The organism is Haloarchaeobius amylolyticus (assembly GCF_026616195.1).
In the GTDB taxonomy this organism is placed as follows: Archaea; Halobacteriota; Halobacteria; order Halobacteriales; family Natrialbaceae; genus Haloarchaeobius; species Haloarchaeobius amylolyticus.
Window position 1 is genome coordinate 403701 of sequence record NZ_JANHDH010000003.1, and the last position, 221464, is coordinate 625164.

The 221464-nt window shown below is 65.7% G+C and carries 229 protein-coding genes, 3 tRNA genes and 5 pseudogenes (1 of these 237 running past the window's edge); 102 read left to right on the forward strand and 135 right to left on the reverse strand.

The genetic code is table 11. The features are described 5' to 3' along the window. The 4 genes from NOV86_RS19500 to NOV86_RS19515 all read left to right on the forward strand — a co-directional run. Positions 1-243, forward strand: the end of a protein-coding gene (locus NOV86_RS19500; RefSeq protein ID WP_267643495.1) for an alpha/beta fold hydrolase. It extends 495 nt beyond the left edge of the window; only the last 243 of its 738 coding nucleotides appear in the window; its start codon lies off the left edge, out of view; its stop codon occupies positions 241-243. 386 nt (positions 244-629) lie between these two features. Continuing rightward, positions 630-1811: an FAD-dependent oxidoreductase gene (locus tag NOV86_RS19505; RefSeq protein ID WP_267643496.1), complete on the forward strand. Its 1182-nt coding sequence runs from the start codon at positions 630-632 to the stop codon at positions 1809-1811. Between the two features lie 53 nt (positions 1812-1864). Further along, complete coding sequence (locus NOV86_RS19510) at positions 1865-2275, forward strand: hypothetical protein (protein ID WP_267643497.1); 411 nt, start codon at positions 1865-1867, stop codon at positions 2273-2275. A gap of 181 nt (positions 2276-2456) precedes the next feature. Continuing rightward, positions 2457-2813, forward strand: coding sequence for a nuclear transport factor 2 family protein (locus tag NOV86_RS19515; protein ID WP_267643498.1), 357 nt, complete (start codon positions 2457-2459; stop codon positions 2811-2813). 94 nt (positions 2814-2907) lie between these two features. On the opposite strand, the gene NOV86_RS19520 is transcribed toward NOV86_RS19515, so the two are convergent. Then, entirely contained in the window at positions 2908-3900 is a 993-nt protein-coding gene (locus NOV86_RS19520; RefSeq protein WP_267643499.1) for a C45 family autoproteolytic acyltransferase/hydrolase, read from the reverse strand. 229 nt (positions 3901-4129) lie between these two features. Between NOV86_RS19520 and NOV86_RS19525 the strand changes: the two are divergent. The 4 genes and pseudogenes from NOV86_RS19525 (at position 4130) to NOV86_RS19540 (ending at position 6733) form a co-directional block, all read left to right on the forward strand. Further along, positions 4130-4989: pseudogene (locus NOV86_RS19525) on the forward strand (IS5 family transposase). A gap of 166 nt (positions 4990-5155) precedes the next feature. After that, complete coding sequence (locus NOV86_RS19530; protein WP_267643500.1) at positions 5156-5587, forward strand: ester cyclase; 432 nt, start codon at positions 5156-5158, stop codon at positions 5585-5587. 237 nt (positions 5588-5824) lie between these two features. Further along, entirely contained in the window at positions 5825-6037 is a 213-nt protein-coding gene (locus NOV86_RS19535) for a hypothetical protein (protein ID WP_267643501.1), read from the forward strand. 12 nt (positions 6038-6049) lie between these two features. Beyond that, complete coding sequence (locus tag NOV86_RS19540) at positions 6050-6733, forward strand: TVP38/TMEM64 family protein (protein ID WP_267643502.1); 684 nt, start codon at positions 6050-6052, stop codon at positions 6731-6733. A 153-nt stretch (positions 6734-6886) separates the two neighbouring features. On the opposite strand, the gene NOV86_RS19545 is transcribed toward NOV86_RS19540, so the two are convergent. Next, a complete protein-coding gene (locus NOV86_RS19545; protein WP_267643503.1) occupies positions 6887-7309 on the reverse strand; it encodes a VOC family protein in 423 nt (140 codons plus the stop codon). Between the two features lie 140 nt (positions 7310-7449). On the opposite strand from NOV86_RS19545, the gene NOV86_RS19550 reads away from it, so the two are divergent. After that, complete coding sequence (locus tag NOV86_RS19550) at positions 7450-8040, forward strand: helix-turn-helix domain-containing protein (protein WP_267643504.1); 591 nt, start codon at positions 7450-7452, stop codon at positions 8038-8040. 312 nt (positions 8041-8352) lie between these two features. Here NOV86_RS19550 and NOV86_RS19555 read toward each other — a convergent pair whose 3' ends face one another. Further along, positions 8353-8961: a SprT-like domain-containing protein gene (locus NOV86_RS19555; RefSeq protein WP_267643505.1), complete on the reverse strand. Its 609-nt coding sequence runs from the start codon at positions 8959-8961 to the stop codon at positions 8353-8355. 457 nt (positions 8962-9418) lie between these two features. On the opposite strand from NOV86_RS19555, the gene NOV86_RS19560 reads away from it, so the two are divergent. The 3 genes and pseudogenes from NOV86_RS19560 to NOV86_RS19570 all read left to right on the forward strand — a co-directional run bounded on the left by NOV86_RS19560 (position 9419) and on the right by NOV86_RS19570 (position 11994). Beyond that, positions 9419-9658 (forward strand): hypothetical protein, encoded by a 240-nt coding sequence (locus NOV86_RS19560; protein WP_267643506.1) that lies wholly within the window; start codon positions 9419-9421, stop codon positions 9656-9658. Positions 9659-9698: 40 nt separating this feature from the next. Then, positions 9699-10051, forward strand: a pseudogene (locus tag NOV86_RS23285) (hypothetical protein). A 455-nt stretch (positions 10052-10506) separates the two neighbouring features. Beyond that, entirely contained in the window at positions 10507-11994 is a 1488-nt protein-coding gene (locus NOV86_RS19570; protein ID WP_267643508.1) for a zinc metalloprotease, read from the forward strand. 310 nt (positions 11995-12304) lie between these two features. Here the strand turns inward: NOV86_RS19570 and NOV86_RS19575 are convergent, their stop codons facing one another. From NOV86_RS19575 to NOV86_RS19590, 4 genes and pseudogenes are all read right to left on the reverse strand, one after another. Then, positions 12305-14074 (reverse strand): hypothetical protein, encoded by a 1770-nt coding sequence (locus NOV86_RS19575; RefSeq protein ID WP_267643509.1) that lies wholly within the window; start codon positions 14072-14074, stop codon positions 12305-12307. Between the two features lie 129 nt (positions 14075-14203). Next, complete coding sequence (locus NOV86_RS19580; RefSeq protein WP_267643510.1) at positions 14204-16309, reverse strand: type B DNA-directed DNA polymerase; 2106 nt, start codon at positions 16307-16309, stop codon at positions 14204-14206. 5 nt (positions 16310-16314) lie between these two features. After that, a pseudogene (locus NOV86_RS19585) lies at positions 16315-16587 on the reverse strand (DUF8156 family protein). 6 nt (positions 16588-16593) lie between these two features. Then, positions 16594-17244 carry a hypothetical protein gene (locus NOV86_RS19590; RefSeq protein WP_267643511.1) on the reverse strand — a complete coding sequence of 217 codons (651 nt, stop codon included), beginning with the start codon at positions 17242-17244 and terminating at the stop codon, positions 16594-16596. A gap of 440 nt (positions 17245-17684) precedes the next feature. Between NOV86_RS19590 and NOV86_RS19595 the strand changes: the two are divergent. Continuing rightward, positions 17685-17906 (forward strand): annotated as a pseudogene (locus tag NOV86_RS19595) (ISH3 family transposase); the annotation flags it as partial. Between the two features lie 216 nt (positions 17907-18122). Here NOV86_RS19595 and NOV86_RS19600 read toward each other — a convergent pair. The 5 genes and pseudogenes from NOV86_RS19600 to NOV86_RS19620 all read right to left on the reverse strand — a co-directional run bounded on the left by NOV86_RS19600 (position 18123) and on the right by NOV86_RS19620 (position 21613). Continuing rightward, positions 18123-18797 carry a hypothetical protein gene (locus NOV86_RS19600; RefSeq protein ID WP_267643512.1) on the reverse strand — a complete coding sequence of 225 codons (675 nt, stop codon included), beginning with the start codon at positions 18795-18797 and terminating at the stop codon, positions 18123-18125. A 138-nt stretch (positions 18798-18935) separates the two neighbouring features. After that, a pseudogene (locus NOV86_RS23290) lies at positions 18936-19939 on the reverse strand (Cdc6/Cdc18 family protein). A gap of 107 nt (positions 19940-20046) precedes the next feature. Continuing rightward, positions 20047-20217, reverse strand: coding sequence for a hypothetical protein (locus tag NOV86_RS19610; RefSeq protein ID WP_267643513.1), 171 nt, complete (start codon positions 20215-20217; stop codon positions 20047-20049). 138 nt (positions 20218-20355) lie between these two features. Further along, positions 20356-20577, reverse strand: coding sequence for a hypothetical protein (locus tag NOV86_RS19615; protein WP_267643514.1), 222 nt, complete (start codon positions 20575-20577; stop codon positions 20356-20358). Positions 20578-20635: 58 nt separating this feature from the next. Further along, entirely contained in the window at positions 20636-21613 is a 978-nt protein-coding gene (locus NOV86_RS19620; RefSeq protein WP_438266727.1) for a M48 family metalloprotease, read from the reverse strand. A 132-nt stretch (positions 21614-21745) separates the two neighbouring features. On the opposite strand from NOV86_RS19620, the gene NOV86_RS19625 reads away from it, so the two are divergent. Together NOV86_RS19625 and NOV86_RS19630 are read left to right on the forward strand one after the other, a co-directional pair. Next, positions 21746-22549: a nucleotidyltransferase domain-containing protein gene (locus tag NOV86_RS19625; RefSeq protein ID WP_267643515.1), complete on the forward strand. Its 804-nt coding sequence runs from the start codon at positions 21746-21748 to the stop codon at positions 22547-22549. Next, on the forward strand, positions 22542-23063 hold the full coding sequence (locus tag NOV86_RS19630; RefSeq protein ID WP_267643516.1) for a DUF8154 family protein: 522 nt from the start codon (positions 22542-22544) through the stop codon (positions 23061-23063). The genes NOV86_RS19625 and NOV86_RS19630 overlap by 8 nt, the downstream gene beginning before the upstream one ends. 11 nt (positions 23064-23074) lie before the next feature. On the opposite strand, the gene NOV86_RS19635 is transcribed toward NOV86_RS19630, so the two are convergent. From NOV86_RS19635 to NOV86_RS19695, 14 genes are all read right to left on the reverse strand, one after another. Next, entirely contained in the window at positions 23075-23614 is a 540-nt protein-coding gene (locus NOV86_RS19635) for a DUF7342 family protein (protein ID WP_267643517.1), read from the reverse strand. A gap of 80 nt (positions 23615-23694) precedes the next feature. Next, positions 23695-23955 (reverse strand): DUF8069 family protein, encoded by a 261-nt coding sequence (locus NOV86_RS19640; RefSeq protein WP_267643518.1) that lies wholly within the window; start codon positions 23953-23955, stop codon positions 23695-23697. A 17-nt stretch (positions 23956-23972) separates the two neighbouring features. Further along, positions 23973-24248: a DUF7389 domain-containing protein gene (locus NOV86_RS19645; RefSeq protein WP_267643519.1), complete on the reverse strand. Its 276-nt coding sequence runs from the start codon at positions 24246-24248 to the stop codon at positions 23973-23975. A 110-nt stretch (positions 24249-24358) separates the two neighbouring features. Next, entirely contained in the window at positions 24359-24610 is a 252-nt protein-coding gene (locus NOV86_RS19650; RefSeq protein WP_267643520.1) for an AbrB/MazE/SpoVT family DNA-binding domain-containing protein, read from the reverse strand. Positions 24611-24707: 97 nt separating this feature from the next. Next, positions 24708-24986, reverse strand: coding sequence for a PIN domain-containing protein (locus tag NOV86_RS23425; RefSeq protein WP_497007456.1), 279 nt, complete (start codon positions 24984-24986; stop codon positions 24708-24710). Next, positions 24971-25237 (reverse strand): hypothetical protein, encoded by a 267-nt coding sequence (locus NOV86_RS19655; RefSeq protein WP_267643521.1) that lies wholly within the window; start codon positions 25235-25237, stop codon positions 24971-24973. The genes NOV86_RS23425 and NOV86_RS19655 overlap by 16 nt, the downstream gene beginning before the upstream one ends. Further along, positions 25234-25476 carry a UPF0175 family protein gene (locus tag NOV86_RS19660; protein WP_267643522.1) on the reverse strand — a complete coding sequence of 81 codons (243 nt, stop codon included), beginning with the start codon at positions 25474-25476 and terminating at the stop codon, positions 25234-25236. Before NOV86_RS19660 ends, NOV86_RS19655 begins: the two co-directional genes overlap by 4 nt. Positions 25477-25712: 236 nt before the next feature. Beyond that, positions 25713-26534 carry a DNA-binding protein gene (locus NOV86_RS19665; protein ID WP_267643523.1) on the reverse strand — a complete coding sequence of 274 codons (822 nt, stop codon included), beginning with the start codon at positions 26532-26534 and terminating at the stop codon, positions 25713-25715. 1023 nt (positions 26535-27557) lie between these two features. Continuing rightward, positions 27558-27965, reverse strand: a complete 408-nt coding sequence (locus NOV86_RS19670) for a hypothetical protein (protein ID WP_267643524.1) — start codon at positions 27963-27965, stop codon at positions 27558-27560. Between the two features lie 294 nt (positions 27966-28259). Then, positions 28260-28694, reverse strand: coding sequence for a toxin-antitoxin system TumE family protein (locus NOV86_RS19675; protein WP_267643525.1), 435 nt, complete (start codon positions 28692-28694; stop codon positions 28260-28262). A 2-nt stretch (positions 28695-28696) separates the two neighbouring features. Then, positions 28697-29233 (reverse strand): DUF7342 family protein, encoded by a 537-nt coding sequence (locus NOV86_RS19680; protein WP_267643526.1) that lies wholly within the window; start codon positions 29231-29233, stop codon positions 28697-28699. A gap of 186 nt (positions 29234-29419) precedes the next feature. Beyond that, positions 29420-29758, reverse strand: a complete 339-nt coding sequence (locus NOV86_RS19685) for a DUF8030 family protein (protein WP_267643527.1) — start codon at positions 29756-29758, stop codon at positions 29420-29422. A gap of 209 nt (positions 29759-29967) precedes the next feature. Beyond that, a complete protein-coding gene (locus tag NOV86_RS19690; protein WP_267643528.1) occupies positions 29968-30276 on the reverse strand; it encodes a hypothetical protein in 309 nt (102 codons plus the stop codon). Positions 30277-30419: 143 nt separating this feature from the next. After that, positions 30420-30971 carry a DUF7342 family protein gene (locus NOV86_RS19695; RefSeq protein ID WP_267643529.1) on the reverse strand — a complete coding sequence of 184 codons (552 nt, stop codon included), beginning with the start codon at positions 30969-30971 and terminating at the stop codon, positions 30420-30422. A gap of 641 nt (positions 30972-31612) precedes the next feature. Here NOV86_RS19695 and NOV86_RS19700 point away from each other — a divergent pair. Continuing rightward, positions 31613-31921 (forward strand): hypothetical protein, encoded by a 309-nt coding sequence (locus tag NOV86_RS19700; protein WP_267643530.1) that lies wholly within the window; start codon positions 31613-31615, stop codon positions 31919-31921. 156 nt (positions 31922-32077) lie between these two features. On the opposite strand, the gene NOV86_RS19705 is transcribed toward NOV86_RS19700, so the two are convergent. The 8 genes from NOV86_RS19705 to NOV86_RS19740 all read right to left on the reverse strand — a co-directional run bounded on the left by NOV86_RS19705 (position 32078) and on the right by NOV86_RS19740 (position 45343). Continuing rightward, positions 32078-33316, reverse strand: a complete 1239-nt coding sequence (locus tag NOV86_RS19705; protein WP_267643531.1) for a phage NrS-1 polymerase family protein — start codon at positions 33314-33316, stop codon at positions 32078-32080. A gap of 348 nt (positions 33317-33664) precedes the next feature. Then, positions 33665-37951 (reverse strand): type IV secretory system conjugative DNA transfer family protein, encoded by a 4287-nt coding sequence (locus NOV86_RS19710; protein ID WP_267643532.1) that lies wholly within the window; start codon positions 37949-37951, stop codon positions 33665-33667. After that, positions 37944-40142, reverse strand: coding sequence for a VirB4 family type IV secretion system protein (locus NOV86_RS19715; RefSeq protein ID WP_267643533.1), 2199 nt, complete (start codon positions 40140-40142; stop codon positions 37944-37946). Before NOV86_RS19715 ends, NOV86_RS19710 begins: the two co-directional genes overlap by 8 nt. After that, a complete protein-coding gene (locus tag NOV86_RS19720) occupies positions 40135-41256 on the reverse strand; it encodes a TraC-like domain-containing protein (RefSeq protein WP_267643534.1) in 1122 nt (373 codons plus the stop codon). The genes NOV86_RS19715 and NOV86_RS19720 overlap by 8 nt, the downstream gene beginning before the upstream one ends. Beyond that, entirely contained in the window at positions 41256-42365 is a 1110-nt protein-coding gene (locus tag NOV86_RS19725) for a TrbL/VirB6 family protein (RefSeq protein ID WP_267643535.1), read from the reverse strand. The genes NOV86_RS19720 and NOV86_RS19725 overlap by 1 nt, the downstream gene beginning before the upstream one ends. Before the next feature lie 2 nt (positions 42366-42367). After that, on the reverse strand, positions 42368-43228 hold the full coding sequence (locus NOV86_RS19730) for a hypothetical protein (RefSeq protein ID WP_267643536.1): 861 nt from the start codon (positions 43226-43228) through the stop codon (positions 42368-42370). Then, positions 43225-44943: a DUF8186 domain-containing protein gene (locus NOV86_RS19735; RefSeq protein WP_267643537.1), complete on the reverse strand. Its 1719-nt coding sequence runs from the start codon at positions 44941-44943 to the stop codon at positions 43225-43227. The genes NOV86_RS19730 and NOV86_RS19735 overlap by 4 nt, the downstream gene beginning before the upstream one ends. Positions 44944-44989: 46 nt before the next feature. Further along, positions 44990-45343 carry a DUF7985 family protein gene (locus NOV86_RS19740; protein WP_368408801.1) on the reverse strand — a complete coding sequence of 118 codons (354 nt, stop codon included), beginning with the start codon at positions 45341-45343 and terminating at the stop codon, positions 44990-44992. Positions 45344-45630: 287 nt separating this feature from the next. On the opposite strand from NOV86_RS19740, the gene NOV86_RS19745 reads away from it, so the two are divergent. Further along, positions 45631-45897: a winged helix-turn-helix domain-containing protein gene (locus NOV86_RS19745; protein ID WP_267643539.1), complete on the forward strand. Its 267-nt coding sequence runs from the start codon at positions 45631-45633 to the stop codon at positions 45895-45897. Between the two features lie 192 nt (positions 45898-46089). Here the strand turns inward: NOV86_RS19745 and NOV86_RS19750 are convergent, their stop codons facing one another. Then, on the reverse strand, positions 46090-46884 hold the full coding sequence (locus NOV86_RS19750; protein WP_267643540.1) for a helix-turn-helix transcriptional regulator: 795 nt from the start codon (positions 46882-46884) through the stop codon (positions 46090-46092). 247 nt (positions 46885-47131) lie between these two features. Here NOV86_RS19750 and NOV86_RS19755 point away from each other — a divergent pair, with 247 nt between their 5' ends. Continuing rightward, the gene (locus tag NOV86_RS19755) at positions 47132-48115 is read left to right on the forward strand and encodes a DMT family transporter (RefSeq protein ID WP_267643541.1); all 984 of its coding nucleotides are present in this window, start codon (positions 47132-47134) and stop codon (positions 48113-48115) included. 90 nt (positions 48116-48205) lie between these two features. Then, positions 48206-49696 (forward strand): PTS transporter subunit IIC, encoded by a 1491-nt coding sequence (locus tag NOV86_RS19760; protein ID WP_267643542.1) that lies wholly within the window; start codon positions 48206-48208, stop codon positions 49694-49696. A 29-nt stretch (positions 49697-49725) separates the two neighbouring features. Here the strand turns inward: NOV86_RS19760 and NOV86_RS19765 are convergent, their stop codons facing one another. Continuing rightward, a complete protein-coding gene (locus NOV86_RS19765) occupies positions 49726-50727 on the reverse strand; it encodes a hypothetical protein (RefSeq protein WP_267643543.1) in 1002 nt (333 codons plus the stop codon). Positions 50728-50930: 203 nt separating this feature from the next. On the opposite strand from NOV86_RS19765, the gene NOV86_RS19770 reads away from it, so the two are divergent. Both NOV86_RS19770 and malQ read left to right on the forward strand, forming a co-directional pair. After that, entirely contained in the window at positions 50931-51374 is a 444-nt protein-coding gene (locus NOV86_RS19770) for an HVO_A0114 family putative DNA-binding protein (RefSeq protein WP_267643544.1), read from the forward strand. Positions 51375-51420: 46 nt separating this feature from the next. Then, a complete protein-coding gene (malQ, locus tag NOV86_RS19775) occupies positions 51421-52920 on the forward strand; it encodes a 4-alpha-glucanotransferase (protein ID WP_267643545.1) in 1500 nt (499 codons plus the stop codon). Positions 52921-52929: 9 nt separating this feature from the next. On the opposite strand, the gene NOV86_RS19780 is transcribed toward malQ, so the two are convergent. Both NOV86_RS19780 and NOV86_RS19785 read right to left on the reverse strand, forming a co-directional pair. Next, complete coding sequence (locus tag NOV86_RS19780) at positions 52930-53943, reverse strand: DUF7961 domain-containing protein (protein WP_267643546.1); 1014 nt, start codon at positions 53941-53943, stop codon at positions 52930-52932. A 68-nt stretch (positions 53944-54011) separates the two neighbouring features. Beyond that, positions 54012-54413, reverse strand: a complete 402-nt coding sequence (locus tag NOV86_RS19785) for a hypothetical protein (RefSeq protein ID WP_267643547.1) — start codon at positions 54411-54413, stop codon at positions 54012-54014. A gap of 134 nt (positions 54414-54547) precedes the next feature. Between NOV86_RS19785 and NOV86_RS19790 the strand changes: the two genes are divergently transcribed. The 11 genes from NOV86_RS19790 (at position 54548) to NOV86_RS19840 (ending at position 63112) form a co-directional block, all read left to right on the forward strand. Beyond that, positions 54548-55141 carry a Na+/H+ antiporter subunit E gene (locus NOV86_RS19790; protein ID WP_267643548.1) on the forward strand — a complete coding sequence of 198 codons (594 nt, stop codon included), beginning with the start codon at positions 54548-54550 and terminating at the stop codon, positions 55139-55141. After that, on the forward strand, positions 55138-55416 hold the full coding sequence (locus NOV86_RS19795; protein WP_267643549.1) for a monovalent cation/H+ antiporter complex subunit F: 279 nt from the start codon (positions 55138-55140) through the stop codon (positions 55414-55416). The genes NOV86_RS19790 and NOV86_RS19795 overlap by 4 nt, the downstream gene beginning before the upstream one ends. Beyond that, positions 55413-55754, forward strand: a complete 342-nt coding sequence (gene mnhG, locus NOV86_RS19800; protein WP_267643550.1) for a monovalent cation/H(+) antiporter subunit G — start codon at positions 55413-55415, stop codon at positions 55752-55754. Before NOV86_RS19795 ends, mnhG begins: the two co-directional genes overlap by 4 nt. After that, the gene (locus tag NOV86_RS19805) at positions 55751-56359 is read left to right on the forward strand and encodes a DUF4040 domain-containing protein (protein ID WP_267643551.1); all 609 of its coding nucleotides are present in this window, start codon (positions 55751-55753) and stop codon (positions 56357-56359) included. The genes mnhG and NOV86_RS19805 overlap by 4 nt, the downstream gene beginning before the upstream one ends. Beyond that, the gene (locus NOV86_RS19810; RefSeq protein ID WP_267643552.1) at positions 56356-56850 is read left to right on the forward strand and encodes an MnhB domain-containing protein; all 495 of its coding nucleotides are present in this window, start codon (positions 56356-56358) and stop codon (positions 56848-56850) included. The genes NOV86_RS19805 and NOV86_RS19810 overlap by 4 nt, the downstream gene beginning before the upstream one ends. Beyond that, the gene (locus NOV86_RS19815) at positions 56847-57257 is read left to right on the forward strand and encodes a cation:proton antiporter subunit C (RefSeq protein ID WP_267643553.1); all 411 of its coding nucleotides are present in this window, start codon (positions 56847-56849) and stop codon (positions 57255-57257) included. Before NOV86_RS19810 ends, NOV86_RS19815 begins: the two co-directional genes overlap by 4 nt. Continuing rightward, a complete protein-coding gene (locus NOV86_RS19820; protein ID WP_267643554.1) occupies positions 57254-58747 on the forward strand; it encodes a complex I subunit 5 family protein in 1494 nt (497 codons plus the stop codon). The genes NOV86_RS19815 and NOV86_RS19820 overlap by 4 nt, the downstream gene beginning before the upstream one ends. Beyond that, complete coding sequence (locus NOV86_RS19825) at positions 58744-60393, forward strand: complex I subunit 5 family protein (protein ID WP_267643555.1); 1650 nt, start codon at positions 58744-58746, stop codon at positions 60391-60393. The genes NOV86_RS19820 and NOV86_RS19825 overlap by 4 nt, the downstream gene beginning before the upstream one ends. Next, positions 60390-62081, forward strand: a complete 1692-nt coding sequence (locus NOV86_RS19830) for a proton-conducting transporter transmembrane domain-containing protein (RefSeq protein ID WP_267643556.1) — start codon at positions 60390-60392, stop codon at positions 62079-62081. Before NOV86_RS19825 ends, NOV86_RS19830 begins: the two co-directional genes overlap by 4 nt. A gap of 19 nt (positions 62082-62100) precedes the next feature. Further along, the gene (locus NOV86_RS19835; protein ID WP_267643557.1) at positions 62101-62514 is read left to right on the forward strand and encodes a DUF7522 family protein; all 414 of its coding nucleotides are present in this window, start codon (positions 62101-62103) and stop codon (positions 62512-62514) included. A 106-nt stretch (positions 62515-62620) separates the two neighbouring features. Next, entirely contained in the window at positions 62621-63112 is a 492-nt protein-coding gene (locus NOV86_RS19840; protein WP_267643558.1) for an Lrp/AsnC family transcriptional regulator, read from the forward strand. A 27-nt stretch (positions 63113-63139) separates the two neighbouring features. On the opposite strand, the gene NOV86_RS19845 is transcribed toward NOV86_RS19840, so the two are convergent. From NOV86_RS19845 to NOV86_RS19855, 3 genes are all read right to left on the reverse strand, one after another. Then, entirely contained in the window at positions 63140-63520 is a 381-nt protein-coding gene (locus NOV86_RS19845) for a putative zinc-binding protein (protein WP_267643559.1), read from the reverse strand. Positions 63521-63604: 84 nt separating this feature from the next. Beyond that, positions 63605-64267, reverse strand: coding sequence for a potassium channel family protein (locus NOV86_RS19850; protein WP_267643560.1), 663 nt, complete (start codon positions 64265-64267; stop codon positions 63605-63607). 3 nt (positions 64268-64270) lie between these two features. Continuing rightward, a complete protein-coding gene (locus NOV86_RS19855; protein ID WP_267643561.1) occupies positions 64271-65692 on the reverse strand; it encodes an APC family permease in 1422 nt (473 codons plus the stop codon). Positions 65693-65972: 280 nt separating this feature from the next. On the opposite strand from NOV86_RS19855, the gene NOV86_RS19860 reads away from it, so the two are divergent. After that, positions 65973-66701, forward strand: a complete 729-nt coding sequence (locus NOV86_RS19860) for a hypothetical protein (protein ID WP_368408802.1) — start codon at positions 65973-65975, stop codon at positions 66699-66701. A 40-nt stretch (positions 66702-66741) separates the two neighbouring features. Here the strand turns inward: NOV86_RS19860 and NOV86_RS19865 are convergent, their stop codons facing one another. Then, complete coding sequence (locus NOV86_RS19865) at positions 66742-67965, reverse strand: acyl-CoA dehydrogenase family protein (RefSeq protein WP_267643563.1); 1224 nt, start codon at positions 67963-67965, stop codon at positions 66742-66744. An 80-nt stretch (positions 67966-68045) separates the two neighbouring features. Here NOV86_RS19865 and NOV86_RS19870 point away from each other — a divergent pair, with 80 nt between their 5' ends. From NOV86_RS19870 to NOV86_RS19885, 4 genes are all read left to right on the forward strand, one after another. Beyond that, positions 68046-69122 carry a phosphotransferase family protein gene (locus NOV86_RS19870; RefSeq protein WP_267643564.1) on the forward strand — a complete coding sequence of 359 codons (1077 nt, stop codon included), beginning with the start codon at positions 68046-68048 and terminating at the stop codon, positions 69120-69122. 101 nt (positions 69123-69223) lie between these two features. After that, positions 69224-71419, forward strand: coding sequence for a sensor histidine kinase (locus NOV86_RS19875; RefSeq protein ID WP_267643565.1), 2196 nt, complete (start codon positions 69224-69226; stop codon positions 71417-71419). Positions 71420-71557: 138 nt separating this feature from the next. Further along, positions 71558-71752, forward strand: a complete 195-nt coding sequence (locus NOV86_RS19880; protein ID WP_267643566.1) for a hypothetical protein — start codon at positions 71558-71560, stop codon at positions 71750-71752. A 102-nt stretch (positions 71753-71854) separates the two neighbouring features. Beyond that, positions 71855-72466 carry a beta-class carbonic anhydrase gene (locus tag NOV86_RS19885; protein WP_303647865.1) on the forward strand — a complete coding sequence of 204 codons (612 nt, stop codon included), beginning with the start codon at positions 71855-71857 and terminating at the stop codon, positions 72464-72466. 15 nt (positions 72467-72481) lie between these two features. Here the strand turns inward: NOV86_RS19885 and NOV86_RS19890 are convergent, their stop codons facing one another. Further along, positions 72482-72760 carry a DUF8152 family protein gene (locus tag NOV86_RS19890; RefSeq protein ID WP_267643568.1) on the reverse strand — a complete coding sequence of 93 codons (279 nt, stop codon included), beginning with the start codon at positions 72758-72760 and terminating at the stop codon, positions 72482-72484. Between the two features lie 126 nt (positions 72761-72886). Here NOV86_RS19890 and NOV86_RS19895 point away from each other — a divergent pair, with 126 nt between their 5' ends. After that, positions 72887-73240, forward strand: a complete 354-nt coding sequence (locus NOV86_RS19895; protein ID WP_267643569.1) for a DsrE family protein — start codon at positions 72887-72889, stop codon at positions 73238-73240. A gap of 9 nt (positions 73241-73249) precedes the next feature. Here the strand turns inward: NOV86_RS19895 and NOV86_RS19900 are convergent, their stop codons facing one another. Genes NOV86_RS19900 through hutU form a run of 4 tightly spaced genes read right to left on the reverse strand, consistent with a single transcriptional unit; the run spans position 73250 to position 78128 of the window. Beyond that, the gene (locus tag NOV86_RS19900) at positions 73250-74197 is read right to left on the reverse strand and encodes a hypothetical protein (protein WP_267643570.1); all 948 of its coding nucleotides are present in this window, start codon (positions 74195-74197) and stop codon (positions 73250-73252) included. 57 nt (positions 74198-74254) lie between these two features. Continuing rightward, positions 74255-75409 (reverse strand): imidazolonepropionase, encoded by a 1155-nt coding sequence (gene hutI / locus NOV86_RS19905; RefSeq protein ID WP_303647892.1) that lies wholly within the window; start codon positions 75407-75409, stop codon positions 74255-74257. A 59-nt stretch (positions 75410-75468) separates the two neighbouring features. After that, entirely contained in the window at positions 75469-76389 is a 921-nt protein-coding gene (gene hutG / locus NOV86_RS19910; protein ID WP_267643572.1) for a formimidoylglutamase, read from the reverse strand. Then, positions 76386-78128 (reverse strand): urocanate hydratase, encoded by a 1743-nt coding sequence (hutU, locus tag NOV86_RS19915; protein ID WP_267643573.1) that lies wholly within the window; start codon positions 78126-78128, stop codon positions 76386-76388. Before hutU ends, hutG begins: the two co-directional genes overlap by 4 nt. An 82-nt stretch (positions 78129-78210) precedes the next feature. On the opposite strand from hutU, the gene NOV86_RS19920 reads away from it, so the two are divergent. Further along, entirely contained in the window at positions 78211-78855 is a 645-nt protein-coding gene (locus NOV86_RS19920; protein ID WP_267643574.1) for a helix-turn-helix domain-containing protein, read from the forward strand. Between the two features lie 5 nt (positions 78856-78860). Here NOV86_RS19920 and NOV86_RS19925 read toward each other — a convergent pair whose 3' ends face one another. The 5 genes from NOV86_RS19925 to NOV86_RS19945 form a co-directional block, all read right to left on the reverse strand. Beyond that, positions 78861-80282: a YjiH family protein gene (locus NOV86_RS19925; RefSeq protein ID WP_267643575.1), complete on the reverse strand. Its 1422-nt coding sequence runs from the start codon at positions 80280-80282 to the stop codon at positions 78861-78863. Positions 80283-80445: 163 nt separating this feature from the next. Next, entirely contained in the window at positions 80446-80655 is a 210-nt protein-coding gene (locus tag NOV86_RS19930; RefSeq protein ID WP_267643576.1) for a hypothetical protein, read from the reverse strand. After that, on the reverse strand, positions 80652-80825 hold the full coding sequence (locus tag NOV86_RS19935) for a hypothetical protein (RefSeq protein ID WP_267643577.1): 174 nt from the start codon (positions 80823-80825) through the stop codon (positions 80652-80654). Before NOV86_RS19935 ends, NOV86_RS19930 begins: the two co-directional genes overlap by 4 nt. 126 nt (positions 80826-80951) lie before the next feature. Further along, a complete protein-coding gene (locus NOV86_RS19940) occupies positions 80952-81998 on the reverse strand; it encodes a YeiH family protein (protein WP_267643578.1) in 1047 nt (348 codons plus the stop codon). 6 nt (positions 81999-82004) lie between these two features. Beyond that, positions 82005-82142 (reverse strand): hypothetical protein, encoded by a 138-nt coding sequence (locus NOV86_RS19945; protein WP_267643579.1) that lies wholly within the window; start codon positions 82140-82142, stop codon positions 82005-82007. 509 nt (positions 82143-82651) lie between these two features. Here NOV86_RS19945 and NOV86_RS19950 point away from each other — a divergent pair. The 3 genes from NOV86_RS19950 to NOV86_RS19960 all read left to right on the forward strand — a co-directional run bounded on the left by NOV86_RS19950 (position 82652) and on the right by NOV86_RS19960 (position 85844). Then, on the forward strand, positions 82652-83656 hold the full coding sequence (locus NOV86_RS19950) for a DUF6663 family protein (protein ID WP_267643580.1): 1005 nt from the start codon (positions 82652-82654) through the stop codon (positions 83654-83656). Positions 83657-83773: 117 nt separating this feature from the next. Then, positions 83774-85264, forward strand: a complete 1491-nt coding sequence (locus NOV86_RS19955; protein WP_267643581.1) for a S8 family serine peptidase — start codon at positions 83774-83776, stop codon at positions 85262-85264. Continuing rightward, a complete protein-coding gene (locus tag NOV86_RS19960; protein WP_267643582.1) occupies positions 85218-85844 on the forward strand; it encodes an ArsR/SmtB family transcription factor in 627 nt (208 codons plus the stop codon). The genes NOV86_RS19955 and NOV86_RS19960 overlap by 47 nt, the downstream gene beginning before the upstream one ends. A 77-nt stretch (positions 85845-85921) precedes the next feature. On the opposite strand, the gene NOV86_RS19965 is transcribed toward NOV86_RS19960, so the two are convergent. Both NOV86_RS19965 and NOV86_RS19970 read right to left on the reverse strand, forming a co-directional pair. After that, positions 85922-87403 (reverse strand): DUF7827 domain-containing protein, encoded by a 1482-nt coding sequence (locus NOV86_RS19965; protein ID WP_267643583.1) that lies wholly within the window; start codon positions 87401-87403, stop codon positions 85922-85924. Positions 87404-87604: 201 nt separating this feature from the next. After that, complete coding sequence (locus NOV86_RS19970) at positions 87605-88003, reverse strand: type IV pilin domain-containing protein (RefSeq protein WP_303647866.1); 399 nt, start codon at positions 88001-88003, stop codon at positions 87605-87607. Between the two features lie 257 nt (positions 88004-88260). Between NOV86_RS19970 and NOV86_RS19975 the strand changes: the two genes are divergently transcribed. Then, complete coding sequence (locus NOV86_RS19975; protein ID WP_267643585.1) at positions 88261-88869, forward strand: DUF6735 family protein; 609 nt, start codon at positions 88261-88263, stop codon at positions 88867-88869. Positions 88870-88936: 67 nt separating this feature from the next. Continuing rightward, positions 88937-89683, forward strand: coding sequence for an endonuclease NucS (gene nucS / locus NOV86_RS19980; protein WP_368408795.1), 747 nt, complete (start codon positions 88937-88939; stop codon positions 89681-89683). A 45-nt stretch (positions 89684-89728) separates the two neighbouring features. Here nucS and NOV86_RS19985 read toward each other — a convergent pair whose 3' ends face one another. From NOV86_RS19985 to NOV86_RS19995, 3 genes are all read right to left on the reverse strand, one after another. After that, positions 89729-89938 carry an HVO_0649 family zinc finger protein gene (locus NOV86_RS19985; RefSeq protein ID WP_267643586.1) on the reverse strand — a complete coding sequence of 70 codons (210 nt, stop codon included), beginning with the start codon at positions 89936-89938 and terminating at the stop codon, positions 89729-89731. 112 nt (positions 89939-90050) lie between these two features. Then, positions 90051-91136, reverse strand: coding sequence for a phosphotransferase family protein (locus NOV86_RS19990; protein WP_267643587.1), 1086 nt, complete (start codon positions 91134-91136; stop codon positions 90051-90053). A 315-nt stretch (positions 91137-91451) separates the two neighbouring features. Beyond that, a complete protein-coding gene (locus NOV86_RS19995) occupies positions 91452-92711 on the reverse strand; it encodes a DUF6498-containing protein (RefSeq protein ID WP_267643588.1) in 1260 nt (419 codons plus the stop codon). 155 nt (positions 92712-92866) lie between these two features. Between NOV86_RS19995 and NOV86_RS20000 the strand changes: the two genes are divergently transcribed. Together NOV86_RS20000 and NOV86_RS20005 are read left to right on the forward strand one after the other, a co-directional pair. Then, entirely contained in the window at positions 92867-93220 is a 354-nt protein-coding gene (locus NOV86_RS20000; protein ID WP_267643589.1) for a hypothetical protein, read from the forward strand. A gap of 89 nt (positions 93221-93309) precedes the next feature. After that, positions 93310-93771: a cupin domain-containing protein gene (locus NOV86_RS20005; protein ID WP_267643590.1), complete on the forward strand. Its 462-nt coding sequence runs from the start codon at positions 93310-93312 to the stop codon at positions 93769-93771. A gap of 15 nt (positions 93772-93786) precedes the next feature. Here the strand turns inward: NOV86_RS20005 and mutS are convergent, their stop codons facing one another. Beyond that, positions 93787-96450, reverse strand: a complete 2664-nt coding sequence (gene mutS / locus NOV86_RS20010; RefSeq protein ID WP_267643591.1) for a DNA mismatch repair protein MutS — start codon at positions 96448-96450, stop codon at positions 93787-93789. A 73-nt stretch (positions 96451-96523) separates the two neighbouring features. Beyond that, positions 96524-97198, reverse strand: coding sequence for a hypothetical protein (locus NOV86_RS20015; RefSeq protein WP_267643592.1), 675 nt, complete (start codon positions 97196-97198; stop codon positions 96524-96526). Between the two features lie 89 nt (positions 97199-97287). Here NOV86_RS20015 and NOV86_RS20020 point away from each other — a divergent pair, with 89 nt between their 5' ends. The 4 genes from NOV86_RS20020 (at position 97288) to dpsA (ending at position 102895) form a co-directional block, all read left to right on the forward strand. Continuing rightward, the gene (locus tag NOV86_RS20020) at positions 97288-98442 is read left to right on the forward strand and encodes a DUF7544 domain-containing protein (RefSeq protein ID WP_267643593.1); all 1155 of its coding nucleotides are present in this window, start codon (positions 97288-97290) and stop codon (positions 98440-98442) included. A 257-nt stretch (positions 98443-98699) separates the two neighbouring features. Then, positions 98700-101156 (forward strand): ribonucleoside-diphosphate reductase subunit alpha, encoded by a 2457-nt coding sequence (locus NOV86_RS20025; RefSeq protein WP_267643594.1) that lies wholly within the window; start codon positions 98700-98702, stop codon positions 101154-101156. 33 nt (positions 101157-101189) lie between these two features. After that, the gene (locus tag NOV86_RS20030; protein WP_267643595.1) at positions 101190-102182 is read left to right on the forward strand and encodes a ribonucleotide-diphosphate reductase subunit beta; all 993 of its coding nucleotides are present in this window, start codon (positions 101190-101192) and stop codon (positions 102180-102182) included. 176 nt (positions 102183-102358) lie between these two features. Beyond that, on the forward strand, positions 102359-102895 hold the full coding sequence (gene dpsA / locus NOV86_RS20035; RefSeq protein ID WP_267643596.1) for a DNA starvation/stationary phase protection protein DpsA: 537 nt from the start codon (positions 102359-102361) through the stop codon (positions 102893-102895). A gap of 26 nt (positions 102896-102921) precedes the next feature. On the opposite strand, the gene NOV86_RS20040 is transcribed toward dpsA, so the two are convergent. The 16 genes from NOV86_RS20040 to NOV86_RS20115 all read right to left on the reverse strand — a co-directional run bounded on the left by NOV86_RS20040 (position 102922) and on the right by NOV86_RS20115 (position 116143). Further along, entirely contained in the window at positions 102922-103293 is a 372-nt protein-coding gene (locus NOV86_RS20040; protein ID WP_267643597.1) for an amphi-Trp domain-containing protein, read from the reverse strand. A gap of 33 nt (positions 103294-103326) precedes the next feature. Continuing rightward, a complete protein-coding gene (locus NOV86_RS20045) occupies positions 103327-103530 on the reverse strand; it encodes a hypothetical protein (protein WP_267643598.1) in 204 nt (67 codons plus the stop codon). Between the two features lie 56 nt (positions 103531-103586). Further along, positions 103587-103946, reverse strand: a complete 360-nt coding sequence (locus NOV86_RS20050) for a metal-dependent transcriptional regulator (protein ID WP_267643599.1) — start codon at positions 103944-103946, stop codon at positions 103587-103589. Positions 103947-103982: 36 nt separating this feature from the next. Beyond that, entirely contained in the window at positions 103983-104924 is a 942-nt protein-coding gene (locus NOV86_RS20055; RefSeq protein ID WP_267643600.1) for a DUF7551 domain-containing protein, read from the reverse strand. A 31-nt stretch (positions 104925-104955) separates the two neighbouring features. Then, the gene (locus tag NOV86_RS20060; protein ID WP_267643601.1) at positions 104956-106227 is read right to left on the reverse strand and encodes an ABC transporter substrate-binding protein; all 1272 of its coding nucleotides are present in this window, start codon (positions 106225-106227) and stop codon (positions 104956-104958) included. Continuing rightward, positions 106224-107129, reverse strand: a complete 906-nt coding sequence (locus NOV86_RS20065) for an FAD-dependent oxidoreductase (RefSeq protein WP_267643602.1) — start codon at positions 107127-107129, stop codon at positions 106224-106226. The genes NOV86_RS20060 and NOV86_RS20065 overlap by 4 nt, the downstream gene beginning before the upstream one ends. Beyond that, positions 107130-108392: an ABC transporter substrate-binding protein gene (locus NOV86_RS20070; RefSeq protein WP_267643603.1), complete on the reverse strand. Its 1263-nt coding sequence runs from the start codon at positions 108390-108392 to the stop codon at positions 107130-107132. A gap of 2 nt (positions 108393-108394) precedes the next feature. Beyond that, positions 108395-109630 (reverse strand): ABC transporter substrate-binding protein, encoded by a 1236-nt coding sequence (locus NOV86_RS20075; RefSeq protein WP_267643604.1) that lies wholly within the window; start codon positions 109628-109630, stop codon positions 108395-108397. Between the two features lie 108 nt (positions 109631-109738). Next, positions 109739-110173: a hypothetical protein gene (locus NOV86_RS20080; protein WP_267643605.1), complete on the reverse strand. Its 435-nt coding sequence runs from the start codon at positions 110171-110173 to the stop codon at positions 109739-109741. Beyond that, positions 110170-111060, reverse strand: a complete 891-nt coding sequence (locus NOV86_RS20085) for an ABC transporter ATP-binding protein (RefSeq protein WP_267643606.1) — start codon at positions 111058-111060, stop codon at positions 110170-110172. Before NOV86_RS20085 ends, NOV86_RS20080 begins: the two co-directional genes overlap by 4 nt. Further along, positions 111061-112176 carry a FecCD family ABC transporter permease gene (locus NOV86_RS20090; protein WP_267643607.1) on the reverse strand — a complete coding sequence of 372 codons (1116 nt, stop codon included), beginning with the start codon at positions 112174-112176 and terminating at the stop codon, positions 111061-111063. A 2-nt stretch (positions 112177-112178) separates the two neighbouring features. Continuing rightward, positions 112179-113114, reverse strand: coding sequence for an FAD-dependent oxidoreductase (locus tag NOV86_RS20095; protein WP_267643608.1), 936 nt, complete (start codon positions 113112-113114; stop codon positions 112179-112181). A 2-nt stretch (positions 113115-113116) separates the two neighbouring features. Continuing rightward, on the reverse strand, positions 113117-114331 hold the full coding sequence (locus NOV86_RS20100) for an ABC transporter substrate-binding protein (RefSeq protein WP_267643609.1): 1215 nt from the start codon (positions 114329-114331) through the stop codon (positions 113117-113119). Positions 114332-114465: 134 nt separating this feature from the next. Then, positions 114466-115002 carry an SRPBCC family protein gene (locus NOV86_RS20105; protein WP_267643610.1) on the reverse strand — a complete coding sequence of 179 codons (537 nt, stop codon included), beginning with the start codon at positions 115000-115002 and terminating at the stop codon, positions 114466-114468. Between the two features lie 43 nt (positions 115003-115045). After that, positions 115046-115687, reverse strand: a complete 642-nt coding sequence (locus NOV86_RS20110; protein WP_267643611.1) for an NADPH-dependent F420 reductase — start codon at positions 115685-115687, stop codon at positions 115046-115048. A 60-nt stretch (positions 115688-115747) separates the two neighbouring features. Further along, positions 115748-116143: a universal stress protein gene (locus tag NOV86_RS20115; protein WP_267643612.1), complete on the reverse strand. Its 396-nt coding sequence runs from the start codon at positions 116141-116143 to the stop codon at positions 115748-115750. A 348-nt stretch (positions 116144-116491) separates the two neighbouring features. Between NOV86_RS20115 and NOV86_RS20120 the strand changes: the two genes are divergently transcribed. Then, positions 116492-116992, forward strand: coding sequence for a DUF7344 domain-containing protein (locus tag NOV86_RS20120; protein WP_267643613.1), 501 nt, complete (start codon positions 116492-116494; stop codon positions 116990-116992). 52 nt (positions 116993-117044) lie between these two features. On the opposite strand, the gene NOV86_RS20125 is transcribed toward NOV86_RS20120, so the two are convergent. After that, positions 117045-118004 (reverse strand): C-terminal binding protein, encoded by a 960-nt coding sequence (locus NOV86_RS20125; RefSeq protein WP_267643614.1) that lies wholly within the window; start codon positions 118002-118004, stop codon positions 117045-117047. A 151-nt stretch (positions 118005-118155) separates the two neighbouring features. Between NOV86_RS20125 and NOV86_RS20130 the strand changes: the two genes are divergently transcribed. Together NOV86_RS20130 and NOV86_RS20135 are read left to right on the forward strand one after the other, a co-directional pair. After that, the gene (locus NOV86_RS20130) at positions 118156-118911 is read left to right on the forward strand and encodes an ABC transporter ATP-binding protein (protein ID WP_267643615.1); all 756 of its coding nucleotides are present in this window, start codon (positions 118156-118158) and stop codon (positions 118909-118911) included. Next, positions 118901-120334 (forward strand): hypothetical protein, encoded by a 1434-nt coding sequence (locus NOV86_RS20135; RefSeq protein WP_267643616.1) that lies wholly within the window; start codon positions 118901-118903, stop codon positions 120332-120334. Before NOV86_RS20130 ends, NOV86_RS20135 begins: the two co-directional genes overlap by 11 nt. A gap of 177 nt (positions 120335-120511) precedes the next feature. Here NOV86_RS20135 and NOV86_RS20140 read toward each other — a convergent pair whose 3' ends face one another. Next, positions 120512-120691: a hypothetical protein gene (locus NOV86_RS20140; RefSeq protein WP_267643617.1), complete on the reverse strand. Its 180-nt coding sequence runs from the start codon at positions 120689-120691 to the stop codon at positions 120512-120514. A 158-nt stretch (positions 120692-120849) separates the two neighbouring features. Between NOV86_RS20140 and NOV86_RS20145 the strand changes: the two genes are divergently transcribed. Then, entirely contained in the window at positions 120850-121329 is a 480-nt protein-coding gene (locus tag NOV86_RS20145; RefSeq protein WP_267643618.1) for an Lrp/AsnC family transcriptional regulator, read from the forward strand. Between the two features lie 125 nt (positions 121330-121454). Further along, a complete protein-coding gene (locus NOV86_RS20150) occupies positions 121455-121676 on the forward strand; it encodes a helix-turn-helix domain-containing protein (protein ID WP_267643619.1) in 222 nt (73 codons plus the stop codon). 148 nt (positions 121677-121824) lie between these two features. Here NOV86_RS20150 and NOV86_RS20155 read toward each other — a convergent pair whose 3' ends face one another. After that, the gene (locus NOV86_RS20155) at positions 121825-122427 is read right to left on the reverse strand and encodes an aminopeptidase (protein WP_267643620.1); all 603 of its coding nucleotides are present in this window, start codon (positions 122425-122427) and stop codon (positions 121825-121827) included. 128 nt (positions 122428-122555) lie between these two features. Here NOV86_RS20155 and NOV86_RS20160 point away from each other — a divergent pair, with 128 nt between their 5' ends. Then, positions 122556-122990, forward strand: coding sequence for an ArsR family transcriptional regulator (locus NOV86_RS20160; RefSeq protein ID WP_267643621.1), 435 nt, complete (start codon positions 122556-122558; stop codon positions 122988-122990). A gap of 221 nt (positions 122991-123211) precedes the next feature. Here NOV86_RS20160 and NOV86_RS20165 read toward each other — a convergent pair whose 3' ends face one another. Beyond that, on the reverse strand, positions 123212-124027 hold the full coding sequence (locus NOV86_RS20165; RefSeq protein ID WP_267643622.1) for an ABC transporter permease: 816 nt from the start codon (positions 124025-124027) through the stop codon (positions 123212-123214). Next, the gene (locus NOV86_RS20170; protein WP_267643623.1) at positions 124024-125055 is read right to left on the reverse strand and encodes an ABC transporter ATP-binding protein; all 1032 of its coding nucleotides are present in this window, start codon (positions 125053-125055) and stop codon (positions 124024-124026) included. Before NOV86_RS20170 ends, NOV86_RS20165 begins: the two co-directional genes overlap by 4 nt. A gap of 126 nt (positions 125056-125181) precedes the next feature. Between NOV86_RS20170 and NOV86_RS20175 the strand changes: the two genes are divergently transcribed. Continuing rightward, on the forward strand, positions 125182-125745 hold the full coding sequence (locus tag NOV86_RS20175; RefSeq protein WP_267643624.1) for a hypothetical protein: 564 nt from the start codon (positions 125182-125184) through the stop codon (positions 125743-125745). 8 nt (positions 125746-125753) lie between these two features. Here the strand turns inward: NOV86_RS20175 and NOV86_RS20180 are convergent, their stop codons facing one another. From NOV86_RS20180 to NOV86_RS20195, 4 genes are all read right to left on the reverse strand, one after another. Next, positions 125754-126527, reverse strand: coding sequence for a twin-arginine translocation signal domain-containing protein (locus NOV86_RS20180; protein WP_267643625.1), 774 nt, complete (start codon positions 126525-126527; stop codon positions 125754-125756). Positions 126528-126531: 4 nt separating this feature from the next. Continuing rightward, the gene (locus tag NOV86_RS20185) at positions 126532-127290 is read right to left on the reverse strand and encodes a hypothetical protein (RefSeq protein WP_267643626.1); all 759 of its coding nucleotides are present in this window, start codon (positions 127288-127290) and stop codon (positions 126532-126534) included. Between the two features lie 87 nt (positions 127291-127377). Continuing rightward, positions 127378-128175, reverse strand: coding sequence for a helix-turn-helix transcriptional regulator (locus NOV86_RS20190; RefSeq protein ID WP_267643627.1), 798 nt, complete (start codon positions 128173-128175; stop codon positions 127378-127380). Between the two features lie 91 nt (positions 128176-128266). Further along, positions 128267-128818 carry a hypothetical protein gene (locus NOV86_RS20195; RefSeq protein WP_267643628.1) on the reverse strand — a complete coding sequence of 184 codons (552 nt, stop codon included), beginning with the start codon at positions 128816-128818 and terminating at the stop codon, positions 128267-128269. A 139-nt stretch (positions 128819-128957) separates the two neighbouring features. On the opposite strand from NOV86_RS20195, the gene NOV86_RS20200 reads away from it, so the two are divergent. The 4 genes from NOV86_RS20200 (at position 128958) to NOV86_RS20215 (ending at position 131068) form a co-directional block, all read left to right on the forward strand. Further along, the gene (locus NOV86_RS20200; RefSeq protein ID WP_267643629.1) at positions 128958-129593 is read left to right on the forward strand and encodes an HAD family hydrolase; all 636 of its coding nucleotides are present in this window, start codon (positions 128958-128960) and stop codon (positions 129591-129593) included. Positions 129594-129738: 145 nt separating this feature from the next. Continuing rightward, positions 129739-130146, forward strand: a complete 408-nt coding sequence (locus NOV86_RS20205; RefSeq protein WP_267643630.1) for a DUF2178 domain-containing protein — start codon at positions 129739-129741, stop codon at positions 130144-130146. Further along, positions 130143-130355: a helix-turn-helix transcriptional regulator gene (locus NOV86_RS20210; protein WP_267643631.1), complete on the forward strand. Its 213-nt coding sequence runs from the start codon at positions 130143-130145 to the stop codon at positions 130353-130355. The genes NOV86_RS20205 and NOV86_RS20210 overlap by 4 nt, the downstream gene beginning before the upstream one ends. Positions 130356-130432: 77 nt before the next feature. Beyond that, positions 130433-131068 carry a hypothetical protein gene (locus NOV86_RS20215; RefSeq protein ID WP_267643632.1) on the forward strand — a complete coding sequence of 212 codons (636 nt, stop codon included), beginning with the start codon at positions 130433-130435 and terminating at the stop codon, positions 131066-131068. A gap of 38 nt (positions 131069-131106) precedes the next feature. Here the strand turns inward: NOV86_RS20215 and NOV86_RS20220 are convergent, their stop codons facing one another. Next, positions 131107-132696 carry a sulfatase-like hydrolase/transferase gene (locus NOV86_RS20220; RefSeq protein WP_267643633.1) on the reverse strand — a complete coding sequence of 530 codons (1590 nt, stop codon included), beginning with the start codon at positions 132694-132696 and terminating at the stop codon, positions 131107-131109. Between the two features lie 834 nt (positions 132697-133530). Between NOV86_RS20220 and NOV86_RS20225 the strand changes: the two genes are divergently transcribed. Then, positions 133531-133923: a universal stress protein gene (locus NOV86_RS20225; RefSeq protein ID WP_267643634.1), complete on the forward strand. Its 393-nt coding sequence runs from the start codon at positions 133531-133533 to the stop codon at positions 133921-133923. A 251-nt stretch (positions 133924-134174) separates the two neighbouring features. Here the strand turns inward: NOV86_RS20225 and NOV86_RS20230 are convergent, their stop codons facing one another. Next, complete coding sequence (locus NOV86_RS20230) at positions 134175-134960, reverse strand: hypothetical protein (RefSeq protein WP_267643635.1); 786 nt, start codon at positions 134958-134960, stop codon at positions 134175-134177. Between the two features lie 407 nt (positions 134961-135367). Further along, positions 135368-135988 (reverse strand): hypothetical protein, encoded by a 621-nt coding sequence (locus tag NOV86_RS20235; RefSeq protein WP_267643636.1) that lies wholly within the window; start codon positions 135986-135988, stop codon positions 135368-135370. 189 nt (positions 135989-136177) lie between these two features. Between NOV86_RS20235 and NOV86_RS20240 the strand changes: the two genes are divergently transcribed. Genes NOV86_RS20240 through NOV86_RS20250 form a run of 3 tightly spaced genes read left to right on the forward strand, consistent with a single transcriptional unit; the run spans position 136178 to position 138876 of the window. Then, positions 136178-137377 carry a thiolase family protein gene (locus NOV86_RS20240; RefSeq protein ID WP_267643637.1) on the forward strand — a complete coding sequence of 400 codons (1200 nt, stop codon included), beginning with the start codon at positions 136178-136180 and terminating at the stop codon, positions 137375-137377. A 57-nt stretch (positions 137378-137434) separates the two neighbouring features. Further along, positions 137435-138466, forward strand: coding sequence for an aldo/keto reductase (locus tag NOV86_RS20245; RefSeq protein WP_267643638.1), 1032 nt, complete (start codon positions 137435-137437; stop codon positions 138464-138466). A gap of 50 nt (positions 138467-138516) precedes the next feature. Further along, positions 138517-138876 (forward strand): DUF7964 domain-containing protein, encoded by a 360-nt coding sequence (locus tag NOV86_RS20250; protein WP_267643639.1) that lies wholly within the window; start codon positions 138517-138519, stop codon positions 138874-138876. A gap of 7 nt (positions 138877-138883) precedes the next feature. Here NOV86_RS20250 and NOV86_RS20255 read toward each other — a convergent pair whose 3' ends face one another. The 3 genes from NOV86_RS20255 to NOV86_RS20265 all read right to left on the reverse strand — a co-directional run bounded on the left by NOV86_RS20255 (position 138884) and on the right by NOV86_RS20265 (position 141662). After that, positions 138884-139726: an ABC transporter permease subunit gene (locus NOV86_RS20255; RefSeq protein WP_267643640.1), complete on the reverse strand. Its 843-nt coding sequence runs from the start codon at positions 139724-139726 to the stop codon at positions 138884-138886. Then, entirely contained in the window at positions 139723-140667 is a 945-nt protein-coding gene (locus tag NOV86_RS20260; protein ID WP_267643641.1) for an ABC transporter ATP-binding protein, read from the reverse strand. Before NOV86_RS20260 ends, NOV86_RS20255 begins: the two co-directional genes overlap by 4 nt. Before the next feature lie 77 nt (positions 140668-140744). Further along, positions 140745-141662 carry a winged helix-turn-helix domain-containing protein gene (locus NOV86_RS20265; protein ID WP_267643642.1) on the reverse strand — a complete coding sequence of 306 codons (918 nt, stop codon included), beginning with the start codon at positions 141660-141662 and terminating at the stop codon, positions 140745-140747. A gap of 147 nt (positions 141663-141809) precedes the next feature. On the opposite strand from NOV86_RS20265, the gene hutH reads away from it, so the two are divergent. Continuing rightward, the gene (gene hutH / locus NOV86_RS20270; protein ID WP_267643643.1) at positions 141810-143378 is read left to right on the forward strand and encodes a histidine ammonia-lyase; all 1569 of its coding nucleotides are present in this window, start codon (positions 141810-141812) and stop codon (positions 143376-143378) included. Between the two features lie 128 nt (positions 143379-143506). Here hutH and NOV86_RS20275 read toward each other — a convergent pair whose 3' ends face one another. From NOV86_RS20275 to NOV86_RS20295, 5 genes are all read right to left on the reverse strand, one after another. After that, positions 143507-144229, reverse strand: coding sequence for a 5-formyltetrahydrofolate cyclo-ligase (locus tag NOV86_RS20275; protein WP_303647867.1), 723 nt, complete (start codon positions 144227-144229; stop codon positions 143507-143509). After that, positions 144226-145047, reverse strand: a complete 822-nt coding sequence (locus tag NOV86_RS20280; protein ID WP_267643644.1) for an alpha/beta hydrolase — start codon at positions 145045-145047, stop codon at positions 144226-144228. Before NOV86_RS20280 ends, NOV86_RS20275 begins: the two co-directional genes overlap by 4 nt. A 79-nt stretch (positions 145048-145126) precedes the next feature. After that, positions 145127-145717: a hypothetical protein gene (locus NOV86_RS20285; RefSeq protein ID WP_267643645.1), complete on the reverse strand. Its 591-nt coding sequence runs from the start codon at positions 145715-145717 to the stop codon at positions 145127-145129. A gap of 95 nt (positions 145718-145812) precedes the next feature. Beyond that, positions 145813-146526, reverse strand: a complete 714-nt coding sequence (locus NOV86_RS20290; RefSeq protein ID WP_267643646.1) for a fumarylacetoacetate hydrolase family protein — start codon at positions 146524-146526, stop codon at positions 145813-145815. Positions 146527-146602: 76 nt separating this feature from the next. Further along, entirely contained in the window at positions 146603-147223 is a 621-nt protein-coding gene (locus tag NOV86_RS20295) for an alpha/beta hydrolase (protein WP_267643647.1), read from the reverse strand. Between the two features lie 104 nt (positions 147224-147327). Between NOV86_RS20295 and NOV86_RS23295 the strand changes: the two genes are divergently transcribed. From NOV86_RS23295 to NOV86_RS20325, 6 genes are all read left to right on the forward strand, one after another. Continuing rightward, complete coding sequence (locus tag NOV86_RS23295; protein ID WP_267643648.1) at positions 147328-149514, forward strand: NERD domain-containing protein; 2187 nt, start codon at positions 147328-147330, stop codon at positions 149512-149514. A gap of 202 nt (positions 149515-149716) precedes the next feature. Then, a complete protein-coding gene (locus NOV86_RS20305) occupies positions 149717-150541 on the forward strand; it encodes a class I SAM-dependent methyltransferase (RefSeq protein ID WP_267643649.1) in 825 nt (274 codons plus the stop codon). 92 nt (positions 150542-150633) lie between these two features. Continuing rightward, positions 150634-151581: a winged helix-turn-helix domain-containing protein gene (locus NOV86_RS20310; protein WP_267643650.1), complete on the forward strand. Its 948-nt coding sequence runs from the start codon at positions 150634-150636 to the stop codon at positions 151579-151581. A 127-nt stretch (positions 151582-151708) separates the two neighbouring features. Continuing rightward, positions 151709-152653: a winged helix-turn-helix domain-containing protein gene (locus NOV86_RS20315; RefSeq protein ID WP_267643651.1), complete on the forward strand. Its 945-nt coding sequence runs from the start codon at positions 151709-151711 to the stop codon at positions 152651-152653. A 49-nt stretch (positions 152654-152702) separates the two neighbouring features. Next, complete coding sequence (locus NOV86_RS20320) at positions 152703-153479, forward strand: SDR family NAD(P)-dependent oxidoreductase (protein ID WP_267643652.1); 777 nt, start codon at positions 152703-152705, stop codon at positions 153477-153479. 47 nt (positions 153480-153526) lie between these two features. Next, positions 153527-154225 (forward strand): class I SAM-dependent methyltransferase, encoded by a 699-nt coding sequence (locus tag NOV86_RS20325; protein ID WP_267643653.1) that lies wholly within the window; start codon positions 153527-153529, stop codon positions 154223-154225. 23 nt (positions 154226-154248) lie between these two features. Here NOV86_RS20325 and NOV86_RS20330 read toward each other — a convergent pair whose 3' ends face one another. Next, on the reverse strand, positions 154249-154680 hold the full coding sequence (locus NOV86_RS20330) for a MaoC/PaaZ C-terminal domain-containing protein (protein ID WP_267643654.1): 432 nt from the start codon (positions 154678-154680) through the stop codon (positions 154249-154251). Between the two features lie 156 nt (positions 154681-154836). On the opposite strand from NOV86_RS20330, the gene NOV86_RS20335 reads away from it, so the two are divergent. Next, positions 154837-157503, forward strand: coding sequence for a PAS domain S-box protein (locus NOV86_RS20335; RefSeq protein WP_267643655.1), 2667 nt, complete (start codon positions 154837-154839; stop codon positions 157501-157503). Positions 157504-157557: 54 nt separating this feature from the next. Here the strand turns inward: NOV86_RS20335 and NOV86_RS20340 are convergent, their stop codons facing one another. Beyond that, positions 157558-157812 (reverse strand): hypothetical protein, encoded by a 255-nt coding sequence (locus NOV86_RS20340; protein ID WP_267643656.1) that lies wholly within the window; start codon positions 157810-157812, stop codon positions 157558-157560. 93 nt (positions 157813-157905) lie between these two features. Beyond that, positions 157906-158946, reverse strand: a complete 1041-nt coding sequence (locus tag NOV86_RS20345; protein WP_267643657.1) for a M48 family metalloprotease — start codon at positions 158944-158946, stop codon at positions 157906-157908. Positions 158947-159222: 276 nt separating this feature from the next. Between NOV86_RS20345 and NOV86_RS20350 the strand changes: the two genes are divergently transcribed. From NOV86_RS20350 to NOV86_RS20370, 5 genes are all read left to right on the forward strand, one after another. After that, a complete protein-coding gene (locus NOV86_RS20350; RefSeq protein WP_267643658.1) occupies positions 159223-160344 on the forward strand; it encodes a DUF4129 domain-containing protein in 1122 nt (373 codons plus the stop codon). Next, positions 160341-161027: a DUF7269 family protein gene (locus tag NOV86_RS20355; RefSeq protein WP_267643659.1), complete on the forward strand. Its 687-nt coding sequence runs from the start codon at positions 160341-160343 to the stop codon at positions 161025-161027. Before NOV86_RS20350 ends, NOV86_RS20355 begins: the two co-directional genes overlap by 4 nt. Further along, positions 161024-162388 carry a DUF58 domain-containing protein gene (locus NOV86_RS20360; RefSeq protein WP_267643660.1) on the forward strand — a complete coding sequence of 455 codons (1365 nt, stop codon included), beginning with the start codon at positions 161024-161026 and terminating at the stop codon, positions 162386-162388. Before NOV86_RS20355 ends, NOV86_RS20360 begins: the two co-directional genes overlap by 4 nt. After that, positions 162385-163902: a DUF7519 family protein gene (locus NOV86_RS20365; RefSeq protein ID WP_267643661.1), complete on the forward strand. Its 1518-nt coding sequence runs from the start codon at positions 162385-162387 to the stop codon at positions 163900-163902. Before NOV86_RS20360 ends, NOV86_RS20365 begins: the two co-directional genes overlap by 4 nt. 77 nt (positions 163903-163979) lie before the next feature. Further along, positions 163980-164405, forward strand: coding sequence for a universal stress protein (locus tag NOV86_RS20370; RefSeq protein ID WP_267643662.1), 426 nt, complete (start codon positions 163980-163982; stop codon positions 164403-164405). A gap of 75 nt (positions 164406-164480) precedes the next feature. Here the strand turns inward: NOV86_RS20370 and NOV86_RS20375 are convergent, their stop codons facing one another. From NOV86_RS20375 to NOV86_RS20395, 5 genes are all read right to left on the reverse strand, one after another. Then, positions 164481-166076 (reverse strand): succinic semialdehyde dehydrogenase, encoded by a 1596-nt coding sequence (locus NOV86_RS20375; protein ID WP_267643663.1) that lies wholly within the window; start codon positions 166074-166076, stop codon positions 164481-164483. A 91-nt stretch (positions 166077-166167) separates the two neighbouring features. Then, entirely contained in the window at positions 166168-166626 is a 459-nt protein-coding gene (locus NOV86_RS20380; protein ID WP_267643664.1) for a pyridoxamine 5'-phosphate oxidase family protein, read from the reverse strand. Beyond that, the gene (locus NOV86_RS20385; protein WP_267643665.1) at positions 166626-167060 is read right to left on the reverse strand and encodes a universal stress protein; all 435 of its coding nucleotides are present in this window, start codon (positions 167058-167060) and stop codon (positions 166626-166628) included. The genes NOV86_RS20380 and NOV86_RS20385 overlap by 1 nt, the downstream gene beginning before the upstream one ends. Before the next feature lie 103 nt (positions 167061-167163). Further along, on the reverse strand, positions 167164-168111 hold the full coding sequence (locus tag NOV86_RS20390; RefSeq protein WP_267643666.1) for a DHH family phosphoesterase: 948 nt from the start codon (positions 168109-168111) through the stop codon (positions 167164-167166). A 205-nt stretch (positions 168112-168316) separates the two neighbouring features. Then, positions 168317-169183, reverse strand: coding sequence for an MBL fold metallo-hydrolase (locus tag NOV86_RS20395; protein ID WP_267643667.1), 867 nt, complete (start codon positions 169181-169183; stop codon positions 168317-168319). Between the two features lie 93 nt (positions 169184-169276). On the opposite strand from NOV86_RS20395, the gene NOV86_RS20400 reads away from it, so the two are divergent. Next, positions 169277-169588 (forward strand): DUF5802 family protein, encoded by a 312-nt coding sequence (locus NOV86_RS20400; protein WP_267643668.1) that lies wholly within the window; start codon positions 169277-169279, stop codon positions 169586-169588. Further along, the gene (locus NOV86_RS20405; protein ID WP_267643669.1) at positions 169585-170646 is read left to right on the forward strand and encodes a CapA family protein; all 1062 of its coding nucleotides are present in this window, start codon (positions 169585-169587) and stop codon (positions 170644-170646) included. The genes NOV86_RS20400 and NOV86_RS20405 overlap by 4 nt, the downstream gene beginning before the upstream one ends. A 24-nt stretch (positions 170647-170670) precedes the next feature. Here NOV86_RS20405 and NOV86_RS20410 read toward each other — a convergent pair whose 3' ends face one another. Both NOV86_RS20410 and NOV86_RS20415 read right to left on the reverse strand, forming a co-directional pair. After that, entirely contained in the window at positions 170671-171099 is a 429-nt protein-coding gene (locus tag NOV86_RS20410; protein ID WP_267643670.1) for a DoxX family protein, read from the reverse strand. A 54-nt stretch (positions 171100-171153) separates the two neighbouring features. Further along, positions 171154-172263: an RNA ligase gene (locus tag NOV86_RS20415; protein WP_267643671.1), complete on the reverse strand. Its 1110-nt coding sequence runs from the start codon at positions 172261-172263 to the stop codon at positions 171154-171156. Between the two features lie 60 nt (positions 172264-172323). Between NOV86_RS20415 and NOV86_RS20420 the strand changes: the two genes are divergently transcribed. Beyond that, a complete protein-coding gene (locus tag NOV86_RS20420; RefSeq protein WP_267643672.1) occupies positions 172324-172986 on the forward strand; it encodes an RNA ligase partner protein in 663 nt (220 codons plus the stop codon). 19 nt (positions 172987-173005) lie between these two features. Here NOV86_RS20420 and NOV86_RS20425 read toward each other — a convergent pair whose 3' ends face one another. Next, positions 173006-173185: a hypothetical protein gene (locus NOV86_RS20425; protein WP_267643673.1), complete on the reverse strand. Its 180-nt coding sequence runs from the start codon at positions 173183-173185 to the stop codon at positions 173006-173008. A gap of 107 nt (positions 173186-173292) precedes the next feature. Here NOV86_RS20425 and NOV86_RS20430 point away from each other — a divergent pair, with 107 nt between their 5' ends. The 4 genes from NOV86_RS20430 (at position 173293) to NOV86_RS20445 (ending at position 176541) form a co-directional block, all read left to right on the forward strand. Further along, on the forward strand, positions 173293-174483 hold the full coding sequence (locus tag NOV86_RS20430) for a CBS domain-containing protein (protein ID WP_267643674.1): 1191 nt from the start codon (positions 173293-173295) through the stop codon (positions 174481-174483). 130 nt (positions 174484-174613) lie between these two features. Then, positions 174614-175468, forward strand: coding sequence for a winged helix-turn-helix domain-containing protein (locus tag NOV86_RS20435; protein ID WP_267643675.1), 855 nt, complete (start codon positions 174614-174616; stop codon positions 175466-175468). An 85-nt stretch (positions 175469-175553) separates the two neighbouring features. Continuing rightward, positions 175554-176078 carry an SRPBCC family protein gene (locus NOV86_RS20440; RefSeq protein ID WP_267643676.1) on the forward strand — a complete coding sequence of 175 codons (525 nt, stop codon included), beginning with the start codon at positions 175554-175556 and terminating at the stop codon, positions 176076-176078. Between the two features lie 40 nt (positions 176079-176118). Continuing rightward, the gene (locus tag NOV86_RS20445) at positions 176119-176541 is read left to right on the forward strand and encodes a DUF5367 family protein (RefSeq protein ID WP_267643677.1); all 423 of its coding nucleotides are present in this window, start codon (positions 176119-176121) and stop codon (positions 176539-176541) included. 129 nt (positions 176542-176670) lie between these two features. Here the strand turns inward: NOV86_RS20445 and NOV86_RS20450 are convergent, their stop codons facing one another. Next, complete coding sequence (locus tag NOV86_RS20450) at positions 176671-176925, reverse strand: MTH865 family protein (protein WP_267643678.1); 255 nt, start codon at positions 176923-176925, stop codon at positions 176671-176673. A 72-nt stretch (positions 176926-176997) separates the two neighbouring features. Next, complete coding sequence (locus tag NOV86_RS20455) at positions 176998-177651, reverse strand: helix-turn-helix domain-containing protein (protein ID WP_267643679.1); 654 nt, start codon at positions 177649-177651, stop codon at positions 176998-177000. A 135-nt stretch (positions 177652-177786) separates the two neighbouring features. Here NOV86_RS20455 and NOV86_RS20460 point away from each other — a divergent pair, with 135 nt between their 5' ends. Next, positions 177787-178527, forward strand: a complete 741-nt coding sequence (locus NOV86_RS20460) for a peroxiredoxin family protein (protein ID WP_267643680.1) — start codon at positions 177787-177789, stop codon at positions 178525-178527. A 20-nt stretch (positions 178528-178547) separates the two neighbouring features. Here the strand turns inward: NOV86_RS20460 and NOV86_RS20465 are convergent, their stop codons facing one another. The 7 genes from NOV86_RS20465 to NOV86_RS20495 form a co-directional block, all read right to left on the reverse strand. Further along, positions 178548-179066: a type IV pilin domain-containing protein gene (locus NOV86_RS20465; RefSeq protein WP_267643681.1), complete on the reverse strand. Its 519-nt coding sequence runs from the start codon at positions 179064-179066 to the stop codon at positions 178548-178550. A 219-nt stretch (positions 179067-179285) separates the two neighbouring features. Further along, a complete protein-coding gene (locus NOV86_RS20470) occupies positions 179286-181244 on the reverse strand; it encodes an archaea-specific SMC-related protein (RefSeq protein ID WP_267643682.1) in 1959 nt (652 codons plus the stop codon). Positions 181245-181292: 48 nt separating this feature from the next. Next, the gene (gene rdfA, locus NOV86_RS20475; RefSeq protein WP_267643683.1) at positions 181293-181898 is read right to left on the reverse strand and encodes a rod-determining factor RdfA; all 606 of its coding nucleotides are present in this window, start codon (positions 181896-181898) and stop codon (positions 181293-181295) included. A gap of 40 nt (positions 181899-181938) precedes the next feature. Beyond that, positions 181939-184044 (reverse strand): dipeptide ABC transporter ATP-binding protein, encoded by a 2106-nt coding sequence (locus NOV86_RS20480; protein WP_267643684.1) that lies wholly within the window; start codon positions 184042-184044, stop codon positions 181939-181941. A gap of 1 nt (position 184045) precedes the next feature. Then, positions 184046-184948: an ABC transporter permease gene (locus NOV86_RS20485; protein ID WP_267643685.1), complete on the reverse strand. Its 903-nt coding sequence runs from the start codon at positions 184946-184948 to the stop codon at positions 184046-184048. Further along, positions 184948-185928, reverse strand: a complete 981-nt coding sequence (locus NOV86_RS20490; protein ID WP_267643686.1) for an ABC transporter permease — start codon at positions 185926-185928, stop codon at positions 184948-184950. Before NOV86_RS20490 ends, NOV86_RS20485 begins: the two co-directional genes overlap by 1 nt. A 12-nt stretch (positions 185929-185940) precedes the next feature. Further along, positions 185941-187605, reverse strand: a complete 1665-nt coding sequence (locus tag NOV86_RS20495; protein WP_267643687.1) for an ABC transporter substrate-binding protein — start codon at positions 187603-187605, stop codon at positions 185941-185943. A gap of 213 nt (positions 187606-187818) precedes the next feature. On the opposite strand from NOV86_RS20495, the gene NOV86_RS20500 reads away from it, so the two are divergent. The 3 genes from NOV86_RS20500 to NOV86_RS20510 all read left to right on the forward strand — a co-directional run bounded on the left by NOV86_RS20500 (position 187819) and on the right by NOV86_RS20510 (position 190912). Then, complete coding sequence (locus NOV86_RS20500; RefSeq protein WP_267643688.1) at positions 187819-188520, forward strand: type 1 glutamine amidotransferase; 702 nt, start codon at positions 187819-187821, stop codon at positions 188518-188520. A gap of 75 nt (positions 188521-188595) precedes the next feature. Further along, positions 188596-189843: a Zn-dependent hydrolase gene (locus NOV86_RS20505; protein ID WP_267643689.1), complete on the forward strand. Its 1248-nt coding sequence runs from the start codon at positions 188596-188598 to the stop codon at positions 189841-189843. 247 nt (positions 189844-190090) lie between these two features. Then, entirely contained in the window at positions 190091-190912 is an 822-nt protein-coding gene (locus tag NOV86_RS20510) for an IclR family transcriptional regulator (RefSeq protein ID WP_267643690.1), read from the forward strand. 213 nt (positions 190913-191125) lie between these two features. Here NOV86_RS20510 and NOV86_RS20515 read toward each other — a convergent pair whose 3' ends face one another. Continuing rightward, positions 191126-191335 (reverse strand): hypothetical protein, encoded by a 210-nt coding sequence (locus NOV86_RS20515; RefSeq protein WP_267643691.1) that lies wholly within the window; start codon positions 191333-191335, stop codon positions 191126-191128. Positions 191336-191477: 142 nt separating this feature from the next. Here NOV86_RS20515 and NOV86_RS20520 point away from each other — a divergent pair, with 142 nt between their 5' ends. Next, entirely contained in the window at positions 191478-191720 is a 243-nt protein-coding gene (locus NOV86_RS20520; RefSeq protein WP_267643692.1) for a DUF8593 domain-containing protein, read from the forward strand. 30 nt (positions 191721-191750) lie between these two features. On the opposite strand, the gene NOV86_RS20525 is transcribed toward NOV86_RS20520, so the two are convergent. The 8 genes from NOV86_RS20525 to NOV86_RS20560 form a co-directional block, all read right to left on the reverse strand. Further along, a complete protein-coding gene (locus NOV86_RS20525; RefSeq protein ID WP_267643693.1) occupies positions 191751-193220 on the reverse strand; it encodes a TROVE domain-containing protein in 1470 nt (489 codons plus the stop codon). A 551-nt stretch (positions 193221-193771) separates the two neighbouring features. Further along, positions 193772-193847 (reverse strand) — tRNA-Lys (locus NOV86_RS20530). Positions 193848-193895: 48 nt separating this feature from the next. Next, positions 193896-193969, reverse strand: a tRNA-Lys gene (locus tag NOV86_RS20535). A 932-nt stretch (positions 193970-194901) separates the two neighbouring features. Beyond that, positions 194902-195219, reverse strand: a complete 318-nt coding sequence (locus tag NOV86_RS20540; protein WP_267643694.1) for a hypothetical protein — start codon at positions 195217-195219, stop codon at positions 194902-194904. A gap of 3 nt (positions 195220-195222) precedes the next feature. Further along, a tRNA-Glu gene (locus tag NOV86_RS20545) sits at positions 195223-195296 on the reverse strand. A 986-nt stretch (positions 195297-196282) separates the two neighbouring features. Continuing rightward, complete coding sequence (locus NOV86_RS20550) at positions 196283-197098, reverse strand: DUF7839 domain-containing protein (RefSeq protein ID WP_267643695.1); 816 nt, start codon at positions 197096-197098, stop codon at positions 196283-196285. Positions 197099-197282: 184 nt separating this feature from the next. Then, entirely contained in the window at positions 197283-197732 is a 450-nt protein-coding gene (locus NOV86_RS20555) for a thiol-disulfide oxidoreductase DCC family protein (RefSeq protein WP_267643696.1), read from the reverse strand. Next, positions 197732-198439 (reverse strand): YqjF family protein, encoded by a 708-nt coding sequence (locus NOV86_RS20560; RefSeq protein WP_267643697.1) that lies wholly within the window; start codon positions 198437-198439, stop codon positions 197732-197734. Before NOV86_RS20560 ends, NOV86_RS20555 begins: the two co-directional genes overlap by 1 nt. Positions 198440-198662: 223 nt before the next feature. On the opposite strand from NOV86_RS20560, the gene NOV86_RS20565 reads away from it, so the two are divergent. Beyond that, entirely contained in the window at positions 198663-199754 is a 1092-nt protein-coding gene (locus tag NOV86_RS20565) for a sensor histidine kinase (RefSeq protein WP_267643698.1), read from the forward strand. A 3-nt stretch (positions 199755-199757) separates the two neighbouring features. Here the strand turns inward: NOV86_RS20565 and NOV86_RS20570 are convergent, their stop codons facing one another. Next, positions 199758-200603: an alpha/beta fold hydrolase gene (locus NOV86_RS20570; RefSeq protein ID WP_267643699.1), complete on the reverse strand. Its 846-nt coding sequence runs from the start codon at positions 200601-200603 to the stop codon at positions 199758-199760. A gap of 435 nt (positions 200604-201038) precedes the next feature. On the opposite strand from NOV86_RS20570, the gene NOV86_RS20575 reads away from it, so the two are divergent. Then, a complete protein-coding gene (locus tag NOV86_RS20575) occupies positions 201039-201419 on the forward strand; it encodes a hypothetical protein (protein ID WP_267643700.1) in 381 nt (126 codons plus the stop codon). A gap of 115 nt (positions 201420-201534) precedes the next feature. Then, positions 201535-202512: a DHH family phosphoesterase gene (locus NOV86_RS20580; protein ID WP_267643701.1), complete on the forward strand. Its 978-nt coding sequence runs from the start codon at positions 201535-201537 to the stop codon at positions 202510-202512. Between the two features lie 13 nt (positions 202513-202525). Here NOV86_RS20580 and NOV86_RS20585 read toward each other — a convergent pair whose 3' ends face one another. The 3 genes from NOV86_RS20585 to NOV86_RS20595 form a co-directional block, all read right to left on the reverse strand. Further along, positions 202526-203440 carry a metallophosphoesterase family protein gene (locus tag NOV86_RS20585; protein ID WP_267643702.1) on the reverse strand — a complete coding sequence of 305 codons (915 nt, stop codon included), beginning with the start codon at positions 203438-203440 and terminating at the stop codon, positions 202526-202528. Positions 203441-203507: 67 nt separating this feature from the next. After that, positions 203508-204080: a metallophosphoesterase gene (locus tag NOV86_RS20590; protein WP_267643703.1), complete on the reverse strand. Its 573-nt coding sequence runs from the start codon at positions 204078-204080 to the stop codon at positions 203508-203510. A gap of 126 nt (positions 204081-204206) precedes the next feature. Beyond that, a complete protein-coding gene (locus NOV86_RS20595) occupies positions 204207-206435 on the reverse strand; it encodes an AAA domain-containing protein (protein ID WP_267643704.1) in 2229 nt (742 codons plus the stop codon). A 157-nt stretch (positions 206436-206592) separates the two neighbouring features. Between NOV86_RS20595 and NOV86_RS20600 the strand changes: the two genes are divergently transcribed. Next, positions 206593-207222 carry a vWA domain-containing protein gene (locus tag NOV86_RS20600; RefSeq protein WP_267643705.1) on the forward strand — a complete coding sequence of 210 codons (630 nt, stop codon included), beginning with the start codon at positions 206593-206595 and terminating at the stop codon, positions 207220-207222. Between the two features lie 33 nt (positions 207223-207255). Here the strand turns inward: NOV86_RS20600 and NOV86_RS20605 are convergent, their stop codons facing one another. After that, the gene (locus tag NOV86_RS20605) at positions 207256-208308 is read right to left on the reverse strand and encodes a pyridoxal-phosphate-dependent aminotransferase family protein (RefSeq protein WP_267643706.1); all 1053 of its coding nucleotides are present in this window, start codon (positions 208306-208308) and stop codon (positions 207256-207258) included. A gap of 118 nt (positions 208309-208426) precedes the next feature. Here NOV86_RS20605 and NOV86_RS20610 point away from each other — a divergent pair, with 118 nt between their 5' ends. Beyond that, a complete protein-coding gene (locus NOV86_RS20610; RefSeq protein WP_267643707.1) occupies positions 208427-209404 on the forward strand; it encodes an AIR synthase family protein in 978 nt (325 codons plus the stop codon). Between the two features lie 72 nt (positions 209405-209476). Next, a complete protein-coding gene (locus tag NOV86_RS20615; RefSeq protein WP_267643708.1) occupies positions 209477-210268 on the forward strand; it encodes an MOSC domain-containing protein in 792 nt (263 codons plus the stop codon). 84 nt (positions 210269-210352) lie between these two features. On the opposite strand, the gene NOV86_RS20620 is transcribed toward NOV86_RS20615, so the two are convergent. Continuing rightward, on the reverse strand, positions 210353-210751 hold the full coding sequence (locus NOV86_RS20620) for a hypothetical protein (RefSeq protein WP_267643709.1): 399 nt from the start codon (positions 210749-210751) through the stop codon (positions 210353-210355). Positions 210752-210837: 86 nt separating this feature from the next. Between NOV86_RS20620 and NOV86_RS20625 the strand changes: the two genes are divergently transcribed. Beyond that, complete coding sequence (locus NOV86_RS20625; RefSeq protein ID WP_267643710.1) at positions 210838-211491, forward strand: cob(I)yrinic acid a,c-diamide adenosyltransferase; 654 nt, start codon at positions 210838-210840, stop codon at positions 211489-211491. Positions 211492-211679: 188 nt separating this feature from the next. Here the strand turns inward: NOV86_RS20625 and NOV86_RS20630 are convergent, their stop codons facing one another. Continuing rightward, positions 211680-212075 carry a hypothetical protein gene (locus NOV86_RS20630; RefSeq protein ID WP_267643711.1) on the reverse strand — a complete coding sequence of 132 codons (396 nt, stop codon included), beginning with the start codon at positions 212073-212075 and terminating at the stop codon, positions 211680-211682. Positions 212076-212235: 160 nt separating this feature from the next. On the opposite strand from NOV86_RS20630, the gene NOV86_RS20635 reads away from it, so the two are divergent. Continuing rightward, positions 212236-213261, forward strand: coding sequence for a hypothetical protein (locus NOV86_RS20635; protein ID WP_267643712.1), 1026 nt, complete (start codon positions 212236-212238; stop codon positions 213259-213261). A 36-nt stretch (positions 213262-213297) separates the two neighbouring features. Here the strand turns inward: NOV86_RS20635 and NOV86_RS20640 are convergent, their stop codons facing one another. Next, positions 213298-213999, reverse strand: a complete 702-nt coding sequence (locus tag NOV86_RS20640; protein ID WP_267643713.1) for a DUF4013 domain-containing protein — start codon at positions 213997-213999, stop codon at positions 213298-213300. Between the two features lie 256 nt (positions 214000-214255). Here NOV86_RS20640 and NOV86_RS20645 point away from each other — a divergent pair, with 256 nt between their 5' ends. Together NOV86_RS20645 and NOV86_RS20650 are read left to right on the forward strand one after the other, a co-directional pair. Beyond that, positions 214256-214738 carry a redoxin domain-containing protein gene (locus NOV86_RS20645; RefSeq protein WP_267643714.1) on the forward strand — a complete coding sequence of 161 codons (483 nt, stop codon included), beginning with the start codon at positions 214256-214258 and terminating at the stop codon, positions 214736-214738. Positions 214739-214816: 78 nt separating this feature from the next. Next, positions 214817-215176 carry a winged helix-turn-helix transcriptional regulator gene (locus NOV86_RS20650; RefSeq protein ID WP_267643715.1) on the forward strand — a complete coding sequence of 120 codons (360 nt, stop codon included), beginning with the start codon at positions 214817-214819 and terminating at the stop codon, positions 215174-215176. 40 nt (positions 215177-215216) lie between these two features. On the opposite strand, the gene NOV86_RS20655 is transcribed toward NOV86_RS20650, so the two are convergent. After that, the gene (locus tag NOV86_RS20655; RefSeq protein ID WP_267643716.1) at positions 215217-215504 is read right to left on the reverse strand and encodes a hypothetical protein; all 288 of its coding nucleotides are present in this window, start codon (positions 215502-215504) and stop codon (positions 215217-215219) included. A gap of 144 nt (positions 215505-215648) precedes the next feature. On the opposite strand from NOV86_RS20655, the gene NOV86_RS20660 reads away from it, so the two are divergent. Both NOV86_RS20660 and NOV86_RS20665 read left to right on the forward strand, forming a co-directional pair. Beyond that, positions 215649-217496: a PINc/VapC family ATPase gene (locus tag NOV86_RS20660; RefSeq protein WP_267643717.1), complete on the forward strand. Its 1848-nt coding sequence runs from the start codon at positions 215649-215651 to the stop codon at positions 217494-217496. A gap of 78 nt (positions 217497-217574) precedes the next feature. Next, positions 217575-218513 carry a DUF7983 family protein gene (locus tag NOV86_RS20665; RefSeq protein WP_267643718.1) on the forward strand — a complete coding sequence of 313 codons (939 nt, stop codon included), beginning with the start codon at positions 217575-217577 and terminating at the stop codon, positions 218511-218513. Between the two features lie 110 nt (positions 218514-218623). On the opposite strand, the gene NOV86_RS20670 is transcribed toward NOV86_RS20665, so the two are convergent. Further along, complete coding sequence (locus NOV86_RS20670) at positions 218624-219394, reverse strand: DUF7983 family protein (RefSeq protein WP_267643719.1); 771 nt, start codon at positions 219392-219394, stop codon at positions 218624-218626. Between the two features lie 542 nt (positions 219395-219936). Beyond that, the gene (locus NOV86_RS20675) at positions 219937-221142 is read right to left on the reverse strand and encodes a Cdc6/Cdc18 family protein (RefSeq protein ID WP_267643720.1); all 1206 of its coding nucleotides are present in this window, start codon (positions 221140-221142) and stop codon (positions 219937-219939) included. Between the last annotated feature and the right edge of the window lie 322 nt (positions 221143-221464).

The window sequence follows — 221464 nt, forward strand, 5'->3', positions numbered from 1 at the left end:
GTCCCAGAATCACGCCATCTCTATACCGACCCAGTGAACGGCAGTATTCCGAACGTTCTCCGGATGTACATTCAAACTCAAAATGATGAGTCTATCCACCCTGATCAACAGGTAACCAGCGCGGAAACCTTGGGGACTAACGAGGTTATTACGCTCAATTCAGGGCATCTGCCGATGCTTAGCTGCCCAAGAGAGTTAGCGTCTATCTTGCTCCAATTTCGAGATCAGATGGGAACACGGTGATACCGTGTTGTGAATATCTGTGACATCCTCTCCGCCGTGGATGGCGGGGCTTCCCGTACCGCAGGTGGGACATTTGCTGGTCTACAGAGGAAACAAGGCGAGTGCCTCGGGGCTTGACCCCCGGGGCGGTTCACATTATCAACCAGGTTCGTTCCCCGCGGTGAAATCTCTGTGGTGAAAGGACGTGGTTGACCCAGTCATGGTCTCCTGTGGTCGAAGGGAAGCATCGAGACTTCCTCATCAACATGTTCATCTGAATGCTGATGCGAAACCGACTGCAGTTACTTTCTGATGGTCGAAAGATCAGTACCCGATAGCAGAACAGTGCCTGAAGGCGTTGATTTCGAAGCACGGAGAATCGAATCCAGTCTCTCTCGGTGGTCACGATGACCCAGTCAAACGAAGATCGGAAAGCCCTGATAATTGGCTGTGGCGTGGCTGGCCCGGTTCTCGCAATGTATCTCCAACGAGTCGGCATCACGCCAATCATCTACGAGGGACGGTCAGAACCCAGAGATGAGGAGGGTTTCTTCCTCAATCTTGCAAAGAATGGAACGGATGTTCTGGAAACTCTCGGCATCGAAGACGAGGTCCTCGAAAACGGCCACCAGTCGAATCGCCTGGTTTTCCAGAATCACAAACAGAAAAGACTCGGTGAGAATCCCTCGGAAACGGTTGTGATTAAACGCGGGCTCTTGACCAAGGCCCTTCGGGAAGCAGCCACCGAGCGTGGCATCACGGTGGAGTTCGGAAAGCGTTTGGTAGACGTTCAGGTGCCACACGATGACATGGCGATTGCTTACTTCGAGGACGGTACAGAAGCGCACGGAGACTTCCTCGTCGGCTGTGACGGAATCCATTCACAGACCCGACGCTCGATGTTCCCTAATGCCCCTGAACCAGAGTATACGGGAATAATCGATTCCGGGGCGTTCACGCACAACGATTCGATTCCACAGTCGGATGGCGTGATGAGGATGACGTTTGGCGTGGACGGTTTCTTTGGGTATCAAAAGGTTCCAACGGGAGAGATTTTCTGGTTCGAGAATCACGAGCGGAAGCAGGCTCCTGATCGAGCAGAACTGGAGACCATTCCGCAAGCAGAGTGGAAAGAGAAATTGCTTCATCTTCACAAGGACGACCACGAGGAAGTCACCGAAATCATCCGCTCGACCGACGGTGAAATCGGGAAGTGGCCAGTATACGATCTGCCCGCGCTTCCAACCTGGCATACAAAGACAGTTTGTCTCATCGGTGACGCTGCCCATGCAACGTCTCCCCACGTTGGACAGGGGGCGTCGCTCGCCATGGAAGACGCAATCGTTCTGGCAAAGTGTGTACGGGACCTCGAAAACGCCCAGGACGCGTTCGAGAGGTTCGAATCGTTGCGACGAGACCGGGTCGAAGAGATTGTTGAGATATCTCGAGAGACAGGCAATCAGAAAGCACCGTCAAACATCGTCGCTCGAAAAATACGGGATCTTATTCTTCCATTCTTCCTGAAGCGGGGAGTGGAGAACTTCGAAAAAATCTATTCCTACAGAGTTGACTGGGCCGAGCCGGTGTGACATGAACATGTAGACGTGAATTCTGATTCCCCCACAGAAACACCTTACAGTGAATGACGAAAATGAGAGACCTTCACTGGAAACGAATCGTCGCCGGTGGCGTTGTAACTCACGTGATATCCATGGGAGTTTTGGTCGCGGTAATCGTCGGGTATTCGCTCGTCGGAACCGCAGGGTCAGGAGGCAAGCCCGATCAACTGGCAATCCAGCAATTCTCTATGGTGTCCGGCGCACTGCTCTTTCCCGCTCTGACGATTCTGATAACAGGGGTTTCGGCTGCATGGGTCGCCCGAGAGGTAAAATCTAGGACAGCGACGAGTCACGGAGCAGGAGTCGGTATTGTCGTCGGAACTCTTGGCCTCGCGTTCGGCGCCCTTGATTTGACCATGTTGGTTCGATTTGTGACTACCGTCGTCGCTGGGGTCCTTGGTGCGAAAGTCCATCTGGCTCTCTCAGTAGAATAAGAAGTTACGATACTGGCTTTTGTTGGAATGGTCAAGGGATGAGTGAAACAGTATGTGATATCGAGAGGATGGATGCAGCAGCTAGAGTCCCGTAGACGCCATCACAGCTTGCCTTCGCATCCAGGGGTCCCGATCTCGTGTTGGCGGTACAATTATTCTAAAAGCTCTTCTGTATTCGAATATGGGCATCAAGGAGTCGATACTGGAACTGGAGCGGCAGTTGTGGAACGCTGACAAGGAGTTCTATCAGGACGCACTCTCGGAGGATGCTGTGATGGTATTTCCCGAACCGACTGGTATACTAGAGCGGTCGGCGGTGCTGGAGTCTCTTGGAGGGGCCGACAGATGGCAGCGTATCGAATTCGACGAGGAGCGACTGGTCGAAGTCGATGACGACGTCGTCCAGGTGGTCTACCGAGCAGTTGCAGAACGCAGTGAGGATGGATCTGAGTACACCGCTCTCGTCACCACGACGTACGTCGAAGCCAACGGGTCGTGGCAACTGCGCACTCACCAACAGACCCCTGTCGGCGAGTAACCTGTATTCTGCCATCGCTTCCTGACACACGTCCTGTATATAGCACAGCGTCGTTGAACTGTCCGTGCCCGAGAATCTCGATAGAGCCACAATTTCACAAATCAACGCTTGTGTAGGGGCCCCGATCAGGGCGACCATGGGAGAGAAACGCCTCGGGCCCGTCAAGAGCAATCGCCCACGACCAGAGCGTCTCCACATCCGTCGATTCATCCGGTGTCGAACAAGCACAGACACCAGTTTCAGTGTCTGAGAGCGTTTGTTTCAGGTCGCTGAGTGAGAGAGGAGAACCCGCTGATTCTACCCATTCAGTGATCGACGCCTGCCGCTCTTTACTACTCGAGCGACTACCGTCTTCCTGTTCGTACTTAGTCATCGAGTCTGATTGGAAGTGGTTGGTCACTACACCGAACCCTTGGGGATATGATGTAGTAACTGTCTCAGGACTTGCCTCGACGACCGCTATCGCCCCAGACCCATCAGCCAACAAAAAGTTCGTGTTTCGTGCATGTGTTACATCTTCAAGGAACGCCACCGCTTCGCCAACAGATTGGCACGTTTCCAGCACGGTCCGAGCCGCAAGAGAGAACATCAGCCCCGGTTTCAACCCCCTATGAGGAACGAAACTGTGGCCGATAGCAAGACCGGCTTCGTTGACGCCGTCGTGTCGCCCAGTCCAGTGGTCTGAACACCCGACGTGGGAAAACCCCCTCGCAGGTTGAGTCCGAAACATGGTGGCGAAATCGGCGAATTCCGTCGAGAAATCGTAGTTCCGTCCGAATAGCTGTCGACCATCGGCACAGTGTTCTCCAGATAGTGAGACGACAGTACACCCATGGTCCCAGCCGAGCGCAATTGGTATTGCTCTGATCCGTTCGAGATTCCAGTCTCCTGCGTCGGCGATGCCACGGAGCTCATCAAGAATACCAGGTGCAGCCCTCTCGACGTACGGTAGACAATCTATAACGAACTGTCTCTGAGTGGGTGTGACTTCTGGTGGCTCGAACCCATGTTCTCTGAGGATAGTCCCGTATTGGTGCCCGATTTCGAACGCAGTACCAGAAAGGGTGACTTCATCCATGGATATCATCCGGAACAGATAGTCACACCAACAATAACGTCTCTGGTGAACGTGTTCATCATAGGTATCTGGATATGGGAACATCTGGCTCTGTTGAAACCCTCAGAAATTGATAGAAACTGCGTGCTAAATAGAGAGGATGGGCCTTGTTTAGACGCTCAAACTTTAACAGCGTAGAGTCAATCGACCTCGTATCGCTGTGCTAGTAGCTCCGGAGAAATACCAAATCTACTAGGAAGTGAAGCGGGACGGGTTCGTTGTGCACACGAAGACCTCCCGCTTCACAGAGATGGTTGTATCGCTCGCTCAAAAAGCCGTCGTTGGCCCGCCAGCTCCAGCCTACCGTCCGGGTGAAGAAGGCTACGCTGACTGGGTGATCCTCGCCGTTCAGGGGCTCAAAGAGTATCTCGGCCATCCGTACCGGAAGCTGATGGACGTCCTCCGCGAGATGCCAAGAGTGGCGAATTTGCTCGACTTGACGCCTGAGACGGTTCCGCACTTCTCGACGGTGTGTACGCGAAAGCAGTCGATTCCGATGAAGCGGTGGCGGGCGATCCTCGATCAGTCTGTCGAGTTGTACGAGCTCGGTGATGTTCAGGCAATCGACGCAACCGGCGTGGATCGCGTCCAAGCCAGCCAGCACTACGCCAAACGCACCGACTACACGTTCGAGGCCGTGAAGACCACGCTGTTGATCGATTGCGAGACCAGCGCGATTCTAGATATACACTGTTCGATGAAACAACCACACGACACACAGGTTGGCTGGCAGGTGCTAACCCGGAATTTAGATAAGCTGGCGGCTGTAGCAGCCGATAAGGGCTACGACTGGGAGCAGATTCGCACACGGTTGCGAGCGGAAGCTGTCACACCGCTGATTCCGCAGCGAGATCCCGGGTTCCGGGGGTGGGCACGAAATTTTCTCATCCGTGATCGGGCGTATAATCAACGCTCAAACGCTGAATCGGTGTTTTTCGGCTCCGGTGCAGATACGGTGACACGCTCTGGGCGAGAACCTGGTTCGGTCAATTCCGTGAAATTGTCATGAAATCCGCGGTCCGCAACATCGAACGCGCCATCGAGGACTCACACCCGTGAAATCATGCGTTCAAACAAGGCCGAGAGGATGTATCCATCACGGCGAACCATCGAGCAGGACTCGATACGGTGACGACAACCCGCCCATTTCTGCGGGCACATTTCTATTGCCGAAGGAGACAGGCACAGAGAATACTGCTATCTACGAGTACAGCGTATAGGGTCCATGGCCGTTAAATCATCAACTGAGCAGAACAAGGCCGTCGTTACTCGTTTTGTCGAGGAGGTCTGGGAGAACGGTAACGTCGATGCGATCGACACCCTGTTCACCGAGGACTCGGTTCTCCACGACCCGACCGGGGATGTTCGCGGCCGGGAGGCCTTCAAGACGTACAACGAACGGTACCTGGCCGCGTTTCCCGATCTTCAATACGACATCGAGGATATGATCGCGGAAGGTGACAGAGTAGTCTTCCGTGCTCGAATGCGGGGTACTCACGAGGGGGAGTTCATGGGCTTCGAACCGACCGGGCAACGCTTCGATGCGGAAGGGATCATCATCGCCCGTCTCGAGGACGGGATGATCGCTGAACGATGGGCGAGTTACGATGCACTCGGCATGATGAGACAACTCGGCATCCTCCCGGATGCCCCGTGACCGATACGCACTCTGTATTCAGCACGGCCTCAACATGCTATCAGTGGCCGAAGATTTCGACAGAGCCGCACATCTGATTGTGAGGAGGGTAGGAGCAGCGAAATTCCTGGATTATCCAACGACAACATGTATACGTGAATCTTGATTCGGGTTTCCCCGCTTGTCGGAACTGATGAGAGATTCCGTTATGGACATAGAGGCGGTTACTTGGGTGGCTACTGAACAGGGGAGGAGTCAATGGTATTGATCCCAGACAAGTTCCGAAATCGTGGCAAGCGCGTCGCGAATGGGCTCAACCAAGTCACTGTCGCGGTCTGGGACGATTCAAGCCTTGTCGTGAAAATTGGAATCCTGATCCTGCTGATTGGTACCGGTACCGCGGTTCCGTTGATTCCGGTCGCCCTGGTCGCACGATATCTCGCTGTATCGAGTGCGGGGTATCAGATTTGAGTTACTGGGAGTATGAAACTGTTCGCTACATCTGTGAGTCGGAGCCAGCGTATCGCGCTACTAACGACCATCCTCGGAGTTACGGCCATTGCAGGGTATCTTACTCATCAATACTCATCGGCGATTCTGGATCCAACGTACCTTCGTGAATGGATTGGTGGTTTTGGATATTTTGCCCCACTTGTATTCGTGCTCGTTCAGGTGCTTCAGGTTATCATCGCACCGATTCCCGGGCACATAATGGTACTGCTCGGAGGGTATCTCTTCGGTCCTGTCTGGGGGACAATCTACAGTATGATCGGGGTGACCATCGGGAGCGGACTTACGTTTCTGATTACGAAGCGATACGGTCGGCCCTTCGTAGAGCGCGTACTCCACGAGAACATTGTTTCAAGACTAGATGCATTCGTCAGTAAGGCTGGCGCGCCTGGATTGTTGGTATTCTTCGCAATCCCGGGTACGCCGGACGACGCTGCCTCATTTCTCGCTGGACTCACGAAAATTCGGATTACCACGTTTCTGGTGGTTGTTGTGGTCGGGAGACTCCCAGCCTACGTCCTGACGAGTTTCGCTGGTGAGAGCTTTGCCGCAGGTCGTCACTTCGAAGCGGTGGTCATCCTTGGATTGATTGCAGGGGTTTCGGCACTTGCTTACTGGTTCCGCGGCGATATCAAGCGCAGACTCGTTCAAGAATGATAGTGGCCCAGAATAAAGGCAGTCGGCGGCGGGATTGATTTGACCTGAGAGGAATTCTTAGGTGCGACGATTGTACCGTTATGCCTCCTTGAACCTGAATTTCCATACCACGCTGTGCTCCCCAACAGCTAACGTGTCGGTGACTTTAGTGGTTTATTTTTTAGTGACTTCTTCGAAGAGGAGCAATTGGTTTTGCTCGTTGTCTTCGAGAACCGCTTCTACCCCATTACTCGTTTCTTCGGGTTCGCTGGAGAAATTCACGCCTCGTGCTGTGAGCTCATCGTACGCTTTACGACAATCTTCGACTTTGAGACCAAGCATCGGATTGTGACCGATCAATCCCGAATACCGTTGCTCATCGACTCCCCCGAACCAGTCTGGTGAGCGAAGAATCAGACGTGGCTGCGCTTCGCCAGACGGAGCAACGGTGAGCCACCGGTCGTCCCCCATCGGGATATCTTCTATTTTTTCAAAGCCCAATTTTTCAGTGTAGAACTGGAGAGACTCTTCTTGGTCACCAACTATCAGTGTGCAATGACTTATCGTGGAAACGCCAATCTCAGCTGTGTGTTCCATCGAATTGTTTCACCAATTCGAATGAGTCCAGAAGAGACGAAAGCCGTTCAGGTGAACATGTTTACCTCTGCCCCCATTACGTTGGAGAACCAAAGAGGACCATGCCGCGAGTGCGTCTCAAGGTTGGACCGCTGCCGGATATGGAAGCAGTCGCCAAGTATTTCCCTGACACAATTATCCGGTTTTTAGCCAATTACCCAACGGACGACGGAGTATGTAGCGTGATAGAGATTCGAACTGATGAACCAGACCGTTTCGTCCAAGAAGCATTGACGCACTGGGATGCACAGACTCTTGAGATCCTGCACAAGGACGAGGATACAATCGTCGTTACGTTCGAAGGACAGCCACCAGAGGGGTACTTTGTCTCTCAAGATATCGGCTACCATCCGACTACTCCTGTCGTTGCCCGTGATGGATATCTCTTCATCGAGTTCGTGATGCCTGAATCGAAAATGGCTGCAATGTGGGAATCACTTGATGAACGTGGTATCACGTATGATGTTCTCTCCATCACCGATGGGTACGATGTCCTCGATTCACTCACGGCCAGGCAACGTGAGATTCTCACTGCCGCGATTAAACGTGGGTACTATGACACCCCCCGAGAATGTTCGTTAACCGATATTGCTGAGGAACTGGAAGTCAATAAGTCGGTAATCAGTGGGGTCCTTCATCGAGCTGAAGGTGAGATAATCAAAGACGCCATCGGCGATCCCCGAGACCATTAGAGAGAGGATTTCTCAGAAGACGAGGGTTCTATTTGGCACGAGTAAGCCCCGTGGTCGGTCATCTCGCATCAACTCTGTTCACTGGATAGCCTGCTTGAGAACTCTGATGTCTCGACGCACCGTTCGCTACTCAGTGAGGTCGCCCCATCGCTCGTGGATTACCTCGTGGTCCACGGTAGCATCGTCAGGTACGACCACAATGTCCGGTCCTTGTGCACTGTCTTTTCATTGAACACCTAGTCTTGGTTGATTAGTTCGTCGACTCTGTCTTTGACCTCGTTTATGGGGTTCTTGTTGGATATCGAGCCAATCCTACCACTCGTCTCCGATCTCCTTCCGAATCTGTCGATACTCGCGGCTCGTCTGCCAGGACCGTCCGGTTGCGACGTGAGTAACGTGATATGGACTGTTGCATGACCCACATCGTCGCTGTTCTGGCTGGCTTACGGCTTTCGATGCCCGGTACCGTCGCGCTTCCCAGTCACAATTCTGGTCCTCACACTCCAGTAGCAACCGCGCCTCAACGAACTTGGGACAGTGGACGTCGACGTCCAGTTCGCTGGCCTTCCGCTTGAACCGCCTCCCGTGGGTGGACTCGCCGAAATGCTGGAACTCCCAGGCATGGATGAGCTCGTGCCGGATGACCCGGGTGAACTCCTCCCAGCCGAACTTCTGGTACGCTGCCCAGGTGAGTCGAATCGTAATCTCGCCGGTGTGCGATTTGTAGCGACAGGCACCAGCACGGCGTTTCGCTTGCGTCGACACCTCCCACGATATCCGCGAGAGGTCGACGTCCAGGTCAACGGTTCGTGCGTACTCGGCCGCACGCTCACAGAGTTCGACTTTCGTCGCTGGCGGATTTCGCGGGCTCGGTCGTTCGATGAACAGTGCGCTATCGAGGGTGGTCTGTCTGCCAGTCATGGAGAACACAGGCACTCTGAGTGAGCGACTCACCCCTGAGGCGCAGAAAAACAGGATCGAGAAGGCTGGGAATTCTCTCCGGTGAATCGAACGGTAATTGAAAGAGTTTCCTAGCCCGTGCAATCGTTACAGCCACACAGTATCGGCAAAGTTTCGGAAACCGGATAGGGTCCCGAGAACGGGCACATGAGTCCGCAATTAGCAGGTTCTGACTTTTTTGGCAATATCGGAAACACCCCGGTTTCGCTTACATGGCTCACTCGTCTTCGGTTTATTGAGGAAGAACCACCCATGTCACAGCATGATTCGGCCTCCGACGTTCGAGACCACCAGACACCCATGTCCCCACCGCAGGGTCGTCGCGTGTACTGCCCGTTTTGCAACACGCGGTTCGAGTTCGAGGGACAGAAAGAATGTCCAACGTGCACTGAGCGACTGACCGATGCGGAGGTCAGCGATGAATGAGCAGATCACACGCAAGGAGGTGCTGTCGGCGCTTCGGGTAGTGTACGATCCACAGTGCGACCAGGAGATGGGCGTCCAGTACGTCGCTGTTGCAGACCTGCTGGGGGCCGACCACTCGCGAGTCTACCATCCTCTTGAGTCGCTCGCCGACGATGGCCTGATCGAGAAGGTCACCAAGTGCCGGAGCGGCGTCATCGAGAAAGGATTCCGACCGGCTTCGAAGAACACCTGAACCTGTATTTGAAGTGAAACCGGTCTCAACAACAGACTACATGACGCGAGGATTACGACCGACGGAATCGATCGATAATCGAATCACGGTCGTAGTTCTCAGCGACGCCACTGGACGAGACCAGATCGCCTGTAATTCCTACATTGAAGCAATCTCGGTCACGAAAAACAGGTCGACTCCGAGACAGTGGTGAAAATCGAGAACCGAGATGACGATATCGTCTTCAACTCCGAAGAGATGGACATCGAGGCCTGGGAGATCGAATGGAAAAACGCCAAGCGACGGCTCTCGGTCGATATTCCCGACCACGATTGTCCATACGACGAGATCAGCTGTTTCGCGGACGACCTCTGTACGCAGTGCCAGATTGACAAGGTCCAGGACCAGTATTGAAATCTGGAGCGCTACGCTGGTGACCGTCTTTATCCAATATTGGTCTCCTTATCTTTGTTTCTTGCTCTTGTTCTGGGGTCGTCTCCGTCGGAGTCCATCCCGATCCAGTCGCCGAGTTCGACCTCGTTGGTGACCGAGATACAGACCGCGCCAGCGATGATGAGCGAGGCGGCCCAGCTGATGGTATGGCTACCGAGCGAGAACGCGGTGTCTGAAAGGCTGAATCTGTACACGCTGATGGTACCGATCTGCGTGAGGCCGATTGCATGAGCACGATGGCGGCGAAACCGGGTGCGTCTTCTGAGTCGAATTCTCCGGAGGTCTGGTAGTAGACTCCAGATAGCCGTCGCTGTACCTCGCTTAAATAACCTGTAATCGAACTAGTGCGTTATTGGAGGTTGTTGGTTCTCGGTTTCCCACCAGAACTAATAGTACAATTAACGAACATATCCTATATGCGTAACCAGCGTCTCGTCTCTCTCCTGATTATACTACTCTTGCTCGCAGGGTGTAGTGCAATAACTGATTCAGGCTCGGAGACGACAACTACTCCAGGCGCGACTTCGGTTGATGAAACTAGTTCACCCACCATTGTGTCTAGCTCTGAATCGACGGAAACGGGTACAACTACTCCAACTCAGACTACGACTGAGGCTCCTCGAATCAACCCCTTCGATTCGAGGTCGATCACAGTTGGAGTTTCAGCGCCTCCGAATCAGACAGTTAACCTCACTGAGATATCCAGAGAAGCGGTTGCGTATTGGCAGGACAACCGTGAAGCGGCGTCACAGTACAGGGAGAACCCCGTCGAATTGGTTTTCAAACCCGAGGCGGCCGATCCTGATGTCCTGATTGAGTACAAATCGACCATAGCGAACTGTGACGGCGGGTATAGTCCGGATACATTCCTATTCTGTAGTGAGTGGGTGACGACCGGCCAAGTCGTCGAGGACCAGATTACAATCGAAGTCGCAAATCGGTACACCAGGAACGATACTGAGCTGCTTACAAGAGAAGCACTCTCTGGAATCTTCGGATACTCTTCCGAAGACTACAATAGCGGGAGTATAGACGAACCAGCTCTCCGAGACCCATGGCCGTCGAAGGACACGGTGATTGTTGGAGTCACGGACGGTACAGGGTCAGATCGCAATATCGAACCGCTCGTCAAGGAATCACTCGAGTACTGGGAAAACTCGACTTACGGGGACTATGACATCAACTGGGTGTTGAAACCGGATGCGGCCAGCCCTGACGTCGAGGTCCACCTCGTCGACTCAATCGAGACGTGTGGACACACACCGTCTGACAAAGAAACGCTAGGTTGTGCTCCAAACCTTGAGCGAACAGAACCAGCTGGAGATGACGTCCTCGTCAGAATTGCTGACGGATATACCGATGAATCAATCACAGAAACAATAAAACACGAATTCGGCCATGTTCTGGGTCTCTCTCACGGAGAGGAACCGATGCCGTTGATGAACGAGTCAAAAGTCGCCGACACGCTACCCGCGACAGACGTTCAGAACCGGTCGATCGGCTGGGAATCTCCCGAGATAACTGTCGGAGTCACTGAGTCGGCGAGTGCGGAAATGGAGGAACAGACGAGAGCAGTGGTGGAATACCTGAATAGCCGCGAGAGTCAGCCCGATGAACTCAGTCTCAAATACGTTGGAGTCGACGCAGAAGCCGACATTGTGGTTCAAGAGGATCCGGAAGACGTCTGCAATCTCCATGCTGGTAGCTGTCCTCGCGCTTTCGGCCGTTCTCCAGATACGGACGACGCGTTGGAGTACTACACTGAGGTCACGATCTACGTGGAGGACTTAGACGGTGATACACTGGGATGGCATATCGGTTACTGGATCGACCGTGTGGCCTCCCCGACGATGACTGATGAAGCCTGGGACGAAGATGACGACGACCGTGATGGCTGGCGCTGACGCGCTCGGATTGCTCTAAATCGGTTCCTCCACCTCACTTGGGAGACGGAACTAAATATTGGTGTGGGCTGACTGAACCTCTGGCTCTCGTCTCACATGACGAACTAGGAGCAGTGCCACGTAGGTAGGCAAGTTGACTGTCGTGACGACTGTCGTAGACCACCTATCGGTGCTAGGGATTCGGCTTCATTGAAACGGGGGACCGGACTTCAATCTTCGAGAGGAGCCTGGTTTAGAGCCTGACAGCTAACACCCGTTACTCAATCTGTTTTTATTCAATAGGATATACTCAGGTTTCGCTAAAACGCCCTTATAACGCTTCGAAGGTGGCGTACACAAGCGACCCCATTACAATCGAGAGTATAGCAGCAGCTCCAATCAACAAGAAAATCCCATGCCCACCAGCCAGCCAGATTCCGATGAACATCGGAATTGAAGACACCAGTAAGATCTGTGCTGGTTTGCCAGAAGTCGACAATTCCTCACTGCTCGTCGCTTTCTTAATACCCCGCATGATTTCGAGTAGGATTCCAGAGAGAGCGAACGTGATTGCGAGGAACCCGAAAGCAATTCTCACAAGAATGTGAGTGAATGCGTCTCCCAACTTGTCTAAGAAGCTCGGCCCAGAGTCCATCTCGTTCGGGGAGTCTACTTCGACGACCATCGGTTCAGTTGTCGTCTTGGCTGCCCTCTTCGCGGATTGGGTTTGTTCTTGCTGCTCCTGAGTTTTGGTCGTTGCAGTGCTCTGCTTCCGCTCGGCGTTCTGCTTCTGGTTAGGGGTAGAGCTTCCCCACTGCGCGGGCTTTTCCTGAGCCTGTTTCGTTATTGCAGAAGTGACGTTCTCCCGAATCTGGTTGGAGAGCTGCTCGGCTTTCTGCTTCGCGTCTCCGGTAATAGTCAGATCACCAGTTCGGTCCATATCGTAGGCGACGATTACGGCGGGGGAGGTCGTGTTAAAAGACACCTGTTCCGAACTGACGACCCGGCCGCGAATCACGTACTCCCCAGTCTCGGGGTTAGCGACACCATCGATCTTCTTGTTCGATAGGCCCACCACCGGGATATCGGTATCTTCGCCCATTAGGATGCCAGTGTGGACTGTTGTGTCCGTGACGAGCGGGAAACACCCCGTGACGGGGTTCGCTATCGAATCCGGTGCACACCTGAGCGAGTTGACTAGGACCTGCTTAGTGCTCACCTGTCCACCGACGTAGTTCCCGGAGACCTCGACAACCTTGCCAGAGAGTTCGCCCGAATTGGATACCGTCGTTTCTTGGGCTACTGGGGTAGCATCGAGGGCCACATATACTCGTTCTCCGCCCATCTCAGGAAGAACGAGGACTTGGACGGTGGCCTCGCTGCTCATCCACATCGTATCATCGAGGCTGAGAGGCGCAATGGAGTCTCCAAAAACAGGGGGGAGCATTTCAGAACTCATTGACTCGAACGCAGTAGAGCCCCCCAAGTCAGATGAGGACGTGTTCAGTACCCCTGCGACAGCTCCTACAGTTGGTTTTCTGAATACCCTGTCCACTGGTCGACGAGCGGTAGAAAGATATCCACCAGACACGGTCGACCCGATATCACCTGGACTCTCGGACTCAACCGCAATCTGGCTGAAGTTCCCAGTAACGGAAACCACCTGTGCCTCGTACTTATTCGGCGAATTGATGAGAGTCGACAATTCGACTGTGTCGCCTGACCTCGACAATTCGATGTTGTCTGCGAAAATGACGCCCCCGTCGTTTGGTGTCTCACTCGGTGTGAACGTCCTTCCGGTCACTGTCGCCCTCCCAGCAAGGTCATCCGAGTTATGGAAGACAAGGTACGAACGTCCATCAGGCTGCATCAGGAGAGAGGTGTTCGACCGGACCTCGAGACCAAACATCGAGGCGAAATCTTCCTGAACACTCTGGTACTCGGCTTCCATCTCCGGTGACAGAGGCATAAGTGCGCCACTGGTCGTCTCAGCCTCAATCTGGCTGGAACTGGCCTTATCTGAGTGACTCGGTGTTGCTGTGGCCACTGACGCAAAAGAGACTACAACAAGGATTAGCAAACAGACATGCTTCAAACTCATTACCGCCAACATGTTCTCAGTCAGTTATAAATTGACTAGATAACCTCACGTCCAAGGCTGGCGGTATCTATTGTCTATAGGGTTTTTGTGACAGCAAGTCAGACACCCAAATATAGGTTCCTGCAGATCTCAATACGCATCCAGAGATACATCCCGATACTCGTCCAGATACCGCTCAATCGCGCCTTCACGCCAGCCCAGTGGGGAGAGCACACTCTCTGCCGCTCGAAGTAACTGCGTCCGATAGAACCCGTCGTCGTACTCTTCGAGCGATTCGTGGGCCAGTCGAACGCGCTCAGGAGACTTCTTGTCGTCGTCGACGACCACGTACTGGACTGACTGGCCAGGGTGGCGTGGAATCCCGAGGTGCTTCGCTCGCTCTAGCGCGGCAACGTTCCGGGTGTACTGGCTGTACTCTGACAGCGACTTCGAGACGCGGTTCTTCACGAGCAACTCGTCGGGCGAAACATCACCCCGACTGAGCTTCCCCAACCACGTCTTCAGGCGTTCGACCACTGCCTCGGCATCCCTAGTTTCGGCGAGCGTCTCGATGAGGTCCTTTTGGGCATCTTCGATGAACTGGGGCGTGCTCCGCTGGCGGCATTCGATTCCGCGGAACTTGTACTCGTCAACGCCTGCCTCCTTCCCGAAGTACTTCGTCAGCGCGCCGGCGTCGCTGTTGCGCATGGGGACGAACGCGATCCAGTCGTAGGCGGCCTCGTACTCCAGTCGGATACCCACGTCAGCAGTAATCTCGTCGACCAGCTCTTCCAGCGGCGTCTGCTCCTCTCCTTCGATGGCGGTCACCCAGATGGAGTCGACGATGCCATGGATGACACGCCAACCGTTCGCCTCGAAGGTGTCCTTGGCGTCGAGCAGTATCTCACGAGCGTAGGCGTTGATTGCCTCGTGGCATTCGATGCGCCCGAACTTCGCGTTCGAGAAGCCCTGGTAGCCGAAGCACGACACCAGAATCCACTTGATGGCGCTCGACTGCCCCTCCAGTGCCTCGATTCGCTCGGGGTCCTCGGCCTCTTTGAGTTCGGCCTTGATGTCGTCCCGGTCGCTGACGAGTGGCTCTAGCACGTCGGGGAGGAACCCGCGTTCGTCACAGATGGAGTAGCCAAGCCCGGGCACATCCTCCCGATTGCTATGGCAGTCACAGCGAATCTTGTCTGGGCTCACGTTACGCGTGACGATGATATTGGGATACAACGAGGAGAAGTCGAGTTCGTGGACGTCCTCGTGGAACCCGGCGTCGGGGGCGAACGTGAACCCGCCGCGGTCGGCGTCGTGGAGCTGGCGCATCGTCTTCGGGAACTCATGCCGCCAGGAGTGCCACGGCACGAGTACCCCACGACTCCGTGCTTCTCGAATCTGGATGGCGGTGAGAATGGAGCCGATGGAGGACCGGGCGAGTTCTTGCAGCGGCTTGTGAGAGCGACTCACGAGGTCGAGACAGCTGTTCAGGTTCGTCTGGTTCCACGTGAACGTGTTCGACCGGTTGACGATGGCACGACCGGGAACGTTGTAGCGGGCTGGCGAGTGTCCGACCCGACCGTAGCTCGTGTACGTCGACCGTCCGGCGAGTTGCTGGTAGCGCTCACCAGGCAGCCGCCCAAGTTCGAAGTCGTCGAACCCGACCGATTGCGCTTGCGTGAACAGCGCTGGAATCACGTCGCTGGTGTTCACCAGCAACACGTCCGGGTTCACCTCGTCCACCCGAGACTGCAGCGTCGTAAGAACGCCTTCGCGGTCGCCTGTTAGCGTCTCACCGTCGACGGTGAGACTCGTGATGTGCTCGTTTGCGAGGGCCTGATCGTCGACATCAAGCCGGAGCACAGAAAGGTCGCTGGCAGGCGTCGGGTCGATACCCTCCTCCAGACAGTAGCGGTACTCTCGGGAGAGGTCGACGTTGTACAGTCGGTAGACGCCTGGGTCCGCCCAGGCCGCGACCTCCCGGGCGATTCGCTTCACTGCGTCGATGTTCGAGGCGTCTACACGGAGGACTCGGGACGGTTCGTGGCGGAAGCTGATTCGCTCCTCGACGTAGCGGGTGTGTTCGACCTGTGGGTGTTCCGAGAACGTCGGCTCAATCTCGGTGAGGCTTCTGCCTTTGTGCGCGGAGACGTACAGCGTCGGCGTGTAGGACTCGTCGACTTCATAGGTCGCACCGTCCTCGGTGGTAGTCCACTGGTACACCTTGCCGTTGATGAAGTCGAACTTGTACGGCACGAGACTCACCTCGGGTGGGTTGCCTGTTCGTGCGGTTCCTCAACTGCTGCTTCGAGTTCCGTGATGCGCTTCTCCTGTTCGAGGACGATGGACATGAGTACGGGAACCGACGTGGAGCGATGATTGAGGTAGCCAGCGGTGTCGGCGTGTGCTCGCGCGTGCTCGAACAGTGCGTCGAAGTGTTCCTAATCGTGGCGGCGGAGTGCGCGCCGGTAGTCGCTCCAGGAGTTCTCCATCGCTCGCAGCGAGTCTCTGAAGGTCGGGTTAGTACGTCCCACTGAGACTCACCTCCGGTTGCGGGCTCTCGGCGAGCGCGGCGTGTCTGTCCTGCAGAACGCGAGCGTGGTCTGGACGTCCCCGTTCTCGAGCGGGTAGACGAGCGTCTCGAACTCGCCGCCGGAGAAGCGTGGCCCGAACTGGGTGCGTTCGCACTCCAGTACCTCGCCGGCGAGGTCCCGCATGGGCTGGCTGAACGAGTCCACGCGCTTGCGGGTGAGGAGTATCGGCAACTCGTGCTCGTCGGCGAGTGCCTCGACGATGTCGGGGCCTGCCTCACGCATCGCGTCGCCTTCCCCCCGACGGAGGTCGTCATCGCCATAGAAGGCGTCGAAGGCGGGCAGGACCAGCAATGTGGTGTCGTCGTCGATGAACTCGGGCGTGTCGAACAGCAGGCTCTGGTGCTGCCAGGGGGTAAACGCTCGGGCGACCTCGATTCGGTCGAGGGCGCGCATGCTCGGGGCGAGCTGGGCCATCGGCTTGGTCGTGGCGTGGCCGTGAGCATCGAGCCACGTTGCAGTCCCGCTTTCGAGGAGGACATGGTCGAGGACCAGCGATTGCAGTGCACCCGTGACACGCTCGTCGGCTTCGAGCAGGGTCACGCCCGGGTTGAGCGTCGGCAGCTCTGGCGTGTTCGTCTGGGTCGGTGGTTCGGTCATGGCTATCTGAACGTAGCCACGTCCCACACTTAGGCTCGACAGGGCCGTTACCGATACTGCCGATAGTAGATTCAGACCGCATTCGTGGAATGACCATGCGCAACTGTCCGGATAGACGAATCAGGCGGGCATAGGTGGCTGGTCTGGTCTATGAACCGTTTAGGAATTACTCACGTCTCGTTTTGTGACCGACCGTACTTTCGGCAAAGCTGGTCGTTTCGAAATTTCCGTTACCTGGACCTATTCACTCTGGTATCTCAGCAGGCGTGGCTAGCAAAACTCACTCCGGCGTCTCATCGAAGCTATTCTCGTAGACAAGGAAGCTTGGCAGTTACGACAAACTTAGCGGAAGAGCCGAATGTGCCTAAACTACTCTTCCGCTTCGCTTCCACCTTCAGAACGACGCTATCCTGCCGCCTTCTGCGGATTCAGCAGAGCAGGTTGTACGGCTGTTGTACGTCGTGGTGAGCTTGCTGTTACAGAACACCTGGCGGTATCTGCACTGGGAGTACGTGGCGACGCCCCGCCGTGACGGGCGTCGCCTCTGGAAGTGGTCGTTCAAGGAGTTCATCAACATGATTCGACGGGCAGCGTGGACGGCTCTCGCAACGCGTCGGGCCGTCCCCGCGAGCCGATCACCGGACGACCAGTTTCACCGGTAGACTTCGACCGGGCTGGCCTATGGTGTGAGTGGCGGCTCTGTCGCGTCGGGGGCAATCGCCCCCGACAGCAACGGCTCTCTATCGATTCGTCCATGATTCTCTCGACGAGATCGTTAGTGCAACTGCTCCGACACAGAACTCAGGTTTCAGAAACAGTTAGCCGAGAACGCTTTGTGAGGTACTGAATCTAAGTGAGAAGGAAGAGTACTGGGTAATCTAGCCGAATATCTTGGCTAACCAGCCAATTAACCCAGAGTGACCGGTGTCTGAACTCGAGCTGCTGCTCGTATTCGAAGAGCTGGTGTCGGAATCTGGTGATTTGGAATCGAATCCCTTGTGTGATCCGCTGTACCAATCTGGGCCGTCACTCGGATCACCTGTCTTACGCGAGCCCTCTAGCTGTAAGTCCGAAGCCTCGAGCGACTCGGGCACCCCTTCAACCACTTCTGGTTTGAACACCAGCCGATAATCACCCGAATTGTCTCCAGCGGGAACCTTTTCAAAGAGGTCTGAATAATCAGGTGGTGATGACACTTGGTCCTCGCCAATCAGTGGTGCAGAATGGTTAATCGGGTCATCCGGGATGGACGAAACCGTATCGAGTGAATTGGTCGAATCCCCGATCCCTCCTGACCCGCTCACATCTAACGAGCTACCGAAGAGCTCACTCTCCTCTTTCCACTCTTGATGAGCCTCCCACATGGCCCGGTCATGCTCACGGCGTTGGAGTTCATCTCGAGCGGCTTCCCGGAATTGACCCGCAAAATCAGGGTCGTTCAGAATATCCTGATACCCGGTCCGAGGGGCCACGCCATATCGGTCAACTTGGTTGAGTTCGTAGTTACTGAACGTCTGGAGATCTGGGCCATAGTTTGGTGCACCATAAGTCATGTTACATAGTGACGTGGACCTACAGAATAAGTGTTACCCCAGTGCCACAACGAGTCAAGTAGTCGGTCAAATTTCTCGCCAGAGGTTGAAACCAGTGGCCGATACGTACTTCAGATATATCGAATAAAGGAGAGTGGCCTATGCGATACTGTACGTCCGCCCACGCTTCTCACCGTGGCTCGTAATCAGGCCGTAGCGGTCGAGCTTCTTGAGGTGGTAGCGCACCGTTTGTTTCGCCTTAGGTTCCTCAAAGCGTTCGACGTATATTTCGTAGAGTTTACCTGACCCGATCTCCCCTTCTTCATCGATGATGTCGTAGATGGCGTGCTGGTGCTCGGTGAGTTTCTCCAGCGTGTTCTGACGGACTTCCTCCTTCCCAGCGGGGACGGCCTCTTCGATGATGCTCCGGGTAATCTCGTCTGCGCTCTGCTGGTCTGCCCGGCGAGCGGCCGACCGGAGGATGCCGATGCCGACCCGAGCGTCACCTGCCGCACTATCGGCAATCAATCTGAGTTCCTGTTTGCCGATACTGTCCTCGGTGAGTCCCCCAGCGCGCCCTGGCTTCGAGAATCGCAACCAGTTCCTTGAGGTGGTACTTGTCGAACTGGATGCGAACGCAGCTATGGAGCCGGCTCATGAGAGGGTCTTCGAGCTGTGAGAACAGTTCTTCCTCGCGGTTGGCGATGAGGACCATCGTGATCTTCGGCGCCTAGTAGAGGTCGTACAGGACCTTCGAGTCTTGGAGCTGGTCGACCTCGTCAAGGATGATGACGTACTGTGGCCCCTCGTAATCCCGTAGTCGGGTCGAGAGCTCGTCCTTTGGGGTGGACTGGCGCTGGATATCGACGGTCTGGTTGATACCCTCCAGGATACGGTAGAGGACGCGGTATCGGGAATAGTCCTGCCAGCAGTTGACGTACTGGGTGTTGATGTCCAGCACGTTCTCGCGGAGTTTCTCGACGGTGTACTGGGCGATACAGGTCTTCCCAGCGCCACTGGGCCCGTACAGGAGTGCAGTCTCGCCCGATTGCCCGTCCATGATGGGCCGGAGCGCGTTCGAGAGGTGGTTCATCCTTGGGATTACGGTGCTCGACCTCCTGTGGGATGAACTCGGGCTGGAGGACGCGGGCGTCGGCGATCATCAGATAGGTCTGTGCTGGGGAGGACAATAAACGGCACCGTGGGGTTGCCGTTATTGCCGATACTCGATTCTCGGGGTGGTTCGATAGTCGGTGAGTCTATTGCTGGACTACTCAGCTAATGACTCAGCGAGACCACGGAAATGGGAGGCGAGGATTTGGCGTTCTTCGTCTGTGATGTCTTGACGAACTCGGACGCGTGCGAGGACGTGTTCTTCGTCGATTTCATCGACGAGTTCAGCAAGGTCAAGGTCAGCGGTGTGCCACGATTTCTCTGTCATAATCTGTTTGGAGTCGGTATCGTACTAAAACAACGGTTCGAGTGACGGATGAGCAAGTGACGGACCGTGAATTCGCACGAGAACAGCCGCTCACTGGATAGCAGGAGAGCCGGTTTGGAAGCACGGAAAACGAACCGGTCAGTCGGTAATCCGAATCTCTGAGTTCACGCGATAGATGTACCCACGCATCTCCAGTACTTCGAGTGCTTCGCGAGCGTCCGCTCGTGTGAAGCCCTCTTTCATGAGTAGGCTTTCGGCATTGGCTTCGTCGATGCCGGGTTCAGGCGGTGAAACCGTCCCGGAAAGGAGGTCGAGGCAATCCTCAGCAAAGGGTGGAATCGGCGTTGATTCGCCGTGCATGGGTTCAGTCCGTCTACGGATATTCGTTCAGGCTCAATAGACCTATCCCCTGTATGGTTCAGGGATTTTGTCGCTCCACAGCGCCGATAACTTCCTTCGCGGTCTTCACAATACGCTGGAGCCGCTCACGAATCGCTTCGGCTGGGTCACCGTCCCAGGCAGCGACGTACAGCGCGCTGTTTGAGGCATCCAGCCCGAAGTACTGGGAGACGACGTAGACCACACTCTCGGCTTCCACCTCGCGTTTCTTCCGTTCCCCGTGGTCGTCGACGTCGAAGTGCAGGAGAGCGTGTGCGTACTCGTGAGCAAGCACACTCGCGACCTGTGCTTCGTTCTCTACGTCTTTCACCTCGACGAGCAGCGAGCAGTCGTAGGCACTTCGGTCGGTACAGATTCCATCAGCAGTTCCATGTTCCCAGTCGTCAGTAGGAACGATGTTTGCACGGACACCGAGGCTCGTTGCGGCGTTGAGTAGAGCGTCAAGGAGTTCCTCCTCGTCTCCGTCACCCCTTGCTTCAGTATCGAGTTCAGGGAGTGGTTCACCGTCTGTCTGGGAGACGTCGAACACGGGAACGGGCCTGAACCCCACTAGACCATCGTCCCACTCGTCTGCCGGCGTTTCGTCGTACTCACAGTCGCTACTGTCGTGGTATGACGCTGAATTTCCACAGGCGGGGCACTTGCTCGTGATGATGGGCGCCCAGATCCAGATAGCGGACTCGCCTTCCTGGACGTAGCGGTCGAACTCTTTCACCCAGGTGTTGTAGCCAGCGACCTTCGTCGCGTGGGGACACTGGTGCTTGATGAGCAGCGTGTTCCGGTAGGAGTAGTCGTGGAAGTGCGATTGGACGTCCAACCACTCCTGCAGTTCCGCACTTGCTCGTGCTTCGTCCGAGAGTTCGGCGAACTGTTCGACCCACGCTTCCAGCGAGCCGTGCATCTCGTCGCGACGGGTGTCGGACTCGCCGAACTGCCTGTGGGTGGTCTCTTGGTCTTCGGTGCTGCCGCCACTAGCCTCTGTTTGGTAGGAATCTATCGACATCGAGCATCTCCGAGGAGAACTCGAAGTCCCCCTCACCCGTCAGGGGGAGATAAAATGGCTCAGTCATCGAGATCCTTGGCTGAACAGAATATAAAGTATAAGTATTCTAGTGTGCTACTATGCCCTATGCGGAGTAATAGTTCGGCAGAAGAGGCCGACGGTCAGTCGGATGTGGGAGGGTCTATCGAGCTTGGACTCCCGATTCGAGATGCTGAGCTCTTCAAACATGGGGCGACGACGTATATCCTCCACTTCCTCAGTGACAACCCAGACATCAACGTCTCTATCCGGCAGCTGTCAAAGGTAACGCCCTTCAGTGAGCGCGCAACGCGGGAGGCCGTCAACGTTCTTGAGCCGAATGGGCTCGTCGAAACCTTCCATAAGGGGAACGCACGTCGCGTTCAGATTAACAGGGAGCGACTTTCCAAACCGAGTGACCCAATCCGTAGTATCCCGCAGACAGAGTACCACACGCCCGTTCGAATTGCTAAGCAGTACATCGTCGATGAGCTTGCGGATGTTCAGGGTCTCATTCTGTTCGGGAGCGTTGCCCGTGGAGAGGCTGACCGTCAGTCGGATATCGATCTCTGGGTGCTCGTCGGTGGTGACCACATGCAGCAACGGCATGCCGCGAACAAACTTGCAAAACACTTGGAGGGCCTACAGATTCCCCCAACGATTGCTGTCGCGGATGCGATGAACGCTGACCTTGAGAGTGCGTGGAACGAGGTCAAAGAGACACTGGAGTCCGATGAGCAGAACTGGGCGTCCGCACAACGGCATTCGTTCGAGATACTCGTCGAAACCCCACAATCGATTCTCAACCAGTCTGACCGAGTCGATGCAGAGAAACTGTTTGGCGAAGGGATTACACTGCTTTCGTCGGAGACGCTTGACCGAGTGAAAATAGAGGTGCTCTCCGATGAGTGATCCCCGGGAGATTCTGGACGGCCTCGCGGAAGCTGAAGATGCGTTCGGACACGCGTATGGACAGCCAACGTTCGAACCCGGATTGAACGCCAGCACTGATGCTGGTGAAGGTGAGGTACAGCTTCAGAAAGCGTGCCGCCTTCTCGAATTGACGCACCGACTTGATGAACTCGGCGAGTACTATGGAGCGATACTGGAACACTCGTTTATTGTCATCGAACACACGTTCCAGGGATACCTGCTGGCGATGACGGGGACTGACCCGCGAGAGCTACGAAACCACACGTCACCGTACGAGTTTGCGAAAGGGCAGGTACCACTGGAGGCAGACACCATCGAGACGTTGAAAACTCTGTACGACGCCCGCCGGACCGAACACTACTACGGAACCACTGTCACAACAGAGGGACAGGCAGACGCGATGCGTAGCGTCGCCACGGCCGTCCACGAGCACATCGTATCGTTCGACCCAGAGCTTCACCGATTCTGCAACTGTTCGTCGACGAGGGAGTAGGAGACGCGCTTCTAACTGTTCCTGTCTTCGTCGCGTTTGAGACGGAGTAGTGCCTGTCTCGCATCGCGAATCCGGCGGCGGAGTGTCTGGAGTTCGCTCAACTGGTCGTACCGCTCTTCGAGCTCATCGAAGGGAACGTCAGCGAGGATACTGTCATCGACCTCAGTCGCATCAAGTTCGGTTTCGAGTTCGTCTACGCGCGTCTCGTACTCTTCGACGAGCGATTCGAGTTCAGTCCTACTATACTCTCTCGTGAGGCGTTCGATTCTGAGGAAGTCGAAGTACGCCTCGTTGCGCCTGTAGAGTACCGGGTCGCTGGCGGTCTGTTCGACGACTCCCATCGCATCGAGCCACTGCAGGTTCGTTCGTGCACCACCAGGAGAACAGTCTGCGAGTCCTGCAATCTCAGAGACTGGGGTTGGATCCGTGAGTCCTGTGACGACCTCGTAGACGCGCTCCTTCGTTGATCTGTCTGCGACGCTCTTGCCCCACGGCTCGGCGAATGACCCGACATCCTCGGGGGCGTCATCCGAGGAATTACGGTCTGCCATCGTGTCCCTCAGTAAGAAATCTCCTCAGAATATACTTTGGGTGGGCAAAGGCAGACCTACATGGTGGTGTTCAACGTCGCTCAGCTGTCGACACCGGCTAGCCAACCGCGATGGAAGTACGCGAGACAGATACAGGAGCGGAATATCTCTCCAGTCGGGCGGTGCCTGAACTGCTTCGATTCTGGATTGGGGGCGACGATGCCGGCGTCGACGAGGTCGGTGACGATGTGGCGGGCGTCCTCCTCTGCAATTTGGAGTGCACTGGTGTGGTCACGGTCTTGGGCGAGCTGGCGTCGTTCGAACTGTTCGTGGCTGTCGGATTCGTATGGGTCTGGTGTCATGGCTAGTGAGAAGGGGATTATTCGTTCGTGTCGATGCTCGGGTCGAACGCTCGTGCGGCTTCGGCGAGACGGCACAGCTTCGAGAAAAGCACGTCGACGTCGGCTTTCGCCTGCTCGACGGTCGGTGCTTTGACCTTCCCTTCGAGACGCTCCTGGTCACGAGTGCCCGTCCCCCGGGTTATCGTAATTTTGATTGAGGCCCCTGTGTCGGTTCGAGTGACGTGCTCGGTCGTCTCGAAGTCGTCTGGAAGTCTCCGCTCGTCGTCGTTAGTTGGGTCTGTGTCTGTCGACATCTGAGGATTCTCCCTCACCCCTGAGGGAGTGATAAAATGCTATGCAGAAGAGTTCCACCCTGATGTTCTGAAAACAAGGCGAGTGCCTCGGGGTCAAGCCCTGAGGTGGTTCACTCGGTGTCGACGCCCCAGACGTCGTGGTCGGTAGCCACATCGGTTTCTGTGTCTCCGTCGTAGCCGTGGAAGTCATCGAGGGTTCCAGTGTGACCCTTGACGACCCGGACGCGGATGGTCCCGTCGTCGTCGATGTGCCAGCGAAGAATATCACCATTGTCGATGCCGAGTTCCCGGCGAATCCGCGCAGGGATTGTGGCCATATTCCCCGTGACCTTACTTTCTGCGTCGGCACAGTCACTGCTCATACTCGTTTAGTAGGTTTCCAATATGAATAGAGTAGTGTGTAGCTACCAGAATATCGTTGCAACGCTCCTCTTGATAGTTGATGCACCGGAGAACGAGTCAGAAATCGTCCGGAAGTACGTCGGTGATTGTGTCTACGGGAGCAAAGTACCGGCCCTCGGTTGTCCACGTCGCAAGCCATTGGTCTGCCTCAGTGACCGTGAGCTGATCAGTTGTCACACCGTAGGCGAGGATTCCGAGCGAGCCGGTTACTGGAACATCGTATTCAGCTGCGAGGGCTCGACCTGCTGAATCATCAGTGGCGAGTATGCAGTTTCGGTTCTGTTCGCATGCGGCAGCAATTGCTTCGGCTTCGCCACGGTCTACACGCGAACGGATCTCCGTATATTTTGCTGGAGTGTTGTCGGTGCAGTTTCGACGAGTTCGATATCACTAGAGAGGATTGCGTCGACTGCCGGTTGCAGGCTGTCGTAGCCGTGGTCGATGCCGCGGATGAGTTCATCGCGGACGGCTGGAACAGTCTGCGGCGCTGTCAGCGTCTCAGTCATCCACGAAATAGACTCAGAGATGCTGAAGTTGCTGAGGACTGTTGCATCAAGAATAACCGCAGTTTCCTCGAGGCCTGTCATTCACTGTCCGTGTCGAGGTTGAGCGCGACGTCGACTTCACTGTCGAGTTCTTCACGGGATTTCGGACCGTAGCGAGCGTCGATGCCGAGGTCGTCGAGGAGGTCTTCCATCTCCCATCGGGTGATGCCGACACGTTCGGCCGCTTTCCCTAGACTGATCTCACCGAGGATGTACAACCCAATCGCTGTCGCGAGCTTACCCGTCTCCTGGGGGCCGTCGTTCCGGTGGTCGATCGCCATTCGATTCGAACAGAAGTCACGTATCCCCATGAATGTTGCACCTCATTGAACTTCACCTCTCCTGAGTTCGAGAGATGCTGGTCGTGCGCTCTTCCGACGTTCGTCCATAACCGATAATTGCCACTCTGATGTTAAGGTCGTGGCTGCGCGCGCAGCGCAGCGAGCACGGAGCGGTGGGTGGGGAGGTGGGTGTCGGGTGGTGGAGTCGACAAAAAAGAAAGGACCGCCGGCGTCGACTACTGTTCCCACCATCGGTCGCGCTCGGGGAAGGTCACCCGCGACCAGCCCGTCACGGCCACCGAGACGCGCCCCTGGTACCAGTTCTTCGCGACGTTCCGCAGCCGCACGAGCTCGCCTTCTCGAACCACAGGCGCCCCTGACCGCTTCCAGGACGTGAACTTAGTGACGCCCGTCTCGTCCTCGATGAGCCCGACCTGAGCTATCTTCGGATGGCTCGACTCCCACAATTGGGTTACACGACCTTGGATACACACCTCACGCCGCTGCACGTCTTCCAGGCTGGCGATAGGGACGATGGTACCGGGCCGGTCTCGCTCGGCTTCACTCACGGCGATAACCGCACTAAGGATGCTCCCACCGTCTGCGACGCGCTCTGCCAGCTGCCTCGCGATGGCCGCTCTCGAACTGCCGTGTTCGATGCGACTGTGGATCTTTGCCGCCTTCTCGTTCACCGTCCCCAGCTCCTCACGACTGAGTCTCTCTCTCGGGTCGGGTTCGGGCTTCCAGACGCCCTCCAGCGTCGCTGCCTGCGCTTCCACGTCATTTCGACACCGTTCCTCTCGGGTTGACTCCTGTGCCCGGTCCCACCGCTCTCGCGTCCGCCCGATCTCCAGCTCACGCGCTACCATCCGTTCCTCCGCTTCGAGGGTCAACGCCTCCCGGTTCACGTCAGGGTGATTGCTGTCCACTTTCGCCTGGATCTCCAGTTCAACCGTCGCTTCGAGCGTCGGCGTCTCCTCGACCACGTACGCGTCCGTGGGGTCTCTGTATCGTTCTGGAACCGAAACTTCATCACTGAGCTTGTTGCTATTATACATTGGTATCTTACCTGGTACCGCACGAAGGCGCTCACTCGGCGTCTTTTTCCGACCACCATGACTCTCCAGCCCTGGCTCTCGTCGACGACCAACTCATCCATCGCGCGCTCTCGCTTGCGCCTTCGCTCGCGTCCCCTGGGGCGCGAGCGAGAGCGCGCCAGAAGAGAACAAGTTACCAGAACCGCGCGTCCGACCCGCCCGTAGCGAGCGTCCAGCGGGATAAGCCCGCTCTCGGTCCGGCCCGAACTGCGGGACCGTGTTCAGGGCGACTGTCGGTGCGCTCGCCGAGTCGGGGCGGTCGTGACTCGGCGAGCGCGCCGGCACCAAGCGCTGGAACGCGAAAGCCCGCGAGGGGCGCAACCGACGGGCTTACCCGCTGGCGCCGAAGGCACATGAGCGACCGCAGGGAGCGAGCCTGGCCCGGAACGGGCGCTCGCGGTGCGGAGAGCGCCCGCATGCCCGGAATGGTCGGTCGCGAGCGATGCGGAGGTCCCGTGAACGCAGTGAGCGGGACGCCGGTGAGCTTGCTCACCGGAAGGCGGCAGCGGCGAGCGGGGCGTGCCGTCGAAGACGGGCTAGCGAACACTGGACTCCGATGCCGGGGCTTGGCGTTCGCGTTCGAGTTGGTATACTGGAAGCGACAGTGTTCAACTAGTCACTCGGGTGGGGCTGAAAGGGGCCGTGCGCTCGACAGTCGAGACGACGGAAGCACCGCAGGAACGAGGAGCGCAGCGAGTCGCAGACGGCGAGCGTGCGGGGGCTTTCGAGGTGTTCTACTTCCGGCCTGATCAAGATACAGTGACAGACCGAGAGGTGCGAGTGAGCCACGAGATTTCCTGACGAGCCGCTGATGTGTTCTGTGACTCCTGCTGAATACAGGGCGCGAATCGGGATTCGACCACTGGTCATCTGGGGATCGGCTGGTTCGGTTGAGTCAGTAGGTGAGTGTGGCAGAACGAACAGGTTCTATGGACAAACGACGGCCTGAATGCCTGTGTTGCAGAGGATGCGAATCGGACGTAATCAAGCCTGGATGTCAACTTCGGGGCCGGGATTAACTATCACGTCGATGGTGACGGTGTCTGACGTGTAGGTTGGGGTGACTACTTTATCAAAAAGTTTGGTTGTGGATTGCTCTGAGATGAAGACTGTTACTTCGAGCTCGGATGCACGGTCTTTCGGCACCTTCGTTCGATATCTGATGGCGGAACCATCGTCCCATCCTACACCGTTTCTACCGAATACCTTGGTCTTGTGTTGGTCTAAGACAACGATATCGGCCTGATAATATTCGCCGGCATTGTTTTCGACTGCTATCTCTACCTCGACGTTTGCAGTTTCAGTTGATTGCTCCGAGGAGACACATCCGGTGAGTGTGGGGAGAGCAGCACCGCTGAGTTGGAGGACCTTCCTTCGGGGATAATCGACCATATTACAAATTTGTCTCCGTACCGTCCTAAATGTTGGAACAGTGCCGGTGAATGCTTTTCCCTGTCTACTGAATCGAGGAACCGAGACGAATGATGAGTTCTTCTGCCCGAGATGCGCCTCTCGGTCCGTCGGCGTATTCAGCGAACAAGTGCTGAAACAAACGAACCTCGCGTGCTGACTGCATCCTCTCTATTCAGCACGGCACATCTGACAGGGTTGATTCAGAACACTGGGTGAAGCGACAGACCAAGCCCTCTGAGTCTGTCGAACCACTCTAAGTCTATTCCAGACGGCCTACTCGCTCCACAGCGTCGTGATTCGTTCTTCGATGTCATCGAGAACGAGCGTCAGAACATCACGGTAATCTGATGGCCACGAAGCATCCTCACCAGGGGTAGGAGCTGTTGGCGGCGGATGGAAATGATCGCGGGTGTTGTGTGGGTTCGGGTGGCGGTCCCAGCGACACTCCCAGGAGGTTCCATCGAGAACGTCTCGATAGTGGATTTTGAAGTCGTCGTTCGTGTACCAGCGAACAGCGAGGCTCGCGTCCTCTACTTCGGACGGATAGTACGGGGACGCGAGTGTAACAGCGAGTTCGAGGTGGCCGTTGTCGTCCGTGATGGTCGCCTGTTCGACCTGGTTCGTCGACGCGAGTCTGGTCTGGATGAATTCAAGGATTGGTCGGTCGATGGGGGCAGGACTCCCTCCATCGCCAGCGGGTGGAGCCATCGTTAGCCAGACGCCTGTTCCCGTTCGTTCGTGCTGGCGTGTTGCTGGCGGGCTCGTTCGTATTGTTCACGCTCTTGGCGGGCAGTCGCCCAGTCCGTGAGGTCGGCGTAGACGTCGTCGATCGATACGTCAGTGGAGGCTTCGGCTACCGCGACCGCATCGACCGCTGCCGGACTGGGAGTCTCGTAGTTGTCTTCATAGCTCGAGATCTTCGCTGTCAGCTCCTGGACGCGCCGTTGGAGTTCTTCGGTTGTATGTTCGGCGGCGAGTTGGTTGATTCGTCGCCACTCGAAGTACGCGTCGTTCCGCTCGTAGGTCGTCGGATGGCCATCGTGACGGGTGACGATTCCGAGGTTGGCGAACCACCCGAGGTATTTTCGGGCTGTCTTCGGGTCACAGTCAACCTGGTCTGCGATTGCCCGTGCCGTCGTTGGACTCCGCGTCTGCAGGATGGTTCCGTAGACGCGCTGCTCGACGTCGTCACCGCTGAAGGCATCGTCGAACGGCGGCGGACCGTCTGTTGAGTCGGATTCAGCCATGGTTGTTGTCTGGTCGTGGAAAGACATAATTCTTGCTTCAAGGAATTATTTCCTGCTTTCTCATCTACAGGCGAAGCAGGCCGAGTGCCTCGGGGCTTGACCCCGAGGCGGTTCACGCCCGCTCTTGAGTCCGATACAAAGTACGCTGTGTTAACCAACAGAATCAGACTTCGTTGCTAGTGTTGGTTAAATATACGGAGGATAGTCGCGGCGAAGCTGCCTAACCGGCTTCACGCAGAAGGTATCGTACACGCCCACTGTCTCCCCATCCGGCGGAATCGTACTCTGTGGATTCGGCCGGGTAAGCCTGTCCACCAGTTCTTCCCGCAGTTCTTGGCGGCTGATAGTCGTCTCGTACCAGCCGACCCGTTTGTCATAGCACCGTTTTTCGAACGTCTCTCCGGTCTCGTCTGCGATGAACTGTGTCCGATTGTTTCCCCAGAGACGCGACGCTACGTACTCTGCCCCAACGTCTTCGTGGGTGAGTTCGACGAGGACGCACTCAACGAAGGTGACGATGGACATGTCGTTCCGCTCGTTCGGTACCGAAATAGAGAGCTGCGCCCAGGGGCGAGGTGTTTCGTCTGTTTGGTCTGGTGTGCTGTCGGTGCCACGGTTCAGCCGCCGCTGTCGATTGGTTTGCATGGTCGTTCTCGGGGAATCTCAGGGTCCCCGTCACCCCTGACGGGGCGAAAAAATCTCAGCGGCGAAGATGCCTTCCAATCCAGAGAAAGTTAGAATTCTCTCGTCTTTCGTAGCTCTTCGGGGAGCCTGTCGAGACAGGTTTCGAGGAAGCTCAGAGGGGCTTCCACTTCGATATGCCCTGGCTCATGAATCTCTTCGCCATCGCCTTCGCGCTGGAAGTGTGTCGTCCCGAGGTCTTGATGGTCGTCGTCCTTGTGCCATCCCAAGCTGACAGCCTCGTCCGCCCAGTGGACACGCTGGACGTCTGTTCCCTCACGAGGTCGCCAGAGGACCTCCACCTTTGCCGTCTGGCGTGGGAACGATTCGCCGAGGAACATCTCTATCTGTACGTCTGCCACGACAGTCCGGGGCCGGATTCGAGACGGTTCGTAGCGAACATCAGTGAATCCCGGAACGTTCTCCATTCGTTCTTTGAGCCGACGAAGTCCTTCACGCCGGGTGAAGCCCCGGCCTCCTGCAAGAAAGATCACCATTCGTTCGACTACCCTTCCTGTGGGAGCGTTTCCGACGGTCCGTTGCCGAGCGAGTCAGCACCGAGTGTCGTCAGGGAACTCTTGAGGCTGATTGCGAGTTGAACCGACTCCCGAACCTCGATGTTGTACTCCCATTCCTCGATGACATCGAGGCGCTCGCGGCGCTCTTCTCCGGAGAGGTCCTCATCTCCGATGCTCTGGCGCAGGGCTGGGAGCGATTCGACGTCGTACGTCTCTTTCCACGAGTCGATTTCGTCCCCGATGGCGCTGAGCTCTTGGGTCAGTTCGTCGAGCGTGTGCGATTCGGCAAGCTGCCGGACTTCTTTGAGGAACTGCGTGACTGTATCTGGCCTGTAGCTCGTTCCATCGCCGGTTTCGAGTTTCTTCAGGTCGCCCTGGTCGACCATTCGGTTGAGGTACTTCACAGCTGTGTCGCGAGAGACATCCGCTTCTTCGGCGATCCATCCGGCATTCCGTGCTTCGGTCCGTGTGAGTGCGACGTGCCGGACACGTTCTGCCGCGTCCATCTCGTCAGGCCACATTGGTTCTTTCTCGGTCATTAGTGGAGACTTGGTCATGTGTGTACTAATAATTTCGTGCTAGTGCTAACTATTTGGTTTACTGTGCTGGGGTGATTTCCCACCAACACGCTTGGCATGGGGGCAGGGTTCTCCGAACGCAGTTCTCTGACCAGCAGTCGGCTACGTTTCGTCCGGACTGAAATCGACACGCTCGCGTGTCAGCAAGGGGTCCTCACCATCACGCAGCGGCGGCTCACCGAGGGCTTCTGGATCGAGGGACGGGGCACTCAAGAACTCCTCTAGCGCGCTGGTCCCGTCTTCGTTATCTGCCGTCATCGGTGTCCACCCTTGATGAGAGAGTAGTGGTTCGCCTGGATTAATTCCTCCGTCGTAATTTTGGTGTACTACACCCGCTGCAGTGTGGAAAACTGGCTCTGTTAAAATGTTCAGTCGCGGGTAATTTTTGGGGGCCGTGCTGAATACAGGGCGCGAATCGGGTACCGACCACTGGCCAACCAGAGGACGGCTGATCCGGTTGATTCAGAGGGCTGGGTCTGTCACTCGTCATCGAGTGGGAGAGAATCACCGTGATTCTGGCACAAAGGCTTTGCCATCAGTTCATAAATAGGACACATATGGGTTCTGGAATGTGTCGGCGTCACTTTCTTGTTGGTCTCTCTGTGAGCCTCACCATGCTTGGCGGATGTGGCGAATTTACGGGGACACAACGGTACAGCGTGCGGATTCGAAACGAGACCGAACGTCCTGTTGACGGGTTTCTGAAAATTGTGTCTACTGATGGTGGGGATGTCGTTCTCGACGAGTCTCTGAATGTGGGGTCGGGCGAACAAGTAGAGTACTGGGTAGAGGAAGGCAAATATAATCTGGTGGTTACGTATAACGGAAACGAGTCCACACACATCTGGATTGCCGACGAATTAGGGTTGGACGTAGTCATACACGAAGATGGGGTCAGTTACCCTGAATGAGCAACTCGCAGTCTCGGTCTGTCGGCGTATTCAGTGAACAGGTGGTGAAACAAACGAACGTCGGGTGCTGACTGCATCCTCTGTATCTTGCACGGACTTTCTGCCAAGGTCTGAGGAGCTCTATCGAGTCGAGAAACTCTATTTTCTCGCTGCTACTTAGCCATCGTCACGACCAAGCAGTCGTTTCGTTCGCGAGACCAGGGACGTGGCTGGGTCCTGCCCATCGGTCTGATCGCATTCCTCGTGTTCACAGACCTCTGGTTCGTTTTCTCTGCCTTCGAGTTCTGCCTGTAGCCGCTCCACCTGGGTTTCGAGCGATTCAATCCGCTCGTCCTTCTCTTCGAGCGTTGCTTCGAGCGCTGCCACACGATCGGCCAACAGCTGGTTCTTCTCGGATAGGTACGCGTTCTCCTTGCCCGTATCCACGGTGTCCGTCGCAGCTGGTAGCTCGGTAGTCTCGACTGATCTTCCACCCTTGCCCGGGTCGTAATACTCCGATGTCCTCGAAATCGCGCGTTCGACGGTTTTCTCGCCGTACGTCGACCCGTCGGCGTAGTGGACTTCATCCCATTTCTCACGGAGCAGCCCGGACTGGCGGAACAACTGGTCCATCTGGGCACGGTCGCCGCCGGTCCAGAACGCCAGCATGCAACACAGCGCCATGTCCGCTTCGGACTGACTGTCGTAGCCGAGGATGTTCCCGTTCCAGAGTCGCTCGAACTTTTCACCGTTCGAGGCGTTCTTGGCCTTCCGAAGAAGCTCGTTGTCGTCGAGGTCAACGTCTGGTGTAGATGTGGTGTCCGTTCTGTCCTCTGTAGTAGCGCCCTGGCCGGTTTCTTGGTCCGGTTCGTCTTCCTGCACGTATTCGCGGTGAATCGCCACGAGCGCGTCCTGACGACGTGCTACCTGTGTCGGCGTTTCTTCGACGTGGTCCCCGGTCACGGTGAAGAATCGAGCCTTGTCGTAGAGTTCCACGCTCCCACGCCGGTTCCGCCCGTCGGGGAGTTCGCCTTTGATGAGCACGTGGTAGCCCGTCCCCGAAGGCGAAACCTCGGTGAATGAGTCCAACCGGTCGATGATGTTCCGTGCGTCTTCCTCTGCCTCACCGGTGTCCGGGTCACGGCACTTGTCCAGGTCGATCCCGACGAACTCGTCCTCCTCGGTGAACACGAACCCGATACCATCCGCCCGCCCCTTCTGCACGAACGCGAGTGCCGTTCTGAAATCAGCCCACGTTTCGGCGTCAGTCGACGACGCGAATGACCCCGTTCCGGGCGTGACCGGAATCTTCGTCAACCTCCCATCGCGCCGTTCTTCCTTCCAGCACACCCACTGTTCTACCTGCCGAAGCACGGTTGGGATTGCACTCGCATTGACGATCGAGTCTCCACTCATCTAGTCTCACCTGACATGACTTCCACCTCTGTAGAGTCGCGACAAACTGGCCTGCTTCGCGCAGGCCGATCCAAATCCTTGGTCCCAACGGGGACCCCCCATCCATTATTGGTTGGTTTTTGCGTTAACGGCCCCTCGGAACAAGCAGTAGAACCGGTGAGATTCCGCCGTAATGCATTGAAGACAAAATCCTTCACTGCATCGTCTGTTAACGCATTCGGTCGAATGCTGTAACAGGGTGCAGTCTTGCGGTTTTCCAAATTCCTCTGGTGCGGATTGACTGTGATTTGTCGCAGTCGCTGGAAATGCTGTACACTGGTTTGAGCGCGTCCGAGATGGATGGATTCGCTATTCATCACTAACCTCCGTTCGACGGAGTCTCAGCCCTTCGTAGCACCGCACCTGTGACCCGTCTTGTCGTATTGTTGCCGGTTCGAAATCGACGTGTTTCTTCAAACGTCGACCGAACCAGCCCTTGGAATCTGGCTCCAGATTATGTGACTTCACCCACTCCTCGTACAACTCGTACACCACTGGAGAAGTGACTGATTCGCCCTCGTCTTCAACGAGATATTCCGAAGCGAACCGCCCGGTTACAGCATCCGCGTCGTCCTTCCAATCATCGTCTGCAGATGGAAGCGCTGGGGTCGTCTGAGTCTGCTCCTGGACCGCCATCCCAAAGCTATCTTCACGCTGGCCGACGGCGAACGACGTATCCAGAAGTGTTTGGATCGGCACCGTCGTCCCGGAGTCGTAGACCACTGATTCACCTCCCTCAGGAAGGATCACGATTCCATACGCGTCGGTCCCGAACTCCGGATTCGGAAGCTCCTCAGCAGGGATGAACGGCGCGTTGATTCGGGCCCAGTCAGCTTCGAAGTCTGCTTTCGACTCGTAGGTGTGCGTCTCACCCGGTTCATGAACGAGGTACTCGGCACTGGCGTGGTCATAGCTGTATATCGCCGGTACTCGGTTTTTCGTAACAGCATCGAAGGAATCGACTCGGAGATGCTCCGTGCCCGCTCCATCACGGAGAACGAGGGAACCGTCGTCCTGAACCCAGACACTACGATTCGTGTCGCTGCTCTCGGTCCTCGGACGAACAGCTGTCACGCCGCCTTCTTTTGTTGCGCCACCGTTGAACGTGAGAGTCGAATCAGTCGTGTAGAACTGGATGCTGCCATCGTCGAGTTCACGGACGGGAGGATTGAGAATCCCGTCAACACGCTTGGCCCAGTCCGTCTTCTCGTTCCCAGTTCGAACAACAAACAGCGGTACTTCCTCTGCTTCCTGTGCCTTCCGGAAGTTCGTGAGAACCTTCACCGGGTATTCGGGCGTCGTCGTTTCGACCTCGATGGCGAACGTCTCTTCTAGGTCGGGATGGGTAGCCTGTGCGTCGGATTTCTCGCTCCCGTCCTGTGAGAGAATCGTGACGGTGAACCCAAGCGAGGTGAGTTCTTCTTCAATCTCCAGAAGGGCGGCGTCGTGGTCACTGCCACCGGCGGCTCTGACATCTCCTGTGTCGGGTTCTGCAATCTTTTCGCCTGCCTCCGTGAGTCGAATCACGATCTCGTCGGCGTCGATGTTCACAGTGTTCTCGAGGAACCTCGACCGTTGGCGTATGGTAGTTAATTCGTCGTACGACGGCACATCTGTGTCGACGTCATCGAATAAGTTCCGAAGGTCGTCGTCAACTGTTTCGACCGACACCCAGCCGTTCTCTTCGCGAACACCCTCCCGAAGCTGGACACTCCGAACGATTTTCGCGATGGCAACGTCCAGTTCGTCGGTATCGATGTCAAGAACCTCGTGCAACTCTTCCGGTGTCTGCGTTGTGGGGGCTGCATCGTCTGGCACGCCGTACTCGTCGGTGGCGCGCTCGTGGATGTCCGAGAGTGTCTCAGAGAACAGCTGTTCCTCACGTTTGGTGAGTGGGGCGTCGCTTTCAGGGTGGCCTGCAGGAATCGGGAGCGGGTCGAGACTGAACGGATACGGGCCAGTTTCACCGAAGGTCGGGCTCGGTAGACTGGCGATCCATTCACCACGGGGGAGCGACCGGATGCGGTTCGCGAAGTCCTCCGGGCTCATCTCCTCGTGGGCCATTGCCCGGGCGAGTTCCCTGTCGACATTGATTTTCCCGACGAGCAGTGTCCCGATGTTGTTCAGCGTGTTCAGGTACATCTTCCGCCCACCTGCGGCCTCCATCTGCTCGGGGAACTGCATCGACAGTCCAACGGAGAGTCGGAAGCTGCGGCCTCGTTCGAGGAGGTTGTTCATGATGTCCGAAACCACGACGGAGGCTGCCTCGTCGATAATCAGGTTCACGACGTAATCATCGGGGTACATCGGGATCTCGTGGCTTTGCTCTCGAATCGCATCCTCGAGGTTAGTGAGAATGAGCCCTGTCATGAGGCGGGCTGCCTCGTCTCGGAGGTCGCCGAGGTCGAACAGGATGACCGTGTTCTCGTCAAGGTGGTCACGGAAGTCGAAGTTATTCTCGGTATTGTTGAAGACGGGACGCAGCCGGTCGTCAAGGGAGATTGGGTCGAGTCGATTCGAAACCCCGTTCATCATGATCGTGAACGACTGCTGGTCCTGCTGAAGCTGGCGGCGAATCGTCCGGGTGACCGCCTCGTTGCTCGACTTCGGGGCTTCACTGAGGTCGACCTGTGGTGGGCCAGCCTCCCTGAGTTGGTCAATTACCTGGTGGAGGTGCCGGAACTCGAAGTAGTCCGTCGACTCCCGATAGTGGCCGTGCTCACGGCCGTATTCCTCGTCGAACAGCAGCTTGACGAGCATCTTGATGAGCGTGGGGGCGACCTTCGCGCTGTCGTAGGCGTCGGGACCCATCGCGAGGCGGAGAATCTCCTCGGTGTGGTCGGCTTTGCGTTGGACAGCATCGGTTCGATTTCGACCGTTCTCCAACGCGGGTTCGAGGTCGAAGAAGGAGAACCCGGGGAGCGTATTGGGAACCCGAAAGTGGATGACGTTCTCTTCGAGGTCGGTCATGCCGAAGCGCCGGGCGTGCGCTCGCATATAGTTCTCAGCCATCCCGTCGCCTTTGCGGTCGATCAGGATGACCGGTCCGTCCGTGTTGGCATAGGCCGAAAGCTTGTCGTTGATCGTCGCGACTGACTTCCCTGCACCAGTAGTCCCGAACCGACCGTAGTGCGTCGGTAGGAGCCCGGGTGGGACCGTCGTCGGAACGTCTTCTGGCTTGCTGTTCTCGTCGAGAGCGTAGCCGATAGCCATCCCATCCCGGAGTTCTTGCATGATATCCTGGTGGGGGCGTGGCAGTGGGTTGCGACTCTGCTGTTCAGCACGAGTCCCTCTCGCGCCTTCGATGCTGAGTTGCTCAGCCGGCGGAATGAGGATGAAGTTCGCGAGTTCGTCGCCGTTCAATACGAGGTCTGGTCGCCTCTTGCCCGTGTCTGTGACGAGCTCTCGATTCAGGAGACGTTCCAGTTCCGTTCTGGCGTTCTTCTGCTTCGTCTTTTGTCGCCACCCTGAATCTCGGAGACTCTTCCCAACGATGCTGTAGTAGGACCCAGCAACCTTCCCGAAGGCAGCCTGGAGTGAATTGAGCCGTGACTCCAATCGCTTCAAATCGCCGTCGTCAGCTGGAACGGTGACTGCCCGGAGGTTCACGTGGAACGTCCGGTTCGGGGTCTTGTCTCGGATGCGGCTGACGCGTTTTTTCGCACTTTCGCTCATCAGTCGGTCGGGAGCCTCACTGGATTCCTCGTAGAGTGTCAGGCTGTCACCGACCCATCTCTGAAATGTCGTGTCCATCCCGCTCTCGAGGTCTTCCATTCGCGTTTCTGCGCTCCCCGTCCAGTCACCGCGACGCTCGAAGACAACCTGGAACGCGATTGGGTGCTCGGTATCGTTCAGGTGGTCGATGACCGTTGCCAGCGGCAGGTCAGTGACTTCCCCCTCGTCGTCGTTTCCGGATGCTTCCGAGAACGGAGTAATCGTCGTCATCCAGTCTTTCTTCCTGGTGGCCGTGCCGAACCACCGGACACCCAACGGGTGAAGTAAACCAACGTCTGGGCGAGCCAGTATGGTCCCATCAGTAGTCAGCGTCGGTCGGTCGACCACGGTCTGTGTCCCAGGCTCCAAACGCGAGACTGGAGAACCAACCTGAACCAGTGTGTCGCCCACTTCGACCCATGTTTGCTCACTGGCGTCCTCTCCGACGGACGTCCCGTCGACGGAGGAGTCCACCTCCTTCGTCTGTCGCTCGTCAGTACCGAACTCGTACAGCAGTTGGTCGTTCTCGACTGCCTCGGTAAATTCCTCGCGGCTGTACTCAGCTGGGGGAATCAGTTTGGTCGTTGGGTCGATTTCGACGTGTTCAATGTCGAACGACGACGGGTAGATAGAGCGAAGCCGAGCTTCGAGCGTGTCGAGGTGCTCGTCAGTCCCGTAGTAGAACTCGACTGGGTCTTCTGGCCCTTCGCTGATGATGAGGAACTCGAATCGCGGTGGGAGAGTTGAATGGAGTGGGTTAAGCTTTTGCAACAACCCTGGTTGCTCACTCGACCGCAGTGTGTGGAGACTTGCAATCGCCTTCGGAATCCCGGTCGCAGTGAGTTCTCCCGAGGTCGGTGTGACACGGAGGTATTCACGCATCGTCGATCAACTCGCTCCCCCGACCGCCAGTTTCTGCGGAAACGGTGGTGTCTCCCTTCTCCTGTGATGCCTGTTCGAGTTCCTCGCGAAACATCGCTACGTCCGTTGTTTCAGTGACACGATTCGCACCCGGCAGTGACTCCGTTTTGTCTTCATTCGCGTCGAAGTCGATGACTGCCTTCTCCTTGGGCATGGCTTCGACCTTGATGCCACGCCATTCCCCGTCAACGCCGACCAGTGCCTCGGAGAACCCAGATTCTTCGTTCCCGGGGACCGCGTCCTGCACGTAGCGCATCTGGGCGTAGTTCAGGCCGAACTCGTCGGCCCACTGGTCGTCCATTCCGTCCAGCCGATGGAACTGCTTGACTGCACACTGGTCGAGGATGGCCTCGGATTCGGTGTGCTCGAAGAACTCGTCGACGGTCTGCGTGACGAGACGAATCGAGAGGTCGTGGTGGCGGTGATGTCGGAACACCGTTTCGAGGAACGATAGACTCGCGGCGTCCTGCATGATGTAGCGCGCCTCGTCGATGACGAACACGACCTCCTTGTCCGTCTCCTTCGCCCGTTCGTACACGAGCGAGATGAGCAACTGCATCGTCAGCGCCGTGCTGCTGTCGACGCTGCCCTCCTGTTGTGCAAGGTCGAGATAGATGACTTTCTCGTCGCGGATGTCGAACTCTGAAGACTTCCCGAGGTTGGCGTGGCGACCCTCTGCCTCGAACGGACGAAGCTGGTCCAGGAGCCACGTCGCGTCCTCGCGGATTTTCCCGGCCTCCTCGTCGGAACGGACCACGAACGACTCGGGGTCGTCGACCATGTCCTCGAAGACGTCCATCATGTCTCGGATGGTCGGGCTCGGGTTGCTGTGCGTCGAAATATCGTCGGTGATGTCGTTGCGCTTGTAGGCGCGCTTGAGGCCGACTTCGAGCGTCGTCCGACGGTCACCGAGCGAGATGCCCCGAAGGGCGAAGAAGTTCGTGAGGAAGCTCATGGCGTCGTCGAGCTTCTCGTTGAACGGGCTCGCGTCCTCACCCATCGCCCGCTGGACGTGGTCGGGCGTCTGGCGAATCTCCAGGGGATTCAGCCCGAGCGTCCCACCGACGGTGATGCGTTTCGCTCCGAGTGCTTCGGAGACGCCTGCCCAGTTGTTGAGCGGTTCGAGGATGATGCCGATGCGGTCCTTACTCTGCTCGATAGAGCGGATGAAGTTCTGTTTCGAGCCGAACGACTTCCCAGACCCAGTATCGCCGACGGTGAACATCGCATACCCGTTGTCACGTGCGAATGGGTCGATGACGACGGGACTCTGGTTGTCCTTGTGGATACCGAACTCGACCCCGCCCTCTTCGAGGATAGTCGCGTTATGTGGTGACGAGAGGAGGGCACCAACGGCCCCACCAAGGGCGATAGACTCTCGCCCGAAGACGTTGTCTCCGATGGGAGCAGCAGACTGCAGTGCGAGGTCCTGTCGACAGATCGCGGTCTTCGGCGTGAGATTCGCAGGGTCGTCACGAAGCGCACTCTTGACCTTCTGAACCGAGTCTTTGAGACCATCCCTGTCGTCGGCGCGAACCGTCACGAACATCCCCTGGTCGAAGACGTTCGCGCCGCTCTCGACGGCCTTGTACGTCGCAGCAGCTTCGTTCGCTCGCTCCTGGAGGTATGCACTGCGGACACTCTGTTCCAGATCGGCGTCGACCTGGAGGTCGTCAGCAATGTCCTGTAGTTCGTTCCGTGCTCGCTGCTGGTTCTTCGGGGTGATGTGCGCTGTGAGGTCGAACTCGACGTCGGTCAACTCGAAGAGGTCGCTCAGATAGCCGTCGTTCGGGTAGTCGGCGTAGTCCGCGATGTAGAGCGTCGTCGTCCACTGCTCGCCAACGCGTGCGGCTCGTGTCTCCCATTCGATGGCTGCCGGCGCGGTCACCGTCTTGTGGGACTCGGAGATGTCGTCGAGGAGCTGGCCCTCTGCGTGACCTTCTTCGAGTGTCTCCTCGTCGAGGACATCTGAGAAGTCGACTTCGGGTTCTTCGTCAGCGGTGTGCCGGTCCCAGAGGAGTTTACCGACGACTCCGAGGACGACAACCAGTATGGCGTACATCGCTGCACCTTCGGGTGACGTGGGGTTCAGGAGCCACTCTGTCAGCTGGGCGAGTGACCCACCGCTCGCCTGCAAGATGGCGTTACGCATCGGTCTCATCCTCCCGGCGCGAGTGGCCGATAATCGGTTGCTCGCGAATGACGTATGCTGCGTCGTCGTAGTCGTGCTCCCGTCCGTTCCAGAAGTCCATGTTCAGGACGAACAGTTCGACCGTGCTGAGCCGGCGAGCTGACCACCCCGATGCTTGTTGGATGAACTCGGATCGGACGTCGTTGATGCGGTTATCGAGTTTTTCGAACATCTGGACCCGCCGTTCGACAGCGGTGAAGTCCTCGCGCCTCGTCACGAAGGGGTTGAACAGGAACCCGAGGACTGGGAACTGGGTCAATTTCTCCGCAGGCGTTCCTTCGTCTCGATATCGGTCGTAGACTTCCAGCGGAGTCACCTCGACGCCCATGTAGTAGCGAACCTGTTGGATGCCGCGGTCACGCATCTCCCGGGGGCGTGTCTCGCGGTACTCCTCAAGGAGTTCCCGGAAGATTGCATTCGCTGCGACATCTTCATCCGTCAGTCGGTCTTCGATGGTCTCCGTGATTTTGTTCACCGGGAATGAGCGGGTCGTTGCGTGAAGTTTGAGCTTCGAATCGAGTTCCTTGTTCGCGAATTCTTCGCCCACGTTCTGGAGTTGGGCCCAGTCGTTGGACATCGCGAAGTCCATGTTCCCAGGAGCGATCTCGATGAACGCCTCCATCGTTCCGTCCGTCCGCTGTATTGCGCCTGCCCCTGGCCACGCCCGCTCAACGTTGGTAAGGTCCTGGGTTCGTTCATCGGGCTTGAATGGCGTGTAGTTCACTAGTCCGCCCTCGTTTCGGTCTGTCTCGTTCGTGCCGCTATCCGCCTCTGCAGGAGCACTGAACGTGACTCGCGGGCGCTTGGCGTACCGATAGACGTCTTTGGTCCACGTCCACGCATTCAGGTGGTCGGGAGAGACGTAGATTACTGCAGCACCGAATCCGAGCCCGCCGGCCACAAGCGGGAGTGCGAGCGATTCCACTCCGGTCAGGCTCGCGACGAAGAGCCCGATAATCGGGAAGATGATGAGTACGCCGATATCACCCTCCTCGATATTGAGGTAGGGAATCCGGCTCTCCTCGCCAAACTGGTTCATGATACGCCGTGCTGCTGCGTCTGGATCTGTAGACATTAGTGGATACCTCGGTCGTACTCCATCCCGCGTTTCTCACTCGATGCGTCTGCCGTAGGGCCGCTTGGGTCGTTCTCGGTCCGACGGTACGACGGGCCTCCGTCCTCACCATGGCCACCCCGAGCAGCAGCTTTCTGTGCGACTACCTGGCCGGCTGCCGCTTTCGGTCCCCACCGCGCTGCGTTCGTCGCGACCCCAGCGCCACCGACATACGCACCGGCTGCGACACCGCCGATGAGGGCCGCTCCTCTCGTCGTTCCTCCTACGACTCTGGCGGTCAGTGGAGTGGCGTACTTGAACGTCTTCCAAGTGAGATAGACCGCAATCAGGGGTAGGGATGAAGCGATCAAATACTTCAAAAATGGACTGTTTGGGGTGAGTGCGCCTTCTGAGTACAGTAGATCATATCCTTTGAATACAACCGCTGCTGGGAGTGGAAGGACCACAAGTGGTACGAATCGCTTTGAAAAACCCATAGCGATGTCAGAGAGAACCGGGATATTTCCGTAAGCTAAGGCGAACGCAATCGGCATTCCATACACATACACATAGAGCAGAACCTCTCGAACGTAGTAGAGGGCCTCAAGAGCCCACATCGAGAGACCTCCCATAACCGCAAATAGTAGACTGAGCCCCGGGTTGGTCAGCGACTCCTTTAGGAAATTCAGCATCGCATCTCCCAGTGAGCTTAGACTCGGCATCAGAGCGATTGTAAAACCATCAACTAAGTACAGTCCTAGGACGCTCACCCAGTACCAACTGATGATAAGAAACGCTCCAACCCAAGCTGTCTTTTTTGTCCGCCTTGCCTCATAGGCGCTTCCAATATTGAAGATACGAACCGTGTGTCGAGCCTGTACGGACATCACTAGCAAAAGCAATGAAATCAACATAATCTCACCACCAACTAGCGCATCACGAATTGCTGGCCATGGCCCATTCGTTGGTGCACCGAAAACAAACGCTCCGTCTGTCTTGGGAGTGGGCGTTCCAAACATCTCCGAAGAGAGGGTATCATATCCCGTGTTCAGCCCCTCCATGAAGAGACTGATCACCCAGTCGACAACCTCTTTGAATCCCTCTAATACAACATCTATTAAATCAACCATAGCTACGTCTCGCTAATCGAAATTTCACAGTTATCGAACTCTTCTGATGCGGAGTACTGGATGCTGTACGTCTTAGAAATCTCTTCAGCTCGGACTCGTGTCTCTAAGATGAGCTCAAACTCACTAGTCTGTTCTTCGCTCTTGCACGATGTTCCCTCTCCCCGAATGAAAGCAAACGGAGACCGGTAACTGTACAGTGTAATCTGCTCTCCAGGCTCCACGACTACAGATTCGACTTCTGTATCCGATTCTGGATCGTAGATGCCGCTTACGTCGTCATTGTCGGCGTAGTTTGTTCCCTCTTCATCTGATGGGTACGGAACATCCCCGATGAAGAGAAGCTTAGTTACTGCATCCGGGCCACTGCCTCGGTTTTCAACAGTTACGAATGCCTCTTTGGATATTTTATCGCTCGAACCTACCCACATCTTCTCGGGCTGGTTCCTTCCAATACCCATCTCTACGATGCTGAGGCTCGGCTGTATGGGGAGAGAGGTCTCCACCACACTCCCCTCGCCTTTCAGAGCGACCACGCGGTATTCACCAGGCTCGTAAGCGGTTCCAATCTCGAACGAGACCTGCCGAGCCCCTGCAGCCACGTCACGCTTCCCGAACAGCTCTCCATTCGGCTGGATGAGGTTGACCTGGTCGACGTTGGCTTCTGCCGAGAGTTCGACGACGAGTGTCGTCTCCTCGATAGCGACACGCGTGAGCGGGCCGTCTGTATCTGAGGGAGTCGTCTCGTCCCCGGGCGTCCCGGAGCTGCCACCGTTGTTCAGACAGCCAGCTACGCTCGCGAGCGTAGCACCTGCGAGTGTTCGGAGGACGTTTCGTCTACTGAGGTGTGGGGTGTTTCTTGTCATGGGTTTCGTTGGAAGAGGTCTTCTGGACCGAGCATTCTGAGGAGACGATGTCCAGCGTAGAACGCCACGAAGAACGGGATGAACTGCCAGAAAATCTCGAAGACGAAAGCGAACCAGCCGTCGATGGTTCCGAGTGGGTGCCACCGAGCAGTCGCCGTCTCACTCACATAGGCCGGGTTGTGGCCGAGCCACGACCCCGGGTGATAGCGTGCTGTGTAGATACCGGGTTGAGCGACTGTCACGATGGCAACGCCTGAAGCGTTGGTCTCGACCTCCTGATTGGCGATGGTGATGTAGCCATCACGCGTGCTCCCCCCGATAGGGAAGCGACGGGCGCTGTCATTGAGGATTATCGGTGCGCCAGTCTGGTTGTCACGCAGTTCGATTCGGAGCGTGGCCTGCGACTGGTTCTGCTGGATGACCTCGACCGTCAGATTGCTGCGTCGGAGCTGCCGCTCGGAACCAGCATCAGGCTCAATGATAGATGCGTTCACGCCGCGAACGATTCCGGAAACGTGTAGCGCCTCTCTGTCGACGTTTTCGGCACGAACTGCGACACCGTACGTCGTCTCGTAGGACTGGTTTACGACTTCGATGTTGACGTTCTCGCCGATGGTCCCGAGCGGCGATGGACGCTCGATGCCCCACGTTTCGATGATCTCTGGACCGTCACCGACCGGTTCAGCACGTGGTCCAATCCTGGAAGGATAGGCGTGGACGTACACAGGGATGGCGTCGGATTGAACTTCCGTGCTGCCGTTCCGGTCGGACCTGACGAGCCTGTCCCAGTTGGTGTCGCGGGCAGTGTAGAACCGCCAGACACCACGCACGCTCGCGTTCCCGTCGTCGGTGAGCGTGTACCCCTGCCACGGCCGAGACTGGAAGATGGCTACGCCAGCGTCACCGTTGGGATACTCGGCGTAGTAAGGGTACGCAGAGAGGTCGTAAATCTCGACGTCAATCGAGTCCGAGACGTTTCGCGTCTCCTCACGATAGGTGACGTTCACGCCGGTTCCATTGCCCAGGTTGGTCCGGTTGGTCTTCTTCAGCCGGACATTGATCTCTGCTTCGAGCGTGAGGGTTGCACTCCAGTCGTCGTCTTCAATCTGGTAGTCGATGGCCGGCGTGTGCGACCCGTCGGTCCTCGAGATGGTTTCTCCGTCTTTCTGTAGTCGAGCTTCCTCGATTTCGTGGTAGGCGAGCGACCACTCGACGGTCCTGTTCCCCGAGGCGTTGTCGTTTGGGACACGGACGCGGTAGTCGATGAACCCGCGAATCATCCCATTCGGTGCGATGTACAGTGGGGTCTCACCGGACTCCAAATGGCCCCGGGTCGACGGCTGAACCGCGAATACGGTCGCGTGAGCCTCCTCGATGAACACACCGTCTTCGAGCGACGCGTGCGGCGGATGGACGGATGTGTTCGAATCACCGGGCTCGAGGTCCTCGAAATCGTTCTGAGTCCACGTTGCGGCAGTCTCGGGCGGCCGCTTGAACGTGATGTCTGTCCCGTTCGCGAGCTGGTGGATGGCTGTCCGCCCCTCACCGTAGCGCTGGCGGTACTCTTCTTCAGTGATGTAGTTGTCCGCATCGCGAGACCAGAGTGTTGCAGACTCGTTCTCAGTGAGTCCATTTCCTTCCGTCCCTGGTCGTGGTGGACCTGCCGAGACGATACCCGTGACTACACTAGTCACGCAGAGGACTGTGATGAGCACGGAAATTTCTCGGTGTGTTAGGGGTCTCACGATGTGAGCAGTGAGTTTACCAGGGGACGAGGTCGACACACTGCGCCAGCGGAAGGCCCATCATCGATCCGGCAACCGTGTACAACGGTCCGAGGATAACGAGGACCACAGCGGACTTCATCGCCGAGCGCTTGTGGCGCTTGAGTCCCTTCTTCTGGTCCGGGTTGAGCGTGAACATCTCGATGAGGGAGTCAGCCTGCCAGACGACAGCCAGACCAACAATCCCCAGCCCAGTTGTCAACTGGAAGAAGCCCTCAATCATCTCAGGGAGGTTGTCAGCACCACAAATACCGCTCTGTGCCGTCTGTTGAGCGAGTACTGGCTCAACCGCCGCGAGTGAGAGGACTGCGAGAGCGAGTGGGAATTTCAGACTAAGAGCGCCCAGGGCAGTTGTTTTCGGCTTTTCTTGCGGAGAGTCGGGATTTGTTCCGTGCATACGTTTCTGTGTTCAGCTGTCCCATCGTCCGAGAGAGTACGTGCTCGCAGCGGATGCGTGGAATCAGCGTTCAGTTCTAGCACTATTCGACTGAGTATTTGAATCTGAACATTCGTTCGTATTCTTGAAAATGCGTCTGTATCTCAGGGCAGTTGATAAGATGTCTGAGAAACGCATCGAGTGATATATACATCGCACTGGATGACAGTGCGAATAATCAAATGTATCGGGAAGTCGATTGGGCAGTACCTGCGGACCCATACATTCTCGAAGAACTGGGGAAGTACGAGGGGTGGCACACAGCAAAGAATCTCGAGATTAATACTGAATTCAGCCGGCAGTGGATCTCCCAACGCTGTCCAGTATTTGTCGATTACGAACTTGCCGAGCGCCACAAGGAGGAACCAGCCTACCGTATCACTGACTTTGGTAGAGGCGTTCTCAACGGTGAAGTCGGATATGAAGAGCTCAACGAGGAGAATGAATGAACATGGGACGGCCCGAAATCCTTCTGCCTACCCAGTACCGGTTTGATCAGTAGAGGGACTCCCGCCCGTAGATGAGTCAAGCAGGACCTTGACGAATCGAAACCTGTTGACGGAAGTGACCGAATCGTCGTGTCACGTGTTCGTGCGAGAATCTGTCGTTGTCGGTGGTCGCTCGCGCGAGTCGTGTCGCTGCTAGTGCGACAGGTCCGACGCTTCGAGCGGCCGCGACGCCTCCCAGTACGCCTCGAACCGGTCGATGGCCCACGACTGGACGGCCTCGGCGTCGGTGTCGATGGAGCCCTGCAGGATGCCGCGGTCGTCGCGCAACAGCAGGTGGACCACGTCGTCCGCGACGGTCACGGCGAGGGGGACCTCGCCGTCGTAGACCCGGACGTGGGCGTCCTCGGCCTCCACGAGCGACCTGAGCAGGTGGCACAGCTCAGACTCGGCGGTGAGCGCGTCGATGGCCGAGTTCGAGAAGACGCCGGAGAAGACGAGGTCGCCGTCTGCGACCTGCTGTTCGACGGTGGCGAGGCTCTGGTTGTTGAAGGCGTGTGAGAAACTGCGGATCTCCGAGCACGCCGTCGTGAGGTCGAGCGTCCGCTGGAGCGGCGCGCTCGGTCGGGTCTGCGTCGGCTGGACGATGGTCGCGTCGGCGAGGTGGGCGAGGTCGAAGTCGAGCGCGTCGGCCGGCAGGTAGGGGACGAGTTCGCGCAGGGATTGCTCGGTCTCGACGATGGTCAGCAGGTTCGTGAAGCCGTCGGAAACGAGTTTTCCGGTCGGCGTCGCGGTGTAGGTGCCGCCGTCGCGCCGGATCCACGACCGTTCCTCGAAGTCCTCGAGGATGCGCCCGAGCGTGGCCTGGGAAGCGCCCGTCGCGTCCGCGAGGTCGGCCCGCGACTGTGGCTCTGCGGCGAGTCGCTCCAGCACCGTCACCCGGTTCGCGGAGAGCGCCAGGAACTCGATCTCCTCGAGTGCGGTTTCCATAGCGCCACTGAGTCCGTCTGGTTGAAACCACTTTCGCACTGTGAAAGGATTTCAACTCGTGAAACTGGCGTGCATCGCGTCGGTGCTTGCACGTCGTATTAGATTTTAGAAACGAGCCTAAGCCCCCGAAGGAGCTAGACAGGGACAAGATGGATACGCCTCTCTCGGTCCACGGTTCTGCGGTATCGGTTCGGCAACAGGTCGTCGCGGGTGCCCGTCGGCGCCCCGGCGCGGAGGGCAGCCCCTGATGGTCGTCGACCGGCAGACCCTGCGGTACTTCCTCACGGCAGCGGTCCTCTTCGGTGGGACCTTCGTCGCCGCGAAGGCGGGCCTCGCGTACTTCCCGCCACTGCTGTTCGTGGCGTTCCGGTTCGACATCGCGGCGCTCGTCCTCGTGGGCTACGTGCTCGCGACCCGGAGTCGCAGTGAACTGCTACCCCGGACCCGGGGCGACGTGGTCGGTATCCTCGCGACCGGCGTGTTCGCCATCGGCGCGGCGAACGCACTGCTGTTCGTCGGGCAGCAGTACACGACGAGCGCGGTCGGGGCCATCATGGCGAGCCTCAACCCCGTGCTGACGCCCGTCTTCGCCGCGCTCCTGCTCGGTGACGAGCGCGTGTCGCCGCGGGTGGTCGCCGGCCTTCTGCTCGGACTCGTCGGCGTGGGCCTCGTCGTTGGGTTCGACCCCACGAGCGTCTCCAGCCTCGGCGTCGGGAAGCTCGTCCTCTTCGCCGGTGCGGCCATCGGCGCCCTCGGGACGGTCCTCATCCGGTGGGGCGACGGCAGCCTCTCCAGTACGGTCCGGACCGCGTGGGGCCTTCCCTTCGCCGCCGCCCTCACCCACGGGCTCAGCTGGGCGACCGGCGAACAGCTCTCGGCCGTGACGGTCGCACCCGCCGGCCTGCTCACGCTCGTCTACCTGGGCGTCTTCGCCGGTGCCATCGCCTACATCGCCTACTTCGGCCTCATCGACGAGGTCGGGGCGGTGCGCGCGAACCTGGTGTTCTACGCCACGCCCATCGTGGCGACGCTCGGCGGCTGGGCGCTGCTCTCGGAGGGTATCTCCGCGAACGCGATGCTCGGCTTCGGCGTCATCTTCGCCGGGTTCGCCGTCCTCGGCAGCGACTCCATCGACCTCGGTGACGTGCTCCCCGCAGTCGGTGACACCCCGGAGGAATCGGGGTCGGCGTTGAACATCAACGGCGAGCCTCGCGGCTTCGAATCCGACTGAATCGGGTCCCGACCAGCAGCTATAAACCGGCTCCTGTCCGGATTCCTGACGAACGCGTTCCCGCACAGACCGGAGCGCAAAACGTCCTCGATGATGCCACTCCCACTCGAGCCACGGTTACAGGTCGCCGCGGGCGCACAGTCGCTCGCACAGGTTCAGGAACTGCTCGCGGCGATGGGACCGGCGTTGCTCATGCCGATCATCGTCTTCCTGCTCGGGGTCGCGGTCGGGCTTCCACTACTCGAGGCCGCCCGGTCCGGCCTCCTCGTGGGGGTGGCGTTCGTGGGTATCTTCGCGCTCCTGGATTTCGTTCTCGGGCCGATTTCGGTGACGATACAGGCGCTCGCGACCGTCTGGGGCCTGAACCTCGTCGGCCTCGACATCGGCTGGGCGCCGGTCTCGGGGTTCGCCTGGGCGATGGGCGTGACCGCACTCGTGATCCCCCTCGGCCTCGGCGTGAACCTGGCCCTGCTCGCGGTCGGCTGGACGCGGACGCTGGATGCGGACATCTGGAATTACTGGCAGTGGGCACTCAACGCGGCAATCGTGTACGTGGTCACCGGGAGCTGGGTGCTCGGACTCGCCGCCGCCATCGTCACCGAAGTCATCGTGCTCCGGCTCGCGGACTGGACCGCTGAACTCGGGCAGGCCTACTTCGAGATTCCGGGCACGAGCCTCCCGCACGCCCAGAGCGTCCTGCAGGCCCCGTTCGCGTTCGCCATCGACCGCTGTCTGCGGTCGGTGCCCGTGGTCGGGAGCGTCGAGGTGAGTCCGGAGGCCATCGAACGGCGCATCGGTGTCTTCGGCGAACCCGTCATCCTGGGGTTCCTCGTCGGGCTGTTCGTCGGCGTCCTGGCGCAGCGACCGCCGCTCGAGAGTTTCCGGACCGGGGTGTACGTCGCCGGGCTGTTGACGCTGTTGCCCGAGATCGTGGGGTTCCTCGTCGACGGCCTCGACCCCGTCGTCGACCGCGCATCGACCCGAATCGACGAGAGTGACCGCTTCGGCGGCGAGACGGTCGTCATCGGCATCGACGCCGGCGCCATCGTCTTCGCCGACACCACGTCGGTCGTCGCCGGGCTCTTGCTCATCCCCTACGCGCTGGGGCTCGCGGTCATCCCCGGCATCGTCGTGATGCCCCTGGCCGACCTCGTCGTCCTTCCCATCTTCTGCATGTGGGCCGCCGCCATCAGCCGCGGGAACCTCGTCCGGACGGTCATCGGTGGTGCGATGATGACGACCGTCGTCACCGTCGCGAGCACGCTGCTCGCACCCTACATCACGGCGATGGGGCGGTCGACCGGTGGGTTACAGACGATAGACACGAACGGGGCCGAACTCGTCTCCGCGCTGAGTGCGGGTGGCCACTGGTGGTCGCTCGGCCTGTTCGCACCACTGGGTCTCGGGAAGGAGATAGAGACCACGGTCGTCGTCGCCGGTCTCCTCTCGGCCGTGCTCGCCTACGGCTGCTACCGGTGGACCCGTGAGATGCCGGCCAGGGTAGCCGCCGCCTGCGAGACCGAGACCACGGAAGCGGTCGACCGAACGCCGAAGACGCCGGCCGTCGAGACTGACGATTGAGAAATCGAAGGGTCGCCGACTAGCGGTTGTCACCGACCGACGCTGGTCGAGAACAGTTCGCCACCGTCGGGTGCGCGGACGGTGACCGAGAGTTCGTCGCCGAACGCGGTGGTCGCGTCACTGCCGGCACCCTCGGGTGCGACCCGGAGTTCGCCGTCGCCGTCGACCCAGAGCGTCAGGGTGCCGCCGCGGAACGGCTCGACGAGCGTGGTCTCGTAGACGACGCCCCCGGATTCGAGCGTCACGGTCGAGCCGGCGGGGACCGCGTCGCCGTGGGTGTGGACCAGCGTGACGGTGCTGTCGTCGAAGGACTCCAGGTCGAGGCCGAGTTCGAGGGCGGCGCTGGCCGGGACCTCGTCGACCCAGTCGGGTCGTTCGGGCGCCGTGACGCCGAGTCGCTCGACCGTGTAGGTCGTGCGGTACGCCGTGCCGTCGCCGTACTCCACGACGGTCTCGGCGGACCGGATGACACCGCTGTCGTCGACCGCGAGGGTGACGGTCGTGTCGGTCTCGCCGTCGGACCCGACCCGGTCGAGCGCGGCCTCGAGTCTGACGGTGTCCGCGTCGGGCCCGGTGGTGACCCGGTAGGCGGTCGCAGCGGTCTGCACCTCGCGCTGGAGGCCACCGGACCAGACCATATCGCCGGGGAGCGTGACACGCTCACCGACGTCGAAGGTCGTCTCACCGGCCTCGACGTGCCGGAGGACCCGAGTCGTCTGGTTCAGCCACAGGTCGACGTCGGTGACGATCTCGGTCCCGTCCGCGTCGTACCCGGTAGACCTCGCGGTCTGGCGGACGATCTCACCGCCGGGGCCGGCGGTCGTCGTCTGGGTCAGCCGCACCTCCTCGACCCCGTCGTGCGCGACGGTGGTCGTCTGCTGGACGACGAAGCCGTCGGTGAGGAGTGCACGCTGGTGTGCCTCAAGGAGTCGGATGGGGTTGTCCAGCCCGGCCTCGGTGACCCCCGGCGCGAGTTCGCCCGGCTGGAGTTCGTCACCGGTGGTCGTGCCTACGGCTGGTCCATCTGTCACCGTCAGACAACCAGCGAGTACGACAAGCGCTACCACGGCGAGTACGAGTGTCCTGTTCATGTGATATATTCGTCCGACGGGACGATATCCCAGCCGCTGATTCTCCGGCGGCGAGAACGAGTCGTGCCGGCTCCCGACGGAAATCGGGTGCGACGTTGGAGTTCGCACCAACACTCTTGCTGTTGGAGTGCGTACCAACAGCCGTGACCGAGGAGCAGGGGGCCACGACTGGTGTCGACGACACCGAGAACACGACCGACCGCACGCTCCACGTCCGCTTCCGCGAGGGGAGCGACGACGACCTGGAGGAGGCACTCGCCGCGCTCGACCGCGGCGAGACGCCCGACCCGCAGTTCGAGGTCGTCTTCCACGACCCGGGCGACGTCCACCTCGTGACCCGGCCGAAGTCCCTCGAACTGCTCCGGGCCATCGTCCAGCACGAGCCGGCGAGCATCCGCGAGACCGCCCGGCTCGTCGACCGCGACGTGAGCCAGGTGCACCGGAACCTGACCGAACTCGAGGCGTTACACCTCGTCGAACTCGTCGACGAGGGGAACGCGAAGCGACCGGTCGTCTGGTACGACGCCATCGACATCGACCTCCCGCTCGTCAAGCCGGCGGTGGATTCCGACGAAGCGACCGTCTGAGCCGGGATGCAAACTTTTTACTCGGTGATGAAATAATACTTCAGTAATGACCGAACGGTTCGACCGACGGAGTGGTGTCTTCTTGCACGTGACCGCCCTGCCCGGCGAGGGCGGCATCGGAACACTGGGGGAACCCGCCGAGGCGTTCGTGGACTTCCTGGCCGACGCGGAGCAGTCGCTCTGGCAGGTCTGCCCGCTCGGCCCGGTCTCGGGCGCCCACGGGAACTCGCCGTACCAGTCGCCCTCGGCGTTCGCGGGCAACCCGCTGCTCGTGGACCTCGACCGGCTGGTCGAGGCGGGGTGGCTCGACGAGGCCGACCTCGACGCCGTCCCCGACCTCGGGCAGGACCAGGTCGACTTCGACGCGGTGCGAGAGTACAAACTCCCGCTGCTGCGCGAGGCGTTCGAGAACTTCGAGTCGCGGGCAGACGAAGCCGACCGCGAGGCCCTCGCAGACTTCCGTGAGGAACAGGACTGGCTCGACGACTACACCCTCTTCGTCGCGCTGAAGGACCGGTTCGACGGCGCGCTCTGGACCGAGTGGCCCGAGGAGTACCGGATGCGCGACGCGGACGCCCTCGCCGCAGCGCGCGAGGAACACGCCGAGGAGATCCGGTACCAGGCCCTCGTCCAGTACTGGTTCTACGACCAGTGGCACGACCTCCGGGCCTACGCGAACGACAACGGCGTCGAGCTACTGGGCGACCTCCCCATCTACGTCGCGCTCGACAGCGCCGACGTGTGGGCCGCCCCCGACGCCTTCCAGCTCGACGACCAGAACCGACCGACCGCGGTCGCCGGCGTCCCCCCGAACGACGGCGACGACGGCCAGAAGTGGGGCAACCCCCTCTACGACTGGGAGACGCTGGCCGACGACGACTTCGACTGGTGGGTCGACCGCCTCGGTGGCCTGCTCGACCTCGTCGACGTGGTCCGCATCGACCACGTGAAGGGCTTCGACAGCTACTACGCCATCCCGGTCGACGGCAGCCCCGCCGACGGCCACTGGGCGGACGCCCCCGGCCACGACCTGTTCGAGACGGTCGAGGACGAACTGGGCGACCTGCCCTTCGTCGCCGAGGACCTCGGCTTCCCCGACCCCGACCTGACCGCGCTGCTCGACCGCTTCGACTTCCCCGGCATGAAGGTCGCCTACTACGCCGACTGGTGCGCCGACGACCACGAACACCTCCCGCACACCTTCCCCGAGGACACCGTCGGCTACACCACCACCCACGACACCGACACCGCCGTCGGGCTCTACGACTCGCTCTCCGACGCGGACCGCGAGTGCCTGGAGCACTACCTCGAAAGCGGCCGCGAAGACGTGCAGTGGGCGCTCATCGACGCCGTCTGGCGGTCCGACGCCGTCATCGCCATCACCACCATGCAGGACGTGCTCGGCCTCGGCTCCTGGGCGCGGTTCAACACGCCCGGCACCGCCGAGGGCAACTGGGACTGGCGCACCCGGTACGAGCACCTCCACGAGGACGTATCTGGGCGGCTTGCGGACGTGACGCGGAATCGTGGACGGGTTCGGGACTGAAGCCAGCCGTCAGTACTCGAGGACCATCTCGAGGTCGGAACCGTCGTAGTTGTACGACTTGATACCGTTCGAGTCGCAGTAGTCCGCCAGCTCGGCGGGCGCCGGGACGTCGCCGTCGAGTTGTCCTTCGTACACTACGTCGACCGAGGCGTCCTCACAGCAGGCGATGACCACGGCAGGGTCCGGCTCGTCGTGCGAGGTCTTGACGACTCTATCGCCGGGAACGAGCGGGTTCGTCGCCGGTTCGAGGTTCGTGTGGTTGTACCGGTACAGTTTCACGGACTGGTCGTCGCAGTACGAGGCGAGCAGGGCCGGATGGATCTCGCGCCACTTCCCCGGGCCCTCGTCGAGCGCACTCGGGAACGCGACGTTGACCGCCTCGCCGTCCATCTGGTGGCCGAAAGCCGTCTCGTTCTTCTCCGGTGGAAGCACGTCGACGACCACGCCGACCGAGGACCCGTCCGACCCGGCCTTCTGCACCCGGTCGCCGGGACCGAAGGGGTTCTCGGGTTTCTGGTTCATGTGCGCCGTGTTCGGGCCGAGGTCGATGAGTTCGTTCATCGGACGGGCGGCCAGATGCGTGAGCTTCTCCGGCTCCTCACCGGAATACGCCGCCTGACTCTCGACCTTCGAGTGGAGCGTCGAGAGACGTTCCCAGCCGAGCAGGATGAGACTGTCTTCGGCGTCACGGTGCCAGACCATGACGACGATGTCGTCGTCCGGGTCGTTCTCGACGATGGACTTCGGCGTGAACGCGGACACGTCGCGAGACGTCTTCACGTCGACCTCGTAGCCGAACACCTCGAAATCGTACGCAGAGAAGCTCTCCGGGTTGCAGTAGCGCATCGCGTCCTCGTTCTTCCACTCCCACATCTCGACCGGCAGGTACTCGCGACAGAACTGTTCGAACGCGAGTTCACCGAGGTTCCCGATGCGCTTGACAGACACGTCGTCTGCACCTTGCTTGACAGCCTGATGGTTGGCCCGTCTCTTGTCTACGTCGTCCGGTTTGAACTCGTACACGGGATGAGAAAGTCGCATTACCAACATCAATCCAGATGCCTCCCATGTCAAGCATCCGGGCGCGCTGCCTATCTCCGACTCTCCTCGTCCTCCTCGGTACCGCTCCCGACGAACGAACCCTCACGCGCGAGGCTGTACCTGAGCAGCCGGTACAGCAGGTAGCTGAACACGGCGAACATCACGAACTCGACGAGATATATCTCCGCGACCTCCAGCAGCGTCAGTTCGTCGAGGAGGGCGCTGCGCGTCACGCTCAGGATGACGAACAGCAAGAGCAGGGTGAGGGCCGGCATGGTCACGAGCAGGATGCCGGCGACGACGAGCCAGAGCCGGTTCTCCAGCGGTCGCTCTCCGAGGGCTGCCGGACCGATTCCGGTGTCCGGCGGGTCGTCGGCGGTGCTGGCGCCGGGGACCGACGGCTTCGACTGACGGTCACCGCGCCCAGAGGGGTACCGCGGATCGGACTCCATACCAGCCATAAGTTCCAGTGATATATAAAATCTCCCAAAAATTTACCAGAATGGTCATATACTCGTGATACTTTTACCAGACTGTGAATAATGTCGGTCGTAGCGACACCCCCACACCGGCGGAGGAACCGACCATGAACCCGCAATCCGCGGCCGCGGCGACCGAGCGGCCGCGCCGGAAGGCCGCGCGGTACGGAACGGTCGCCATCGTCTCGTTCGCGTTCTACCTCGCGCTCGGTGACCCCAAGGACCCCTTCGACCTCGTCACGGGTGTCGTGAGCGCCGCGGTCGTCGCACTCGTACTCGGTCGCATCGCCACCGAACGCGCCCCGACCGCCCAGACCTTGCGCTCGTTCCTGCGCGCGGCTGTCTTCCTGCCGAAGCTCCTCTGGGCGGTCGTCCGGGCGAACCTCGCGCTCGCCGTCGTCGTCCTGCACCCGCGTCTCCCAATCGAGCCGTCGCTGGTTCGCATCCCTGCACCCGAGGGCGTCTTCGCCCGCGCGCTGCTGGCGAACAGCATCACCCTGACGCCGGGGACGGTCACGGTGGACATCGACGGTGACGAACTCGTCGTCCACACGCTGACCGCCGCCTCGCGCGCAGAGCTGCTGGAGGGCTCGCTCGTCCGTGCTGTCGCCGCCGTCACCAGTGACGGGTCGCCACACCCCGAGCAGGCCGTCCGAACCGACGGCGGGAGCGACCGGAACGCCGGAGGGAAGACCGGATGACCGACCTCGTCTCGACCGGTCTGCTCGTCGGCGCTGCCGCCCTGGTCCTGCTCGCACTCGGCCTCGCGGTCCGGGTCGTCGTCGGCCCCAGCACCGCGGACCGCGTCGTCGCGGTGAACGTCATCGGGACGGCCACCGTCGTCGTCATTGTCATGCTCGGCGCGGCACTCGACGAGCCGGGCTTCCTCGACGTCGCCCTGGTGTACGCCCTGCTGAACTTCCTGCTCTCGCTCGGGCTCTCGCGGTACTCCGTCGAGCGCGGAGGGCTGCTGTGACCCCGGTCGAGGGGCTGGTACTCGCCCTCGTCGCGGTGAGCGTGTTCTTCTCGCTCGTCGCGGTGGTCGGGTTCGCTCGGCTCCCCGACGTGTTCGCACGCGCCCACGCCGCCTCGAAGAGCGAGACGCTCGGCGCGCTCTCGGCGCTGGCCGCGGCAGCGGTCGTGTTCGGCCCCGGCGCGGAGCTGGTGAAACTCGGCCTGCTCGCGCTGTTCCTGCTCGTCACCGGCCCGACGGCCGCCCACGCCATCGTCCGGGCGGCCGCCCTCGCCGGGGCGACCCCGTGGACCCGCGAGACGGCCGACCCGGTGCCGGAGCCGGAGGTGACAGAGCGATGATGCCCGAGACCCTCGTGCTCGCCGGCCTGTTCGGTTTCGTGGCGGTCGCCGCCGTGGTGACCGCCCACGCGAAGCGCCTTCCGACCGTCCTGGTCGCCTTCGGCGCGTACAGCCTCGGGCTCGCCATGGTCTGGGTCGTCTTCCGCGCCCCCGACGTGGCACTCACCGAGGCCGCGGTCGGGGCGGGCGTGACCACCGCGCTGTTCATCCTCGTGGTGGCGCGCTCGCGAAAGCCCGCCAGCGGTGCGGCCGGTGGCAACGAGCCCGGGGGCGCCACCGTCGGCGGCGTCTCGGCGACCGGTTCGCCCACCACGACGGAGCGCCCCCGCCGGGTCCGCCCGGCGTCTGTCGCTCTCGCACTGCTCGTGACCATCGGAATCCTGGCCACGGTGCCCGCGCTCCCCGCCATCGGGGACGCCGAGGCGCCCGCCTTCGGCCCGGTCACGGAGTACTACCTCACGGACGCGGCCGACCGCGGCATCGACAACGTCGTGACGGCGGTCCTCGTCGTCTACCGCGGCTTCGACACGTTCGGCGAGATCGCCGTGGTGTTCGCGGCCGCGGTCGCCGTGCTCGCCGTACTCGGCCGGGAGGTGGTCGTATGAGCGACCGTCGTCCCGTGAACGGCCGGTCCGAGGCCGAGCAGTCGGGCGTCCGGAAGACGCCGCCGACCCCGGACAGCCCCGTCGTCACGACGACGGTCCGGGTCCTCGCGCCGTTCATCCTGACGTTCGCCCTGTTCACGCTGTTCCACGGCACCAAGTCCGTCGGTGGCGGGTTCCAGGGCGGCGTCGTGGCCGCGGCCGTCGTGGTCACGCTCGCGTTCGCCTTCGGCGTCCGCGCGACCGCCGCGTGGCTGTCGCCCGGCCGGCTCCTCGCGCTCGCAGCCACCGGCCTGGTCACCTTCGGCGTGGTCGCCCTCGCCGGCATCGCGTCGGGTGGGGCCTTCCTGCAGTTCGACGTGTTGCCCATCCCGAAGGCGTCGGTGTACGCCACCGAGGCCATCGAGCTGGGCATCGGCGCGACCGTCGGTGCGGTCGTCGTCGTGCTGTTCGTGAACCTCGCGGACTCGCTCAACGGGGGTGTCGGCCGATGAGCACCATCGAGAGCCTGCTGCTCACCCGCGGCGCGTACGTCCTGTACGCGCTGCTGGTCGGCGTCGGGCTGTTCGTCCTCGTCGACGACGACAACCTCGTGAAGAAGGTCGTCGGGTTGAACCTGTTCCAGACGGGTGTCTTCCTGTTCTTCATCGCGAGTGCCTTCCGCACCGGCGGGAGCGCCCCGCTCCTCTCCGGCGAGGGGCCGTACGTCAACCCGCTCCCGCACGTGCTCATCCTGACGGCCATCGTCGTCGGCGTGAGCGTCACGGCGGTCGCGCTCTCGCTCGTGGTCCGCCTGTACGACGAGTACGGGACGTTCGACGAGCGCGAGATTCGTGAGCTCCGCCGGCAGCAGCGCGCCGTGGCGGGCGAGACTCCCGAGGGCGCGGAGGTGCCGCGATGAACCACCTCCTCCCGCTGCTCGTGGCGGTCCCCCTGCTCGGGGCCATCGTCCCGTTCGTCCTCGGGGCGCGCTACCCGCGGCTCGCGGTCCGAGCGACCGCCGCGGTCCTGCTCGCACAGGTCGGTATCGCGGTCGCGGTCGTCGCCGCGGTCGCCGCGTCCGGCCCCCAGACCTACGTCCTCGGCGGCCTGCCCGCCGCGGTCGGCATCGGCCTGCTCGTCGACCAGGTGTCGGGCATCTTCGTGGTGCTCGTCGCGGTCGCCGGCGCGGTGCTCTACCTGACGGTCCGCGAGGACGCGACCGGCCCGGGTGACAGCCTCTGGCTGCTCCTCGTCGCCGGCCTGACCGGGGTCGTCGTCACCGCCGACGTGTTCAACCTGTACGTCTTCCTCGAGATATCGGGGCTGGCCGCCTACGGGCTGGTCGCCAGCCGGCGGGGTGGCACGGCCGCCCTGGCCGCGCTGCACTACCTGCTGGTCGGGACCGTCGGCGCGACGTTCTACCTGCTCGGCGTTGGCTACGCCTACGTCGCCACGGGGACGCTCGCGATGGCGGACCTCCAGCCCGCGCTCGCCAGTGTCGGCTACGACTCGCCGCTCGTGCTCACGTCGTTCGTCTTCGTGACGCTCGGGCTGGCGGTCAAGCTCGCGCTGTTCCCGGTCCACGCCTGGAAGCCCGACGCCTACGCCGGGAGCGCCCACGACGTGGCCGCGCTGCTGGCGACGCTCGGCTCGACCGTGGCCGGCTACGCGCTGGTCCGCGTCGTCTTCGGCGTGTTCACCGCGGAGTTCCTCGCCGCGGTCCCGCTGGTCCAGACGGCCCTGCTGGCGGCCGGCGTCGTCAGCGTCGCCGCGGGCGGGTACCTCACGCTCCGGCAGTCCAACCTGCGCCGGTTGCTGTCGTACTCCTCCATCCTCCAGTTCGGGCTGGTCCTCGTCGGCCTCTCGCTGGCCACGGCCGCCGCCGTCACCGGCGCGCTGGTCCTGCTGGTCGGCAACGCGGTGGCGAAGGGCGGCCTGTTCGTCGCCACCGGCCTGTTCGAGCGCGAGCTCGAGGCCGTGACCGTCGCCGACCTCGCCGGGAAGGCCCGCGAGGCCCCCGTGACGGCCGCCGCCGTCGCCCTGGCGTTCACCTCGCTCGTCGGCCTCCCGCCGACCGCCGGGTTCGCCGGGAAGTGGTACGTCACCCTCGCAGCCGTCGATAGCGGTCGCTGGGTCGTCGCCACCGTCGTCGTGCTGAGCACGCTGGTGTCGCTGGCCTACGCGGGCCGGGTCGTCGAGCGCCTGTACCTGGCCGACGGTGACGGCGAGGCAGGCGCTGGCCACGCGGTCGCCGACGGCGGGCAGCCTGCCGATGCACGATTCGTCCCCGGCCTCGAATCCCGCGCCGTCGCGGTCGTCGTACTCGCGGCCCTCGCCACCCTGGTCCTCGGCCTCGGGTCGACCGCGCTCGCGGACTGGGTGGCCCCGGTCGTGGAGGTGTGGCTGTGACCGACGTCTCGTCGGTGCTGCCCCTCGCGGCGGTCGCCGTACCCACGCTCGCCATCGTGTGCATCTACGCCGCGCGAACCCGGCCGAACCTCCGCGAAGCCAGCACGCTGGCCGCGGCCGTGGCGACCCTCGGGGTCGTCTGGGCCATGACGCGGGTCGCCGGGAGCGAGACGCACGTCTCGACGCTCGGGTCCATCGCGGGCATCGAGTTCGCGCTCCGGGCCGACGCCGCCGGACTGCTGTTCGCCCTGCTGGCCGCGATCCTCTGGCTCGTCACCAGCGTCTACAGCATCGGCTACGTCCGGGCGCTGGGCGAGCACGCCCAGACGCGGTACTTCGCGGCCTTCGCCGCCAGTATCGCGGCGACGATGGGCGTCGCCTTCGCCGCGAACCTGTTCACGCTGTTCGTGTCCTACGAACTGCTGACGCTCGCGACCTACCCGCTGGTCGTCCACAAGGAGTCCGCCGAGGCCCGTGCCGCCGGCCGGACCTACGTGGCGTACACCCTGGGCGGCGGCGTCCTCGTCTTCGCCGGCATCGTCATCGTCGGCGCCCTGACCGGGACGGTCGCCTTCGACGCCGGCGGCATCGCCGGCCTCGGCGGGGCCGACCCGACGCTCGCCCGCGTCGCGTTCGCCCTGCTCGTGGTCGGCTTCGGCGTCAAGACCGCCATCGTGCCCCTGCACGGCTGGCTGCCGACCGCGATGGTCGCGCCCACCCCCGTCTCGGGCCTGCTGCACGCGGTCGCCGTCGTCAAGAGCGGCGTCTTCGCCCTCTCCCGGACCGTCCTCTACGTGTTCGGCCCTGAGACCACGTGGGACCTCGGCGTGGGGCTCCCGCTGGCGGTCGCCGCGGCCGCGACGATGGTCGTCGCCGGCATCGTCGGCCTCCGGCAGGACAACCTCAAGCGCGGGCTGGCGTACTCGACCATCAGCCAGCTCTCGTACATCGCACTGGGCATCGCCATCGCGACCCCGGTCGCCGTGTTCGGGGCGTTCCTGCACGTCGTCGCCCACGCGTTCATGAAGATCACGCTGTTCTTCGCCGCGGGGGTCGTCTACGTCGAGACCGGCGAGAAGTACGTCTCGGACATCGCGGGCGTCGGCCGCCGGCTCCCCGCGACGATGACAGCGTTCGCCATCGCGGCGGCTGGGCTCGTCGGCTTCCCGTTCGTCGCCGGCTTCGTCAGCAAGTTCTACCTCGTCCTCGGGACGGGCGACAGCGTCCACCCGTGGCTCGTCGCCGCCTACCTCGTGGCCGGGCTCTTGAAGTTGCTGTACTTCTGGCCGGTCATCTACGCCGCGTTCTTCGGCGAGCGCGGCAGTGCCGACGACGCGAGCCGCCACCCGTTCGCCCCGGCGCACGCCACCGACGGCGGGTTCAGTTCCCTCGACATCGAGGACGCCAGCTACGGTGACGCGACCGACGGCGGTGTCGCGACCAGCGACGGTGTCGCTGCCGGCGCCGCGGGGGCCTACGCCCGGTCGATGACGTGGGAACGTCGCACCCTCACCACCGAGACCTCGCCGGCACTCCTCGTGCCGGTCCTCGTCACCGTCGGCTTCGCCGTCGCGCTCGGCCTCGTGCCGACCGCGTTCCCGTTCTGGGCGCTGGCCGAGGCCGTCGTCACGGAGGTGTTCGGATGAGCGACCTCCTGACGCTGGTGCCGCCCTGGGTGGCGTTCCTGCTGGCGGCCGCCATCGTCGTGCTGGCCCCGCGCCGGGTCGGCGCCGCGGCAGCCGTCGTGCTCACCGCACTGACGGTGCCGTGGGTGCTGCTCGCTCCGGCGGGGACCAGCCTCGCCGTCGCCCCGTTCGGCTTCGACCAGGTGCTGTTCCGGGTCGATTCGTTCACCCGCCCCGTCGCCGCCCTGTTCGGCTTCGTGGCGGCCCTGAACGTGCTCTACGGCTACGGGACCGGCGAGGACTCGCGCCAGACCGCCTACTCGCTGTGCTACATGGGCTCGGGCGTGGCCGCGGTGCTGGCCGGCGACTGGCTCACCATGCTCGTCGCGTGGGAGCTGCTCGCCGTCACGGCGACGGTCCTCGTCTGGCACCACGGCGGCGATTCGGTCCGGCCGGCGTTCCGGTACGCGGTGTACCATCTCGTCGGCGGGACGCTGCTGGTCGCGGCCGTGGCGCTGCACTACCTCGACGCCGGCACGTTCCTGTACGGGAGCGGTGTCGGCGGCGGCCTCGCGGCCGGCCTCCCGACGGCCCTCGCCATCCTCGGCGTCGGCATCAACCTCGGGTTCGTCGGCCTGCACGCCTGGCTGCCGGACACCTACCCGCGCCCGCACGTCGCCGCGAGTGTCGTGCTCGCCGGCTTCACGACGAAGGTCGCGGTGTACGTGCTCGCCCGTGTCGCGCCCGACGGCGACGCTATCGTCGTCTGGCTGGGTGCCGCGATGGTCCTCTACGGGGTCACGCAGGCCATCCTCCAGACCGACATGCGGCGGCTGCTGTCGTACCACATCATCTCGCAGGTGGGGTACATGGTGGTCGCCGTCGGCATCGGGACCGCGGCCGGCCTCACCGGCGCGTTCGCCCACCTGACGGCACACGTCCTCTACAAGGGCCTGCTGTTCATGGTGGCCGGCGCCATCATCGTGCGGACCGGCCAGTACTCGCTGAAGCACCTCGGCGGCCTCGGCCGCCGGATGCCCGTGACGTTCGTGGCGTTCCTCGTCGCGGCCCTGGCCATCACCGGCCTCCCCGGGTTCTCCGGGTTCGTCAGCAAGGGCCTCGTGACGAAGGCCGCCGAGAGCGCCGGCGGCGAGGCGCTCTGGTGGGTCCTGGTGCTCGGCAGCGTCGGGACCGCGCTCTCGTTCGCGAAGTTCGGCTACTACGCGTTCGTGCGCCGCGAACCCACGCCCATCACGGTCTCGCGCGCCCCGCTGGCGCTCTCGGCCGCCCTGGTGGTCGCCGCCGTCCCGTCCATCGTCTTCGGGTTGCTCCCCGGGGTCTTCCTCGGCGCGCACCCGGGCGACCCCGGGACGTTCGCACCCTACGCGACCACCGAACTCACGAAGGCGCTGGCGGCGACCGCCGCCGGCGTCGTCGGGTTCGCCGTCCTGAAGGGCCCGCTCGGGCGCATCCACCCGGTCGATGTCGACCAGGTGTTGCACCCGGTCGGTTCCTCGTTCGCCCGCGCGACCGCCGCGACCGCGGCCGGCATCGGTGCCGCCGCGAGCCGCACCGGCGCCGCGACCACCCGCCGTCTCGGGTCTCTCGTCGGCCGAGACCCGTCGACCGCCGAATCGTCCATCCACGCCGCGCTGGCCGCGCTGGCGCTTACCGCGGCGGTAGCCCTGCTACTCGCCGTCCTGGCCTGACCACACCACACAGACATCCATGACGACCAGAATCAACACCGGTACCAGCCCGAACTACGACCGCCTCGTCGCCTACCTGCGCGACCGCTTCGACGACGACCTGCGCTGGGTCGCCTCGTTCGACACCGAGAGCTACGACTACGCGGTGGAGTACATCCGACCCGACCTGCGGACGGAGCTGTCGACCCACGAGTTCGACACCGTCGTCCACCGGTCCATCGGCCTGTTCCGCCGGCCGTACGTCGAGTCTGTCTACACGCACCTCGGGCCGGCGCGGACCCTCGTGGTCGAACACGAGCGTGCGACCGCCGTCCACCTCTACCTCACGGACACCGAGGGCGTCATCATCAAGATCAAGGAGGGTAACGAGATCTGTCTGCCCGACTTCGCCGACGAGTGTCTCGCACAGCTCCTGGAGGACCACGAGCAGTGACCCGTCGCGTGAGACGACGAGGGCCCGCGGGACACGGCCACGACCGTGACCGCTGGCTCGCCGTCAGGACCGGTGGCGATCCGGCCGGAGTACCGGAGGGGATGCCGTGACGCTCGACGGGCTCGACGCGCTCGACCGGCGCATCCTCCACGGGTTGCAACAGGACGCCAGACACGTCTCCTCGCGGGACATCGCGGCGTCCATCCCCGCGTCGCCGAGCACGGTCAGGAAGCGCATCGCCAGGCTCGAAGAGAACGGTATCATCGGCGGGTACAGCGCCGACGTCGACTACGACAGGGCGGGCTACCAGCTGCACGTCCAGATCGTCTGTACCGCCCCGGTCGCCGAACGCGAGGCGATGAGCGACGCCGCGCTGTCGGTCCCCGGCGTGGTCCGGGTCCGGGAGCTGGCGACGGGCGAGCGGAACGTCGTCGTGACCGTCATCGGCGAGGACGGCGACGACCTGACCCGCATCGCGACCGACCTGAGCGACGTGGGCCTGACCGTCCTCGACGAGGAGCTGGTCCGGAGCGAGCGGACACAGCCCTTCTCCGGGTTCGACCCGGAGCGCAGCGATGCCCGAGTGCGGGCCGAGTGACCGGCAAGGGTCGCAGCCGGCCAGGGTTCAGGCGGTCGTCGCCAGCGAGTCGGCGACCTCGGCGAGCCGGTCGTACAGCTCGTCGGCCCGGTCGTCGTCGTAATCGGTGTGGTACTCCTTGGAGACGCCCGCCTTCGCGAGGTTGACGTGCTCGTCCGGCGTCACGTCGTGGTCCGCCAGACAGGTCCGGGCACATTCGAGTGGACAGCCGTCGATGACGAGCGTCGGCCGGCCGCTCGTCGCGGTGTCGACGAGTGGCGCCACGTCACCCCCGACCCCCGCGATGCAGGACATCTCGGCACGGCCCTCGCGGTCGAGCCTGACCGCGAGGTCGTTGGCCAGCTGTGCGGCGCTCGAACAGCCAGAACACGAGTACACCAGTGGCAACTCGTCGTAGTTCACGTCCATCGGCGACGACTTCTCGACGGACCCGCGAAGGTGTTGTCCCGAACGTCGTTCGGGCAGGCGACGACGCCACGAGGGGTCTGATTCTCAGCCGCGGAGCAGGTTCATCACCTCGTCCGCCACGTCTGATTCGAGGGCGACCACGTACCGGTTGCCCGGTTCCAGCACCGTCTCGGGGCCGCCGAGGCGGTTCCCCGCCGAGTCCACGACGATGAGACTCCCGCGGGGCAGGCGCACCTCCTCCAGCGTCCTCCCGGCCGCGGGCGCGTCGGCGGCGATCTCGACCTCGACCACCTCGACGTCGCCCCCGATGTCCTCCAGGGTCCGGACGCCCTCGACGATTATCTCGTTGACCGCGGCGCGGGCCCCGAGCGACTCCGGGAAGACGACCCCGTCGACGTACTCGCTGTAGAGGTCGTCCTCGCCCTCGGAGATACGCATGACGGCCCGGATGTCGGCCATGCGCTGGGCGGCCATACAGACCGCGAAGTTCGTGGCCTCGTCGTCGGTGAGCGCGGCGACCACGTCCGAGCGGTCGGGCTGGGCCTGTCGGAGGATGGAGGGTCGGGCCGCGTCCCCCTCGATGACGGTCCCGACGTACTCGTCGCTGAGACGGTCGGCCCGTACCGGGTCGGGTTCGACGAGGACGACGCTGTGGCCGCGGTCGGCGAGCAGTTCGGCGGTCCGGAGGCCGACGGTTCCGCCGCCGGCGACGATGACGCGAAGGTCTTGCGATGATGACTGTGACATGGGTTACTCCGTGGATTCGTCCGCTGGGGGGAGGGTGACGTCCTGTTCGGGGTCGGCGATCTCGGTGTCGCCCGCGCCGACCACGTCCTCGACCTCCTCGACCGAGTCGACGGCGCCCCGGCGCGACAGCAGCCAGTAGACGGCGATGCCGAGACCGAGCCACGCGAGCGCGAGCACCCACGTGACGGGGTCGATGAACAGGCCGAGCAGCAGGTTCAGGACGATGCCGAGTATCGGCGGAATCGGGTAGTACGGTATCTCGAAGGGACGGCGCAGGTCGGGCTGCTGGCGGCGCAGCCGGATGACGCTCAGGTTCACGATGACGAACCCGAGCAGCGAGAACAGGCTCGCGAGGTTCCCGACGATGCGGATGGGGACGACGAGGACGGCGAGCAGCATGACGCCGGCACTGGCGACGATTGCGACGAAGGGCGTCCCGTACCTGACGTGCAGACGCCCCAGCCGCGCGGGGAGCTGGCGTTCCCGGCCCATGGCGAACGCGACCCGGCTGGAGCCGATGACGACCGCGTTCAGCGCGCTGATGGTCGAGAAGACCGCCCCGAAGGCGATGATGGCCGCGCCGGTCCCGATGAACGGGAGCGCGGGCATGAAGCCCTCCGCGGCCTGCGCGATGGCCGTCTCGCCGGCCCCGCCGAGGCCCTCTGCCCCGAGGGTGCCGATGGCGACGAACACGACGAGCAGGTAGACCACGATGGTCACCAGCACCGAGAGCAGGATGGCTCGCGGGATGTTCTGCTGTGGGTTCTCGACCTCCTCGGTGACGGTCGCGATGAGGTCGTAGCCCTGGAACGCGATGAAGGTCAGCCCCATCGCGGGCAGCATGGCGACCGGGCCGTTGGGGAACAGCGGCTCGAAGTTCCCCAGGTCGACGAACGAGAGCCCGAACGCGACGAAGACGAGCAGGATGAGTATCTTCACGAGCGTGATGACCGTCTCTGCGCTGCCACTGGCCTCGGTCGAGACGGCGTTGAGCGTCACGAACGCGGCGACGGCCGCCAGCGCGTAGACGACCGGCGGGCCGGGGAGGCCGATGCCGTAGAGGTGGAAGAACTCGACGAAGTTCGAGGCGAACCCGAGCGCGTACAGCGCCCCGGCGATCATGTACGTGAACCAGCGCGTCCAGCCCATGACGAACGAGACCGGCGCGGAGAACACCTCGCGGACGTAGGCGTACCCGCCGCCGTTCCGGGGGATGGCCGCCGCGAGTTCGGCGTACGAGAGCGCGGTGAACGTCGTGACGCCACCGTTGAGCGCGAAGACGACGAGCGCGGCAGGCCCGGCGCCTCGCGCCGCGAGTCCCGTCAGGACGAAGATGCCCGCGCCGATCATCGCGCCGATGCCGACCATCGTGGCGTCGAGCAGCGTGAGGCTGGCGGCCGGCGACCGGTCGCCCGCGTGGCTCATGCCGGTCGCTCCCCGTGGGCGCCGCGATAGCTGTCAGCCAGGGCCATAGGAATCGGTTCGACGAGCAGGGTAATATAAACAGGGCGTCAGTTCCGCCCCGAGGGCGACCACAGGGGGCCAGGACCGTGGTCAGGGTCGGCCTCGCGGCCGATGCGGCGAAAAATCCTAAGAGGGGGCAGTCACCATACCACTGGCAGACATGTCAGCCGAGCAATCGCACGAGGCTGTGGGGGGAACGGAATCGGACGCCCGTGAGGGTATCAGGGGGACTGTGGTCGGGATGGCCGAGCAGGCCAACCCGGCGTTCGCGGTCGGGGTGGTGGTCGTCCCGCTGCTGGCGCTGGCCTACGCGGTCGAGGTGGCGCCGCTCCAGCACCACATCTACGTCCACGTGATGGCGGGCGTGATGTGGACCGGCACCGACCTGTTCTTCGGGCTGGTCCTCGGGCCGGTCATCGGCGGGCTCTCGGAGTCGGAGAAGGCCAACGTCTTCGAGCGACTGACGCCGAAGACAGGTTTCCTGTTGCCCGTCCTCGCCCTGACGACCATCTTCGGAGGCATCACGCTGGCCATCCGGGAGGGGTGGTTCCCGCACTCGAACGCGTGGTTGGCCGTCTTCACCGCGGTCAACCTCGTCCCCGCGGTGGCACTCATCGGCTGGAACTTCGACGCGCTGGGTGACTGGCGCTGGCAAGGCTGGCAGGCCGTCGTCACCGTCGGGAGTCTCGCCTGGGTCGCGACCTCCTACCAGAACCTCGGGACGATTCCCGTGCCCATCGCACTCGCGCTCGCCGTCGTCACCATCCTCTCCGTCCAGGGCTTCGGCCTGCTACTGCCCGGCGAGGTCCGCATCTACACCGAGATGCGGTCGGCGAACCCCGACCACGAGGTCGTGAGCCGCATCGGGATGCGAAACGCCAGACTCTCCGGGCTGCAGGGCTTCTTCCAGCTCTGTCTCATCGCCGTCATGGTGTGGCTCAGCGCCGGCAGTTTCCCGCTCCCGTTCTGAGCCGGGGACGGGCTGGCGGTCGCCGCAGCCACCCGGCGACTCACCGGTTCGGCTCGCCGAAGCGCGTCAGCACGTCGAGTTCGGACTCGTCCACGTCGTCGAACGCCTCGCGGGCGATGACGCGTCTGTGGACCTCGTCGGCCCCGTCGATGATGCGGAAGGCGCGGACGTCCTCGTAGAAGTCCGCGAGGGGCAGGTCCTTCCCGATGCCGTTGCCGCCGCAGAACTGGACGCAGGTGTCGATGATGTCCTGGACGGTGTTCGCGGTGAACACCTTCGCCATCGCGACGGGGATGCGCGCCTCCTCACCCGCGGCGATGCGGTCGGCCGCGTCGCGTATCATCGTCCTCGCGGCGTGGAGCTGTATCTCGGCGTCGGCGATCTCGTACCGGATGGCCTGCTTCTCCGCGAGAGGTGAGCCGAACGCCTCGCGCTCGCTGGTGTAGGCGGTGGTCACGTCGAGGGCGCGCTGGGCCATCCCGGAGAAGCGCATGCAGTGGGTGAGGCGGGCGGGACCGAGGCGCTGCTGGGCGTGCTTGAAGCCCGCGTTCTCGGTGCCGAGGAGGTTCTCCTCGGGGACCCGCACGTCCTCGTACAGTATCTCGGCGTGGCTCCCGCCGGTGACGTTCCCGCCGACGTGGGGGATGTCACGGACGATCTCGACGCCCTCGGTGTCGGCCGGGACGAGGAACAGCGAGGTGCCCCGGTAGGGGTGGGCGTCGGGGTCGGTCCGGGCCATGACGATGAGCAGGTCGGCCTCCGAGCCCTGCGTCGTCCACCACTTGTGGCCATTGATGACCCACTCGTCGCCATCTTTCTCGGCCGTCGTGCGGATCATCTTGGGGTCGGAGCCGCCGCCGTCGTGGGGTTCCGTCATCGAGAACGCCGACCGGATGTCGCCGGCCACGAGGGGGCGCAGCCACTCCTCCTTCTGGGCCTCGGTGCCGACCAGTTCGAGCGTGTGCATGTTGCCCTCGTCGGGGGCTGCGATGCGCATCGCGCTCGGGCCGAGCAGGCTGCGGCCCGCCTCTTCGAAGAGGGGCAACACGTCGCGGAAGTCGAGGCCGAGGCCACCGTACTCCTCGGGCATCTGCGGGGCGTAGACGTCGTGCTCGCGAGCCTTCGCGCGCAGGTCCGCGATGGTCGCCTCGTCCACCGGCTCGCCGCCCAGATGCTCGCGTTCGACCGGAACGACGTACTCCTCGACGAACGCCCGTGCCCGGGCCGCGAGGTCTCGTGCGGTCTCGGAATCGGTGTACTCCATGGCACCGGCAACACACTCGAGGTGTGTAAATCTTTAACATGCGGAAAGTTGCAAAGGTAGGTAGGAATGGAGGTAAACCTGTGACCGACCCACACACAGACGAGTCCTACTTCGACCGACTCGTCGACGAGGACGCCCTGGAGTCGTACCTGCGCCGGGAACTCGGTGACGCCGAATCCTTCGCCGTCGAACACCACCAGGAGGGCCACTCGAACGAGACGCTGTTCGTCACCTGGGGCGACCGCGAGCTCGTCATCCGGCGGCCGCCACCGGGCGAGACCGCCGACACCGCCCACGACGTGTTGCGGGAGTACCGCGTCATGGCGGCCCTGCAGGACACCGACGTGCCGGTTCCCGGGACCGTCCGCGCCTGCGACGACCACGACGTCCTCGGCGCGGACTTCTACGTGATGGACCGGGTCGAGGGGCACGTGCTGCGCGAGCGCGAGCCCGAGGTGTTCGCCGCGCCCGAGCACCGCCGGCGCATCGGCGAGGAACTCGTCGACACGCTCGCGAGCATCCACGCGGTCGACCCCGAAGCGGTCGGCCTCGGCGAGTTCGGTCGGGCGCCCGGGTACACCCAGCGACAGGTCGACCGCTGGCAGAAGCAACTCGGCTGGGCGTTCCAGGTCACGGCCGAGGAGCGCGAGGTCCCGACCCTCCACCGCGTCGGCGAGTGGCTCCAGGACAACGTCCCCGAGGACCACCCCGAGACGCTGGTCCACGGCGACTACAAGCTCGACAACGTCATGTTCGCGCCCGAGGCTCCGCCGGAGCTGGTGGCCGTCTTCGACTGGGAGATGAGCACCCTCGGCGACCCGCTGGCCGACTTCGGCTGGATGCTGTCGTACTGGCGCGACGCGAAGGACCCCGAGCCCGCGGTTCCCGAACTGACGGCGACGTTCATGCAGGACGAGGACTACCCGACCCGGCGGGAGCTGGTCGACCGCTACGAGGCCCAGACCGGGTTCACGTTCGAACGCGACCGGTTCTACCGGGCACTGGCGGTGTACAAGCTCGCCGGGCTCGGCGAGATGTTCTTCCGGCGCTACCTCGAGGGGAACAGCGACGACCCGATGTATCCCCTGATGGAGGACCGCGTGCCGGCGCTGGCCGACCGGGCCGAGCGCATCATCGAGGGCGACGAGCCGCTCTGAGCACGGTCGGTGCTCACCACTGGAGCCCCGTTTCGACCCGTCGAACCCCCAGATTTTCGCTGATACGCTAGATTATATCGCCTCCACCTGTAGCTAGAGCCATGGAGAGTGGGCACTACCTCGACCAGTTGCTCGACTGCTCGTCGTCGTTGCTGACGCTCGTGGACGACGACGGCGTGGTGTCGTTCGCCAGCGGGTCGAGCCAGCGCGTCCTGGGGTACGACTCGGGGACCCTCGTCGGGGACCACCTCTCGGAGTACGTCCACCCGGACGACCAGCCGCTGTTCCGGCGGATGCTGGCCGACGGGAGCGTCATGCCGGTCGACACAGTCGAGTTCCGGGTGCGCGATGCCGGCGGGGCCTGGCGCTGGTTCGAGGCGACGGCGACCGTGCTGGCCGAGGACGCGACCGAGTCGGTGGTCGTCGACCTGCGGGACGTCACCGCCCGCAAACGGGCCGAACGACAGCTCGAGACGATATTCGAGAACACGACGGACGCGGTGTACGTCAAGTCCCTCGACGGCCGGTACGAGTGGATGAACGAGGCCGGTGCCGCGTTGTTCGGCCGTGACCCGACTGAGGTCGTCGGCAAGACCGACGACGACATCTTCGACGCCGGGAGTGCCGGGAAGATAGCGACCATCGACCGCCACATCGTCGAGACGGGGACGACGGACAGACGGGAGACGGTCAGGCACATCGATGGCAGGCGCCTGGTCTTCGTCGACGAGAAGTTCCCACAGTTCAACGAGGACGGGGAGGTCTCGCGGATCATCGGTATCAGCAGGGACGTGACCGAGCGCAAGCAGCGCGAGCACGAACTCGAACGGGTCAAAGAGGAGTACCAGACCGTCTTCGAGAACTCACAGGACGCACTCTTTCTCCTCTCCGTCGACGGCGACGAGGTCCGGTTCTCGCGGTTCAACCCGACCGAGGAGTTCGTGACGGGGCTCTCATCGGAACAAGTCCACGGCAAGACGCCGGTCGAGGCGTTCGGCGAGGAACTCGGCGGCCAGATGGAGGTGAACTACCGACGGTGCCTGGAGCGACGGGCACCCATCTCCTACGAGGAGGAACTCGACCTCCCGGGCGGGTTCCGGACGTGGCACACCAAGCTCGCCCCGGTCGTCATCGACGGGGAGGTGACACAGATCGTCGGCTCGGCCTCCGACATCAGCGAAGAACGCGAGCACAGGGAACAGCTGGAGGCACTCCACGGCGCGACCCGGCGCCTCATCGACGCCGAGTCGCGCGAGGGGCTGGCCGAGGTCGTCGTCGACGCCGCCGAACAGTTGCTCGGGTACCCGTGGTCGTCGGTGTGGTACGTCTGTGACGCCGGCACCGACCTCGTCCTGTCGGCCGACTCCGGCCACTTCGTCCGTGGTGACGGCGCAGAACACGAGCATCCGGGCGGTGGCTGGCTGTGGGAACTGTTCGAGGGTGGCGAGACCGAGACGGTCGACGACGTGCCGGTGGACGCCTTCCCGGCGAACGTGCCACTGGGCAGTGCCATCGTCGCCCCGTTCGGGGCAGACGGCCTCGTTGTGTGTGCGACCGAGGAGTCCCGGGTGTTCGACGCGACCGACGTGGCGCTCGTCCAGATACTCGCCCAGAACGTCGAGACGGCACTCGCCGGCCTCGACCGCCAACGGGAACTCGAACGACAGAACGAGCGCCTCGACGAGTTCGCGGGCGTCATCAGTCACGACCTCCGGAACCCGCTGAGCGTCGCGAGCATCCGGCTCGAACTCGCCCGCGAGGAGACCGACAGCGAGCACCTCGACAGGCTCGATGGCGCACTCGACCGGATGGAAGAGCTCATCGAAGACGTGCTGACGCTGGCGCGGCAGGGTCGCGTCATCGACGAACCGAAGGCCACCGACATCAGCGCGATCTGTTACAACGCCTGGGAGAACGTCGAGACGGGCCACGCCGAGTTGACCGTGGAGACGAACGGGACGAACCCGTTCGTGCGGGCGGACCCCTCACGGGTCACGGAACTGTTCGAGAACCTGTTCCGGAACTGTATCGAACACGGCGGCGACGGCGTCTCGGTCCGGGTCGACCAGTTCGACGGCGGGTTCGCCGTCGAGGACGACGGCCCGGGTATCTCGCGGTCGGCGCGAGAGCACGTGTTCGAGTCCGGGTACACCTCCTCGGCGACCGGGACCGGGTTCGGCCTGGCCATCGTGGAGGCCATCGCCGAGGCACACGGCTGGGAGTGCTCGGTGACGGCGGGCGAGGACGGCGGCGCCCGGTTCGAGTTCTCGGGCGTCGAGTCGGTCAGGCAACCGTAGTCGCCCTTCGGATGCCAAGGCGAGACGTATCCCTCTGCCTGCCATCTCTCCCGGTAGAGGGTCGTTCGGTCGGTGGCTGACCTGTGACGACGGTCGGCACACGACGCCCACCGCGACGAGGGGCCACTCCACTCACCGATGCAGGGATTCGACCGGAACGACGCCGGAGGACAGGGACCGTCGACGACCCGGACGTGCAGTAACTGCAACCAGGCCCGGGGGCGGGAACGGGACCTCGTCTGCGGGGGTGACCGGTCGGTGCAGATAGTGCTCTGCCCGGTGTGTCTAGACGCCTACCTCGACGAGGAGTGGATACACCGGGCACAGGACTGACCCGGCTGCCGGACCGCCCGCGTCGGTCGGTTCTTGCCTGTTACGTCTGGCCTGATACTGCATGGCAAAGAGGTGTTGCGCTCGGCGTCGAAGACCTGTACAATGTCAGGGGAGACCAGCCCACCGACGCCCGGACTTGTGCACGAATGGGTAGACCAGGGCATCGAGGACCGCGACGACTGGGCACGCCGCCGCCAGAAGGGCATCCCGAACGACGAGCAACTGCTCGTCATCGCGTGCATGGACGAACGCATCCCGCTGGAGGACGCCCTCGGTATCGAACTCGGGGACGCCCACGTGTTCCGGAACGCCGGCGGGAAGGTGACCGACGACGTGATCCGCAGTGCCGCGTTGACGACCAACTTCTTCGACACCGAGGAGATAATCGTCGTGAACCACACCGATTGCGGGATGATGAGCGCCCCCGACGAGACGGTCGTCGAGGGGCTCGAACACGCCTGCGGCGGCGACATCGACCGCGTCGAACTCGACCCGTCCTTGCCCGCGTTGAACATCGGTGACGCCTCGCTGGCCGAGTGGATCCGGATGACCGACGACATCGACGACGCCTGCGAGCGACAGGTCGCCTTCCTCAAGAACCACCCCTTCATCCCGGACGACGTGACGGTCCACGGGTACGTCTACGAGGTCGAGAGCGGGGCGCTCCGGCGACCTCACGAACGCCTGTCCGAGGCGGTCAACACGCGGGAGTAGGTGCCTGCGACCGGCTCACGCCGCGAGAATCCGGTCCACGATGTCCTTCGCCTGCCTGACGTGCTCGTCGGCTTCCTCGCTGCCCGTCCCCTCGACCTGTGCGAGCAGGTGCTCGACGTGGCCGACGCGTTCGCGGACGACCGAGTCTGCCAGCTCGGAGTCCGCGAGGTCGCCCGCGACCGCCTCCGCCTCGGCGATCCAGCGGCTCGCGGTCCGTTCGATGGGGAGTTCCTCGGTCGCGTGGAGGTGCTCGTAGAGGGCCCGGAGGAGCGCGTCGGTGTCGGCATCGTCCATACCGGCCACTCAGGGCTCGGTCCCCCATGATACCTCCGTCGGCCACCATAACCGTCACCCGGACTCGTGTCGAAAACGCACGACTGCTCAACCCTGAAGGCCGGCGCCCGCCGAGGAGCGACCACGATGTCGAAAGCAGCCATCATCGTACTCGCAGGCACAGAATCCCACGCCGACCTCGGTCGCGTGTTCAACGCTCTGGAAGCCGCAACGGAGTTCGCGGAGGCCGGCGACGACCTCGAACTCATCTTCGACGGCGCCGGCACCGAGTGGATCGCCGAACTGGAGGACGAGGACCACGACGCCCACGCGCTGTACAAATCGCTGGAGGAGCACGTGCAGGTCTGTGACTTCTGCGTGAGCGCCTTCGAGCAGGACGACGCTATCGAGGACGCGGGCGTCGAGCGCGTCTCGGAGTTCGACGGGCACCCGAGCGTCAGGGAACTGGTCGACGACGGCTACGAGGTCGTGACGTACTGAGCGCCGTCTTCACCAGGAATCTGTCGCCTGGCGCGACGGGGTGTCGCGGTTCGTCGGTGCCACTGCGGCGCGAAGGCCGAACACGGCCCTGAACAGTACCACCGCAGCGACGAACCGGCCCACCCACCGCAGCTGGCCGACGGTGTTGGCCAGCACCACCTCGTACTTCCCGGGGTCGACCACGAGCAGCGAAGCGCCGAGTGACCCCACGACCACGGTGAGCGCTCCAGCGGCGACGACGACGGTCGGAACCGAGAACTCGCGTCGGAACACCACGCCGAGTGCAACGAGGAGGGCCCCGGTGGGCCCGGCGACCAGGGCGAACGACGCCCACCCGACCTTCCAGAGGTCACCGCCCAGGACCGACAGCGACGGCCAGCCGAAGACGCCGAGGAGCAACTGGACCACGGCCACCGCGACCGCCACGTACGCGATGTCACCGAGTGGCCCAGCATCGAACGGAAGGTAGCCCTCCTTCGCGGGCTCGGTGGTACTCGAGACGCCGACCCGTTCCCACAGCCCGCCGTCGCGGTCGCTGGCGAGGTCCGGCCGTCCCGCCAGACACCGTGTCAGGACGACGAAGACCCCCAGTGCCGTGACCACCGTCGGGCCGTATATCCACGCCAGCGTGGCCAGGCCAACGGTCGGGGCCGATTGCAGTGTGATGGTGATGACAGCAGCCAGCACGACGAGACTTGCCCCGACCAGGAACAGGCGGTTCGCCGGACTGGACACAGCCCCGGAGGAGGGAGGTCGGCTGAGGAGCCCACCGACGAGACAGAAGAGTGCGAGTGTCAGGACCGTGTTCGTCCCGAAGCCGGTGAAGACCATATCCGGGGACAGACCGAGGCCGAGCACGAGACTCTGGGTGACACGGGCGCCGAGCGAGCCGACGAACAGCACCAGACCAGCGAGCGCGACGCTGGGGAGGACCGGTCGATGGGCGGACGTGTTCATAATCTGCCAGTCCCACAGAGGAATGAAAGTTGTTCCGGTGCCAGTGCCGGAGGCGGGTCAGCCGTGGACGCGCTCGCCGGCCTTGAACACCGTCTCCACCACGTTCGTCCCGTACTGGTAGGGGACGTGGCGGGAGTACGGGGCGTCGAGAATCGTGATGTCGGCGGGTGCCCCCTCGCGCAGGGTCCCGTGCCTGGCGGGCAGGTCGAGGGCGGCCGCCGCGTTCGTCGTGCTCGCCCGGAGCGCCTCGGCCGGCGTCATGCCCATGCCGACGCAGGCCAGCGACTGGGCGAAGCCCATGCTGTGGCTGTGACAGTTCGGGTTGAAGTCGGTCGCGATGGCGACCGGGGCGCCACGCTCCAGCATCAGCTGGGCGTCGGCGTACTCCTCGCCGAGGCCGAAGGCGGTGCCCGGCAGCAGGACGGGGACGACCCCGGCCTCGACCAGCGCGTCCACGTCGTCCTCGGTCGAGTAGAGCAGGTGGTCGGCGCTGGTCGCGCCGATCTGGGCGGCGAGTTCGGTCCCGCCGATGTGGGCCAGCTCCTCGGCGTGGACCTTCGGCGTGAGACCGTGGTCGCGCCCGACCTTGAGGATACGCCGGGACTGTTCGACCGAGAAGACGCCCTCCTCGCAGAACACGTCACAGAACGTCGCGATGCCCTGGTCGGCGACCGCGGGAATCTGCTCCTCGCAGACCTCCTCGACGTACTCACGGGTGTCCATCCCCTGCGGGACGGCGTGGGCGCCCATGAACGTCGGAATCACGTCGACGGGGTGCTGCTCGTCGGCACGGCCGATGACCCGCAGCATCCGGAGTTCGGTCTCGGTGTCGAGGCCGTAGCCGGACTTCACCTCGACGGTGGTGGTGCCGTGCTCGAGCATCACGTCGAGGTGGGACATGAGGTTCGCGAGCAGGGTATCCTCGTCGGCCTGCCGGACCGCCTCGACGGTCCGGAGGATACCACCGCCCTCGGCGAGTATCTCCTGGTAGGTCTGCCCGCGGAGCTTGGCCTCGAACTCGTCGGAACGGTCCCCGGCGAACAGGGCGTGGGTGTGCGGGTCGACGAAGCCCGGGACCACGGCCTGTCCGGCCGCGTCGTAGCTCTCGTCCGCACTCGACGGCGGGTGCTCGCTGGTCACCGCGTCGGTGTCGCCGACGGCGACGACCTCGCCATCCGCGACCGCGACGGCCGCGTTGTGGACGAACTCCATCGGTTCGTCGGTGCCGGGCCCGACCGCCAGTTCCTCGATGTCGTAGACGACGAGGTCGGTCACGCCGACCACCCCGCGAGGAAGTGGGCGACGGCCCTGGCGGCCGCGTCGACCGTCACCCCGTTGCGGTCCAGCGGCGGCGCGGTCTCGACCACCTCGAAGCCAGCCACCCGGTCGTCGCTCGCGGCCAGCCGGAGCATGCGGTAGAGTTCGCGCGTTGTGATGCCGCCGGGGGTCGGCGCGCTCGCGCCGGGCGCGAGGGCCGCATCCAGCACGTCCACGTCGACCGAGACGTACAGGTGGTCCACGTCACCCAGCGAGTTCAGTGCCCTGTCGACGCAATCGACCGGGTCGTCGCCGACCTCCTCGGCGACGCGGACCTCGGCCTCTTTCTCGCGGACGAAGTCGTCGTAGGCACTGGAGGTCTCGAAGTGACGGGCGCCGACGCAGGCGTAGGATTCGAGCCCCTTCTCGAACAGCTGGCGGTACGGGGTGCCACTCGTCGGGCCGTCCTCGGGCACCTCGCGGCAGTCCAGATGGGCGTCGAAGTTCAGGACGCCCACGGACCCCGAGTCGAGGAGCGGGCTGGCGTTCGGGACCGTCAGGGAGTTGTCGCCGCCGAGGAACACCGGGAGCGCGTCGGTCTCGTGGACCGCCGCGGTCGTGTCGGCGAGGATGTCCTGCACCATCGCCACGCCCCCGCTCGGGATGGCCACGTCGCCCAGGTCGCCGACGCTTCCGACCGGGCCGGCGTCGAAGTGGTGCGTCTTCACGCCCGCGAGGGACTCGCGGATGGCCCTTGGACCGTCGGCTGCGCCCTTGCGGCCGATGACCGCGCCGTCGTAGGGTTCGCCGACGAGGACCGCGTCGTACTCGCTCGCGGTGTCGAGCGTGGCCGGTTCGACCACGTGCCCGAACTGCTCGTCGTTCGGGTCGCTGGACGTGCCCTGCCACGTCGGTGGGTCTGTGAAGGTCGTCATTCGTCCTCTCGCATCGGCACCCGGACGTTCGAAACTGTCGCTTCGTCCAGCGCCTCCTCGTAGCCGGCGTCGGCGTGGCGGATGACGCCCATGCCGGGGTCGGTGGTGTAGACGCGCTTCGCCTTCTCGGCGGCGAGGTCCGACCCGTCGAGGACGACGTGGTTGTTCGTGTGCAGCGAGTTCCCGATGCCGACCCCGCCGCCGTCGTGGACCGACACGATGTCCGCGCCGGAGGCGGTGTTGAGCAGGGCGTTCAGGATGGGCCAGTCCGCGACCGCGTCGGAGCCGTCCTGCATGGCCTCCGTCTCGCGGTTCGGGGAGGCCACGGAGCCGGCGTCGAGGTGGTCGCGGGTGACCACGACCGGGGCCGAGATCTCGCCCTCGGCGACGAGTTCGTTGATTTTGAGGGCGAACTTCGCGCGCTCGGTCAGGCCGTCGTCGTCCGTCGAGTAGCCCAGCCAGCAGACCCGGCTCGGCAGCCCCTGGAAGTGGACCTGCTCCTGTGCGAGGTCGATCCAGCGGTGGAGGTGCTCCTTCTCGGGGAACAGTTCCTTGACTGCCTCGTCGGTCCGGTGGATGTCGGCGGGGTCACCAGAGAGCGCGGCCCAGCGGAACGGGCCCTTGCCCCGGCAGAACAGCGGCCGGATGTAGGCCGGGACGAAACCGGGGAAGTCGAAGGCATCCTCGCGGCCCTTGTACTCCTTGACCTGCCCGCGGATGTTGTTGCCGTACTCGAAGGCGATGGCGCCCGCGTCCTGCATCGCGAGGATGCCGTCGACGTGGCGCTCCATCGTGTCGATGCTCTCCGCGACGTACCTCTCGGGGTCGCGCTCGCGGAGTTCGTCGGCCTCCGCGACGGTGTAGCCCGACGGGTAGTACCCCTCCAGTTCGTCGTGGGCGGAGGTCTGGTCGGTGACCACGTCCGGGACGAACCCGCGCTCCTCCATGCCCTCGAACATGTCGGCCGCGTTCATGTGTAGGCCGATGGAGTACGGCTCGCCGTTCGCGGCGGCTTCCTGGGCCTTCTCGATGGCCTCGTCGAGGTCGTCGGTCTTCTCCATGCAGTAGCCCGTCTCGATGCGGCGGTCGATGCGGTGTTCGTCGACCTCGGCCGCGATGCAGACCCCGTGGTTCATCGTCACGGCGAGGGGCTGTGCGCCGCCCATGCCGCCGAGGCCGCCCGTGACGGTGATCTTCCCCCGCAGGCCGTCGTTGTCGGGGTAGTGCTGGCGGGCCAGTTCGGCCAGCGTCTCGTAGGTCCCCTGGATGATGCCCTGCGTGCCGATGTAGGCCCACGACCCGGCCGTCATCTGGCCGTACATGATGAGCCCCTTCGACTCGAGTTCGTGGAAGTGCTCCCAGTCGTCCCACTTCCCGACGAGGTTCGAGTTCGCGATGAGGACCCGCGGGGCGCGCTCGTGGGTCTGGAAGACGCCGACGGGCTTGCCGGACTGGACGAGCAACGTCTCGTCGTCCTCCAGGTTCCGGAGCTCGTCGAGGATGGCATCGTAGGCGTCCCAGCTCCGGGCCGCGCGGCCGGTGCCGCCGTAGACGACGAGGTCCTCGGGCTTCTCACCGACCTCGGGGTCGAGGTTGTTGTTCAGCATGCGCAGGGCGGCCTCCTGTCGCCACCCCTTGCACTCGATGTCCGTGCCTGTCGGTGCCCCCTGGTACTCCCGCCACTGCTCGGAGGGTTCGCCGACATCGTGTCGCTCCTCGGACTCGGGTTGTTGCGCCATACCATAACGATGGACCGCCAGTTGGATAGAATACCCCCTCCGTTCGGTCATACTTTTATATAGTCCGTGCGATAGGGTGGCCATGTACGAGGCCGTGTTCCGCATCGTGGGTGGCGGGGCGTACGAGGTCGCGACCGATGGGACCGACACCTCCATCGAGGTGTGGTGTAACGACCACTGCGACCTGTTGCACGTCAGTGGTTCGGGCGGCGACCGCGTGCTCGACGAGGTGGAACAGACGGTCGGTATCAGGGAGCGCCTCTCACAGGGGAACGAACAGGTTCTCATCACCGCCGACTGCCTGACCGCCCACATGGAGAACAACGTCGAGACCTACCTCGCCAGCCACGGTTGTCTCCTCGTGCCGCCGCTGAAGTACGTCGATGGCGCGAAACACGTCCGGGCACTCGCCCTGGATGCGGACTCGCTGTCGGCCGTGTATCACGACCTCACCGAGGAGTGCACCGTGTCGGTGGAGTCGAAGCGTGAGATACGGTCGGTGACGCCCGACGCGCCACTGCTCACGGTCGACGCCGTGTTACCGGAGCTGTCCTCACGCCAGCGCGAGGCCTTCCTGACCGCCCACGAACGCGGCTACTACGAACTTCCGCGGGAGACGACGACCGAGGAGATCGCCGCGGTCATCGGTGTCAAGCGCCGGACCGTCGAGGACCACCTGCGCCGTGCCGAGAAGAAGATCGCCGATTCGCTGGTCGAGTACCTGTAGCAGGACTACAGCAGCCCCAGCGCGGCGACCAGATGGGTGATGCCCGCGATGAGCGGGAGCAGGATGACCGTCCGGAGGACGAACAGCGCCAGCAGGTCCCGGAAGCGGATGGGCACGTCGCTGAACATGTCCATGATCATCGGGCCGACGCTGGAGAAGAAGATGAGCTGGGAGACCGCGAGGACGGCGACGAAGAACTTCGCCTTCACCGCCACGCCCGTCACCAGCAGGACCGGGACGTACATCTCGGTGATGCCGACGATGGTCGCGGGCGCGACTGTCTCGGCGTTCGGGATGCCGAGTGCGGCGACGACCGGCGTGAGGGGCTTCCCGAGGATGTCGAAGACTGGCGTGTTCGCGGACAGGAGCGTCGCGGCCAGCCCGACCGCGAGGATGGTCCCCAGGATGAGACTCGTCAGCTGCAGGCCATCGACGAACCCGCGCTTTGCAGCCTGCACGAACGACTCGCCCTCCTCGGCCTTGCCGACGGCCTCGCTGATGGCGAGCTTGACGTAGTCACCGGGCGACCCAGAGAACGCGAGTTCCGGGTCCGGCTCCGCGATGTACTCCGGGTCCGTGGTCGAGATGGGGGGAATCCGCACGAGGATTATCGCGGTGACGGTGACACAGAAGAAGTACGCCGCGAAGATGAGGGGGAACAGGGGGAGCATGTCCAGCGTCGCCGCGACCACACCGACGAAGCCGACGGACACCGTCGAGAAGCAGGTCGCGATGGTGAACACGTCGCGCTTGTGGTAGCCGCCCTGCTCGAAGACGTTCCGGGTGACGTAGAGGCCGACGCTGTAGGAGCCGACCCACGAGGCGAGGCTGTCCAGCGCGGCGCGCCCGGGCACCTTGAACAACGGCTTCATCACGGGACGCGCGAGGGTGCCGACGAACTCCAGCCCGCCCAGTTCGACGAAGATGGTGATGAAGATTGCGCCGATAGGGATGATGATACCGACGCTGTACACCAGCGTCCCCCACATGAGCCCACCGGTCCCGGGCGTGTGCAGCCAGCCGGGACCGAGCTTGAAGAACATGACCGGGGCGAGGACGAGACCGGACACGCGGAGCAACCAGAACACGCCCGAGGTCTCGAAGGACGAGAGGTCGAAGTCGCGGAACTCGCCGTCACCCACCATCGCGAGCGTGGTCAGCACGCCCCCGGCGACGATGATGGCCAGCGAGTAGACGCCGACCGCGTCCGGGAAGGTCTCCGTGATGGTGCTGACCGCGATGTCGAAGGGGACGGTTATCTCGCCCTGGTACGGCACCGGCAGGAGGAAGAACACCCCGCCGATGAGGAACGCCACGACGAACTTCGCGACCGGCCGCATCGCGAACTCCTGTAGGTTCACGTCCTCGATGTTCCGTGCGGACGGTTCCGTGTCGACCGTGTACGTGCCACCTGTTTCGGTAGACATTGACACACTATTTCCGATTGTGCAGGATAGTCCTGCGACCACCATCTGGTGTGGGTTTTATATATGGCTGCGGTCGACACCACCGATTTCTGAATCAGAACTCGTCGTGGCCTGCATCGGCGAAACCGAGAACCAGAACGAACCGACGTTTCGAAAGTTAGTGCTACGACGCCCGCGGCTGCACGACGACCCGGACGACCGTGTCGTCACGGACGACGTAGAACTTGTTCGCCTGGAAGCCAGCACCGTGGACCTGTCCCTTCGTCGAGCTCACGACCGCGCTCGACCCGTCTGCGAGGGCCTGGTCGACCGCGGCATCGACCGGACTCCCGTCGGGCACCTCGGACGAGTCGTAGACCTGTTCGTCGCTCATCGGGGAGTCAACGACGGTCGCCCGGAGTTCGACCGGGGCGAGTCACTGGCACCCAGCAACACGCCGAGGAGGACGACGATTCCAGCGAGAGCGACGAGGCCGACCAGTACCTTGCTGGCCGTGCTGAGGCCGCCACTCTCGGGATTGACGGGGAGGGACCAGCGGGGCATGTGCGGGGTTTCCAGCATCCGGGTGAAGTGTCTTGGGGTGGAGGGGAAGAGATCCCCGATGACAGGGTAACTCGGCAATCGCGTTCTCCGCGGTGATAGGTTCGTGTCGGCTTCCCGTCCTGGTCCTTACCCACCCAGCACCGCCTGTATCACGAACAGCGAGGCGACGCTGACGAGCACCAGTGTGGTGAGCACCAGCGCGACGGGTCGGACCCCCGTCTCTCGGAGGTCCCCCACGTCGACGCTCAGGCCCAGACCGGCGAACGCGAACAGGAACAGCCAGCGGTAGGCGTGGGTCAGCTGGGTCGTATCGGCGGACGAGACGAGCGCGGTCGAGGTGAGCACCATGACGGCGAAGAAGCCGATGACGAACTTCGGGAAAGACGACCAGAGCGTGGCTGCGGAGACAGCCGACTCGCCGGCTTCACCCCGACCTGCGTACCGGATCGAGTAGGCGGCGACGAGGCCGCCGAGCAGCAAGTTCCGTGTGAGTTTCGTGACGGTGGCCCACTGCCCGGCGGTCTCCGAGACGGCGAAGCCGGCGGCCGTGACGGGTCCCGTGCTGAACATCGTCAGCCCTGCCCAGACGCCGAAGACGCGGTCCGCGAGACCGAGCCACTCGCCGACCGCCGGGTAGACGAACAGGGTGACGACGTCGAACAGGAGGATGGTACCGGCTGCGTAGGCGATCTGCTCTTCGTTCGCGCGGATGCTGCCAGCGACGCCGACGACCGCCGAGACGCCACAGATTCCTGCACCGGCGGCCAGTAGCGAGCCGAGTTTCTGGGGGACATCGAAGACGGACACCGCGAGGAGTTCGACGAGCAGGATGGTCCCGAGGACCCCGAATGCGACCACGAGGGCCAGTTCCGCCCCAGCCTCGAGTAGCGTCTCGAGGGAGATGCGTGCACCCATCAGGACGATACCTGCCTCGAGCCAGAGCTTGTGCGTCTCGGTACCGGGTGAGAGCCGGTCGGGGACACCGACGAGGTTCCCGAGCAGTATTCCGATCGCGACCGCCGCGATGAGGGCGTTGACGTACGGGACGACCTGACTCAGAAGCCGGGCGACGAGGCCGATACAGATGAGTGCAGCGACACCGGGGAGGTACGACCACAGGCTCGCCACGAGAGTGGGAGAATCGGCCGGGCCAGCCTCACTGCGTTCTGTCACCGCTGGTCACCAGGGGACCGTCACCCCGACCTCGACCAGGAGGGTGACGACGATTCCGACGGTGATAGCTTTCCAGCCGCGGTCGATGGCCCTCCAGCGATGCAAGAGACGCTCTCTCACTGATGTAGAGTCGGTCGGTTGCATGTCGGTAGTTGTGATGGTGGGTGTGGTGAGCCGTCGTGTGGTTGGTGTCACTCCGAGATAGCGGATACTTTTTCCGCGGTCGGAGTACAGGAGGCGACGACCCCGCCGGGTCGCCCCCGCCGATGAAACCGTGGTCGTGCTCAACGGCCCTGTGCCTGTTCGAGCGTCGGTCCCGGTGGGATTAACCTTCTTCGGTCTGGGCGAGGTCCCTGGATGGGAGGAACATCCGTCTTCTAACTCTCCACAGTACCAGCAACATTTTCTGTTATTCCGGACGGGAAATTGACTGCGCTCCTGATTGGAGCGCTATCACACGACAGCCACTGTCCTGGCACCTCGCCGACTCTGCACACGGGTTTCCAACCGACTTCTACGTTTCCCACAGGACCACGACAACAGAACTCACAATCTCGTAGAACGGTGCTTCGGCGGCAGATTCCAGTGAGAGCGACTCGTGCCCGGTCGAATCGCCGCAAGACGTTTCCTGCTGCTCCTCCGATACCGAGGTGATGGCCGCCGACGCGACCGAGACGCCGCCGGACGGTGCCCCCGACGACCTCCGGGTGCTCGACCGCCGAACAGACGGCCTGCTCGTCCGTGACCTCGCCGGCGGTCCGGACTGGCGCGCGGTTCGCGCCGAGTCGGACCCGTGCGCCGCCCTGGACTCGCAACTCGGCGGCACCGTACTCGTTCGAGACAGCGAATACCCACCCGAGTTCCAGCGACAGGTCGACCGCCTCCGGCCGGGCTACCGGGTCCACGGCGGACTCCGCCGGGAACCCGACGGCTGGGGGTTCGATTCGACGGCCGATCTCACCGTCCACGAGGCCGTGACGCTCGACTACGCGACCGAGGCCAGGTGGGCGTTCGCCCCCGCAGAGGGCCTGTGGCAGGACGCGGTCGAGGCCGCAGGCGGGGAGCGACGCGTCGCCTCAGGCGCAGAGGTGCTGACCGACGATTTGGACCGGCCCATCGCCCACTGTCACGTGTTCGCGGACCCGGTGGGTGCCCCCGACCCCCCTCTCCTCGCCGAGATGCGCACCGGGCGGTCCCCACACCTCGAACTGTTCACCACGGACCCCGGCGACGACCTCGACGGCGAGGTAGTCGACGTCATCGTGGTCTCGCCAGCGGAGCGCCCCTACGTCGCGGTCCTTTCGGTCGCAACCGGTGGGGAGTGGCTCTCGCACGACGTGCGCGAGGAGGTCGGCCTGCCGGTAGTCCACGCTGGCACGACCGGTTCCAGAACCGCGGCACAGCCGGTCCGCTGGCACGACGAGTACCTCCGACACGAGCGCGTCGACGGCGAAGACAGGCTGTACGAGCGCAAGGGTGCGGCGGCCGACGGCCCAGCTGTGGGCGATACCGACCAGGGTTACATCCAGGTTTCGACCGGTGCGGTCCACGACACGTCGACCATCCACGGCAGCAGCGTCGGGACCGACCGCGTCTACACCAGCACCGCGGCTGGTGATCCGGTCGAGGTCGCCAGGGTACAACGCACCGGAGACTGACCGCTTCCAGCAGGCCGACAGATAGTCGGACAGACTTCACAGCCCGACGACGTGTCATCGTAGCGTTTTTTCCACATCGCGGGTGACCTTCGAGACGATGACCAGCGGGTGTTCGCGATGACAGGCGACGACCACCCCCACGGCCGGTTCGGGGGCTGGCCGACGGACCGCGGGACGGCCCGGCTGGTAGCCGTGGTCTGCCTCGTCGGCCTGCTGGTGGGCGGGGTCGGCCTGTTCGCGACCAGTTTCCCGACCGATGGCACGGGGAGCGCCGGGTCTGCCTCGGCCATCGACCCATCGGCGAACCTCTCGGACCTGCACGACCGGAGCATCACCGGGGAGAACGTCACGGTGGGCGTCGTCGACGTGACCGGCTTCGACACCGACCACCCGGCCATCGCGGACCGCGTCGTGGCGGCGCGCTCGTTCGCGGCGGGCGAGACCGTGGCGAACGACGGCCAGAACGCCCACGGGACGGCGGCCGCCTCGCTCGTCTCCCGGGTCGCGCCGGACGCCGACCTCTACCTCGCGTCGTTCGATACGGGGCAGGACTACCGTCGCGCGATGGCATGGATGGTCGAGCAGGACGTCGACGTGGTCGTCGCCCCCGTGACCTTCTACGGGAAGCCCGACGACGGCTCCGCCCGGGTCGACCGCGTCGCACACAAGGCGCAGTCACAGGGGACCCTCGTGGTGGCCTCCGCGGGCAACCTCGGGCAGAGCCACTGGACCGGACACTTCGACCCCGCCGACGGTGCCCACCGCTTCGACCAGCGACTCGCGGACGAGGACGCAGAGACCGAGGACCGCTTCGAGGCCGACACGCGGAACTACCTCGTCGGTGACGGCCGGCGGGAGGTCTCGGTCTGGCTCTCGTGGGAGCAGGCGCGACCCGACGCGAACCTCACCCTCGAACTCTACGCCGAGGAACAGGGTGGCTCACGCCTGGTCGCGCGCTCGCAGCCCTACCGGGCGGACGACGTGCCCAACGAGCGCATCCACGCGACGCTCGACCCCGACGAGTCCTACTACGTCACCGTCACCGGCGGCGAAACCGCGACCGGCGTCCGGTTCTCGCTCTCCTCGCCGACGCACTCGTTCGAGCACCGCGTCAGGTCCGGGAGCATCGCCGCACCCGCGACCGCGGAGGACGTGCTCGCCGTCGGCGCCTACAACGGTCGGACCGGACGGGCAGAACCGTTCAGCGGTGCCGGGCCGGTGCCCCCGTCTCGCCTCGGCATCGACCTCGTGGCGCCGGACCGGCTGTCGGCCGCGAACCACCCGAACGGCTTCGTCGGGTCGTCGGCGGCCGCCCCGTACGTCGCCGGGGTGGCCGCCCTCGTGCTGGAGGTAAATCCCGACGCGTCCCCGGCCACGGTCCAGCGCCTGCTACTCGCGACCGCGAGCGACGTCCCACCACAGGGACTCGACCCCGTGTCCGGCCACGGGACGGTCGAACCGGCGCGAGCGGTCGCAGCAGCCCAGAACGGGACCACTCAAAACCGGGTTTTAGTAATGCCGAGTTTTAGTAGTGCAGCGATAGAAACTCCCGATACCGAACATGTCTGGCCTCATCGACCGCATCCAGGACCGAACGGCGACGGCTGACGAGCGGATGCGCGTGCTCGGGATGGCCGAGGCCGACACGGACGAGGTGCTCGACGCGCTCTCCTCGGAGACCGGGCGGACAACCTTCCGGACGCTGTTCGACGAGCCCGGGACCGCCTCCGAGCTGGCCGACCGGCTCGACACCTCCGTCCAGAACGTCCACTACCACCTGACGAACCTGCAGGACGCCGACCTCGTCGAGCCCATCGACACAATCTACTCGGAGAAGGGGAACGAGATGACGGTCTACGGCCCGGCGAACGACCCCCTCGTGTTCGTGGGGGACGACGACCGCCGGTCGGTCGTGGAGACCTCGCTGACGCAGGTCGTCGGCGGCCTCGGGCTCCTCGCGGCCGGGAGTCTGCTCGTCCAGTGGGGCGCCGAGCGACTGGTCCGCGAAGGGACGGCGGGTGGGGCCACTGGCGGCCCGGCCGGCCCTGCCGGGGAAGCGGCTCCGTCACTGTTCGCCGACGGGTCGCTCGGCTACCTCGTCTTCGAGGTGTTCGAGCCGGGGTTGCTCTTCTTCGCGTCGTGTCTCATCGTGGCCGCGGTCGTCGCGGTCGGCTTCAGGGACAGCTAGGTTACGTTTCGGAAGAAGACGGATTCGAGACGAGTTCGTTCGCCTGTCGCCGATACAGCGATGAAAACGTGGGAGGGCTAGTTCGCGACCTTGAGCAGGTAGAGCACGCCCGCGATGGCGAAGACGCCACCACCGACGAGCGCGCCTGCGCCGACGAAGTCGAAGTCGTCGTCACCGGGTGAACTCGAGTCCGGGCCGGCGTTTTCGCCAGCGGTCTGGTTCGTCCCGGCGCTGGAACTCGTCGTCCCCTGCGCGGTGTCGAGGTAGAAGCCATCGCGGACCGCGAGCGTCCCCACGTCGTCGGCACCGTCGGTGTTCGTCCCGCGGTAGAGCGAGATGTCGAACATCGCGGCCGGTAGCCCGGTGTCGAGCGTCGTCTCGCTCTTTACGGTCACCGAGTCGGGACCGTCGGCCGCGGTCAGCGTCGCCTCGTCCGGGTCGCCCGCGGCGGCGGTATCGAAGCGCAACTGGACGACGCCGTCGTCGTTCCCGTCGCTGACGGTCGCCGTGAGCGCGTAGCCCGCACCGTCGCTCCCGACCGTGATGGTCGCCTGCTCGCTGGTGCCCATCGAGAGCCAGAAGCTTGATACGTCGCCCTGCTCGGTCGTGACGATGTCCTCCTGGAGACCGAACTCCCCGGCGCCGTCGGGCCAGGCCTCGTAGGAGTACTCCGTCTCCTCAGCAGACTCGTTGGCCTGGACGACCATCGAGGACACCTGCACCGCCGACTCGTCGGTGGTGCTCTGCCCCCGGTGGAGACTGAACTGGTACGACCCCGCGTCCATGATGCCCAGCGACGGCTTCCACTGCGTCTCCGAGCCGGAGTGGACTCGGAGGGAATCCCCTTCGTCGGCGACGGAGAGCGTCTCTGCAGGGTGGCCCGCGTTCACCGTATCGAAGAGGACGACGACGCGACCGTCGCCGGTTCCGTCGCTGACCGTCGCGTTGATACGGTAGTTCACCTCCTCGGACCCGATGGCGAGCGTCGCCTCGTCGGCGTCGCCGAGTGCGACGGGTATCGGGATTTCTTCGCCCTGCGCGCCGACGACCGGGTCCGGGACCGCGAGGTCCTCGCTACCGAACTCGTCGGGGTCGGTCGGGTCGAGGTTCCGGTCCTCGACGGGCATCGTCGCGGTCAGGTCGTCGCTACAGTCGCCCGAGCACTCGACGACGGTCCCGTTCTCCGTGGCGAGCGATTCGCCGTCGCTGACGGCCGAGACCTCGAACGTCACGCCGGGTTCGACGTCGGAGAAGTCGAACGTCGCCACGAACCGCCCCTGCTCGGTGACGACGACCTCCGTCGTCTTCAGGAACGGCTGGCTGGAGTCTGTCGACTGGATGCGGACGCTGACGTGCGTGCCGGCGGGCAGGTCGGACTGGCCGACGATGGCCTGGTCCTTGCCCGCGGCGACGGTGACGGTGTCGCCCTCGTGGACGAACGTCGTGCCGTCCGGGGCCTCGGACATGGAACCGGCCGCCGCGGCACTGGCCGCAGGCGCGAGTGTGCCCATCGCGAGCACTGCCACCAGTGCCAGTGCGAGCGTCGATCTGTCGGTCATGGCTGCACCTCTGGTCTCTGTGTCGGTCTGCGAGCTCTACAGCGTGGAGGGGCTGTTTCGAGCGGGTACCTGACAGTCATCGCATGTGGATAGTGTGGCTGGTGAAGGATATTGAAACCGATAGTTCAAAATCGGGTTTGAGTGGTCGGTGAAACGACAGGGCAGAGATTTCTGGAAACAGAGTAGAAGAATCCCGCAGCCTCAGGCGACCGTGTAGGTGCCGATGATGTTGCTTGAGGAACCGCTGGATGCGGACCAGACGATGTTCACCTTCTGGCCACTCGATGCCGAGATGGTGAAGGTTTCGCCAGCGGTCCACGAAGTGTCACCGCTGAATGGTGACGTCTGATCGACACCGTCAACAGTGAACGTCACCTGGCCCGTGGCAACTGACTCACCGCCATCGTGGGTGATGTCCAATCCAGTACCATTCACTGCGAACGAGAAACTCGCCTGCGGCACCTTCTCCTGGTTCCCACCGATGTTCAGCACGAACGCGCCGATGACGGCGGCGAGGATGACCGTGATGGCCACCATGAGGATGACGCCGATGACCGGCGACACTGCGCGCTTCTCCGTGAATAGCTGTGTAAGTTGCATTGTATACTCCCGGCTACCGGGTGGCAGAGCGACGAGGACGCGTGAAGAAAGTCCGCAGGTCCTGTTGCTTCGGGGGTCACCCCGTAGTCCTTGTCAGGATAAGGACTCATTAGGAGATAAGGGTTTCTCTGCTGTTATGTTGTCTTTATAATACGACCCGATATTTCTCCGCCCTTCGAAAACCAGACCGCCGACCATCCCGATAACAGGTCGTTCCCACGGTTTATCTACCAGCCCGCGGCCAGAGCCAGCGTCATGTGTACGAACGATTCGAACCGACAGGGGCGGTGACGATGGGTCACCGCGCGCTGGTGGCATACGAACGCACAGACGGCCGACTCTCGGTCCACCACTCGCAGTGGGGTGCACTCGGCTGGCAACTGCTCACGACCTGCCGGTCCAACAGTCCGTTCGGCGGGAACAACGACTGGGAAGAACGGTGTCACGAAGCCATCGTCGCAGGCGAGGACCCGGACCCGCCGGCGAACCCGGACACGCCGGTCGACCCACATCCCCGGACCGTGGTCGAGAGCCTCGACGCCCTCGTCTCGGCGTTCGACTTCCTCGAGTACGAGGCGTGCTACGTCGTCTCCCGGACGGTCGACGTCCGGGGGTTCCAGCCGCTCTGGTTCGCCCGCGCGTTCCCGGACGCCGACCCGGTGGGGTCGGGGGCGCTCGTGTCGCTCCGGCGCGACCGGGACCCCGTCGAGGACGCGGCGCGACTCACGGCGTGGTTCCGGGGCGTCGCGGACACGGTCGCCGCGATGCGAGAGCGAGGACTGCTCGCCGAGTCCGACGCGGGGGACTACCTGCGAGAGCGTATCCGAGAATGGGAGGCCGACGGCAGAGAGGTGTACGTGGGCTGAGTCGGTCCCAGGAAGTCGCTCCCCGGTCGCGGGCCGTTTTTATACGCTCGCGCCGGTAGAACGTATCGTGACACGGGAGCGAACGGCCGAAGGGGTCACGACGGTGGTCACGCCGGACCACGAGACAGCACGGGCGGTCGTCGCCGAAGGCCTCGCCAGCGGTCGGCTCGTGACGGTCTTCGGGCACTGTACCGTCGCCTACGACGGCCGGGCGAGCAGCCAGCTCGGCCCCGGGGACCGGCACGTGATGTGCAAGCCCGACGGGGCCGTCCTCGTCCACACCGACGAAGGCCAGAAGCCGGTCAACTGGCAGCCGCCGGGGTGCACCCAGGAGGCGCGCCGGTCGGAGGAGGGCTACCTCGAGGTGTTCAGTACGCGCGACTCGCCGGCCGAGGAACTGGTCGTGACCTTCGAGCGCGTGACCCAGGTGTCGACGTTCGCGATGACCGACGAGGAGCAACTCACCCTCGCCGGCTCCGAGGAGGACCTCCGACAGCGCATCCTCGACGACCCCGCCCTCGTCGAGGCCGGTTTCCAGCCGCTGGCGACCGAACGCGAGACCGCCGCCGGCGCGGTCGACATCTACGGCCGGGACACCGACGGGAACGTCGTCGTGCTGGAACTGAAGCGCAAACGCGTCGGCCCCGACGCCGCGAGCCAGTTGAACCGCTACGTGGAGGCGCTCCGACGGGACCTCCACGCCGGCGCCACGGTGAGAGGAATCCTCGTCGCGCCGTCCGTCACGGACCGGGCGCGGCGGCTACTGGCGGAGAACGGGCTGGAGTTCGTCGCGCTGGAGCCGCCGGCGCCGTAGCTCGCGGGACTGGCCGAGAGCGCGATACCAGAGAAACGGTTCGGGTCAGCTCGGCGCGCCCAGACGCAGTGTTCGCTTCCGGATCTCGCCACAGCTCGGACAGATGTGTGTATAGCGGACGCTCCCACCGTCGGTCCGGGCCTTCCAGTGCCCGTCACCGTCCTCGTGCCCGCACTTCGGGCAGACGAGGTCGAGGTCGTAGTGCGTCGTGAGGCGGTCGAACGCGCTCGCACCGCGTCTGGTATGCGCAGACATACCATGGATTACTCCGTGCGACCACAAAAAACGTCCGGTGAAACGTCTCTCGGCGAAACGATGGGCGGGTTCGCGGTCGAAACCACGATACGTCGGTCGGTTTGTCCGGCTGCTACCTCGGCTCCGGCTCGAGGGTCGCGAGGAGCCGGTCACGGAGCGTCGCCGCCGCGCCTTCGCGTTCGCGGTCGGTCGCCCCGTAGGCGTCGAACAGCCCGTCGAAGAGCACCATCGTCCGGAGCAACTGGAGCGTCGCGTAGCAGTCATAATGCGCCCGGAACTCCGTCAGGACAGCCGGCGAGCCGACTTCACGGTACCCCTCCAGGAGGCCGTCACGGACGAGCCGGCGGTAGTCCGGCGTATTTGGGAGCAGTCCCCACTGGCCACCGCTCAGCCAGAACTCGGCGAACACCATGTCGTTCGCGGCCGTCATCGACGCCACGAACTCCCAGTCGAGCAATCCCGTGATTGTTCCGGCCTCGCGGTCGAAGAGGACGTTGTCCAGCGAATGCTCGACGCGCCCGATGACCGGGTCGAACGGCTCGGTAGCCCGAAGTTCGGCGACCATCGGCTCGACGGCCTCTGCGACGTCGGGGCAGACGTCGTCGAACCGCGAATCCTCGAGTGCGTCGAGTAGCTCTTCGAACGAGGATTCGACGTGGGTGGCCCACGAGGTATCACCGTCCGGGACCCGCAGCGTTCCGGGGTCACCGGCTGGTCTGCCACCGGAGAGCGGCTCGCCCTGCTGGATGTCGACCACGCCGAAGGCGTCGACAGCATCGAGGGCGTGGAGTTCCGCGAGGTGGCGACCGGACGAGACCGCGATCTGTCGGAGGGTCTCCTCGGAGAGTGTGTCGGTCTCCGATTTGTCGACGCTCTCGCCCGGTACCTCCTCCATGAGGAAGAACGGTGCCGGGAGGTCGTCGTGCTCGTCGACGACGCCGAGGACGGTGGGCACTGGGAGGGTGGTGTTCGAGTCGAGGACCGCGAGCAACCGTGCTTCACGGCAGAACGGTTCCTCGTCGTTCGACGCCTTCAGGACCACCCGCCGGTCGCCCGACGGTGTCTCGACGTGGAGGCGGTGGGTGGCGTGCCGCCCCGACGGTTCCGGGTCGTCCGCCAGAATCGACCAGTCGGGGGCGACGAGCTGTACCATCCGTTCGAGGGTTGCGGTCGTGGTGAGTCGGTCTCTGTCTGTCATCGTGTGGTGTGTCGTGGGAGTGTCGTAGGGGTGCTGTGTCGTGGTGATCTATCGAGTGGTGGTCGGCGACCTGACGAGGTGTGAGAGGGCACTGCGCCGGCGCAGTCGCTGCCGAAGCGAGCAGGCGGCGGAGCCCGGAGTCGGAGACCAGATGGTACCGAGGGTGGGCAGGTCGCGAGACTCCGGAGTCCGGTCAGAACGCGACGTTCATCGGTCTGCCTCGTACGTGTTCGAATCAGGATAAATGCTTTCTGTGGCCACACCTGAGCGCTCGCTCCACGACAGGTGGACGAAGAAGCCGCTTTCGGCCGTCGTTCAGTCTCCGTCGGGGAGTTCGATAGTCGTCGGGAGGTGTGGAAGCCTGACCTGGTCGTCGTCCCTCTCGACGACGAGTGTCCTCGTGCCGAACACCCGGTCTGCGACGGTTCGGCGGTGCTCGCAGTCTGCGACCTGCTCGCGGGTCAGCCGGTACTGCGGCCCGAACAGCCGGTCGTAGCCGACCACGTCTCCCGCGACCCGGTACTCCATCCCCAGGTACCGTATCGTTCTGTCGAGGAGGCCGAACACGGCGAAGATGCCGAGGAGGGCCGCGACGACCTGGGCCACCAGTCCGACGACGGCCCAGTTCTGGGTCGCCAGGCCGAGCAACCCGAGCGCGAGGGAGAGGGCCACGAACACCAGACAGAGGGTCGACCGGAACCCCCGAAGGACCCCGTCGATGAGGAGCGCGAGTCTGTGCGGGCGGACCGTCTCGGTCGCGTCGTGACGGTCCGCATCGACTGCGGGCCACCCGGAGAACTCGACAGCCAGCCCGATGTCGAGGTCCGTGCGGTCGTCGAAGGCGACCAGCCGGTCGTGGTAGATGCGGCCAAGGTCGACCGCCAGTTTCATCGACAGGATGCTGGCCAGGCCGACCGGCGCTGGCGCGCCAGCGACGACGAGCCCACTCCCGACGACCATCACCCCGCCGATGCCGAGCAATGGCAGGAGTGCCGACTGGAGCGGGCTCTGGACGGGAACGTCCTCGTACTCCCTCGGCAGGAAGTACTCCGACCCGGCGTCGATGGCCCGGCCGAGGAACACGGCGACGACGCCGAACCCGGCGGAGACACGCTCCGACTCGGTGAGGCCAGTCCCGGCTGCCCACTCGCCGAGGGCCCCGATGGAGAAGACGCCGACGAGCACCCAGACCAGCCCGAAGACGAAGACGGCGACGAGGACGGCGGGCAGGTTCGCGACGCGAACCGAGAGCGGGGTCAGTGGAATCGAGAGCCCGCCACGCTTCGCCTCGAGTGCCCCCAGCACCATCGGGTCTGCGTCGTTCTCGGGCGGCAGCTGCGCGAACAGTCCCTCGAACGCGGCGAACGCGAGGTTGACGCCGAGGTCCCACCAGTAGACGACGAGCAGGGCCAGCAGCGACCAGTCGAGGGCGACGACGCCGACCAGCGGAACGACGTTGACGAGCAGGGCCAGCAGCGACCAGTCGAGGGCGACGACGCCGACCAGCGGAACGACGTTGACGAGCAGGGCCGCGAACAGCGAGTGGCGGCGGTCGAGGGCAGGTGTCGGACGCATCGGAGGGGTATCGAGGATTTGGTTGGAGAACTGATAATCGGACGGGTTTCCGTCGTCCGTTCGGGTCGGTTGCGGTCGGTTCCCGCGTCGGCACTGCTCCGCGAGTCGCGGGTGAGCCATTGCTTGAAGTACCTCGAATCGCAACCCTACACCAGATGACCCGTGGGCTGCGTCCGACCGAGACCGTCGACAACCGACTCACGGTCGTGGTACTGAGCGACAGCAGTGGGCGAACACAGCACCACTGCAACTCGTACAGTGCTGCTATCGCCACCACCAAAGAGCACCTCGCCGCGGACACCGTCGTCAAGATCGAGAACCGCGACGACGAGGTCGTCTTCACGTCCGCGGAGATGGACATCGAGGCGTGGGAGGTCGAGTGGAAGAACGCGAAGCGTCGCCTCTCGGTCGACGTGCCCGAGCACGACTGTCCGTACGACACCATCAGTTGCTTCGCGGACGACCTGTGCACGCGGTGCCAGATCGACCGGGTGCAAGAGGAATCCTGAGCGACGCCTTCCCGGCCACGACGCGGACCCTCCGGCAGGCGGCGCCGACAGACTTGCGTTTTTCAGGCCGGAGCGAGTGGGTGCCGGATATGGAACACGTCGACATCGACGACGTCGAGAGCAACTTCCTCGGAGACTCGGACCTCGACCGCCGCGGCCTCTCGGACCCCCTGGGGACGAGCGACCTCGCCATCAACTACTACGCGCTCGAACCCGGCGAGTCGTTCTCCGGCGGGATGCACACCCACATGGACCAGGAGGAGGTGTTCTACGTCGTGGAGGGGACCGCGACGTTCGAGACACCCGAGGAGAGCGTCGAGGTCGGCCCGCACGAGGCGGTCCGCTTCGGCCGCGGCGAGTACCAGCAGGGGACGAACGAGTCCGACGAGCAGGTCGTCGCGCTCGCGCTCGGCGCCCCCAAGGGAAGCGAGGACGTCCGCGTCCCGATGGAGTGTCGCGAATGCGGGGAGAGCGACTCCCTGCGGTTCATCATGGGCGAGGACGGGCAGCAGTTGCGGTGTCCGGAGTGCGGGATGACGAAGGACCTCTGAGACGGGACCCCGGTCTCAGTCGAGGTCGCGCTTGAGGTCGTCGAGGATGCGGAGCGCCTCCATCGGCGTCGTGTCCGCGACGTTCAGGGCCTCGAGACGGTCCTGGATGGCATCGAGGTCGGGCGAGCCGTCGACGGACCCGCCGTCGGCGGTGGCCGTATCCGGCTCCGACGCCCCCGCCACGTCGTTCGCGTCCGGTTCTGCGACGCCAGTCGCCGTCTCGGGGGCGTCGGCGACCGTCTCCTCCTCGAGCAGTTCGTGCGCCCGCGCCAGCACCGGGTCCGGCACGCCGGCGGCCTGGGCGACCTCGACGCCGTAGGAGGCCGTCGCCGCGCCCCGGCCCACGTCGTGGTTGAACTTGACCTCGCCGTCGACCTCGGTCGCGTCGAAGTGCAGGTTGAACACCCCGTCGAGGTCGGCGGCGACCGCCGTGAGTTCGTGGTGGTGCGTGGCGAACAGCGTGGTCGCGCCGAGTTCGTCGTGGACGTACTCGGTGACCGCCTTCGCCAGCGCGAGGCCGTCGGCGGTCGAGGTGCCGCGGCCGACCTCGTCGAGCAGCACGAGCGAGTCCTCGGTGGCGTCGCGCAGGATGTCGGCGAGTTCGGTCATCTCGACCATGAACGTCGACTGGCCGCCCGCGATGTCGTCGCTGGCGCCGACCCGGGTGAAGATGCGGTCGAGGATGCGCAGGTCGGCCGACTCTGCAGGGACGAAACAGCCCGCCTGCGCGAGCAGGCAGATGGTCGCGACCTGCCGCATGTACGTCGACTTCCCGCTCATGTTCGGGCCCGTGATGACCGCGAAGAACTCCTCGTCGTCGAAGTGGGCCGCGTTCGGGACGAACGAGTCCTGGGTCTGCTCGACCACGGGATGGCGGCCCGCCTCGATGTCGATACCGGTCCCGGAGAACTCGGGGCGGGCGTAGTCGTTCTCGGCGGCGACGGTCGCGAACGAGACGAGCACGTCGAGTGCGGCGATGCGGTCCGAGAGCCCCTGCACGCGCTCTGTCTCGGCGGCGACCGACGACCGGACCTCGCGGAAGAGGTCGTACTCGAGGTCGTCGGCGCGCTGTTCGGCCCGCAATATCTCGTCCTCGCGTTCCTTGAGTTCGGGCGTGTAGAAGCGCTCCGAGTTCTTCAGGGTCTGCCGGCGGTTGTAGTCGTCCGGCACCCGGTCGAGGTTCGGGTTCGTCACCTCGATGTAGTAGCCGTGGACCTGGTTCTTGCCGACCTTCAGCGAGTCGATGCCGGTACGCTCGCGCTCTTGCTCCTCGAGGGAATCGATCCACCGCTTGCCAGAGCGTTCGGTCTCGCGCAGGTCGTCCAGCGTCTCGTCGTACCCGGACTCGATGACGCCGCCCTCGGTCACCTCGATGGGTGGTTCCTCGCGGATTGCTCGGCCGACGAGGTCGCGCACGTCCTCCAGTTCGTCCAGCCCCTCACGGAGGGTGGCGAGCCGGTCCGTCTCGAGGTCGGCCATCGTCTCCTTGAGCTCGGGGACCACGTCGAGGGTGTCCTTCAGCGAGCGCAGGTCGCGGGCGTTCGCCCGACCGCGGGAGACACGGGTGATGAGCCGTTCCACGTCGTACACGTCCCGGAGCAGTTCGTGGAGCGTCTCGCGGGTGACGGGGTCGTGGGCGAGTTCGCCGACGGCGTCCAGCCGGCCCTCGATGCGGTCCTGGTCGACCAGTGGCCGCCGGAGCCAGTCCGTGAGTTCGCGGCGGCCCATCGCGCAGGCCGTCTCGTCCAGCACCTCGACGAGCGTCGCGCCCTCGACGCTCCTGACGGAGCGACGCTCGAACAGTTCGAGGCTGGCGATGGCCGTCGGATCGAGGACGACGTACTCCCGCGGGTCGTACCGGGTGAGGTGGTTCAGGTAGTCGAGGTAGCCCTCCTCGCCGCCGCGGGTGTACTCGGCGTAGGCCAACAGCGCGCCACACGCCCGCACCTCGGCATCGCCAGCAAGCAGGGCGTCCGGGTCGCCGAAGTACTCGGTGACCTTCTCGCGGGCCTGGCCGGCCTCGAAGGCGGTCCGGTCGTAGGGCGAGACCATGCAGTCGGCGGGGAAGGCGTCGGCGCCGGCGTCCGGCCCGACGATGGCCTCCGCGGGGTCGAACCGTCCGATCTCGTCAGCCACGGTCGGTTCGTTCGGGGGCGCGGTCGCGTAGAAGTCGCCCGTCGACACGTCCAGAACCGCGAAACCGTACTCGCCACCTTCGCCCGTCGGGTCGTCGGGGTCGCCCGACCGCGTGAGGCAGGCGACGAAGTTGTTGTCGTCGGTCGCGAGCAGTTCGGCCTCGGTCAGGGTCCCGGGCGTGACGATGCGGGTGACGGCGCGGTCGACCACGCCGCTGGCCTCCTCCGGCTCTTGCACCTGGTCCGCGACCGCGACGCGGTAGCCCGCGTCGAGCAGGGACTCGATGTAGCTCTCGGCGTTGTCGATGGGCACCCCGGCCATCGGATATCGTCCCGTCGAGTCCTCGCGCTTGGTCAGGGTCACCTCGCAGATGCGGGAGGTGGCCTCGGCGGCCGCACAGAAGGTCTCGTAGAAGTCGCCGACCTGGAAGAGGACGAGCGCGTCGTCGTAGCGCTCGGTCAGTTCGTAGTACTGGCGCATCATCGGCGTCAGCTCGTCGGCCTGCTCGGCCATCTTCTCCGGCGGTCCGAGCGCTGCGTCCATACCGGGACGGCAGGTGGGTCGTGTGGAAATATCTGCTGGATTCGGGGCCGGCGCGGGCTCGCCAGCGCCGCCCTCACCACCGCACCGGGCGAAGGAGCCGGTGGACGGCCCGGCGCCCGTTCTCGCGGACGAACGCCACCGGCCCGACCTTCGACTCGTCGAGGGCGTATCGTGGCGGGTCCGCGTCGTCGTCGACCCGGTAGACGGTGTCGCTCGTCGTCGTCGCGTCGAGTGCCGCCCGGACTCGCGACTCGGTCAGGTCACAGGCCGCGGCCAGTTCCGGGACCGTCTTCGGCCCCGTCTCCAGCGCCTCGGCGACCAGGTGGGTGTGGTTCAGGACCAGCAGCACCTCGTCGGACTCCATCTCCGCGGGCTCGGACTCGCCGGGCTGTCGCCCTTCCACGAAGTCGCGCCGGGTGTCGAGGAGCACCCAGAGGCCGGTGGCTGCGGCGAGCGCCGGGACCCAGACCGGGTCGCCGGTCCCGGCCCCGTGGAGTTCGAGGGCGAGCCAGCCCAGGCCGATGAGGAAGGCGAGTGCGCCGAGGCCGGCCTTCGCCCAGCGCCCGTCGACCCCGGGTGCCTCACGGGTCAGGGCCGCGCCTTCGAGGATCGGTACTGCTGCGAGCAGCGCGAGGACGACCGTCCTGTCGTCGACGAGAGCCGTCAGGACGACGACCGCGACCACGAACGACAGGACGTTCTTCGGGGTGTAGCGCTCGCGGGCGGCGCGGTGGAGGGAATCGCGCATACCCAACCCTGGCACCTCGCGGTACTTGAATCCAGTCGACACCTCATACGACGCACACTTTCATCACCGATGCCTGCCTCTCTCCACGTATGGTACTCCACGCTATCGAGGACCTGGGCGACGCGTACCAGGTGACGCGGTCGTTCCTGCGGTCGCTGGGCCGGTCGGACTGGCTGAAACTGGCGCTCGTCGTCCTGTTCGTCGGCGGCCCCGGCGCGAACTTCTCCTCGTTCCAGTTCAGCGCCCCGACGGATTCCGGTGGACGCGGCGGACCCGCGCCGGTCGACCCCGGCCAGCTCACGGTCCCGGAGCTGTGGATCATCGCCGCCATCGTGCTGGCGATCCTCGTCCTGGCCCTCGCCTTCCTCCTGCTCGGGTCGATACTGGAGTTCGTGTTCATCGAATCGCTCCGGGAGGAGGCCGTCGCGGTCAGGCAGTACTGGACGGAGCACTGGCGGGCCGGGCTCTCGCTCTTCTGGTTCCGGCTGGTCCTCGGGTTCCTCGTGTTCGGCGCGGTCGTGACGTTCGCGGGCCTGTTCTTCCTCTGGGCGGTCGGCACCGAGGTGGCCGTGCCCCTGGCCGCGTTCGCCGCGTTCGCGCTCCTGCTGATACCCCTGTTCGTCATCCTCGCCGTGGTCGTCGGGGTCGTCAACGGGTTCACGACCGTCTTCGTCGTCCCCATCATGCTCGTCGAGGAGGTCGGCGTCCTCGCCGGCTGGCGGCGCCTCTGGGGGACCATCCCCGCGAACTGGACACAGTACCTCGCCTACGCCGTCGCCGGGGCGCTCCTCTCGATGGTCGGTGCCGTCCTCGTCACCGTCGTGACCGGGGTCGCGGCGCTGGTGCTGCTCGTCCCCCTCGGACTGCTGTTCGGTGGCGGCCTCGTACTGTTCTCCGCCGTCGAGTCCCTCGGCATCGTCGTGATGGGACTCGCAGCACTCCTGTTCGTCGTCGGGATCATCGCGGTCGCCGCGGTCGCGCAGGTGCCCGTCCAGACGTACCTCCGGTACTACGCGATGCTGGTCCTCGGCGACATCGCGCCCGAGCTGGACCCGGTGCCCGCCCAGCGTGACCGTGTCCGGGACGACCACAGCCCGGGAGGTGATGCCGGTGACGGCGATGCGGACGAGACCAGCGATGACGGGTGGAACGGTGGCGACGATGTCAGCGAGAGCGATACTCCCCCGAGTTCGGCCGATACGGACGACAGAGAAGAGACCGACGACGGCGACCAGCGTCCCTAATTCAACTCTACTTTATCTATTTCAATCTGATTGGGAAGCACTTATCAGGGAGCGGTAGCACAGGAGAGATTGCGGCCAGAACAAGCTCCCGGCGTGCGGTCTCCCACCGAGTGACGGGCCGGTGAGAGGCATCTCTGCCGACGCCATCGGCGAGCGACGCGTCCACGCTGACGCCCGCCACGAGGGGACCGCGATGGGCCCCACCGGCCCATCCCCGGGAGAGCCAGCCGCACCGAGTCGTTCGCCACACCGCATCTATGAGCCAGCAATCTACCACGACGACCACGGACGCCCGGTCCATCCTCGACCGGGCACGCACAGGCCACGAGACCGACCTCACAGGGACCGACTGGGAGGACGTCCACACCGAGATCGAGCGCAACCTCTACGACGGCGCGAGCGTCGACGAGGTGTACCAGGCCGTCCTGCAGTCGCTGACCGCCCGGATCGAGCGCGACCCGGAACTCAAGCGGGTCGCCGCCGCGGTCTTCCGCCAGCAGTACTACCGCGAGGTCATCGGTGAGGACCTGACCGGGTTCGACCTCGACCAGGCGTACCGCGCGACGTTCGTGACGAACCTCGAACGTGGGGTCGAGGTCGGCCTCCTCGACGAGCGACTCCGCGACCGCTTCGACGTCGAAGCCCTCGCCGAGTACCTCGACCTCGACCGCGACGAGCACTTCGAGTACATGGCGATGGAGACGCTCTCGCAACGCTACTTCCTCAAGACCGAGGAAGACGGCGACCACCTCGAACTCCCGCAGGCGTTCTGGATGCGCGTCGCCATGGGCCTCGCCATCGAGGAGGACGACCCCCAGCAGCGCGCGAAAGCCTTCTACGATGTGCTCTCGAAGCTCGAGTTCACGCCCTCCTCGCCGACCCTGTTCCACAGCGGGACCACCCACCCGCAGCTCTCCTCCTGTTACCTCACAACGGTCGAGGACGACCTCGAGGGCATCTTCGACGCCTACAAGCACCACGCCCAGCTCTCGAAGTGGAGCGGCGGCCTCGGCAACGACTGGACCAACCTCCGGGCCGCCGGGTCGCTCATCCAGTCGACCGGTGTCGAATCGACCGGCGTGGTTCCCTTCCTGCGCATCAGCAACGACGTGACCGCCGCCATCAACCGCTCGGGCAAGCGCCGCGGCGCGGCGTGTGCCTACCTCGCGTGCTGGCACCTCGACTTCCCCGCGTTCATGGACCTCAAGCGGAACACCGGCGACGAGCGCCGGCGCACCCCCGACATGAACACGGCGGCCTGGATACCGGACCTGTTCATGAAGCGGGTGCAGGCCGACGAGCAGTGGACCCTGTTCAGCCCGGACGAGGTGCCCGACCTGCACGAACTGACCGGCGAAGCGTTCGCAGAACGCTACCGCGAGTACGAGCAGCAGGCAGAGAACGGGGAGCTCCGGCAGTACGAGCGCGTCGACGCGACCGACCTCTGGCGACAGTTGCTCACCCGCCTCTTCGAGACCGGCCACCCGTGGGTGACGTTCAAGGACCCCTGCAACGTCCGGTCCCCGCAGGACCACGTCGGCACCGTCCACTCCTCGAACCTCTGCACCGAGATCACCCTCAACACGAGCCAGGACGAACACGCCGTCTGCAACCTCGGGAGCGTGAACTACGCGACGCACGTCTCCGACGGCGAACTCGACCGCGACCACCTCGCCGACACCATCGAGACGGCGATGCGGATGCTCGACAACGTCGTCGACCTGTGCTTCTACCCGACCGAGGAGGCCGAGGACTCGAACATGCGCCACCGCCCGGTCGGCCTCGGGACGATGGGGTTCCACGACGCCCTCATGCGCCTGGAGGTGCCCATGGCTTCGGAAGCGGCCGTCGAGACGGCGAACCGCTGGCAGGAGTTCGTCTCGTACCACGCCATCCTGAACTCCTCGAAGCTCGCCGCGGAACGCGGCTCCTACTCCTCCTACGAGGGGTCGAAGTGGGACCGCGGGCTGCTCCCGCAGGACACCGTCGACCGCCTCGAAGACGAACGCGGCCGGGAGATTCCGACGGACCGAGAGGAGACCCTCGACTGGTACGTCGTCCGCGAACACGTCGCGGAACACGGGATGCGGAACTCGAACACGATGGCCATCGCCCCGACGGCGACCGTCTCGACCATCAACGGGACGACGCCCTCCATCGAGCCGCTGTACTCGAACCTCTACGTCAAGTCCAACATGTCCGGCGACTTCACCGTCGTCAACGACCAGCTCGTGGCCGACCTCCGTGAGCGCGGCCTGTGGGACGACGAGATGGTCGACCGCATCAAGTACCACGACGGCTCGATACGGGCGATAGATGCGATTCCGGACCACCTCCAGGAGCTGTACCGCGGCGCGTTCGAGATCGACCCGCGCCACCAGCTCCGACTGACCGCACACCGCCAGACGTGGATCGACCAGTCGGTCTCGCACAACGTCTTCTTCCCCTCGACGGATGGCTCCCTGCTCACCGACGTGTACGAGACCGCGTGGGAGCTCGGCCTGAAGACGACCTACTACCTCCGCACCCTCGGCGCGTCGCAGGTGGAGAAGTCGACGCTCGACATGGCCGAGTACGGGAAGACCCAGCACCGCGACGGTGACGGCGCGACCGCCGTCGAATCAGACGGTGGCACGCCACGGAGCCGGACCGACGATTCGGACGGCCGCGACCTCTGTGCCGTGGAGGACCCGACCTGCGACGCCTGCCAGTGACGACAGCAAACCACGCCATCTCAGAACACGACCATGCCGATACTCGACACCGACACCGACCACGACCCGAACAAGATACTGCCGGTAGAGTACGACTGGGCCCGCGAGTACTACGAGGCCGGGGTGAACAACAACTGGGTCCCCGAGGAGATACCGATGCAGGAGGACGTCTCCCAGTGGAACGGGGACGCCCTCACAGACGCCGAGCGACAGCTCGTCGAGTGGAACCTCGGGTTCTTCTCGACGGCCGAGTCGCTCACCGCCAACAACATCGTGCTCGCCGTCTACGACTACGTCACCGCCCCCGAGTGCCGCCAGTACCTGCTCCGGCAGGCCTACGAGGAGGCCATCCACACGGACACCTTCATCTACTGCTGTGACTCGCTCGGGTTCGACCCCGAGTACCTCTACGGGATGTACGACCGCGTCCCCTCCATCGCGGAGAAGGACGAGTTCGTCGTCGACCTGACGCGGGTCATCACCGAGGACGGGTTCACCATCGAGACCGAGGCGGACCGCAGGGACTTCCTTCGCGACCTCGTCGGGTTCTACGTCATCATGGAGGGCATCTTCTTCTACGCCGGCTTCGCCATGATGCTCGGGCTGAAACGCCAGAACAAGATGGTCGGCATCGGCCAGCAGTTCGAGTACATCATGCGCGACGAGTCGCTCCACCTCGGGTTCGGCGTCGACCTCATCGACGAGATCCGCACCGAGCATCCCGGCGTCTGGACCGACGAGTTCGGCGACGAGGTGGTCGACCTCGTCACCGAGGCCGTCGACCTGGAGAAGATATACGCGTACGAGGCCTGTCCGGACGACATCCTTGGGTTGAGCCCGGACCAGTTCGCAGAGTACGTCGAGCACGTCGCGGACCGCCGGCTGGGCCAGCTCGACCTGCCGGAGCAGTACGGGACGGACAACCCCTTCCCCTGGATGTCGGAGCAGGTCGACCTCAACAAGGAGAAGAACTTCTTCGAGACGCAGGTCACCGAGTACCAGAGCGGTGGGAGCCTCGACTGGTAATCTAATAGAACCGAGAGGTCCCCTGCGGCGTGGGCTCCGTCTCACATCGCCGCAGGCCCGGCAGGGCGCATCAGTCCCGTGTCGTGGCCGTTTCGAGAACTGATTTTTAGGCATGGCGAAAAATTGTTTGTTCGCTGGAAACTACTAAGTAGGTCCGTTCCGTATCTACAGACGCGATGAGCACCCAGAAGAACGTCCGTCAACAGGCTGGCACAGTCGAGGAGAACCCCGTCCGGCTCGACAAGGAGAAGGCAGAACAGATCGTCGAGGCACTGAACACCGACCTCGCCAACGCCTACGTCCTCTACCACCAACTCCACAAGCACCACTGGAACGTCGAAGGTGCCGAGCACCTTCCGCTTCACAAGTTCCTCCAGGAGGCGTACGAGGACGTGGAGGAGGCTGCCGACGAGGTCGCAGAGCGTCTCCAGTCCATCGGCGGCGTCCCGCACGCCAGCATGACTGCACTCTCGGAGAACGCGACCGTCGAACCCGAGGACGAGGACGTCTACGACATCCGTACCTCGCTCTCGAACGACCTCGAGATGTACGGCGACATCATCGAGGGCTACCGTGACCACATCGAGCTCGCACAGGGGCTCGGTGACCCGACGACCGCGCACATGCTCCGCGAACAGCTCGAAGAACTGGAAGAGCACGCACACGTCATCGACCACTACCTCGCGGACGACACGCTCGTCACGGACGCATAGAGCGAGAGAATCGACTGGAACAGCCCTCAGCGAACGTCGGGCGCCGTCTCGTCGGTGCGCCCCGGAATCTCTACCTCTACCTCGAGTTCGGGGTCGCCGACGCCCTCGAAGTCTATCTCCAGTTCGACCGGTTCGCCGAAGGGGAACGGGAGCTCCCACTCGTCGGTCGAGATGGTCAGTTCGTCGTCTTCCTGTAGCTGCTCGCCGAGTTCGACGAGGAACGCCCCCGCCTCGGCGGCCGAGAGCCGGTACTCCTGCTCGAAGTCGCGACCCGCCCGGATCGTCGTTCGCTCGGGGTCGTCGTTCTCTGGCGTGTCATCCTCGGGCGATCCGTTCTCTGACGGTTCGTTCTCGAGCGCTTCCTCGTCGGGCTCTGTGGTATCGTGTTCGTCTGACATGGGTGGGAGAATGGAAAGGGTGGTCGCTGTCTGTCACTCCTCGACGTCGACGACGACGTCGCTCGATATCCACCCGTCGGAGTTCCCGGATTCGAGGAAGACGACGGTGCCGGGCGCACTCTCACAGGTGGATATCTCCGGTTCCTGTCGCGGTTCGGGCTCGGTTCGGGAATCGAGGTCGTTCAGGGACTCGGAGTCGGTCTCGGAATCGGAAGACGAGGGGGTTCCGACGGCCATCACGAGGATTTAGGCAAACCTAAACCTTAAAGGATACGGTTCCGGCCGCTGGCACGTCAGTCGTCTGATAGCAACGTCGCCGCGAGTCGTTCGGTCACGGTGGGACTGACGCTGCCAGCGACCCTGATCGCCTCCTGCTCGTGGTCCTCGACGTCGAGGACGTCGCGGAAGAAGCGCGAGAGGGTGACGAAGGAGTCGTGGACCTCCTCGGCGCGGTGTCGGCCCTCCTCGGTCAGGGTGGCCCCCTCGTAGGGTTCGTACGTGACGAGGTCGTTCTCCTCGAGGCGCTGGAACATCTCTGTCGTCGCGGCCGGCGAGCGGTCCATCCGGTCCGCGACGTGGCCGGACGAGATCGGCGGCGACTGCTCGCGTTCGGCGCGGTAGAGCCCGAGCAGGTACCGCGAGACCTCGTTCATCGGTCCGGTCCCCCGCGGCCACCGGTGTCGCCCATCTCACGACACCTCCTCGATGGGCGCACTGACGATGCCACCCGGGTCGTCGTCGGTCGAGCGCGCTCCGGTCCGGGCGGCAGCGCCCGGCGGTGTGAACCGCAGTTGCCACGCGCCGTCGACAGCGACGGCGCGGACCGACGAGGGAGTGTGTTCGGGCCGCCGGCGGGAGATGTCGAGCACGAGCGGGAGCACCGGGAGACGACCCTGCTGTGGCGAGAGCGCGTAGTCGGCGATGCGAACGACGGTCGGCTGCTCGCCCTCGAGGCGACCGTTCATCTGGTCGACGGTCGCCGGGTCCACGACGCTGTACTGCGAGAGCATCCCCCGGTTCTGCAGCGAGGAGAGCGTCTGCGTGACCGGGTCGTCGTCGATGCCGGAATCGTCGTGGCCGCCGGCTGGCAGTCGGCTCGCGGCTGCAGTGAGGACCTCGGTCTGCTCGGTCGGGTCGAGTCGCGCGTCCAGCACGGTCGCGAGCCGTTCGAGCAGGCAGAGACAGAGCTCGTCGGGGTCGACGACCGTCTCGGCCAGGTCGAAGTACTCGTCCATCACGGCGGTCTCCGCGGCGCGGAGTCCCGACGCACCGAGTGCCTCGAACACCGCCCCGGCGGCGTGGTGACAGAACTCGACCAGCGGCGAGCGGTCGACCGTCGAGGCCGGAGCCGAGACCGGGGGCTGTCGGCCGCCGGTTCCGGCCGCACCGCCACGCGCCTCGCAGGCGATGAGGTCGTGGTACCGAAGCGTCGGGTCGTATCGCCGGAGCCGGGTCCGGTACTGCATCGCAGCCTGTGCCGCCCGCTCGGCGAGCGACCGCGTCTCGAAGCGCATCGACCCCGTGGGCACCGGCCGTTCGCCCGTCCGGGCACAGACGACGACGTAGTCGCCGTCATCGCTGGCGAGCGCCTCGACGTGGTCGCGAATCGCGGTGAGTGTCGTGCCGAACATCGGTGTGGTAGCGGTCTGGTGGGTCGCGAGTCTATGCTGACGAGTCGCCCGTCACGATGTCAGCGACGCGCTGGCGGTCGAACAGCTGTTCGTCCGTCGGAATCTCGGGGTAGGGCTGTCCCGGGTCGTAGCCCGGCCACTCGCCGAACTGGTCCGGGTAGAGCTGCTTCGCGGTCATCTCCAGCTGGAACAGGTTCGCGATGGGGCCCTGGAACCGGACGCCGCCGGCGAAGAACCGGTCGTTCTGGATGGCCGAGAGCTGGCTCCCGACGGGGTCGTCCGTGACCGTCTCGCGGATGTCGTCGATGTAGTAGCCCGGCGCCATCCCCCAGAGGTGGAGGATGACGTCCGGGTCGGTCTCCAGCATCGTCTCGTAGTCGAACCGACCCCACGTCCCCTCCCACTCCACGTCGGCGAAGGCGTCGGTCGCCCCGAGCGGGCGGGTGTCGGCGTGCCAGAATCCCGGCGCGTTGAGCTTGTAGGCGTAGAACGTCCCGCCGATGAGGGTGACGCGGGCGGCCGTCGGTCGCTCGGACGCCGGCGGCAGCGACGACTGGATGGTCGACAGGAGGTCGTCGTGGACCGCCCGGAGGGCCTCGTAACGCTCTCGTTCGCGGTAGACCGCGGCGACCTTCTCGAACAGGTCCCAGAGCGTGTAGTACCGGTAGTCCTCGGCGTAGGGGTCTGCGGGCTGGTCGTGCAGCCCGCTGTGGTAGTTCCCGAACCACGGGCCGACGTTCTCGGCGACCTCGGTCACGTCGCTCGGGTCCCAGCCCTCCTGTGCCCCGACGACGTACGACGGGTCGATGAAGTGGACGTCGCTGTCCAGTTCGTACAGCTGCTCCTTGTCGACGCCGTCACCGAGTGGGTCGGGCAGGCCCTCCCACTCCAGCGAGACGCCGTCGAGGCGGTCGTAGAACGTGTTCAGGGACTTCCCAGCGAACTCCGGCGCGTAGAGCGTCTGTACCGTATCGGCCTGCCCGAGGGCGACCGCCATGTCCGCGTAGTGCGAGAAGGCGACCATCGCGCGCTCGGGCGGCTGCTCGAACGCGACCTCGCCGACCGGCGAGAGTTCGACAGAGTACGGACCCTCGTCGGCTGTCGTGGTCGGCTTGCTCTCGGTCTCCTCGTCGGTGGCTGGCGCGCTCGTGGCGGTGTCGGTTACGGTCCCCGTCTCGGTCGCGGTCGATCCGGCGCTGTCGCCGCCGAGGCAGCCGGTGAGCAGTCCGGTGCCGGTGAGTACGCCACCGACCCGGAGGTAGTCGCGTCGCGAGTACCGTCTCGTGGTGTCGTCGTCTGTCATCGTCGAATCTCGTCCTCCTCGGTCGCGGGCAGGGACCGCGCGTACTCACGCACGACGTCGTCGTCGAGCTGTTCCAGGAGGCGTCGCTGGCCCTCCCGGTCCCGACGCTCGCGTTCGGCCTCCTCGATACCGCGGTCGAGGAACGCCGTCTTCATGTCCTCGCGAGCAGCCAGGAGCGCGTCCTCGTCGAGAGCTGGTGCCCCCGGCCGTATCTCGCGGTCGAACCAGTCGTCGAAGTTCTCGTGCCAGTCCTCGCCGCCGTAGCGGTCGTCGTCGACGACCCAGTCGACGTACAACTCGCCGACCTCGGGCCAGTACCGGTCCGTCAGGTCGTCCCGGGCGAGCGCGACCGCGGCCCGGGCACCATCGCCGGCGTTCACCACGACCTGGTGGACGGTGTCCTCGGTGAGCCAGCCGGCCGCGTAGAGACCGTCGACCGAGGTCCGTCCGGCGTCGGTCGCGACGAACCCGTGCTCATCGTCGGTGTCCAGGTCGTCCCCGAACGGGTCCAGGTAGTCGCCGTCGTACGCGCTGGCGACGAGGACGTACTGCGTGACGAGGTCGCGCCCATCCTGCGTCTCGACCGCGAAGCCCTCGTCGTGGGGTTCCACGACCTCGACGAGGTCCTCCTCGACGGTCGCGCCCTCGTGCTCGGCCTGTGCGCGCCCGAGGGCGACGAACCGCTCCGGGCTGACGCCGCCCGGGAAGCCGAGGTAGTTCTCGATGTGGGCGCACTGGTGGATGGCCGACTGCCCGCGGGCCAGCACCAGCGTCTCCAGCCCGTACCGGGCGAGGAACACGGCCGCCGACAGGCCGGCCGCACCGCCACCGACGACGACCACGTCCCGGTCGACCACGGATTCGGAGTCACTCGCGAGCGTCTCCTCCGGCAGCGTCGTCATCTACAGGTCACCTGCGATGATGTCCCGGACGCGCTGGCGGTCGAAGAGCTGGTTCTCCGTGGGGACCTCGGGGAACCGCTCGGGGTCGAACGCACCGAACTCCTCGGGGTAGAGCTGCTGGGCCTTCATCTCCGTCTGGAGGAGGTTCACGATGGGGCCCTGCTCCCCGTAGGCGCCGGGGTAGACGTCCCCGTTCTCGACCGCGGTGAGCTGGCTCCCGACGGCGTCCGCCTCCATGGGCGCGACGTACTGCTCGTGGAACGCCTTCGCAGAGAAGGAATCCTGCTCGCCGGTCGTCCCGATACCCCAGTGGACGACGATGATCTCGGGGTCGACCTCCAGCAACTGCTCGTAGTCGATGGTGCCGCCGTCCTCCATCGACTGCGGGAACGCGCTCGCCACGTCGAGGTCGCGGTAGGGCTTCATTTCGTAGCCCTCGTCCTGGGTGTTCAGCGGGTAGAACTTGCCCTTGCTCGGCTCCGACCCACCGTTGATGAGGCCGATCTCCGGGCGCTCGCTCTCCGGCGGGAGCCGCGACTGTATCTCGGTGCGGACCTCGTCGTGCAGCGACGCGAACGCCTCGTAGCGCTCGCGCTCCTGGAAGAGGGTGGCGAGCTTGTCGAACGCCCCGTAGAGGCTGTAGAGCTTGTAGTCGTGGAAGCTACGCCGACGACGGCAGTTGTTCCCGAAGAACGGGGCGACGTTCTCCTGGAGTTCCTGCGTGTCGGACTTGTCCCACGAACTGTCCCAGCCGGTCCCATGCAGGTAGTTCGGGTCCATGAGGAACACGTCCGGGTCGACCTCGTAGAACGACTCCTTGTCCCAGCCGCCCTCCGACCATATCGACGGGAGCGTGTCCTGCGCGGGCACGTCGAGGTCGAACGGCTCGTAGAAGAACCCCGGGATCATGTTGCCCGCCGTCTCGAAGCCGTCGCGCTGGCCGAGTGCGAACGCCATGTCGGCCCACGCGCCGTTGTAGACGGCGTAGGTCTCCGGGACCGACTCGAACGTGAGACAGCCCGAAGGAACGATACAGGCCTCGTACGACCCGGACGCCGCTGTCTCGGTGGCATCGTCGGCGGGCCGGTCCGTCCCGGTCTTCTGGCTCGTCCCCGTCGATTCGTCGGCGGCAGTCGTGCCGGCCTCGGTCGCCCCGTCGCCGAGGCACCCGGCGAGGAGGCCACTGCCGAGGGCCGTCCCTCCGACCTGGAGCAGCCGTCTGCGCGTCGGTGCGTCGCGTCCTGTCGTGTCGTCGTTCGTCATTCTCAGAAGTCTCCGTCGATGATATCTGCAACCCGCTGGCGGTCGAACAGCTGTTCACCCGTTCCCAGGTCGTCGAGCGTGGAGAACGCCCCAAACGTCTCGGGATAGAGCTGCTTGGCGAGAATCTCGGTCTGGAACAGGTTGAGAATCGGGCCCTGGTAGCGTCCGCCACCGCGGTAGACCCTGCCCGCCTCTACCGCACTCAGTTCGCTCCCGACCTCGCTCTCTTCGAGGGGCGTGACGAACTGCGTCTCGAACTCCGAACGGCTCATCGAGAGGGTCGAATCGAAGAACAGGTAGTCGGGGTCCGCCTCGAGGAGACCCTCGTAGTCGGTCTTCCACCCGTTGGTGAGGTCGACGTCCGAGAAGGCGTCCTCGACGCCGAACGTCCGGTACTGTCGGGTGGCGATGCCGTCCAGGGTCGGATCGGTGACCATGAACTTCCCCTGGGCTGGCTGCGATGCGCTGTAGAGCAACCCGATGCTCGGCGATGCAGCCGGCGCTCGGTCCTGGAGGTCGCGCCGGAACGACTCGTGGAGAGACACCCACGCGTCGGCACGGTCGTGGTCCTGGAACAGTCGGCCGGTGAGTTTCACGGCCTCCGTCAGCGTGTAGTACGGGAACGAGAACTCCATGCCGAGTGCGGAGCCGCTCCACTCGTTGCGGAGATACGTCCCACAGAAGGGCGCGACGTTCTCGCCGACCTCCTCGAAGTCGTCGGCGTCCCAGCCGGCGTAACTGTTGAGGAGGACCCTGTCGAGCAACAGCGCGTCGACGTCCAGTTCGTAGAACTGCTCCTTGCTGTACTCGCTCGGACCACCGAGGTTCGTGATCTCACCCGCGTCGAAGGTCACCCCCGGCAGCCGGTCGTAGTAGTGGGTCGGGTAGGCGTCGATGCGGGACATCGCGGTCGGCTCCGTGCCGAACGCGAACCCGATGTCGGTCCACACGCCACCACTCGTCGCGTAGGTCTCTGGCGGGCGCTCGAACGTGGTACTGCCGTAGGGCTTCACCGTGACCTCGAACGACTCCGTCTCCGTCGACTGGGTGCTGCTCTCGGTCGCGGTCTCCGCCGGCTTCTCCGTCGTTTCGGCCGGTGCACCGGTCGACGTCGAGTCCGTTCCGCCGCCACCGTTACTTGAACAACCTGCGAGCAACCCGGTCCCGACGACGGTGCCGCCGTACCGGAGACAGTCCCGTCTCGTGGGGCGGTCGAGGCCGTCCGAATCTTCAGGCATATGTTTTAGGCCAGCCTAAAAGAATAAAGTAGTTCCGATTTTTAGGCCAGCCTAAACCAGTGAAGTTCGGCTCCCGGAGTGGCAGTACCGCTGGACGAGACGGTGAGGCTACGACGATGCGACGCGGGCAGACACCGCGTCGGCCACGACGACGACCGAGAGCAGCGTCCCGACCACGAACGAAAGTAGCCCGCCCCAGCGGACGCCCGCCTGGACGGCGTAGTACTCGTAGAGGCCCCAGCCCGAGACGATGAGACACGGGGTCGCGAACGCGGCGATGGCCACGTCGGCCGAACTCTCGGCCCACACCGCCCGGGCGACGAGTGTCAACCAGAGCGCGAACGTGGCGAGCACCAGCACCGGGACCGCGGCGAGGAAGCCACCGGCCGACCCCGACGACGGAGCGCCCGGCAGCGACCCGACGCGGAGCGCCTCGGTAGGCAGGACCGCGAGCGCGACGAGTGCCAGGAACCCGCCCGCGAGCAGGTACGACGCGACGCGGGCGGTGCGAGCCGGTCGGGGGAGCAGGGTAGCGTCGGTCATTCCGGGTCGGTGTCGAGTGCAGAGTGCGGTGAGATGTGCGGGCCGGTCGGACTCTCGCTGTCGACGGTCGCGTCCACCTCGAAGACGTCCGCGAGGAGTTCCTCGGTGACGACCTCCTTCGGCGGGCCCCAGTCGTACAGCTCGCCGTCTTTCATCGCGACGAGGTTGTCCGCGAACCGGGCGGCCTGCCCGATGTCGTGGAGGACGACGCCGACGGTGACGCCCTCCTCGCGGTTGAGCGTCTGGACGACCTCCATCACGCGGAGCTGGTGATGCAGGTCGAGGAACGTCGTCGGCTCGTCGAGCAACAGCACGTCGGTGTCCTGTGCGAGCACCATCGCGATCCAGGCGAGTTGCTTCTGGCCGCCGCTGAGGTTGTTCATGGACTTGTCGCGGAGGTGTTCGACCCCGGCGAGGTCGATGGCGCGTTCGACCGCGGCCTCGTCCTCCTCGGTGACGGACTCGAAGAAACCACGGTGCGGGTAGCGCCCGTGGTAGACGAGTTTCTCGACGGTGAGGCTCCCCGGCGACTCGTTCTCCTGCGAGAGCAGACCGAGGCGCTGGGCGAGCGTCTTCGCGTCGACCGACTGTATCTCCTCGCCGTCGAGCATGACCCGACCCTTCCAGGGGTCGAGCTGGTTCGCCATCGACTTCAGGAGCGTACTCTTCCCGCTCCCGTTCGGGCCGACGAGTGCCGTGACCTCGCCCTGCGGGAGGACGACGGTGTCGATCTCGACGACGGGTTCCTCGGTCGCCGGGTAGCCGATGACGAGGTCGTTCCCGGTCAGCTCCGAGGAGTCGTGGGCTACCCCGTCGCTTCGGGTCGTGGGGTCGCTGCGGGCGGTTTCGCGTGTCGAGTCCTCTCGTGGTGGCTGGTTCCCGGCCATTCAGACTTCACCCAGGTTCTCCTGTTTGCGCATCAGGTAGAGGAAGTACGGCCCGCCGACGAGCCCCGTCACGATGCCGACCGGTATCTGGACGGGGTTCAGCGCGAGGCGCGCACCCACGTCCGCGGCCACCATCAGGGCGGGGCCGGCGAAGACGCAGCCGACGATGAGCTTCTTGTAGTCGCTGCCGACGGCGGTCCGGACCATGTGCGGGACGATGAGGCCGACGAAGCCGACGATACCGGCGACGGCGATGCTCGCCGCGGCCGCGAGCACGGCCACGCCAGAGAGCGCGAACCGGACCTTCTCGACGTTCATCCCGAGGGACTTCGCGGTGCTCTCGCCGAGCAGGAGGACGTTCAGCTGGCGCGAGCCGACCAGCGCCAGGAACAGCGCCAGGACGGTCCAGGGCAGCGCCATCCGGACCTGCTCCCAGTCGGTCCCGGTGAGCGACCCGGTCGTCCACGCGATGGCGGACTGGACGACGCCGATGTCGTCCGCGAAGAAGAACAGCCCGGTCTGGAGGCTGTTGAACACCGTACCGACGATGACACCGGCGAGTACCAGCCGGACCGGCGAGGTGCCGTTCTTCCAGGCGATGGCGTAGACGATGAGGAAGGCGACGGCGCCACCGACCGCGGCGATGAGCGGCAGGAACGTCGTGAGCCCGGAGAAGACGACGAGCGTGAGCAGTATCATCAGCCCGGCACCCGAGGAGACGCCGAGGATGAACGGGCTCGCCAGCTCGTTCCGGGTGACCGCCTGGAAGATTGCCCCGGAGACGGCCAGGTTCATGCCGACCAGCACCGCCACGAACACCCGCGGCAGGCGGATGTTCCAGACGATGAGACTGCGCTTGTTCATCTCGGGGACCTCCCCGCCGAGGATGAACGCCTCCCACGCCTTCAGGTTGAGTATCACGTCGGGGTTGAAGACGGCCTGCCAGGCCTCGACGAGCGTCATGGAGAACGCGCCGAAGCTCACCTGCACGAGCCCGCCGAGGACGATGACGACGAGGCTCGCGAGACACAGCGTGAGGAGCGAGCTGTCAATCCAGGCGAGCCAGCCCTCGCTGGTGGTGCCAGCGTGCGACCCGGACGTCGGTTCCCCTGCCATGGTCAGTCGTCAGCCTCCGGCGACTGTTCTGTCGGTGTCTCTCGCTCGGCCTCTAGCTGACGGGCGTACGCGAGGATACGGTCGTCGTCGAGGTGCTCGAGGAGGCGGTCGTGGGCCGCCTCGGCGCGGCGGTCGACCTCGTCGTCGGAGATGTACGTCTCGAACCGGCGGTCGATCTCGCGGTCACGGAGTTCCTCCCACTCGTCGTCTGCGAGGTCGTGGTCCTCGGGCCGGTTCTCCTCCGCCCACTGGACCCAGCGCTCGCGTTCGGCCCACTCGCCCTCGAGACTCGACTCGCGGCGCAGCCAGTCGTAGTGGTCCACGACCGGGTCGAAGAAGCCCTGTTCGGCGCGGATATCGTCGACGACGGTCAGTGCGACCCGGGCGCCGCGGCCGGCCGCGACGATTGCCTGTCGGTCGGTCTCCTCGGCGGGCGAGGCGACGTAGAGCCCGTCGACGGGCGTCGTCCCGTCCATCTCGGGGTAGGCGCGGTCGAAGTGCGTGTGCTCCTCGCCGTCGTGTTCGTGGGTGAAGAACGCCTCGTCGCCGACGAGGGGGCGCATGTACTCGCCGTCGTACCGGGTCGCGGCGACGACGCGGGTCGCGGTGACGGCCTCGCCATCCTGCAGTTCGACGACGAATCCCGCCCCGTCCTCGGTCCGGGTGACCGATTCGACCATGTCGGCGACGAGCTCGCAGCCCGCCTCCTCGACGTGGTCGTGCAGCAGGGCGTACAGCGTCTCGATGTCGATGCCGGCCGGGAACCCCGGGTAGTTCTCGAGGTGGGCGCACTGCTGGATCGACGAGCGACCCCGGTCGAACACCGCCGTATCGAGGCCGTACCGGGCCGTGAAGACGCCTGCCGCGGTGCCGGCCGGGCCACCGCCGACGATTACCACGTCGAAGTCGTGTGTCTGCGCACCCTGTTCCGTGGGCATGCTCAGAACTCCCCGTTGACGATATCTGCGACGCGCTGGCGGTCGAACAGCTGCTCTTCGACGCCGTAGAGCTGGCCCGCCGTGCGCTCGGTCAGGACCATGTTCGTGATGGGCCCCTGGTAGAGGCCGCCGGCGCGGTACACGTCGCCGTTCTGGACGGCGGTGAGGGCACTCGCCGTGCTGTGGTCCTCGAGCGAGGCGACGACGGTGCTCTGGAACTCCGACTCGGACTTGGCCTCGTAGCCGCGAAGCAGGAGGACCTCGGGGTCGACCTCCAGCAGCGTCTCGAGGTCGATGGCGGCCCGGCTCCCGTGGAAGTCCTTCACGTCGCTGTCGGCGAGCGCATCCTTGACGTTGAGGTCGCGGAGGTGCTTGAACCCGGTGCCGCCGCCGATGATGTACGGGTAGAACTTCTCCGGCGCCTCGCCGACGCCCCAGAGGACCGCGGCCTCGGGTGCCTCCGCCTTCGTGGGGACGTGCGGGGCGAGGTTCGCCTGGAACTCGTCGTGCAGGCTCTCGAACGCCTCGTAACGGTCGGTGCGCTGGAAGACCTGCGCGAGCTTCTCGAAGCCCTCGTAGAGGGTGTAGTAGCGGTAGTCCTCGTGCCACGGGTAGTGCTGGGCGTAGATGCAGTTCCCGAAGATGGGCCCGACGTTCTCGGTGACCTCCTCGACGTCGCCCTGCTTCCAGCCCTGGAAGCGGTTCAGCAGGAAGTTCGGGTCCATCACGTGGACGTCGGCGTCGAGTTCGTAGAACAACTCCTTGCTGACGCCGTCCTGGTAGAGCGAGACCATGTCGCTCTTGTCGACGGAGAGGCCCGGAATCTCGTCGTAGTACTGGGTGTGGTACCGGTTCGTCAGCCAGACGCCCTTCGGCGGTTCGAGGCCGAGCGCGATGCCCATGTCGGCCCAGCTCCCGTTGTTCGCGACCCACGTCTCGGGGACGGCGTCGAAACTGACCTCGCCGACGGGCTCGATGGCGACCGAGTACGGGGTGTCCTGTGCATCACCCGTCTCGGTATCCGTCGCCTCCTCGGTCGCGGTCCCGGTGGCCGTCTCCGTCGCGGTCCCGGTGGCAGTGTCGGTCGGGTCACCGGTGGCCCCGTCACCGGCGTTCCCGACACAGCCGGCCAGCAGCGCGCCCCCGAGCAACGCGCCGCCGTACTGCAGATACTGCCGCCGTGTCGCGTCCTGTCCGTCCGTCGTATCTTCGTTCATATGGTTTAGGCCCCCCTAAAGGAATAAACCACTTGCGATTTTTTCGGTTTCCCTAAACCAGAGTGTAATCTACTGGTAGACAGGACTCTGACCGGCAGAAATCGTCGATTCGACGGAGAGTGACGACGGCCGTCTCACACCGTGGTCGGTCGGACGTGGAACTCGAGGTCCACGTCCCGACGCTCGCCTTCGAGGTCGGCGATGGCGCGCTCGAACACCACCTTCGCCTCCCGGAGCGCGATGGGCTTCAGGCGGTCGAGGACCCAGTCGAACGAGACCATCGGCGGGAGCCTGAGCCGGCCGAGGCGGGAGGCCGACCGGTCGAACTCGATGCGGAGCCGCACCCGCGTCGCCGGGCCGCCGTCCGCCTGTGCGGCATCGGCTTCGGGGTCGAGGTCCTCCAGTGCCCAGTAGCCCTGCGCCCGCACGTCGCGGGGCACGTCCCAGTCGATGCGCGCCGGGCGGTCCAGCGCCGTCACGCGCGGCGAGAGCGTGTACTCCAGTTTCCACCACTGGAGGGTGATGTCGAACTGGGCCCCCACGCCCTCGCCGCGTCTGGTCACGTCCGAGACGTACTCCGAGTACTTCTCGTGGTTGGTGAAGTCGAGGAGGAAGTCGAACGCCTCCTCCTTCGGGACGTAGACCACGGTCGAGAGCTCTATCGCGTCCACAGCGGGGGATAGGACCGGGTCGAATTCAATCCTCGGCTACCGGTCAGTTACTCGGCTCCCGCAGGGAAGCGAGGACCTCCCGCGCCTCCGGCGGCGTCATCGGCTCGTCGTAGATGGCCGACCCCGGCTCCTGCAGCCGCCCACCCTCGACCAGCCCGCCGGTGTCCATAGCGACGAAGCCGACCTCCCGCACGAGGTCCGCCACCACGTCCTTGGCGTGGCGGTCGTCGCCGGCCATGAAGATGACCAGCCGGTCCTCCGCGGGCGCGTCTGGCCTGGCCTCGTCACGGAGCGTCTCCCAGTACATCGTGTTGAACGCCTTGACGAGCCGGGCGTCCGGTAGCTGCTCGGCGATGACCTCGCTCGACGTCTCCTCCCCCAGGTCCATGACCTCGAAGTCCGCGGAGTAGGGGTTCGTCGCGTCGACGACGATCTTGTCCGCGAACAGTTCACCGGCAGGAAGCTCGTCGCGGGCCCGCCAGGGGAGCGCGAGGACGACGACTTCGGCGTGATCGACAGTCTCTGCAGGCGTCGTCGCACAGGCGTGCTCGCCGAGGTCCTCGACGAGATCAGACAGCGACTCCGGGCCACGCGAGTTCGAGAGGATCACGTCGTGGCCGGCCGCCACGAGGTGTCGCGCGAGCGTCTCACCGATGTTCCCGGTGCCGATGATGCCGACGTTCATAGGGGACGACAGGGCCCCAGCGGGGAAACCTGTAGCGCCGGACGACAGTTGCCCACTCCGTCAGGGGATGACCGAGACGCCGATGGTGTTCGCCCGGGTGACCGTCTCCGTGGCGCTGCCCAGCACGAGCCTGTCGACCGTGTTCCCGCCGTGGTGGCCCATGACCACGTGGTCGATGTCCCGGTCCTCGACGAGTTCGAGGATGTCCTTCCCGATCTTGTTCGCGTAGCGCATCCGGGAGATGCCGACGGAGTACGAGAGTTCCGGGGTGGTCTCGCGGCCTCGTTCCTCGCAGAACGCCCGGGCACGCTCCAGCAGCTGGTCGACCTCCTCGTCCTCGTGGTCGGTGATGTGGACGACGTCCAGTTTGCCCCCGAACCGCTCGGCGAGTTCGATGGCGAACTCCAGGGCCCTGAAACTACACTCGGAACCGTCTATCGGTGCGAGCACGTGCATGGCAGAACAGAGTGGCCCCGAGAGAATAACGATTAGCACGGTAGCAGATTCCGGGTGACGGGTCGCCCGACCGTGACCTCGAACGACCGGTTCTTGGCGCGTGGCCACGGTCCTAACCGGGAGTTACGAGCGCGGCGTGCTCGCTAACGGTCGATTCGGCCTGACATGAAAATCCCGGTTCATTATTTAAACCTGATGGCCATTCAAGGCATACAGCTATATCCCTAGACAACGAGTAACGTAATGGAGGGGGAGTAACCGGTGTCAATCAGCACGCCATCTGTAGATAGTAGAATCATCCCTACAGCGAGCGAGAACCGACTCGACGAGGGGGATATTCACTCGATATTGAGCAACGAACGTCGGCGCGAGGTGTTGAAGCACCTCCGGAGCCACGGCGGAGAATCGACCCTCAGGGACCTCTCTGAGGCGATCGCCGAGGCCGAGACTGGGGAGTCGCCGCCGCCACGAAACATCAGGGACAGCGTCTACGCGTCCCTGCACCAGACGCACCTGCCGATGCTCGACAAACTGGGTGTTATCGAGTACGAGTCGAACCTGAAGACCGTCACGCTGACCGAACGGTCCCGCGACCTCGTACCCTACACCACCGTCATGAGCTCGACGGGGCTCGCCTGGTACCAGCACTACCTGCTCATCGGACTGGTGGCGATGGTCACGGTCTTCGCCGCCGAGGTCGGTGTGCCGGTCGTCGACATGCTCGGCACGGCCGTCTGGGCCGGGCTGTTCACCGTCGTCCTGGTCGCGTCCTTCGTCGTCCAGCTCTCGGCTGGAACGGCCCCGCTGGCGCGTGTCGGTCGCTTCATCCGGGACTTCCGGACGAGCTAGACCGACCGCAGTATCACACCTTCTGTGGCACCCATCTTCACCGCCAGAGGCCTCACCACGACTCGTCGACCTCGTTCTCCGGCGCCTGACCGTCCAGCACCCGCTTCACGTCGCGTGCGACCGTCTCGTTCACGTCGCGTCGCGCCTCCTCCGAGTACCAGCCGGCGTGGGGCGTCACGATGGTATCTTCACGCCCGACCAGCGGCGAGTCCTTCGGCGGCTCCTCCGTCAGCACGTCGAGCCCGGCCGAGGCGACCTGTCCCGACTCCAGCGCCGCGACCAGTGCGTCCTCGTCGATGACGGCACCACGGCCGGTGTTCACGAGGATGGCCCCCGGCCCGAGTCGCTCGAAGGCGTCGCCGTCGAGCATCCCCCGGGTGTCGTCGGTCAGGGGCGCGTGCACCGAGAGCACGTCCGAATCGTCGAGTAGCGTCTCGAAATCGACCCTTTCGACGCCGTAGTCGGCCATTGTCTCGGCCTCGACGTACGGGTCGTGGGCGAGCAGCCGGCAGTCGAACCCGGAGACGAGTTCCGCGAACCGGCGCGCGATGGGGCCGAACGCGAGCATCCCGATGGTCTGGCCCCGGAGCCGGTGGAGCTCGCGGGTCGCGCCCCACGCCCACTCGCCGTCCCTGACCGAGCGGTCGTAGGCGGGAATCGACCGGGCGCAGGCGAGCACGAGCGAGAGCGCGTGCGTGGCCACCTCGTCGGTGCAGTACTCGGGGCAGTGCACCACGGGAACGCCGGCCGCGGCTGCCGCACCGAGGTCGATTCCCTCGATACCGACCGCCGAACGGGCGATTACCGCGAGGTCGAGCGCCTCGATGACTGTGGCCGGGACCGGCGTGTGGACGTCCGTGACGACCGCGTCGGCGTCCACCTCGCGGGCCGCCTCGAGGAGTGCCTCCCCCGACCCGAGGTCTCGCTCGTGTATCTCGACGCCGGGGCCGAGGACCTCGCGGTAGATTTCGGGGTCGAGCATCGGGTAGTCCGAGAGGAGCACCGAGTGCATGCGCGGGGGTTGGGACCTCGGCTACTTCACCGTTCGCTGCGTTGTCGACCGCTGGGAACCCCGGGAGGGCGGTGGCCTCGGGCGACGAACCGGCAACCCCGCAGTCGGGCAGAACGGTCTTTAGGACCGACACCGATTGACGGGACGATTGATGAGCGCGATACGAACCGAGAACCTCCGCAAGACCTACGGCGACGTGACCGCCCTCGCCGACCTCTCGCTCGACATCGGGCGTGGCGAACTGTTCGGCGCACTCGGGCCGAACGGGGCGGGGAAGACGACGACCATCAAGATACTCACCGGGCAACTCGAACCGGATTCGGGCAGCGCCTCGGTGCTGGGCCACGACCCCGTCGCGGACCCGGTCGAGACGCGCCGGCACATCGGCATCCTCCCCGAGCAGGAGTCCCCGCCGAGCTTCATGACCCCCCGCGAGTACTTCGACTTCGTCGGGACGGTGCGCGACCTCGACCAGGGTGTGGTCGACTCCCGCGTCGAGACGTGGGCGAACCGCCTCTCGTTCGCCGAGAAGCTCGACACCCTGAACACCGACCTCTCGCGGGGGCAGCAACAGAAGGTGATGATAACGCAGGCGTTCCTCCACGAACCCGAGGTCGTCTTCATCGACGAACCCCTGGCGAACCTCGACCCCATCGTCCAGGAGCGCACGAAGCGGTTCCTGACGAACTACCGCGACGCGGGCAACACGATATTCATCTCGACGCACCACATCGAGGTCGCCGAGGAGATCTGTTCCCGGGTGGGCATCGTCTACGGCGGCGAACTCATCGCGGAGCGCCAGCCCGGCGAACTGGGCGAGGACGAGTCGCTGCTCGACACCTTCATGGCGAACGTCGACGACGGCGCCGACTGGGAGGAACCGGAGGCGGTGCTGGGTGACGACTAGCCTCGACCGCCGGCTCTTCGTCGAGATGTTCCGCGAGGAGTGGCGCCTCCACAGCCAGCTCTTCGGCGGCGGCCGCTTCGCCGGCTTCCCGGTGTTCGTCACGGCCATCACGGCCGGCGCGGTCTACCTGCTCACCACGACCGGGACCGCGGTCGGCTCGGTCCTCGCAGGGGTCCACGCCCTCGCGTTCTTCTTCGGCCTGCACACCGGCAGCGTCGGGTTCGTCGGCCGCGATGCCATGCGGAACCTGCTCGGCGACATGACCCTCGTCGTGTTCACGGCGCGAACCCTGCCCATCTCCCAGCGCAAACTGCTCGGCATCTTCCTCGTGAAGGACGCGGTGTACTACGCGCTGCTGTTCCTGCTCCCCATCACCATCGGGTTCGTCCCCGCCGTCCTGACGGGGGCCGGTATCGGCTGGCTCGCGCTCCCGGCGCTCTGGGCGACGACGACGGCGACGTTCGTCCTCGGCGTGGCCGTCACCTTCGCCGCCATCGGCCTCTCGACCCGCGGCGCGCCCGGGAAGCTCCTCCTGCTCGGGCTCGCCGCCGCGGCCGGCCTCGCCTACGCCGCCGGCATCGACTTCGTCGCATACACACCCTACGGCCTGTTCGACGGCGCGACCGCGGTCGAAGCCGTCGCGGCGCTCGCGCCGATTCCGGTCCTGCTCGGTACCGGCGTCGCGGTGTACGACACCAGCTACGTCACGCCCGCCAGAACCGCAGGTCGGACCTTCCTGAACTGGCAGAACGCCCTGCCCTTCGACGCCGACGGTCTGACCGTGAAGTCACTGCTCGACGTGCATCGCTCCTCCGGCGGCTTCGTGAAGGTGCTGTTCTCCGGCGGCGTACTGTTCGCCGTCAGCGCGTTCCTGCTGAACCTCGCGGAGACCATCACCGGCCTCGCGCCCTCGACCGGCATCTCCTTCGGTGCGATTCTGGGGCTCTCCGCGTTCACGACCTACAACTGGGTCACGCAGTTCGACGACGTCCGGGAGTACCAGCTCTACCCCGTCTCGGTGGCGGCCGTCTTCCGCGCGAAGTTCCGGGCGTTCCTCGTCCTCGGCGTGCCCACCGGCCTGCTCTACTTCCTCGGAGCCGTGGCGTGGCGTGGCGCCAGAGTCGAAGAAGCCGTCGTCGGCGTGCTCCTCCTGCTCGGCCTGGAGTGCTACCTGTTCGGTCTGACCGTCTACCTCGCCGGCTTCCAGCCCAACGAGTTCCTCTTCGACACCGTGCTGTTCGCGGCCTTCGGCGGGGCCGTGGCGGTCGTGCTCGTCCCGGTGCTCGTGGTCGGGCTGGTGCTCGCGCCCGTGGATGCGACCCTGCTGGTGGGCCTGGGCGCGGCGGGTGTCGTCGCGGGGGGTCTTGGAATCGGGCTGTATCGCCGGGCGGTGCCGAAGTGGGAACGGCATCATCGGCAGTGACGGACCCGGGGTGCGAGTGAACCCCCGGCATTCCTGACGAGTTCGTGTACTCTTCTCAGTACCATACTGAATAGAGGGCTCGATTCGGGAGACGGCCACGGGCCGACTGGGAACAGAGGAGTTGGTACTCGAGCACGGATGATTCGCACGGTTATCTCTGGCTCGGGAGGTGGCTATTTATTCCAGTCTCTCAGCTAATACCACGATCTCTACATCTAGAGTCGGGAGCGATGGATCCTCATTTCGGATGCTCCACCCACCCTCGACGGGCACCCCATTCTTCGTAGCTTCGTTGACGATATTCCGCAGTTGCTTCTCGAACTGCTCTTCGCTTTCTATAGGTTCCTCACCCACCATTTTCTCTCTCCTTAGATGTTCAATAGTCGGAAGATACCGTAACATTTGCGCCAGCACAGACTGGCCAGAGCAAAAGCCCACCACGTGCTATCTCGAATCTACCGCGCTCTCCCCGATTGCGGAGAAGATTCATTTTCTCTCCGGCGGTACCCCCAGTCATGAGTTCGGTCTCCCTTGACGAGGTCGACCGGGGTATCCTCTTCGCGCTCCAGGAGGACGCCCGGAACACGACTATCGACGAGATTGCACAACAGGTCGAGGTCTCTCCGAGCACGGTCCGTAACCGTATCGAGCGCCTCGAAGACGAAGGCATCATCGAGGGGTACTACATCAAGGTCGACTACGAGAAAGCCGCCTTCCCGCTGCACGTCCTGTTCATCTGCAGTGCCGCCACCGAGGAGCGCGAATCACTCGCCCGGGAGGCGCTGGAGTCCCGTGGGGTCGTCGACGTCCGTGAGATGCTCACCAGCAAACGCAACCTCTTCATCGAGGCCGTCGCCACGGATACACAGGACCTCACGGACATCAGCAATCAACTGTCGGGACTCGGGTTCGATATCGAATCCTCCGAGATCATCACCAACCACCACACTCGCCCCTGGGAACATTTCGAGTACGCGGAGGACACCGGCGGATGAGTCACCATCCTGAAGACCAATTAGGTTGCGAAATTCGCAGTTTTTAGTACACTACTCCTCGAAAACCGCAATCTATGTTGTGGTTTGCGCAAATGGTTTTGCTCTGGGGAACATTCACACATCCAGTGAGTTCGGGAATGACTTCGGATACCAATCGGGACGGAACCCTGACCGACGCGCAACGGGAGCTCCTCCGGAGTGCAGTCCGCGAGGGGTATTTTAAAGTACCACGTGAGGTATCGCTGGTCGAACTAGCAGAGCTCAACGATATCTCGGATGTAGAGCTGTCCCAACAGCTCAGACGTGGGCTGGATGTGGTCGTCCGAGATGCAACGCTCGAGGACTAATTCCAGCACCTCGGAATCGGCCTCGAGTGCTGACTGCACTCCCTCTTCAGCACGGCACTCCTGACAAGGTTTATTCAGAACACCAGATGAAGCGACAGACCGAGCCCGCTACCTCTGTCACCTGTCCAACTCCGACGCCTGCCCGCAGTCAGGGGATCTCGGCGACCGCATCCGCGAGGTCCGCCGATGCCTCCCAGTCGATGACCCGCTCGCCGGCGGCTTCCTCCAACGCTGCCAGGTGCGAGGCAGCCATCCCGTTGTCGTAGTGGTCTCGCATCGCGTCCTCGGAGTCGTACACCCGCTTCAGGAGCCAGAGGATGTCCCGGATGGTCGTCTGGTAGTGGTAGAGGAAACCGAGTTCCCAGACGTGGCCGCCGTCGAAGTCTTCGAGGATACCAACGATGTGGGTGGCCATCTCGGAGAGGATATCGAACGCGGGCACCCAGAGGTCGATGTCCTCGCCGGTGAAGCCGAAGTCTTCGAGCCGGAACGCCGTCGCCCCCGGCCGGTCGTCGAGGCGTTCACAGACCTCGAGTCGCCGCTCCCCCGGGCCATCCTCGCCGCCACGGCCGACGACCAGGTACCGCCGGTCCGACCGCTTGAGCGTCTTGAACCGCCGGCCGTGAAGCCCATCCTTCAACCGTTCGTGCTGCTGCGGCGTGAGCCGGAGTTCGTCGTCGTGGACCAGTTCGTCGGGGTCGACGTTCTCGAGGTACTCCCGGTGGGACGGGTCCGTGGGGTCGTCGGCCATGCTACACGGGAGAACAGTTGCAGGACTGAAATAGATACTGCTCAGCAGAATGGTTGTGAAACTATTTTGGGTATCGGTTTCATTTGACGACCTAGTGTTTAATGGCGGGTGAGACCGTAGACACGAGTATGCGTCCGGAAGCACAGCGGCCGAGCGACGGCGGGGACCGCGGGCTGGGTGACGAGTTCGACACGTGGACCGCACTCCAGAAGGCGACCGACAAGACGCGGGCGAACCTCATCGCCGACATCGTCGGGCACCCCGAAGGCGCACCGAGCGTGAAGGAACTCGACTACATGAACCCGAGCCTCGAAGCCGACGCGATCCGCCGGCACCTGCGGACGCTCCAGTCGGTCGGCGTGGTCGAGGAGCTCGTCGTCGAGCCGGGCGAGCGCATCCGGGGCTACCCGTACAAGTTCTACCGGCTCACGGCCGAGGCTCGTGCCCTGTTCGACCGGAACGACCTGTTCCCGGAGGACGCGTGGCGTCGCCAGTACGCCCGCGTCGAGAAGACCGGCGAGATCACCGAACTCGAAGAGATGCCGCGACCGACCACAGACTAGGACCGCCATCGACAAGATGCGGTTCCCGACTTTCGCTCCGTCGTGCTCGTCGTCGGCCTCGTGTTCGCACCCGTAGATGCGACCTGTTAGCAGGGCTCGGCGTCGCCAGCGTCGTGGCTGGCGCGCTTGGGCCCGGGCTGTACCGCCGGCGGTCCCGAAATGGGAGCGACACCACCGGCAGTGACCCCGGCCTGAATACCTCCCCCTCCTCTTTTCCGGCCTCAGTAGTCCCCGAGCACACCGAGCTTCCGCGCCCGCGTCGTCGTGTACTGGAACACGGCGTAGCCCGCGAGCACGTAGCCGAGCGCGGTCCCGAACAGGACGGCGAGGTCGAGCAGGGGGAACTCCCAGAGCTGGGTCCCCTCGAGCATCGTCCGCTGGAGCAGGGCGCTCCCCTGGACCAGCGGGAGGACCCGCGTCCAGCCGAGGTCGAACGCCGGCGCGGAGATGAGGACGATGAAACTGAACTGGAGCAGGTTCAGCCAGTTCCCGACCTGCTTGTAGAGGACGGTGACCCCGCCGGCGGCGAAGCCGAGGCCGAGGACCGACGCGATGGAGAGGCTCGCGACGACGACGATGGTGAGCACCTTGAGCTGGAGGACGGTCCCGGTGATGAGGAGCATCACCGCGAGGACGACGATGGACGTGATGAACGTCCGGACCACCTTCGCGACGCCCTTCGCGAGCGCGACCGGCGCGAACCCGAACGGCGTCATGAAGTGGCGTTCGAGGGTGCCCCACTGCACCTCGCTCCCGATGTCGTTCGAGAGCGAGCTGTAGGCCCCGACCGAGAGCGTCCAGAGGAAGTACCCGACGATGATGCCCTCGATGGAGTCGGTCAGGGCCTGCCCGGCGAGCATCCGCCCGCCGTAGAACAGCAGGCCGAAGAAGAACAGCGAGACGACGATGCCGCCGATTGCGTTCGCCGGGTACCGGACGAACAGCAGGAACTCGCGGTAGAGGACGGCCTTCGAGAGGTCCCAGTAGGTGGCGGGCTGTGGCCGGTCGTCGACTGCCGGCGACGCGTCCGGACTCATCGCCCCTCACCCCCCGTCATCTCGAGGAACGCCTCCTCGAGGTCCGGCGCGACCGTCTCGACCGAGTCGATGGTGACGCGATGGGCCCGCAGCAGGTCCATCAGGTCGTAGATGCCGTCGGAGTCGGTCGCGACCTCCAGCCGGGTGTGGCCGTCGTACTGCTGGCAGTCGGTCACCTCGAACTGCTCGCGGACCTGTGCGAGGGTGTCCGCGCCGAGGTCCGGGCTGGACACCCGGAACCCGCGCGTCTCGAACCCGCGGAGCAGGTTCGCGACCGTGTCGTCGGCGATGATGCGCCCCTGACTGATGATGACGACCCGGTCGCAGACGTCCTCGATGACGTCCATGTCGTGACTGGAGAGGACGACGGTCAGCCCGCGCTCGCTCACGATGCGGCGCAGTTCCCGCCGGAGCTTCAGCGAACTCTCCACGTCCAGCCCCAGGGTCGGTTCGTCGAGGAACACGACGTCGGCGTCGGTCGCGAGCACGCTCGCCAGCGACGCCTTCTGCTTCATCCCGCGGGAGAGGTCCCTGACGGGCGTGTCCGCCTTCTCGGCGAGGTCGAGCTGGTCGAGCAGGCGCTCGTGGCGCCCGCGGACCGAGTCCGGCTTCACCCCGCTGATGGTCGCGAAGTAGCGCAGGTTCTCCCGGACGGTCAGCCGCCAGTAGTCGTTGCGCGCGCCCTCCAGCATGGCGTCGACGTGTCGGTACGCCCGCCGCGGGTTGGCGTGGACGTCGACGCCCTTGATGCGGACCGTCCCGGCCTCGGGCAGTATCATCCCGAGGATGGACTTGATGGTCGTCGTCTTCCCCGCCCCGTTGGGGCCGAGCAGGCCGACGACCGACCCCTCCTGCACGGTGAAGGAGACGTCGTCGACGGCGGTGACGGCCGCCTCGCCGCTCCCGAAGGTCTTCGAGAGCCCCTCGACGGCGATGGCTGGCGGCCCCGCCGTCTCGTCCGGTTCGGACCCGGTACGGTCCGTCGTCGCCGACCCGTCACGTCCACGCTCCCCCGACTGCGGTTCCATCGGGCCGGGGTAGGGTCCCCGGTAGCAAAAAGGCCCGGCGTAGGCGCCAGAGACCGCCATACCGTGAACCGCCCTCCGAGGTGTCGAAAGAGGTACCATTATCTTGCCGAGGGCCGACGTGCGAACGTGCCGAACCTGTCCCTCCGCTACGTCATCGTCACCCTCCTGCTGGTCGGACTCCTCGTCGGAGCTATCGCCATCGTCGGCGTCATCGGCGTCGACACGAGTCGGTTCGCCGTCACCGATGCCGCGGTGAACGAGACCGACCTCTCGGTCCGGTTGAACGACGAGTTCGACCTCCCCGAGAGCGAGAACGAGTCGGTGATGACGTGTACGAGTTCGGGGACCCCGGGCGACAGCATCGGCGTGTACGGAACCGTGACCGTCACCGTCCCGACGGACGACGATGACGGCCTCGCCGGTGACGACCCCTACGAGGTCGAACTGGCGCTCACCGAGGTCGGTGAGACCACCACGAAGGGCGTCGACGGGTCGGGGCGGCGAGCGACAGCCCGGTTCTTCTGGATTCTCGAGGACGACGAGACCCTGGAGGTAGGGCAGACGACGACCATGCGAATCCGGGTCCTGGACGGGGGTGAGACCATCGCAGAGGAGACCAGACAGGTCACCGTCGAGGAGGGGTCCCGGACCTTCGACTGCGACGACGAGGAGCGTCGGAGAGCGCCCTGACCTCAGACTCAGACCTGGTCGATTGTCGTCTCCGGGTTGACCACGAGGCTCCCCCGGACCGTCTGGGTCGCGACGTTCACCGCGTCGGTACACTGGGCGACGTTCGTCGCCTCGTAGTTCTCGATGTCGAGGAAGGTGACGAGCGAGAACGCGTAGTAGCGCTTCTCGCCGTCGCCGTAGGGCAGGTAGGCCGTGTAGCTGTTCACGTCGACGTTCGGGAACGCCACGAAGCGGACGGCCTCGCCGCCGAACTCGTCCTCGTAGGCCACGCCGGAGCTGTCCTCGCGGTCGATGGCGGCCTCGACCTCCGCTTCCGCCTCGCTCGCGGTGACGGGCTCGAAGGACTGGCCCACCCGGACCGTGGCGCTCGAGGTCGCGCCCTCGCTGGTCAGCGCCGGGCTGACGATGCGCTGGATGCGGGCCCCGGTGCGGTCGAGTGGGTCCTCGACGGTCCAGCTGTCGACGTAGTCGAACGCGAAGACGTAGGGCGTCCCGGCCACGTCGTAGGGGGTCGGCGACCCGGTCATCGGCTGGCAGAACGATGCGGACCCGCTCGCGGTCGCGTCCTGCTCGTCCGTGGCAGTCTCCGGGTTCTGACCGGTCGTCGTCTCCCGAACTGTCGTCGCAGCCTCTCTCGTCGTCTCGCCCGCGGTCGCCGTGGCGTCGCCGCCGTTCCCCGCGGGTGCGTCGGCTCCCTCGCTGGTACAGCCCGCGAGGGCGGTCGTCGCCGTCGCCGAGGCCGCGCCGAGGAGGAACCGTCGGCGAGTTTGCCGGTCGGCCATCGGCTCAGACCTCCCCGATGGTCGTCTCGGGGTTGGGAGCGATGCTCTCCCGGACCGTCTCGATGCCAGCCACCGTCTCCGCCAGGCAGAGTGGCTGCGTGCCCTCCTCGTCCTCCACCCGGAGGATGCTCGTCGTGAGCATCAGCCGGACCATGTGGTACCGCGCCTCCGCCTCTCCGTACGGCAGCCAGCACTGGTAGAACGGGATGTCCGTATCCGAGAGGCCGAGAACCTGCACGGTCTCACCGCCGAACTGCTGCTCGTGGGCGACGGTGCCGCGGGCGTAGTCCCCCGAGACGCTCTCGGCGATGACCTCGTCGACCTCGGCCTTCGTGACGGCCTCGAAGGACTGCATGACGCTGAGGTTCGCCGCCTCCGTCTCCCCGTCGACGGTCACGATGGGGCTGGTGAGTCCCTGGACCCGCCCATCCGGACCCGACAGTGGGTCCTCGACCTGCCAGGAATCGACGTAGTCGAAGGCGAAGACGAATGGCGTCCCCGCCACGTCGAACGGTGTCGGCTCCCCATCGAGAAGCGCGCAGTCCGGGTCCGGACTGCTGGACTGGGTCGTCGTGTTATCCCCTCCGGTGGACGAAGCCCCCGACCCCGCACCTGCTGACTCCCCTGTCGCGTCTGGCTGGCCGTCGTCGGTGGTCCCCCCACCACCCTCGGCGGCAGTCTGGCCGCCGCCGAGACAGCCTGTCAGTCCGGCCGTCGTCGCTGTCGCGCACAGCAGGAACCGTCGTCGAGACACTTCATCCATAACGACGGTTCGAAGCAGTACAGTATCAGGTTACTTCGTGACCGCCCGTTCACGGTGTGAACGGACGCGCTGGAGGTGGACCAGCATTCAGGTGCCTGCGTCGGGGTCGAAGGCCCCGACGTCCAGTGGTGTCGCCTCCGCCCGCAGTCGCTCGTACTCGTCGAGGACCCACTCCCGGACCGCGGGCGACTCCGTCACGACGATGCCCCGCGGGACCCCCTGCTCGTCGTCCGCGGAGATGATGGCCGTCTCGTCGTAGACGCCGACCTGGAAGGGCACCGACGGTCGCTCGAACAGTTCCAGCCCTCCCGTCTGGACCATCTCGACGACCTGCGCCCTGACGGTGTCGTTCGCCCGGATGGCGTCGGTCACCTCGGGGGTGACGACTCCTCTGGTGACGTGGGCCTCCGCCCGGGCGGCCTCGTGGCTAGAGGCGACGATCTCCGGCGAGACGGCGTGGACGACCATCGAGACGGTCGTCGCCGCTTCGAACAGCGCCGCGAGCCGGGAGATGTGCTGGTTCGGCGACGTCGGCGTCGGCGCGACGACCTCCGCGTCGTGGAGGACCGACACCTCGAAGTCGAACGCCCGGACCGGGAGGTACTCGAAGAGGTCCTCGAGGTGGCGTGTCGTGTCGACGACGTCGCGGAAGCGCTGGTAGGCCCTCGCGACCGTCTGGCCCGCCCGGGTCGCGCGATACCGGGTTCCCTCGCGCTCGACCCAGCCGCGAGCTTCGAGGTCGGTCGTGATGCGACCGATGGTCACCCGCGACGCGCCGATCCGGTCCCGGAGGCCGGCCCGGTCACATGGGGCGTCCACGAGGGCTGTCAGCACCGCTGCCCGGTTCGGCGCCCTGACGAGGAACGCGACGTCGTCCACACCCATGTCACCTCTCGCTCGCTGCGTGGCTATAATACCTCACCTCGCGTGAGTGTGGACGAGCGAGAACGAGTCCGAACACACCGCAGGCACCCAGCTACGGGAGCAACACGTCGGCTTCGGGGTTCTGGAACGGGTAGACGAGCAACTCCCCGCGCTTTCGCAGGTCGTCGATTCGTTCGGTGGCGCCCTGCCGGCTCATCCCCCCGAGGACGACCATCGCGTTCAGCAGGTGTTCCTTCGGGACGCGGGGATGGAACCGGCTGCTGGCGTCGGCCGCGGTCGGGTCGACGTCCTCCTGCATCACGGCGACGTACTCCCGGGGGTCCGTCTCGTCCGTCAACTTGTCGTGCCACGCCGGCGGGTAGTAGCTGATGCGGTCGTCGCCGACCTCGTGGACGGTCAGCCGGGACCAGCCATCGTCCGTGAGGTGGCGCTGGATCCGGCGTTCGAGTGCCTCGACGGTGAAGGGGGCGGCACCACCGAGGTCGTCGACGAGTGCCTGCGCGTAGGCGTCGAGGACCGCCCGCGGGAGTCCGGGTTCGTCGTGTGGGTGGCCGCCCTCGACGATCCTGACGAAGTCGGGGAAGGTGAGCCAGCGACCGCGCTGGAAGAGCGAGTCCAGCGTCCGTGAATCGAGCGAGACCATGGCTAGCATACGGTGGAGGGCCGAATAAGCGATTGCGACGGTCCACTGAGGAATCCGGCGGCGGGAGGTGCGCCCCCGGTTCGGACAGTGATACCTGTCCGGTAGATTGAAGACTGCACGGGCAGTCCGTCGACCTCCGATGCACCTCGTCCTCGACTACGGCGGCGTCATCGTCGACCACGGCGACGAACGCGAACAGGCCCACGTCCTCGGCGTCGACCCCGAGACGGACCCCTATCCCGGCTGGCTCGCGTACTTCGCGTTCCGCGACGGCCTCGTCCAGAGTACGGCCGGGTACATCGACCTCCTCTCGACGCTCACGGGCGCCTCGGAGGCGTCGTGTCGGGAGTATCTCTCGAAGACGTGGCTCGACCCGACCTTCCCAGAGGAACACGTCGACCTCCTCCGGGACCTCGCGGGCGACCACACGCTCGTCCTCTTCGGGAACATGGCGCGCCCGTGGGTCGAGACGGTCCTCGCGGACCACGACGTCCTGGACTGCTTCGACGACCTCGTCGTCTCGTCGGACCTGCGACGGTCGAAGCCCCATCCCAGAGGCTACTACGAGTGTCTCCCCGAGGGCGACGACCCGGTCGCCTTCGTCAGCGACGAGTACAACGAGGACCTCATGATGGGCGAGACCGTCGGGATGACCTCTGTGTGGGTCGAGAACGAGGACGACGAGCCGCCGTACCGGGAGCCAGACGTGACGATATCCAGCCTCGCCGAGCTGCCGGCGGTCCTGCCGACCCTGCAAGAGCGCTCCGGGCAGTAGTTCCGCCGGGGTATTCTGCCGGCCTGTACTCGCACGACCGCCGCACCGTTCCTCACCTCGATAGCGACAGGGGGACCCCTAGATATTTAAAGGTGTAAAACAAGCTTTACTGTAAAGGTAGCTTTACACGCTGCCGGCACGACCCATGACGCTCACCGAAACCGACGCGACCGACGAACTGACGTACCGACGACTCTACATCGGCCTCTGGATACTCTCGGGGGTCGCCCTCGGGGCACTCGTCGCCCTGGGCGAACCCCTCGCCGGCGTTGCAGCCTTCGTCGCCTGTGCGGTCGGCGCACTGGTGCTCTTCAGACGCTACAGCGGCCCACTGTTCGACGAACGCGACCAGCGACAGCAGGAGGCCGCGAGCCAGCGCACCCTCGCCATCATGGGCATGAGTTCGGCCGTCGTGTTCCCGACCGTGACCGCCCTGTGGGGGCTCGGTATCATCGAGTGGCCGGTCTGGCTGACCCCCATCGCGTTCTTCGTGGCCGCCCTCTCGTTCGTCCACGTCGGCTCGACGATGTACGAGGCGTCGAACACCGCATGAACAACAGCCTCCGGGAGTACCGCGAGGAGAAAGACATGACCCAGGGTGACCTCGCCTCGGCCGTCGACGTCACCCGCCAGACCATCAACAGCATCGAACGCGGCCGGTACAACCCGTCGCTGGAACTGGCGTTCGAGCTCGCGGCGTTCTTCGAGTGCCAGATAGAGGACCTGTTCCACCCGGAGACGGGCGAAGACGGGAAGGGGTGACCGGAGACGGGTGACCGGACTCCGATACGAGCCACCACCCAAACGCCGAAGTGGCCGCCGTGCGGACCTCGACCCGTATGCCCTCCCTGCTCGAACGACTGCTCGGCGACGAGACCAGCGACGAAGAGGTCGACCTCGAATCGCGCCAGGAGACGGCCGACGACGCCCTGACGCAGGCCATCGACCGCGGTGGCTACGCCGTCGAGGACTGCGGCGTCACCGGCGTCGCGGTCGTCAACGAAGGCCCCGACGGGGAGCCCGTGACGGTCCCCATCGCCCGGTTCTCCCTCGGCGAGGACGTCGAGGACCCCGACATGGACCTCGTCTGGACCCTCGTCGGCGAGGCCGCAGACGCGTTGCAGGGCCCCTTCGACGACGTGTTCGTCCGCCACTTCGACGTGCAGTTCACCTTCGATGGCGACGAGCTGTTCGAGGCCGAGGAGTGTCGGCGCGTCGCGCTCACGACCGAACTCGTGGACCGCTACGCGAGCGACCCCGGCTTCGACGTGGGGTCGCTCCGCGACGCCGTGACGGACGCGGACGACATCGACGACGAGGTCGCCCCGGTCGCGTGGGGCGAGTGCAAGGACTACAGTAACGCGACGAACGCCGCGGTCGTCTTCGGCGGGACCGCCGCCGCTGCCGGCGCCAGTGCGAGTGCGGCGAGCTGTGCCGGGGCGGGAGCCGCGGGCGGCGCCGGTGGCGGCTGCTGACGCTCGCGTCGAATCGTCGAAAGAAAGACAGCGACCGATTATCGCTCGCCTGGTTTCTCCTCGCGCCGGGGGCCGCGCTCGGCCCCGTCCTCCGGCATCGGCCCGCCGCCCATCGGGCCGCCTTCACCCATCGACCAGTCGTCCATGGGGCCGGGCTCTCCCATCGGCGGGCGTGGACCACCGGGACCCATCGGGCCGGGGACGCGCGCGTTCGGGTCGTAGGGGTCCGGCGTGCCCGGCCGGATGGGCGGCTCGACGGCGAGGCTCTCCTCGAACTCGTCGGCCACGTCGAACAGCTGGTCCACGAGGAACCCGGCCTCGGTCGAGATGTCACGCTCCTCCCGGGGGTCCGCCTCGACGTTGACGATCCGGGGCGACCCGAGTTGCTGGAGCGTGCCGGTCTCGGGGTCGACCCACGAGAAGTGACACTTGAAGCGCTGCCACTTCACCGCGACCAGCTCGTGATTCACGACGATTGGGAAGCCCTCGCGCGCCGATTCCGCCGACTTCGCGGAGAACAGGCGACGCTGGTCGAGGCCGTCGACGATCCGATCGTCCGGGAAGCCGACGCCCGCGATGGCGGCCAGCGTCGTCGGCACGTCCACCGCGTGGACGACCTCGTTGCTCACCGTCATCGGCGGGACGGCCCCGGGCCAGTTCGCGACGAAGGGAACCCGGAGTCCGCCCTCCAGCGCCGAGCCGGCGGTCCCGCGGAACGGGCCGACGACCGTCTCGGCGACGGCCGGGTCGGTCGGGGCCGACGCGCTCGTCACGACGACGACCGTCTGCTGGTCGATGCCGGCCTCCTCGAGGGCGCGCAGGAGCTGACCGACGCGGTGGTCGAGTTCCAGCAGCCGGTCTGCGACCGGCCCGTTGCCCGAGCGACCCTCGAAGGCCGGGTGGGGAACGACCGGCTCGGCGAGGCCGGTGAAGGAGACGGTCGCGAAGAACGGCGTCCCGGCCTCGGCCTGCCAGTCGACGAACTCGACGACGCGCTCGGTGAGCGTCTCGTCGAAGGTCGCCCGGGTGGCCTCGTCGAACGATTCGACCTCCGTCGGTGTCTCGCCGGCGTCACCCTCCAGGACCACGGGGACGTCCATCGTCGCCTGGTCGAAGGCCGGGTTCGCGGTGTAGCTCGCGACCGCCGGCCCGTCGACGATACCGTACCACTCGTCGAAGCCCTGGTCGGTCGGGAACCGCCCCTGCTGGTCGCCGAGTTCCCAGGTCCCGAAGTAGCCGGTGGCGTAGCCCGCGCCCGTCAGCACCTCCGCGATGGTGGTCTCCCAGGTGGTCAGCCCGGTGAGTTCGCCCGGATACCCGGGGACGCCGGTCCCCGAGCGGATCGGGTGCCGGCCGGTCATCATGGCAGAACGTGTCCCCTCCGCGGTCGGCTCGACGGAGAAGTTCGTCAGTTTGAGGCCCGTGCGGGCGATGCTGTCGAGGTTCGGCGTCGGTGCCCCCAGCACCGCGCCACCCCCGTAACAGCCGGGGTGGCCGTAGCCGAGCCCGTCCGCGAGGACGAGCAGGAGGTTCGCGGGCGTCGTCCCGCCGTCCGTGCGCGGTTCGGCGCGTGGGCGTTCTGCCGGGACTGTCAGCTGGGTCGTCGTGGAAGGCTGTCGTCGTGTCATAGAGAGATACCCCCCGACCGGAGTCCGCGACCGCCCCGTGGCCGTCTCCGCGCCGGGGGCGGGGCCAGCGACTGGCCGCCGTGAGCCGCGACGCGAGGGAGCGCTCGCGCTCCGGAAGGTCACCTGTAACTAGCCCCACGGAGACGTATAGCAGATACTGGGTGAGGACTGAGTTATCACCGGAAGGAACCGTCTTCGCGGACGGGAGGTCGCGGGCCGAGGACGCCGCCGGCTAGCGAACGTCGTTACCAGCCGGTAGGGGAATCACCGGTCGGAAAGTGGACAGGTTATCTATCGGGGGCACCTACGAGATAGTGAGGGTGAGGAAATCACCCGACAGGCAGCATCGAACCGGGGCGCCAGTCTGCCATACTCTACCACGGCCCCGCCGACGCGGTCTGCCACCCAGTGCCCTTTCGGCCGACGTGGGCTGCCACCCACGCCGGCCACGTCGCTCATCCGGGTCTGCCACCCGATGACCGACCCGACGCTACATTCTCCAGAGAGAAGTCCTCCTTGTCGAGTTCTCAGCCATCGACCGCCGGCTACGACGCACGCTGTCGGTCGATACGATGGACCCGTCGCTGGCGGGTGCAGGACAGCGAAAAAGCGACAGATGTGGAAGTGGATCGGCTCACGCGCGCCAACTCGTGAAGCCGTGTACACGATTGTAGGTTACAGTTAAGTAAGTACTCCACAATGCAACTGTTGCCCCCTTTCCTCATCATCGACGCTCCGAGACCCGCCCGGCCAGCGTCGAGACGGCCCGGGAGCGTTCCCAGTCGATGGACACCACCCCCCAAAGATAAGCCCCCCTCGGGTGTAACGCGTGGTATGTACGAGGTACTGCTCGCAGTCGATTCCGACGAGGAACGTGCCCGCGCACAGGCAGAGGCCGTCGCAGACATGCCCGGCAAGGACGAGGTCTCGGTGACCCTGTTCCACGTGTTCAAGGACAACCCCGAGGGGGCGTCGGTGTCCCAGCTCAGCACCGTCCGACAGGTCCGGGAGATACTCGAGGAGGCCGGGATGGAGACCGAACTCGCGGAGTCCAGCGGGAACGCGGCCGTCGAGATCGTCGAGCACGCGAAGGAGATCGACGCGGACTGCATCTGCGTGAGTGGGCGCAAGCGCTCGCCGGCCGGCAAGGCCCTGTTCGGGTCGACCGCACAGGGCGTCATCCTCGACGCCGAGCGGCCGGTCCTCGTGGCCCCGCCGCAGGGCTGACGACTACTGTCGGGGTGGCCAGCGCGGTGGGACCGCCCGGTCGAGAGTGACTATTCTGCGACCGGGGCACGGCCGTCGCCACATCGGGCGACCGGCCAGTTCTCGTATTCCTCCTCCAGAGTCGTCTGTACGAGTCGACAGCACTTGTCCAGGGGCCTCGCTGTGTCGGCGTGGAGGGCCGAAGGCAGCGGGTTGAGGGCCGAAGCGACCATGAGTGGAGGGCCGAAGCGTCAGCAGGATTCCGCCCCAGCTCAGGCGTCCTGCAGGTCGACACAGGGCTCGAAGCCGCCGCCGATGACCGTGTCCTCGTCGACCGCCTGCTCCCGGTAGCTGTCGCGTTCGTGTGCGGTCAGCAGCTCCCACCGCTGGCTGAGCCGGCGCTGCATCGTCGAACAGGCCTGCTGCTCGTCGAGGACGAGTTCCTCGCCGAGCGCGACCGCGACCGCGGCGTCGGTCGTCCGGGCGAGACAGGCGTCCCGGGCGACCGGCTGGTTGACGCCGGTCCGCCCGTCTGTCGAGACGTCGACCCGGCCGGCCAGCTGCTCGCGGAGCCAGACCTCCCGGCCGGTCAGGGGCAGGCGCTCGACCGCGACGCGAGGGTCGCAGGTCCACACCGGGAACTGCGGCGCGTTCTCGTACTGGGTCCCGAAGGCGCCGATGTCCTCGGGGCAGTCCGTCGTCAGCAGGTCGTAACACGGCTCGCAGACCGCGACGAGGTTCGCCAGCGCCCACTCCTCGCCACGGCCCGTGGCCGTCGCCAGCGAGTAGAGGTACCCCACCTCCAGGTCGGGCGTCGTGCTGTCTCCGATGCGGCAGGCACAGCGCCCGCAGCGGTGCCCGTAGAACGCGAGCATCGCGGCGCGTCGCTCGCTGTAGTCCGGCGGGGCGTCGTCCTTCCCCGTGCGGGGGTCGGTACAGCCCGCGTCGAACTCGCGGTCGACATCGTACTCGTGGTACAGGTGCGAGCGGTCGTCGACGAGGTGTGCGAGGTTGTACGGTGCCTGTGCGGGGTCGGGCGCGAACGTGAAGTCGGTCATCGTGTTGGATGGAGTCGTGACTGGGCGGTCGACGGGCGATGCGAGAACGTCCGCGCAGGCGACACGTCACCCTCGGGTGCTGGGTGCGTGTGCCCGGTGCGGACGCCGCCGGCTGACGGGTGGTGTCGCCGACGTGCCGGAACCGACTTCAGTAGAAGACCGGCGTACCAGTGGCTGAGGTGGACGCTTCGTCCCCGTGTGCCGTGTAGCGGTGGTCGCCGCCGGTGCGGGCCTCGTTACCCGCAACCATGGTACGCGTCATGTACACTGACGTACACAGGGTACCCTCTTAATTTTTTCTCTCACCCCTCAGCATTCAGGACAGTTCCGGAGCCGGTCCTGTCCCGGATGGATTCAGGAAAGGACGCGGGTGGTGGAGTGTGTCTAGCCCGGGAGCGGTCGGCGGTTCAGCGCTTCTCGTACTGGAAGCTCCCGGTCCACTTCCCGTAGACGTCGTCGCTGTTGCTGTCCTGGTCGAACAGCCAGACCGTGATCTCGTGCTGGCCCTCGTCGAACTTCTCGAGGCCACCGGGGTGGACCTGGACGACCCACTCGCCGTCTTCCTTCATCGCGAGGTAGTCCGACCGCTCGATGCGGGTGCCGTCGACGGCCACCATGAAGTAGGGCTCGCCCTCGACGTCCCCGTGTTTCGCGGGGTCGACGTCCTTCATCATCGTGTTCGCCTGGATGCGCAGGTCGAAGTCCGAGACGCCGTCACCGGTGTTCACCTTGTTGATCAACTCGACCGACCTGATGCGGTTCTCGCCCTGGCCCATCTTGCTCTCGGTGGGGACGTTCGGCGGGGCCGGTGGTTCGTAGGCCGACGCGGTCGGCGTGGCCGTCTGGCCCGTCGTGGTCGCGGTCGTGGTCGTCGTCGATTCTCCCTCGGTCGCACTGTCCGTCGCACTCGTCGGCGCGTCTGTCGTCGGTTCCCCGGTCGGGTCCTCGCCGACGCCCCCGAAGCCGGCACAGCCGGCGAGGACGACGGTCAGGACGAGGCCGAGGACGACCCATGGTCTGTTCTCCATGGACCGCGATTGTCGGCACCCGGCCATTATTATGAGTCGCGTAGGCACCGTTGAACCGTCAGAACGGTCCGGAACGGTCGCGTTCCCAACGGTTTCCATGCGAGACCTGACGGTTCGTCGGGGCCGCGGGATGGTGGGCGACGTGCCCAGTGGCGAAAGAAACAAGTAAATCGTTGTCCAGTTGGAACCATGAGAGAAGCCGTCATCGTGGACGCGGTCCGGACGCCGTTCGGCAAGCGCGACGGCGCGTTCCGCGACACCCACCCACAGGACCTCGCGGCCGCGCCGCTGCGGGCGCTCGCCGAGCGCAACGACCTCGACACCTCCCTCGTCGAGGACGTCATCCTCGGCTGTGTCACCCCGAAGGGCGACCAGGGGTCGAACATCGCGCGAATCGCCCCCCTCGTCGCGGGCTGGAGCGAGGAGGTCGACCCCGACGCCGGGCCCGGCGCGTCGTGGCAGGGCAGCCACGGCGCCCCCGGCGTCCAGCTCAACCGGATGTGTGGCTCCGGCCAGCAGGCCATCAACTTCGCCGCGGGGCAGGTACGGGCGGGCTTCCAGGACGTTGTCGTCGCCGGCGGCGTCGAGCACATGACCCGCGAACCGATGGGCACCGACGGCGGCTCGATGGCCGAGACCTACTTCGAGGAGTACGAGGAACTGATTCCCCAGGGCGAGAGCGCAGAGCGCATCGCGGAGACGTGGGGGTTCACCCGGCAGGACCTCGACGAGATCGCGGTCGACTCGCAGTCGCGCTGGGGCGAGGCGTGGGAGGAGGGCCGGTACGACTCCCAGATAGCTCCCGTCGAGACCGAACTCGACGACGAACCCATCACGGTCGAGAAGGACGGCCACCCGCGGCCCGGGACCGACGTGGAGACGCTTTCGGGACTCCCGCTGGCCTTCCGCGACGAGGGCGAGGGCGTCGTCCACGCCGGCAACTCCTCGGGCATCGTCGACGGTGCCTCGGCCACGCTCGTCTGCTCGGCCGAGGTCGCCGAGGAGCAGGGCTGGGAGCCGATGGCCCGCATCGTCCAGACCGAGGTCTGCGCCGTCGACCCCGTGATGATGCTCACCGGCCCCATCCCCGCGACGAAGAACGTGCTGGCGAAGGCCGACATGACGGTCGAGGACATCGACCTGTTCGAGGTCAACGAGGCCTTCGCCAGCGTCGTCGCGGCCTGGCTGGAGGAGACGGGTGCACCGTGGGACCGCACGAACGTCAACGGCGGCGCCATCGCCCACGGCCACCCGCTGGGGGCGACCGGGTCGGCTCTGATTACGAAGCTCGTCCACGAGATGGAGCGCACCGGCGCCCAGACCGCGCTCTCGACCATGTGCATCGGGTTCGGGCAGGGTATCGCGACGATTCTGGAGCGCGTCGAGTAGGGACGACTCGGTTCCGCTACTCCCAGTCTTTTGGTGGCCGGACGAGGACGGAAGCGTATGGACTATCGACGACTCGGTTCGACCGGGACGAAGGTCTCCGAACTCTGCTTCGGCACGTGGCGCTTCGGGCGAGAGACCGGCGGCGTCCTCGAAACGGACCGCGAGGAGGCACACGCGTTGCTCGACACCTTCGAGGCCCACGGCGGGAACTTCATCGACACGGCCAACGTCTACGGGAACCCCAACGGGACGAGCGAGGAGTACATCGGCGACTGGCTGGCCGAGCGCGACCGCGACGACTTCGTCCTGGCCTCGAAGGTCTACTTCCCCTTCGACGGCCGGGGTGAGCCTGGGCCGAACGACTCCGGCCTCGGGCGGAAGCACATCCGCACCCAGATAGAGGGGACGCTCGACCGTCTCGACACCGACTACCTCGACGTGTACTACATCCACCGCTGGGACGACGAGACGCCCATCGAGGAGACCCTCGAAACGCTCACCCAGCTCGTCGAGGACGGGAAAGTGAACTACCTCGGCGCGTCGACGATGGCCGCCTGGCAGTTGACCAAGGCGCTCTGGAAGTCGGAGGTCGAGGGGCTCGAACGGTTCGAGGTGACCCAGCCCCTGTTCCACGCGGCCTACCGCGACGACGTGGCGGACTACCTCGACGTCTGTGCCGACCAGGACCTCGCGGTCTGCCCCTACTCGCCGCTCGCCGGGGGCTTCCTCACCGGGAAGTACGAGCGCGCCGACCCGGACGACCCGACCCAGGTGGAGGCGCCCGACGGCTCCCGCGGGAGCTTCGACGAGCGGTTCTCGAACTTCTACCTCTCGGCGCGCGGCTGGGAGGTCCTCGACGCCATCCGGGGTGTCGCCGACGAGGTGGACGCGACCCCCGCCCAGGTCGCGCTGCGCTGGCTGATGGACCAGGAGGACTTCACCTGCATCCCCATCGTGGGCGCGCGGACGACCGACCAGCTGGAGGAGAACGTCGGGGCGGCCGAGATATCCCTCGACGCGGCCCAGTTCGAACGCATCTCGGAGGCACGGTACGACGAGGAGGGGAACCGCTGGGGCCACCGGGACTGACCGCGCGGCGGAACACCGCACTTTTCCCGCCGCTTTCCCACCTGCCTCGTATGGGAACCATCGATTCGCTGCCGTCGCGCCCCCTCACCGGCGAGGAGGTGCAGTCGCTGGCCGAGCAGGACGCCGAGTTGACGGTCGTCCCCGGGAACTACGTCCCCGAGATCGACCGCGTCTACGCGCTCTTCTTCATCTACTCGGGCAAGGGCCACGCCGTCGGCTTCGAGCCCGAGGCCGAGGAGTGGACCATCGTCGAGACGGTCGACGAGGGGACCGAGAACGGGTTCACCGTGCTCCAGCAGGCCATCGCCGAGTGGGGCCAGGACACCTACGACGACGACTTCCTGCAGGGCGGCACGACGGTCGACTTCGACGACGAGGAGGCCGTCGTCGAGGACATCGAGGAGCTCTGAGACGGCTTCAGCTCAGGTCGGCGCGTTCGAACGCCCGGTAGCCGACCAGCAGGGGCACCGCCGCCCACGCCGCGAGGACGAGCAGGAGGAACCACGGTTCGAGGTAGAACGGGAGATCGCCGGCGATGAGGCCAGAGAGCCCCGGCAGGCCAGCCTCCCAACTGACGACCGCGGTCACGAGCGAACTGTACGCGCCGGTCGGACTCAGGCTCTGCAGCAGGACGAACCAGCCCGGGAGCGGCGGTTCCGGCTGCGAGCCCTGGACGAGCAGGTGGGCGCCCTGGGGCACGAGGTCCCAGAACAGCGTCAGCACGAGGTAGACCGCGATGGAGGCGGTCATCGCCCGCGAGCGCGTCCCGGTCGTGGCCGAGAGACCGACCGCGATGCCGACGAACACGACGCCGAGCAGGGCCGTGAGCAGCAGGGTGAGGACGAACGCCGTGACCGGCAGCGTCCCGTAGACCGCCACGGTGACGACGCCGGAGACCGCGTAGCCGGCCGAGATGGCGGCCGCGACGACCGCACCGCGGCCGAGGAACTTGCCCGCGACGACCTCGGCGCGGGAGGGCGGGAACCCGAGCAGGACCTTCACGCTACCCGATTCGCGCTCGCCGGCGATGGCGAGGTAGGCCGCGACGAGGGCGACGATGGGCACCAGCAGCCCCGCGAACTCGGTCGCGCCGTTGATGCCCGCGAGGGCGTCGGCCTCGACGCCGGGGACGAACTTGAGCGCGCCCGCGGCGACCGAGGTCAACCCGGCCACGAGGACGACGATGGTCCAGACGAGGCGGGAGCGGACGCTGTCGGAGACCTCCTTGCGCGCGATGGTCCCGATGCGGCGGGCCTTCATCGCTGTGCCTCCACGGCTGCCGCCCCGGCTGGCGTGTCCGCGCCGGTGTAGGTCGTGAACAGCTCCTCGAGGGAGGCCTCGGTCGTCCCGAAGTCCTGGACGGCCGCCCCGGCTGCCCGCACCTCGTCGAGGACCGCGAGCTTGGCCTCTGGCGTCCGGCAGTTCGCCTCGATGGTCCGGCCGTCGGTGTGGACCGAGGTGACACCCTCGATGGTCGCGAGGTCGAGGCCGGTCGGGATGGCGTCGACCGTGACGCTGATGAGCGACCCGGTCTCCAGCGTCTCGCGCAGACCGTCGATGGTGTCGACCGCGACGAGCCGGCCCCGGTTCAGGATGCCGACGCGGTCACAGACCGCCTCGACCTGCGGGAGGATGTGACTGGAGAAGAACACCGTCCCGCCCGAGGCGGCGTGGTCCTGGGCGATGTCCCGCACGAGTCGGACCCCGTTCGGGTCCAGCCCGCTGGAGGGTTCGTCCAGGACGAGCAGGTCCGGGTCGCCGACGAGGGCGATGGCCAGCGCGATGCGCTGGGTCATGCCCTTGGAGTAGCCCCCGACCGGACGCTCGGCGGCCGCGGGGTCGAGGTCGACACGGGCGAGGAGGTCGTCCGGGTCGTCGGCGGCGTCCTTGAGGTCGATGGCGAACTCGAGGTGGCGACGGCCCGAGAGTCGGTCGTAGAGGCCGTAGCCGTCGGGGAGGATGCCCACGCGCTCGTGGACCTGCTCCGTCTCGGTCTGGGCGTCGTAGCCCAGAACCAGCGCCGACCCCTCGGAGGGCCGGACGTAGTCCATGAGCATGTCGATGGTCGTCGACTTGCCGGCCCCGTTCGGGCCGAGGAAGCCGAACACTTCGCCCTCCTCGACGGTGAGGTCGAGGCTGTCCACCGCGACGACGGACTCGCCGTATCGCCTGGTGAGGTTCCGTGTCTCTATCGCTGCCATACCGGCACTGCGCCGCCGCCGGGGATAAGTATTATCATAGAATTGATAATATAACAGAGCAGTAACTAAACCGCGTTTTAGTCATCGAGTTGACTCGAATGCCGGGGCTGCGCCGCGTCCGGGGACCGCTCGTCGAGTATCTCCACCCCGAGGGCCGCGTCGAGGCCGACCAGCAACGACTCCGCCTCGTCGGGAACCCGGACCCGGATTTCGGCCGCGAAGGGGTCACGGTCGGTGACCGTCTTCTCCCAGGCGTCGGTGTGGCCCAGCAGTTCCCACAGGGGTATCTCGGTCGCGTCGACGCCGTGGCGCCAGTACAGCGCCAGCACCGCGGGATGGTAGAGGAGGCGTAGTTCGACCGGCGCGAACACCTGCAGGTCGCAGGTCGCACACTGCGAGAGCGCCATGTCGTGGGTGCCGCAGTCCTCCTCGACGGCCTCGATATCGAGCGTCATCTCGCCGCCACAGCTGTTGCAGATGCCGTCGAGCGCCATCTCGTACTCGTGGCGGACCCGGCGGTCGCAGGCGTGGAGGACGGCGTCCGACCCCGCGCCGGACGCCTGCCCCGGCGGCAGGTCGAACCTGACGATGCCGGTTCCACAGTCCGCACAGGAGAGCACGACGAGTGCCCCCTCCAGGGTCGCCTCGAGGGTTTTCCATCCACAGTTCGGGCAGTGTCCATCGACCGTCGTCGGCTCGAACGTGGGGTTCGACTCGTACGCGCTCGCCCGGGCGGCGCGGACCACGCGGTCTCCGGCGGGCGTGAGCCGGTAGCCAGCCTCGGTCTTGCTGACGAAGTGCGGGGCGAGCCGGGAGAGGTGGTAGGAGAAACTCGGCGTGTTGTCGGCGTCGACGCGGTCGTAGAGGGTCGAGAAGCTACAGACGGGGTCGCCGGCGGCGTCGGCGCTGGCCAGTTCGTCGAGGATGGCCAGTCGCAACTCGCTGCTCAGGACCTCGAAGGCGTCCTCGGTCGACGGGTCGTCGCTTCCGGTCATTCGCTCGCTGGCGCTACGGGGCGAGGGGAGAAAACGTTCCGGCATCGTGTCGGCGGGCGACAGCGAAAGGTCGAAGGCCGGCCTCCGACGACGTTCTGTCATGAACGATTGTCGGACCCTCCACGACAGCCCCGAGGTGCCGCCGCGATGACCGTCGAACTCGACGGGCAATCACTGACCCCCGAGGACGTGGCCGCGGTCGCCCGCGAGGACGAACCGGTCGCGGTCCCGGAGCCAGCCCGCGAACGCGTCCGTGACGCCCGCGAGCGCGTCGAACACGTCGTCGACGCGGGCGAGGCGGTCTACGGCCTCAACACCGGCTTCGGCGAACTCGTCAACGAGCGCATCCCGCGCGAGAAGATCGAGACGCTCCAGACCAACCTCATCCGGAGCCACTCGGCCGGGTCGGGGCGCGAGTGCACCCGCGAGGAGGTCCGCGCGATGCTCGTCACCCGGGTCAACGCCCTCGTGAAGGGCTACTCGGGCATCCGCGAGCACGTCGTCGACCACCTCGTGACGTTCCTGAACGAGGGCGTCCACCCGGTCGTGCGCTCCCGCGGGAGCCTCGGCGCGAGTGGCGACCTCGCCCCACTCGCCCACCTCGCGCTGGTCCTGCTCGGCGAGGGCGAGGCCGACCACGACGGCGAGCGCGTCTCCGGAGCCGAGGCCCTCGACGCGGTCGGGCTGGACCCGGTGACGCTGGCGCCGAAGGAAGGTCTCGCGCTCATCAACGGGACCCAGCTCACTGTCGGGAAGGCCGCACTCGCCGTCGTCGACGCCGAGCGCATCGCCCAGGCCGCCGACGCAGCCGGCGCGCTCACCACCGAGGTCACCATGGGCACGACCGCGAGTTGCGACCCGGTCATCCACGACGTGCGCCCCCACGACGGCCAGCAGGCCAGCGCCGACAACGTCCGGCGCCTCTGTGCCGACTCCGGCATCGTCGAGTCACACCGCAACTGCGACCGGGTGCAGGACGCCTACGCCATCCGGTGCATGCCGCAGGTCCACGGCGCGGTTCGGGACGCCATCGAGCACACCAGAGACGCGGTCGAGACCGAACTCAACAGCGCCACCGACAACCCGCTCGTCTTCGACGCCAGCGACGTGGACGCCCGCGCCTCCGGGACCGAGAAGGGCGCCATCATCTCCGGCGGGAACTTCCACGGCGCGCCCCTCGCCCACCGGCTGGACTACCTGACGGCGGCGATGACCGACCTCGCGGCCATCTGTGAGCGCCGGGTGGACCGGATGGTCAACCCGAACCTGCAGGAGCCACACCTCCCACCGTTCCTCACCGCCGAGAGCGGCCTGCGCTCTGGCTACATGATCGCCCAGTACACCGCCGCCGCGCTGGTCAACGAGTGCCGGTCGCTCGGCCGCGCCGCGACCGACAACACGCCCGTCTCCGGCGGGCAGGAGGACCACGTCAGCATGTCGGCGCAGGCGGCCCATCACACCGCGACGGCTGTCGAGCACGCGGCCACGGTGGTCGGCGTCGAACTGCTCTGTGCGGCCCAGTCGCTGGAGTTCGTCGACGACGACCTCGAACCCGCCGCCGGGACCCAGGCGGTCGCCGACGCTGTCCGCGAGGTCGTGCCACCACTGGACGAGGACCGCGTCCTGGCGCCCGAACTGGACCGGGCCGCGACGCTGGTCAGGAGCGGCGTCCTCGTCGAAGCGGTGGACGAGGGACTGGACGAACCGTTGCGATGAACCGCGGAAAGAGTGGCGTCGGGCAGCAGGAACGGTCCGAGGTATGGGGGGAGTGTGGGGGGTGCCTCCGACCGTCGTATCCCCGCCGCGTGAGACGTGTTACCACCCATACAAGATAAAAGTACTGGTCATTCCCAATCGCAATTTTCCGCGAGCCGGGCGAGTACGGGGATCTCGGAGAGTCGCTCCTCGTCGAGCAGGTCCCAGTCGAGCCCGGTCGGTTTTGGCCGCGGTTCCGGGCGATAGGTCGTCGACGGCGTGGCGACGAGGTCGAGCGACACGTCGTGTGGGCCCACCGGAACGTCCTCGTCGACGACCTGGAGGTCGTGGACCGTCGTCACGACCGGCGTGTCGTCGTCCACCAGCCCGAACTCGCGCAGGACCGCGAACTCCAGGTCGGAGTAGCCCTCGCCCTTGCCGACGCGGTCGCCGTCGGGGGTGACCGCGACGCTCCCGGAGACGATGCAGTCGATCTCCGGGACGTCCTCCGGCGCGACCTGCACCCCGAGTTCGGACGAGCCCGCGATGGTGACCGCCCGGTCGATGTCGTCGATGCGGGCGGGGTCGAGTTCGAGGAACGGCTTCTCGTCGCGCAGTCGCGGGACCGCCATGTAGACCGTCTTCCCGGCTTCGAGCGCGGCGCGTCGGAGCGGTTTCTGCGGCGAGTCCGGGTTCGCCTTGATGCTCTCCGCGGCCTGCCACACCGCCGTCTCTACGACGCGCTCTGCGGCCGCTTCGCACCCCTTGAAGTTCGGGATGCGCCCGTGAGGTGGGAACGGGAACCGCGCCTGGTTCTGCTCCTCCAGCGCGTCCCACACCCGCTCGCGGAGCGCCTGCTTGTCCACCGTCATCCGAGCAGGAACCGCATGGCGTCCGGGAATCGCCTCGCCCACGCGGACTCGCGGTGGATGGCGCCCTCGTCGAGGACGAACTCGAGCTGGGAGTCGTCGTAGCCTTGCTCGCGAAGCACGTCGCGCATCCGCGTCGCGTCGTTCACGTACGACTCCCGCAGTTCCTCGTCGTCGCTCTCGTCCGTGCCCACGTCCATGTAGATGCGACCGGTGTCCCGGGTCTGGTCCGTCATGTAGTCGAATATCCGCCCGTGGGTCCACCAGAACGCCGGGCTGAAGACCCCCGCGAACCCGAACGTCTCGGGGTACTCGAAGAAGCCGTAGAGGCTCACCAGTCCACCGAGCGAGGAGCCCGCGATGCCGGTCGCCTCGGGGTCGCTCTCGGTGCGAAAGCGCTCGTCGATGGCCGGTTTGATGCGATCGACCAGCACCGCGAGGTAGTCGTCGGCATCCCCGCCGCCGTACTCCTCGTGGGCGTAGGGCGTGTACTCCTGCCCCCGGTCGTCGTCGGCGTTCGGGATGCCGACGACGATGGCCTCGATGCCCTCGTCGGCCAGGGCGTGCATCGTCTCGTCGACCTCCCACTCGCCGGAGTAGCTCGCCACCTCGTCGAAGAGGTTCTGCCCGTCGTGCATGTAGACGACGGGGTAGTGCTTCTCGGAATCTTCGTATCCGGGCGGGAGGTGGACCAGTAGCTCCCGGTCGGCGGCGAGGCGCGGGTCCGAGACCGGCGAGGAGACGCGCAGGTCCCCGACGACGGTCGCGTCGTCGTCGCCCTCGTAGGGCCGCCAGTCGAGTGTCGTGGTCGTGCTCGTCATTGCCACTGGGTTTCCGCGTACCGGTCCTAAAACTTCGTGTCCGGGCACAACTGCCGGGACCGGGTCCGAGGTCTCCCGCCTACCGCCGCCAGAGGTCGTAGACCTGGTCCGGGAACGACGAGAACCAGAACGTGACCGCGACGTAGACCCAGAACAACTGTTCGAGGCCCGAACTCGCCAGCACGAGTTCCGCGGCGGAGAAGACGACGACGCCCAGCACGGCCGGCATCGCCCTGACGAGCGCGAGTTCCCACCGGCCCCAGTGCGGGGCCGGCTCGAACGACAGGTAGGCGTCGCCGCCGAGGACGACGACGAGAGATTCGACCCTGCCCCGGCAGCAGACCACGCCGAGTGCGTGGGCGAGTTCGTGTGCGATGGAGGCCGGGAGGGTGAACAGCGAGTAGAAGACGGCGACGTAGGAGGGACCGCCGGGGGCCACCCCGACCGGCTCGCCCCGGTCGCCGTAGAGGACGATTGGTCTGGCGGCGCGAGGTGGAAGCGGCCCCCTCGCGACCGTGAGGGCGGCGGCGGCGGCGCCGACCCCCGAGACGAGGATGGCCAGCGTCAACCAGGTGTTGGTCCCGCCCTGGAGTGCGACCATCAGGCTCGCGAAGACGAGGATACCCCCGTTCAGGGCGAGGTTACCGCGGGCGTCGACGAGCGGGTTCACTGTCTCTTGACTAGCCCCCACCCCAGATAAGCACCCACGTGAGGTATCAGAAAGTCGCTGCGTCCGGTGTCACCGGACGACGATGCCCCCAACGCCTAGTCGACGATCCTGTTCCGGAGCGTCCCGATGCCCTCGTAGTGGATATCGACCGTCTCGCCGGGTTCGACCAGTCCGGGATTGGCCGGACTCCCGAACGCGACGACGTCGCCGGGCTGGAACGTGAACCGCTTCGAGAGGTAGGAGATGATCTCGTAGGGGTCGAACAGCATCAGTTCCGTGCTCGCCTCCTGCCGGCGCTCGCCGCCCACGTCGGTCCACATCTCGATGTCGGTCGGGTCGAGGTCCGTCTCGATCCAGGGACCGAGTGGACCCGAGTTGTCGAACGCCTTCCGGGCGGTCCGACCCTGTTGGTCGAGCGCGTCGAGGTCGTTCATGATGGTGTAGCCACGGACCGCGTCTGGGACCTCCTCGACGGTCAGGTCCCGGCAGCGCTCGTCGATGACGGCGGCGAGCTCGCCGGCGTAGGTCAGTTCGTCGGTGAACTCGGGGTACGGAATCGGCTGCCGGTGGGCAGCCAGTGCGGTCCGTGGCTTGATGAAGAAGTCCGGCTCCTCGGGACGTTCGTACTCCATCTGGTCCAGCGTCTCCGCGTAGTTCCGGCCGACGCAGTACAGCGTCGAGGGGCGACACGGCGGTAACAACCGACCGTCTCGCCCGACCTCGTACGTTCCATCGGGTCCGTGGACGACACCGTCTTCGTAGGGGCCACCGACCGGCCCCTCCGGCGTTGCGATTCGTGCGAGTCGCATACCCGGAGCATGGGACCGGGCTGGTTTGTAAGGGTCGGTCCCCGGGCGAGGTACCGGGGCAGCCGGCCGGTGCCGGTCAGTCCGCGAGGAAGTCGGCGGTCTCGCGGACGATCCGGCGCTGGTCGGTCCGGAAGGAGTGGTCCTCGCCGGTGAGTTCGACCAGGTCCCCGCTCGGGAGGTGCTCGGCGAGGTCCGCCGCGTTGTCGAGGGAGACGACCTCGTCCTCGTCGCCCTGCAGGATGCGCGTCGGGACCGCGACGTTGGCGAGTTCGTCCGCGTCGATAGACGGGAACTCGTCGTGGGCGCCGAACTTGATTGCGGGTGCCCAGAGCACGAGTCGGTCGGCGACCGCGGGCGCGTGCCGGAGCGCGAGGCGGCCGCCGAAGCTCTTGGCGACGACCGTCACGGCCTCGCAGTCGCGGCCGCGCAGGAACTCGACGCCGGCGTGCATCTCGGCCCGGAAGTCGGCGTGGGTCTTCTCCCCTATGTCGCTCCGGTCCTCCCACGTCACGAAGCGCGCGACCACGTAGCCGCGCTCGGCGGCGGCCTCGGCGAAGCGGTCGAACACGTCGCCGTAGGGACCGTGGCCCGCGCCCGGAACGACGAGGACGCCGCCCTTGACCGGGCCCTCGGGTTCGTTCAGTCGTCCCTGGTAGGTCGTCCCGTCGACCGCGAGCGTCGCGTCGGTCCGGTTCATGTCGGGAACGTCCGGGAGAAGCCACTTCAACGTGGTCCCGAAGGGGTCCGACCCCGCCGCCCGGTCCCGAAACTATATCTCGGCCGCGGGTCCAGTCCGGGGACGTGGAGTTCATCGCGTCTGGCGAAACCGCGGGTCATTCGGGTGCGGCTGCGGAGCAGGCGGTCTGGCAGACCATCAGACGAGCCTTCGGGCCGGGCGACGAGGGCGTGGCGTACTGGCGCTACCCCATCATCGACCCGAACGGCGCGGCCTTCGACCGCGAGGCCGACTTCCTGCTGTTGCACCGCGACATCGGCCTCGTGGTGGTCGAGTGCAAGGGCTATCGACTCGACCACATCGGGGCCATCCAGGGCGACCGCTGGCAACTCCAGGGCACGCGACAGACGAGTGCGACCCCCTACACGCAGGCCCGTGACCAGGGGTTCCGGCTGGTCAGACACCTCCGGGACGAGCCCGCACTGGTCGACGACCGCGGCAACTGCACCGTCCCGCTGCACTTCTTCGTGGCGCTCCCGAACGTCGGTCGCGACGAGTGGGACGACCGCTTCGGCGGCCTGCCGTCCGCGCCCCCGGTCATCACGGACGACGAACTCACGCCGGGGAGCCTGCGCGACCGGCTGGAATCCGTCCCCGGCAACGGCCTGACCCACGATGAGTTCCGGGCCGCCAGAGCCGTCCTCTCCGGAGGGCAACCCATCTCTGGCGAGCGCGGCGGGAGAGACGAAGACGCCGCTTCCAGCCCCGGCGACACCAAGGCCGACCTCGCCGCCCGCGTCGAGCGCGGACTGAAGCGACTCGACCGCGAGCAGGAGGAACTGGCCCTGCAGGTCCCGGACGGCCCACAGCAGATTCGCGGCATCGCGGGGTCGGGCAAGACGGTGCTGCTGGCGGGGAAGGCCGCCCAGTTGCACGCCCGGCACCCGGACTGGCGCATCGTGGTGACGTTCCAGACCCGGAGCCTCTACGAGACGGTCACCGAGACCATCGCGGCGTACTACCGCCACTTCACCGGCGGCGACCCGGACTGGTCCCGGCTGCAGGTGATGCACGGCTGGGGCGGCAGGACCCGCCGCGGCCTCTACTTCGAGGCGGCGCAGGCGGCCGGGGTCGAGCCACGGACCTACAGCGAGGCGCGGGAAGCCTTCGCGGACGCCGACCCGGGCGACGAGGACGACCCCTTCGCCGGCGAAGGCGACGATGACGACGACCCGGAGCACGACCTCCTGCACCACTGTTGCGCCGAGGTCCTGGATTCGGGCGAGCCACAGGAACGCTACGACGCCGTCCTCGTCGACGAGGCACAGGACTTCGACCCCGCGTTCTTCCGGCTCTGTCACGCCGTGTTGCGGCCCCCGAAACGGCTCGTCTGGGCCTACGACGAGGCCCAGAGCCTGCAGTCGCTGTCGGCGCCGAGTCCCACCGAGATATTCGGGACCGACTCGCGGGGGCGGCCGACGGTCGACCTCAGCGGAGCCTACGAGGGCGGCGTCCAGAAGAGTCGCATCCTGCGGAAGGCCTACCGGACGCCCCGCCCCGCGCTCCTCCTCGCGCACGTCTTCGGCATGGGATTGTGCCGGGACGCGGGGGCGGTCCAGGCGCTGACGACCCAGTCCGGGTGGGAGGACCTCGGCTACGATATCGAGGGCGACTTCCGGCGGTACGGGACGCCGGTCACCCTCCGGCGACCCGCCGAACACAGCCCACACCCGCTGTCGGAGGTGTCCGCGGCGCGGCCCTTCGTCCGGGTCGAACGGTTCCCGGACCGCGGCGCGGAACTCGACCACGTGGCCGACGCCATCGCCCGCGACGTGCGCGAGGACGACCTCGACCCGTCGCAGGTGCTCGTCGTCACGCTCGGGAGCGTCGGCGGCTCCCGCGACGCCGGCGAGCGACTCGCCCAGCGTCTCGGCCGCCGCGGCATCGACGCGAACCTGGTCTGGGACGGCGACCCCGACGTGTTCACGGAGGACGGCGCGGTCACCATCGCCCGCATCAACCGGGCGAAGGGGAACCAGGCGCCACAGGTGTACGTCGTGGGTGTCGACACCGTGGCCGACGCGACCCGCCGGGCGTCGCTCGTCCAGCGCCGGAACGAGGCCTTCGTGGCCATCACCCGGACGACCGCTTGGGTGACCGTCACGGGAAGTGGGGGTCCCGACAGGGTGTTCGCGGAGTTACGCGACGTGACGAGTCAGGTGACCGGCGACGACCCGGTCGTGACGTTCCCCGCACCCGAACAGGGCGCGCTGGAGCGGACGATGCTGGACGCGACCCTCGACGCGTTCTGACCCGGCAGAAGTTGTTGTTTCCTCAACAGTATCTCAGTGCGCAGAATCGGTATATGTCCACCAGTAGAGATAGCAGATATCGGACAGGGACGGGAGTTACAATGGACAGCCATCACCGAGATACCTGTAGCGAGAGTCGAATCACAGACCCGGCGTCGTGCCAGTCGAGACACGAATCTGTTAGTCTGGGGAGGGGGCAGCGATGAGCCGGGGCGACGAACTGTTCCCGACGGCGGGTGACGACACGGCCCTGACCGAATCGATCCTCTCTCAGCTCGCGGCGGCGGGTGCCGACGTCGAGACCCTCACACCGCAGGACATCGACGTGTTCGAGGACCTCACCGTGATGGGCCAGGAGGCGACGCTAGAGATGGCCGCGCTCGCGGGTATCGACGAGGAGACCCACGTCCTCGACCTCGCCGCCGGCCTCGGCGTCACCGCCCGGACCCTCGCGGCGGAGTACGGGAGCCGCGTGACCGGCGTCGACCTCTCGACCGGGTTCTGTCACGCCGCAACCGAGCTGACACGGCGTGTCGGGCTCGACGACCGCGTCTCGTTCCACGCCGAGCACGCCCTCGACCTCCCCTTCGAGGACGACACCTTCGACGTGGTGTTCATGCAGGACCTCGCCAGCGACATCGAGTACAAGACCGCACTCGCTGCCGAGGCACACCGCGTGCTCGCACCCGGCGGGCGGCTGGTCGTCCTCGAGTTCGTCACCGGAAGCGTCGAACCGCGACTGACGCAGCTCCCCATCGCGAGAGACGGCCTGTCGCGGTCGATGGCCAGCGAGGAGACGTTCCTCGACGTCGTGCGAGACGCCGGGTTCGACGTCCGCCACTGGCTGGACACGTCCATCGAGGCGGCGGAGTGGTACCAGACGATGATACAGCAGGTCCAGACCGGCGACCTCCCGGCGGTGCTCGACGCGGTCGTCCGCGACGACCTCGTCCCCCTCTGCCGGACGACCTACAGGAACCTCGACGAGGACCGCGCCCGCCTCTACATGGGACTCTTCGAGGCATGAACGAAGACGCCGCCGGGGGCTGGCAGAGAGCCTCTGGCAGGACCCGACGGGAGAACGAGATTTATTATCCTCGTTCGAAAACGTACGTATAGATGCCGAAGGAGGGGCAAGAGGGTGCAACGGCGGTCCGGCCAGAGGAGGCCTTCTCGCTGCTGGGCAACGAGACGCGGTTCGCAATCCTCAGGGCGCTGTGGGAGTTTTTCGACCCGCCGGACTCCAGTCCGGTCAGCTACTCGGACCTGATGGACGCGGTCGGGGTCCGCGACTCCGGGAACTTCAACTACCACCTCGGGAAGTTAGAGGGTCACTTCGTCGAGTCCACCGACGACGGCTACGTCCTGACCGCCGCGGGCGAGCAGATCGTCCAGACCGTCGTCGCCGGGACCGCCGTCGACCAGACCTCGATGGAGGCGGTCCACGTCGGCGTCGTCTGCCCCGTCTGTGGGGGCACCGAGACGACCATCGAGTACGACGACGAGACCCTGACGGTGCAGTGTCACACCTGTGACGGCCTGTTCCCGTCGCCGCCGGGGAAACTCGCCGAGTTCCAGCTCCCACCGGCCGGCCTCGCCGGGCGAGAGCCCGAGGCCATCTTCCGGTCCGCCATCGCGCACGTGACCCTGGAGACGCGGTCGATGATCGCCGGGGTCTGTCCGCGCTGTGCCTCCGAGCCGACCGTCGACGTCGAGTGGTGCCCGGAACACGACGACAGGCGGGACCGGTGTGAGGTACCGGGCTGTACCTGTTCGCCCATCGTCGAGTACCTCTGCCAGCGGTGCAAGCACATCTGGCGGTTCCCGACCTGGTGTAACGTGCTCTGGCACCCGGCGACCATCGCGCTGTTCCACGAGCAGGACGTGGACATCGAACCGCTCTCGTGGAACTACTACGCCCGCGGCCGCGAGTTCGACCAGACGGTCCACGACACGGACCCGCCACGTCTCTCGGTGACCGTCGGGGCCGAGGACGCGGCACTGGAGTTCACCTTCGACGAGACGATGTCCGTCCTGTCGGTTGAGCGAACCGACGCCGAGCACTGAGACCGTTCCATCTGCTGTCATTGTCCCGTCGTTCGTCTTTCCGGGAGGTCGTCGGGCCACAAGACATATTTCAGACATGCGATAGCAGGCAGTTCGATTTATACCGTTCCTCCTAGAACGTGTATCCATGTCACAGGAGGGGTTCGAGGCCGATGTCGAGGTGCGGCCGGAGAAGGCGTTCTCGTTGCTGGGCAACGAGACGCGATTCGGTATCCTCCAGGCGCTGTGGAAGCTCTCCGAACCCCTCGACTCCAGCCCGGTCAGCTACTCCGACCTGATGGACGAGGTCGGGGTGCGTGACTCCGGGAACTTCAACTACCACCTCGGGAAGTTAGAGGGCCACTTCGTCGAGTCCACCGACGACGGGTACGCACTCTCGGACGCCGGCGAACAGATCGTCCAGACCGTCGTGTCGGGCACCGGCGTCGAACACGTCTCGATGGAACAAACGCACGTGGGCGTGACCTGTGCCGTCTGCGGGGGGACGGAGACCACAGTACAGTACGACGACGAGACGCTGACGCTCCGGTGTACCGAATGTCCGGGCTCGTACCCGTCGCCGCCCGGGAAGCTCGCGGCGTTCCAGGTGCCACCGATGGGGCTGGCCAACCGGGACCCGCGGGAGATATTCGACGCGGGCATCGCACGCGTCTCGCTCAAGACCCAGTCGATGCTCGCGGGCGTCTGTCCGACCTGCTCGACGGAGCCGACTATCGACGTCAAGGTCTGTCGGGACCACGAGAGCGAGGGGAGCGACCCCTGCGAGAACTGCGGGTCGACGATGTGGGCCATCGCCTACTACGGGTGTCCAGCCTGCAAGCTCACCTGGCGGTTCCCCACCTGGGCGACCGTGATGTGGCACCCGGCGGTCATCTCGTTCTTCTACCAGCGCGAGCCCGGTATCGACCCGCTCTCGTGGGACTACTTCGTCCGGGGGCGGGAGTTCGGCCAGGAGCTCGTCGGCGAGGACCCGCTCCGCATCGCCATCACGGTCCCCTGTGACGGCGACGAACTCGAACTCGTCTACGACGAGTCGATGGCCGTCATCGACATCGAGCCGGAATCCGTGTGAGACGGCCGCAACCCGCACACTCTTGTAGGGGCCACGAGACGCACCGGGCATGGACCTCGGACTCTCCGATAGGACCGCACTGGTGACCGGCGGGGCCGGTCGTCTCGGCAGCGAAGACGCACGACACCTCGCCCGCGAGGGCGCGGAGGTCGTGGTGCTGGACGTGGACGAAGCCGGCGCAGAGCGCGTCGTGAGCGACATCGAGGACGACGGTGGCGACGCGCTGGCGGTCACCTGTGACCTGACCGACCGCGAGGACGTCCGCGAGACGCTTTCGACCGTCCGCGAGGAGACCGGCGGCGTCGACGTGCTGGTGAACAACGCCGGGTTCGTCGACGCCGTCGCCCGCATGGGGGACTTCGACGACGACCTCTGGGACCGCGACCTCGAACTCAACCTGACCGGTGCCTACAACGTCACGAAGGAGGTGTTCCCCCGCATGCGAGAGCGGGGCTGGGGCCGGGTCATCACGATGGCCTCCATCGCGGGCACCCACGGCAGTTTCGGACAGGTGTCGTACTCGACCACCAAGATGGGGCTGGTCGGCTTCGGGAAGACGCTGGCGCTGGAAGGCGCGAAAGACGGCGTCACCTCGAACGTGCTCGCGCCGAGCATCGTCGTGGAGGACCTCGCCGACCTGCCACCCGAGCAGCTCGAGCAGATGAACCCGCAGTTCGAGCGCCTCCGGCAGGCCACCCCGATGAAGGAACTGGGCCGCGAGGACGACGTGGCCCCGATGGTGTGCTACCTCGCCAGCGAGCACGCCCGCTACATCACCGGGCAGGTCATCGGCATCACCGGCGGCGCGGACCTGCTGTCGACCTGATACCTGCGGCGCCGAGGTCGACCACATCGACGGTGTATACCGGACACATGACCAGGAGAGAGAAGCCAGCGGACCACGGTCGACGTGACCGCGGCCACCGCCGGGAACTCGAACGGAGCAAGCGCCGATGGGACTTCTGGAGCTCCCACTGGGGGCTGATAGAACGCGATACCGTCGAGATACGTCGGGAGACCGTCGAGCAACTGGGGGTCGAACCCGGCGACACCGTGCTGGACCTCGGCTGTGGACCGGGCGTCAACCTCGCGATGCTCCGGGAGGCCGTCGGCCCCGGCGGGCAGGTCATCGGCCTCGACCTGAGCCGGAAGATGCTGGACAGGGCCCGAACCCGCCTCGAGGAAAGAGGCTGGCAGAACGTCTCACTCGTCCAAGCCGATGCCACTGCCCCACACGTGCAGGCCGACCAGCTCGACGGCGTACTCGCCACGACCGCCGTGAGTGCAACACCTGACGTCCGGTCGACCGTCAGGAACGTCTCAGAGGCGCTCTGTCCCGGAGGCCGGTTCGCGCTCTACGACATCCGCCTCGTCCCGGCGGGCCCGGGGACCGTCCTTAACCCGGTCGTCCGCAGGTTCTATCGGCTCTTCGGCAACTGGAACGACGAGGAATCGGTCCTCGACGAACTCCACGCGGCATTCGACCGGACCGAACTCGTGAGAAGCTTCGCCCTCGGGACCAACTACATCGCCGTCGCTGAGAACCGGCGCGAGGACCCGGGGACCGGGTGAGGAGTCGACCCCAATATGGGACCTCACTTCACCAGCGCCAGCAGTTCACACGAGAGCACCGTCTTCTCGTCGTCGGCCACGACGTCGGCCTCGTACCGGACCACGCCGGTCGCGGTCGGGTGCTCGCGACGCTCCTTCTCGACGACCTCCGTCTCGACGTGGATGGTGTCGCCGACGAACGCCGGGTTGCGAAACCGCACCCGGTCGACCCCGTAGAGGGCGACCAGTCCGCTGTCGGCGTCGCGTGCCTGCCAGAGCAGGCCGGTCATCATCGAGAAGACGAGGGCGCCGTGGGCGATGCGCTCCCCGAAGTCGGAGTCGGCCATCGACGCCGCGTCGGTGTGGAGGTGGTTGAAGTCGCCACTGACCCCCGCGAAGTTCACGAGGTCGGCCTCGGTGATGGTCCGGCCAGCCGTCGTGAGCGTGTCGCCGACCGCGATGTCCTCGAAGTGCATGCCGGGACGTGCGCCGGGGCGTGACGTAAACCCGGGGGTGCCGGCGAAGGAACGGAGGAGGGCAGGCCAGCAGACCATCGTCGGCTGCCCGAGGATTTCCTGATGTGACCGGAATCGAGACAAAAGGAAGACCATCTCTCGGGCCCTACATCTCACATGACTGCTGTCCGTGTCCTCCACGTCGAAGACGATGCGAGCTTCGGGGAGGTGACGGCCGAGCTGCTCGGACGTGACGACAGCGGGTTCGAGATCGTCACCGAGACGAACGTCGCCGATGCGATAGCGGTACTCCACGGCGGCGAGATAGACTGCGTGGTCAGCGACTACGACATGCCAGAGGTCGACGGGCTGGAGTTCCTGAAACTCGTCCGCGAGTACGACGCGGACCTGCCCTTCATCCTCTTCACGGGGAAGGGGTCCGAGGAGATCGCCAGCGCCGCCATCTCCGCGGGCGTGACCGACTACCTGCAGAAGGGCACCGGTATCGAGCAGTACACCATCCTCGCGAACCGCATCCGGAACGCGGTCGAGGCCTACCGCGCCAGCAAGGACCTCGAAGACTGGAGTCGCCAGCAGGAGGCGGTCGCAGAACTGGGCCGGGCAGCCCTCGGTCGGCTCGACCTCGCGTCCCTGTTCGACCAGGCCTGCGACGCCCTCGTCGACTGCCTCGGGACCGAGTACGCGAAGGTGCTGGCGCTCTCCGACGACGGGACCCACCTGCGGCTGGTCGCGGGCAAGGGCTTCGACCAGGGCCTCCTCGGCACCGCCACGGTCGGCGTGGACGAAACCTCGCAGGCGGGCTACACCCTGTCGGTTGCGGGGCCGGTCGTCGTCGAGGACCTCGCGAACGAGGACCGGTTCCAGCGTCCCTCCTTGCTCGTGGACCAGGGTATCGTCGCCGGCGTCAGCGTCGGAATCGGGCCGGTCGAGGAGCCCTGGGGCGTCCTCGGGACGCACTCCACCGTCTCGCGGACCTTCTCCGAGAAGGACGTCACGTTCGTCCAGAACGTCGCGAACGTCCTCGCGGCCACCATCGAGAACCGCGGGACGGTCGAGGAACTCCGCGAGAGCGAGCAACGCTTCCGCGAGATCGCGGCGGTCAGTCCCGACACCATCTTCCGAACCACGGACGCCGGGACGTTCGTCTACCTCTCGAACGCCGTCGAGACGTTGCTCGGGTACGAGCCCGAGGCGATGTTGCACCTGCCGTTCCACCGGTTCGTAGCCGAGGAGAGCCGCGAGGACGCACTCGAGAACTTCATGCGGGTCAGAGACGGTGGCGTCGAGAAGAACGTCGAGTTGACGCTGGTCGACGTCGACGGGGAGCACGTCACGGTCGAGGTGAGCGCCAGTCAGGTCCACGACGGCGACGGGAACGTCTTCGTCCAGGGCGTCGTCCGCGACGTCAGCGACCGGAAACGCCGCGAACACGAACTCGAACTGAAAGAGCGCGCCATGGGCGAGGCGCCCGTCGGCATCTCCATCAGTGACCCGTCGCTCCCGGACAACCCCATCGTCTACACGAACCGGCGGTTCGCCGAGTTGACCGGGTACGGCCAGGACGAACTCTTCGGCCGGAACTGCCGCATCTTGCAGGGCGAGGACACCGACCCGGCAGCCGTCGCGGCGATGCGGACGGCCATCGACGCGGGCAGGCCGGTCACCGTCGAACTCCTGAACTACCGGCCCGACGGGGCCTCGTTCTGGAACCGGGTGAGCATCGCGCCGGTCACCGACGCGGACGGCGCGGTGACGAACTTCGTGGGGTTCCAGCAGGACGTGACCGACCAGCACGAGCGCGAGGAGGCCCTTCGCCGGTTCCGTGCCGCGGTCGAACAGGCAGGGACGGGTGTCTACATCACGGACGTGGACGGGACGATAGAGTACGTCAACCCGGCGTTCGAGGAGATCACCGGGTACAGTGCTTCGGAGGCGGTCGGCGCCGACCCGAGCATACTCAGGTCCGGCGAGCACGACGACGCCTACTTCGAGCGACTCTGGGAGACCGTCGGCCGCGGCGAGGTCTGGGAGGACGAGGTCGTCAACCGGCGGAAGTCCGGCGAGCAGTACACCGCCATCCAGACCATCGCCCCCATCCTCGACGACGGGGAGGTGACGGGCTACGTCGCGATCCAGAACGACGTGACCGAACGCATCCTCGACCAGCAGCGCATCGACGTGCTCAACCGCGTGCTGCGCCACGACATCCGGACGAGCGTGAACATCATCAAGGGGAACGCGGAACTCGCCGCCGACGTGGTCGACGACCCCGACGGCCAGCGCCACCTCGGGTCGATACTCGCCACCTGCGACCGCCTCCTCGAGGAGAGCGTGAAGGCCCGGAAGATACAGGACCTGCTCCAGCGGGACAGAGACGACATACAGCCGGTCGAGGCGGTCCTCGACGTGCTCGCGACGGCCGCGACGGAACGGGACGACAGCGACGTCGAACTCGTCGACGAGACGGGAGACGATGCCGTCCTGGCCATCGTCCAGCCCGCCCTCCTCGAACTCCTCGAGAACGCCCTGGAACACGGTGCGGGAGCGTCGCCACCACGGGTGAGTGTCGGCGTCGTGGACGACGAGTGGGTCGAGTTCCGCATCGTCGACTCCGGCCCCGGCCTCCCCGAGACGGAGTGGAACGTCCTCGAACAGCAGACAGAGCGACCGCTCGCACACAGCAGCGGTATCGGCCTCTGGATCGCGACCTGGCTGGTCCGGGCCAGCGGCGGGACGATAGCCATCGAGCGAGCCGATTCGACCGGGACGACGGTGACCGTCAGGGTGCCACGACTCGACGCGATGACCGACGCGGCGGCCTGAACGCGGCGTGTCGGTGAGACAGCAGAAGACGTGTCAGAACAGCGACCGTGTCGCTCAGTTCTTCTCGAAGTAGACGTCGAAGCGCTCGCCGCACGACTCGCAGTTGCCCCAGACCTTCCCGTCGGCGGTCTCGTTACACTCGGAGATGGAGCTATCTCTCGGAATCAGCGCGGTCGCACCGGGCGTCTCGCAGTTCGCACAGCGGGTCGTGACCGACTTCGGCTCCGCTGTGCCTCCGTTCGCCAGTTCCTCCGTGTTCCCTGCCTCGGTCTCGCCACGCCGTGATTGGCGTCCGTCTGGATTGCTCATATCTCATGGAGTGGTCCTCCCCCCTTCAATGGACATGCCAATAGTTTGGATTGGCACGCTGTCGCATCCGTCTGCGGCCCGCTCGCGGGCCAGTCACAGCTCGCGCTGGAGCGCCTGCAATCGTTCGATGCGCTGCGCCGTCGGCGGGTGCGAGCGCGTCTCGACGGTGAACTCGCCCTCTGCAGCGGGGTCCTCGTCGCTGAACCCGTACGGGAGCAGGCAGAGGCCCTCGACCCCGGCGTACTGCCGGCGGTCCTGCGTCGGGGTCGCGACCCCCTCGTCAAGGGTCTGGAGGGCGGACGCGAGGGCGGCCGGGTTCCCCGCGAGCAGCGCGCCGGACCGGTCCGCGACGTACTCGCGGTACTGCGAGAGGTTCTGGCTGAGGCCGAGGACCATCGCGCCGACCACGCCGAGGGCGATACCACCGAGGACGGCCGAGAGCACGAGCATCATGACGAACGAGACGGTGTACCCGACCGAGAGGAAGGGCGCGTCGATGAACGCTGCACTCAGGCCGTAGAGGACGACGAGGACGGTGCCCCAGAACAGGTAGCCCAGCGAGCGCGTGCCGAAGACGCTGAAGTCGTCGCTGACGAGTGCCGGCACGAACGACGCCAGCGTCATGACGGCGGCGTCGCGGTTCCGGACGTGGGCGAGTTCGTGGCCCAGCACGGCGTCGAGCTGGTCGTCGTCGAGTTCGTTCAGGAGGCCGGTGCTGACCACGACGGTCGCGTTCCTGAGCCCGCCGACGGCGAAGCTATTGGGGACCGACGTGTCGGCGATGGCGAGGGCCGGCTTCTGCATGTCGGCCTGGGTCGCGAGGCGCTGGAGGCGGGCGTGGAGGTCGGGGTACTCGGCGGGGGAGACCGGTTGCGCGTCGACCTCCGCGAGGAGTTCGCGGCGGCTGTACCGGAACTGCGCCCACACGAAGACGGCGAGCACGGGGAGGACGACGACGGCACCCCACACGAGCGGGGACGCCTCGACCCCGAGCGCGCTGGCCAGGGCGGCCTGCGGGTACGCGAGCCACGGGCTGAGGATGTACGCGGCGACCGAGACCAGGGCGAGGTCCGCCACGAGGATGAGCGCGAGCGTGAGGAGGATGCGCGCGGTGAGGTCTGAATCGCGTTCCATTCGACAGTGAATTTATCCCATGAAACTAAAACATTTCCGACTGGTTGACCGTCCCGGTTTCCCGTCCTCCCACATCGGTGAGCATATTCGACCCCTGTCGACTGCGATTCAGCCGAGTGGAGCGTATCGCCCCTGAAACCCATCAACAGCCCGCAATTCCGCCGTTTCTGGTGGAAGGTTAGACCGGCTGTCGCGGGACCACGGCGCGACTGGGGTGGATAATTCCCTGATGGAAGGCATCAGATGATGAGAATATATTTAACCCGCTGGACAAGTATGACTGTTGTGGCATACGACCTGAGTCGCGCGGCCGTCGCGGTCGTCGCCGTCCTGACGGTCATCCTCGCCGCCTCGCTCCTCCCCGCATCCGGGTTCGGGACGTACCCGGCCGGTGTCGGTGCGGGCGGCGATGCCGCGGGGCCCGGTGGCCCCGCAGCCGGCGGGACCGGCGGCCCGGGCGGCCAGCAGCCCTCCCAGACTGCAACGTCGACCGACACGCCCGCGACGAGTACGACGTCGACGACGACCACGTCGAGCGACAGCACCGACGACACGACGACCACCACCACGGACCGACCGGCCGGTGTCGACAGCGGTACCGACCGCGGCGGCATCAACCTGGGCTCGGTCGTGCTCCTGTTCCTCGGGCTCGTCGCGTTCACCAGCATCGGGATGGTCCTCGTCGTCACGGTCGGGCACGTCGAACGACAGTCCCGCCCCGACTTCGACGGCTGGGTCCTCAAGCTCCCCGGCCTCCCGCCCTTGCACATCCGCGCCTCGTTCCTGACCATCCCGCAGACGACGATGGCGTTCATCGTCGGCACCTCCGCGTCCGCCCCGCAGTTGCTCGACGCCATCGGGGGCGCCGCGAACGACTTCGCTCGTGGGCTCGGCGCGGTCGCGGCCGGCCTCGGCTCGGCCGCCGGCACCCTCTTCGTCGGCGTCCCGGCCGCACTCGGCAAGGGCCTGCTCTCCATCCCACGCGGCCTCGGTGGCGGCCTCGGCGCCCTGACCGGTGGCTTCTCCGCCATCTCCAGCGGCGTGAGTTCGCGGAACTGGCTCAGCCGGAGCGAGGATACGCCGGACGACCCTCGCGGCGAACCCGCCGACGAGGAACCGTTCACCGACCCCGGCGCACACGAGCCGTCGCCGCCCAGCATCGAGGAGGCGTGGGAGTACATGGTCGACCAGCTCCCGACCGGTCGGAACCCGTCTCAGACGCCCACCGAGTACGCCCGGGCAGCCATCGACCACGGGCTCCCGGCCGACGCCGTCCAGCGCCTCACCCGGGCGTTCCAGGACGTGCGGTACGGCCAGTACCCGCCGGACGACTCCCGGACGCAGGCCGCCCGTGACGCGATCAGACAGATCGCACAGCGACTGGAGGGAGACTCATGAGTGGGCGTGGCCCCGTCCGGAAACTGAGCAACGCCTCCGGGCGCGCGTTCGGCCGCATCTTCGACCGCCGACTGGTGCTCCTGCTCGTCGGCGTCGGGGCCTTCCTCGGCGCGCTCGTGCTCGCGTTCCTCCCATACCCGATGGAACCCACGCGACCGTACGTCGAGGGCATCCTCACGAGTCGCGGCACCGTCCTGTTCCTCGGCATGGCCGGCGGCATCATCGGCGCGCTCCACCTCTACCGGACCGAACGCGAGGAACCACGGGCCGTCCTCGACGGGGCGTTCCCCGAGAGCGCGCGGTACCAGGCGCGCGAATCCGCCGGCGAGTCCTTCGACAGTTCGGTCGAGACCCTCACCGGCGAACTGCCCGACTCGAAGTCCCGCACCTGGTGGCAGAGCCGTGAACGACTGGAGGTCGAGAAGCAGGTCCGGGCCGTCGCTCTCGACGTGTTGCAGCGCTCGGAGAACTGGTCCCGAGAGGAGGCCGAAGCCCACCTCGAACGCGGGACCTGGACCGACGACCCGCGGGCGGCGAGCTACCTCGGCGGCGAGGCGGCTCCGGACCTGCCCCTGAAGATGCAGTTCTACGACTGGCTGAGCGGCGAGGCGTTCGAACGACACGTCACCCACACGGTGGACGAGATCGCCGAGCGCGCAGAACTAACGGAGGTCGAACGATGACGACAGTAGACACCGGACGCTGGAACGTCGGCCTGACGGCCGCCCTCGTGATGGGCGCCCTCGGGCTGTTCACGAAGAACACCACGCTGTTCCTCGCGGCAGCCATCGGGCTGAGCTACGCGGCCTACGGCTACGCGACCCGGCCCCCGTCGCTGGACCTGGCGGTGGAGCGGTCGCTCTCGACGACGTCACCGATGCCCGGCGAGGACGTCGAGGTGACGGTGACCGTCCGCAACGAGTCCGACTCGCCCGTCGCCGACGTTCGCGTGGTCGACGGCGTGCCGGACACGCTCGGGGTCGTCTCGGGCGCCCCCCGACACCTGACCAGCCTGCTCCCCGGCGAGGAGGAGACGTTCACGTACACCATCAAGGCGCGCCGGGGCGTCCACGAGTTCGAGCAGGCGACGCTGGTCACCCGCAACATCAGCGGTGCGACGAAGGCCGAGACCGCGGTCGACCTCCCCGACCGCATCTCCTGCCGGGCCGGCATCGACGACGTGCCACTGGGCAATCGCACCATCTCCTACACCGGTCGCATCGAGACCGACACCGGCGGCGAGGGCACCGAGTTCTACCAGGTGCGCAAGTACCAGCGGTCGGACCCGATGAACCGCATCGACTGGAAGCGCTTCGCCCGGACCGGCGAACTCCGGACCGTCGAGTTCCGCGAGAGCCGGGCCGCGAGCGTCGTGGTCGTGGTCGACACGCGCTACGAGTCCCGCATCTCCCGGCGCCCGGAGGAACCCGACGGCGTCGAACTGTCGATGTACGCCGCGGGCCGGCTCTGTGGGGCCCTGCTGAACGACGGGAACCGCGTCGGCCTCGCCCGGTACGGCGGGACCTTCGACTACCTCGAACCGGGTACCGGTGACGAGCAGGCGGTCCGCATCCGAAAGAACCTGAGCCTCGCCGCCTCGACCACCATCCCGGTCGCCGACGGCGCCGACGCCGACGCCAACGCGACCGCCGACGACGACGGCGGCGCTGACTCCTGGCAGGGCGAGGCCCCGACCCCGGAGGACACCGACGGGCCGGCCCCGAAACCGACGCCCGACGGGGGCTGGCGCGTCGACTGGCTGCGGCGGCGCATCCCGAACGAGGCACAGGTCGTCTTCGTGACGCCGATGATGGACGACGGCCCGTTCGAGACGCTCCGTCGCCTGCGCGCGGCCGGCCACGAGGTCCGCGTCGTCTCGCCCGACGTGACCTCCGACGAGTCCGCCGGCTCGAAACTCGAGTCCATCAGGCGCGATACCCGGCTGCGGACGCTCCGCGGCCGGAAGACGAAGGTCATCGAGTGGTCCCCCGACCAGCCGCTGTTCGCCGCCATCGAGATGGCGATGCGGAGGTGGTCGGCGTGAGCGACTACCAGTTCGACGACGGTCCGGCACGCCTGAGCAGCCGGCTCGCCGTCGGCATCGCCGTCATCGCGGCCCTCGTCCTCGGCGTCCTCGCCGGGCAGGGGCTGGAGGCGGTGCTGGGGCTGTTCGGCGCCGGTGCCATCGCCCACGGCGCGAGACGGCTGGACGCCGACCAGAGCCGCGACAGGGCCGAGGGCAGCGTCGCGTTCGTCGCGGGCGTCGTCGCCATCGTCGTCGCCCTCTCGACGTTCAAGCAATCGTTCGCGGTCGCCGTGGTGATGACCTGTAGCCTCGTGGCGGTCGCCTTCGTCGCCCTCGAGGCGCTCGTGGGCATCGACGACGAGACGATCCAGACGATGGGTGGGACGCTCTCGCGGTCCATCCTCGTCCTCATCGTCGCGGCGATCGTCGCCGCGGCCGTCCACGCGAAGTTCTTCTCGACGCTCGCCGTGCTGTTCGTGGCGGCCCTGGGTTCGCTCGTGACCGCGCATCCGCTGGTGAGCTTCGTCGCGCTCCAGCTGGAGGCGCTCGCGGTCGGCCTGCTGCTCGCGCGGTCGGTCGCCGTCCTCGACGAGTGGCTGCCCGACCAGCGCTACGACCCCCGGTCGACCGGCCTCGAGCAGTTCGGCGTGAGTGCGCACGAGGTCCCACGGGGCGTCTGGGCCATCCTCGGCATCGAGTTGCTCGCCGCGGCCATGCCGGCCGGGCGCGCGCTGTTCGACACCGCGCTCGCGATGACCTACTCCTTCGGGTCGTTCGTCGAGGCAGTCCTGCTCTCGTGGGTTCCCCACGCGGTCTTCGGACTCGCCATCCTGCTGCTGTCGGGCATCGTCCTCGCCCGCACCGCACAGAACCTCTTCGTGAGCTGGGTCGGCCGCCAGCCGCCGAAGAGCCTCGCCTACTCTGCCGGGGGCGTGATCGCGAGTATCGGTATCGGCCTCGTGACGGCGATTCCCCCGGTCGTGCGCCTCGTCGCCGGCGGGTTCGGCGAGCAGTCCTCGTTCACGCTGGCGTTCGAGACGTACGGGATGGGTGCGACCTTCCTCGGCATCGTCGCCGGGGCGCTCATCGTGATGCTCGTGGTCATCCCCGTCGTGATGTTCGTGCTCTCGTTCGAGTACCTCCCCGCGGACAGCACCGGGTTCGCCCTCGGGGCGGGCCTGCTGCTGGTCGCGACGGTCGCCAGTGCCCTGTCGAACGCCCTGCCCATCGCGGTGTTCGTCGGGATGACGGGCGCGTTGCTCACCTGGGACCTCGGGCTGAACGCGACGCTGGTCGGGCACGAGGTCGGCCAGGTCGCCGAGACCCGCCGCGGCGAGGTCGTCCACGCGGCGGGCGCCATCGGCGTCGGCCTGCTCGCCATCGTCGTCTCGGTCCTCGCCGTCCAGTTCCTCGTCCCCGGGACGGCCAGCATCGACCTCCCGCGCTGGCGGGCCGTCGGCGCCCTGACGCTGTTGCTGGTCTCGCTGGTCGCGTTCTCCCGGCTCGCCTCGACGGGACAGGCAGAGGGGTAGGGCGACTCCTGACCGCCAGCAGGACATTTCAATTTCTGCACTCAAACGTTAAGTTCTAACTGTACGTATTGTGATTCATGACCGAAGTACTCGTCGCGGTCGACGGGAGCGACCACGCGCACCAGGCGGCAGAGCACGCCATCGACCTGGCGAAGGAGCGCGACGCGACCCTGCACTGTCTCTGTGTCGTCGACGAACGAAAGTTCGGCTCGCCGGCGCTCAGCTCCGACGAGGCGTCGATGGTGCTCGCCGAGGACCACGGCCACGAGTGCGCGTCGCAGGTCAGGGAGGCCGCAGAAGCGCAGGGCATCCCCGTCGTCACCGACATCCGTCACGGCATCCCGGACGAGGTCATCCTCGACTACGCCGCGGACATCGGCGCGGAGGTCATCGTCATGGGCAGACACGGTGACCACAGCGAACACATCGGTGGGGTTCGAAAGGGAATCGAACGCGGGAGCGACGCCGAGCTGGTGGTCGTCGACAAGAGCAAGCTAGCCTGACAGTTCTGCCCCGAATCTTTCAACAGTATTCTTATACGAATAGCCTTAGCAGTCAGGTCGGGGGCGACGCCCGACTCACCGCAGGAACGGGATGCGCTTCCACAGTCGCAACGCCGCCGAGAGGGTCTTCGCCTCGAGGGCGCTCCCGACACCGACGGGGTCCCCGAGCGCCAGTCGCTGGACCGCCACGGTCTGTGCCTCGGTGAACCGCATGAGCCCCTCGGGGCCGTGCCGGCGGCCGACGCCGGAGTCGTCCATCCCGCCCATCGGGGCGTCGATGCTGGCCCAGGAGGCGGCGTAGGCGTCGTTGACGTTCACCGTCCCGCAGTCGATGTCGCGGGCGACCGCCCTGCCGAGGTCCTCGTTCTCGGTCCAGACGCTCGCGTTGAGACCGTACTCCGAGTCGTTCGCGCGCTCGACCGCCTCGGTCGTGGAGTCGACCGGCGTGACCGAGACGACGGGGCCGAAGGTCTCCTCGCAGGCGGCGTCGGCGTCCGCGGGGAGGTCGGTGAGGACCGTCGGTTCGTAGAAGTACGGGCCGAGGTCGGGGCGGGCCTGCCCGCCGCAGTGGACCGTCGCCCCGCGCTCCCGGGCGTCCGCGACGTGGGCCTGCACCTTCTCGAGCTGGTCGGCCGAGACGAGCGAGCCGACCGCGTGCTCGAAGTCGTACCCCGGGCCGAGCGTGAGTGCCTCGGTCGCTTCGACGAAACGCTCCGTGAACTCCTCGTACAGCGACTCGTGGACGTAACAGCGTTCCACCGAGATGCAGAGCTGACCCGCGTTCGTGAAGCAGGCGCCGATGGCGCCCTTGACGGCCCTGTCGAGGTCGGCGTCGGGGAGGACGAGCAGCGGGTTCTTGCCGCCGAGTTCGAGCGAGCAGTCGACGAGGTTCCGGCCGGCGGCCGCGGCGACCTCCCGGCCGGTGGCGGTGCTGCCGGTGAAACAGACGTAGTCCGACTCCTCGACGAGTGCGGGGCCGAGACTGGCGCCCTCCCCGGTGACGACCTGGAACAGGTCCTCGGGAAGCCCGGCCTTCCGGAGCAGGTGGCGCGCGAACAGCGCGGTGTAGGGGGTCTGTTCGGCCGGTTTGCAGACGACCGCGTTCCCCGCGAGGAGGGCGGGGATGGCGTCCGAGATGGAGAGCGTGAGGGGGTAGTTCCACGGCGAGATGATGCCGACGACCCCGACGGGGTGGTGGTGAACCTCGGCCCGGATCAGGCCCGGGACCATCCCGCGCCGACGCTCGGATTCGAGCAGGTCGGCCGCCCGGTAGCCGTAGTACCGGGCCGTCGCGGCGACGTCCAGCACCTCCTCGTAGGCGTGGGCGCGCGACTTCCCGCTCTCCAGCTGGACCACGTCTACCAGCGCCTCGCGGTTGTCCAGCACCGCGTCGTGCAGTCGCTTCGCGACCGCGGCACGCGCTTCGGCGTCGCGGTCGGCCCAGTCGGTCTGGGCACTGCGGGCGCGCTCGAACGCGAGTTCGACGTCGTCCGGGGCGCACTCGGGCACCGCGGACACCACGTTTCCGGTGAACGGTGCCTCGACGTCGCGCGTCTCTGTCCGGGCCTCGGCGTGGGTGACGAGTCGGTCGAGTCGGTCGAAGGTGTCCCGGGAGAGGTTCGGGGGAAGCGTCGCGGCCGGCGTGTCGGTCGCGGGGACCTGGTCGCTCATAGGCGTCGTTCGGACAGGAACGGCATAAGAAGGTGGTTCGGAGAACCAGGGTCGGGCGCAATTGGGCCCGCACTCGTCGCGTACTCGTTCCTCAGTCGCCCGCGTCGCCCATCCGGTCGCTGAAGTCCCAGGTGTACGCCCGGTCGATGTCCACCGTGATGCAGACCTCCTCGCGGTCGGGCGAGAGCAGCGTCTTCGCCAGCGAGGAGTCCGTTCCGCCGAGGTAGCGCTCGAGGAGGCGTCGCAGGACCGTCTTGTTCTCGTCGGGCGCGATGCTCGCGGTCCCCTGCCCGCGGACCCCGCGGTAGGGCACCTCGTTGGTCGAGATCTCGAACGCGACCGTGTCGTCGGCCCGCAGGTACCGGACCACGTCCGCGGAGGCGGCCGTGGCACACCGGAAGGACCCCTCGCCGGGGTCGTACTCGTACCACAGCGAGAGCATCCAGAGGTTCCCATCCGGGGTGTGACAGGAGAGTCGGACCGGGACGGTCGCCTCGGTGAGGAACTCGGCGGCCGCATCGTGGTCCCAGTCGCCGCGGATGCGGAACATCACCGGACGATGGTGACCGGGCAGGGTGCTCGGCGGACCACGGCCTCGGCGACACTACCCAGCAGGACCCGGCTCACGCCGGTCCGGCCGTGGCTGCCCATGATGATGTGGTCGATCTCGTTCTCCTCGGCGTAGTCGTTGATGGTCCGGGCGGGGCGGCCGACGACCGTCTCGGTCGCGAGCGTCACGTCGTACTCGTCGGCGATGGCCTGGGCGTCCTCGAAGAGGCGCTCGCTGGACTCCTGCTGGCTCTCGTACCACTCCTCCCAGAAGCCGGGGAGCGTCCCGTCGATGGGCGTGCTGAAGCCCGCGTCCATCAGGTCGATGACGTGCAGGAGCAGGATGTCGTCGTCGGGATGCTTCTGCAGGGTGTGCCGGAGGGCGTCAACCGACTGGGGCGAGTCGTCGTACGGAACGAGTATGGTTTCTCCCATACCAGAAATGACACCGACCGGACGTATAAACACCACCCCTCGTTCCCGGCCGGTGCCACCGTCGGTACCAGCAGGCCGAAAGGTCGGCGGGTCGACGGAATCGTCAGTACGGTTCCAGCCCCAGGCTCGCGTCGAGTATCTCGTCGAGGCGCTCCCGGACCGACTCCCGGTCGGCATCGAGGTTCGCGATGCCGGCGTTGTCGTGACCACCGCCCGACCCGTCGAACGTCGCCAGCAGGGGGTCGAGCACCGTATCGACGTGGGCCGCGCCGTTCGTCCTGACGGCGACGCGGGTGCCGAAGTCACGCTCGGAGAGGACGACGGCCACGTCGGCCCCAGCGTCGACGACGGCCGAGGCGGCGGTGCTGGCGTAGCTGCCGACGTGGGTCACGCCCGCCACGAGGTCGTCGTTCCGGAAGAGTTCGAGGCGCTGCATCGCCCGCAGGCAGGCCAGTCGCTCGCCCTCGCGCCACGTCGGACCGAGCACCTCCGGGAGGTCGTGGGCCCGCTTGCCCGCCAGCGGGAGCAGGTCCACCACCACGTCGAACGTCGCCGGGGTGGCGAACGCGAGGCGCTTGGTGTCGCCCATGATGGCAGCCAGCAGCAGGTACGCGGTGGTCTCGTCCACCGTCCAGTCGGCCTCGACTGCCAGATGGTAGATGATTTCCGCGGTCGCACCCGCATCGGGAACCACGTAGGCGGCGTCGGCTCGCTCCAGCAGGTCGCCGGGTTCGTGGTGGTCGAGGACGACCAGCGTCTCGGCCCGGTCGAGGTCGACGGGCTCGACCCGGCGGGCGTCGGCCGAATCGACGACCACGGTGACCGCGAACTCGGCCGGGTCGGCCGAATCGACGATGTCCGCCACCAGTGGCTCTGCCTGCGTCCCGATGCCGCCCGGCGCACAGACCGTGGCGTTCGGGAGCAGCCGTCCGAGTGCTCTCGCCGACCCGACCGCGTCGAGGTCGGCGTGTCGATGACAGACGACCAGCGACGGCCCATCCGGTGGGAGCAGTTCCGCCACCGCAGACAACGACCCGAACGTCTCGCTCATACTGGGATAGACGCGGCCAAAGTACTTTGAACCCTGCGACGGCGGCGTTGTCACTCGGTCGTACGCAGGCGAAGTAGAGAACCGGACGGGCGGAACGTGGGGGGTCTTCGGTTCGACCGTCCGGTACCCCCAGAATTCGAGGGCAATAGGTATAGACGGGGAGAAAATATAGCTTCGTCGTCCGATTTCAGACAGTTCGACAGGTCTACTCGGTGGTACGCAACACGCCCAGCACGTCGCGCTCGATGGTCGGACTCGGCCAGTCCCCGCCCAGTTCGGCCACGACGGCGTCGACGTCCCGCGTACCGGCCGTCTCGGCGGCCGATTCGACCGCCTCGACCCACCGCGGGAGCAACTCGGTGTAGGCGTCGAGGGCGTCGACCGCGTCCTCGCGGGCCCCGAAGTGCCCGTAGCAGATGGTCTCCGGCTCGCGGTCGCGGAGCAGGGCCACGGTCTCGAGGCTCCGGTCGAGGTCGAAGTCGGGGGCCGGCGTGGTCGGCAGGAGCTGGTCGAACAGGGACATCCCGGCGGCGTCGGCCGCGAACAGCGTCCCGGTCCGGGAATCGAGGGCACAGACCTGGTGTGGGGCGTGGCCCGGGGCGTGGATGACCTCGAGGCGCCTGTCACCGAGGTCGAGCGATTCGCCGCCGGAGACCACCCGACAGCGGTCCCGCGGGACCCTGGCGGGTTCGCCGTACCCGGCCGCGATGTCGTCGCCGAGGGCCTGTCGCGCGCTCTCGTACAGCCGCGAGAGCTTCTCGGCGTCGGTCAGGTAGTCGACGCCGCGCTCGTGGACCACGACCTCGGCGTTCGGGCAGGCCTCGGCGAGGGAACCTGCCGCCCCGGCGTGGTCGAGGTGGACGTGGGTCTGGAAGAGGGAGGCGACCTCTGCCGGGTCGATACCACACTGTTCGAGCCCGTCGAGGACGTGTTCGGCGGCCGTCGCCGGCCCGGAGTCGACCACGACGGGTCGGTCGGCGTCGACCACGTAGACCGACATCGACCCCGGCATCCCGAGCATCTGCGCGTCGACAGCGTAGGTGTCCGCCGTCACCTGCGTCACCGTTGTCATGCGACCCGGTTGACGCCCGGCACCTATAATCCCCCTGAGGGCTGCGGGTGCGACCTAAGTCCGAGGCGCCCCTAGCTTCGAGGAAGGGGGGACATGTTCGAAGCGCTCAGTTCTGGATTCGTGGTCGGCCAGCTATCGGTCCTGCCGACGGTCGGGGAGCGGCCGACGCTCGGCGAGCCCGAGTTCGCGGCGGCGGTGGACAGTACCGGGGACAGGGAGACAGGGTACCTGCTCGCGCACCTGCCGGGGTGCTACATCCGGGTGTGGGTGGACACGACCACGCCCGCGGAGACGCTGGCCGTCCCGACCGCGACGGTCGTGGACTGCGACCTCGATGAGGGGCCGATGCCCGTCCTGTTCGCCAGGGCAACCACGGCACGGTATCTCGACAGGTGGTTGTGGTGAGCCCGGCCCCGGGCGACGACGCAGAGTCGGTGACGCTCGCGTTCGCCGGCGACACGATGCTGGGTCGACTGGTGGACGAACACCAGCGGACGCGTGACGCGACCGCGGTCTGGGGCGACCTGCTCCCGACCATCCAGACCTGTGACGGCGTCTTCCTGAACCTCGAGTGCTGTCTCTCGACCGGCGGCGACCCCTGGACCGAGACCTACCACCCCTTCCACTTCCGCGCCGACCCCGAGTGGGCCGGCCCCGCGCTCAGACACGCCGGCGTCGACTGGGTGTCGCTCGCGAACAACCACGTGCTCGACTTCGGCGTCGAGGGGCTGTACGACACCCTCGACACGCTCACGTCCATCGGCGTCGCCTGCTCGGGCGCCGGCCGCACGGTCGCCGCAGCGCGCAGTCCCGCCGTCGTCAGCGTCGGCGACTGCACGGTCGCCCTCGTCGCGTTCACCGACAACACGCCCGAGTTCGCCGCCAGCCAGGAACGACCCGGGACCGCGTACGTCGAGATCGACGACAGCGGCTCGGTCCCCACGGAAACCAGAGACGTGGTCGCCGAGTCGCTGGCGGCGGCAACGCGCGCCGACCCCGACCTGCTCGTCGTCTCGCTCCACTGGGGCCCGAACATGCGGACGGCCCCGCCCCAGAGCTTCCAGTCGTTCGCGCACTGGCTGGTCGACCAGGGGGTCGACCTCGTCTTCGGCCACAGCGCCCACGTCTTCCACGGGGTCGAACGCTACCGCGACGGCCTCGTCCTCTACGACACCGGCGACCTCGTCGACGACTACGCGGTCGACTCCGGCCTGCACAACGACCGGAGCTTCCTGTTCGTGGTCGAGGTCAGGGCCGGGAGCATCACCGGCCTGCGGCTGGTCCCCACCGAGATCGACGAGTTCGCCGTGAACCACGCCCCGGACGGCGTCGCGAACTGGAGTCGCGAGCGGATGCGGACGCTCTCGCGTCGCTTCGGAACCGAGTTCCGGCGTGACGGCGAGGACCTCGTGCTCGACCTGACCGTCCCGCCGGACACCGAGAAGAAGGCGGCAGACGACTGAGACGAATCTCCGGGTCCGCCAGTGTCACCCGCCGTCCCCGGGCATCGGCCGGGTGTACCACCAGGCCCAGAGGACGAGCACCGCCTGGAGCGGGAGTCGGGCCCACCGCCCGACTCCCGAGGGGTCCCTGATAGCCGCCGGTGCGCCCGTCAGGACCACGTCGCTCGTCGCCATGTAGACGTTCGCCGGGAAGATGGCGACCAGCAGGGCGATGAGGCCCCAGGCGGCCACCCGGCGGGTCCGCGGGACCATGACGCCGAGTCCGAGGACGATTTCGGCGACCCCGGACAGGTAGACCAGCGCCAGCGGCGCGGGCAGGAACGGCGGGATTATCTGGGCGTACACCTGCGGGACGACGAAGTGCATCACGCCCGCGACGACGTAGAGGACGCCCATCACGTACAGCAGCGGTCGCTTGAGTCGAGCGAGGAGACGGTCGAACGAGTCTCTCATCCGGCCGACACTCGGAGCCACGCCCGGATAGCACTGTCCGTCCCGGAACCGTCCTCACTCCCCGAACGGCTGCCCGTCGAGATAGGCCAGAATCGAGTCGGTACTGGAGCGGTACTCCTTCGAGAACGCGAGCACGCGCTCGCCGTCACGGGTGCGGTCCGACTCGATGGTGATGGTCAGCCCGAGGTTCCCGAGGTGTTCGAGCAACTCGTCGAGGACGATGGGGTCCCCGCGGACGACGTGGGTCTCGCCGAGCGTCTCGCCGGCCTCGACCGCCCGGATGGCCTCCACGAACGGACCGAGGATGGCCTCGCCGATGGCGTGCTGGCGCTCGCGGAGCGCCTCGGCGTCGTCTGCCTGCTCGACCGCCATGAACGCCTCGCGGAGGAGTCGCGGGAACAGGTACTCCTTGCCGTAGTCGAACGGGTAGGCGAACCCGTACCGGAGGTTCCCCTGGTTCGCCGCCGAGGTCGTGTACTTGAGCAACCGCTCGCCGTCTCGGGACTTCATCACGATTCCCTCGCGGTCGTCCTCGGCCAGCGCCTCCACGACCGCCATCACCTCGTCCCCCTCGCCGGGGTCGAACCGGCCCAGCGACCGGACCTGCGGGATGCCGAAGCGCTCGCAGCACTCGCGGCGCTCCGGGACCGACATCGGGTGGCCACTCGCCCGGTCGCGCACGTCGAACGCGAAGAAGCCGATGGAGTCGACCTCGGGGTAGTCACAGGTCGTGTAGGGGTTCTCCGGCCCGACCATCTCGCCACAGAGCATCGCGTCGGGGTGGGCGTCGAAGAAGGCCGCGAGGTCGAGGTCCTGCCGGACCACCCAGGTCGTGAACGGGCAGACGACGCCGCTCCGGGTGACCGCAAGGACCGTCCCGTCGTCGAGTCGGACCACCCGGACGTTGTAGCCGTTCAGTTTCTCCTCGACGACGAACTCGCCGTCGAAGTGGTGCTGGATACCCGCGGCGAGCTGGAGGGTGCGCGGGACGCTCGGGAACCCCCGGACCGGCGTCCCGTCCACGATGGCCGTCCCCGGCGGCAGCGCGCTGGTCCGCTGGCGGAGGTGGTGGTACTCCCGGCCCCTGAACGTTCGCGTGGTGAAGCGCTCGGCGACCTCGTCGAACGCCGCCCGCGACAGCCCGAGTGCAGCCACGTATTGCATCACTGGAGATAGGTGCTCACCGCCCTTGAGGTATTTCACCGTCGGGCACCAATCTCCACTATGTCGACGCACCCCCTCAAGCAGCGGTTCGTCGTGGACACCTCGACGTTCCTCACCCAGGAGATACGACGCGACGACGAGGACCTCGACGCGACCCTGACCCGCGTGCTGGACCTCATCTCGCGGGCGAAACTGGACCTCAACATCTCCTGTTACATGCCGCCGTCGACCTACCAGGAGCTGCTGAACATGCTGGAGAACCGGGACGTCTCCGACGACGTGCTGGCGAGCCTGAACACGTGGATCATCAAGAAGGCCCCCGCCAGACTGGAGGTCATGATCCCGGCTGAACTCGTCTACGGATTCATCGGCGAGATGACCGACCGGGTGAACCGCGGCCTGCGAGTCTCGGAGAAGGCCGTCCGGAAGGCCGAGGAGACCCGGGTCGACCGGGGCGACGACGCCGACGACACGATGACCGAGGTGGATTACGTCATCTCGGACCTGCGCGACGAGTACCGGAAGACGTTGCGCCAGGGCGTCCTGGACTCCCGCGAGGACCTCGACCTGCTGGTGCTGGCGCGCGAACTCGACGCCGGCGTCGTCACCGAGGACCAGGGCATCATCAACTGGGCCGACGACTTCGGCCTGCGCTACCTGGAAGGCCGTGACTTCCCGCGCCTGCTGGAGGACTACCTCGACGCGGTCGACGGGATGCAGTAGCGCCGCCGGTGGGACGGGGTCACTGCCTCGCCGGCCGGTCCTCGAGGTCTCGGCCGACGAGCATACCGCCCTGTTCCAGCAGCTCCTCGGCGTGCTCCCAGCAGGCGTAGGCGAGGCGGTAGCCCCGCGCGACCGCCACGTCCGCCCGGTCGCCACAGGCGAAACAGCGCTGTGTCTCCGGGGCGCGAACCACTCGCATAGTGTGGTAACATACGCCCCGCCCGGTTTTGAACGCTCCCATGACGTGAGAATTCAGGTGCGGGGTTATCACCCCACGGCACGTAGGTCGAGGTGGTGAAACCGTCGATGGACATCAACAACGTCGTCACGACGAACTACCCGACGACCGACGCCGATTCTCGTGTCTCGAAACTCACCGCCCACTTCGAGGACCCCTCGACGCGCGCGGTCGTCGTCACGGACGACGGTGAGGTACTCGGTGTCGTCACTCGACGGCAGTTCCTCTCCTCGCACCGCAACCCCGACGCGAAGGTTCGCGGGCTGGTCTGGCACGTCCCCTCGGTCGCCCCCACCGCGGACGTGCGCGAGGTCGCCGGGCTGATGCGGGAGGCCGACTCCGGCCTGCTGCCGGTCGAGGAGGGTGGAGACCTCGTCGGCGTCGTCACGGTCGACGCCATCGTCGAGGCCGTACGGCCGGCCCTCTCGGACATCTCGGTCGGGGCGGTCACGACCGCCGACCCCATCACGTTCGAACCGTCGAACACGGTCGGGGAGGCCATCAACCGCTTCCGCACCGAGCACATCTCGCACCTGCCCATCGTCGAGAACGGCTCGCCGGTCGGCGTCCTCAGCCTGGTGGACGTGGTGCCCTTCACGGCCCGGAAGACCGAGCGGACCCAGGGCGGCTCCTCCGGCAACGAGTCGACGGGCACCGGCCACGGCGGCTTCGGCAGCCGGGAGGGCGACTCCGACCGCCTGCTCGACGTGCCCGTCCGGGACTTCATGAGTACGCCCGTCGTGACGGCCGAACCGACCGACTCGTTCGGCCACGCCGTCGACATGATGCTGGAGCGTGACGTGTCCTCGGTCGTCGTGGTCGAGGACGGCAAGGTCGTCGGCATCGTGACGACCACCGACCTGCTCGACGCGCTCGTCCGGGAGGCCCCCGGCCGCCGCGCCGTCCAGGTGTACGGGATGGACCTGCTCGACGACATCAGCTACGAGGAGGTCGTCGACCTCATCGAGGGCACGATGAAGGACGCCCCGATGAGTCTGCTCGACGCGAAGGTACACCTGCACGAGCACGACGAGACGCTCCGTGGCACCCCGCTCCTGTACGCCCGGATGCGCCTGTTCACCGACGACGGGCGCTACATCGCCTCCGGCGAGGGCTACGGCGCGAGCCAGGCCATCGCCAGCGCGCGCGACGCGGTCCGCCGGCAGCTCATCGACGACAAGACCTACGCCCAGAGCAAGAAGAAGCCGGCGCCCGAGGAGAAGGCCCGGATGCGTGGCTGGACCACCGGCGAGGAATAGGCCGCCAACCAGCGGCTCGGCACGTCATTTTTCGCGGTTCCGTGGCTTGCTGGCACTCTCGACGGCAACGAACGCTCTCTCCCGGCTCGACGGCAAGTTCAATGGTCGTCGGTGTACTCTCTGTACTCGTATGGAACCCACAGAGTCGGACGCCGCCCCCGAGCTCGCGTTCTGGCTCCTGAGCGACGAGACACGGGTCGCCATCCTCCGGGCACTCTGGGAGACCGGGGACCGGCCCGTCTCATTCAGCGACCTCCGGGAGCGGGTCGGGAACCCCAACAGCGGACAGTTCAACTACCACCTCGGCAAGCTCCGGGAGCACTTCGTCGCGAAGGGCGAGGACGGCTACGAGCTGACACAGGCGGGCCGGGAGGTCGTCAGGGCGGTCCTCGCGGGGACGCTCACCGAGCAACCGCAGGTCGACCGGGCCGAGATCGACGGCCACTGCGTCGAGTGCGGCGGGACGCTCGTCGTCCGGTACGACGAGTACGGCATCGTGGAGTGCTCGGCGTGCGGGGAGACGGTGATGTGGAACGAGTTTCCTCCTGCGGGCCTGTCCGGGCGGTCGCCGGGGGCGGTCGCGGCCGCGTTCGACGAGTGGACCCGGAGTCGCTTCCACCTCGCGATGGACGGCATCTGCCCGAACTGTGCCGGCGAGATGTCGATGACGGTGGAGGGCGACCCGGACGCTGGCGGCGTCTCCTCGCACCATCGCTGTGGGAACTGCAAGTACGAGGCCAGAGCACCCCTGTTCGGGCACGTGGTCAGACACCCTGCCGTGGTCTCGTTCTACTACGACCGCGGCATCGACGTCGCCGACCTTCCCTACTGGGAGTTGCAGGCACTCGCACGCGAGTTCGACGAGACGGTGTCGACCGAGGACGGCTGGACCGCCACCGTCACCATCGAAGCCGACGACGAGTCCCTCCGGCTCACCCTCGACGACAGCCTCGCGGTCACGACCGTCGACTGGTCAGGTCGCTAACCAAACGGTTCTTCGGCAACGCGGCTTACAAAAATCTCATTCTGCTCACACTTATTCCCTCGCGTGGCCTCCGTTCGGGCTGTAGATGACCCGAATACGGACGAACCGGTCGATAGATGCACCCGCGGACGTGGTCTGGGCGGTCGTGACGGACCCCGAGGTCTACGCGACGGTCGCGCCGAACCTCACCGCGGTCGAGATTGTCGAGGGCGAGGGAGCCGGAATGGTCCGCCGCTGTACCGACACCGACGGGAACGCGTGGCTGGAGACGGTCACCCACTGGGACGAGGGGCAGAGCTTCGCCGTGGCGGTCGACACCGCCTCCAGCGAGTTACACAGACGGCTGTTCTCGCGGTTCGAGGGCGAGTGGCGCGTCTCGACGGGGCCCGAGGGCGTCACCGTCACCGTCGCGTTCGACTTCGACACGAAGTACGGCCCGCTCGGCTGGCTCGTCGCGAGGTACTTCCAGTACAGGGCCCCGGCGCTGATAGAGGCGATCTTCGACGGCTGGGAGGCCGAGATAGATTCGCGACTCGGCGCTGCCGACCACTCCCCCGGAGAGACGGCCGACCCGGAGGACGGGACGCGGACGAACCAGCTCTACCGGTGAATCGAACCACGACAGCACACGACGAAACCACCACAGTACGATGCACGTAGAATCCACGGCACGACAGACGTTCGCACGCAAGACGCTCGGTTCGCTGGTCCTCTGGGGACTGACGGTCTGGCTGGTCGTGGCCATCATGATACGACTGGTCGGGCACGTCCTGCTCTCGCCGGCGACCCCGCTCGTGGTCGCCGGCTTCTTCGTCTCGGTCGTCCCGATGATGGCCCTCGTCACCTACCCCGTCTACCGCTGGGCCGGCATCCCGCACCAGGACCGGGCAACCGCAGCCGCGTTGCTGTCCATCCCCGGGATGTTCCTCGACGTCCTCCTCGTCCTGTTCGCGGGGACCGTGTTCCCGCAGATGGAGCAGGACGCGGTCGTCGTCTTCGGGGCGATCCTCCTCTTTGGCTACGCGGTGGTGCTCCTGACCGGGTTCGTTCCGGCAGGTCGGGAGTCCACGTGATCGATAGCAGGGGAGCTAGAGAGCGACATCGGCGCGAAAGAAGGATAGCCACTGGCACGGAGTGGCTCCACAACCAGCGGTCACACCGGGGCGACCGGGCTGGTTCGCAGGGGTAAACCGGCAGGCTGCTCAGTTCAGGTGGCCGCCTTCCTCGAGGTTCTCCATGACGTCGTCGACGAAGGACTCGACGTCGTCGTAGGGGAAGTCGCCGCCGGGGAGCTTGGTCTGGAGTTCCATCGCCGTCATGGAGAAGTCGCCGGACTCGAAGCGGGTGCCGGGGCCGTTCGGGAGTGCCGGGACGAGGTCCATCGGGCTGGAGATGGGGTAGTCAGCGCCACCGAAGGCGTCGATCATCTGTTCTCGAAGATCGTCTTTGTCGACCATACCCACCCTTTCACACAGATAAATAATAAATCCTTGGGTAGTTGGGAGCCGCGCCGGGCGTACCGGGACGGCTCAGGTGCGGATGTGCCCGAACACCGTCGATTCGACCTTCTGGAGGTGTTCGCTCACGGTCCCGACGGAGAGCCCCAGCTGGTCGGCGATGTCCCGATGGGTCGCCTGCCGCGGGATGTCGTAGTAGCCGAGGTCGAGGGCGACGTCGAGCACCTCTCGCTGGCGGTCGGTCAGCAGGGACACCACCTGCTCTCTCGGGTCCGGGTACGGACCGATGCGCTCCACGCGCACCGCGAGTTCCCCGGGTATCGCCGCCAGCGCCTCCTGTAGCACCGCGTTCGTCTCGCCGATCATCACGACCTCGAGCCGGCCGTCGCTGGTGCTCTCGAGCGGGAAGTCGAACAGGACCTCGTGGGTGCGCGGGAGCTGCAGGAACTCCTTCATCTCGGGCGGTGGCCGGGCATGCACGTAGGCCAGCCCGCTGCGACCGTCGGCCTGCGAGATGCTGTACCCGAGCACGTCCGCCTCCTCGTCAAGCAGTCGTCGCACCACCTCCAGGTCACCCCGGACGCGGCCGAGCAGGACGACGGAGCCGTCGGCGAGGACGTTGAGGTGGTATATCTCCTCGCGTTCGAACGCCGAGTCCGGGTCGAACATCCGGTAGGCGATGTGCGGGCTGTCCGGTCGCCCGAGCGTGAACGTGACGGCTCTCATGCGGTCGCTGGCTCCATCTGCGGCGTTCCCCGGATGCACTGGTACATGTTCGACGGTCCCACGTAGATATATACTACCGATAGTGCTAGGCAGTTATTGAATCTACCTCCCCGGCATATCCTCACAGTGAGAACGATGACCACGCGACAGGCGGACAGGCACCGGACCACCGAGCCGACGGACCGCTACAACTACCGCCATTTCGGGCCGGCGTACTACGACTTCAGGACATTCGACGGGCCGAGGCCGGGTGAGGAGGCACCCGATTTCGAGGCGACCACGCTCGACGGGGAGACGGTGCGGCTCTCCGACTTCGAGGACGAGTGGGTCGTGCTCGAGACCGGGAGCCTGACGTGCCCCATCACGGATTCGAAGGTCCACGCCATGGACCGGCTCCAGCGACGGTTCGACGACGTGGTGTTCGTGCTGCTGTACACCCGCGAAGCCCACCCCGGCGAGCACTACGATGCCCACGGCTCGTTCCAGGAGAAACTCGACCGGGCACGCGAGTTCGCGGCCGAGTACGACGTCGAACGCACGGTCCTGGTGGACGACGTCGAGGGGACGGCCCACAGGACGTACGGCGGGATGCCGAATTCGGTCCACGTCGTGAACCCCGACGGGGTTGTCGTGATGCGGGGCGACTGGAACGACGTGGCGACCGTCGAGGAGGTACTGGAGCACAGAGAACGCGACCGGGTCTACGAGCGCGACATCTACCGGGGACGCCCGCTGTTCTTCACCGAGAAGAAGGGCGTGGTCCGGGTCCTGGTCGACGCAGGACCGAGAGCGGTCTGGGACTTCGTCAAGCACGCACCGAGTCTCGCGCTGATGCACCTGCGGAAGGAGTTCAGGAGCAAGCGGTCGAAGCGGTAGCGCGTCGGGGGTGTGCCGGCTCAGTCGCACCAGGTCGGGTCGGGCAGGGTCTGTTCGCCATCCGGAACCGTGGTCTCCGCGAGGATGGCCTGCCAGCCGGACTCGGACCGCCAGACGAGCCGGTACGCCTCGCCCGGGCAGACGTGGTTCAGCGCGCCGTCGCTGAATTCACCGTCGATGTGGAGGAACTCCCCGCTCTCGACGGTCTCGCCGCCGGTCCAGACGTCGGCCCAGGCGACCTCGTTGCCGTCTCCGTCCACGACGAACAGCCGGGTCCCATCGGCGGTCGTCCCGCCGACGTGGGTGACGTTCAGGTAGGGGCCGTTGAACACGGTCGTCCCGTTCACGGTGCCGTAGTTTCCCGCCCCCGTCGGGACGTACTCGACCTCGAACGTCCCGAGTGGTGCCGGCTCGGTCGTCGTCGCCAGCCCCGTCGCGGCCTGGGTCACGAGGATGGCCAGCAGCACCACGATTCCCACCAGCAGCACCGTCCCGGTCGTGGGAGACACCGACCGACCCACCTGTCGTCGTCGTACCATGCCAGCGGTTCACGTGTCAGCGTACTAACTATGAACCGATTAAACCGTTCTGTGAACCCTCGAACGTGTCGTTAGGGCTCGAATCGGCCAGACACGAGGGGAGTCCACAGAGCATAGATATATCCGACCCACACCTACAGGTAACTGCACAGCCCCGACCGAAGAATCGCCACTCTCACCTGCTTTTTGCGGACGGTTCACAGCCGAGCACCGGCTGACTCAGATGTCCGTGACGCGCCGGTACTCGTCGGGGAGCGCCTCGGCGTCCTCGTGGAGCAACGCGACGACGAGGTAGTCCGCGTAGGACTCGAAGTACTCGACGACGGCCGCGATGCGCGCGGAGTCGACGGCCTCGAGGGAGTCGAGCAGGACCACGGGCACCTCCTCGTACACCTCGTGGGCGAGGTAGCCCGCCAGCGCGAAGGTGAGGCCGGTGACGGTCCGCTCGGACTCGCTCAGGTGGACGATGGAATCCTCGTAGGTCGCGCCGGTCTCGTCGCTGCGGATGACGTGCAGGTCGAACGTGCTCCGGGTCACCTCGTCGTCGCCCGCTCGCTTTCGCTCGATCCAGATGCGTTCGACGTTCTCGTACCCGAGGAGGTCCAGCAGTTCGGCCATGTGGTCGTTGAACGACTCGACCACGTCGGCCTCCAGCCGGTCGATCTTCGTTCGCTCTGCTTCGAGGTCGGCCGCCACCTGCTCGCGGCGCTCGCGGAGGTCGGCCTCACGTTCTAGTTCCGCCTCCAGGTCCGATATCTGCTCGGTGAGGTCGGCGCGGCGCTCGTGGAGTCGCCCCAGCTCGAACTCGAGGTCGTTCGCGCGCTCGTGGAGCGCGACGAGTTCGTCCTCGTCGGCCTCCCGGCGCTCGTCGACCTCGGCCTCGAGTGCGGAGACCTCCGCCTCCAGGTCGTCGCGTCGACGCTCCAGGTCCCCGATTCGTCGGCGGCGCTCGGCCAGTTCCATCTCGATGGCCTCGATGTCCTCGCGGAGCGACTCCCGGCGGTCGCGCTTTCGCTCTGCGGCCCGCTTCTCGGCCTGCACGTCCTCGAGTTCCGAGACCACGGTCGAGCGCTCGGCCCGGGCGTCCTGGTAGGCCGACTGCAACCGGTCGAGCATCCCCTCCAGCTGGTCGGTCTCGACCGTCGACCCGCAGGTCCAGCACAGTGCCTCGCCGGGGTCGACGGGCCCTGCGTCGGTGTCGAGGCCGGCGCTACCTCCGTCGTCCTCGGCCGACCCGTCCTCTTCTCCCTTCTCGACCGCGACCAGCCGGTCGAACAGGTCGGCGTGCTCGCCCTCGAGCATCTCCCGGTTGAACGAGAGCAGGTTCTGGAGCGTGCTCGTCACCGAGTCGAGCCGGCGCTTGCGCTCGCGGTAGCGCTCCAGGTCTTCCTGTAGCTCGGCGAGTTCGGCCGCCGGTTGCTCGGGGAGTGACTCGAGTTCCTCGCGCAGGTCACGCTGCTCAGACTCCAGGGACTCGGCGCTCTCGCGCTCGCTCTGGAGCGCGAACCGGACGTCCTCGAGGTCGCCACGGACCTCGTTCAGGTCGGTGAGGACGTCGTCGACGGACTCGTCGGTCAGGTCTGCCTCGGCGGCCTCGAGTTCGGCCTCCACCGCCGCGAGTTCCGCCTCGGTCTCCTCGATGTCGGCGTCGACCTCGTTGCGCTGCTGTTCGAGCGTCGGGAGCCGCTCTTTCACGGCCGAAAGCTCCTCCAGCTGGCGGTCGAGTTCCTCCTTCTGTGCCTCCAGTCGGTTCACCTCGGCCTCGATGGCGTCGGTGTCGACCGGGCGCATCACCAGCTCCCAGAGGTCGTCGCCGCGCTCGACGGCCTGCCTCGCCGGGTTGTCCTCCAGCAGGAACGCGAACAGGTCCGCCACCTCCGGGTCGTCGAGCAGCGGGTCGCCGCCGAAGCGGACGCCCTCGGGCCCGCGTTCGAGGCTCCGGGTGTAGGTCGCCTCGGGGGTCTCCAGTTCGACCGACCCCGCCTGCGCGTCGCCCTTCAGCGAGACGCGCTCGCTGCCGAGCGCGGCCATCAGGGCCTGCAGGAACGAGGTCCGGTTCGTCGCGTTCCGGCCCGCGAGAACCGTCACGCCCGCTGCCAGCTCGACCCGCGTCTCGTCGATGCCGCCGACGTTCTCGGCCTCCACGCTGACGGCCGGCTCAGGTACCTGCGAACTCATGGTTGCTGGTCGGGTCGTCGATCGGTAAAGTCTTGCTTCGCATCAGTATCATGGCTCCTTACAGGTACAGCCGCCGCGGTCGAGTAACTCGCCGACGTCGTACGACCGCCCGCACGCAGCGCATGTCACGCTGACGGACACGAGCACGTCGAAGTCGTCCAGTGCGAGCGAGGAGTTCGCCAGCGAGTCGACCGTCGACTCGGTCACGGCCTCGGTCCGGCTCTGGAGCGCGAACAGCGTGTCCTTCGCCCGGTCGGTCGGGTCGCCCTCCGGGCCCGTCTCCTTCTCGACGTCGAGGCACTCGCGCAGGTGGGTGTGGACGGTCTGGTGCGAGACGAACGCCTCGCGGACCGCGTCCACGTCCACGCCCGCACGCGAGAGCCGGTTCTCGACCTGCACGCGCTCCCCGCTGGAGACCGCGTCGTCGGTCAGGGCGTCGTAGGCCGAGGCCACCTCGCTGCCGAGGGGGTCCTCGCCGGCCTCGCGCATCGCCGCGGTCAGCACGCGCTCGTCGAAGTAGCGCGCGAGTTCGCGCAGGCTGTAGTCGTCGCGGTCGCGGACCCAGCGCTCTGCGAGTGACTCGTGGACGCCCGCGAGGTCGAACTCGTCTGCGACGCGCCCGACCTTGCAGTCACAGACCCGCGTATCTCCCATCTCGTCGACTGTAAACGGCATGACGGTAAAGGGGTTTCTCTCAGTCGCTCTGTGCCTGTGGCGGTGTCTCGGCGAGGTAGGAGTCGCGCTCGCTCATCTCCGCCTCCGAGAGGTGACAGGAGATGCGATGCCCGGTCTCCGAGACCGTCTCGAGGGGCGGCTCCTCCTCCTCGCAGACCTCCCCGATCTTCTTCGGGCACCGGGTCCGGAACGGACAGCCCGACGGCGGGTCGATGGGGCTGGGAACCGTCCCGTCCAGCAGGATGCGGTCGGTGCGCTTCGTCGGGTCGGCGTGTGGCACCGCCGAGAGCAGTGCCTCCGTGTAGGGGTGGAACGGCGGCGAGAACACCTCCTCGACCGTGCCGAACTCGGCGATCTTCCCGAGGTACATCACGGCGAGGCGGTCGCAGATGTGCTTGACGACCCCGATGTTGTGCGAGATGAAGAGGTACGAGAGGCCGTACTCGGCCTGCACCTCGTTCAGCAGGTTCAGGATCTGGGCCTGCACGGAGACGTCCAGCGCCGACACCGGCTCGTCACAGACGATGAGCTTCGGCTCGACCGCCAGCGCGTGTGCGATGGCGATGCGCTGCTGTTGCCCGCCCGAGAACTCGTGCGGGTACTTCTCCGCGGCGCCGGCCGAGAGGCCGACGCGTTCGAGCAACTCGGCGACGCGCTCGCGTTTCTCCTCGCCGGTAGCAACGTCGTGTTTCTCCATCGCCCGCCCGATGATGCGACCCACGGTCTTGCGCGGGTTGAGCGAACTCTGGGGGTCCTGGAAGATCATCTGGAACTCGGCCCGCAGGCTGCGCACGTCGCTGTCGTCGAGCGCGTGCAGCGGTTCGCCGTCGAAGTAGACCTCGCCGTCGGTCGGGCCGAGCAGTTGCAGGATGGTCCGTGCGACCGTGGACTTCCCACAGCCGGACTCGCCCACGAGGCCGACGGTCTCGCCGGGGTAGATCTCGAAGTCGACCCCGTCGACCGCCTTGACCTTCTGTCGCTGGATGGTCGGCAGGCCGCCGTCGGTCGACAGCGTCAGGCCGTCGAGGAAGCTATCCCCGGCGTCGAAGTGCTTCTTCAGCCCCCGCACGTCGAGGAGCGGGTCGCCGGAGCGGTCGACCTCGGCGCGGCCGGCCGCGTGGCCGTCGGGCTCGACGCCCTCGGCGAGGTCGAGGTCGTCCGCGTGGATGCAGGCTGCCGCCGAGTCCGTGCCCGCGACGTGTTCGAGCGCGGGGTCACCGCCTTCGCGACACCCGGGCGTCGCGTGGGGGCACCGCGGCGCGAAGTTACAGCCCTCGGGCAGTTCCGTCAGGTCCGGCATCGCGCCGTCGAGCGTCGGCAACTCGTCGTAGGCCTGGTCCGTCTGCGGGATGGAGTCGATGAGCCCCCGCGTGTAGGGGTGGGTCGGTCGCTCGAACAGGTCGTCCATGTCGGCCTTCTCGACGAGGTTCCCGGCGTACATCACGCCGACCGTGTCGCAGGTCTGGGCGACCACGCCCAGGTTGTGCGTGATCATCAGGATGGCCACGCCCTTCTCCTCCTGCAGTTCGTTCAGCAGGTCGAGGATCTTCGCCTGCGTCGTCACGTCCAGCGCGGTCGTCGGCTCGTCCGCGATGATGACGTCCGGCTGGCACGAGAGCGCGATGGCGATGAGGACGCGCTGGCGCATCCCGCCCGAGAACTCGTGCGGGTAGTCCGCGAAGCGGTCCGCGGCGTCCGGGATGCCCGTCTCGCGCATCGAGTCGATGGCGATCTCCCGGGCCTCCTCCTCGGTCACGTCCTGGTGGCGCTCGACCGTCTCGACGATCTGACTCCCGACCGTGAGGACGGGGTTCAGCGAGGTCATCGGGTCCTGCGGGACCAGGGCGATCTCCTTGCCCCGGATCTCCTGCATCTCCTTCTTCGAGCGCTGCAGCAGGTCCTCGCCGTCGTAGAGCACCTGCCCGCCGGTGATGTGGCCCGGCTTGTCGATGAGCTGGAGCAGCGAGCGCGCGGTGACCGACTTCCCGGCCCCGGACTCGCCGACCAGTCCCATCGTCTCGCCCGCGTGCAGCGTGAACGAGACCTCGTTACTCGCGACGACCGGCTCCGCGCCGGTCTTGAACTCCGTGCGGAGGTTCTTCACCTCCAGTACTGGCTCTGTCATCTTAGCGCTCCTCCGTATCGACCTTGGGGTCGAGCACGTCGCGCAGGCCGTCGCCGAGCATGTTGAACCCGAAGACGGTGATGGCGATGGCCAGCCCCGGGAAGATGATCATCCACGGTTCGGTCTGCATGAACTTGCGGCCGTTGCTTATCATCAGGCCCCACGACGGCGTCGGCGGCTGTGCCCCCAGACCGAGGAACGACAGCGACGCCTCCGCCAGCATCGCGAACGCGATGTTGATGGATGCCTGGACGAGCAGCGGGGCCATGCAGTTCGGCAGGACCTCGCTGAAGACGATGCGGGTGTCCGATTCGCCGCGGGCGACCGCCGCCTCGACGTACTCCTCGTTGCGCTCGGAGATGGCCGCGGACCGCCCGACGCGGGCAATGTACGGCGTGTAGACGAACGCCAGAGCGAGGATGACGTTGTTGAGCTGTGGCCCGATGACGACCATGATGGCCAGCGCGAGCAGGATGGGCGGGAACGCCATCGCGGCGTCCATCACCCGCATCAGGACCTCGTCGACGAGGCCGCCGTAGTACCCGGCGAACACGCCGATGGCTGTCCCCACCACCAGTGCGCCGCTTATCGCGCCGAACCCGACGTACAGCGAGATACTGCTGCCCTTCAGCACGCGCAACAGGATGTCGCGCCCGAGGTCGTCGGTCCCGAACGGGTGTTCGAGCGACGGGGCCTCGGAGCGCTCCTCGATGTTCGTCTTCGCTATCTCGGACTTGGAGATGGTCACCGTCGAGATGCCGGCCGTGACGACCAGCGAGAGGACGATGACGAGGCCGACCATGGCCTTCGTGTTGCCGCGGAACTGCCGCCAGAAGCGGTGCATGCGGTCGATCTTCGCCTGCTCGACGGGCAGGACGCTCCCGCGGCTGGTCTCGGTCGACATCAGTTGTCACCCCCGTAGCGGATGCGCGGGTCGAAGTACGCGTACAGCACGTCCGCCGCCAGGTTCGATATCATGTACATCAGCGCGATGACGATGATACAGCCCTGCAACAGCGGGATGTCGCGTGCCTTCACCGCGGTCAGGGTGAGCCGCCCGATGCCCGGCCAGAAGAACACCTGCTCCAGGACGACGACGCCGCCGAAGGCGTAGGCGAACTGGAACGCGATGACCGTGATGACCGGGATGACGGCGTTCCGGAAGGCGTGGCGCAACACGACCACGTTCTCGGACATACCCTTCGCCCGGGCGAGCTTGACGTACTCCTCGGAGAGGACCTCGAGCATGGACGACCGCGTCATCCGCATGATGTAGGCGGTGAGCGCGAAGCCCATCGAGGTCGCCGGGAGGACGAGGTGACGCAGCGTCATCCCCCAGCCCTCCTCGGAGGGTGCGGCGTAGCCCGTGGTCGGGAAGAAGTCGATGTTGAAGAACTGGGTCGGCCAGATGGCGAACACCAGGATGAACACCAGCCCCCACAGGAAGATGGGGATGGAGACACCGACGAACCCGAACGTCGAGGCGATGAAGTCCGGCCACTCGTTCTGTCGGTAGGCGGCGACGATGCCCAGCGGGATGGAGAGGACGACCGCGACGCCGGTCGCCGCGACCGCGAGCATGAGCGAGCGCGGCAGCTTCTCGACGATGAGGGCCGTGACGGACTCACCGAACTTCAGCGACGTACCGAGGTCGCCGGTGAGCAGCCCCGCCAGCCAGTCGAAGTACTGGGCGTACAGTGGCTGGTTCAGGCCCATCTGCTGGCGCAACGCCATGATCTTCTCCTCGCTGGCGTTCGGCCCCAGTATCAGGAGGGCCACGTCGCCCGGGAGGATGTTGGTGACGGCGAAGGTGATGACCGTGACCAGCAGCAGTGTCACGGCCATGAAGCCCACCCGTCTCACGAGGTAACTTGCCAGGGACATTCGTACTCGTGCTTACTCGTCGAAGTAGTTGTCCGCGAAGTTGAGCGTGGACCCGTCGGCCGTGCCCATCGGCCCCTTGTAGTCCGGCTGGGCCCCGTAGAGGTTCGCCTGCCAGAACAGGAACAGATGACCGGCGCGGTTCTCGTGGAGGATCTCGGTCGCCTTCTTGTACTTCTCGGCGCGAGCGTCCTCGTCGTACATCCGGCGGGCCTCCTCGACGAGCGTGTTGTACTCGTCGTTGCTCCAGCCGGTGAAGAAGAACGCCCCGTTCGGGTGCAGGAACTTGTAGAAGGACACGTCGGGGTAGTACAGCGCGAGGTAGCTCGACGTGGTCGCCTCGAAGTTCTGCTTCGAGTAGACGTCCGAGAGCCAGGTGCTCCAGGTGATCTTCTGGATGTTCATCTCGATGCCGGCCTCGGCGGCGTCGTCCGCGATGACCTGTGCGGCCTGGACCTGCGCCGGGTAGGACTGCGGAATCTTGAACGAGACCGAGAAGCCGTCGGGCATGCCCGCCTTCTCGAGGTGCTCTTTGGCCTTCTCGATGTTGCGCTCGCGGGGCTGGATGTCCTCGTTGACCCACGGGCTCCCGGGTGCGGCCGGCGTCGCGGTCGCCTGGCCGGTCCCGTAGAGGGCCGCCTCGGTCGCCTTCTGCTTGTCGATGGCGTAGTCCAGTGCGAGACGGGCGTGCTTGTTGTCGAACGGTGCCTTGTTGCAGTTCATCCCGAGGTAGACCAGCGCCTTCGGGAACTTCTTCTGGAAGTTGACGCTCGAATCGTTCTGGACGCGCTCGACGTCGCTCGGCGGGATGCCGTTGATGAAGTCGTACTCGCCGGCGCGGAAGGACTGGAGGCGGACGCTGGGGTCCGTGATCTCGGACTTGACGATCTTGTCGAGGTACGGACCGTCGACGTCGTCGTTCCAGTAGTCCTCGTTCTTGACCATCGTGAACGAGGTCTCGATCTCACGGCTCTCGAACTTGTACGGGCCGGTGCCGATGGGCTCTTTGATCTCGTCCTTCTCGGCCTGCTCCTTCGGGACGATGGCGAGCTCCTCGGTGGACATCTTCGCGATGAACGGCGCGAGGGGCTCCTTCAGCGTGAGCTCGAACGTGTAGTCGTCCGGCGCGTTCATCGAGTCCACGTTCTGCATGAAGCCGTTGGCGAGGAACGTCTCGTTGTTCTTGACGCGCTCGTAGGAGGCCAGCACGTCGGCGGAGGTCATCTCCTTGCCGTTGTGGAACGTCACGCCCTCCTCGAGTTCGAAGGTGAACTTCGTGTTGTCCTCGGAGGTCTCCATCGACTTCGCGAGGTCGGGAGAGAACGTGTAGTCGTCGTTCAGTTTGACGAGGCCCTCGACGATGTTCTCGAGGACGCGGGCCGTCGCGGCTGCACTCTCGAGGTGCGGGTCGAGCCCCTGGACCGGGACGGCGCCGCCCCACTGGAGCGTGCCCCCGGACTGCGGGTCGCCGCCGGAGTTGTCGCCACCGCCACCGCCACCGCCGTCGTTTCCGTCGCCGCCCCCGCCACCGCCGGAGTCGTCGGTATCGCCGCCACCGCCACCGAGACAGCCTGCGAGGCCTGCGGCCCCGATTGCGGTCGCCCCGAGGAAACCACGGCGGCGGAACTTGCGATACGAGTCGGTCTTGTCACTGTTACACCCACTGCTATCCCGTGACATACAAACACGGACTTGGTAGGAGATAATAAATCTATGGTGAGCTATAGTCAAGGCAATATTAATAATCTTCAGACAGGCCGCGGTCGAAACAACCGCCGCCGGGGGATTCACCACCGACAGAGACTGTAAAATAAAACGTACGTTCGAAAACTCTTTGTTCTAGGTGTAGGGACTGGACATTCATCCAGACACCCAGCGCTGGTGCTCTCACCCATGTCCATCGCCTGCCTCGCACCACCGAGTCGCTTCGACTACCCGGCGGCCATCGAACGCGTGCTCCAGAAACAGCTCGCCGACCAGCCAGACCTCGAACGGTTCGCCCCCCATCACGGCACGCTCCCGGCGCACACCGACTACGACCTCGTGGTCGTCGCCGGGTCCCACGCTCACGTCACCGACCCGGAGCCGTGGTTCGACGCCCTCGGTGCCTACCTCGACGACGCGCTGGCGACAGAGACGCCGGTGCTCGGCGTCTGCTTCGGCCATCAGTTCCTCGCCGGCCACCTCGGCGGTCGCGTCGAATCGCTCCCCGACCAGCGTACCGGACTCTCGACCATCGAGCGCACCGCCGCGAGCGACGACCACCCGGCCTTCCGGGACCTCCCCCGCGAGTTCGAGTCGTTCGTCTACCACGGCGACCACGTCGCCAGCGCACCGCCCGGTGCCACCGTACTGGCTCGCGACGACTCTGGCATCCAGGCGTTCGCCGACCGGGACCGGGACGTGCTGGGCATCCAGTTCCACCCCGAGTTCACGCCGGCGATGGCGGCACGGGTCGGGGCCGATTCCGGCTCCAGTCCCACGGCCATCGACCGCCGACTCGGGGAGAGTCGCCGACTCTACGGGGCGGTCGTGGGCCCTCTGGGGACCTCGGCTTCGCGCGAGGACGGGAGCATGCGGGCGGACGGACGGTGAATATACCTGTCAATTTATTGTTTTGTTGGTAGTTAGAGAAACAGTGAAGTGCCGGTTCTACAGATAGCTCATACCATGGAGGTCAGCGAGGCACGGCTACGGAGAGACATCGAATCGAACGCCGAGTTCGGCGCGGTCCAGGTCGAGGCAGGGAACGCCCGGACCGTCCTCTCGGGGACGGCGGCGGACCGGGCCGCCCGGGAGTACTTCGTCGAACGCTGTCGCGACGCCGGGATGGCCGTCAGCGTCGACGCGGTCGGCAACGTCGTGGGCCGGTGGGTACCCGAGGGCGCCGACCCCGACGCCGACGCGGTCGCCGCGGGGAGCCACCTAGATTCCGTCCCCGAGGGCGGTATCTTCGACGGGCCACTGGGGGTGTACGCGGCGCTCGAGGCGGTCCGGGCGATGCAGGCCGCCGATCTCGACCTCGCCCGACCCATCGAGGTGGTGAACCTCACCGAGGAGGAGGGCCAGCGCTTCGGGGGTGGGCTGGTCGGCTCGGCGGTCGCCGCGGGGGACATGACCGTCGAGGAGGCCCACGACCTCTCGGACGACGGCCAGACGCTGCACGAGGCGCTCGACGACATCGGCTTCCTCGGTGAGGGTACCGTCGACGCCAGCGAGTGGGATTCCTGGCTCGAACTCCACATCGAGCAGGGCACCCGGCTCGAGGACGCCGGGATGGCCGCCGGCATCGTCACGAGCATCACCGGCCTCTCGCGCTGTGCCATCGAGGTCTCGGGCGAGGCGAACCACGCCGGCACGACCCCGATGGGCACCCGGACCGACGCCCTCGCCGCCGCCAGCGAGTTCGTCCTCGACGTGGAGGACGCCGCGAACGAGGTCGTCGCCGTCGACTCCTCGTCGGCGGTGGGTACCGTCGGCAAGGTGGGCGTCGGCCCGAACGCGCCGAACGTCATCCCCGGCCGGGTCGACCTGAGCCTGGACGTCCGGGACGTCGACCCCGACGCCATCGAGACCATCGTCGACCGGGCCCGGGCCAGCCTCGCCCGCATCGAGGACGAACGCGACGTCGAGGCGAGCTTCGAACGACCGTGGCACCGCGACCCCGTCCCGATGAGCGACCGGGTCCGGGACGCCTTCTGTGCCGCCAGCGAGGACGCCGGGGTCGCCGTGACCGCGATGCACTCCGGCGCCGCCCACGACACCATGAACATCGCCCAGGTGACCGACGCCGGCCTCCTCTTTGCCCCCTCCCGGGACGGCATCTCCCACAACCCCGCCGAGTGGACCGACTGGGAGGACTGTGCCGCCGCGACCCGCGTCCTCGCCGGTGCCATCGCGGAGCTCGCCAGCGACTGACCCTGTTCTCCTCCGTCGAACGCCGATTCGACCCATGAGCAACGCCTACAGTGGACATCTCGGGGCGAATCGGCCCCAGCGCGTGCTCACTATCTGTTCTCGAAATGAGAACGGGTAAAACCGCAAGACTCGGTCGTGGTGTGGTCTCATCACTGGAAGGAAATGGTAGACATGGCGGGGGTATCCGGCCCGGGACGGAACGCACACAACGGGAACACCTATGCGAGTCCGGCCCATGGCTCCTGCCATGGCAGGGCGTGCGAACACCGGTGACGAGCCGTCCAGGACGTTGAAGACAGTGTCGCGTGCGTGTGACATCATCCGGGTCCTCGAGGAACTCGATGGGGCCGGCGTGACCGAACTCGCCGACCACCTCGACATGTCCAAGAGCGCGGTGTACAGTCACCTCTCCACACTGCGAGAGGAGCACTTCGTCGTGAAGGAAGGCGACACCTACAGCCTCGGCCTGCAGTTCCTCCTGCTGGGCGAGTTCGTCCGGAACCAGCACCTCCTCTACGACCACGGGAAGGAGGAGATCGAGAAACTGGCCGACGAGACCGGCGAGTACGCCCACCTCGCGACCGAACAGCACGGCCTCGGGGTGAACCTCTACAAGGTGCAGGGCGAGAAGGCGGTCGGCCGGGACTACCAGACCAACAAGCTCCAGAAGCCCGACTACCTCCACTTCTCGGCGACCGGCAAGTCCATCCTCGCCCACCTCGGCGAGGAGCGGGTCCGGGGCATCATCGACGAGTACGGGCTCTCCGCGAAGACCGAACACACCATCACGGACCCGGACGAGCTGTTCGCAGAACTCGAACGGGTGCGCGAGCAGGGCTACGCGACCAACCAGGAGGAGGAGATCAAGGGACTGCAGGCCATCGGCGCGCCCATCCTCGACAAGGACGACACCGTCCTCGGGTCGGTGTCGGTGTCCGGGCCGGTCAACCGGATGCAAGAACCCGCCTACCACGAGCGCATCGTCGACGCCGTCACGAGCACGGCCAACATCATAGAGGTCAACATCAATATGGCCGATACGGACACCGAACTGCCCGATTTCAACTGATTCCCCGTTCTGGCGCCCCCTTTACACGGCTATGTCTGTAAACGACAGCGTCGAGAACTTCTTTACAGCACTACAGCTGTAAAGGGAGTCGTGGGCGCCGCCACTGTCGGTCCCGCGTTCCCGAGTGGGAAACGGGACGAAACGGGCGGGCTGTTGTTCAGATGGTTCTCTGGGGTCGGCTCCAGCCGGGCGTACAGCCGCCGGTGGGTCCCCTCAGTCTGTCCGGGACCGCCGATAGAGGCGGATGAGTCCCTCGGCCGCGAACCCGAGGGCACTCCAGCGGTACGCGATGGCCGCGGCGCCGAGGAAGAGCGCCGCCACCTTCGTCTTGCCCCGCCAGAGCGCCATCCCGGCTTCAGCGAGCATCGAGAGTGCACTTGCCTGCCTGGTCCGCGTCGAGTCGAACACGTTTGCGAGCGACATACACAGTCGTTGTGCCCCCACGCCCCTGTACTGACGGCCAGCACTGGCAAGCCGCTGTGTGCCGGCCGTCCGTCTCCCCTTTCGGTTGCCTGCGACTGCAAGCGCGAGGCCCAACCCGCCGTCGCCCCACGGTCTAGGTGCGATGTCAACGACCACACTCACCGAGGATGCGGAAGGAAAGACCGTCGTCAAGGACGGCGACGCCGTCGGTATCGTCGCCGAGGTAAAGAACGGCACCGCGTACGTGAAGCCGAACCCGGACATCACTGACAAACTGTACGTCAAACTCGGGTGGAGCGAGCGCGGTGAGGACACCTACCCGCTCCAGGAGGAGGCCATCGACACCGTCACCGACGACGAGATCCAGCTGAAGAAGACCCTGTAACGGCGAGGGCGTCCACACGCCCTCACGCGGTCAGTAGTCTCGTATCTCGTCGAGTATCTCGTCCTCGCGTTCCGCGTAGACGACGAACTCGACGATGTCCGCGGTCCACCCGGAGATGTTGTAGACGCCGTCGTACCCCTCCGGCGTCACCAGGTCACCGTACGCCTGCAGGTCGACCATGTAGAGGTTCGACCCGGGTGCGACCTGGTCGCGGTAGCGGGTGAACCACTCGCGGACGCTCTCGTCGGACCCCCACGTGGAGTCCCAGACCTGCATGTCCGTCAGCACGACCACGCGGTCGTACTCGGCCGACTCCTCGACGAGGTGCTCGAAGGCGAGCCACGCGTTCGTGGCCCCACCGACGGAGCGGTCGCGGATCTTCCGGGCGCGCTCCAGCGTCGGCGTGTCCGTGTGCGCAGAGACCGTCTCGAAGTCGCTCGCGAACACCCCGACGTCGGCATCCTGGGCCTGCAGGACCGCGCCGAAGAACGACGCGATCTCCCTGTACGTCATCTCGGAGCGCCCGGAGAGCGCCGAGTTCATCGACCCCGAGAGGTCGACCGCGACGAACGTGTTCCCGAGGTCGTCGGGCAGGTTCGTCGCCGTCGCGTCGACCGCCCGCGAGAGCCAGCGCTCGGTGTGCTCGTCCGCGACCCCGGCCGCCGTGACGGCCTCGTAGGCCTGGTAGAACCGGAACGGGTAGAGCATCGAGTCGCGGGCGTACTCGAGGTCGTCCTCGGTGAGGATCTCCTCGCCGTCCAGCCCGGCATCCAGCATGTTGCGGAGGTTCCGGACGGTCGCGAAGAGACCCATCTTCGGCAGGACCTCTCGCCACGCCTCCGGTGTGTTCCCCTGCTCGGAGATGACGACCTCCCACGTCTCTGGCGGGTCCAGCGGCTCGACGTCGGGATGGTCGTCGAGGTCGCCCAGCACGAGGCGCTCGAAGATCTCGTCCTCCTCCGCCGTCTCCGGCGCCGGGTGGACGAGGTTCATGACGTCCCGGAACGTCACCTCGCGGTTGTGGTTGTCGTACTTCGCGAACTGGTAGCGGTCGAACTCGTGGAACGAGTCCGCGAGACCCTTCTTGAGCGGCTTGGGAATCGGCTTCCCGAACAGCTCGAGCTGCATCGCGGTGACCGTGTTCAGCTCGTCTGCGCGCTGGATGACCCGCGGGGCGTACTCCCGGACGTACGACTTCGCCTCCTCGTGCTGTGCCGCGAACACGAGCAGGAGGTTCGACACGTCGCGCAGGTACAGCTCCGTCCGGGCGTACGCCGCCAGTTTGAGCACGAACTCAGGGTCCTCGTCGGCCGCCACGGTCACCCGCCGCGCGAGCTTGTGCAGGCGCGCCTCGTCGGACTCGTAGAAACTGTCCTCGAGGAGGTTGTTCACGACGGTCTTGTAGAGGCCGAGTTCCGGACTCTCCGGCTGGTACGCCTCCGCACCCTCGAAGTTGGTCGTTCGCTGTTCGTCCGTCGATGTGGTGCGGTTGAACTTCATCGCTATCACGGTGGGAAAGTGGCCGTGGTGGCCTGCGCCCACCAGCGCGTTCTGGGGTCCGAAACCGCGACCCCGGTACGGAAAGGTGTCTGGAAGTGGGGAAAACCGTGGGAGCGTGGCCCGTTCGGGCCGGGTCAGAGTGATGAAGTAACGCTCCCACTCGCCCCGTGTCCCGGACATGTGTTGGTTCTGTAATAAGTCTTCAGGCAGCGTGTCAAGCCGTTCCACAGCTCGGGAAAAGCCGGGGTGGCGATGCCGGCGAGGTGCTCGCCGGCCGTCGCGATGCGACGCATCCCGGATTCGAACCGGGGAGCGGTCGGGAGACCGCCGTGGCCACTCGAAGGAACGCCACCCCTCGCCCGATGGGAACGGATCGAGGTTCCATCTCACGGCTCCCTGCCGGTCGCCGGAGAATGGAGGGGCCGGGCGGGATTCGAACCGGACCGAGACGGTCCGGGGTGCTCGCATCGCTGCGCTCCCGGGCTGCGACTCGCAGGGCTCGAATCCGCTAGCTCCATCTCACGGCTCCCTACCGGTCGCCGGAGAATGGAGGGGCCAGGCGGGATTCGAACCCGCGACTGTCCGATTAAAAGTCGGCTGCACTGGACCTGGCTGTGCTTCCGGCCCGCGTCTTCCTGGCGTGAGACTCACCGCATCCCGGCGTTCGCCGGAGAGAGGGCTGGGCGAGATTCGAACTCGCGACCACTGAGTTAAGAGCCCAGCGCACGACCTGGCTGTGCTTCCAGCCCACGCACTCCCCGTCGGCAGCACACCGGGTTTCCGGTGAAAGTTGCCAGCAGCAGAGCGGAGCGGGTGGGATTTGAACCCACGTTGGACCACTGAAGTAGCTCCAGACCTCGCGCCGCAAGGCGAATACCGGTCCGGAGACGCTACCGCTCCGACGCGCGGGTCCCCGTGCCGAGACCGATGCGCCGGGAATCGAACCCGGTCCGTTCGCTGAGAACGAAGTAACTCCACGACTCGCACCGGCCTGCCGGTGAAAATACGTGTGGAGGGATGTTGCGTGGCGACCAGCCCTGCATCGGTCTCGTCACGACCGCCCGCGACGGGAGTCGAGTGTGCAGGCCTCGACTCCGGAGGACACGGGTGGGAGTCGAACCCACCTGAACCGTCGCACGGCGAGCGTGCGACCGTGTCGGGTGCCTCGGCCTCGCGGCGTCATCGGCGGGTTTCGAATTTACACGGTGTACACATTCTACACCGTGTGGAAGTTCTGGGCGTGTCAAACATTGAGTCGCGCTCACTGTCGTTCGCGCACGACGAAGGGCGAGCAGGAATCGAACCACGGTCTCTCGACCGCTCCCTGATTCGATCTCCTCGCAACTCCGCATCGCGCTCACTGTCGTTCGCGCACGACGAAGGGGCGAGCAGGAATCGAACCTGCGTCTTCTGGCTGCGATCCAGACGGAATTGGCCGAAGGAACTCCACGACTCGCACTGGCAGCAGTGAATAGCTGCGTGGAGGTGAGAGTACTATCCTATCGCCCCACGGGTGGAGGGGTCCGCCCGAGCGGGCGGGCGGCTGGTGTGTTCGCCCCCCGGCGAACACGCCTGCGTCAGCGGGATGGGCGGCCAGGGCGGCCTGGATGACCGGACTGCGTGGCGGTCAGGGCAGCGATGTCGACCATGGCGGGTCGGTGGCCGGATAGGCTGGCCGGTGTTAGGCCGGAACGGCCTGGTTCTCGATGGCGACCTCGTGGACGGCTTCGACACCGAAGCCGTCCTCCAGGTCGGCACGGACGGTACTATCGTCGGGTTGGTCGGACAGCAGCGTGACGGTCACCTCGACGTCCACCTCGATGGCGTTGAGGCTCGGCGTGATGCCGGTGATGCGTTCGACGTCGACCGCGTCGAGGTCGTCGATGCGGGCGATGACGGTCGCGGCGCCGGCCATCAGGTCACCGGGCGCGCCGTCGGGAACGCGGACTGTCAGGTGTGCCGTCGCTTCTGTCTCGTGGCTGAGACGAGTCTGTGCCATAAGTGCTCCCGCCGAGAGTCGAACTCGGGTCTCGGCCTCGAAAGGGCCGCGTGATTGGCCAGCTACACCACGGGAGCAACGCCCCCGGCGCAGCGGAGCTGTTACCGAGGACGAGAGGGTACGGGCGCGTGAGGGCGTGCTTCGGGACCCGGGCGACGGGGGCCACCTCCCGACCAGGTCCCGGGATTCCCACACCTCGGGCGCGGGCCCGTCTCCGGGCGCCGACCGTCTTCGATGGGGAACCCCGGCGGCTGACAGTGATGCCTCTCTGCGACAGGGCGGGTGCCCCGGCAGCGTGCATCTGCCCCCACGCAGGGGGCGACGCCCAGCGGGGGATTCGAACCCCCCGACCGACCCGCGACCGGGTCGGCGATCCAGGCTGGCGACACCAGCTGGGCGAGCAGTCACGACCGACGGTAGCGGGGGCCACGGTGGCCCCGCGAGCCGTCACTCGCGACAGTTGGCACTCATCACGGAACCGTCACTACCGGATACCTATCAGACCAGAGTCGTGACCCGCCGATGGTGAGTCGTGGAACGAAATCCGTTCGATCCAAGAACCCGCCCACCGGCGCACGTGGCGTGGCCTCGACAGCTGAGGTCGAGAGAGAACGCCCAGGGCCACGAAACGGCCTTATGCGGCACCGGCAGAGACGGACCGAACGGCGGGGCGACCGGTGAAGGCCACATACCCGGTGCGTTCGCCCATAATGCCAGAGCCGCATTGGCGGCCGGCTGGGAGGGTAGCACCCTTCCCATTGGCATAGGCGGTCTCGCCACTATCGGTCGTGGCGAGCACCGGATTGGTGGTCTTCGGAATCATGTCGATCACCCCTGCACGGGTTGGAAAGCCGTGCTATTGAGGTACCCGAACGTACAGAAGAGCACTACTTAAATGTACCGGTATAACCACTGTTATCATATCGAACCTTTCCGATTCACACGAGTTATCAGAAACCGACAGGTCAACGAGTCATGGTTAGATTCCTGCGCACGCACGGGACTGCCGGTACGGACACTACCACCGACAGAATCGACTGCTTCGGCGACGACCGAGAGTCCGTCACTGGTCGGCCGCGTCCACGACCTCGTACCCGATGCTCCCGTCGCGCAGCCGGTCGGTATGCCGCGAGAGCTCGTCGGTCACCACGACCAGCAGCACGTCCAGACCCTTCGTCGCCGCCTCGGTCACCGCCTCAGCGGTGCCGAACCGGATGTCCGGCTCCAGCCCGGCGTGACGACAGGCAACCAGCGCCTCGGTCCCCGCCGCCGCCAGCAGGTCGTGCTCGCCGGCGGAATCCGCGATGGTCTCCGAGGGGAGTTCGCGGCTCCCCCCGCGCTGGATGCGCGGAATCGAGACCACCGTGACCGTCCCGAGGTCGTAGTCCAGCACGCCCTCGAAGTCCGTCACCCCCACGTCCTCGTCCGCCCCCGCGTCCGTCACCGCCACCGCGGTCGCACTCCCCGCGTCGCCGGGCGAGGCGTGCATGACCCCGTTCTCCATCGAGAGCGACACCGTCTCCCCCTCCGCGATGTCACCCGTCGCGATGGCCGTCTCGATGTCAACCTGCCCGATGACCTCCTCGGAGACGTGGTCGACGTACCGCCGGAGGTCCTCCGTCCGCGAGATGAGCCAGTCCACCCCCTCCTTGGTCACCTCGTAGCGACCCCGCCCGTGCTTGGCCACGAACCCCCGCTCGACCAGGTCCTGCAAGTAGTCGCTGACCGCCTGGGCCGTCACCCCGATCTCGTCGGCGATCTCCTGCTGGCTCACCGCCGGCTGGCGCTCCGCGATCTGCGAGAGTATCTGGTACTGCGTCGCGTTTCGCTTGCTCTGGAGCACGCTCAATTCGTCCGTATCGGCGGCCTCCCCTGGCATCGTCTGGGCTTGGGAGGTGAAACACAAGTAGCTTTGCACTGGGGTAGCCTGCAGTTGGGAAGTCCACCGCGTGTGGCGACCGTCGACCAGGGGCGCGGCGCCGCGGGGGAGCGGGGGTCGTGGCGAGAAGGGGAAGAAGGGGAAGAGCGCGAGAAGGGGAAGAAGGGGAAGAGCGCCGGGGCTCTCAGTCCAGAAACCGGTCCGCGATGTCCGGCGTGGGCATCATGCACTGGTCCTTCTTGCCGAACCAGCCGTACCGGTGCTCGGCCACGAAGTCGTACAGCGCATCCCGGACGCCCCGTGGCACGACGCGCCCGAGGGACGCCACCCGGTAGACGCCGCCGAGGTGTTCCGCCACGCGGATCACGGCCGCGGATTTCGTGTAGTAGTCGTCGCCCTCGACCAGCACGACGGTCTCGAGCTGGTCGGGCGGGAGCCCGGCACGTTCCTGCAGCCGGCTCCCGGCCTCGGACTGCAGCGGTGCGAACCGGATGGTTCCGTCCGGGTCCCGCGGGATGACGAACTGGACGACGCCGTTACAGAGGTTGCAGACGCCGTCGAACAGCAGTACCGGGCCCTCGACGTCCTCGAGGTCGTCACCGGACTCGCCGGGCGTCGTGGACTCTTCGCTCATCACCGGCCACCGCCGGTCTCCCAGTGTTTGCTCGCCGTCGTGGTCACGTCCACGCCGGGGCTGTAGTACAGCACCGGGTCGCTGTCGGGGTGCTCGAACCCGTTCGCCGCGAACAGGGTGTCGCGTTCCACCGTCGCCTCGGCGGGGTACAGCGTCCAGGGTTCGTGGTCGACGTTCGCGTACCGGATGGACCCGTCGGGAGCCTGCGTGTAGAACCGGTAGCGCTCCGTCAGGAACCGGGCGAGGGGGTCCTCGGTGGACTGGAAGGGCTCGCCACTGGGGCCGTAGGTCGCGGTGTAGTGTGCGGGGCGGTCGCCGGGGTGGAGCCGCCGGCTCTCGAACCGGACCGTCCCATCCACGCCCTCGAGGCTGATGCGGGCGTAGAAGTACGGAAGGTGCTGGAAGACGCGGGCCCCGAGGACGCCGAGGACGCCCTCTGCGTCGAGACTGAAGAAGTAGACGCCGGGCTCGCCGTCGCAGGTGACGTAGGTCCGCAGGTTGAGTTCGGGGAGGTCGAAGCCGAGTCTGGCAGGGAGCCCCCTCGGCCGCACGTCGACGTTCGTGAACGGGACGACCGAGAGGTAGGCGTCTCCGTCGAAGGTGTCCGGGTCGAGTCCGTCGGGCAGGTGCGCGTCGAGCAGTGCGGGGTCGACGGGGTAGTTCTCGAACAGGAGGTTCCGCCAGCCCATCGCGAGAGGGACCACCATAGCTGGTACTTGGTGGCGCAGCGTCAAAAACGGGGAGATTTCGGCGACCGACCGCGGGTGCCGTGGGTCAGAAGTAGCCGAGGGGGTGCGCATCGAGAACCGAGAGAGGCCTGTTTCGGGGAGCAGAAGAGTAGTGGCTCCGGACAGCTATATACGCCGCTGTAGTCCTACACCTCCGGGAATCCGCCCAACGTTTCATAACCGCGACGGGTGTAGGTAGCGTATGGACCTTCCACAGGGGCTGCTCGCGGGGGCACTGGGAGGCCTGCCTGCACAACTCGCGGTTCTCGACCAGGACGGAACCATCGTCTACACCAACGACCGCTGGCGCTCGTTCGCGCTCGAGAACGACGTCGAGGGTGACCCGGACGACGTCGGCAGGAACTACCTCGACGTCACCGAAGCCGCGGCCGCGAAGGACGAGTACGCCGCCGAGGCCGCGGCTGGTCTCCGGGCGGTCCTCGCCGGGGACCGTGACGAGTTCAGGCTCGAGTACCCCTGCCATTCGCCGGACCAGAAGCGCTGGTTCCTCCTGTACGCCAGCCCCTACGAGTACGAGGGCGAGCGGTACGCCATCGTCGAACACCTCGATATCACGGACCGGCGGCTGGCCGAAGACGACCTGTCGACCTCGAACGAGCGCCTCGAGACCGTCGCCAGCGTGCTCTCGCACGACCTCCGGAACCCCATCAGCGTCGCGCTGGGCTACCTCGAGGAACTGGAGGCACGGCTCGATGGGGAAGACGAGTACGTCGAGGGCATCCGGAACTCCCTGGACCGCATGCAGCGGATAATCGAGGACGCACTCGTGCTGGCCCGACAGGGCGAGGTCGGTGATCTCGAGATGGTCGACCTCCACGCCGCGGCCACCGGCGCCTGGGGTAACGTCGACCTCCCTGCGGCCACACTCGACCTGGGTTCGTCGATGCAGTTCCGGGCCGACGCGAGTCTGCTCGACAGCCTCTTCGAGAACCTGTTCCGGAACGCTGCCGAGCACGGAGCCACCTCCCCCGTTCCCGCGGCCAGCGGGGGCGCCGGGGACGATGGACCCGACCGCGAGCCATCGGTGACCGTCACCGTCGGTTCGCTGTCCGACCGGACGGGGTTCTACGTCGAGGACGACGGGCCAGGCATCCCGGACGACCAGGCCGAAGCCGTGTTCGAGCCGGGGTTCACCACCGGCGACGAACAGAACACCGGCCTCGGGCTGGCCATCGTCTCGGCCGTCGCCGAGGCACACGGCTGGACCGTCGACCTGGCCGACACCGAGGCCGGGGCACGCTTCGAGATCACGGGTGTCGAGTCGCCCGGGTAGCCCTCACGCGTCGAGACAGAACTCCCTCACCAGCCGGACCGTCGTCTCGGGGGCCTCCCGCGGCGGCCAGTGCGCACAGTCGTCGAGTATCGTGAGCCGTGCGTCGGGTGCCGCGTCGGCGGCCCGGCGCGCCCACTCGACCGGGACGACCTCGTCGTGCTGCCCGTGGACGAACAGGACCGGGACGGACAGGTCGTCGAGCCGTGGCGTGAAGTTCGTCCGGTAGCCCTCTTTCGTTATCTCGTGCTTCCGGAAGTCCCGGAAGGCGACGCAGGCACTCGGCTTCTTCGCGTACTCCCACACCCGGTCGACGGCGTCCTCGGAGAGCTGGTCGGGGTCGCGTGCGACGCCCGCGAGACTCGCCTTCGTGAACTTCCGGCTCCGGCGGAAGAGCGCGACCGCGATCCTGTTCAGTATCGGGAGCCGCGAGAGCGCGTACGAGAGCTTGCCCCGGGGGAGGTCGGTCCCGAGGCCGAAGCAGTCGAGACAGACCAGTCGTTTCACCGGAACCGTGGTGTCCAGTGTGAGGCCCAGGGCGACCGCGCCACCCATCGAGAGGCCGCAAACGTGAACCCCGTCTCCGTCGCTATCGAGCCCGAGTTCTCGCACGAACCCGGCCATCGTGTCGACGTGGCGGTCGATGGTGTAGTCCACGTCGGGCACGTCGCTGTCGTCGTAGCCCAGCATGTCCGGCGCGTAGACGGTGAAGTCCTCGGCCAGGGGCTCGACGACCTCGCCCCACGACACCGGTCCCGCGTCGATGATTCCGCCGTGCAACAGGAGGAGTGGTGGGCCCTCCCCCGCGGTGACGTACTGGATGGTGTGGCCGTCGACGGAGACTGTTGGCATGCTGCCTCGCTTCTCTCTGAGTCGACATAAACGTGGGCGACGGGGCGACCGGGGGAGTTCCCCAGGCGGCCGTGCCAGACGGACGACGATAGCAGCATGTCGAGAACCGCTTCGGCTCGGTAGACAGCCATCGAGAACGGTGGCTTCACCTGCTCTCCCAGTCAGCTCGCGACCGTGTTCAGTTGCGAAGTGGCCGTTGAACCGGCCGTCTGTGTCCATACCATGTCCGACTGGGCGTTACTCTAGCATAGGGTCCGGCCCACGGTTCAGGTCGAAGTTCTCACGACGTGTATAGGAAGCGGGGTCTGTGCGAGTTCCCATGGTCCTGCGCCCCTGTATGACGTGACAATAGCCTGGTTCCGGGACGGGGACGATGCTGTCGTTTCTCACATACCTTGATGGTCTGTCACTCCCAGTAGCACACGAGACTGGCACATGGACGATGACCTCGCGCAGGACCTGACCGAGCGATATCCGATGCTGTACGACCACGACTCCGTGATGGGCCTCGCACGGCACGCGTTCCCGTTCGAGTGTGACGATGGCTGGTACCCTCTGCTGGACGTCGTCAGTGAGTACGCCCAGTGGTACGCGGAGAAACACGACGAGGAGGTGCGCTTCAGACAGGTCAAGCAGAAGTGGGGTGAACTCAGAATCGCTTACCGCGGACCGAACGACCTCTCGACCGTCCTCGGTTTCGCCCGGATGCTCTCGACCCGGGTCTGTGAGAAGTGCTCGTCGATGGAGGCCGTCGAAGTACGCGACGACGGCGGGTGGGCACGACCGATGTGTGCGGCGTGTTTCGAGGCAGACTGAGTGAGCACCAGATGCTCCTCGACCATGTCTCACGTTGGCTGCTAGCAAGCCACACCTCGGGCGGAGCTTTATGCCGGCTATCCCTGTAGGTCCTGTCCGACCGGGGGATTCGATCATGGACCTGACAGACATGACTCGTGGGGAGTGGCACACCGACGACGAACCCGTGACCATCGTGGCACACGCCCGAGCGGACCTCGATGCTGTAGGGTCGGCCATCGGCCTCGCAGACGCGTTGCCGGGCGACTGCCGGGTCGTCCTTCCAGACGGGGCGACCAGACAGGCGGCACGGCTCGGGGACGACCCCGTCGTGGTCGATGACGACAGCACGACAGCAGCAGGCGCGACCATCGTGGTCGACGCGCCCTCGACAGCCCGCATCGCACCGTTCGACGTGACAGCCGGTGAGGGGCCGCTCGTGGTCTTCGACCACCACGAGGCCGACGACCTGGCGGCCATGGCGGACGCTGCCGAGGTAGACCAGACGGCAGGGGCGACCGCGACACTCGTCGCCGAGTTCGTCGACCGGGCGGGGCTCTCGCTGAGCAGCCGCGGCGCCCTTGCGCTCGCGACCGGCATCGTCGCCGATACCGGCGGCCTACGTTCCGCGCCGGGGCGGGACCTGCAGGCACTCGTCCCCCTCCTCGTACAGGCCGCGGACCGACTCGACGAGCTACAGGACCTGTTCGATTCGGCACCCTCGTTCTCCGAGCGCGTGGCGACGTTCAAGGGCGTCTCCCGGTTCCGGGGGTATCGGGCGGGCCAGACCCTCGTCGGTGTCACGGAGGTCGGCGCACACCAGACGGCGACGGCGCACGCCCTGTTCGGGGCAGGTGCGGACGTCGCCATCGTCCTGACCGAGCGAGACGGGGAGACGATGGTCGTCGGGCGGGTCGACGACAGACTCGCGGATGCCGTGAACCTCGTCGACGACGTCTTCGGGCCGCTGGAGGAGACATTCGGCGGCTCGGGTGGCGGCCACGCGAACGCGGGCGTGACCACCCTCGAGACGACCGCACTGCATGCGGTTCGAGCACGCATCGTCGACTGTCTCGACCACACGCTGGACACCCAGTTCTCCGAGCTGCCGTGAGCAGGCGCGTGCCTCAGCCGATATCGAGGGACTCGGTCTGGACCGACCCGGTGTCGTCGACGGTGACGCTCGCGACGCCCCCCTCGCCCGGGTTGAAGGCGTAGCTGTGGCCCGCCGTCGTCTCGATGGCCGTGAACCCGTAGGTGTGCGTGTGCCCGGAGAGGCAGGCAACCGGTCCGGTCGCCGCGAGGGCAAGCCGCAGGGCGAGCGACCCGGTGTGGTAGTCGCCGTCGTGGGAGTGCTTGTCGCGGCGGTCGAAGGGGACGTGGAACGGGGAGACGTGGCTCGCGACCAGGACCGGACCCGACCCCGGTCCCGAGGCCGCCTGGACGACCGCGGTGAGCGTCTCGAATCGCTCTTCGAGCATCGAGAGCGACGACTCGAATTGGCGCGTCGCCTCCCGCCCGTCGATGCCGAGGTTCGCAGCGAGGTCGTCGGCGTCGTCGACACCGCCCAGGTAGCGGCCCGCGTGGCCGAGCAGGGTGTCGGCGATGGTGTCCGGGGTCGCCGTCGTGCCCGAGCCGACGTCGATGTCCGGGTAGTCGGGCGCGAGGTGCGCCGAGGTGAAGTCGAACTGTTCGCAGCCCCACCCGACGATTGAGCAGCCGCCGGTACCGTCTCCGGAGCCCACTCGCGTGGCGTCCTCGTGGAGCAGGGTGACGTTCTCGAGGCCGTCGGTCAGTCGCCGCGTACAGTCCAGCGGGTCGTGGTTCCCCGGGACCGCGACGACCGGGGTGCCGTGGTCGTTCAGCGACTCGAAGAACGCCCGGCCGCGTCGCTCGTAGCGCTCGCCGGCCTGAACCGACTTCGCGTGCTCGCGGTTCTCGTCGATGACGTCGCCGAGCGAGACGACGGCATCGTACTCCTCGACGGGGAGTGCGTCGGCCGAGAGCTGTTCGCCATTGGTCTGGATGTGCAGGTCGGTCATGACGAGCAATCTCGTCGTCGAAGGGTCGGATGGCATGTCGAAGGGTGGCGGTGGGTAGGTGGTGTGGTCACTGGGTGGCCGAGTCGTCGGCCTGTGAGCTGTCGGCAGCCGCACGGTCGGCGTAGCGGGTCCCGTCCGCGAGGTACGAGACCAGCGTCTCCATGGCGAGCGGGCGGTAGTCCAGCAACTCCACGGAGAAGTTGACCCGGCGCTCCTCGGGGTCGACGAAGGGAAACTCGTCGGGCCAGTTGTTGTGGTGGTGGCCGTGGAGCACCCAGCCAGGGACGTTCGGCGGCGCGTCGACCGGGTCGTGGACGGCGTAGAACCGATGGCCCCCGTACTCGAACTGGTAGTGTTCGAAGAAGCCGACCCCGTCGAGGGAGTCGAACACCGTCCCGTCGTGGTTCCCGACGAGGAACACCAGCTCCCCGTTGAGCGCCTCCAGCCAGTGCAGCAGGTCGCCCTCGTCGTAGGAGATGGTCAGGTCCCCGCCGAAGAGGACCTCGTCCCCCGGGTCGACGACCGTGTTCCAGTTCTCGACCAGCGTCTCGTTCATCTCCTCGACGGAGTCGAACGGTCGGTCACAGTACTCGATGATGTTCCCGTGGTCGAGGTGGAGGTCCGAGACGAGATAATCCATAGATATTTGATAGGAACACCCGCACTCAAAGGTTTGCGTGGTGTGACTCGGAGTGACATGGCACCTCTCCTCCTCGCGGAGAGCGGGATGATCGGTAGAGGCGGTGAATTTCCGTCGTCGCGACAGTCACACCGGCAGGAACGCCGGGTCGACGTGGTTCAGTTCCAGTATCGTATCGAAGTAGCTGTAGAAGTCCTCGTAGAGGTCGACGCACTTGTCGTCGTGGTCGTACCGGAACGTGTGGAAGTCGCCGACGACGGCGCAGTACCGCTTCGCCCGCGTCAGGGCGACGTTGAGGCGTCGGGGGCCGTCCTCCGGACGCCCGAGGAAGCCCACGTCGCCCTCGCTGTTGCTCCGGACGAGCGAGATGACGATGGCCGTCTTCTCGCTCCCTTGGAATGAGTCGATGGTGTCCACGGTCACCGCATCGGCCACGTCGGTGTGGTCGGCGAGGGACCGCTCCAGAAGGCGGACCTGGGCGGTGTAGGGGGTGATTATGCCGATCTCGTCGGCGGAGACATCGTTCAGGAGGTCCGTGACGAGGTGGACCACCATCCGGGCCTCCGTCTCGTTCGCGCGGGAGTGGTCGACCACGTCGACGCTGCCACCGATGTTGTAGCCCTCGATGGCGGGCCTGTCCGGAAGCGGGTCGACGGTCCGGCCGTTGCGGAGGCTCCGGTCGTAGAACGCCCGGTTCGGGAACGACGCGATGTCACGGTGCATCCGGTACTGGGTCTTGAGCTGGAGGCCGACCCCCTCGTAGACGCCGCCCTCGGCGTAGAGATGCTCGAACAGCGAGAGTCCGTAGCTGGAGGCCGGGGGCTCCTCGGTCGCACTGAACGGCGGGAGCTGGCGGTGGTCACCGGCGAGGACGACCCGGTCCGCCTTCGAGAGCGGGATGCACGACGCGGTGCAGGTCGACTGGGTCGCCTCGTCGAGGACGACGAGGTCGAACTCGCGGGGGATGGTGGCCGCGCTGCTGTTCGTCGCCGCGACGACCTGCGGCCTGTCGGCGACGTCTCCGTACTGCTGGCGAACCAGGGCGTGCTGCGACCGTTCCGCGTTCGCCCGGTCGAGCACGAACTCGCCGGCCCCGTGCTGGCCGTAGGCGTGCAGGGACTGTTCGTCGGGGTCGCCCCGCGTCGACGACCCGGCGACGAGGTTGTCGACCGCCTGGTTGGAGTCCGCACAGACGAGCACGTCCTCGCCGGCGTCTGCGGCCCGGCGGACGATCTCCAGCAGCGTCCGGGACTTGCCGGTGCCGGGCGGGCCGTGGATACAGAACAGGTCGTCGGCCAGCAGGGCGTACGTCACCGCGAGTTGCTGTTCCTGGTTCAGGTCGGTGTCGAAGCTCTCGCTGCGTGCCGCCGCGTCGTGGGAGAACGAGACGGGACGTTCGCCGGCCAGGACCCCCGCGAGCCGGTGGTCCGAGAGGTCGTCGATGGCGTCCTGTTCGCGGTCGAACGGGACGGGGTTGCACAGTTCCGAGACGCCGACGGACCGGTCCCCGGTGAGGTGGCTCCGGACGAGGGCGGAGTCCTCGACGTCGGTCCAGTCGAGCGTGAGCCAGACGTTCAGCCCCCGGATCTTCTCGACCTCGGCCGCGACGGGGAAGGCGTCGGGGGCGTCAGCCGCGTCGGCCGCAGGCGCGTGGACGAGGACCTCGTTCCCCTCGTGGATACCGAACTCGTCCTCGACGAAGAAGGCCCAGTCGCCATCGCGGCGGTCCTCGAGCGAGGAGTCGAGGTCGACCCGGAACTGGTACGTCCCGTCCTCGACGCCCCGGCTCTGGAGCGCGGGAATCGCCCCGCCGCCCTGTTCGTAGATGGCCCGGGCGGAGCGCGACCGGGCGCGGTCGCGGTTCGCGTCGCGCGTCGCGTCGCGTTCGTTCTCGACGTAGTCGGCGAACTCGGCCAGCAGTTCGGCCGTGTCGGTCGGGTTCCGGGGCTCCTCGTGGTCGGCGATGGGCGCGTCGTACCCCGGCGGCATCGTCTCGGGGAGGAAGTCCGAGTGCCAGAACCGGATGCGGTTCGCCAGCGCCGTCTCGCCGAACTCCTCGGCCGGTATCGAGTCGTGGCCGTCGTCCCCCTCGACGACGAAGATGGGCCCGCGGAGGTCGTGTTCGGTGTAGCCGACGTACTCCCCGGTCGGGGCCGCCCCATCGGGGTCGTGCAGGGGGATGCACGTCCAGCCGTGCTCCGGGTGGGTCAGCGACCCGTGGTGGCTGGCGAATTCGGCTATCGGGCGGACGGGGACGTCCGGCCCCGCCGGGTCCAGGTCCTCGGAGGCCGGCGCGGAGAGGGCGGCGTCCGCGAGCGCGTAGCCATCGACCGCGTGTTCGAACAGCAGCGACATTCACTCCAGACTACACCTGTCACACGATATAATGGTTCGTGCGTTTCCGCCCCTCGTGCCCCGGAGTCGCCGGAGGCAGGGATGGACCCGGCCATAAATTATAACAGTGGAGAATTTACGGATAAGACATATTAATTCGGATAGATACTATAGCAGTATGGAGACACACGTCACCTTCGTGCTGGACTCGTCGGGGTCGATGGCGAAGATCGAGGAGGACACCAGGGGCGGGTTCAACACCTTCCTGCAGGACCAGCAGGACGCGGAGGGGACCGCCACCGTGTCGCTGTTCCAGTTCGCCACCACCGTCGACCAGGTCTACCACGCCCGACCGATAGACGAGGCCCCGGAACTCGATGGCGACAACTACACCCCCGGTGGCAGCACCGCCCTCTACGACGCGCTCACCACCGCGGTCGACGAGACGAGGTCCTACGTCGACGGGAAGGACGGTGCGGAGCGCCCCGAGAACGTCGTCGTGGTGGTGTTGACCGACGGGAAGGAGAACGCCTCGGAGACGCCCCGGAAGACCGTCCGCGAGCGAGTCGAGGTGTGCCAGACCGAGCGCGACTGGGAGTTCCTGTTCATCGGGGCGAACCAGGACGCGGCGCTGGCGGCCGAGAGCGTGGGCATCGACGAGGACCGCTCGCTCGACATGGCCCACAGTGGCGAGGGGGCCCGGGCCGCATACGAGTCGACGTCCGAACGCGTCAGGGAGACGCGACGCGAGGGCCGGTCCGAGGGCTTCACCGAGGAGGACCGCCGGCGGCAAGAAGAGTCCGACTGAGCAGACACCGAGGGCGGAAGAACCCTCGCCGCCCTACTCCTCGAGCACCGTCGCCAGCGCGTCCATCACGCGGTCGACCTTCTCCAGCTGGGCGTTGTAGCCCATGTGGCCGACGCGGAGGATGTCGTCGGCGAGGTCGCCGAGGCCGGTCGAGAGGACGATGTCGTGGTCGTCTTCGAGGGTCTGCTGGACCGCCCCGGCCTCGCCGGGGAGGTGGAACGCGGTCACGGTCGGGGCACAGCGCTCGGGAGCCGGGTAGAGGTCCAGCCCGAGTTCTGCCCCACGTTCCCGACAGTGCGTGGCGACCGTCTCGTGACGCTCGTAGACCGAATCCAGGCCCTCCTCCAGCAGCAGCGACAGCGACTCGTCGAGTGCGGCGACGTTGGCCACGAGGTGGGTGTAGGGGAACATCTCGCTCGTGTCGCGCCACGGGAGCAGGTTCGTGTAGAGCGAGGCCGGGTCGCGGTCCTCGGCGACGCTCCACGCGCGGTCGCTGACAGCGACGGTCGTCAGGCCCGGCGGCGAGCTGAACGCCTTCTGGGACGCGCCCAGATTGATGTCGATGTGCTCGCTCGGGACGGGCGTCCCGCCGAGCGAGGAGACGGCGTCGACCACCGTCAGGACGTCGTGCTCGTGACACAGTTCGAGGACGGGTTCGATGTCGTTCAGGGTGCCCGTCGGGGTCTCGCAGTGGACCATCGTCGCGAGCTTGTACTCGCCCTCTTCGAGGGCAGTCTCGACCGCGTCGATGTCGAGCGGGTCGGTGTAGTCGGCCCCGACGACAGTCGGCTCGCCGCCGTAGTTCTCCACGAAGTCGGCGAATCCGTCGCCGTAGAGGCCGTTCGAGACGCACAGGACCTCGTCACCGGGGGCGACAGTCGAGGCGATGGCGGCCTCGAGGCCGAGGATGCCCTCGCCGCCCATGACGATGACGTCGTCGTCGGTGTCGTAGACGGTCTGGAGCTTCTCGCAGACCTCGTCGTAGGTGTCGAAGAACGCCTGTTCGACGTCCGGGTTCGGCATCGGGTCGCTCATGCGGTCGCGGACCCGCGGCGGGACGGCGGTGGGGCCGGGTGTCAGTTGCATGTGTGGGCGTTGTCGATGGGGTGGCTTAGGCGTGGCTGGTTGGCCCTGGTGGTAGTGCGGGTGGTGCGGGCCGCACCGGACGGGAAGGCACAAAAGCACCCTCCACGCAGTTGGGGACATGAGCAAACTCTCGCCCGCGGACCTGGAGCGCTACATCTTCTCACGGACGGGCGCGGCCAGCGACGACCTCCTGGTCGGCGCCGGCTACGGCGAGGACGCCGCGGCCATCGCCACCGACGAGGGGACCATGGTCGTGAGCACCGACCCCATCTCGCTCGCGGCCGACCGCATCGGGACGCTCGGGGTCGCCATCGCCAGCAACGACGTGGCGGCCTGTGGCGGCGTCCCGGAGTGGCTCGTGAGCACCATCCTGCTGCCGGAGCCCGACGTCGACCTCCTCGACGAGATCACGGCCCAGCTCGACGCCGAGGCCAGCCGTCTGGGAATCACCATCATCGGCGGCCACACCGAGACCGTCGCGGGACTGGAGCGCCCGCTCCTCTCGCTCACCTGCATGGGGCCGACCGACCGGTACGTCCCGACCAGCGGGGCGACCCCCGGCGACACCGTGATTCTCACGAAGGGCGCCGGCATCGAGGCGACGGCGGTCCTCGCGACCGACTTCGGTGCGGACCTCGCCGAGGCAGGCGTCGATTCGGAGACCGTCGAGCGCGCCGCGGGGTTCTTCGACGACATCAGCGTCCTCCCCGATTCGGCGGTCCTCGCGCCCGTCGCGACCGCGATGCACGACCCGACCGAGGGCGGCGTCCTCAACGGGCTGGTCGAACTCGCCTGCGCCTCTGGCGTCAGGCTCGAAGTGGACAGCGAGGACGTCGGCGTCCGCCCCGAGACCCGCACCCTCTGTGCAGCGATGGACGTCGACCCGGTCCGGGTCCTCGGCTCCGGCGCGCTGCTGGCGGCCGTCCCCGAAGACGACGCCGAATCGGTACTCTCGGCGCTGGAATCGGAAGGCATCGAGGCGACCGCCCTCACCGCGGTCGAGGCGGCAGCCGACGAGGACGAGGTGGGCGTCATCTACGACGGCCAGCACTACGCCGGCAGCGTCGACGACGACATGTACGACCTCTGGGACTGAGCCGGGCTGGGTCGTCGCCGGCCGCCGTCGGCGACCACAACACTTGATTCGGCCTCTCCCCTACCGCCAGCTATGCCCCACGTCTCCCGGCTGCTCGTCCATCCCGTCAAGTCGCTCGACCCCCACCCCGTCGACGCGGTCGACATCAACAACGGCGCCCTGCGCCACGACCGGGAGTACGCCATCGTCGACGGGAACCGGGAGTTCGTCAACGGGAAGCGCGAACCCGCCATCCACCGAATCCGGAGCGAGTACGACCACGAGACGCGGACGCTCCGGGTGCGCGAACAGGGCGACGACGAGTGGGAGTCGTTCCGCATGGACGCCGACCGGGGCGAGCTGAACGCGTGGCTCTCCGGCGTGTTCGACTACCCCGTGAGCGTCGTCCGGGACGCCAGCGGCGGGATGCCCGACGACACGACCGCCGACGGCCCGACCGTTATCGCCTGGGAGACGGTTGCAGCCGTCGCCGATTGGTTCGACGACATCGGCCCCGAGGAGATGCTGCGTCGCCTCCGACCGAACGTGGTCGTCGAGGCCGGCGAGGCGTTCTGGGAGGACCGCCTCTACGCCGACCGCGAGTCGGTCCGCGAGTTCACCATCGGCGACGTGGAGGTGCGCGGGCACAACCCCTGCCAGCGCTGCGTGGTGCCGTCGCGCGACCCGGACACCGGCGAGGAGACCGACGGCTTCCGCGAACGATTCGTGACGAAGCGCGAGGAGACCCTGCCGGCGTGGGCGGCCCACGACTGGTTCGACCACCACTTCCGGGTGATGGTGAACACCTCGATTCCGGAGTCTGAGTGGGGGAAGGTGGTGGCGGTCGGTGACGAGGTCGAACTCGGGGACGAACGATCCGTCTGAACGGTCTGGTTCCTGCCTCGCTGAATCACTGGAAAAACGCAAGCGTGCTGTCCCGTACCGGCCCGCCGGTCGGGTTTCGTGGGCTCAGACGATGCGAACCCGACTGCGGGACTCTCTCGCCTCGGAGACGATTTCGGACATCCGCTGGACGAAGTCGTCCCGTTGCTCTGCGAACCGGTCGCGACTGTACGCCTCGACCTCGTCGGTGATGCGGTGCATCAGTTCCTCGGCCGCCGTCGCTGCCGCCTCCCCATCCTCGAAGGCGAGCGGTTCGAACACGTTCTTGTGGCGCCGACCGTTCTCCTCGGCCGTCATCACCAGCACCTCGTGGCGCTCCTCCTCGTCGTGCTCCCAGCGAAGCACCTCGACCTGCACCGTCGCGTTCTCGGTCACCTCGTAGGTGTACCTGACTCCCATGCTGTTCGCCGTCTCCGTGTGGTCGCTCTCCCAACCCCCGGGCGCGACTGCGCTCCGAACGAGCATGGGAACAGGTAACACACGCGGCCATATAACTCCCCACCCGCGCTGATAAAGGCAATTGAAGAGGCGTCGGGGCTTATCCAGACGCGATGACAGACGCGACCGACGCCACCGGTGAGGACGGCAGCATCACCCCGGCCGCACCCGACGAGTTCGGCCTCGTGCAGGTGTTCTGGGGCGACGGGAAGGGGAAGACAACGGCCGCGATGGGGATGGGCCTCCGCGCTGCGGGCCGTGGCTACCGCGTCCACATGCTCCAGTTCATGAAAGGCGGCGCGGACAGCGTCGAGGACGCCCCCGGCGAGTACCGCGCCATCGACGCCCTCCCGGGCTTCAGCTACGAGAACACGGGCCACTACGGGTGGCACGGCTTCCACGACGGGAGCGACGACGACGAGCACGCCGCACAGGCGCGTGCTGGCCTCGCAAGGGCTCGGGAGCTGGTCGAAGCCTGCCAGCGTGCAGACCTCACGGCGCCGATTCCCCTCGACGGCGACCCCGACGACGGGGTCCACATGCTCGTCCTCGACGAGATCGTCTACGCCGGGAACCGCGGACTGGTGGACACCGACGACGTCCTCGACCTGCTCGCGGATGCCCCCGACGACCTCGAACTCGTGCTCACCGGTGGGCACGAGGACCCCGACTGGCTCACCGGGGTCGCAGACCTCGTCACCAACGTCCGCAAGGTCGAGCACCCTATCGAGGCCGGCCAGGGTGCCCGGAAGGGAACGGAGTACTGAAACACCAGTGGTAATCATGCATAGCCATTAACTGGTGGTGTGCGGTAGCACGTAGTGCCCCGATTCTGGGCACTCCGGCACCCGGAACGGACCCACCACGAAGGGGGAGGGTTCGGACCGGCGTTGCGACCACGTACAGCCGTCCCGTCCTGCGTTCCGTTGCCCCCGGGCTGACGACATTCCCCTGGTCAGTCCGGTGGGTCGACGGGCCCGATGTACGCGTTCTTCCAGGTGTCTCCCGCCCGCCACTGCCAGTAGTAGTAGCGATAGCCCGGCTTCGTCTCCTTGACCGTGACGTAGGCCCCCTGCGCCGGGACCGCCTCGTAGTCGGCAGGGTCGGTCGAGAGACCGCGGTCTTCCAGTCCCTGGAGTTCGTCCTCGTCGACTGGCTCGCCGGCCTGGTCGACTGGCTCGTCGCGGGCCTTCAGCCGTTTCCACGCGGCCAGGTCGCGGGCGTAGGTCGCGATGGCGTCCAGTCGCTCCGGGGACTGCCTCTCCAGCGGGTCGAGCACGTACGAGGGGAGTTCCGGCGGGGCGGGGCGGTCTGGCGGCGTCGGTGGATTCGGAGAATCGTCGTCGGCCATAGTTACCCCACGGTTCGAATGTATTTCAATCGTGGGGTAACTCGGGCTGACCCCGGCTCTCTGGCCGTCCTCCTGTTTGCCATCCTCACTTTCGTTCCGACGTTGCATCCAGCACACCATCCCGCGAATCCTTCATCAGCCCTGTCGCCGAGAACCAGTCATGGACAGGCGCCTCGAACTCCTCCCGGTCGTCGCCGGTGTCGGCTTCGGTCTGCTGGCCACCCTCGTCACCACGTTCCCCGCGGCCGCGACCCTCCGGACCCTCGTCCTGGCACAGGCATCGCTGCTGGCCATCGTGGTCTCCGTCTCGCTGCTCTCCATCCAGGTCGCCGGCGACGCCACACCACTCGTCTCCTACATCTACCGGTCGCGTGGCTACCAGGACATCATCGCACGGTTCGGGCTCTCCATCGTCGTCTCCCTCGCCCTGTTCGGCGTGGTCGGGGCGCTCGGGGGCGGCCTCCCGCAGGGCATCGCGGTCGGGCTGGGCGTCGCCCTCGCGGCGTGGAGTTTCCTCGCACTGCTGGCCGTCGAGAACCGGTTGCTCGCGTTCATCGACCCCGAACCCGTGCTGGAGGAACTCGTCGATGCCGTCTCCTTCGAGCGATTCGACCGCTTCGACTCCGACCGGGTCGAACGCGGCGTCGTCGGCCGGAACCCGGTCCTCGAGATATACCAGCTCGCCCGCCGCAAACTCGACAGTTACGACGAATACGGGGCGCTCCGGGCGGTCGTCGCGCTCGACAGGGCGACGGTGCGCATCATCGAGGGCTACGCGGCCACCCCGCCCGAGGGTCGTGCCGACTCCCTCGACAGCCTCCACAAACTGTTCGACTACTGGGACCAGATCGCCGCCGCGGCCGTCGAGGACGGGGCCGACGACGTGCTCCACGCCATCGTCGACGCCGAGGCCACGGCGGCCATCACCGCCATCGAGCACGAACTTCCCGACGTACCGGTCCACGCGGTCGAGGCGCTCGGGCGCTTCCGGCGTCTGGCAGTAGAGGCTGACCGGGGCGAGCCCCGGTACGACGAGGCACTGGGGCGGGTCCTCGCGGCGGCCCTCGACGCCGGTGGGGCCGACCATCCAGTCGTCGACGCAGTGCGTGCAGAACTCGACTCCGAGGCCGCTACCGGCGACCCGGAATCCCTCGCAGCAACTCTCGCGGCGGAACCTGACCGCTGATGGTCGGGCGAGAGACGGGTGCTGGTTCTTTTCAGGTCAGACCGCCGGGCCGGAGAGTTCCCCGGGCTCGGGGCGCTGCGGGAGTCCCTCGGATAGACCAACGCCCTGACCGTAGATGTACCAGGTGACCACGTTCAGGTAGAACACGGCGAGTGCGCCGAGGAAGACCCCGATCCACGGGAGGCTCCCGAGCCCGGTCGCGATGACGCCACCCACGACGTTCACGGCGAACGCGAGCAGCCACGCGATGGCGTAGGTTCCGTTCGTGGCGGCCTGCCTGAACTCGCCGAAGTCGAACGCGTCACCCATTCGCCCGGACTCCGCGAAGTGTGCGACCGCGATGGGGCTGACGTACAGGGCGACGAGCCCGACCACGAAGGCGGCGACAGACAGGGCGATGGCGAGTGCACCGACGCTCTCGAGGGCCAGTTGTCCGGTCTGGGCGTCGACCGTGATCCCTGCCAGCACCAGTGCCGTGAGCCCCAGCAGGAGTGGAATCACCAGGAACGCGAGGAGGACGAGCGTCATCTTCACGCCATCGAGCGTGAGCTGCTTCCAGTCCTCCCAGACCGGGGGCTCGTCGTCGTTCCGGGCCGCCCGGACCACCCCGACGATGTAGCCGGAGACGATGAACAGGGGGACGACGAGGAACCCGAGCATGACCAGCAGGGTTCCGATGAGCAGTGTTCGGGCCGTGTCGTCGCTGCGACGGATGTAGGTGAGTGCCTCTTTGAGCATGGTTCTGAGTCCGCTTCGAGTCGGCGGCAGCGACGGGACCGTCGTGGACGACGTTACCGGCACGAAACCGCCGGCCGATGCCTCTAGTACGTCACCCGTGTATATCTCTCGCAGTGGCGCTCCGGTGAGGAATCAGCCGTGCTGTCACCTGGTTCTGGGGAGTCGGGTGCAGAACCGTATTTGAACCTTCCCGGCTCGTGTACCGCCGCCACCAGAGCCCCGAACCATGTTCGTCCAGTGTCTCGCAGGTGGAGACATGAGTCTGCAAACGGACGACATCGAACTGCACAACGCCGGCGCCGGCGCCGACGTGCTCTCGCTCGAATCTGTGGCCGACCGCCCGGCCGTCGACTCCCTCGTGGTGCTCCTCATGCGGGACTACCACTGTCCGAAGTGCAAGGCACAGGCCCGCGACATCGCCCGGCGCTACGATGAGTTCGACGCCGCGAACGCCGAGGTGATCGTGGTCCTCCCCGACGCCCCCGAGCGGACCGAGGGCTGGCTCGTCGACGAGCTGCCCTATCCACTGCTCGCGGACCCCGAGACGCGGCTTGGCACCCGGTTCGGCCAGTCGGTTCGATTCGGGCCGCTCGGCTCCCTGCACGACTTCGTCGGCCGGATGCCGGTCGCCCTCGTCCTCGACGCCGGGACGGAGTTCCTCGAACCGGTGTTCACGCACAGGGGGTCGATGCCGGCCGACCGGCCGGGTGTCGGCGACCTGCTGGCAGAGTTGCCCTGACCGACTGGCTCCACGGGGAGCGACCGGTTCGGGTTTCTGCCAGTAACCTACTTACTCTTGCATCCCGAGTTCCGAGACATGGACGAGACAGCAGACGGGAAACTGGAGGTCTGGTGTGCCGGCGAGGACTGGTGTCCGGTCACGACGACGGCCTCGCTCATCGGCAAGAAGTGGCACCCCGTCATCATCCACCGCCTCCTGAACAACGGCCCACTCGGGTTCAACGCCCTGAAAGACGACGTCGACGGTATCTCCAGCAAGGTCCTCTCGGACAGTCTCGACGACCTCGAAGAGAAGACGCTGGTCTCCCGGGAGGTCATCAGCGAGAAACCGTTCCGGGTCCACTACTCGCTGACCGACCGCGGGCAGTCGATGGAGTCCATCATCACCGAGATGGCCGAGTGGGGACAGGAACACCTCATCGAACCCGACGACTGAGACGAAATCCTGCGGTCAGTCCGGTGGTGGTGCGTCTCCGTTACTCGCTCGCCCCGTTCTTGATCGCCTTCGCGAGGATTGGATGCAACCGCGGGTCGCCATCCTCGGTCCTGGTGATGAGCGGTTCGCCACCGAGTCGCTCCTCGAGCGTCCCGAGCCGTTTCTCCACGGTCCGGTCGGTGTAGCCCGTCTCGTCTACCAGTTCCTCCAGCGTGAGTGGACCGTCGGCCGCGGCGAGGGCGCGGGCGATGTCGTACTCCGACTGGACGTACTCGGACGCCATCTTGGCGGCCAACCGCTCGACTTCGGGCGGAACCTCGTCTGTCATACCCCGACTCTACTCACCCCCCGTTCGTAAAACTCCCGCGCGAATCCTCGGGCCGCCAGTGGATTCGAGGGGGTATCGTTCAGGTGGGCCGACACGAACTGCCGTCAGCACGCACGATATCCTCACTGCCGCCGTATATCCGGTATGAACGTCGTCCCAGACACGAGCGTGGTCGTCGACGGCCGGGTCTCCGAGCGCGTCGAGAACGGGTCGTTCGCCGACGCCGCCGTGTTCGTCCCCGGCATCGTCGTGGACGAACTCGAATCGCAGGCGAATCGGGGGAAGGAGACGGGGTGGGACGGGCTCGACGAACTCGACCGGCTCGCCCGACTCGCCGACGAGGGACGCATCGAGTTCCAGTACGTCGATTCCCCGCCGGCAGAGAGCGGCCGCGGAAGCAGCTACAGCGGGACGAACGACGCCATCATCCGGCACGTCGCCGCCGACCACGACGCCCTCCTGTTCACCAGCGACCGCGTCCAGGCGCGAGTCGCCGAGGCCCGGGGCATCGCGGTCGAGTACGTGGAACCCTACGTCCCCAGTTTCGCCCTCCCCATCGCCTCCTTCTTCGACGACCAGACGATGAGCGTCCACCTCAAGGCCGGCGTCAGACCTATGGCGAAACGGGGCCACGTCGGCGAGATGCGCTACGAGGCCATCGACGAGGACACCCTGGCTGCCGACGAGGTGCGCCAGTACGCCCACGACATCCTCGATTCAGCCCGCCGGAGCGACGAGGCGTTCGTCGAGCTGGACGAACGCGGCATGCAGATCGTCCAGTTCGGCGCGTACCGCATCGCCATCGCCCGCCCGCCGTTCAGCGACGACTGGGAGATCACGGCGGTCCGCGCGCTCGTCCAGACCGACCTCGACGAGTACGACCACGCCGCGGAACTGGAGTCTCGCCTGCTCGAAGGCAAGCGCGGCGTCCTCGTCGCGGGCGCACCCGGCGCCGGGAAGTCCACGCTCGCCCAGGCCATCGCGCGCTTCCTCGGCGACAACGGGAACGTCGTGAAGACGATGGAGAAGCCCCGCGACCTGCAGGTCGGGCCCGAGATCACCCAGTACACCGCCCTCGGCGGTCGGATGGACAGGACCGCCGACTCGCTCCTGCTCGTCAGACCCGACTACACCATCTTCGACGAGGTCCGCAAGACCAGCGACTTCCGGGTGTTCGCCGACATGCGACTCGCCGGCGTCGGCATGGTCGGCGTCGTCCACGCCTCCCGGGCCATCGACGCCCTCCAGCGCCTCGTCGGTCGCGTCGAGTTCGGCATGATCCCCCAGATCGTCGATACCGTGGTGTACGTCGAGGACGGCCGCATCCAGACCGTCTACGACATCGAGACCGAGGTGAAACTCCCCGAGGGGATGACCTCGATGGACCTCACCCGGCCCGTCATCACGGTCCGGGACTTCGAGACGGAGGCGCTGGCGTACGAACTCTACCTCTTCAGCCGGCAGGTCGTCACCGTCCCGGTCGCTGGCGAACCGGAGACGGAATCCGAATCCGGTGTCTCCCGGCTCGCCCGACGAGAGATCGAGCGCGAGATACGGTCGATGGCGCGCGGGCACGTCGTGGTCGACCTGCAGTCAGACGACCGCGCCGTCGTCTACGTCGATGCCGACGACATCGCCGCGGTCATCGGTCCCGGCGGGGACCGCATCGACGCGGTCGAGGACCGCCTGGGGCTGGACATCGACGTCCGGACCCACGAGGAATGGCAAGGCCCGAAAGCCGCCCTCGACGAGGACGAGACCGTCAGCCAGTCCGCGGTCTCGCCCGAGTTCACCCCCCACCACGTCGTCCTCCCGACGCCGGTCTCGACCGGCGAGACCGCCGACGTGTACGTCGATGAGACCTACCTTCTCACGGCGACGGCCGGCCGAGGCGGCGAGATTCGCGTCTCCCGCGGCAGTGACGTCGGCGAACGACTGGAAGACGCCATCGACGACGGCCGCCACGTCAGCGTCCGGTGGGAAGCGGAGTAGCTGGCACCCTGTGGCGTGATTCGCCAGTCCAGCGACATCCTGCGGCACGCTCATTCCGTCAGGTAGCGTAGTTCCCGCATGGTATTCGCAGACGTATGGCAAGAGCTGACGGCTGCCTGCCGGTCGCTCGACCCCGAGACCGTCTTCGTCACACCGAACTCGGAGCGTCCCTTCAGGGTCTCCTCGGTCGATTCGACACGGCTCGTCGCCTCCTTCGTGGACTCGGACGAACGCCAGACGCTCGACAGGGACCAGTTCTCGGTCCTGTACGACCGGCTCCGCGACGACGGCGAGGCGATCGACCTCTCGGACGTCCCCCGCGGTGTCGAACCGTACGTCGCGGTGCTGAGTCTCTCGCCCCGCTACGTCTACGACGAGGAGACCGACTCTCTGCGAGAATCGGCTGAAGGCGAACACACCGACACGCCGTTCCTGCGACCACGCTGGGAGGTCCGGACGCCGGTCGAGCGCGTCCACGACGACACGCTCTTGCTCGCGGACATGCTCGACCGGCTGACCGACACCGACTTCGACCGCGTCCCCGACGACCAGCTCGTGGACCTCTACGTCCTCCTCTCGGACGTCCAGCGCGGCGCTGACGACCTCCGGCAGGCCGTCGGCTCCACCCTGCTCGACCACGTCGGCCCCTCGGGCGCGCTTCACGGCCCCTTCGGGACGGTGTCCCGGACCAGTCGGACGGTCCGGTCCCTCAAGAGCGAGGAGGATATCCTCCCGGAACTCGACGCCCACGGTGTGCCCCGGGACTGGGTGCTGGGCGTCGTCCCGGACAAGCTCGACGTGGTCGTCGCCGCGACCGACGTCGACGAGTCGGCGGTGTACGACCTCGACACCATCGAGTACGTCCAGAAGACCGCCAGCGAATCCGCACGCAAGCAGTCCCGGCTCCAGGGTATCGAGGACAGGGTCGCCGCCCTCCAGTCCGAGGAAGCCGACGCCCTCCGCGAGGAGCTGGCCGACCTCGAGGAGAGACTCGACGACCTGCTCGCGGCGAGGTAGCTCGTGGCGGGGAGCTCGTGGCGAGGGAGCTCGTGGCGAGGGAGCTCGTGACGAGGGAGCGCTCGGCGAGAGAGCCCTCGCCGGACCGTGCGGGGAGAACGGTCCCCGGGTTACTCGCCTCCGCTCGCCCTGTCGTCTCTGCCCTTCTCGACCAGCCGGTCCAGTGCCGCCTCGTTCACTCCTGCCTTCCGGACGTAGGTGGCCCTCTCGACGTTGAACACCGCCCCCGTGTCGAGGTCGTTCGACTCGACGGCCTCTGCTACCTTCTCCTCGTCGAGGCCCATGACCTCCTGCGGGGAGACCCCGGCAGCCGCCAGTTCCGCGAAGACCGCCTCCTCGTCCCGGAGCGTCCGGCGTTCCCGGGTCGCCCGCGCCACCTCGCCGCAATCACTCTCCAGCGTCCCGTCTTCGGGGACACGAGAGACAAGTCCGTCGCGGACCTGCTTCCGCAGGCTGCCCGCGGCGCGTTCGAGTTCGGAACTGAGCGTGTAGAGGTCGACGAGGTCATGGTCGTCGGCGTCGTCGAGGGACGAGAGGTCACGCTGGTCCAGGAGCGTGGACAGTGCTTGCGCGACAGCCAGGAACTCCCGGTCGATGTCGGTAGCTGATTCGCCTTCCCCGTCGGAATCGCGGTCCTCTCGGGACTCTCGGTCCTCGCCGTCGGTGGTAGCCTGGCTGGGCTGTCCGGAATTCGATTCGCCAGCCTTCCCGGAGTCGCTCCCCGATGAGCCACCGGCCTCGATGAACTCTCTCGCCCCGTCGAAGGGCAGCGACTCCCAGTCGTGTGCCCCATCGTGGGTGCTGGAGATGTGCGTGGCGACCATGGCAGGCGCGTCACTGTACGAGCACTCCGCGACCGGACAGGTGATCTCTCGAGGCACGGCGTTCACTCTGGTCGTGAGTCGATGGCCACCGACAAAGACCCGTCGGCGGCTGGGCGACACCGGGCCGGCGGCTGGGAGACACCGGGTTTCCGGTGGAATCCCGTCGGCGTCCTTCCCGACCGGGAGTCCGGAATCCGCGACACCCGCGTTCGCTCGCACGGCTGGTCGCATAGTCAGCCCACAGCAGGCCACATGGCCTGTCGACCATCCAGTAGCACACCCCGTTTCCGATGAATTCTGGCCAGAAAGCGCGTTCCAGACCCTATCGTGTCTGTTCAGGAGAGGCCCGAATCACAGCCGTGGTCTCGCACACACCGTGTTTCCGGTGGAATCCGAGCTGGCTCACCGCCCACGGCAACCCCACACCTCGTTTCCGGTGAAATCGGCCAGCCACGACGCCCGACAGCCCGAACCCACACACCTCGTTTCCGGTGAAGCGACGGCTCGACGGGCGCACACCGGGTTTCCGGTGAAATCCAGATCCGAAAATCGGTCGGCAATCGCGGGGAACTCCTCTCGGTCCGCTGCTTTCGGTACCGTTACTCCTCGTCTTCGGTCTCCGTCAGCACCTTCCGCAGGACCTCGGGGTCCTCCAGCAACTGGTGCTCGGTGTAACTGCCCTCCGCACTTCCGCCGCTGTGGCGCGACTGCTCGATGATGTCGAGGAAGGCGTGCTCCTTCAGGAGGTCCCGGACCCGACGCAGGGACAGCGCCGACGTGCCGGCCTGGCGGCAGATCTGCTCGTACATGTCGTAGATACGCGTCGTCCGGAAGCCGCCCTCGTCGGGTTCGTTCAGCGAGAGGACGGTCAGCGCCTGCAACACGTATCGCGAGTGTGGGGTGGACCCGCGGATGAGTTCGCGGAAGCGGTCCGTCTCGGCACGCTCGCGCGCCTCGGTCACGTACCCCTCCTGGACAGTCTCCGCGCCCTTCGACTGGGCGATCTCGCCCGCGTACCGGAGCATGTCGATGGCCTTCCGGGCGTCACCGTGCTCGCGTGCCGCCAGCGCGGCCGCCCGCGGGATGACCCCGTCGTCGAGCACGCCCTGTTTGAACGCGTCGCGACGCGCGGTCATGATCTCGCGGAGCTGGGAGGCGTCGTAGGGTGGGAAGACGTACTCGCGTTCGCAGAGACTGGACTTGACGCGCTCGTCCATCCGGTCCTTGTACTTGATCTTGTTACTGATGCCGATGACGCCGATCTTGCAGTTGGTGATCTTCCCGGCTTCGCCGGCGCGCGAGAGCTGCATCAGGATGTCGTCGTTGTCGAGTTTGTCGATCTCGTCGAGGATGACGAGGGAGACGTCGTAGAGCTGGTCCAGGATGACCCAGAGTCGCTTGTAGTACGTCGAGGTGCTGATACCCTTGTCGGGGATGGTGATGTCCGTCTCGTCGGGGTCGTTCAGGGACTTCGCGATGGTCTGGACCGCCTGCGTCTCCGTGGAATCCTGCGCGCAGTCGACGTAGGCGTACTCCGCGTTCACCCCTTCCTCGCCCGCGGTCTGGGTGAGGCGGTTCGAGACGTACTTCGCACACAGCGACTTCCCCGTCCCCGTCTTCCCGAAGATGAGCACGTTGCTCGGGCTCTGGCCGAATATCGCCGGGTTCACCGCGTTCGCGAGGTTGGATATCTCCTCGTCCCGCCCGACGATGCGACCCTCGTCCGGCAGGTGGTTGATCTCGAGGAGTTCCTTGTTGGCGAAGATAGCGTCCTCCCGGACGAATAGGTCATCCGCGTTCGTCATCTTGCTTGGACACCACGTTTCCGGTGAAACGACTTGGCTGTTTCCCCATGCCCGTCAGGATTTTTCGAGGGAGGTCGTTCGGTGAAGGATGGACGAGACACACACACCGGGTTTCCGGTGAAACGGGGCGAAGGGGTGGGTGGGGTGCAGTCGAAGCGGGGGTTTCGGGAGGTAATCGCGGTACGTGGGTGGGGGCCCCGTCGAGAGACACACACCGGGTTTCCGGTGAAATGGTGCTCGAAGGTGGGGGAGGGTTCCAGTTGATGCAGGGGAAACACTGGAAGCAGAGGTGTGGCCGGGAGGGGGGTCGGGGCTGGTACCG

Excerpts from the sequence above, each read along its gene's own strand:
- NOV86_RS20350 (WP_267643658.1), top strand. The coding sequence starts at position 159,223 with ATGACTGTTGTGGCATACGACCTGAGTCGCGCGGCCGTCGCGGTCGTC.
- NOV86_RS19810 (WP_267643552.1), top strand. The coding sequence starts at position 56,356 with ATGAGCGACCGTCGTCCCGTGAACGGCCGGTCCGAGGCCGAGCAGTCG.
- NOV86_RS19655 (WP_267643521.1), bottom strand. The coding sequence starts at position 25,237 with ATGACAGGCCTCGAGGAAACTGCGGTTATTCTTGATGCAACAGTCCTC.
- NOV86_RS20575 (WP_267643700.1), top strand. The coding sequence starts at position 201,039 with ATGGACGATGACCTCGCGCAGGACCTGACCGAGCGATATCCGATGCTG.
- NOV86_RS20180 (WP_267643625.1), bottom strand. The coding sequence starts at position 126,527 with ATGGCCGACCGGCAAACTCGCCGACGGTTCCTCCTCGGCGCGGCCTCG.
- NOV86_RS20200 (WP_267643629.1), top strand. The coding sequence starts at position 128,958 with ATGCACCTCGTCCTCGACTACGGCGGCGTCATCGTCGACCACGGCGAC.
- NOV86_RS20160 (WP_267643621.1), top strand. The coding sequence starts at position 122,556 with ATGCGTCCGGAAGCACAGCGGCCGAGCGACGGCGGGGACCGCGGGCTG.
- NOV86_RS20570 (WP_267643699.1), bottom strand. The coding sequence starts at position 200,603 with ATGCCAACAGTCTCCGTCGACGGCCACACCATCCAGTACGTCACCGCG.
- NOV86_RS20490 (WP_267643686.1), bottom strand. The coding sequence starts at position 185,928 with ATGTCCCTGGCAAGTTACCTCGTGAGACGGGTGGGCTTCATGGCCGTG.
- NOV86_RS20170 (WP_267643623.1), bottom strand. The coding sequence starts at position 125,055 with ATGGAACCGCAGTCGGGGGAGCGTGGACGTGACGGGTCGGCGACGACG.
- NOV86_RS20460 (WP_267643680.1), top strand. The coding sequence starts at position 177,787 with ATGACCACGCGACAGGCGGACAGGCACCGGACCACCGAGCCGACGGAC.
- NOV86_RS20580 (WP_267643701.1), top strand. The coding sequence starts at position 201,535 with ATGGACCTGACAGACATGACTCGTGGGGAGTGGCACACCGACGACGAA.
- NOV86_RS19805 (WP_267643551.1), top strand. The coding sequence starts at position 55,751 with ATGATGCCCGAGACCCTCGTGCTCGCCGGCCTGTTCGGTTTCGTGGCG.
- NOV86_RS19640 (WP_267643518.1), bottom strand. The coding sequence starts at position 23,955 with ATGACACCAGACCCATACGAATCCGACAGCCACGAACAGTTCGAACGA.
- NOV86_RS19630 (WP_267643516.1), top strand. The coding sequence starts at position 22,542 with ATGAGTGATCCCCGGGAGATTCTGGACGGCCTCGCGGAAGCTGAAGAT.
- NOV86_RS20125 (WP_267643614.1), bottom strand. The coding sequence starts at position 118,004 with ATGCACTCGGTGCTCCTCTCGGACTACCCGATGCTCGACCCCGAAATC.
- NOV86_RS20165 (WP_267643622.1), bottom strand. The coding sequence starts at position 124,027 with ATGAGTCCGGACGCGTCGCCGGCAGTCGACGACCGGCCACAGCCCGCC.
- NOV86_RS20095 (WP_267643608.1), bottom strand. The coding sequence starts at position 113,114 with ATGCCCACGGAACAGGGTGCGCAGACACACGACTTCGACGTGGTAATC.
- NOV86_RS19730 (WP_267643536.1), bottom strand. The coding sequence starts at position 43,228 with ATGACAAGAAACACCCCACACCTCAGTAGACGAAACGTCCTCCGAACA.
- malQ (WP_267643545.1), top strand. The coding sequence starts at position 51,421 with ATGACCGAACGGTTCGACCGACGGAGTGGTGTCTTCTTGCACGTGACC.
- NOV86_RS19505 (WP_267643496.1), top strand. The coding sequence starts at position 630 with ATGACCCAGTCAAACGAAGATCGGAAAGCCCTGATAATTGGCTGTGGC.
- NOV86_RS19865 (WP_267643563.1), bottom strand. The coding sequence starts at position 67,965 with ATGGAGTACACCGATTCCGAGACCGCACGAGACCTCGCGGCCCGGGCA.
- NOV86_RS19795 (WP_267643549.1), top strand. The coding sequence starts at position 55,138 with ATGACCGACCTCGTCTCGACCGGTCTGCTCGTCGGCGCTGCCGCCCTG.
- NOV86_RS20555 (WP_267643696.1), bottom strand. The coding sequence starts at position 197,732 with ATGAGCGAAGAGTCCACGACGCCCGGCGAGTCCGGTGACGACCTCGAG.
- NOV86_RS20320 (WP_267643652.1), top strand. The coding sequence starts at position 152,703 with ATGGACCTCGGACTCTCCGATAGGACCGCACTGGTGACCGGCGGGGCC.
- NOV86_RS19900 (WP_267643570.1), bottom strand. The coding sequence starts at position 74,197 with ATGAACACGTCCGCCCATCGACCGGTCCTCCCCAGCGTCGCGCTCGCT.
- NOV86_RS19935 (WP_267643577.1), bottom strand. The coding sequence starts at position 80,825 with ATGCCCCGCTGGTCCCTCCCCGTCAATCCCGAGAGTGGCGGCCTCAGC.
- NOV86_RS20030 (WP_267643595.1), top strand. The coding sequence starts at position 101,190 with ATGCCGATACTCGACACCGACACCGACCACGACCCGAACAAGATACTG.
- hutI (WP_303647892.1), bottom strand. The coding sequence starts at position 75,409 with ATGGAGTTCGTCCACAACGCGGCCGTCGCGGTCGCGGATGGCGAGGTC.
- NOV86_RS19985 (WP_267643586.1), bottom strand. The coding sequence starts at position 89,938 with ATGTCTGCGCATACCAGACGCGGTGCGAGCGCGTTCGACCGCCTCACG.
- NOV86_RS20390 (WP_267643666.1), bottom strand. The coding sequence starts at position 168,111 with ATGAGCGAGACGTTCGGGTCGTTGTCTGCGGTGGCGGAACTGCTCCCA.
- hutH (WP_267643643.1), top strand. The coding sequence starts at position 141,810 with ATGACCGTCGAACTCGACGGGCAATCACTGACCCCCGAGGACGTGGCC.
- NOV86_RS20305 (WP_267643649.1), top strand. The coding sequence starts at position 149,717 with ATGAGCCGGGGCGACGAACTGTTCCCGACGGCGGGTGACGACACGGCC.
- NOV86_RS19960 (WP_267643582.1), top strand. The coding sequence starts at position 85,218 with ATGTCTGGCCTCATCGACCGCATCCAGGACCGAACGGCGACGGCTGAC.
- NOV86_RS20500 (WP_267643688.1), top strand. The coding sequence starts at position 187,819 with ATGTCCATCGCCTGCCTCGCACCACCGAGTCGCTTCGACTACCCGGCG.
- NOV86_RS20075 (WP_267643604.1), bottom strand. The coding sequence starts at position 109,630 with ATGCCTGAAGATTCGGACGGCCTCGACCGCCCCACGAGACGGGACTGT.
- NOV86_RS19515 (WP_267643498.1), top strand. The coding sequence starts at position 2,457 with ATGGGCATCAAGGAGTCGATACTGGAACTGGAGCGGCAGTTGTGGAAC.
- NOV86_RS19760 (WP_267643542.1), top strand. The coding sequence starts at position 48,206 with ATGATGCCACTCCCACTCGAGCCACGGTTACAGGTCGCCGCGGGCGCA.
- NOV86_RS20445 (WP_267643677.1), top strand. The coding sequence starts at position 176,119 with ATGCACGTAGAATCCACGGCACGACAGACGTTCGCACGCAAGACGCTC.
- NOV86_RS19885 (WP_303647865.1), top strand. The coding sequence starts at position 71,855 with ATGTCAGGGGAGACCAGCCCACCGACGCCCGGACTTGTGCACGAATGG.
- NOV86_RS19785 (WP_267643547.1), bottom strand. The coding sequence starts at position 54,413 with ATGGAGTCCGATCCGCGGTACCCCTCTGGGCGCGGTGACCGTCAGTCG.
- NOV86_RS19955 (WP_267643581.1), top strand. The coding sequence starts at position 83,774 with ATGACAGGCGACGACCACCCCCACGGCCGGTTCGGGGGCTGGCCGACG.
- NOV86_RS19880 (WP_267643566.1), top strand. The coding sequence starts at position 71,558 with ATGCAGGGATTCGACCGGAACGACGCCGGAGGACAGGGACCGTCGACG.
- NOV86_RS19555 (WP_267643505.1), bottom strand. The coding sequence starts at position 8,961 with ATGACTGGCAGACAGACCACCCTCGATAGCGCACTGTTCATCGAACGA.
- NOV86_RS20410 (WP_267643670.1), bottom strand. The coding sequence starts at position 171,099 with ATGAGAGACTCGTTCGACCGTCTCCTCGCTCGACTCAAGCGACCGCTG.
- NOV86_RS20145 (WP_267643618.1), top strand. The coding sequence starts at position 120,850 with ATGAGTTCGGTCTCCCTTGACGAGGTCGACCGGGGTATCCTCTTCGCG.
- NOV86_RS19610 (WP_267643513.1), bottom strand. The coding sequence starts at position 20,217 with ATGACAGAGAAATCGTGGCACACCGCTGACCTTGACCTTGCTGAACTC.
- NOV86_RS20615 (WP_267643708.1), top strand. The coding sequence starts at position 209,477 with ATGCCCCACGTCTCCCGGCTGCTCGTCCATCCCGTCAAGTCGCTCGAC.
- NOV86_RS20630 (WP_267643711.1), bottom strand. The coding sequence starts at position 212,075 with ATGGCCGACGACGATTCTCCGAATCCACCGACGCCGCCAGACCGCCCC.
- NOV86_RS20065 (WP_267643602.1), bottom strand. The coding sequence starts at position 107,129 with ATGACGACGCTGCCGGAGGAGACGCTCGCGAGTGACTCCGAATCCGTG.
- NOV86_RS20295 (WP_267643647.1), bottom strand. The coding sequence starts at position 147,223 with ATGAACCGGACCGACGCGACGCTCGCGGTCGACGGGACGACCTACCAG.
- NOV86_RS20185 (WP_267643626.1), bottom strand. The coding sequence starts at position 127,290 with ATGGATGAAGTGTCTCGACGACGGTTCCTGCTGTGCGCGACAGCGACG.
- NOV86_RS20230 (WP_267643635.1), bottom strand. The coding sequence starts at position 134,960 with ATGACCGACTTCACGTTCGCGCCCGACCCCGCACAGGCACCGTACAAC.
- NOV86_RS19600 (WP_267643512.1), bottom strand. The coding sequence starts at position 18,797 with ATGACTTATGGTGCACCAAACTATGGCCCAGATCTCCAGACGTTCAGT.
- NOV86_RS20480 (WP_267643684.1), bottom strand. The coding sequence starts at position 184,044 with ATGACAGAGCCAGTACTGGAGGTGAAGAACCTCCGCACGGAGTTCAAG.
- NOV86_RS20330 (WP_267643654.1), bottom strand. The coding sequence starts at position 154,680 with ATGCACTTCGAGGACATCGCGGTCGGCGACACGCTCACGACGGCTGGC.
- NOV86_RS20485 (WP_267643685.1), bottom strand. The coding sequence starts at position 184,948 with ATGTCGACCGAGACCAGCCGCGGGAGCGTCCTGCCCGTCGAGCAGGCG.
- NOV86_RS19860 (WP_368408802.1), top strand. The coding sequence starts at position 65,973 with ATGGCCGAGCAGGCCAACCCGGCGTTCGCGGTCGGGGTGGTGGTCGTC.
- NOV86_RS20360 (WP_267643660.1), top strand. The coding sequence starts at position 161,024 with ATGACGACAGTAGACACCGGACGCTGGAACGTCGGCCTGACGGCCGCC.
- NOV86_RS20610 (WP_267643707.1), top strand. The coding sequence starts at position 208,427 with ATGAGCAAACTCTCGCCCGCGGACCTGGAGCGCTACATCTTCTCACGG.
- NOV86_RS20540 (WP_267643694.1), bottom strand. The coding sequence starts at position 195,219 with ATGGCACAGACTCGTCTCAGCCACGAGACAGAAGCGACGGCACACCTG.
- NOV86_RS20455 (WP_267643679.1), bottom strand. The coding sequence starts at position 177,651 with ATGAGAGCCGTCACGTTCACGCTCGGGCGACCGGACAGCCCGCACATC.
- NOV86_RS20450 (WP_267643678.1), bottom strand. The coding sequence starts at position 176,925 with ATGGTCGACAAAGACGATCTTCGAGAACAGATGATCGACGCCTTCGGT.
- NOV86_RS19695 (WP_267643529.1), bottom strand. The coding sequence starts at position 30,971 with ATGACCGAGAAAGAACCAATGTGGCCTGACGAGATGGACGCGGCAGAA.
- NOV86_RS20660 (WP_267643717.1), top strand. The coding sequence starts at position 215,649 with ATGAACGTCGTCCCAGACACGAGCGTGGTCGTCGACGGCCGGGTCTCC.
- NOV86_RS20465 (WP_267643681.1), bottom strand. The coding sequence starts at position 179,066 with ATGGTACGACGACGACAGGTGGGTCGGTCGGTGTCTCCCACGACCGGG.
- NOV86_RS20625 (WP_267643710.1), top strand. The coding sequence starts at position 210,838 with ATGACAGACGCGACCGACGCCACCGGTGAGGACGGCAGCATCACCCCG.
- NOV86_RS20650 (WP_267643715.1), top strand. The coding sequence starts at position 214,817 with ATGGACGAGACAGCAGACGGGAAACTGGAGGTCTGGTGTGCCGGCGAG.
- hutU (WP_267643573.1), bottom strand. The coding sequence starts at position 78,128 with ATGGCGCAACAACCCGAGTCCGAGGAGCGACACGATGTCGGCGAACCC.
- NOV86_RS19510 (WP_267643497.1), top strand. The coding sequence starts at position 1,865 with ATGACGAAAATGAGAGACCTTCACTGGAAACGAATCGTCGCCGGTGGC.
- NOV86_RS19685 (WP_267643527.1), bottom strand. The coding sequence starts at position 29,758 with ATGTCCATCGTCACCTTCGTTGAGTGCGTCCTCGTCGAACTCACCCAC.
- NOV86_RS20620 (WP_267643709.1), bottom strand. The coding sequence starts at position 210,751 with ATGCTCGTTCGGAGCGCAGTCGCGCCCGGGGGTTGGGAGAGCGACCAC.
- NOV86_RS19545 (WP_267643503.1), bottom strand. The coding sequence starts at position 7,309 with ATGGAACACACAGCTGAGATTGGCGTTTCCACGATAAGTCATTGCACA.
- NOV86_RS20440 (WP_267643676.1), top strand. The coding sequence starts at position 175,554 with ATGACCCGAATACGGACGAACCGGTCGATAGATGCACCCGCGGACGTG.
- NOV86_RS20420 (WP_267643672.1), top strand. The coding sequence starts at position 172,324 with ATGTCGACGCACCCCCTCAAGCAGCGGTTCGTCGTGGACACCTCGACG.
- NOV86_RS19625 (WP_267643515.1), top strand. The coding sequence starts at position 21,746 with ATGCGGAGTAATAGTTCGGCAGAAGAGGCCGACGGTCAGTCGGATGTG.
- NOV86_RS20380 (WP_267643664.1), bottom strand. The coding sequence starts at position 166,626 with ATGTTCCGCATCCGCGGCGACTGGGACCACGATGCGGCCGCCGAGTTC.
- NOV86_RS19725 (WP_267643535.1), bottom strand. The coding sequence starts at position 42,365 with ATGGTTGATTTAATAGATGTTGTATTAGAGGGATTCAAAGAGGTTGTC.
- NOV86_RS19535 (WP_267643501.1), top strand. The coding sequence starts at position 5,825 with ATGGTATTGATCCCAGACAAGTTCCGAAATCGTGGCAAGCGCGTCGCG.
- mutS (WP_267643591.1), bottom strand. The coding sequence starts at position 96,450 with ATGGACGCAGCGCTCGGACCGCCGGAGAAGATGGCCGAGCAGGCCGAC.
- NOV86_RS20210 (WP_267643631.1), top strand. The coding sequence starts at position 130,143 with ATGAACAACAGCCTCCGGGAGTACCGCGAGGAGAAAGACATGACCCAG.
- NOV86_RS20090 (WP_267643607.1), bottom strand. The coding sequence starts at position 112,176 with ATGGCAGGGGAACCGACGTCCGGGTCGCACGCTGGCACCACCAGCGAG.
- NOV86_RS20085 (WP_267643606.1), bottom strand. The coding sequence starts at position 111,060 with ATGGCCGGGAACCAGCCACCACGAGAGGACTCGACACGCGAAACCGCC.
- NOV86_RS20280 (WP_267643644.1), bottom strand. The coding sequence starts at position 145,047 with ATGACGAGCACGACCACGACACTCGACTGGCGGCCCTACGAGGGCGAC.
- NOV86_RS19995 (WP_267643588.1), bottom strand. The coding sequence starts at position 92,711 with ATGCGTCCGACACCTGCCCTCGACCGCCGCCACTCGCTGTTCGCGGCC.
- NOV86_RS20520 (WP_267643692.1), top strand. The coding sequence starts at position 191,478 with ATGTCAACGACCACACTCACCGAGGATGCGGAAGGAAAGACCGTCGTC.
- NOV86_RS20110 (WP_267643611.1), bottom strand. The coding sequence starts at position 115,687 with ATGAACGTCGGCATCATCGGCACCGGGAACATCGGTGAGACGCTCGCG.
- NOV86_RS20325 (WP_267643653.1), top strand. The coding sequence starts at position 153,527 with ATGACCAGGAGAGAGAAGCCAGCGGACCACGGTCGACGTGACCGCGGC.
- NOV86_RS19830 (WP_267643556.1), top strand. The coding sequence starts at position 60,390 with ATGAGCGACCTCCTGACGCTGGTGCCGCCCTGGGTGGCGTTCCTGCTG.
- NOV86_RS20240 (WP_267643637.1), top strand. The coding sequence starts at position 136,178 with ATGAGAGAAGCCGTCATCGTGGACGCGGTCCGGACGCCGTTCGGCAAG.
- NOV86_RS20250 (WP_267643639.1), top strand. The coding sequence starts at position 138,517 with ATGGGAACCATCGATTCGCTGCCGTCGCGCCCCCTCACCGGCGAGGAG.
- NOV86_RS19705 (WP_267643531.1), bottom strand. The coding sequence starts at position 33,316 with ATGAGTGGAGACTCGATCGTCAATGCGAGTGCAATCCCAACCGTGCTT.
- NOV86_RS19680 (WP_267643526.1), bottom strand. The coding sequence starts at position 29,233 with ATGGCTGAATCCGACTCAACAGACGGTCCGCCGCCGTTCGACGATGCC.
- NOV86_RS20665 (WP_267643718.1), top strand. The coding sequence starts at position 217,575 with ATGGTATTCGCAGACGTATGGCAAGAGCTGACGGCTGCCTGCCGGTCG.
- rdfA (WP_267643683.1), bottom strand. The coding sequence starts at position 181,898 with ATGGGAGATACGCGGGTCTGTGACTGCAAGGTCGGGCGCGTCGCAGAC.
- NOV86_RS20080 (WP_267643605.1), bottom strand. The coding sequence starts at position 110,173 with ATGACCGACGCTACCCTGCTCCCCCGACCGGCTCGCACCGCCCGCGTC.
- NOV86_RS19855 (WP_267643561.1), bottom strand. The coding sequence starts at position 65,692 with ATGAGCCACGCGGGCGACCGGTCGCCGGCCGCCAGCCTCACGCTGCTC.
- NOV86_RS19550 (WP_267643504.1), top strand. The coding sequence starts at position 7,450 with ATGGAAGCAGTCGCCAAGTATTTCCCTGACACAATTATCCGGTTTTTA.
- NOV86_RS20525 (WP_267643693.1), bottom strand. The coding sequence starts at position 193,220 with ATGAAGTTCAACCGCACCACATCGACGGACGAACAGCGAACGACCAAC.
- NOV86_RS20430 (WP_267643674.1), top strand. The coding sequence starts at position 173,293 with ATGGACATCAACAACGTCGTCACGACGAACTACCCGACGACCGACGCC.
- NOV86_RS19965 (WP_267643583.1), bottom strand. The coding sequence starts at position 87,403 with ATGACCGACAGATCGACGCTCGCACTGGCACTGGTGGCAGTGCTCGCG.
- NOV86_RS20355 (WP_267643659.1), top strand. The coding sequence starts at position 160,341 with ATGAGTGGGCGTGGCCCCGTCCGGAAACTGAGCAACGCCTCCGGGCGC.
- NOV86_RS19970 (WP_303647866.1), bottom strand. The coding sequence starts at position 88,003 with ATGCAACTTACACAGCTATTCACGGAGAAGCGCGCAGTGTCGCCGGTC.
- NOV86_RS19540 (WP_267643502.1), top strand. The coding sequence starts at position 6,050 with ATGAAACTGTTCGCTACATCTGTGAGTCGGAGCCAGCGTATCGCGCTA.
- NOV86_RS20645 (WP_267643714.1), top strand. The coding sequence starts at position 214,256 with ATGAGTCTGCAAACGGACGACATCGAACTGCACAACGCCGGCGCCGGC.
- NOV86_RS20070 (WP_267643603.1), bottom strand. The coding sequence starts at position 108,392 with ATGACGAACGACGACACGACAGGACGCGACGCACCGACGCGCAGACGG.
- NOV86_RS20675 (WP_267643720.1), bottom strand. The coding sequence starts at position 221,142 with ATGACGAACGCGGATGACCTATTCGTCCGGGAGGACGCTATCTTCGCC.
- NOV86_RS20585 (WP_267643702.1), bottom strand. The coding sequence starts at position 203,440 with ATGACCGACCTGCACATCCAGACCAATGGCGAACAGCTCTCGGCCGAC.
- NOV86_RS19660 (WP_267643522.1), bottom strand. The coding sequence starts at position 25,476 with ATGGCGATCGACCACCGGAACGACGGCCCCCAGGAGACGGGTAAGCTC.
- NOV86_RS20040 (WP_267643597.1), bottom strand. The coding sequence starts at position 103,293 with ATGTCAGACGAACACGATACCACAGAGCCCGACGAGGAAGCGCTCGAG.
- NOV86_RS20130 (WP_267643615.1), top strand. The coding sequence starts at position 118,156 with ATGAGCGCGATACGAACCGAGAACCTCCGCAAGACCTACGGCGACGTG.
- NOV86_RS20600 (WP_267643705.1), top strand. The coding sequence starts at position 206,593 with ATGGAGACACACGTCACCTTCGTGCTGGACTCGTCGGGGTCGATGGCG.
- NOV86_RS19635 (WP_267643517.1), bottom strand. The coding sequence starts at position 23,614 with ATGGCAGACCGTAATTCCTCGGATGACGCCCCCGAGGATGTCGGGTCA.
- NOV86_RS20260 (WP_267643641.1), bottom strand. The coding sequence starts at position 140,667 with ATGGCAGCGATAGAGACACGGAACCTCACCAGGCGATACGGCGAGTCC.
- hutG (WP_267643572.1), bottom strand. The coding sequence starts at position 76,389 with ATGACGACCTTCACAGACCCACCGACGTGGCAGGGCACGTCCAGCGAC.
- NOV86_RS20050 (WP_267643599.1), bottom strand. The coding sequence starts at position 103,946 with ATGAACGAGGTCTCGCGGTACCTGCTCGGGCTCTACCGCGCCGAACGC.
- NOV86_RS19570 (WP_267643508.1), top strand. The coding sequence starts at position 10,507 with ATGCGTAACCAGCGTCTCGTCTCTCTCCTGATTATACTACTCTTGCTC.
- NOV86_RS19815 (WP_267643553.1), top strand. The coding sequence starts at position 56,847 with ATGAGCACCATCGAGAGCCTGCTGCTCACCCGCGGCGCGTACGTCCTG.
- NOV86_RS19650 (WP_267643520.1), bottom strand. The coding sequence starts at position 24,610 with ATGAGCAGTGACTGTGCCGACGCAGAAAGTAAGGTCACGGGGAATATG.
- NOV86_RS19745 (WP_267643539.1), top strand. The coding sequence starts at position 45,631 with ATGTATCGGGAAGTCGATTGGGCAGTACCTGCGGACCCATACATTCTC.
- NOV86_RS20565 (WP_267643698.1), top strand. The coding sequence starts at position 198,663 with ATGGACCTTCCACAGGGGCTGCTCGCGGGGGCACTGGGAGGCCTGCCT.
- NOV86_RS20215 (WP_267643632.1), top strand. The coding sequence starts at position 130,433 with ATGCCCTCCCTGCTCGAACGACTGCTCGGCGACGAGACCAGCGACGAA.
- NOV86_RS20000 (WP_267643589.1), top strand. The coding sequence starts at position 92,867 with ATGACCCGTGGGCTGCGTCCGACCGAGACCGTCGACAACCGACTCACG.
- NOV86_RS20560 (WP_267643697.1), bottom strand. The coding sequence starts at position 198,439 with ATGGTGGTCCCTCTCGCGATGGGCTGGCGGAACCTCCTGTTCGAGAAC.
- NOV86_RS19990 (WP_267643587.1), bottom strand. The coding sequence starts at position 91,136 with ATGACAGACAGAGACCGACTCACCACGACCGCAACCCTCGAACGGATG.
- NOV86_RS20015 (WP_267643592.1), bottom strand. The coding sequence starts at position 97,198 with ATGCGCGATTCCCTCCACCGCGCCGCCCGCGAGCGCTACACCCCGAAG.
- NOV86_RS20265 (WP_267643642.1), bottom strand. The coding sequence starts at position 141,662 with ATGACCGGAAGCGACGACCCGTCGACCGAGGACGCCTTCGAGGTCCTG.
- NOV86_RS20255 (WP_267643640.1), bottom strand. The coding sequence starts at position 139,726 with ATGAAGGCCCGCCGCATCGGGACCATCGCGCGCAAGGAGGTCTCCGAC.
- NOV86_RS19615 (WP_267643514.1), bottom strand. The coding sequence starts at position 20,577 with ATGCACGGCGAATCAACGCCGATTCCACCCTTTGCTGAGGATTGCCTC.
- NOV86_RS20550 (WP_267643695.1), bottom strand. The coding sequence starts at position 197,098 with ATGCCAGGGGAGGCCGCCGATACGGACGAATTGAGCGTGCTCCAGAGC.
- NOV86_RS20195 (WP_267643628.1), bottom strand. The coding sequence starts at position 128,818 with ATGGTCTCGCTCGATTCACGGACGCTGGACTCGCTCTTCCAGCGCGGT.
- NOV86_RS20495 (WP_267643687.1), bottom strand. The coding sequence starts at position 187,605 with ATGTCACGGGATAGCAGTGGGTGTAACAGTGACAAGACCGACTCGTAT.
- NOV86_RS19945 (WP_267643579.1), bottom strand. The coding sequence starts at position 82,142 with ATGCAACCGACCGACTCTACATCAGTGAGAGAGCGTCTCTTGCATCGC.
- NOV86_RS20415 (WP_267643671.1), bottom strand. The coding sequence starts at position 172,263 with ATGCAATACGTGGCTGCACTCGGGCTGTCGCGGGCGGCGTTCGACGAG.
- NOV86_RS19925 (WP_267643575.1), bottom strand. The coding sequence starts at position 80,282 with ATGTCTACCGAAACAGGTGGCACGTACACGGTCGACACGGAACCGTCC.
- NOV86_RS19890 (WP_267643568.1), bottom strand. The coding sequence starts at position 72,760 with ATGGACGATGCCGACACCGACGCGCTCCTCCGGGCCCTCTACGAGCAC.
- NOV86_RS19750 (WP_267643540.1), bottom strand. The coding sequence starts at position 46,884 with ATGGAAACCGCACTCGAGGAGATCGAGTTCCTGGCGCTCTCCGCGAAC.
- dpsA (WP_267643596.1), top strand. The coding sequence starts at position 102,359 with ATGAGCACCCAGAAGAACGTCCGTCAACAGGCTGGCACAGTCGAGGAG.
- NOV86_RS20055 (WP_267643600.1), bottom strand. The coding sequence starts at position 104,924 with ATGTTCGGCACGACACTCACCGCGATTCGCGACCACGTCGAGGCGCTC.
- NOV86_RS20310 (WP_267643650.1), top strand. The coding sequence starts at position 150,634 with ATGCCGAAGGAGGGGCAAGAGGGTGCAACGGCGGTCCGGCCAGAGGAG.
- NOV86_RS20190 (WP_267643627.1), bottom strand. The coding sequence starts at position 128,175 with ATGGGTGTGGACGACGTCGCGTTCCTCGTCAGGGCGCCGAACCGGGCA.
- NOV86_RS20655 (WP_267643716.1), bottom strand. The coding sequence starts at position 215,504 with ATGACAGACGAGGTTCCGCCCGAAGTCGAGCGGTTGGCCGCCAAGATG.
- NOV86_RS20060 (WP_267643601.1), bottom strand. The coding sequence starts at position 106,227 with ATGACAGACGACGACACCACGAGACGGTACTCGCGACGCGACTACCTC.
- NOV86_RS19715 (WP_267643533.1), bottom strand. The coding sequence starts at position 40,142 with ATGCGTAACGCCATCTTGCAGGCGAGCGGTGGGTCACTCGCCCAGCTG.
- NOV86_RS19835 (WP_267643557.1), top strand. The coding sequence starts at position 62,101 with ATGACGACCAGAATCAACACCGGTACCAGCCCGAACTACGACCGCCTC.
- NOV86_RS20635 (WP_267643712.1), top strand. The coding sequence starts at position 212,236 with ATGGACAGGCGCCTCGAACTCCTCCCGGTCGTCGCCGGTGTCGGCTTC.
- NOV86_RS19520 (WP_267643499.1), bottom strand. The coding sequence starts at position 3,900 with ATGATATCCATGGATGAAGTCACCCTTTCTGGTACTGCGTTCGAAATC.
- NOV86_RS19820 (WP_267643554.1), top strand. The coding sequence starts at position 57,254 with ATGAACCACCTCCTCCCGCTGCTCGTGGCGGTCCCCCTGCTCGGGGCC.
- NOV86_RS20235 (WP_267643636.1), bottom strand. The coding sequence starts at position 135,988 with ATGGAGAACAGACCATGGGTCGTCCTCGGCCTCGTCCTGACCGTCGTC.
- NOV86_RS20505 (WP_267643689.1), top strand. The coding sequence starts at position 188,596 with ATGGAGGTCAGCGAGGCACGGCTACGGAGAGACATCGAATCGAACGCC.
- NOV86_RS19675 (WP_267643525.1), bottom strand. The coding sequence starts at position 28,694 with ATGGCTCCACCCGCTGGCGATGGAGGGAGTCCTGCCCCCATCGACCGA.
- NOV86_RS20515 (WP_267643691.1), bottom strand. The coding sequence starts at position 191,335 with ATGTCGCTCGCAAACGTGTTCGACTCGACGCGGACCAGGCAGGCAAGT.
- NOV86_RS20315 (WP_267643651.1), top strand. The coding sequence starts at position 151,709 with ATGTCACAGGAGGGGTTCGAGGCCGATGTCGAGGTGCGGCCGGAGAAG.
- NOV86_RS19920 (WP_267643574.1), top strand. The coding sequence starts at position 78,211 with ATGTACGAGGCCGTGTTCCGCATCGTGGGTGGCGGGGCGTACGAGGTC.
- NOV86_RS20205 (WP_267643630.1), top strand. The coding sequence starts at position 129,739 with ATGACGCTCACCGAAACCGACGCGACCGACGAACTGACGTACCGACGA.
- NOV86_RS19670 (WP_267643524.1), bottom strand. The coding sequence starts at position 27,965 with ATGGTCGATTATCCCCGAAGGAAGGTCCTCCAACTCAGCGGTGCTGCT.
- NOV86_RS19645 (WP_267643519.1), bottom strand. The coding sequence starts at position 24,248 with ATGTCGACAGACACAGACCCAACTAACGACGACGAGCGGAGACTTCCA.
- NOV86_RS20005 (WP_267643590.1), top strand. The coding sequence starts at position 93,310 with ATGGAACACGTCGACATCGACGACGTCGAGAGCAACTTCCTCGGAGAC.
- NOV86_RS19530 (WP_267643500.1), top strand. The coding sequence starts at position 5,156 with ATGGCCGTTAAATCATCAACTGAGCAGAACAAGGCCGTCGTTACTCGT.
- NOV86_RS19895 (WP_267643569.1), top strand. The coding sequence starts at position 72,887 with ATGTCGAAAGCAGCCATCATCGTACTCGCAGGCACAGAATCCCACGCC.
- NOV86_RS19575 (WP_267643509.1), bottom strand. The coding sequence starts at position 14,074 with ATGAGTTTGAAGCATGTCTGTTTGCTAATCCTTGTTGTAGTCTCTTTT.
- NOV86_RS20595 (WP_267643704.1), bottom strand. The coding sequence starts at position 206,435 with ATGTCGCTGCTGTTCGAACACGCGGTCGATGGCTACGCGCTCGCGGAC.
- NOV86_RS20640 (WP_267643713.1), bottom strand. The coding sequence starts at position 213,999 with ATGCTCAAAGAGGCACTCACCTACATCCGTCGCAGCGACGACACGGCC.
- NOV86_RS20510 (WP_267643690.1), top strand. The coding sequence starts at position 190,091 with ATGGCAGGGCGTGCGAACACCGGTGACGAGCCGTCCAGGACGTTGAAG.
- NOV86_RS20290 (WP_267643646.1), bottom strand. The coding sequence starts at position 146,526 with ATGCGACTCGCACGAATCGCAACGCCGGAGGGGCCGGTCGGTGGCCCC.
- NOV86_RS20020 (WP_267643593.1), top strand. The coding sequence starts at position 97,288 with ATGGTACTCCACGCTATCGAGGACCTGGGCGACGCGTACCAGGTGACG.
- NOV86_RS20400 (WP_267643668.1), top strand. The coding sequence starts at position 169,277 with ATGTTCGAAGCGCTCAGTTCTGGATTCGTGGTCGGCCAGCTATCGGTC.
- NOV86_RS20590 (WP_267643703.1), bottom strand. The coding sequence starts at position 204,080 with ATGGATTATCTCGTCTCGGACCTCCACCTCGACCACGGGAACATCATC.
- NOV86_RS19720 (WP_267643534.1), bottom strand. The coding sequence starts at position 41,256 with ATGTCTACAGATCCAGACGCAGCAGCACGGCGTATCATGAACCAGTTT.
- NOV86_RS19875 (WP_267643565.1), top strand. The coding sequence starts at position 69,224 with ATGGAGAGTGGGCACTACCTCGACCAGTTGCTCGACTGCTCGTCGTCG.
- NOV86_RS20605 (WP_267643706.1), bottom strand. The coding sequence starts at position 208,308 with ATGCAACTGACACCCGGCCCCACCGCCGTCCCGCCGCGGGTCCGCGAC.
- NOV86_RS19845 (WP_267643559.1), bottom strand. The coding sequence starts at position 63,520 with ATGGACGTGAACTACGACGAGTTGCCACTGGTGTACTCGTGTTCTGGC.
- NOV86_RS20225 (WP_267643634.1), top strand. The coding sequence starts at position 133,531 with ATGTACGAGGTACTGCTCGCAGTCGATTCCGACGAGGAACGTGCCCGC.
- NOV86_RS20140 (WP_267643617.1), bottom strand. The coding sequence starts at position 120,691 with ATGGTGGGTGAGGAACCTATAGAAAGCGAAGAGCAGTTCGAGAAGCAA.
- NOV86_RS19560 (WP_267643506.1), top strand. The coding sequence starts at position 9,419 with ATGAATGAGCAGATCACACGCAAGGAGGTGCTGTCGGCGCTTCGGGTA.
- NOV86_RS19930 (WP_267643576.1), bottom strand. The coding sequence starts at position 80,655 with ATGAGCGACGAACAGGTCTACGACTCGTCCGAGGTGCCCGACGGGAGT.
- NOV86_RS20425 (WP_267643673.1), bottom strand. The coding sequence starts at position 173,185 with ATGCGAGTGGTTCGCGCCCCGGAGACACAGCGCTGTTTCGCCTGTGGC.
- NOV86_RS20335 (WP_267643655.1), top strand. The coding sequence starts at position 154,837 with ATGACTGCTGTCCGTGTCCTCCACGTCGAAGACGATGCGAGCTTCGGG.
- NOV86_RS20385 (WP_267643665.1), bottom strand. The coding sequence starts at position 167,060 with ATGGGAGAAACCATACTCGTTCCGTACGACGACTCGCCCCAGTCGGTT.
- NOV86_RS20470 (WP_267643682.1), bottom strand. The coding sequence starts at position 181,244 with ATGAGTTCGCAGGTACCTGAGCCGGCCGTCAGCGTGGAGGCCGAGAAC.
- NOV86_RS20045 (WP_267643598.1), bottom strand. The coding sequence starts at position 103,530 with ATGGCCGTCGGAACCCCCTCGTCTTCCGATTCCGAGACCGACTCCGAG.
- NOV86_RS19590 (WP_267643511.1), bottom strand. The coding sequence starts at position 17,244 with ATGACCGAACCACCGACCCAGACGAACACGCCAGAGCTGCCGACGCTC.
- NOV86_RS19665 (WP_267643523.1), bottom strand. The coding sequence starts at position 26,534 with ATGTATAATAGCAACAAGCTCAGTGATGAAGTTTCGGTTCCAGAACGA.
- NOV86_RS20275 (WP_303647867.1), bottom strand. The coding sequence starts at position 144,229 with ATGACGGTGGACAAGCAGGCGCTCCGCGAGCGGGTGTGGGACGCGCTG.
- NOV86_RS19950 (WP_267643580.1), top strand. The coding sequence starts at position 82,652 with ATGGCCGCCGACGCGACCGAGACGCCGCCGGACGGTGCCCCCGACGAC.
- NOV86_RS20345 (WP_267643657.1), bottom strand. The coding sequence starts at position 158,946 with ATGGAACGCGATTCAGACCTCACCGCGCGCATCCTCCTCACGCTCGCG.
- NOV86_RS20340 (WP_267643656.1), bottom strand. The coding sequence starts at position 157,812 with ATGAGCAATCCAGACGGACGCCAATCACGGCGTGGCGAGACCGAGGCA.
- NOV86_RS20370 (WP_267643662.1), top strand. The coding sequence starts at position 163,980 with ATGACCGAAGTACTCGTCGCGGTCGACGGGAGCGACCACGCGCACCAG.
- NOV86_RS20245 (WP_267643638.1), top strand. The coding sequence starts at position 137,435 with ATGGACTATCGACGACTCGGTTCGACCGGGACGAAGGTCTCCGAACTC.
- NOV86_RS20220 (WP_267643633.1), bottom strand. The coding sequence starts at position 132,696 with ATGACACGACGACAGCCTTCCACGACGACCCAGCTGACAGTCCCGGCA.
- NOV86_RS20155 (WP_267643620.1), bottom strand. The coding sequence starts at position 122,427 with ATGGCCGACGACCCCACGGACCCGTCCCACCGGGAGTACCTCGAGAAC.
- NOV86_RS19755 (WP_267643541.1), top strand. The coding sequence starts at position 47,132 with ATGGTCGTCGACCGGCAGACCCTGCGGTACTTCCTCACGGCAGCGGTC.
- NOV86_RS19850 (WP_267643560.1), bottom strand. The coding sequence starts at position 64,267 with ATGTCACAGTCATCATCGCAAGACCTTCGCGTCATCGTCGCCGGCGGC.
- NOV86_RS20100 (WP_267643609.1), bottom strand. The coding sequence starts at position 114,331 with ATGAACGAAGATACGACGGACGGACAGGACGCGACACGGCGGCAGTAT.
- NOV86_RS20025 (WP_267643594.1), top strand. The coding sequence starts at position 98,700 with ATGAGCCAGCAATCTACCACGACGACCACGGACGCCCGGTCCATCCTC.
- NOV86_RS19710 (WP_267643532.1), bottom strand. The coding sequence starts at position 37,951 with ATGCGTGAATACCTCCGTGTCACACCGACCTCGGGAGAACTCACTGCG.
- NOV86_RS20435 (WP_267643675.1), top strand. The coding sequence starts at position 174,614 with ATGGAACCCACAGAGTCGGACGCCGCCCCCGAGCTCGCGTTCTGGCTC.
- NOV86_RS20395 (WP_267643667.1), bottom strand. The coding sequence starts at position 169,183 with ATGACAACGGTGACGCAGGTGACGGCGGACACCTACGCTGTCGACGCG.
- NOV86_RS20375 (WP_267643663.1), bottom strand. The coding sequence starts at position 166,076 with ATGAGCGACCAGGTCCCCGCGACCGACACGCCGGCCGCGACGCTTCCC.
- NOV86_RS19790 (WP_267643548.1), top strand. The coding sequence starts at position 54,548 with ATGAACCCGCAATCCGCGGCCGCGGCGACCGAGCGGCCGCGCCGGAAG.
- NOV86_RS20115 (WP_267643612.1), bottom strand. The coding sequence starts at position 116,143 with ATGCACGTGCTCGCACCGATAGACGGTTCCGAGTGTAGTTTCAGGGCC.